The 225,580-nt window shown below is 74.3% G+C and carries 219 protein-coding genes, 1 tRNA gene, 3 pseudogenes and 1 riboswitch (2 of these 224 cut by a window edge); of the genes and pseudogenes, 131 read left to right on the top strand and 92 right to left on the bottom strand.

Features of this window, described 5'->3' with window-relative positions; all coding sequences use genetic code 11:
• On the bottom strand, nt 1–494 hold the 5' portion of the coding sequence (locus Q1A09_RS01915; protein ID WP_299951454.1) for a 3-oxoacyl-ACP synthase III. 532 nt of this gene lie to the left of the window's left edge; the window shows 494 of its 1,026 coding nt (coding positions 1–494); it begins with the start codon at nt 492–494; the stop codon falls past the left edge of the window.
• A 186-nt stretch (nt 495–680) separates the two neighbouring features.
• On the opposite strand from Q1A09_RS01915, the gene Q1A09_RS01910 reads away from it, so the two are divergent.
• From Q1A09_RS01910 to Q1A09_RS01900, 3 genes are read left to right on the top strand one after another with little or no spacing between them, the layout of a single operon-like run.
• Nucleotides 681–1,190 (top strand): 2Fe-2S iron-sulfur cluster-binding protein, encoded by a 510-nt coding sequence (locus tag Q1A09_RS01910; protein ID WP_299951451.1) that lies wholly within the window; start codon nt 681–683, stop codon nt 1,188–1,190.
• Nucleotides 1,187–2,206 (top strand): xanthine dehydrogenase family protein subunit M, encoded by a 1,020-nt coding sequence (locus Q1A09_RS01905; protein ID WP_299951448.1) that lies wholly within the window; start codon nt 1,187–1,189, stop codon nt 2,204–2,206. Before Q1A09_RS01910 ends, Q1A09_RS01905 begins: the two co-directional genes overlap by 4 nt.
• Nucleotides 2,203–4,290, top strand: coding sequence for a xanthine dehydrogenase family protein molybdopterin-binding subunit (locus Q1A09_RS01900; protein ID WP_299951445.1), 2,088 nt, complete (start codon nt 2,203–2,205; stop codon nt 4,288–4,290). Before Q1A09_RS01905 ends, Q1A09_RS01900 begins: the two co-directional genes overlap by 4 nt.
• A 39-nt stretch (nt 4,291–4,329) precedes the next feature.
• On the opposite strand, the gene Q1A09_RS01895 is transcribed toward Q1A09_RS01900, so the two are convergent.
• The gene (locus tag Q1A09_RS01895; RefSeq protein ID WP_299951442.1) at nt 4,330–5,601 is read right to left on the bottom strand and encodes a cytochrome P450; all 1,272 of its coding nucleotides are present in this window, start codon (nt 5,599–5,601) and stop codon (nt 4,330–4,332) included.
• 298 nt (nt 5,602–5,899) lie between these two features.
• On the opposite strand from Q1A09_RS01895, the gene Q1A09_RS01890 reads away from it, so the two are divergent.
• Nucleotides 5,900–7,465, top strand: coding sequence for an alpha/beta hydrolase fold domain-containing protein (locus tag Q1A09_RS01890; RefSeq protein ID WP_299951439.1), 1,566 nt, complete (start codon nt 5,900–5,902; stop codon nt 7,463–7,465).
• A gap of 192 nt (nt 7,466–7,657) precedes the next feature.
• On the opposite strand, the gene Q1A09_RS01885 is transcribed toward Q1A09_RS01890, so the two are convergent.
• Complete coding sequence (locus tag Q1A09_RS01885; protein ID WP_299951436.1) at nt 7,658–7,816, bottom strand: hypothetical protein; 159 nt, start codon at nt 7,814–7,816, stop codon at nt 7,658–7,660.
• A gap of 140 nt (nt 7,817–7,956) precedes the next feature.
• On the opposite strand from Q1A09_RS01885, the gene Q1A09_RS01880 reads away from it, so the two are divergent.
• The 6 genes and pseudogenes from Q1A09_RS01880 to nrfD all read left to right on the top strand — a co-directional run bounded on the left by Q1A09_RS01880 (nt 7,957) and on the right by nrfD (nt 18,325).
• Nucleotides 7,957–9,606 carry an MFS transporter gene (locus Q1A09_RS01880; protein ID WP_299951433.1) on the top strand — a complete coding sequence of 550 codons (1,650 nt, stop codon included), beginning with the start codon at nt 7,957–7,959 and terminating at the stop codon, nt 9,604–9,606.
• A gap of 177 nt (nt 9,607–9,783) precedes the next feature.
• Nucleotides 9,784–10,809, top strand: a complete 1,026-nt coding sequence (locus tag Q1A09_RS01875; RefSeq protein ID WP_299951430.1) for an aldo/keto reductase — start codon at nt 9,784–9,786, stop codon at nt 10,807–10,809.
• Between the two features lie 379 nt (nt 10,810–11,188).
• Complete coding sequence (gene ctaD / locus Q1A09_RS01870) at nt 11,189–12,910, top strand: cytochrome c oxidase subunit I (protein WP_299952061.1); 1,722 nt, start codon at nt 11,189–11,191, stop codon at nt 12,908–12,910.
• A gap of 20 nt (nt 12,911–12,930) precedes the next feature.
• A pseudogene (gene fdh / locus Q1A09_RS01865) lies at nt 12,931–16,233 on the top strand (formate dehydrogenase).
• Nucleotides 16,230–17,267 (top strand): 4Fe-4S dicluster domain-containing protein, encoded by a 1,038-nt coding sequence (locus Q1A09_RS01860; protein ID WP_299951427.1) that lies wholly within the window; start codon nt 16,230–16,232, stop codon nt 17,265–17,267. The pseudogene fdh and the gene Q1A09_RS01860 overlap by 4 nt, the downstream one beginning before the upstream one ends.
• Entirely contained in the window at nt 17,264–18,325 is a 1,062-nt protein-coding gene (gene nrfD / locus Q1A09_RS01855) for an NrfD/PsrC family molybdoenzyme membrane anchor subunit (RefSeq protein WP_299951424.1), read from the top strand. Before Q1A09_RS01860 ends, nrfD begins: the two co-directional genes overlap by 4 nt.
• 161 nt (nt 18,326–18,486) lie before the next feature.
• Here nrfD and Q1A09_RS01850 read toward each other — a convergent pair whose 3' ends face one another.
• From Q1A09_RS01850 to Q1A09_RS01815, 8 genes are read right to left on the bottom strand one after another with little or no spacing between them, the layout of a single operon-like run.
• Nucleotides 18,487–19,893: an NADH-quinone oxidoreductase subunit N gene (locus tag Q1A09_RS01850; protein WP_299951421.1), complete on the bottom strand. Its 1,407-nt coding sequence runs from the start codon at nt 19,891–19,893 to the stop codon at nt 18,487–18,489.
• A 16-nt stretch (nt 19,894–19,909) separates the two neighbouring features.
• Nucleotides 19,910–21,397, bottom strand: coding sequence for a NuoM family protein (locus Q1A09_RS01845; RefSeq protein ID WP_299951418.1), 1,488 nt, complete (start codon nt 21,395–21,397; stop codon nt 19,910–19,912).
• A 4-nt stretch (nt 21,398–21,401) separates the two neighbouring features.
• Nucleotides 21,402–23,333 carry a proton-conducting transporter membrane subunit gene (locus tag Q1A09_RS01840; RefSeq protein ID WP_299951415.1) on the bottom strand — a complete coding sequence of 644 codons (1,932 nt, stop codon included), beginning with the start codon at nt 23,331–23,333 and terminating at the stop codon, nt 21,402–21,404.
• On the bottom strand, nt 23,330–23,632 hold the full coding sequence (locus tag Q1A09_RS01835) for an NADH-quinone oxidoreductase subunit K (RefSeq protein WP_299951412.1): 303 nt from the start codon (nt 23,630–23,632) through the stop codon (nt 23,330–23,332). The genes Q1A09_RS01840 and Q1A09_RS01835 overlap by 4 nt, the downstream gene beginning before the upstream one ends.
• The gene (locus Q1A09_RS01830; RefSeq protein WP_299951409.1) at nt 23,629–24,165 is read right to left on the bottom strand and encodes an NADH-quinone oxidoreductase subunit J; all 537 of its coding nucleotides are present in this window, start codon (nt 24,163–24,165) and stop codon (nt 23,629–23,631) included. The genes Q1A09_RS01835 and Q1A09_RS01830 overlap by 4 nt, the downstream gene beginning before the upstream one ends.
• Before the next feature lie 4 nt (nt 24,166–24,169).
• Entirely contained in the window at nt 24,170–25,102 is a 933-nt protein-coding gene (locus Q1A09_RS01825; RefSeq protein WP_299951406.1) for an NADH-quinone oxidoreductase subunit H, read from the bottom strand.
• Complete coding sequence (locus tag Q1A09_RS01820) at nt 25,099–26,370, bottom strand: hypothetical protein (protein ID WP_299951403.1); 1,272 nt, start codon at nt 26,368–26,370, stop codon at nt 25,099–25,101. Before Q1A09_RS01820 ends, Q1A09_RS01825 begins: the two co-directional genes overlap by 4 nt.
• Nucleotides 26,361–26,711 (bottom strand): NADH-quinone oxidoreductase subunit A, encoded by a 351-nt coding sequence (locus tag Q1A09_RS01815; RefSeq protein WP_299951400.1) that lies wholly within the window; start codon nt 26,709–26,711, stop codon nt 26,361–26,363. The genes Q1A09_RS01820 and Q1A09_RS01815 overlap by 10 nt, the downstream gene beginning before the upstream one ends.
• A 103-nt stretch (nt 26,712–26,814) precedes the next feature.
• Here Q1A09_RS01815 and Q1A09_RS01810 point away from each other — a divergent pair, with 103 nt between their 5' ends.
• The gene (locus Q1A09_RS01810; protein WP_299951397.1) at nt 26,815–27,186 is read left to right on the top strand and encodes a helix-turn-helix transcriptional regulator; all 372 of its coding nucleotides are present in this window, start codon (nt 26,815–26,817) and stop codon (nt 27,184–27,186) included.
• Nucleotides 27,187–27,238: 52 nt separating this feature from the next.
• On the opposite strand, the gene Q1A09_RS01805 is transcribed toward Q1A09_RS01810, so the two are convergent.
• The 3 genes from Q1A09_RS01805 to Q1A09_RS01795 all read right to left on the bottom strand — a co-directional run bounded on the left by Q1A09_RS01805 (nt 27,239) and on the right by Q1A09_RS01795 (nt 30,563).
• Nucleotides 27,239–28,447, bottom strand: a complete 1,209-nt coding sequence (locus tag Q1A09_RS01805) for a zinc-dependent alcohol dehydrogenase (RefSeq protein ID WP_299951394.1) — start codon at nt 28,445–28,447, stop codon at nt 27,239–27,241.
• A 120-nt stretch (nt 28,448–28,567) separates the two neighbouring features.
• Nucleotides 28,568–29,710, bottom strand: coding sequence for a glutathione-independent formaldehyde dehydrogenase (locus Q1A09_RS01800; RefSeq protein ID WP_299951391.1), 1,143 nt, complete (start codon nt 29,708–29,710; stop codon nt 28,568–28,570).
• 190 nt (nt 29,711–29,900) lie between these two features.
• Nucleotides 29,901–30,563 (bottom strand): phosphoribosyltransferase, encoded by a 663-nt coding sequence (locus Q1A09_RS01795; RefSeq protein ID WP_299951388.1) that lies wholly within the window; start codon nt 30,561–30,563, stop codon nt 29,901–29,903.
• A gap of 397 nt (nt 30,564–30,960) precedes the next feature.
• Here Q1A09_RS01795 and Q1A09_RS01790 point away from each other — a divergent pair, with 397 nt between their 5' ends.
• The 6 genes from Q1A09_RS01790 (at nt 30,961) to Q1A09_RS01765 (ending at nt 37,561) form a co-directional block, all read left to right on the top strand.
• Nucleotides 30,961–31,881: an NADP-dependent oxidoreductase gene (locus Q1A09_RS01790; RefSeq protein ID WP_299951385.1), complete on the top strand. Its 921-nt coding sequence runs from the start codon at nt 30,961–30,963 to the stop codon at nt 31,879–31,881.
• A gap of 476 nt (nt 31,882–32,357) precedes the next feature.
• Complete coding sequence (locus Q1A09_RS01785) at nt 32,358–34,127, top strand: thiamine pyrophosphate-dependent enzyme (RefSeq protein WP_299951382.1); 1,770 nt, start codon at nt 32,358–32,360, stop codon at nt 34,125–34,127.
• Nucleotides 34,124–35,134, top strand: coding sequence for an SDR family oxidoreductase (locus Q1A09_RS01780; protein ID WP_299951380.1), 1,011 nt, complete (start codon nt 34,124–34,126; stop codon nt 35,132–35,134). Before Q1A09_RS01785 ends, Q1A09_RS01780 begins: the two co-directional genes overlap by 4 nt.
• Nucleotides 35,131–35,499: a hypothetical protein gene (locus tag Q1A09_RS01775; protein ID WP_299951377.1), complete on the top strand. Its 369-nt coding sequence runs from the start codon at nt 35,131–35,133 to the stop codon at nt 35,497–35,499. The genes Q1A09_RS01780 and Q1A09_RS01775 overlap by 4 nt, the downstream gene beginning before the upstream one ends.
• 129 nt (nt 35,500–35,628) lie before the next feature.
• Nucleotides 35,629–35,838, top strand: coding sequence for a hypothetical protein (locus Q1A09_RS01770; protein WP_299951374.1), 210 nt, complete (start codon nt 35,629–35,631; stop codon nt 35,836–35,838).
• A gap of 160 nt (nt 35,839–35,998) precedes the next feature.
• On the top strand, nt 35,999–37,561 hold the full coding sequence (locus Q1A09_RS01765; protein ID WP_299951371.1) for a Na+/H+ antiporter: 1,563 nt from the start codon (nt 35,999–36,001) through the stop codon (nt 37,559–37,561).
• 29 nt (nt 37,562–37,590) lie between these two features.
• Here Q1A09_RS01765 and Q1A09_RS01760 read toward each other — a convergent pair whose 3' ends face one another.
• Nucleotides 37,591–38,775, bottom strand: coding sequence for a CdaR family transcriptional regulator (locus tag Q1A09_RS01760; RefSeq protein ID WP_299951368.1), 1,185 nt, complete (start codon nt 38,773–38,775; stop codon nt 37,591–37,593).
• A gap of 97 nt (nt 38,776–38,872) precedes the next feature.
• Here Q1A09_RS01760 and Q1A09_RS01755 point away from each other — a divergent pair, with 97 nt between their 5' ends.
• Entirely contained in the window at nt 38,873–39,979 is a 1,107-nt protein-coding gene (locus Q1A09_RS01755) for a ferredoxin reductase (protein ID WP_299951365.1), read from the top strand.
• Nucleotides 39,980–40,035: 56 nt separating this feature from the next.
• A complete protein-coding gene (locus Q1A09_RS01750; protein ID WP_299951363.1) occupies nt 40,036–41,238 on the top strand; it encodes an acyl-CoA desaturase in 1,203 nt (400 codons plus the stop codon).
• Nucleotides 41,239–41,314: 76 nt separating this feature from the next.
• Here the strand turns inward: Q1A09_RS01750 and Q1A09_RS01745 are convergent, their stop codons facing one another.
• The 4 genes from Q1A09_RS01745 to Q1A09_RS01730 are packed head-to-tail and all read right to left on the bottom strand — an operon-like array spanning nt 41,315 to nt 44,890.
• The gene (locus Q1A09_RS01745; RefSeq protein WP_299951361.1) at nt 41,315–41,713 is read right to left on the bottom strand and encodes a universal stress protein; all 399 of its coding nucleotides are present in this window, start codon (nt 41,711–41,713) and stop codon (nt 41,315–41,317) included.
• Nucleotides 41,710–43,239 carry a tripartite tricarboxylate transporter permease gene (locus tag Q1A09_RS01740; protein ID WP_299951358.1) on the bottom strand — a complete coding sequence of 510 codons (1,530 nt, stop codon included), beginning with the start codon at nt 43,237–43,239 and terminating at the stop codon, nt 41,710–41,712. The genes Q1A09_RS01745 and Q1A09_RS01740 overlap by 4 nt, the downstream gene beginning before the upstream one ends.
• An 8-nt stretch (nt 43,240–43,247) precedes the next feature.
• The gene (locus Q1A09_RS01735) at nt 43,248–43,877 is read right to left on the bottom strand and encodes a tripartite tricarboxylate transporter TctB family protein (RefSeq protein WP_299951355.1); all 630 of its coding nucleotides are present in this window, start codon (nt 43,875–43,877) and stop codon (nt 43,248–43,250) included.
• On the bottom strand, nt 43,874–44,890 hold the full coding sequence (locus Q1A09_RS01730; protein ID WP_299951353.1) for a tripartite tricarboxylate transporter substrate binding protein: 1,017 nt from the start codon (nt 44,888–44,890) through the stop codon (nt 43,874–43,876). Before Q1A09_RS01730 ends, Q1A09_RS01735 begins: the two co-directional genes overlap by 4 nt.
• Before the next feature lie 139 nt (nt 44,891–45,029).
• Between Q1A09_RS01730 and Q1A09_RS01725 the strand changes: the two genes are divergently transcribed.
• From Q1A09_RS01725 to Q1A09_RS01685, 9 genes are all read left to right on the top strand, one after another.
• The gene (locus tag Q1A09_RS01725; protein WP_299951350.1) at nt 45,030–45,923 is read left to right on the top strand and encodes a LysR substrate-binding domain-containing protein; all 894 of its coding nucleotides are present in this window, start codon (nt 45,030–45,032) and stop codon (nt 45,921–45,923) included.
• Nucleotides 45,924–46,057: 134 nt separating this feature from the next.
• Nucleotides 46,058–46,972 carry a 5-dehydro-4-deoxyglucarate dehydratase gene (kdgD, locus tag Q1A09_RS01720; RefSeq protein WP_299951345.1) on the top strand — a complete coding sequence of 305 codons (915 nt, stop codon included), beginning with the start codon at nt 46,058–46,060 and terminating at the stop codon, nt 46,970–46,972.
• 33 nt (nt 46,973–47,005) lie between these two features.
• Nucleotides 47,006–48,337, top strand: a complete 1,332-nt coding sequence (locus tag Q1A09_RS01715) for an enolase C-terminal domain-like protein (protein WP_299951342.1) — start codon at nt 47,006–47,008, stop codon at nt 48,335–48,337.
• Between the two features lie 16 nt (nt 48,338–48,353).
• Entirely contained in the window at nt 48,354–49,520 is a 1,167-nt protein-coding gene (locus tag Q1A09_RS01710; RefSeq protein WP_299951339.1) for an L-talarate/galactarate dehydratase, read from the top strand.
• A gap of 53 nt (nt 49,521–49,573) precedes the next feature.
• Nucleotides 49,574–51,088: an aldehyde dehydrogenase (NADP(+)) gene (locus tag Q1A09_RS01705; RefSeq protein ID WP_299951336.1), complete on the top strand. Its 1,515-nt coding sequence runs from the start codon at nt 49,574–49,576 to the stop codon at nt 51,086–51,088.
• On the top strand, nt 51,085–51,948 hold the full coding sequence (locus tag Q1A09_RS01700) for a hypothetical protein (protein ID WP_299951333.1): 864 nt from the start codon (nt 51,085–51,087) through the stop codon (nt 51,946–51,948). Before Q1A09_RS01705 ends, Q1A09_RS01700 begins: the two co-directional genes overlap by 4 nt.
• A 13-nt stretch (nt 51,949–51,961) precedes the next feature.
• On the top strand, nt 51,962–52,891 hold the full coding sequence (locus Q1A09_RS01695; protein WP_299951330.1) for an AEC family transporter: 930 nt from the start codon (nt 51,962–51,964) through the stop codon (nt 52,889–52,891).
• A 58-nt stretch (nt 52,892–52,949) separates the two neighbouring features.
• Nucleotides 52,950–54,455, top strand: coding sequence for a malate dehydrogenase (quinone) (gene mqo, locus Q1A09_RS01690; protein WP_299951327.1), 1,506 nt, complete (start codon nt 52,950–52,952; stop codon nt 54,453–54,455).
• Complete coding sequence (locus Q1A09_RS01685) at nt 54,452–55,876, top strand: FAD-binding oxidoreductase (RefSeq protein WP_299951324.1); 1,425 nt, start codon at nt 54,452–54,454, stop codon at nt 55,874–55,876. Before mqo ends, Q1A09_RS01685 begins: the two co-directional genes overlap by 4 nt.
• Nucleotides 55,877–55,922: 46 nt before the next feature.
• Here Q1A09_RS01685 and Q1A09_RS01680 read toward each other — a convergent pair whose 3' ends face one another.
• Entirely contained in the window at nt 55,923–57,164 is a 1,242-nt protein-coding gene (locus Q1A09_RS01680) for an esterase-like activity of phytase family protein (RefSeq protein ID WP_299951321.1), read from the bottom strand.
• 168 nt (nt 57,165–57,332) lie between these two features.
• On the opposite strand from Q1A09_RS01680, the gene Q1A09_RS01675 reads away from it, so the two are divergent.
• Nucleotides 57,333–57,938 carry a hypothetical protein gene (locus Q1A09_RS01675; RefSeq protein WP_299951319.1) on the top strand — a complete coding sequence of 202 codons (606 nt, stop codon included), beginning with the start codon at nt 57,333–57,335 and terminating at the stop codon, nt 57,936–57,938.
• A 95-nt stretch (nt 57,939–58,033) separates the two neighbouring features.
• Here the strand turns inward: Q1A09_RS01675 and Q1A09_RS01670 are convergent, their stop codons facing one another.
• On the bottom strand, nt 58,034–58,318 hold the full coding sequence (locus tag Q1A09_RS01670; protein ID WP_299951316.1) for a YciI-like protein: 285 nt from the start codon (nt 58,316–58,318) through the stop codon (nt 58,034–58,036).
• A gap of 208 nt (nt 58,319–58,526) precedes the next feature.
• On the opposite strand from Q1A09_RS01670, the gene Q1A09_RS01665 reads away from it, so the two are divergent.
• Nucleotides 58,527–58,751: a hypothetical protein gene (locus Q1A09_RS01665; RefSeq protein ID WP_299951313.1), complete on the top strand. Its 225-nt coding sequence runs from the start codon at nt 58,527–58,529 to the stop codon at nt 58,749–58,751.
• A 54-nt stretch (nt 58,752–58,805) separates the two neighbouring features.
• On the opposite strand, the gene Q1A09_RS01660 is transcribed toward Q1A09_RS01665, so the two are convergent.
• The 3 genes from Q1A09_RS01660 to Q1A09_RS01650 form a co-directional block, all read right to left on the bottom strand.
• Nucleotides 58,806–60,104: a glucose-6-phosphate dehydrogenase gene (locus Q1A09_RS01660; protein ID WP_299951310.1), complete on the bottom strand. Its 1,299-nt coding sequence runs from the start codon at nt 60,102–60,104 to the stop codon at nt 58,806–58,808.
• Complete coding sequence (locus Q1A09_RS01655) at nt 60,101–60,961, bottom strand: NAD(P)-dependent oxidoreductase (RefSeq protein ID WP_299951307.1); 861 nt, start codon at nt 60,959–60,961, stop codon at nt 60,101–60,103. Before Q1A09_RS01655 ends, Q1A09_RS01660 begins: the two co-directional genes overlap by 4 nt.
• Nucleotides 60,962–61,040: 79 nt before the next feature.
• A complete protein-coding gene (locus tag Q1A09_RS01650; RefSeq protein WP_299951304.1) occupies nt 61,041–62,624 on the bottom strand; it encodes an AbgT family transporter in 1,584 nt (527 codons plus the stop codon).
• A gap of 91 nt (nt 62,625–62,715) precedes the next feature.
• On the opposite strand from Q1A09_RS01650, the gene mug reads away from it, so the two are divergent.
• Entirely contained in the window at nt 62,716–63,246 is a 531-nt protein-coding gene (mug, locus tag Q1A09_RS01645; protein ID WP_299951301.1) for a G/U mismatch-specific DNA glycosylase, read from the top strand.
• Between the two features lie 8 nt (nt 63,247–63,254).
• Here mug and Q1A09_RS01640 read toward each other — a convergent pair whose 3' ends face one another.
• Together Q1A09_RS01640 and Q1A09_RS01635 are read right to left on the bottom strand one after the other, a co-directional pair.
• On the bottom strand, nt 63,255–64,586 hold the full coding sequence (locus Q1A09_RS01640) for a M20 family metallopeptidase (protein ID WP_299951298.1): 1,332 nt from the start codon (nt 64,584–64,586) through the stop codon (nt 63,255–63,257).
• Between the two features lie 38 nt (nt 64,587–64,624).
• Nucleotides 64,625–65,116 (bottom strand): Lrp/AsnC family transcriptional regulator, encoded by a 492-nt coding sequence (locus tag Q1A09_RS01635; RefSeq protein ID WP_299951295.1) that lies wholly within the window; start codon nt 65,114–65,116, stop codon nt 64,625–64,627.
• A 93-nt stretch (nt 65,117–65,209) separates the two neighbouring features.
• Here Q1A09_RS01635 and Q1A09_RS01630 point away from each other — a divergent pair, with 93 nt between their 5' ends.
• The gene (locus tag Q1A09_RS01630; protein ID WP_299951293.1) at nt 65,210–66,907 is read left to right on the top strand and encodes an alpha-keto acid decarboxylase family protein; all 1,698 of its coding nucleotides are present in this window, start codon (nt 65,210–65,212) and stop codon (nt 66,905–66,907) included.
• Nucleotides 66,908–66,911: 4 nt separating this feature from the next.
• On the opposite strand, the gene pnuC is transcribed toward Q1A09_RS01630, so the two are convergent.
• Complete coding sequence (gene pnuC / locus Q1A09_RS01625; protein ID WP_299951287.1) at nt 66,912–67,616, bottom strand: nicotinamide riboside transporter PnuC; 705 nt, start codon at nt 67,614–67,616, stop codon at nt 66,912–66,914.
• A gap of 65 nt (nt 67,617–67,681) precedes the next feature.
• Between pnuC and Q1A09_RS01620 the strand changes: the two genes are divergently transcribed.
• From Q1A09_RS01620 to Q1A09_RS01590, 7 genes are all read left to right on the top strand, one after another.
• On the top strand, nt 67,682–68,644 hold the full coding sequence (locus Q1A09_RS01620) for a serine/threonine dehydratase (protein ID WP_299951285.1): 963 nt from the start codon (nt 67,682–67,684) through the stop codon (nt 68,642–68,644).
• 65 nt (nt 68,645–68,709) lie between these two features.
• Nucleotides 68,710–69,927 carry an ROK family transcriptional regulator gene (locus Q1A09_RS01615; protein ID WP_299951282.1) on the top strand — a complete coding sequence of 406 codons (1,218 nt, stop codon included), beginning with the start codon at nt 68,710–68,712 and terminating at the stop codon, nt 69,925–69,927.
• A 258-nt stretch (nt 69,928–70,185) separates the two neighbouring features.
• Nucleotides 70,186–71,769: a sugar ABC transporter ATP-binding protein gene (locus Q1A09_RS01610; protein WP_299951279.1), complete on the top strand. Its 1,584-nt coding sequence runs from the start codon at nt 70,186–70,188 to the stop codon at nt 71,767–71,769.
• Nucleotides 71,769–72,929 carry an ABC transporter permease gene (locus Q1A09_RS01605; RefSeq protein ID WP_299951276.1) on the top strand — a complete coding sequence of 387 codons (1,161 nt, stop codon included), beginning with the start codon at nt 71,769–71,771 and terminating at the stop codon, nt 72,927–72,929. Before Q1A09_RS01610 ends, Q1A09_RS01605 begins: the two co-directional genes overlap by 1 nt.
• 147 nt (nt 72,930–73,076) lie before the next feature.
• Entirely contained in the window at nt 73,077–74,135 is a 1,059-nt protein-coding gene (locus Q1A09_RS01600; RefSeq protein WP_299951272.1) for a substrate-binding domain-containing protein, read from the top strand.
• Between the two features lie 66 nt (nt 74,136–74,201).
• The gene (locus Q1A09_RS01595) at nt 74,202–75,383 is read left to right on the top strand and encodes a Gfo/Idh/MocA family protein (RefSeq protein WP_299951269.1); all 1,182 of its coding nucleotides are present in this window, start codon (nt 74,202–74,204) and stop codon (nt 75,381–75,383) included.
• Between the two features lie 87 nt (nt 75,384–75,470).
• Nucleotides 75,471–76,478, top strand: coding sequence for a sugar phosphate isomerase/epimerase (locus tag Q1A09_RS01590; protein ID WP_299951266.1), 1,008 nt, complete (start codon nt 75,471–75,473; stop codon nt 76,476–76,478).
• A 42-nt stretch (nt 76,479–76,520) separates the two neighbouring features.
• Here the strand turns inward: Q1A09_RS01590 and Q1A09_RS01585 are convergent, their stop codons facing one another.
• Nucleotides 76,521–77,792, bottom strand: a complete 1,272-nt coding sequence (locus tag Q1A09_RS01585; RefSeq protein WP_299951263.1) for a D-arabinono-1,4-lactone oxidase — start codon at nt 77,790–77,792, stop codon at nt 76,521–76,523.
• 100 nt (nt 77,793–77,892) lie between these two features.
• On the opposite strand from Q1A09_RS01585, the gene Q1A09_RS01580 reads away from it, so the two are divergent.
• The 5 genes from Q1A09_RS01580 to Q1A09_RS01560 all read left to right on the top strand — a co-directional run bounded on the left by Q1A09_RS01580 (nt 77,893) and on the right by Q1A09_RS01560 (nt 81,916).
• Nucleotides 77,893–78,963: an Atu2307/SP_0267 family LLM class monooxygenase gene (locus Q1A09_RS01580; RefSeq protein ID WP_299951261.1), complete on the top strand. Its 1,071-nt coding sequence runs from the start codon at nt 77,893–77,895 to the stop codon at nt 78,961–78,963.
• Between the two features lie 186 nt (nt 78,964–79,149).
• Entirely contained in the window at nt 79,150–80,268 is a 1,119-nt protein-coding gene (locus tag Q1A09_RS01575; protein ID WP_299951258.1) for a YbhN family protein, read from the top strand.
• Between the two features lie 78 nt (nt 80,269–80,346).
• Nucleotides 80,347–80,982: a class I SAM-dependent methyltransferase gene (locus Q1A09_RS01570; protein ID WP_299951255.1), complete on the top strand. Its 636-nt coding sequence runs from the start codon at nt 80,347–80,349 to the stop codon at nt 80,980–80,982.
• Entirely contained in the window at nt 80,982–81,542 is a 561-nt protein-coding gene (locus Q1A09_RS01565; protein WP_299951253.1) for a hypothetical protein, read from the top strand. Before Q1A09_RS01570 ends, Q1A09_RS01565 begins: the two co-directional genes overlap by 1 nt.
• Nucleotides 81,539–81,916: a DUF4267 domain-containing protein gene (locus tag Q1A09_RS01560; protein WP_299951250.1), complete on the top strand. Its 378-nt coding sequence runs from the start codon at nt 81,539–81,541 to the stop codon at nt 81,914–81,916. The genes Q1A09_RS01565 and Q1A09_RS01560 overlap by 4 nt, the downstream gene beginning before the upstream one ends.
• Before the next feature lie 10 nt (nt 81,917–81,926).
• Here Q1A09_RS01560 and Q1A09_RS01555 read toward each other — a convergent pair whose 3' ends face one another.
• Nucleotides 81,927–83,474: an ATP-dependent DNA ligase gene (locus Q1A09_RS01555; protein ID WP_299951247.1), complete on the bottom strand. Its 1,548-nt coding sequence runs from the start codon at nt 83,472–83,474 to the stop codon at nt 81,927–81,929.
• A 128-nt stretch (nt 83,475–83,602) separates the two neighbouring features.
• On the opposite strand from Q1A09_RS01555, the gene Q1A09_RS01550 reads away from it, so the two are divergent.
• Nucleotides 83,603–83,905, top strand: a complete 303-nt coding sequence (locus Q1A09_RS01550; RefSeq protein ID WP_299951244.1) for a GNAT family N-acetyltransferase — start codon at nt 83,603–83,605, stop codon at nt 83,903–83,905.
• A gap of 144 nt (nt 83,906–84,049) precedes the next feature.
• On the top strand, nt 84,050–85,315 hold the full coding sequence (locus tag Q1A09_RS01545; protein ID WP_299951241.1) for an aldose epimerase family protein: 1,266 nt from the start codon (nt 84,050–84,052) through the stop codon (nt 85,313–85,315).
• A 133-nt stretch (nt 85,316–85,448) separates the two neighbouring features.
• Here the strand turns inward: Q1A09_RS01545 and paaE are convergent, their stop codons facing one another.
• From paaE to paaA, 5 genes are all read right to left on the bottom strand, one after another.
• Nucleotides 85,449–86,516 (bottom strand): 1,2-phenylacetyl-CoA epoxidase subunit PaaE, encoded by a 1,068-nt coding sequence (paaE, locus tag Q1A09_RS01540; RefSeq protein WP_299951239.1) that lies wholly within the window; start codon nt 86,514–86,516, stop codon nt 85,449–85,451.
• Nucleotides 86,516–86,977, bottom strand: coding sequence for a 1,2-phenylacetyl-CoA epoxidase subunit PaaD (paaD, locus tag Q1A09_RS01535; RefSeq protein WP_299951236.1), 462 nt, complete (start codon nt 86,975–86,977; stop codon nt 86,516–86,518). Before paaD ends, paaE begins: the two co-directional genes overlap by 1 nt.
• A gap of 98 nt (nt 86,978–87,075) precedes the next feature.
• The gene (gene paaC / locus Q1A09_RS01530) at nt 87,076–87,987 is read right to left on the bottom strand and encodes a 1,2-phenylacetyl-CoA epoxidase subunit PaaC (protein ID WP_299951233.1); all 912 of its coding nucleotides are present in this window, start codon (nt 87,985–87,987) and stop codon (nt 87,076–87,078) included.
• A 92-nt stretch (nt 87,988–88,079) separates the two neighbouring features.
• The gene (paaB, locus tag Q1A09_RS01525) at nt 88,080–88,445 is read right to left on the bottom strand and encodes a 1,2-phenylacetyl-CoA epoxidase subunit PaaB (protein WP_366139743.1); all 366 of its coding nucleotides are present in this window, start codon (nt 88,443–88,445) and stop codon (nt 88,080–88,082) included.
• Nucleotides 88,442–89,392: a 1,2-phenylacetyl-CoA epoxidase subunit PaaA gene (gene paaA, locus Q1A09_RS01520; RefSeq protein ID WP_299951230.1), complete on the bottom strand. Its 951-nt coding sequence runs from the start codon at nt 89,390–89,392 to the stop codon at nt 88,442–88,444. Before paaA ends, paaB begins: the two co-directional genes overlap by 4 nt.
• A gap of 119 nt (nt 89,393–89,511) precedes the next feature.
• Between paaA and paaK the strand changes: the two genes are divergently transcribed.
• From paaK to Q1A09_RS01505, 3 genes are all read left to right on the top strand, one after another.
• Nucleotides 89,512–90,858: a phenylacetate--CoA ligase PaaK gene (gene paaK / locus Q1A09_RS01515; RefSeq protein WP_299951227.1), complete on the top strand. Its 1,347-nt coding sequence runs from the start codon at nt 89,512–89,514 to the stop codon at nt 90,856–90,858.
• On the top strand, nt 90,855–91,472 hold the full coding sequence (locus Q1A09_RS01510) for a TetR/AcrR family transcriptional regulator (RefSeq protein WP_299951225.1): 618 nt from the start codon (nt 90,855–90,857) through the stop codon (nt 91,470–91,472). The genes paaK and Q1A09_RS01510 overlap by 4 nt, the downstream gene beginning before the upstream one ends.
• A gap of 152 nt (nt 91,473–91,624) precedes the next feature.
• The gene (locus Q1A09_RS01505) at nt 91,625–91,771 is read left to right on the top strand and encodes a hypothetical protein (RefSeq protein ID WP_299951222.1); all 147 of its coding nucleotides are present in this window, start codon (nt 91,625–91,627) and stop codon (nt 91,769–91,771) included.
• A 95-nt stretch (nt 91,772–91,866) separates the two neighbouring features.
• Here Q1A09_RS01505 and Q1A09_RS01500 read toward each other — a convergent pair whose 3' ends face one another.
• Nucleotides 91,867–92,160, bottom strand: coding sequence for a hypothetical protein (locus Q1A09_RS01500; RefSeq protein WP_299951219.1), 294 nt, complete (start codon nt 92,158–92,160; stop codon nt 91,867–91,869).
• A 155-nt stretch (nt 92,161–92,315) separates the two neighbouring features.
• Complete coding sequence (locus Q1A09_RS01495) at nt 92,316–92,468, bottom strand: hypothetical protein (RefSeq protein WP_222195038.1); 153 nt, start codon at nt 92,466–92,468, stop codon at nt 92,316–92,318.
• A 439-nt stretch (nt 92,469–92,907) separates the two neighbouring features.
• Between Q1A09_RS01495 and Q1A09_RS01490 the strand changes: the two genes are divergently transcribed.
• Genes Q1A09_RS01490 through Q1A09_RS01480 form a run of 3 tightly spaced genes read left to right on the top strand, consistent with a single transcriptional unit; the run spans nt 92,908 to nt 96,520 of the window.
• Entirely contained in the window at nt 92,908–95,376 is a 2,469-nt protein-coding gene (locus Q1A09_RS01490; RefSeq protein ID WP_299951211.1) for a molybdopterin oxidoreductase family protein, read from the top strand.
• Nucleotides 95,373–95,855: a hypothetical protein gene (locus Q1A09_RS01485; protein ID WP_299951208.1), complete on the top strand. Its 483-nt coding sequence runs from the start codon at nt 95,373–95,375 to the stop codon at nt 95,853–95,855. Before Q1A09_RS01490 ends, Q1A09_RS01485 begins: the two co-directional genes overlap by 4 nt.
• Complete coding sequence (locus tag Q1A09_RS01480) at nt 95,852–96,520, top strand: GPR1/FUN34/YaaH family transporter (RefSeq protein ID WP_299951205.1); 669 nt, start codon at nt 95,852–95,854, stop codon at nt 96,518–96,520. The genes Q1A09_RS01485 and Q1A09_RS01480 overlap by 4 nt, the downstream gene beginning before the upstream one ends.
• Before the next feature lie 50 nt (nt 96,521–96,570).
• Here Q1A09_RS01480 and Q1A09_RS01475 read toward each other — a convergent pair whose 3' ends face one another.
• From Q1A09_RS01475 to Q1A09_RS01465, 3 genes are read right to left on the bottom strand one after another with little or no spacing between them, the layout of a single operon-like run.
• Nucleotides 96,571–97,227 carry a GerMN domain-containing protein gene (locus Q1A09_RS01475; protein WP_299951202.1) on the bottom strand — a complete coding sequence of 219 codons (657 nt, stop codon included), beginning with the start codon at nt 97,225–97,227 and terminating at the stop codon, nt 96,571–96,573.
• Complete coding sequence (locus tag Q1A09_RS01470) at nt 97,224–98,597, bottom strand: cell wall metabolism sensor histidine kinase WalK (RefSeq protein WP_299951199.1); 1,374 nt, start codon at nt 98,595–98,597, stop codon at nt 97,224–97,226. The genes Q1A09_RS01475 and Q1A09_RS01470 overlap by 4 nt, the downstream gene beginning before the upstream one ends.
• A complete protein-coding gene (locus tag Q1A09_RS01465) occupies nt 98,594–99,325 on the bottom strand; it encodes a response regulator transcription factor (protein ID WP_299951196.1) in 732 nt (243 codons plus the stop codon). Before Q1A09_RS01465 ends, Q1A09_RS01470 begins: the two co-directional genes overlap by 4 nt.
• 141 nt (nt 99,326–99,466) lie before the next feature.
• Between Q1A09_RS01465 and Q1A09_RS01460 the strand changes: the two genes are divergently transcribed.
• Both Q1A09_RS01460 and Q1A09_RS01455 read left to right on the top strand, forming a co-directional pair.
• Complete coding sequence (locus tag Q1A09_RS01460) at nt 99,467–99,826, top strand: STAS domain-containing protein (RefSeq protein ID WP_299951194.1); 360 nt, start codon at nt 99,467–99,469, stop codon at nt 99,824–99,826.
• Nucleotides 99,827–99,864: 38 nt separating this feature from the next.
• A complete protein-coding gene (locus Q1A09_RS01455; RefSeq protein ID WP_299951191.1) occupies nt 99,865–101,250 on the top strand; it encodes a DUF2254 domain-containing protein in 1,386 nt (461 codons plus the stop codon).
• 66 nt (nt 101,251–101,316) lie between these two features.
• Here the strand turns inward: Q1A09_RS01455 and Q1A09_RS01450 are convergent, their stop codons facing one another.
• Entirely contained in the window at nt 101,317–101,619 is a 303-nt protein-coding gene (locus Q1A09_RS01450; RefSeq protein ID WP_299951188.1) for an STAS domain-containing protein, read from the bottom strand.
• A gap of 259 nt (nt 101,620–101,878) precedes the next feature.
• Here Q1A09_RS01450 and Q1A09_RS01445 point away from each other — a divergent pair, with 259 nt between their 5' ends.
• The 3 genes from Q1A09_RS01445 (at nt 101,879) to Q1A09_RS01435 (ending at nt 103,087) form a co-directional block, all read left to right on the top strand.
• A complete protein-coding gene (locus Q1A09_RS01445; RefSeq protein ID WP_299951185.1) occupies nt 101,879–102,433 on the top strand; it encodes a DUF421 domain-containing protein in 555 nt (184 codons plus the stop codon).
• Between the two features lie 80 nt (nt 102,434–102,513).
• A complete protein-coding gene (locus tag Q1A09_RS01440; RefSeq protein WP_299951182.1) occupies nt 102,514–102,843 on the top strand; it encodes a hypothetical protein in 330 nt (109 codons plus the stop codon).
• Nucleotides 102,844–102,850: 7 nt separating this feature from the next.
• Nucleotides 102,851–103,087, top strand: a complete 237-nt coding sequence (locus Q1A09_RS01435; protein ID WP_299951179.1) for a hypothetical protein — start codon at nt 102,851–102,853, stop codon at nt 103,085–103,087.
• A gap of 31 nt (nt 103,088–103,118) precedes the next feature.
• On the opposite strand, the pseudogene Q1A09_RS22570 reads toward Q1A09_RS01435, so the two are convergent.
• The 8 genes and pseudogenes from Q1A09_RS22570 to Q1A09_RS01400 all read right to left on the bottom strand — a co-directional run.
• Nucleotides 103,119–103,196: pseudogene (locus Q1A09_RS22570) on the bottom strand (four-helix bundle copper-binding protein); the annotation flags it as partial.
• A 36-nt stretch (nt 103,197–103,232) separates the two neighbouring features.
• A complete protein-coding gene (locus Q1A09_RS01430) occupies nt 103,233–104,174 on the bottom strand; it encodes a metallophosphoesterase (RefSeq protein WP_299951175.1) in 942 nt (313 codons plus the stop codon).
• A 186-nt stretch (nt 104,175–104,360) separates the two neighbouring features.
• The gene (locus Q1A09_RS01425) at nt 104,361–104,933 is read right to left on the bottom strand and encodes a GerMN domain-containing protein (RefSeq protein ID WP_299951172.1); all 573 of its coding nucleotides are present in this window, start codon (nt 104,931–104,933) and stop codon (nt 104,361–104,363) included.
• Nucleotides 104,930–106,378: a HAMP domain-containing sensor histidine kinase gene (locus Q1A09_RS01420; protein WP_299951169.1), complete on the bottom strand. Its 1,449-nt coding sequence runs from the start codon at nt 106,376–106,378 to the stop codon at nt 104,930–104,932. The genes Q1A09_RS01425 and Q1A09_RS01420 overlap by 4 nt, the downstream gene beginning before the upstream one ends.
• Nucleotides 106,375–107,052 carry a response regulator transcription factor gene (locus tag Q1A09_RS01415; protein WP_299951166.1) on the bottom strand — a complete coding sequence of 226 codons (678 nt, stop codon included), beginning with the start codon at nt 107,050–107,052 and terminating at the stop codon, nt 106,375–106,377. The genes Q1A09_RS01420 and Q1A09_RS01415 overlap by 4 nt, the downstream gene beginning before the upstream one ends.
• Before the next feature lie 71 nt (nt 107,053–107,123).
• Nucleotides 107,124–108,002, bottom strand: a complete 879-nt coding sequence (locus Q1A09_RS01410; protein ID WP_299951164.1) for an alpha/beta fold hydrolase — start codon at nt 108,000–108,002, stop codon at nt 107,124–107,126.
• The gene (locus tag Q1A09_RS01405; protein ID WP_299951161.1) at nt 107,999–108,946 is read right to left on the bottom strand and encodes a YihY/virulence factor BrkB family protein; all 948 of its coding nucleotides are present in this window, start codon (nt 108,944–108,946) and stop codon (nt 107,999–108,001) included. Before Q1A09_RS01405 ends, Q1A09_RS01410 begins: the two co-directional genes overlap by 4 nt.
• 192 nt (nt 108,947–109,138) lie before the next feature.
• Complete coding sequence (locus Q1A09_RS01400) at nt 109,139–110,344, bottom strand: cation:proton antiporter (RefSeq protein WP_299951159.1); 1,206 nt, start codon at nt 110,342–110,344, stop codon at nt 109,139–109,141.
• A gap of 182 nt (nt 110,345–110,526) precedes the next feature.
• On the opposite strand from Q1A09_RS01400, the gene Q1A09_RS01395 reads away from it, so the two are divergent.
• The 6 genes from Q1A09_RS01395 (at nt 110,527) to Q1A09_RS01370 (ending at nt 115,429) form a co-directional block, all read left to right on the top strand.
• Nucleotides 110,527–111,360 carry an alpha/beta fold hydrolase gene (locus Q1A09_RS01395; protein WP_299951157.1) on the top strand — a complete coding sequence of 278 codons (834 nt, stop codon included), beginning with the start codon at nt 110,527–110,529 and terminating at the stop codon, nt 111,358–111,360.
• A 326-nt stretch (nt 111,361–111,686) separates the two neighbouring features.
• Nucleotides 111,687–112,613, top strand: a complete 927-nt coding sequence (locus Q1A09_RS01390; protein WP_299951152.1) for a hypothetical protein — start codon at nt 111,687–111,689, stop codon at nt 112,611–112,613.
• A 75-nt stretch (nt 112,614–112,688) separates the two neighbouring features.
• Nucleotides 112,689–113,168, top strand: coding sequence for a DUF2975 domain-containing protein (locus tag Q1A09_RS01385; RefSeq protein WP_299951149.1), 480 nt, complete (start codon nt 112,689–112,691; stop codon nt 113,166–113,168).
• Nucleotides 113,168–113,419 (top strand): helix-turn-helix transcriptional regulator, encoded by a 252-nt coding sequence (locus Q1A09_RS01380; protein WP_299951147.1) that lies wholly within the window; start codon nt 113,168–113,170, stop codon nt 113,417–113,419. Before Q1A09_RS01385 ends, Q1A09_RS01380 begins: the two co-directional genes overlap by 1 nt.
• Nucleotides 113,416–114,540 (top strand): NAD(P)/FAD-dependent oxidoreductase, encoded by a 1,125-nt coding sequence (locus tag Q1A09_RS01375; protein ID WP_299951144.1) that lies wholly within the window; start codon nt 113,416–113,418, stop codon nt 114,538–114,540. The genes Q1A09_RS01380 and Q1A09_RS01375 overlap by 4 nt, the downstream gene beginning before the upstream one ends.
• A 79-nt stretch (nt 114,541–114,619) precedes the next feature.
• Entirely contained in the window at nt 114,620–115,429 is an 810-nt protein-coding gene (locus Q1A09_RS01370) for a TSUP family transporter (RefSeq protein ID WP_299951142.1), read from the top strand.
• 10 nt (nt 115,430–115,439) lie between these two features.
• Here Q1A09_RS01370 and Q1A09_RS01365 read toward each other — a convergent pair whose 3' ends face one another.
• Nucleotides 115,440–116,612: an MFS transporter gene (locus Q1A09_RS01365; protein ID WP_299951139.1), complete on the bottom strand. Its 1,173-nt coding sequence runs from the start codon at nt 116,610–116,612 to the stop codon at nt 115,440–115,442.
• Nucleotides 116,613–116,812: 200 nt separating this feature from the next.
• On the opposite strand from Q1A09_RS01365, the gene Q1A09_RS01360 reads away from it, so the two are divergent.
• The 5 genes and pseudogenes from Q1A09_RS01360 to Q1A09_RS22565 all read left to right on the top strand — a co-directional run.
• Nucleotides 116,813–117,850, top strand: coding sequence for a TerC family protein (locus Q1A09_RS01360; RefSeq protein WP_299951136.1), 1,038 nt, complete (start codon nt 116,813–116,815; stop codon nt 117,848–117,850).
• Nucleotides 117,847–118,140, top strand: coding sequence for a winged helix-turn-helix domain-containing protein (locus tag Q1A09_RS01355; protein ID WP_299951133.1), 294 nt, complete (start codon nt 117,847–117,849; stop codon nt 118,138–118,140). Before Q1A09_RS01360 ends, Q1A09_RS01355 begins: the two co-directional genes overlap by 4 nt.
• A gap of 234 nt (nt 118,141–118,374) precedes the next feature.
• Entirely contained in the window at nt 118,375–119,364 is a 990-nt protein-coding gene (locus Q1A09_RS01350) for an ATP-binding cassette domain-containing protein (protein ID WP_299951130.1), read from the top strand.
• A complete protein-coding gene (locus Q1A09_RS01345; protein ID WP_299951127.1) occupies nt 119,361–120,197 on the top strand; it encodes an ABC transporter permease in 837 nt (278 codons plus the stop codon). The genes Q1A09_RS01350 and Q1A09_RS01345 overlap by 4 nt, the downstream gene beginning before the upstream one ends.
• Before the next feature lie 68 nt (nt 120,198–120,265).
• A pseudogene (locus Q1A09_RS22565) lies at nt 120,266–120,751 on the top strand (alpha/beta hydrolase); the annotation flags it as partial.
• Between the two features lie 122 nt (nt 120,752–120,873).
• On the opposite strand, the gene Q1A09_RS01340 reads toward Q1A09_RS22565, so the two are convergent.
• A complete protein-coding gene (locus tag Q1A09_RS01340) occupies nt 120,874–121,524 on the bottom strand; it encodes a bifunctional 2-polyprenyl-6-hydroxyphenol methylase/3-demethylubiquinol 3-O-methyltransferase UbiG (protein ID WP_299951124.1) in 651 nt (216 codons plus the stop codon).
• 185 nt (nt 121,525–121,709) lie between these two features.
• Nucleotides 121,710–122,567, bottom strand: a complete 858-nt coding sequence (locus Q1A09_RS01335) for an NAD(P)H-binding protein (protein ID WP_299951120.1) — start codon at nt 122,565–122,567, stop codon at nt 121,710–121,712.
• Nucleotides 122,568–122,652: 85 nt separating this feature from the next.
• On the opposite strand from Q1A09_RS01335, the gene Q1A09_RS01330 reads away from it, so the two are divergent.
• The gene (locus tag Q1A09_RS01330; RefSeq protein ID WP_299951117.1) at nt 122,653–123,072 is read left to right on the top strand and encodes a MarR family winged helix-turn-helix transcriptional regulator; all 420 of its coding nucleotides are present in this window, start codon (nt 122,653–122,655) and stop codon (nt 123,070–123,072) included.
• A 15-nt stretch (nt 123,073–123,087) separates the two neighbouring features.
• On the opposite strand, the gene Q1A09_RS01325 is transcribed toward Q1A09_RS01330, so the two are convergent.
• Entirely contained in the window at nt 123,088–124,215 is a 1,128-nt protein-coding gene (locus tag Q1A09_RS01325) for a HAMP domain-containing sensor histidine kinase (RefSeq protein WP_299951114.1), read from the bottom strand.
• 4 nt (nt 124,216–124,219) lie between these two features.
• Nucleotides 124,220–124,894 carry a response regulator transcription factor gene (locus Q1A09_RS01320; protein ID WP_299951111.1) on the bottom strand — a complete coding sequence of 225 codons (675 nt, stop codon included), beginning with the start codon at nt 124,892–124,894 and terminating at the stop codon, nt 124,220–124,222.
• An 86-nt stretch (nt 124,895–124,980) separates the two neighbouring features.
• On the opposite strand from Q1A09_RS01320, the gene Q1A09_RS01315 reads away from it, so the two are divergent.
• Nucleotides 124,981–125,787: a M15 family metallopeptidase gene (locus Q1A09_RS01315; RefSeq protein WP_299951108.1), complete on the top strand. Its 807-nt coding sequence runs from the start codon at nt 124,981–124,983 to the stop codon at nt 125,785–125,787.
• Here the strand turns inward: Q1A09_RS01315 and Q1A09_RS01310 are convergent.
• Nucleotides 125,744–126,223: a hypothetical protein gene (locus tag Q1A09_RS01310; RefSeq protein WP_299951106.1), complete on the bottom strand. Its 480-nt coding sequence runs from the start codon at nt 126,221–126,223 to the stop codon at nt 125,744–125,746. The two genes, Q1A09_RS01315 and Q1A09_RS01310, sit on opposite strands and share 44 nt — an antisense overlap.
• Nucleotides 126,224–126,749: 526 nt before the next feature.
• Nucleotides 126,750–126,886: riboswitch (cyclic di-AMP (ydaO/yuaA leader) on the top strand.
• A 66-nt stretch (nt 126,887–126,952) separates the two neighbouring features.
• Here Q1A09_RS01310 and Q1A09_RS01305 point away from each other — a divergent pair.
• Nucleotides 126,953–127,777: a LysM domain-containing protein gene (locus Q1A09_RS01305; RefSeq protein ID WP_299951103.1), complete on the top strand. Its 825-nt coding sequence runs from the start codon at nt 126,953–126,955 to the stop codon at nt 127,775–127,777.
• 162 nt (nt 127,778–127,939) lie between these two features.
• Here Q1A09_RS01305 and Q1A09_RS01300 read toward each other — a convergent pair whose 3' ends face one another.
• Together Q1A09_RS01300 and Q1A09_RS01295 are read right to left on the bottom strand one after the other, a co-directional pair.
• Entirely contained in the window at nt 127,940–128,371 is a 432-nt protein-coding gene (locus Q1A09_RS01300) for a hypothetical protein (protein ID WP_299951100.1), read from the bottom strand.
• Nucleotides 128,368–128,616 carry a hypothetical protein gene (locus Q1A09_RS01295; protein WP_299951097.1) on the bottom strand — a complete coding sequence of 83 codons (249 nt, stop codon included), beginning with the start codon at nt 128,614–128,616 and terminating at the stop codon, nt 128,368–128,370. The genes Q1A09_RS01300 and Q1A09_RS01295 overlap by 4 nt, the downstream gene beginning before the upstream one ends.
• Before the next feature lie 444 nt (nt 128,617–129,060).
• Here Q1A09_RS01295 and Q1A09_RS01290 point away from each other — a divergent pair, with 444 nt between their 5' ends.
• The 3 genes from Q1A09_RS01290 (at nt 129,061) to Q1A09_RS01280 (ending at nt 133,280) form a co-directional block, all read left to right on the top strand.
• Complete coding sequence (locus tag Q1A09_RS01290; protein WP_299951094.1) at nt 129,061–129,414, top strand: nuclear transport factor 2 family protein; 354 nt, start codon at nt 129,061–129,063, stop codon at nt 129,412–129,414.
• A 275-nt stretch (nt 129,415–129,689) separates the two neighbouring features.
• Complete coding sequence (locus Q1A09_RS01285) at nt 129,690–132,437, top strand: AAA family ATPase (RefSeq protein WP_299951091.1); 2,748 nt, start codon at nt 129,690–129,692, stop codon at nt 132,435–132,437.
• Nucleotides 132,438–132,536: 99 nt separating this feature from the next.
• The gene (locus tag Q1A09_RS01280) at nt 132,537–133,280 is read left to right on the top strand and encodes an alpha/beta fold hydrolase (protein WP_299951088.1); all 744 of its coding nucleotides are present in this window, start codon (nt 132,537–132,539) and stop codon (nt 133,278–133,280) included.
• A gap of 22 nt (nt 133,281–133,302) precedes the next feature.
• Here the strand turns inward: Q1A09_RS01280 and Q1A09_RS01275 are convergent, their stop codons facing one another.
• The 3 genes from Q1A09_RS01275 to Q1A09_RS01265 are packed head-to-tail and all read right to left on the bottom strand — an operon-like array spanning nt 133,303 to nt 135,602.
• Complete coding sequence (locus Q1A09_RS01275) at nt 133,303–133,479, bottom strand: hypothetical protein (protein ID WP_299951085.1); 177 nt, start codon at nt 133,477–133,479, stop codon at nt 133,303–133,305.
• Complete coding sequence (locus Q1A09_RS01270; RefSeq protein WP_299951082.1) at nt 133,476–134,765, bottom strand: glycerophosphodiester phosphodiesterase; 1,290 nt, start codon at nt 134,763–134,765, stop codon at nt 133,476–133,478. The genes Q1A09_RS01275 and Q1A09_RS01270 overlap by 4 nt, the downstream gene beginning before the upstream one ends.
• 54 nt (nt 134,766–134,819) lie before the next feature.
• A complete protein-coding gene (locus tag Q1A09_RS01265) occupies nt 134,820–135,602 on the bottom strand; it encodes an NADPH-dependent F420 reductase (RefSeq protein ID WP_299951079.1) in 783 nt (260 codons plus the stop codon).
• Nucleotides 135,603–135,697: 95 nt separating this feature from the next.
• On the opposite strand from Q1A09_RS01265, the gene Q1A09_RS01260 reads away from it, so the two are divergent.
• Entirely contained in the window at nt 135,698–136,006 is a 309-nt protein-coding gene (locus Q1A09_RS01260; protein WP_299951076.1) for a hypothetical protein, read from the top strand.
• Nucleotides 136,007–136,170: 164 nt separating this feature from the next.
• On the opposite strand, the gene Q1A09_RS01255 is transcribed toward Q1A09_RS01260, so the two are convergent.
• Nucleotides 136,171–136,446, bottom strand: coding sequence for a type II toxin-antitoxin system RelE/ParE family toxin (locus Q1A09_RS01255; RefSeq protein WP_299951073.1), 276 nt, complete (start codon nt 136,444–136,446; stop codon nt 136,171–136,173).
• On the bottom strand, nt 136,443–136,826 hold the full coding sequence (locus Q1A09_RS01250) for a type II toxin-antitoxin system Phd/YefM family antitoxin (protein WP_299951070.1): 384 nt from the start codon (nt 136,824–136,826) through the stop codon (nt 136,443–136,445). The genes Q1A09_RS01255 and Q1A09_RS01250 overlap by 4 nt, the downstream gene beginning before the upstream one ends.
• Nucleotides 136,827–137,267: 441 nt before the next feature.
• Between Q1A09_RS01250 and Q1A09_RS01245 the strand changes: the two genes are divergently transcribed.
• A complete protein-coding gene (locus tag Q1A09_RS01245; RefSeq protein ID WP_299951067.1) occupies nt 137,268–138,122 on the top strand; it encodes a GIY-YIG nuclease family protein in 855 nt (284 codons plus the stop codon).
• Between the two features lie 111 nt (nt 138,123–138,233).
• Here Q1A09_RS01245 and Q1A09_RS01240 read toward each other — a convergent pair.
• Nucleotides 138,234–138,318: transfer RNA gene (locus Q1A09_RS01240), tRNA-Leu, on the bottom strand.
• Nucleotides 138,319–138,404: 86 nt separating this feature from the next.
• Here Q1A09_RS01240 and Q1A09_RS01235 point away from each other — a divergent pair.
• Together Q1A09_RS01235 and Q1A09_RS01230 are read left to right on the top strand one after the other, a co-directional pair.
• Complete coding sequence (locus tag Q1A09_RS01235; RefSeq protein ID WP_299951064.1) at nt 138,405–139,733, top strand: M20/M25/M40 family metallo-hydrolase; 1,329 nt, start codon at nt 138,405–138,407, stop codon at nt 139,731–139,733.
• Nucleotides 139,734–139,745: 12 nt separating this feature from the next.
• Entirely contained in the window at nt 139,746–140,561 is an 816-nt protein-coding gene (locus tag Q1A09_RS01230; protein ID WP_299951062.1) for an SDR family oxidoreductase, read from the top strand.
• Between the two features lie 7 nt (nt 140,562–140,568).
• On the opposite strand, the gene Q1A09_RS01225 is transcribed toward Q1A09_RS01230, so the two are convergent.
• Nucleotides 140,569–141,648, bottom strand: a complete 1,080-nt coding sequence (locus Q1A09_RS01225) for a PP2C family protein-serine/threonine phosphatase (protein WP_299951059.1) — start codon at nt 141,646–141,648, stop codon at nt 140,569–140,571.
• Nucleotides 141,649–141,795: 147 nt separating this feature from the next.
• Here Q1A09_RS01225 and Q1A09_RS01220 point away from each other — a divergent pair, with 147 nt between their 5' ends.
• Nucleotides 141,796–142,752: an NADPH:quinone oxidoreductase family protein gene (locus tag Q1A09_RS01220; protein ID WP_299951056.1), complete on the top strand. Its 957-nt coding sequence runs from the start codon at nt 141,796–141,798 to the stop codon at nt 142,750–142,752.
• A 62-nt stretch (nt 142,753–142,814) separates the two neighbouring features.
• Here the strand turns inward: Q1A09_RS01220 and Q1A09_RS01215 are convergent, their stop codons facing one another.
• Nucleotides 142,815–143,018 (bottom strand): DUF5703 family protein, encoded by a 204-nt coding sequence (locus Q1A09_RS01215; protein WP_299951053.1) that lies wholly within the window; start codon nt 143,016–143,018, stop codon nt 142,815–142,817.
• A 153-nt stretch (nt 143,019–143,171) separates the two neighbouring features.
• On the opposite strand from Q1A09_RS01215, the gene Q1A09_RS01210 reads away from it, so the two are divergent.
• Nucleotides 143,172–143,381, top strand: a complete 210-nt coding sequence (locus tag Q1A09_RS01210) for a hypothetical protein (RefSeq protein WP_299951050.1) — start codon at nt 143,172–143,174, stop codon at nt 143,379–143,381.
• A 4-nt stretch (nt 143,382–143,385) separates the two neighbouring features.
• Here the strand turns inward: Q1A09_RS01210 and Q1A09_RS01205 are convergent, their stop codons facing one another.
• Nucleotides 143,386–144,390, bottom strand: coding sequence for a YncE family protein (locus Q1A09_RS01205; protein ID WP_299951047.1), 1,005 nt, complete (start codon nt 144,388–144,390; stop codon nt 143,386–143,388).
• A gap of 80 nt (nt 144,391–144,470) precedes the next feature.
• Here Q1A09_RS01205 and Q1A09_RS01200 point away from each other — a divergent pair, with 80 nt between their 5' ends.
• Genes Q1A09_RS01200 through Q1A09_RS01185 form a run of 4 tightly spaced genes read left to right on the top strand, consistent with a single transcriptional unit; the run spans nt 144,471 to nt 149,009 of the window.
• The gene (locus Q1A09_RS01200; RefSeq protein ID WP_299951044.1) at nt 144,471–146,831 is read left to right on the top strand and encodes a phosphoketolase; all 2,361 of its coding nucleotides are present in this window, start codon (nt 144,471–144,473) and stop codon (nt 146,829–146,831) included.
• Complete coding sequence (locus tag Q1A09_RS01195; RefSeq protein ID WP_299951042.1) at nt 146,828–147,928, top strand: acetate/propionate family kinase; 1,101 nt, start codon at nt 146,828–146,830, stop codon at nt 147,926–147,928. Before Q1A09_RS01200 ends, Q1A09_RS01195 begins: the two co-directional genes overlap by 4 nt.
• A 35-nt stretch (nt 147,929–147,963) precedes the next feature.
• Nucleotides 147,964–148,467, top strand: a complete 504-nt coding sequence (locus tag Q1A09_RS01190; RefSeq protein WP_299951039.1) for a hypothetical protein — start codon at nt 147,964–147,966, stop codon at nt 148,465–148,467.
• Nucleotides 148,464–149,009: a hypothetical protein gene (locus tag Q1A09_RS01185; protein WP_299951036.1), complete on the top strand. Its 546-nt coding sequence runs from the start codon at nt 148,464–148,466 to the stop codon at nt 149,007–149,009. The genes Q1A09_RS01190 and Q1A09_RS01185 overlap by 4 nt, the downstream gene beginning before the upstream one ends.
• Here Q1A09_RS01185 and rpsD read toward each other — a convergent pair.
• A complete protein-coding gene (gene rpsD / locus Q1A09_RS01180; protein WP_299951033.1) occupies nt 148,997–149,602 on the bottom strand; it encodes a 30S ribosomal protein S4 in 606 nt (201 codons plus the stop codon). The genes Q1A09_RS01185 and rpsD overlap by 13 nt on opposite strands.
• A gap of 68 nt (nt 149,603–149,670) precedes the next feature.
• Here rpsD and Q1A09_RS01175 point away from each other — a divergent pair, with 68 nt between their 5' ends.
• A complete protein-coding gene (locus tag Q1A09_RS01175) occupies nt 149,671–150,471 on the top strand; it encodes a DUF2470 domain-containing protein (protein ID WP_299951029.1) in 801 nt (266 codons plus the stop codon).
• 92 nt (nt 150,472–150,563) lie between these two features.
• On the opposite strand, the gene Q1A09_RS01170 is transcribed toward Q1A09_RS01175, so the two are convergent.
• Genes Q1A09_RS01170 through Q1A09_RS01160 form a run of 3 tightly spaced genes read right to left on the bottom strand, consistent with a single transcriptional unit; the run spans nt 150,564 to nt 153,821 of the window.
• The gene (locus Q1A09_RS01170) at nt 150,564–150,830 is read right to left on the bottom strand and encodes a GlsB/YeaQ/YmgE family stress response membrane protein (protein WP_299951027.1); all 267 of its coding nucleotides are present in this window, start codon (nt 150,828–150,830) and stop codon (nt 150,564–150,566) included.
• 57 nt (nt 150,831–150,887) lie between these two features.
• A complete protein-coding gene (locus Q1A09_RS01165; protein WP_299951024.1) occupies nt 150,888–152,837 on the bottom strand; it encodes an AAA family ATPase in 1,950 nt (649 codons plus the stop codon).
• Nucleotides 152,838–152,840: 3 nt separating this feature from the next.
• Entirely contained in the window at nt 152,841–153,821 is a 981-nt protein-coding gene (locus tag Q1A09_RS01160; protein ID WP_299951021.1) for an aldo/keto reductase, read from the bottom strand.
• A gap of 161 nt (nt 153,822–153,982) precedes the next feature.
• On the opposite strand from Q1A09_RS01160, the gene Q1A09_RS01155 reads away from it, so the two are divergent.
• The 7 genes from Q1A09_RS01155 (at nt 153,983) to Q1A09_RS01125 (ending at nt 160,207) form a co-directional block, all read left to right on the top strand.
• Entirely contained in the window at nt 153,983–154,813 is an 831-nt protein-coding gene (locus Q1A09_RS01155) for an undecaprenyl-diphosphate phosphatase (RefSeq protein WP_299951018.1), read from the top strand.
• Between the two features lie 125 nt (nt 154,814–154,938).
• Complete coding sequence (locus Q1A09_RS01150; protein ID WP_299951013.1) at nt 154,939–155,640, top strand: histidine phosphatase family protein; 702 nt, start codon at nt 154,939–154,941, stop codon at nt 155,638–155,640.
• Nucleotides 155,641–155,650: 10 nt separating this feature from the next.
• Entirely contained in the window at nt 155,651–156,202 is a 552-nt protein-coding gene (locus tag Q1A09_RS01145) for a DUF3090 family protein (RefSeq protein ID WP_299951010.1), read from the top strand.
• Nucleotides 156,203–156,230: 28 nt separating this feature from the next.
• The gene (locus Q1A09_RS01140) at nt 156,231–157,076 is read left to right on the top strand and encodes an SCO1664 family protein (RefSeq protein WP_299951007.1); all 846 of its coding nucleotides are present in this window, start codon (nt 156,231–156,233) and stop codon (nt 157,074–157,076) included.
• A gap of 288 nt (nt 157,077–157,364) precedes the next feature.
• Nucleotides 157,365–157,751 (top strand): VOC family protein, encoded by a 387-nt coding sequence (locus tag Q1A09_RS01135; RefSeq protein ID WP_299951004.1) that lies wholly within the window; start codon nt 157,365–157,367, stop codon nt 157,749–157,751.
• Between the two features lie 72 nt (nt 157,752–157,823).
• Entirely contained in the window at nt 157,824–159,107 is a 1,284-nt protein-coding gene (gene mshC, locus Q1A09_RS01130; protein ID WP_299951001.1) for a cysteine--1-D-myo-inosityl 2-amino-2-deoxy-alpha-D-glucopyranoside ligase, read from the top strand.
• A complete protein-coding gene (locus Q1A09_RS01125; protein ID WP_299950998.1) occupies nt 159,104–160,207 on the top strand; it encodes an HD domain-containing protein in 1,104 nt (367 codons plus the stop codon). Before mshC ends, Q1A09_RS01125 begins: the two co-directional genes overlap by 4 nt.
• 39 nt (nt 160,208–160,246) lie before the next feature.
• Here Q1A09_RS01125 and Q1A09_RS01120 read toward each other — a convergent pair whose 3' ends face one another.
• From Q1A09_RS01120 to Q1A09_RS01110, 3 genes are all read right to left on the bottom strand, one after another.
• On the bottom strand, nt 160,247–161,905 hold the full coding sequence (locus Q1A09_RS01120) for a hypothetical protein (protein ID WP_299950995.1): 1,659 nt from the start codon (nt 161,903–161,905) through the stop codon (nt 160,247–160,249).
• Nucleotides 161,902–162,876: a glycosyltransferase family 2 protein gene (locus tag Q1A09_RS01115; protein ID WP_299950992.1), complete on the bottom strand. Its 975-nt coding sequence runs from the start codon at nt 162,874–162,876 to the stop codon at nt 161,902–161,904. The genes Q1A09_RS01120 and Q1A09_RS01115 overlap by 4 nt, the downstream gene beginning before the upstream one ends.
• A gap of 385 nt (nt 162,877–163,261) precedes the next feature.
• Nucleotides 163,262–164,059, bottom strand: coding sequence for a PAC2 family protein (locus tag Q1A09_RS01110; protein ID WP_299950989.1), 798 nt, complete (start codon nt 164,057–164,059; stop codon nt 163,262–163,264).
• Between the two features lie 238 nt (nt 164,060–164,297).
• Between Q1A09_RS01110 and metH the strand changes: the two genes are divergently transcribed.
• A complete protein-coding gene (metH, locus tag Q1A09_RS01105; RefSeq protein ID WP_366139749.1) occupies nt 164,298–168,092 on the top strand; it encodes a methionine synthase in 3,795 nt (1,264 codons plus the stop codon).
• Nucleotides 168,093–168,161: 69 nt separating this feature from the next.
• Here the strand turns inward: metH and Q1A09_RS01100 are convergent, their stop codons facing one another.
• Both Q1A09_RS01100 and Q1A09_RS01095 read right to left on the bottom strand, forming a co-directional pair.
• Nucleotides 168,162–169,574 (bottom strand): CopD family protein, encoded by a 1,413-nt coding sequence (locus Q1A09_RS01100; RefSeq protein ID WP_299950984.1) that lies wholly within the window; start codon nt 169,572–169,574, stop codon nt 168,162–168,164.
• Nucleotides 169,571–170,227 (bottom strand): copper resistance protein CopC, encoded by a 657-nt coding sequence (locus Q1A09_RS01095; protein ID WP_299950981.1) that lies wholly within the window; start codon nt 170,225–170,227, stop codon nt 169,571–169,573. The genes Q1A09_RS01100 and Q1A09_RS01095 overlap by 4 nt, the downstream gene beginning before the upstream one ends.
• A gap of 364 nt (nt 170,228–170,591) precedes the next feature.
• Between Q1A09_RS01095 and Q1A09_RS01090 the strand changes: the two genes are divergently transcribed.
• The 4 genes from Q1A09_RS01090 (at nt 170,592) to Q1A09_RS01075 (ending at nt 173,815) form a co-directional block, all read left to right on the top strand.
• Nucleotides 170,592–171,365, top strand: coding sequence for a hypothetical protein (locus Q1A09_RS01090; protein ID WP_299950978.1), 774 nt, complete (start codon nt 170,592–170,594; stop codon nt 171,363–171,365).
• A gap of 77 nt (nt 171,366–171,442) precedes the next feature.
• Nucleotides 171,443–172,141 (top strand): class F sortase, encoded by a 699-nt coding sequence (locus tag Q1A09_RS01085; protein WP_299950976.1) that lies wholly within the window; start codon nt 171,443–171,445, stop codon nt 172,139–172,141.
• Nucleotides 172,142–172,175: 34 nt separating this feature from the next.
• Nucleotides 172,176–172,913 carry an HAD family phosphatase gene (locus Q1A09_RS01080; protein WP_299950973.1) on the top strand — a complete coding sequence of 246 codons (738 nt, stop codon included), beginning with the start codon at nt 172,176–172,178 and terminating at the stop codon, nt 172,911–172,913.
• 140 nt (nt 172,914–173,053) lie between these two features.
• Nucleotides 173,054–173,815, top strand: a complete 762-nt coding sequence (locus Q1A09_RS01075) for a cyclopropane-fatty-acyl-phospholipid synthase family protein (protein ID WP_299950970.1) — start codon at nt 173,054–173,056, stop codon at nt 173,813–173,815.
• Nucleotides 173,816–173,841: 26 nt separating this feature from the next.
• Here Q1A09_RS01075 and Q1A09_RS01070 read toward each other — a convergent pair whose 3' ends face one another.
• Nucleotides 173,842–174,807 (bottom strand): RecB family exonuclease, encoded by a 966-nt coding sequence (locus Q1A09_RS01070; protein WP_299950968.1) that lies wholly within the window; start codon nt 174,805–174,807, stop codon nt 173,842–173,844.
• Between the two features lie 199 nt (nt 174,808–175,006).
• On the opposite strand from Q1A09_RS01070, the gene Q1A09_RS01065 reads away from it, so the two are divergent.
• Entirely contained in the window at nt 175,007–175,885 is an 879-nt protein-coding gene (locus Q1A09_RS01065; RefSeq protein WP_366139748.1) for a tRNA (adenine-N1)-methyltransferase, read from the top strand.
• Nucleotides 175,886–176,076: 191 nt separating this feature from the next.
• On the top strand, nt 176,077–177,798 hold the full coding sequence (gene arc, locus Q1A09_RS01060; RefSeq protein ID WP_299950963.1) for a proteasome ATPase: 1,722 nt from the start codon (nt 176,077–176,079) through the stop codon (nt 177,796–177,798).
• A gap of 48 nt (nt 177,799–177,846) precedes the next feature.
• On the opposite strand, the gene Q1A09_RS01055 is transcribed toward arc, so the two are convergent.
• On the bottom strand, nt 177,847–178,695 hold the full coding sequence (locus Q1A09_RS01055; RefSeq protein ID WP_299950960.1) for a hypothetical protein: 849 nt from the start codon (nt 178,693–178,695) through the stop codon (nt 177,847–177,849).
• 43 nt (nt 178,696–178,738) lie between these two features.
• Between Q1A09_RS01055 and dop the strand changes: the two genes are divergently transcribed.
• From dop to Q1A09_RS01010, 9 genes are all read left to right on the top strand, one after another.
• Entirely contained in the window at nt 178,739–180,244 is a 1,506-nt protein-coding gene (dop, locus tag Q1A09_RS01050) for a depupylase/deamidase Dop (protein WP_299950957.1), read from the top strand.
• The gene (locus Q1A09_RS01045) at nt 180,241–180,513 is read left to right on the top strand and encodes a DUF6176 family protein (RefSeq protein ID WP_299950954.1); all 273 of its coding nucleotides are present in this window, start codon (nt 180,241–180,243) and stop codon (nt 180,511–180,513) included. The genes dop and Q1A09_RS01045 overlap by 4 nt, the downstream gene beginning before the upstream one ends.
• 301 nt (nt 180,514–180,814) lie before the next feature.
• Nucleotides 180,815–181,024 carry a ubiquitin-like protein Pup gene (locus Q1A09_RS01040; protein ID WP_299950951.1) on the top strand — a complete coding sequence of 70 codons (210 nt, stop codon included), beginning with the start codon at nt 180,815–180,817 and terminating at the stop codon, nt 181,022–181,024.
• Between the two features lie 246 nt (nt 181,025–181,270).
• Nucleotides 181,271–181,681 carry an endonuclease VII domain-containing protein gene (locus Q1A09_RS01035; protein WP_299950948.1) on the top strand — a complete coding sequence of 137 codons (411 nt, stop codon included), beginning with the start codon at nt 181,271–181,273 and terminating at the stop codon, nt 181,679–181,681.
• A gap of 100 nt (nt 181,682–181,781) precedes the next feature.
• Complete coding sequence (gene prcB, locus Q1A09_RS01030; protein WP_299950945.1) at nt 181,782–182,624, top strand: proteasome subunit beta; 843 nt, start codon at nt 181,782–181,784, stop codon at nt 182,622–182,624.
• Between the two features lie 3 nt (nt 182,625–182,627).
• Nucleotides 182,628–183,542 carry a proteasome subunit alpha gene (gene prcA / locus Q1A09_RS01025; RefSeq protein ID WP_299950942.1) on the top strand — a complete coding sequence of 305 codons (915 nt, stop codon included), beginning with the start codon at nt 182,628–182,630 and terminating at the stop codon, nt 183,540–183,542.
• A gap of 59 nt (nt 183,543–183,601) precedes the next feature.
• Nucleotides 183,602–184,960, top strand: coding sequence for a Pup--protein ligase (gene pafA, locus Q1A09_RS01020; RefSeq protein ID WP_299950940.1), 1,359 nt, complete (start codon nt 183,602–183,604; stop codon nt 184,958–184,960).
• 29 nt (nt 184,961–184,989) lie between these two features.
• Nucleotides 184,990–185,592, top strand: coding sequence for a GNAT family N-acetyltransferase (locus tag Q1A09_RS01015; RefSeq protein WP_366139747.1), 603 nt, complete (start codon nt 184,990–184,992; stop codon nt 185,590–185,592).
• A 60-nt stretch (nt 185,593–185,652) separates the two neighbouring features.
• Entirely contained in the window at nt 185,653–186,402 is a 750-nt protein-coding gene (locus Q1A09_RS01010) for an SDR family oxidoreductase (protein WP_299950935.1), read from the top strand.
• Between the two features lie 104 nt (nt 186,403–186,506).
• Here Q1A09_RS01010 and Q1A09_RS01005 read toward each other — a convergent pair whose 3' ends face one another.
• On the bottom strand, nt 186,507–187,625 hold the full coding sequence (locus Q1A09_RS01005; protein ID WP_299950933.1) for a DUF3866 family protein: 1,119 nt from the start codon (nt 187,623–187,625) through the stop codon (nt 186,507–186,509).
• Between the two features lie 52 nt (nt 187,626–187,677).
• On the opposite strand from Q1A09_RS01005, the gene Q1A09_RS01000 reads away from it, so the two are divergent.
• The 7 genes from Q1A09_RS01000 (at nt 187,678) to Q1A09_RS00970 (ending at nt 195,258) form a co-directional block, all read left to right on the top strand.
• A complete protein-coding gene (locus Q1A09_RS01000; protein WP_299950931.1) occupies nt 187,678–188,655 on the top strand; it encodes a YafY family protein in 978 nt (325 codons plus the stop codon).
• A complete protein-coding gene (locus Q1A09_RS00995) occupies nt 188,652–189,617 on the top strand; it encodes a YafY family protein (protein ID WP_299950928.1) in 966 nt (321 codons plus the stop codon). The genes Q1A09_RS01000 and Q1A09_RS00995 overlap by 4 nt, the downstream gene beginning before the upstream one ends.
• A 51-nt stretch (nt 189,618–189,668) precedes the next feature.
• Nucleotides 189,669–189,866 (top strand): hypothetical protein, encoded by a 198-nt coding sequence (locus tag Q1A09_RS00990; RefSeq protein WP_299950926.1) that lies wholly within the window; start codon nt 189,669–189,671, stop codon nt 189,864–189,866.
• Between the two features lie 104 nt (nt 189,867–189,970).
• Complete coding sequence (gene tatA, locus Q1A09_RS00985; protein ID WP_299950923.1) at nt 189,971–190,297, top strand: Sec-independent protein translocase subunit TatA; 327 nt, start codon at nt 189,971–189,973, stop codon at nt 190,295–190,297.
• A 40-nt stretch (nt 190,298–190,337) separates the two neighbouring features.
• Nucleotides 190,338–191,270: a twin-arginine translocase subunit TatC gene (gene tatC, locus Q1A09_RS00980; protein ID WP_299950920.1), complete on the top strand. Its 933-nt coding sequence runs from the start codon at nt 190,338–190,340 to the stop codon at nt 191,268–191,270.
• Between the two features lie 210 nt (nt 191,271–191,480).
• Nucleotides 191,481–194,333: an RNA helicase gene (locus Q1A09_RS00975; RefSeq protein WP_299950917.1), complete on the top strand. Its 2,853-nt coding sequence runs from the start codon at nt 191,481–191,483 to the stop codon at nt 194,331–194,333.
• Between the two features lie 70 nt (nt 194,334–194,403).
• A complete protein-coding gene (locus tag Q1A09_RS00970) occupies nt 194,404–195,258 on the top strand; it encodes a DUF4333 domain-containing protein (RefSeq protein ID WP_299950914.1) in 855 nt (284 codons plus the stop codon).
• Between the two features lie 6 nt (nt 195,259–195,264).
• Here Q1A09_RS00970 and Q1A09_RS00965 read toward each other — a convergent pair whose 3' ends face one another.
• Entirely contained in the window at nt 195,265–196,182 is a 918-nt protein-coding gene (locus tag Q1A09_RS00965) for a 5'-3' exonuclease (protein ID WP_299952057.1), read from the bottom strand.
• A gap of 75 nt (nt 196,183–196,257) precedes the next feature.
• On the opposite strand from Q1A09_RS00965, the gene Q1A09_RS00960 reads away from it, so the two are divergent.
• From Q1A09_RS00960 to Q1A09_RS00950, 3 genes are all read left to right on the top strand, one after another.
• On the top strand, nt 196,258–197,406 hold the full coding sequence (locus Q1A09_RS00960) for a Xaa-Pro peptidase family protein (RefSeq protein ID WP_299950911.1): 1,149 nt from the start codon (nt 196,258–196,260) through the stop codon (nt 197,404–197,406).
• On the top strand, nt 197,381–197,860 hold the full coding sequence (locus tag Q1A09_RS00955) for an Lrp/AsnC family transcriptional regulator (RefSeq protein ID WP_299950908.1): 480 nt from the start codon (nt 197,381–197,383) through the stop codon (nt 197,858–197,860). The genes Q1A09_RS00960 and Q1A09_RS00955 overlap by 26 nt, the downstream gene beginning before the upstream one ends.
• A 94-nt stretch (nt 197,861–197,954) precedes the next feature.
• A complete protein-coding gene (locus Q1A09_RS00950) occupies nt 197,955–199,058 on the top strand; it encodes an Rv2578c family radical SAM protein (protein ID WP_299950905.1) in 1,104 nt (367 codons plus the stop codon).
• A 254-nt stretch (nt 199,059–199,312) separates the two neighbouring features.
• Here Q1A09_RS00950 and Q1A09_RS00945 read toward each other — a convergent pair whose 3' ends face one another.
• The 3 genes from Q1A09_RS00945 to Q1A09_RS00935 form a co-directional block, all read right to left on the bottom strand.
• Nucleotides 199,313–199,921: a TetR/AcrR family transcriptional regulator gene (locus tag Q1A09_RS00945; RefSeq protein WP_299950902.1), complete on the bottom strand. Its 609-nt coding sequence runs from the start codon at nt 199,919–199,921 to the stop codon at nt 199,313–199,315.
• Nucleotides 199,922–200,017: 96 nt separating this feature from the next.
• Nucleotides 200,018–200,485, bottom strand: a complete 468-nt coding sequence (locus Q1A09_RS00940) for a nuclear transport factor 2 family protein (RefSeq protein WP_299950899.1) — start codon at nt 200,483–200,485, stop codon at nt 200,018–200,020.
• A gap of 352 nt (nt 200,486–200,837) precedes the next feature.
• Nucleotides 200,838–201,683, bottom strand: coding sequence for a hypothetical protein (locus Q1A09_RS00935; protein ID WP_299950897.1), 846 nt, complete (start codon nt 201,681–201,683; stop codon nt 200,838–200,840).
• Between the two features lie 193 nt (nt 201,684–201,876).
• Between Q1A09_RS00935 and Q1A09_RS00930 the strand changes: the two genes are divergently transcribed.
• The gene (locus Q1A09_RS00930) at nt 201,877–203,040 is read left to right on the top strand and encodes a glutamate--cysteine ligase (RefSeq protein ID WP_299950894.1); all 1,164 of its coding nucleotides are present in this window, start codon (nt 201,877–201,879) and stop codon (nt 203,038–203,040) included.
• 50 nt (nt 203,041–203,090) lie between these two features.
• The gene (locus tag Q1A09_RS00925) at nt 203,091–203,957 is read left to right on the top strand and encodes a 1-acyl-sn-glycerol-3-phosphate acyltransferase (protein ID WP_299950891.1); all 867 of its coding nucleotides are present in this window, start codon (nt 203,091–203,093) and stop codon (nt 203,955–203,957) included.
• Between the two features lie 6 nt (nt 203,958–203,963).
• Here the strand turns inward: Q1A09_RS00925 and Q1A09_RS00920 are convergent, their stop codons facing one another.
• The 3 genes from Q1A09_RS00920 to Q1A09_RS00910 all read right to left on the bottom strand — a co-directional run bounded on the left by Q1A09_RS00920 (nt 203,964) and on the right by Q1A09_RS00910 (nt 207,358).
• The gene (locus Q1A09_RS00920) at nt 203,964–205,388 is read right to left on the bottom strand and encodes a lipase maturation factor family protein (protein WP_299950888.1); all 1,425 of its coding nucleotides are present in this window, start codon (nt 205,386–205,388) and stop codon (nt 203,964–203,966) included.
• Between the two features lie 11 nt (nt 205,389–205,399).
• Nucleotides 205,400–205,912, bottom strand: coding sequence for a GNAT family N-acetyltransferase (locus Q1A09_RS00915; protein WP_299950885.1), 513 nt, complete (start codon nt 205,910–205,912; stop codon nt 205,400–205,402).
• An 81-nt stretch (nt 205,913–205,993) separates the two neighbouring features.
• The gene (locus Q1A09_RS00910; protein ID WP_299950882.1) at nt 205,994–207,358 is read right to left on the bottom strand and encodes a KamA family radical SAM protein; all 1,365 of its coding nucleotides are present in this window, start codon (nt 207,356–207,358) and stop codon (nt 205,994–205,996) included.
• A 124-nt stretch (nt 207,359–207,482) separates the two neighbouring features.
• On the opposite strand from Q1A09_RS00910, the gene Q1A09_RS00905 reads away from it, so the two are divergent.
• The 8 genes from Q1A09_RS00905 to Q1A09_RS00870 all read left to right on the top strand — a co-directional run bounded on the left by Q1A09_RS00905 (nt 207,483) and on the right by Q1A09_RS00870 (nt 216,161).
• Complete coding sequence (locus tag Q1A09_RS00905) at nt 207,483–208,520, top strand: L-erythro-3,5-diaminohexanoate dehydrogenase (protein ID WP_299950879.1); 1,038 nt, start codon at nt 207,483–207,485, stop codon at nt 208,518–208,520.
• The gene (locus Q1A09_RS00900) at nt 208,517–210,034 is read left to right on the top strand and encodes an amidohydrolase (RefSeq protein WP_299950876.1); all 1,518 of its coding nucleotides are present in this window, start codon (nt 208,517–208,519) and stop codon (nt 210,032–210,034) included. The genes Q1A09_RS00905 and Q1A09_RS00900 overlap by 4 nt, the downstream gene beginning before the upstream one ends.
• A gap of 67 nt (nt 210,035–210,101) precedes the next feature.
• Complete coding sequence (locus tag Q1A09_RS00895) at nt 210,102–211,679, top strand: lysine 5,6-aminomutase subunit alpha (RefSeq protein WP_299950873.1); 1,578 nt, start codon at nt 210,102–210,104, stop codon at nt 211,677–211,679.
• Nucleotides 211,672–212,475 (top strand): OAM dimerization domain-containing protein, encoded by an 804-nt coding sequence (locus Q1A09_RS00890; RefSeq protein WP_299950870.1) that lies wholly within the window; start codon nt 211,672–211,674, stop codon nt 212,473–212,475. The genes Q1A09_RS00895 and Q1A09_RS00890 overlap by 8 nt, the downstream gene beginning before the upstream one ends.
• Nucleotides 212,472–212,867, top strand: a complete 396-nt coding sequence (locus tag Q1A09_RS00885; RefSeq protein ID WP_299950868.1) for a hotdog fold domain-containing protein — start codon at nt 212,472–212,474, stop codon at nt 212,865–212,867. The genes Q1A09_RS00890 and Q1A09_RS00885 overlap by 4 nt, the downstream gene beginning before the upstream one ends.
• 212 nt (nt 212,868–213,079) lie before the next feature.
• The gene (lnt, locus tag Q1A09_RS00880; protein ID WP_299950865.1) at nt 213,080–214,663 is read left to right on the top strand and encodes an apolipoprotein N-acyltransferase; all 1,584 of its coding nucleotides are present in this window, start codon (nt 213,080–213,082) and stop codon (nt 214,661–214,663) included.
• Nucleotides 214,660–215,466 (top strand): polyprenol monophosphomannose synthase, encoded by an 807-nt coding sequence (locus Q1A09_RS00875; RefSeq protein ID WP_299950863.1) that lies wholly within the window; start codon nt 214,660–214,662, stop codon nt 215,464–215,466. Before lnt ends, Q1A09_RS00875 begins: the two co-directional genes overlap by 4 nt.
• Nucleotides 215,467–215,504: 38 nt before the next feature.
• On the top strand, nt 215,505–216,161 hold the full coding sequence (locus Q1A09_RS00870; protein ID WP_299950861.1) for an FxsA family protein: 657 nt from the start codon (nt 215,505–215,507) through the stop codon (nt 216,159–216,161).
• Nucleotides 216,162–216,243: 82 nt separating this feature from the next.
• On the opposite strand, the gene Q1A09_RS00865 is transcribed toward Q1A09_RS00870, so the two are convergent.
• The 5 genes from Q1A09_RS00865 to Q1A09_RS00845 form a co-directional block, all read right to left on the bottom strand.
• A complete protein-coding gene (locus Q1A09_RS00865) occupies nt 216,244–216,588 on the bottom strand; it encodes an RNA polymerase-binding protein RbpA (protein ID WP_222194908.1) in 345 nt (114 codons plus the stop codon).
• 194 nt (nt 216,589–216,782) lie between these two features.
• Nucleotides 216,783–217,523, bottom strand: a complete 741-nt coding sequence (locus Q1A09_RS00860) for a thymidine kinase (protein ID WP_299950854.1) — start codon at nt 217,521–217,523, stop codon at nt 216,783–216,785.
• Entirely contained in the window at nt 217,520–218,896 is a 1,377-nt protein-coding gene (locus Q1A09_RS00855; protein WP_299950852.1) for an MFS transporter, read from the bottom strand. The genes Q1A09_RS00860 and Q1A09_RS00855 overlap by 4 nt, the downstream gene beginning before the upstream one ends.
• Nucleotides 218,893–219,033 (bottom strand): hypothetical protein, encoded by a 141-nt coding sequence (locus Q1A09_RS00850; protein ID WP_299950850.1) that lies wholly within the window; start codon nt 219,031–219,033, stop codon nt 218,893–218,895. The genes Q1A09_RS00855 and Q1A09_RS00850 overlap by 4 nt, the downstream gene beginning before the upstream one ends.
• Entirely contained in the window at nt 219,030–219,806 is a 777-nt protein-coding gene (locus Q1A09_RS00845) for a glycerophosphodiester phosphodiesterase (protein ID WP_299950848.1), read from the bottom strand. The genes Q1A09_RS00850 and Q1A09_RS00845 overlap by 4 nt, the downstream gene beginning before the upstream one ends.
• 207 nt (nt 219,807–220,013) lie before the next feature.
• On the opposite strand from Q1A09_RS00845, the gene Q1A09_RS00840 reads away from it, so the two are divergent.
• Nucleotides 220,014–220,322, top strand: coding sequence for a hypothetical protein (locus tag Q1A09_RS00840; protein WP_299950846.1), 309 nt, complete (start codon nt 220,014–220,016; stop codon nt 220,320–220,322).
• Nucleotides 220,323–220,416: 94 nt separating this feature from the next.
• On the opposite strand, the gene Q1A09_RS00835 is transcribed toward Q1A09_RS00840, so the two are convergent.
• Entirely contained in the window at nt 220,417–220,659 is a 243-nt protein-coding gene (locus Q1A09_RS00835) for a hypothetical protein (RefSeq protein ID WP_299950844.1), read from the bottom strand.
• 595 nt (nt 220,660–221,254) lie between these two features.
• On the opposite strand from Q1A09_RS00835, the gene Q1A09_RS00830 reads away from it, so the two are divergent.
• Entirely contained in the window at nt 221,255–221,716 is a 462-nt protein-coding gene (locus Q1A09_RS00830; RefSeq protein ID WP_299950842.1) for a hypothetical protein, read from the top strand.
• Between the two features lie 109 nt (nt 221,717–221,825).
• Here the strand turns inward: Q1A09_RS00830 and Q1A09_RS00825 are convergent, their stop codons facing one another.
• Nucleotides 221,826–222,380, bottom strand: a complete 555-nt coding sequence (locus Q1A09_RS00825; protein ID WP_299950840.1) for an isochorismatase family protein — start codon at nt 222,378–222,380, stop codon at nt 221,826–221,828.
• 607 nt (nt 222,381–222,987) lie between these two features.
• On the opposite strand from Q1A09_RS00825, the gene Q1A09_RS00820 reads away from it, so the two are divergent.
• Nucleotides 222,988–224,778 carry a glycoside hydrolase family 15 protein gene (locus Q1A09_RS00820; protein WP_299950838.1) on the top strand — a complete coding sequence of 597 codons (1,791 nt, stop codon included), beginning with the start codon at nt 222,988–222,990 and terminating at the stop codon, nt 224,776–224,778.
• 41 nt (nt 224,779–224,819) lie between these two features.
• Here Q1A09_RS00820 and Q1A09_RS00815 read toward each other — a convergent pair whose 3' ends face one another.
• On the bottom strand, nt 224,820–225,580 hold the 3' portion of the coding sequence (locus Q1A09_RS00815; RefSeq protein WP_299950836.1) for a hypothetical protein. Its footprint extends 25 nt past the window's final position; the window shows 761 of its 786 coding nt (coding positions 26–786); the start codon falls outside the window, past its right edge — the gene reads right to left on this strand; the stop codon is at nt 224,820–224,822.

The raw sequence follows: 225,580 nt of genomic DNA, 5'->3' as shown, positions 1-225,580 counted from the left end.
CGCTCCTGCACCGTGCGGGCGTCCTCGCCGTTCACCACCAGGGCGTGGTCCACCATCCCCGAGTCGATCATCGCGGCCGCCAGCTCCATGCCGTTGACGAAGCCCAGGCAGGCGTTGGTGACGTCGAAGTTCTGCGCCGAGCGCGGCAGGCCCAGGGCGTGGTGCACGGCCACCGCGGTGGAGGGCTCCAGGTGCTTGCGGCTCACCGAGGTGTTGACCATCAGGCCGATGTCGGCCGGGTCGACCCCGCTCTCGCTGATCGCCTTGGCACCGGCCATCGCCGCACCGTCGACGAAGGTGACCCCGTCGGCCCACCAGCGGCGCTCCTGGATGCCGGCGAGGCGTTCCAGCAGGCCCGGGCGCAGCCCGACCCGCTTGTAGGTGTCGGCCAGCCGTTCGTCGAGCGCGTCGGAGGTGATCACCTGCGATGCGTCGGCCGTCTGCACGGTCAGCACGCTGGTGTTGGTGAAGCGGTGCGTGGCGTTTCCAAGCATGGGCAGTCCAGTCCTCGAGGGGGGTCGACTCTTCCATGCGCGTCGCCCTGTCCGGCCGGGGAGTACCCGACCCGTCCATCCTCATGCTGCCAGGCGTTCACCGGGGTGCGGCGTCGGTCACGTTGCGTCCCGGGCGCCGCGCCGGGTCGGGTTTCGCCGGTCCCGGCGGCTGGGCAAGCGGGCGCCATGGACGCCGAGATCACCCTCCAGGTCGACGGCGAGGCGCGCCGGCTCACGGTCGACACCCGCACCTCGCTGCTGGACGCACTGCGCGAACGGCTGGGCAACACCAGCCCGAAGAAGGGCTGCGACCACGGTCAGTGCGGCGCCTGCACGATCCTCCTGGACGGCGAACGCGCGCTGAGCTGCCTGGCGCTGGCCGTGGCGCACGACGGGGCGGAGGTCACCACCGCCGACGGGCTCGCCCCGGCCGGGGAGCTGCACCCGGTGCAGCAGGCGTTCCTCGAGCAGGACGCCTTCCAGTGCGGCTACTGCACCCCCGGGCAGGTCTGCTCGGCGGTCGGCGTGATCGACGAGTTCGAGCGCGGCTGGCCCAGCCACGTCACCGAGGACCTCACCGGCCGTCCGGAGATGACCCATGACGAGGTCGCCGAGCGGATGAGCGGCAACCTCTGCCGCTGCGCCGCCTACGTGAACATCACCCCCGCCGTGCAGCAGGCCGGCGGTGCCCGGTGAAGCCGTTCGCCTACGCCCGGCCCGGGGACGTCGCCGAGGCCGTGCGGGACGTCGCCGCCGAGCCGAACGCCGTGTTCCTGGGCGGGGGCACGAACCTGGTCGACCACCTCCGCCTCGGCGTCGCCCGGCCCGACCTGGTGGTCGACGTCCGCACGCTCACCTCCCGCGAAGTGACCGACCTCCCCGGCGGCGGGCTGCGGCTGGGCGCGGCCTCGACCAACAGCCAGGTCGCCGCCGACCCGCGGGTGCGGGAGCGGTACCCGGTGCTGGCCCAGGCGCTGCTGGCCGGGGCGACCGGCCAGCTGCGCAACATGGCCACCACGGCCGGCAACCCGCTGCAGCGCACCCGCTGTGTCTACTTCCAGGACGTGACCACCCCGTGCAACAAGCGCGAGCCGGGCAGCGGCTGCAGCGCGGTCGGGGGCTACACCCGCTACCACGCCGTGCTCGGGACGCCGGCCGCGCTGCCGGACCCGAACGCCCCGGAGACCTGCATCGCCACCCACCCCTCGGACATGGCCGTCGCGCTGGCCGCGCTCGACGCACAGGTGCAGGTGCTCGGCCCGGCGGGGGAGCGGACCGTCCCGTTTCCCGAGCTGCACCGGCTGCCGGGTGACGACCCGTCCCGCGACACCGTGCTCGAGCACGGTGAGCTGATCACCGCCATCGACCTGCCCGCGCTGCCGGCCGGCACCCGGTCGGCCTACCGCAAGGTCCGTGACCGGGCCTCCTACGCCTTCGCGCTGGTCTCGGTGGCCGCGGTCGTGACGCCGGACGGCGAGCTCCGGCTGGCCCTGGGCGGGGTGGCGCACAAGCCGTGGCGGGCCACCCGGGCCGAGGAGGTGCTCCGCGGGCAGCAGCTGACCGAGGACGCCGTCCGGGCCGCCGTCGCCGCCGAACTGGCCGCCGCCCAGCCGCAGCCGGGGATCGACAGCGGCAACGGCTTCAAGATCCCGCTCGTGGCCCGCACCGTGCTCGCCACCGTGCGGGGCCTTCTCCCGGAGGAGCAGTCATGACCGACCTGCTGCAGCCGCGCGCCATCGGCCAGGACCTGGTCCGCCGGGACGGCGAGGCGAAGGTCCGCGGCACCGCGACCTACGCCTACGAGACCCCGGTCGAGCACCCCGCCTTCGCCCACCCGGTGACGGCCACGATCGCCCGGGGCCGGGTCACCGCGATGGACACCGCCGCGGCCGAGGCGCTGGACGGCGTCCTGGCGGTGCTCACCCCGTTCAACGCCGAACGGCTGGCCAGCACCGAGGACGCGGAGTACGCCGTGCTGCAGGGGCAGGACGTCGGCTTCCGCGGGCAGCTGATCGGGGTGGTGGTCGCCGAGACCTCCGAGCTCGCCCGGGAGGTGGCCGACGGCATCGCCGTCCGCTACGACGAGCAGCCGCACGACTCGGAGCTGTCGGCCGACCGGCCGGACCTCTACGCGCCGGCGCAGGTGAACGCCGGGCACGAGACCGACACTGCCGAGGGCGACGTCGCCGCGGCGATGGCCTCCGCGGAGGTCACCCTGGAGCGCACCTACTCGACCGCGATGTACCACAACAACCCGCTCGAGCCGCACGCCACGACCGGCCTGTGGGACCCGGCCGGCGACGGGTTCCTGACCCTGTGGGACTCCACCCAGGGCGTGCACCCCGACCGGGCCGCGGTGTGCCAGGTGTTCGGGCTGCAGCAGGAGCAGGTGCGGGTCGTCTGCCCGTACGTCGGCGGTGGGTTCGGCTCGAAGGGGCTGCCGCACGCCAACGTGATGCTCACCGCGCTGGCCGCCCGCGCGGTGCCCGGCCGGCCGGTGAAGCTGGCGCTCACCCGGCAGCAGATGTTCTTCCTGGCCGGCTACCGCACCCCGACGATCCAGCGGATGCAGCTGGCCGCCGACTCCCGCGGCCGGCTGTCCGCGATCGCCATCGACGTGGTCGAGCAGACGTCGCGGATCAAGGAGTTCGCGGAGCAGACCGGGGTGCCCACCCGGATGATGTACGCCTCGCCCAACCGGCGGACCACCCACCGGCTGGCCGCGCTGGACGTGCCGATCCCGTCGTGGATGCGCGCGCCGGGGGAGTGCCCGGGCATGTTCGGCCCCGAGGTGGCGATGGACGAGCTGGCCGAGGAGCTGGGCATCGACCCGGTCGAGCTGCGCGTGCGCAACGAGCCCGAGGTCGACCCGGAGACCGGGAAGCCGTGGTCCAGCCGCAACCTGGTGCGCTGCCTGCGCGAGGGCGCCGAGCGGTTCGGCTGGTCCGGGCGACGGGCGCACCGGGACGGCGACTGGCTGGTCGGCACCGGCGTCGCCTCCTCGGTCTACCCGACGATGCGGCAGGCCACCTCGACGGCGAACGTACGGTTCGAGGACGGCCGGTACGTCGCCGAGATCGGCGCCGCGGACCTCGGCACCGGCGCCTGGACGATCCTGCCGCAGATCACCGCCGACGCTCTCGGGGTCGACGTGGCCGACGTCGACGTCCGGATCGGCGACACCCGCTACCCGACCGCCTCGGTGGCCGGCGGCTCCTCGGGCACCAACACCTGGGGCTCGGCGCTGGTCGTCGCGGCCCGGGAGTTCCGCACCAAGTTCGGCGCCGACCCGCGGGACGGCGACGAGGCCAGCGGGGACGTCGACCAGGCCGCGCAGGACGACACCCACTCGCCGTACGCGTTCGGCGCCCAGTTCGTCGAGGCCCGGGTCAACGCCGACACCGGGGAGATCCGGGTGCCGCGGCTGCTCGGCGTCTTCGGGGTCGGCCGGGTGATCAACCCACGCACGGCGCGGTCCCAGCTGATCGGCGGGATGACCATGGGCCTGTCCATGGCGCTGCACGAGACCAGCGCCTGGGACCCGCGGATCGGGCAGGTCGCCAACCACGACCTGGCCGAGTACCACATCACGGTCAACGCCGACGTCGGCGAGATCGAGGCCCACTGGATCGACGAGCACGACCCCTACGTGAACGCGATGGGCAGCAAGGGGATCGGTGAGATCGGCATCGTCGGCACGGCGGCCGCGGTGGTCAACGCCGTGCACGCCGCCACCGGCGTGCGGGTGCGCCACCTGCCGGTCACGCTGGACAAGCTGCTGCCGGCGCTGGACTGAGCGTGCGGTGCGGCCCCCGGCCGGGGAGCCGCACCGCCGTCAGAAGGTGACCGGCAGCTCGTCGATGCCGTAGACGAAGGACAGCTCGCGGAACGCCAGCTCCTGCGGCGGCACCGCCAGCGCCAGGTCGGGGAAGCGGCGCAGCAGCGCGGGCAGCACGATGCGCAGCTCCATCCGGGCCAGCTCGGCGCCGATGCACCGGTGGATGCCGTGCCCGAAGGCCAGGTGGCCGCTGGTGGGCACCCGGGCCGGGTCGAAGTCGTCGGGGGAGGCGCCGGCGGACCGCGGGTCGCGGTTGGCGCCGCTGAGCGAGGCGAGCACGACGTCCCCGGCCCTCAGCGGGGTGCCGAAGAGGTCCATGTCCCGGCGGGCGAACCGCGGGAAGGCCATCTGGACCACCGACAGGTGGCGCAGCAGCTCCTCGACCACCCGGTCGACGTCCTTGCGGGAACCGTCGCGGACCAGCGCCGCGCTGGCCGGGTCACCGAGCAGCACGATGGTGCTCAGCGAGATCATCCCGGCGGTGGTCTCGTAGCCGCCGGTGAACACCCCGTCGGCGAGGCCGGCGAGGTCGACGTCGGAGATGGCCTCGCCCTCCTCGCGGATGATCTGGCCGATCAGCCCGGGGCCGGGCTCCCGGCGCTGGCGGGCCACCGCCTCGAAGAGGAACTCGCGCTGCTCGGAGACCGCGCCGAAGGCGGCCGCGGCGCCGGTGGTGATGTCGAAGCGCTGCACCCCGAGCCGGGCGAAGGCGTCGCGGTCGTCGAGCTCCAGGCCCAGCAGGTCGCAGATGGTCTGGAACGGCACCGGGAAGGACAGCAGCTTGGCCAGGTCGGCCGTCGGCCCGGCGGCGGCCAGCACGTCGAGCTGCCGCTGCACCCGCGCCTCGATCAGCGGCTCGAGGCGGGCCAGCCGGCGCATCGTGAACTCCGGCGTGATGATCTTGCGCAGCCGGGTGTGCAGCGGCGGGTCGGTGAAGCCGAGGCCGCCGATGTCGTCGGCGCTGGCTCCGCCGGTGCCGGGCAGCAGGTGCCGGATGTCGTTGCTCCAGCTGTCCCGGTCGGCCAGCACGGTGCGCACGTGCTCGGCGCCGGTGATCAGGTAGACCGAGAAGTCGAAGGGCAGCTCGAGCCGGTGCACCGGGTCGGTGGCGCGCAGCTCGGCCAGCCGGGGCACCGGCTCGGTGCCGGTCCGCTGCAGCGGCACCTTGGTGGGCTCCGGGATGAAGGACAGCGTCGAGAGGTCGATGCCCTTCTTCTGGATCCGCCGGGCCATCAACCGCCCGGTCCAGGCGCGGGCACGCGCACGCACCCCGGCACCGGAACGGCCACCGACCGGCGGGCGCGGGGTGGGGACGGGGTACCTGGACAGGGCTCGGGCGCGGGGTGCGGAGTCCGTGACCCCTCCCGGTGTGTCGTGGTCGATGGCGTCTTCGTACTCCACGTCGGCGACCGCGATCAAGGCCGCCACGCGCCGGCGCGCCACCCGTTGCCCCCCGTTCGCCGGATGGCCGGCCGGAGGGTGTGCCTCCCCGGTCGACGGGTAGGGCGCAACGGAACCGACGGGCGCCGAGACCAGGCGCCCTGCCCTCGATAACCGAGGAGGCCCCGTGGCCCTGAGCTACCCCACCCAGCCCGGCGACATCGACCACCTGATCGCCGACGACCACGCCGTCGTCGAGCGGCAGTTCCAGCACCTGGAGGCCGGCCGCGGCAACCGCCGTGTGCTGGTGGACCAGGTGTCCTTCGAGCTCGCAGCGCACGCCTTCGCCGAGGAGACCGTGCTCTACCCGATCTGGACCGAGATCGGGATGACCGACGAGCACGACGACGCCGAGCACGAGCACCAGCAGATCAAGGAGCTGCTCGTCGTCCTGGGCCGCACCGAGCCCGGCCAGCCGGAGTTCGAGGAGGCGCTGAGCAGCCTCATCGGCGTCACCAGGCACCACGTGGACGACGAGGAGGGCGAGGAGCTGCCGGAGTTCCGGTCGAAGGCCGGCCCGGCGCGGATGGCCGAGCTCGGCGAGCAGTTCCTCGCCGCCAAGCGGCAGGCCCCGACCCGGCCGCACCCGAACGCCCCCAGCGAGGGCCTCGCCGAGCGGATCGCCGGCATGCTGGCCAAGCCGCTGGACCAGGTGCGGGACATGGTCTCGGGCAAGCAGAAGGAGCTGGCCACCGACGCCAGCGGGCTGCTCGACCCGCAGGCGCAGGCGATCGTCGACGCGCACTCCTCGCTCGGCCCGCTGCCCTTCGAGATCCTCACCCCCGACCAGGCCCGCAAGCAGCCCGGCCCGGACGACGCGGTGAAGAAGGTGCTGGCCGACCGGGGGATCGAGGGCCCGGAACCGGTCGGCTCGGTGCAGGACCTGCGCATCCCCGACGGCACGGGCGGCGAGCAGACCCTGCGCGTCTACACCCCGGCCGAGCCGGGCGTCGGGCCGCTGCCGGTGCTCATGTGGGTACACGGCGGTGGCTGGGTGCTCTTCGACGTCGACACCTACGACGCCTCCTGCCGGGCGATGGCGAACAAGACCGGCGCGATCGTCGTCTCCCCGGACTACCGGCGGGCGCCCGAGGCGGTGTTCCCGGCCGCGCACGACGACGTGCTCACCGCCTGGCGCTGGCTGGTGCTCAACGCCGCCCAGATGGGCGGGGACCCGGCGCGGATGGCCATCGGCGGCGAGTCGGTCGGCGGCACCATGGCTGCGGCCACCTCGCTGCAGCTGGCGCAGGCCGGTGAGCCGATGCCTCGCGCGCAGGTCTGCGTGTACCCGCTGACCACCGGCGAGCAGTTCGGTGACTCGATGACCGACGCCGCCGACGCCCGGCCGCTGGACCGGCCGCTGCTGTCCTGGATGGCCATGCACGCCTTCCAGGGCAAGCCCGAGGCGGCCACCGACCCGCGGGTCGCGCTGCTGGACTGGACGCCGGAGCAGCGGGCGGTCATGCCGCCGACGCTGGTGATCACCGCCGAGCGGGACGTGCTGCGCAGCCAGGGGCAGCAGTTCGCGCAGGACCTCGAGGCGGCCGGCGTGCAGACCACGCACCGGCACTACGAGGGCGTCATGCACGAGTTCTTCGGGGCCGCCGCCGTGCTGGACAAGGCCGAGCAGGCCCAGCAGGAGGCCGCCCGGCACGTCCGGCGGGCCTTCGGCACCGCCGGCGAAGCCGCCTGACGCACCCCGCCACGCCGGCGGACACGGCCGCCTGCCCGTCCGTGTCCGCCGGCTCCGGCCATGTTGGCCGACATGACCGCCGGCTCCGGTCAGGTTGGCCGACATGGCCGCCGGCTCTGGTCATGTCGGCCGACATGGCCCCCGGATCGAGCCTCGTGACGGGTGGGCGCGGCAGCCGTGGGGGACGCCGGGCTACCGGTTGCGCCGGCGCTGGTCCTCGTGGCCGGGGTCGAACAGTCGAGGGCTCTTCCGGGCGAGCATGTTGTTCTGCCGGGTCCAGCGGATCGTGTTGCCGATCCACACGGCGGCGATGATCACGACCAGCACGGTGAAGACGATGATCCAGGTCATGGGCGGAGCCTCCTGCCGAACAGCCGGGCCGCCCGGTTCTCGGCAGCCCGCCCGGACCCTCTACCCCCGCCGCCCGGGCTCACCCCCGGAGACGGTCGGTGCCGCCGTCCGGCGTGGTTGGTCGGCGGGCGGGCTGGGCAGTGCCCGCTGAGACCCAGCACCCCGAGCCGTCCCGGGAGGACGTCCTGGCCGCCGAGAGCCCCCCTGCCCACCAGGACCCCCCGGCCGACAGCGCGCCGGCGCCCGAGGGGCAGGACCCGCGGCGCTGGCATGCACTGTGGGTGACGCTGGTCGTCGGGTTCATGACCCTGCTGGACGTCAGCATCGTCTCGGTCGCGCTGCCGTCGCTGCGGTCGGACCTGGGCACCTCCCCGGCCACGGTGCAGTGGGTGGTCTCGGGCTACGCGCTGACCTTCGGTCTGGCTCTCGTCCCGGCCGGGCGGCTGGGTGACGCCTACGGACGGCGCCGGATGTTCCTGATCGGGCTGGTCGCGTTCGTGCTGTGCAGCGCCGCTGCCGGTGCTGCGCCGTCCGCGGAGCTGCTCGTCGCGGCCCGGCTCGCCCAGGGGCTGGCGGCCGGCTGCCTGGCCCCGCAGAACTCCGCACTGATCCAGCAGCTGTTCCGCGGCGCCGAACGCGGCCGGGCGTTCGGGTTCTTCGGCGCCACCGTCGGCATCTCCACCGCGATCGGGCCGGTGCTGGGCGGAGTGTTGCTGGCGCTCGCGTCCGGGCCGGGTGGGTGGCGGTGGATCTTCTACGTCAACGTGCCGATCGGGGTGCTGGCCTTCGTCCTCGCCGTCCGGCTGATCCCGCGCCGTCCGCCGGGGGAGGAGCACGGCCGGATCGACGTCCCCGGGGTCCTGCTGCTGGGTGCCGGTGCGTTCACCGTGCTGCTGCCGCTGGTGCAGGCGGAGTCCGGTGGCCTCGCGCGGCTGTGGTGGTGCTTCCCGATCGGGATCGTGCTGCTCGTGGCGTTCGTCCGCTGGCAGCAGCGGGTCGTCCGGGGCGGTGGGGAACCGGTGTTCGACCCGCGGCTGGTCACCAGCACCCGCGGCTACGCGCCCGGGGTCGCGCTGGGCACGGTCTACTTCCTCGGCTTCAGCGGCATCTGGCTCACCTTCGCGCTGTTCTTCCAGACCGGGCTGGGCTGGTCGCCGTTGCAGTCCGGTCTGGCCGTGACGCCGTTCGCGGTGGGCTCGGCGAGCGCGGCGGTGGTGGCCGGCCGGCTGGTCGAGCGGTTCGGCCGGGCGCTGACCGTCGCCGGCTTGACCGGCGTCGTGCTCGGTCTGTCCGGGACGGCGATCGTGATCGCCACCGTGCCGCCGGAGGTCACCGGCTGGGCGATCGCACCCACCCTGCTGCTGGGTGGGATCGGTGGTGGCTTCGTCATCTCGCCCAACATCACCCTCGCGCTGCGCGACGTGCCGGTGGCGATGGCCGGCTCGGCCGGTGGGGCCCTCCAGACCTTCCAGCGCTTCGGCGGTGCCATCGGGACGGCGGCCCTGCCGGCGCTGTTCTACCTGGTGCTCGGCGCCACCGACGACCGGTACCCGCTGGCGGCCGCGGCGGCGCTCGGCGTTGCCGTGGCCGCCTCGCTCGCGGCGCTGGTCATCGGGGCGTTCGACTGGCGGCACGACCGCCGGGAGGGCAGGGCGCCGGGCCGGGAGGGCGGCCAGGGCAAGGGCCGAGCGCACGACGAGGCCGACCACGAGGCCGACCACGAGGCCGACCACGAGGCCGACCACGAGGCCCATCGGCACAGCCACGGGCACGCGGCCCGCCCGGGCTGACCCGGGCTGGCTGGCCCCTGCAGCCGTCGGCGGCGGTGCGCGGGGGGCCGGCGGATCACCACGGTCCGGTGACCGGTCGCCGTCCTGGGGCGGCTGGCCACCGGGGCGGTCCGGCGGGACCGCGGGACGGGCCGCTGCTGAGGGTTGGGCGGGGCGTGCCGTGGACAAGCCCCGGACATGGAGATGCGCACACTCGGCCGTACCGGCGTGAAGGTCAGCCCGCTCTGCCTGGGGGCGATGATGTTCGGCGCCTGGGGCAACACCGACCACGAGGACTCCGTCCGGATCGTGCACGCCGCGCTGGACGCGGGGATCAACTTCGTCGACACCGCGGACGTCTACTCGGCCGGCGAGTCCGAGGAGATCGTCGGCAAGGCGCTCGCCGGCGGACGGCGCGAGCACGTCGTCCTCGCCACCAAGGCGCACGGCGCGATGGGGGAGGACCCCAACCAGCAGGGCAACAGCCGGCGCTGGCTGGTGCAGGAGGTGGAGAGCAGCCTGCGCCGGCTGCAGACCGACTGGATCGACCTGTACCAGATCCACCGGCCCAGCCCCGACACCGACGTCGAGGAGACCCTCGACGCGCTGACCGATCTGCAGCGGGCCGGGAAGATCCGCTACTTCGGCTCCTCGACGTTCCCGGCCTCGGAGATCGTGCAGGCGCAGTGGGCCGCGAGTGAGCGGCACAGCGGCCGGTTCGTCACCGAGCAGCCGCCGTACTCGCTGCTGGTGCGCGGCATCGAGCGCGAGGTGCTGCCGGTCTGCCAGCAGTACGGCATGGGCACGCTGGTGTGGAGCCCGCTGGCCGGGGGCTGGCTGTCGGGCAAGTGGCGCAAGGGCCAGGACGCGCCGGAGAGCAGCCGGGCCGGGCGGATGGGGTCGCGCTACGACCTGTCCGACCCGGTCAACCAGCGCAAGCTGGACGCCGCCGACGCGCTGGCCCAGCTGGCCGAGGACAACGGGCTGAGCCTGGTGGAGCTGGCGATCGCCTTCACCATCCGGCACCCCGGGGTCACCTCGGCGATCATCGGCCCGCGGACGATGGACCAGCTGACCAGCCAGCTGCCCGCCGCCGACGTCGTCCTGTCCGACGAGGTGCTGGACGCGATCGACGCGATCGTCCCGCCGGGTACCGACGTCCGGGCCGACGACGCCGGGTACCAGCCGCCCTCGCTCACCGACCCGGCGCTGCGTCGCCGCTGACCGCTCGCTCAGCTGGACGGTCGGCCCTCGGCAGTACCCGGCCGTGGGCCGACCGCGATCGGCCCGGACGTGGGCAGCGCCGTCCGGCCGTCGCCTGCCGTCCCCGATGCGGGATGCCGGGGCGGCGCGCGAGCACATGGCGAAGACGTGACGGCTCCGGGACGCGAAGGGCGGGATCGGCACCGAGCCCCTACCGTGGGCGCTGCGTTCGTGCCCAGCCCAGGCACCCCACCGCAACGATCGTCCGCGGAGGAGGACCGGTGGCCTGTGACGCTGCTCGCCGGCGGCAGGAGCGGCTGGGCGTGGCCGCCGTGCGTGCCGGGGGGAGCCCCCGGTGACCGCGCTGCGCCCGACGCCGATCCGGCTGACGACCGACACCATGCAGCAGCCCTCCCGGGGCTCTCGCTTCCAGGCGCTGCTGCGCACGACCGACCACAAGGTCATCGGCCAGATGTACCTGTTCACCTCGTTCGGCTTCTTCCTGGCCGCGGGCCTCATGGCGCTGCTGATGCGCGGCGAGCTGGCCCGGCCCGGGCTGCAGTTCCTGTCACCCGAGCAGTACAACCAGCTGGTCACCATGCACGGCACGGTGATGCTGCTGCTGTTCGCCACTCCGCTGGCCTTCGGCTTCGCGAACCTGATGGTGCCGCTGCAGATCGGCGCCCCGGACGTCGCCTTCCCGCGGCTGAACGCCTTCTCCTACTGGCTCTTCCTGTTCGGCGGGCTGATCGTGATGGCCGGGTTCCTCACCCCGGGCGGGGCCGCCGACTTCGGTTGGTACGCCTACCAGCCGTTGTCCTCCGGGACGCACAGCCCCGGCGTGGGTGGCGACCTGTGGTTCGCCGGCCTGGTGGTCAGCGGGCTGGGCACCATCCTGGTCTCGGTCAACCTCATCACGACCGTCGTCACGCTGCGGGCCCCGGGCATGACCATGTTCCGGATGCCCATCTTCACCTGGAACATGCTGTTCACCAGCCTGCTGGTGCTCTTCGCGTTCCCGGTCCTGACCGCGGCGCTGCTGGCCGCGCTGGCCGACCGGCACCTGAGCGCACAGGTGTTCACCGCCGCCAACAGCGGCCCGATGCTCTGGCAGCACCTGTTCTGGTTCTTCGGGCACCCCGAGGTCTACATCGTGGCGCTGCCCTTCTTCGGCATCATCACCGAGGTCGTCCCGGTCTTCGCCCGCAAGCCGGTGTTCGGGTACAAGGGCATGGTCGGCGCGACGATCGCGATCACCTTCCTGTCGCTGACCGTCTGGGCGCACCACATGTTCGCCACCGGTGCGGTGCTGCTGCCCTTCTTCAGCCTGCTGAGCTACTTCATCGCCGTCCCGACCGGGATCAAGTTCTTCAACTGGATCGGCACGATGTGGCGGGGGCAGCTCACGTTCGAGACCCCGATGCTGTGGTCGGTGGGCTTCCTGGTCACCTTCCTGCTGGGCGGGCTGACCGGGGTGCTGCTGGCGGCACCGCCGCTGGACTGGCACGTCAACGACAGCTACTTCGTGGTGGCCCACTTCCACTACGTGCTGTTCGGCACCATCGTGTTCGCCGCCTTCGCCGGCATCTACTTCTGGTTCCCCAAGATGACCGGCCGGATGATGGACGAGCGGCTGGGGAAGCTGCACTTCTGGCTGACCTTCGTCGGCTTCCACACCACGTTCCTGGTGCAGCACTGGCTCGGCAACGAGGGCATGCCACGCCGCTACGTCGACTACCTGGCCATCGACGCCGGGGGCGACTTCACCTGGATGCACACGGTCTCGTCGATCGGTTCGTTCGTGCTCGGGTCGTCGATGATCCCGTTCCTCTACAACGTCCGCCGGTCCTGGCGGTCCGGGCGGCCGGCGCTGACCGACGACCCCTGGGGCCACGGCAACTCACTGGAGTGGGCGACGTCCTCACCGCCGCCGCGGCACAACTTCGTGGAGATCCCGCGGATCAGGTCCAACCGGCCGGCGTTCGACGCCCACTACCCGGAGACCCGGCAGAAGCTGCACGACGAGGCCTACGCCACGCCGCTGGGTCGCAAGCGGCAGGCCCCGCTGGCCGAGCGCGCCTCAGGGCGCAAGGACTCCGCACACGACACCGACCCGACCTGACCGTCCGAGAAGAGGTTGCGATGAAGACGTGGTTGAACGCCTGGCCGGTGTTCCGGCAGTTGACCGACGGTGACCCCTTCGGCCGGGGTGACGCCGTGCGGAGCGCGAAGACGGACTCGCTGGTGGCCCGCACCGCCAGCGCCGACCGGGTGGCCAAGAGCATCTGCCCCTACTGCGCGGTGGGCTGCGGGCAACGGGTGTACGTGAAGGACGAGCAGGTCGTGCAGATCGAGGGCGACCCCGACTCGCCGATCAGCCGCGGCCGGCTCTGCCCGAAGGGAGCGGCCAGCCGCAACCTGGTCACCAGCCCGACCCGGCAGACCACGGTGCTCTACCGGCGTCCGCACGGCACCGACTGGGAGCCGCTGGAGCTGGACACGGCGATGGACATGATCGCCGACCGGGTGATCGCCACCCGCCGGGAGACCTGGCAGGACGAGGTCGACGGCATGACGGTCAACCGGACGATGGGCATAGCCAGCCTCGGCGGGGCGACGCTGGACAACGAGGAGAACTACCTGATGAAGAAGATCTACACGGCGATGGGCGCCGTGCAGGTCGAGAACCAGGCCCGCATATAGCACTCCTCCACGGTCCCGGGTCTCGGGACCTCGTTCGGTCGTGGCGGCGCCACGATGTTCCAGCAGGACCTGGCGAACTCCGACTGCATCGTCATCGAGGGTTCGAACATGGCCGAGGCGCACCCGGTGGGCTTCCAGTGGGTGATGGAGGCCAAGGCGCGCGGGGCGACGGTCATCCACGTCGACCCGCGGTTCACCCGGACCAGCGCGCTGGCCGACGTGCACGCCCCGATCCGGGCCGGCACCGACATCGCCTTCCTCGGCGGCCTGATCAACCACGTGCTGCGCAACGGCAAGGAGTTCCGCGACTACGTCGTCAACTACACCAACGCGGCGGCGATCCTGCGGGAGGACTTCGCCGACACCGAGGACCTGGACGGCGTCTTCTCCGGCTACGACCCGGAGAAGGGCGTCTACGACGAGTCCAGCTGGCAGTACGAGGGCACCCAGGTGACCGCGGCCGCCGGCCAGCGGCAGTCGCCGCAGCCGGGCGCCTCCGGGGCCCCGGGCACCAACCGCGAGGAGGGCGGGCGCGGCGCCGGTGACGAGGAGACGCACGAGGTCAGCCGGTCGGAGGAGGCCGGCAGCGGTGGGATCACCGTGGGCGGCAAGCCGAAGCGGGACGAGACGCTGGAGCACCCGCGGTGCGTCTTCCAGGTGCTCAAGCGGCACTACGCCCGGTACACCCCGGAGATGGTGCACGAGGTCTGCGGGCTGGAGCCGGCGGTCTTCACCCGCATCGCCGAGGCGCTGACGGCCAACTCCGGCCGGGAGCGCACCAGCGCGTTCGTCTACTCGGTGGGCTGGACCCACCACACCGTGGGCGTGCAGTACATCCGCACCGCCAGCGTGCTGCAGATGCTGCTGGGCAACATGGGCCGCCCCGGCGGGGGCATCCTGGCGCTGCGCGGGCACGCCAGCATCCAGGGCTCGACCGACATCCCGACGCTGTACAACCTGCTGCCCGGCTACATCCCGATGCCGCACGCCAGCGAGCACCGGGACCTCGACGACTTCATCGGCGAGGCGGCCGGATCGGTCGGCTACTGGGGCAACATGAAGAAGTACGCGGTCAGCCTGCTCAAGGCCTGGTGGGGTGACGCGGCGACGCCGGAGAACGACTTCGCCTTCGGTCACCTGCCCCGGCTGACCGGCAACCACAGCACCTACCAGACCATCGCCCAGCAGATCCAGGGCAAGGTCCCGGGCTACTTCCTGGCCGGGGAGAACCCGGTGGTGGGCCACGCGAACGGCAAGTTGGCCCGGCTCGGGCTGGCCAACGTGGAATGGCTGGTGGTCCGGGACCTCCAGCTGATCGAGTCGGCCACCTTCTGGCAGAACGGTCCCGAGCTGGAGACCGGCGAGCTGAGGACCGAGGACATCGGCACCGAGGTCTTCTTCATGCCCGCCGCCACGCACGTGGAGAAGGACGGCAGCTTCACCAACACCCAGCGGCTGCTGCAGTGGCACCACCAGGCCGTCGAGCCACCGGACGACGCCCGCAGCGACCTGTGGTTCTACTTCCACCTGGGCCGGCTCATCCGGGAGAAGCTGGCCGGCTCCACCGACCCGCGGGACCGCCCGCTGCTGGACCTCACCTGGGACTACCCCACGCACGGTCCGCTGCGCGAGCCGAGCGCCGATGCGGTGCTCCGGGAGATCAGCGGCACCGGGCCGGACGGGACGGCGGTCTCCGGCTACACCGAGCTGGCCGACGACGGCAGCACCGCGTGCGGCTGCTGGATCTACTCCGGCGTCTACGCCGACGAGGTCAACCAGGCCGCCCGGCGCAAGCCGCACCGCGAGCAGACCTGGGTGGCCCCCGAGTGGGGCTGGGCGTGGCCGATGAACCGGCGGACGCTGTACAACCGCGCCTCGGCCGACCCCGCGGGCAAGCCGTGGAGCGAGCGCAAGGCGTACGTGTACTGGGACGAGGACGCCGGGAGGTGGACCGGCCCGGACGTGCCGGACTTCCAGGCGACCAAGCGCCCGGACTACGTGCCGCCGGACGACGCCCAGGCCGAGGACGGCATCGGCGGCGCCGATCCGTTCATCATGCAGAACGACGGGAAGGCCTGGCTGTTCGTGCCGTCCGGGTTGGCCGACGGCCCGATGCCCTCGCACTACGAGCCGGCCGAGTCCCCGGTGCCCAACCCGCTCTACTCCCGCCAGGCCAACCCGGCGCGGGAAGAGCTGCGCGGGGCGTGGAACCGGCCCAACCCGGCGCAGAGCGAGGTGTTCCCCTACGTCGTCACCACCTACCGGCTCACCGAGCACCACACGGCCGGCGGGATGAGCCGCAACCTGCCCTACCTCACCGAGCTCCAGCCGGAGTTCTTCTGCGAGGTGAGCCCGCAGCTGGCCGCCGAACGGGGGCTGGAGCACCTGGGCTGGGCGACGATCGTCAGCGCCCGCAACGCCATCGAGGCGCGGGTGCTGGTGACCGAGCGGATGCGGCCACTGCGGGTGGCCGGGCGGGAGGTGCACCAGGTGGGGCTGCCCTACCACTGGGGTTCCAACGGCCTCACCACCGGCGACTCGGCCAACGAGGTGCTCGGGGTGGTCATGGACCCGAACGTGCACATCCAGGAGTCGAAGGTGGCCACCTGCGACGTGCAGCCCGGACGGCGCCCCCGCGGCCCGGCCCTCGTCGAGTACGTCGAGGCGTACCGGCAGCGGGCCGGGTCGGGCAGCGGTCGGCTGCCGCACAACGGACGAGCCCCCATCGAGGAGAAGTCGTGACGTCGATCAGCTCGCTCAGCAGTGCCTTCACCGGCGACGACCCGGGCAACCGGCTGTTCGGCCCGGTGCCGGACGTGGTCGGGCAGAGCACCTCGGACGCCGACCACCCGGCCCGGGTCGGGTTCTTCACCGACACCTCGGTCTGCATCGGGTGCAAGGCCTGCGAGGTCGCCTGCAAGGAGTGGAACACCCTCCCGATGGACGGGGCGGACGGGCGGGTCGACGTCCTGGGCCTGACCGGTGAGTCCTACGACAACACCGGGATGCTCGGGGCGAACAGCTGGCGGCACGTGGCCTTCGTCGAGCAGAGCCGGGCGGTGGACCTGCCGATGCCCACCGTCGGGCGGCCCGGCGACGTCGGCTCGCCACGTCCGCTGGCCGAGCCGCCCGTGGTGCACGCGGAGGTGCCGGCGTCGGCCACCACGGCCGAGCAGACCGCGCCGCAGCAGACGCAGTCCGGTGACCGGGAGATCCGCTGGCTGATGTCGTCGGACGTGTGCAAGCACTGCACGCACGCCGGCTGCCTGGACGTCTGCCCGACCGGGTCGCTGTTCCGCACCGAGTACGGCTCGGTGGTCGTGCAGGAGGACATCTGCAACGGCTGCGGCTACTGCGTGCCTGCCTGCCCCTACGGCGTCATCGACCAGCGCGAGGACGACGGCCGGGTGTTCAAGTGCACCCTCTGCTACGACCGGCTGACCGACGGGCTGATGCCGGCCTGCGCGACCGCGTGCCCGACCGAGTCGATCCAGTTCGGTGACCTGGACGAGCTGCAGGCCCGGGCCGACGCCCGGCTGGCGGCGCTGCAGGCCGACGGGGTGGAGGGCGCCCGGCTCTACGGCCGGGACGAGTCCGACGGGGTCGGCGGGGTGGGGGCGTTCTTCCTGCTGCTGGACGAGCCGGAGGTCTACGGTCTGCCGCCGGACCCGGTGGTCACCACCCGCGACCTGCCGTCGATGTGGCGGCACGCGGCCGCCGGGGCGGCGATGGCCTTCGGGCTGGCGCTGTCGGCGTTCGCCGGGCACCGGCGGTGAGCGCCGAGGTGGGCGCCGAGATGGGCGTGTCTCTGCCCGGTGCCGGCTGGCGGCGGGCCGACGGGGCGCCGGCCCAGCGGCGGGAGGGCCGGCGCCGACGGCGGGCGGGTGACGACCCGGGTGTGTCGATGGTGGAGGAGGCGGAGTTCACCTCCTACTACGGGCGGCCGGTGATCAAGCCGCCGGTGTGGAAGCAGCCTGACGTGCCGGCGTACCTCTTCCTCGGCGGCGCGGCCGGTACGTCGGCGATGCTCGGCGCGCTCGCCGACATGACCCACCGCCCGGCGCTCGGGATCGCCGCGCACCGGGTGGCCGCGGGTGGTGCGTTGGCCAGCGTCGGCTTCCTGATCCACGACCTGGGCCGGCCCGAGCGGTTCCTGAACATGCTGCGGGTGCTGAAGGTGACCTCGCCGCTGTCGGTGGGCTCGTGGGTGCTGGCCCCGTTCAGCGCGCTGACCACAGCGACCGCCGGTGCCCAGCTGCTGGGCTGGTTCCCCCGGCTGCGCCGGGTCACCGGGGCGGTGGCCGCCGTGCTCGGTGGGCCGATGACCACCTACACCGCGGTACTGCTGGCCAACACCTCGGTGCCCTCCTGGCACGAGCCGCACCGGGAGCTGCCCTACCTGTTCGCCGGCTCCGCGGCGGCCGGCGGCGGTGCCCTGTGCACCGTGTTCACCCCGGTCGACGAGGCGGCACCGGCCCGCCGGCTGGCGATCGCCGGCGCGGCCGTGGAGCTCGCGATGACCCATCGGGTGGAGCACGGCCACGGGCTGGTCAGCGAGCCCTACCGGATCGGCCGGGCGGGGCTGCTGCTCCGGACCGCCCGGGCGAGCACCGCAGCCGGCACCGGCCTGCTGCTGGCCACCGGTCGCCGCCGCTGGGGCGCCGTCGCCGGCGGTGCGCTGGTGGCCGCCGGCTCGGCACTGACCCGGTTCGGCGTCTTCGACGCCGGGATGACCAGCGCCAAGGACCCGAAGTACACCGTGGAACCGCAGCGCGAGCGGGCGCGCGCCCGCGAGGCCGCGTCGTCACCGGGCGAGGAGCGCGCGGGGGGATGACCCGCTGACCGCGCCGGACCCGGCCCGACCGGCCGGGCCCGGCGCGGTCACTGCCAGTGGGGTCACTGCCAGTGGGGTCACTGCCAGTGGGGTCACCGCCGGTGGGGTCACCGCCGGTGGGGTCACCGCCGGTGGGGTCACCGCGGGTGGGGACCGCGCGGTCAGCCACCGGCCAAGGCGGTGACCGCACCGGCGCCCAGCCCCACGGCCAGGACGCCGACCGCCCCGGCGACGGCCGCACCGGTGGCCCAGGGAGCCGACGGATCGCCGTTCCCGCCGTCCCCGGGCCGGAAGGCCTCGACCAGCCAGCGCAGGTAGTAGAAGAGGCTGACCACGGTGTTGACCGCGGCGATCACCACCAGCCAGGCCAGGCCGCCGTCCCAGGCCGCGGTGAACACCGTCAGCTTGCCGATGAACACCGCCGTCGGCGGAGTGCCGACCAGGCTGAGCAGGCCGACCACCAGCGCGGTCGCCAGCGCCGGGTGCCGGCGGCCGAGCCCGCGGAAGTCGGCGAGGCTGCGGGCACCGGGGCGGGCGGCCAGCACGGCGAAGGCGGTGAGGTTGGTGACCGCGTAGCCGGCCAGGTAGGTCAGCAGCGCGGGCACCGCACCGGCCCCGGCGCCCACCACCGCGACCGGCATCAGCAGGTAGCCGACCTGGCTGACCGTCGACCAGCCCAGCAGCCGGCGGGCGTCGGTCTGGGCCAGCGCGGCCAGGTTGCCCAGCGTCATCGTCGCGGCGGCGAGCACGCCCAGCAGCAGCGGCCACGGCAGGGAGTCCGGCAGCACGTCGACCAGCCGGACGGCGGCGACCAACGCCCCCACCTTCGGCACGGTGGTCAGGAACGCCGCGGCCGCGGTGCCCGCCCCCTGGGTAGCGTCGGGCACCCAGAAGTGCAGCGGCACCCCGCCGGCCTTGAACAGCAGGCCGGCGAGCACCCCGACCGCGCCGACGGCGACCGCCGCCGCCGGCGCCCCGGCGAGGCCGGCGCCCAGCTCGGGGTAGGCGGTGCTGCCGGCGATGCCGTACAGCACGGTGGCGCCCAGCAGCAGGAAGATCCCGGACAGGGCGCCGAGCAGGTAGGTCTTGAGCGCCGCTTCGGCCGCCCCGGCCGCCCGGGACATCCCGACCAGCGCGTAGAGCGGGACGCTGGAGAGCAGGAAGCCGACGGCGAGCACCAGCAGGTCGTCGGTGGCGGCCAGCACGACCGCGCCCAGGCCACCGAGCAGCAGCAGGGCGTACGTCTCGCTCTCCCGCACCTGCCCGGCCAGCTCCTCGACGCCCAGCCCGATCACCAGCAGCAGCGAGGCGATCACCACCAGCCGGGTGGCCGAGGTGGGGGTGTCCAGCACGAACGCCCCGAACACCGTCTCCGCCGTCCCGCCAGAACGGCCATCTCGGCGGAAGGCGAGGGCGGTGGCCACGGCGGCGGCGAGGAGGGCGGCCACCGCGACCAGGCGGGCGGCCCACTGGCGGTGCCGGGGGAGGAACGAGCCGGTGAGCAGGGTCGCCACCGCACCGCCGAGCAGGAACAGCTCCGGCAGCAGCGCCAGGGGGTCTTGGCGCATCACCGGCGCGCCCCGCTCATCGGCTCACCAGGCCCACGACGGCCTCCGCGGCCGGCGCGATCAGGTCCAGCAGCGGCCACGGTGCGACGCCGATCGCCAGCGACAGCGCCAGCAGCGTCACCACCGGCACCACCTCGACGGCCCGGACGTCGGTGAAGCCGATCGACCGCCCGCCGGGAGCGCCGGCGAGCATCAGCTGCACCGCCCGCAGGAAGAGCGCGGCGGTGATCAGGATCCCGGGCAGCGCGATCGCCGCCCATGCCGTGGCCCCGACGCTGCCGGCGAACACCTGGAACTCGGCGACGAAGCCGCTGAACGCCGGGATGCCCAGCGAGGCGAAGGCGGCCACCCCGAACAGCCCGGCGAACACCGGCCCGGTGCGGGCCAGGCCGCCGAAGTCGCGCATCGCGTAGCTGCCGGTGCGGTCGTGCAGCACCCCGGCCAGCAGGAACAGCGCCCCGGTGGTGAGCCCGTGGCTGACCATCTGGGTCACCGCCCCGGTCACCGCGAGCTCGCGCGCCGCCGTCCCGGAGCCGGCCAGCCCGGCCGCGCCGACCGCGAGCACCACGTAGCCCATGTGGTTGATCGAGGTGTAGGCGATCATCCGCTTGACGTCGGTCTGCGCCAGCGCGACCAGCGCGCCGTAGAGGGCGGAGAGGATGCCGACCGCGATGACCACCCAGGCTGCGGCCTGCCAGGCGTCGGGCAGCACCGGCATGGCGATCCGGACGAACCCGTAGGTGCCCATCTTCAGCAGCACCGCGGCCAGCACCGCCGACCCGATCGCCGAGGCGTCGGTGTGCGCCGGGGGCAGCCAGGTGTGGAACGGGACGGTCGGGGTCTTGATCGCCAGCCCGACCAGCAGCGCGGCCAGCACGAACCCGCCGGCCACCGGTGCGTCGGCCAGCGGGGCGGCGGCGACCAGCGTGGGGATGTCGAAGGTGTGCGGGTCGGCGGCGAGGAACAGCCCGATGAAGCCCAGCAGCAGCGCCAGGCTGCCCAGGAACGTATACAGGAAGAACTGCAGCGCCGACCGGCCGGCGTTGCGGCCGGTGCCCCAGCCGGCGATCGCGGCGTACATCCCGACGATCGACAGGTCGAAGAAGACGAAGAACAGGATCAGGTCCTGCGCGGCGAACAGCCCGAGGCAGGTGGTCTGCAGCGCCAGGAACAGCGCGACCAGCGCCCGCGGCCGGTGCTGCTCGCGCAGCCCGTAGACCGCGCAGGCGGCGAAGACGACGGCGGTCAGCGCCAGCAGCGGCAGCGACAGTCCGTCGACCCCGACGTGGTAACTGCTGTCCACCGTCGGGATCCAGCGCACCTGCTGCTCGAACGCCAGCCCGCTCCCGGCCGGGGACTCGTAGGCCGCACAGAGCCAGACGACCAGCGCCAGGTCGGCGACGGTCGCCCCGATCCAGCTCCAGCGGGCCACCCGGTCGGGCACCGGCACGACGGCGAGCACGGCCGCCACCGCCAGGGGCAGGAAGATGATCAGACTGAGCACGGGCTCACCTCACGGCCAGCAGGAGGGCCAGCGCGGCGGCGAGCACCACGGCGGCCTGGACGTAGTACTGGTGCACCCAGCCGGTCTGGGTGCGGCGGGCGAGCGCCCCCAGCCGGCGGGTGCCCGCGGCCAGCGACCGGACGGCGGCGTCCGGCCCGGCCTCGTCAGCCCGGCCGGCCGCGTTCGCCAGCCGGACCCCGGTGCTGGCCGAGCCGCGGACCACGCGGTCGAGCACGGAGTCGTCGAACCGGGCGGCGGTCCCGGCCGTGCGCAGTGCGCCGCGGCCGGCGCCGCGCACGACCCGGGCCAGCACCGCGTCGTCGAACCGGGCCAGCCCCTCGGCGAGCCCGAGCACCGGCCGGACGACGAGCACGGTGGTGAGCCGGGGGAGCCCGAGCCAGCCGGACAGCCAGCGGCCCAGCGGCCCCCAGGACAGGCCGCGCACCCGCCCCGACGCCAGCAGCGCGACCCCGGCGACGGCCAGCGCCGCGGAGAGGGCCATCTCCCACACCGCCGGGCTGGCGGCACCGCTCTCACCGAGGAGACGGCGCAGCGCGTCGCCGACCGGGGGCAGGGCCAGCAGGCCGAGGACGGCGGCGCCGGCGGCGAGGACCACCAGCGGCGCCTGCTCCAGGACGCCGACCCGCCGGGTGCCCTGCTCCTCGGTGTCGTAGCCGGGGTCGGCGGGCAGCTGCTGCCAGACCAGCCAGAGCACCTTGCCCGCGTACGCCGCGGAGAGCGCCGCACCCGCCAGCCCGACGACGTAAAGCGCCAGGGACTCGTGCCGGGCACCGGCGAGCACCGCGTCCTTGGTCGCCCACAGCGACAGCGGGACCACGCCGGCCAGCGCCAGCGCACCGACCGCGGCGCAGACCCCGACCAGCGGCCAGCGCCGGGCGGCACCGCGCAGCGCGGCCAGCTGCTTGGTGCCCAGTGCGCTCAGCCACGCACCGGCCACCAGGAACAGCAGCGCCTTGGTCGAGGCGTGCGCGACCAGGTGCGCAGTGCCGCCGGCGACCGAGCCGACCCCGGCGCCGAGCACCACGAAACCCAGCTGGGCGGCGGTGGAGGCAGCGAGCAGCTGCTTGAGGTCGCGCTGGGCGACGGCCACCGCGCCGAGCAGCAGCGCGGTCAGCGCACCGACCCAGGCCGCCGTCGTCGCGGCCCAGCCGGTGGCGGCCAGCAGCGGTGCCATCCGCAGCAGCAGGTACCCGCCCATCGCCACCATCGCCGCCGAGTGCAGCAGCGCGCTGACCGGGCTCGGACCCTGCATCGCGGCGGACAGCCACGCGGTGAACGGAAGCTGCGCGGCCTTGCCCAGCGCGGCGACGAGCACCCCGGCCGCGGCAACGTGCAGCCACGGCCCGCCGGCCGCCGCGAGCTCGTCCAGCGCCAGCCCCGCGCCGCCGGCCAGCGCGGCGCCGGCGGCCAGGTACAGGCCGAGGTCGGCGGTGCGGGTGGTCAGGAACGCGTTCAGCCCGGCGCCGACCCGGTGTTCCTGCTGCCACCGGAAGCCGATCAGCGCATAGGAGGTCGCGCCCATCACCTCCCAGGCGAACAGCAGCGCGGGCAGCGTGCTGGCCGTGACGGTGACGACGACCGCTGCGGCGAACAGCAGCATCAGCCCGGTGAACCGGGCCCGGGCGCCGGAGACGTCGCCGGCGGAGAAGACCAGCACCAGCAGGGTCACCGCGGCCACCGCCGGCAGCACCACGGCCGCGAGCGGGTCGACGGCCAGCCCGAACACGGCGCCGGGCAGGAAGGGGACCTCGGTGACCGGTCGGTCCAGCGCGACGAGCACCGACACGGCGAGCACCACCGCCGCCGTCCCGACGCCGACGCCGGGCGCGACCCGGTCGGCCCGCCGGCCCAGGACGCACAGCAGCGCGCCGACGGCGGCGGGCAGCGCGGCCGCCGTCCAGAGCAGGCCGGTCACTGCGCGAGGTCCGTGGCCATGTCGGTCATGTCCGACTGCTTCGACCGGTGCAGCAGGGTGGCCACGGCGAAGCCCATCGCCATCTCCACGGTCATCGCGGTGATGACGACCAGCAGCAGCACCTGCCCGTCGGGGGCGGGGGAGAGGAACCACCAGAAGCCGGCGGCGGCCAGGATGACGCCGTTGAGCATCAGCTCCAGGCCCATCATCACCATCACCACGACCTGCTGGGAGATGGCGCCGTAGAGGCCGATGCTGAACAGCGCCGCGGCCACGAGCAGGACGGTCTGCAACGTCACCGGTCGGCCCTCCCACGCAGGTCGGCACCCAGCCGGTCGTAGCGGCTGCGCGGCAGCGCGAGCACCAGGGCGGCGACGATCGTGGCGAAGAGGACCGGGGAGACGGTCAGCATCACCAGCATCTTCGACTCCATGACGGCCTCACCGAGCGAGGTGACCAGGTCCGCGGCCGGTGCGCCCCGCCGGGTGGGCCAGGGAACGAGGAGCGCACCGGTGGCCAGCACCGCGAAGGTGCCGACCGAGATCAGCAGGGCCGGGCGCTTGCCGTGCACCATGCTCATCGGCATGAGCGCGGGGTTCATCCCCATGAACATGATCATGTAGATGGCCATGATCGCCATCTCCATCACCATCATCAGCACCGTCATGACGCCGAGGAACTGCAGGTCCAGCAGCAGCAGCGACAGGCCGACGGCGACGAACGAGGCGGCCAGCGCGTAGGTGGCCCGGGCCATCGAGTCGACCCGGAAGACGGCGACCCCGGCGGCGACCGCCACCACCGCCAGCACCCAGAAGACGATCCCGCTCAGCACTGCCTCACCCCCGCACCACGACGACGACGGACACGACCAGCAGCTGCACGAGCACCAGCGGTAGCACGACCAGCCAGGCCGGCACCGTCAACCGCTCGGGCCGCACGACCGGCAGCCGGCGGCGCAGCGCGACCAGCACGGCCAGCAGCAGCGCGGTCTTCACCAGCACCCACAGCCAGGCCGGCAGCAGCGGGCCGTGCCCACCACCCAGGAAGGCGGTCGCGCCGAAGGCCGCCCCGGCGGTCAGCAGCGCGTACCGGCCGGCGGTGACCAGCCACCGGTCCACCCCGGCCGACTCGGCCAGCACCCCACCGGTCGCCCCGCCGCCGAGGGCGGCGCTGAAGGGGCCCCACGCGGAGAAGGCGAGCACCCCGGCGCAGAAGACGACGAAGGCGACCGGCATCCAGACCACGAACCACAGGCCGGACTGGGCGGCCACCAGGTCGCCCAGCCGCAGGCTGCCGGCCGCCACCGCCGGGGTGGTGAGGGCGAACATCAGCGGCAGCTCGTAGGACAGCGCCTGGGCCAGGAAACGATGCCCGGCGACCAGCGGGTGCACGCTGTTCGGCCCCCACCCGGCCAGCCACAGCGCCGCCCAGAGCAGCACGTCCATGGCGTTGAACCAGACGACGCCGACGGACAGGTCCGCCACGGTCCACCGGCCGAACGGGACGACGGTGACCATCAGCAGCGCCGCGGTCAGCAGGCCGGCGCCGCCGATCCGCTGCAGCGGCAGGTCGGCGGCGACCGTGGTCCGCCGGCGCTGCCGGAACAGCCGGGCGGTCTCCGCGGCCGGGGTGAGCAGCCCCTCGCCCAGCGGGCGGCCGCCTGCCCGGGCCGCCAGCACGCCGTCCAGCGCCGCCGCGGCGGTGGCCACGGTGAGCAGCAGTGCGGCGGCCAACGGCACCCAGCCGGCGGACACCTGGACGACGGTCACGCCCCCTCCACCGGGACCGGCTCGCGAGCGGTGGTGTCCAGGTCGAGGCTGGCCACCACCAGCCGGGCGGTGGCCAGGTCCAGGCCGGTCACCAGGTCGGCCACCTGCTGGAGGGTGATCGGCTGCCCGTGGGCGGTGCCGGCCAGCCAGTGCGCCAGCCGGTCGGCAGCGTCACCCTCCGGCAGCACGCCGACCCCGCGCAGCGACCAGCGCAGCAGCCGGGAGCGGCGCACCCGGCGGGCCAGCCGCTCTGACTCGCGCTCAGGGACGGCGTCGGTGAGCGCGGCGTCCCGGAGCCGGGCAGCCGCGGCGGCGGTGTCCGCCCAGCCGGCGAGCGCGAGCAGGGTGGCCACCGCGTCCCAGCGGCCGGCGGGGGTGCCGTGCAGCGAGCCGCCGGCCGGCGCATCAGCGGCGGGCTCGAGCACCTCGGCGCGGGCGGCGACGATGCGTTCACCCTGCACGGTGGTGTGCAGCAGCAGGCCGGCCGGCCAGTGGGGGAGCACCGGGCCGAGCGGCAGGTGGAGCACGTCCAGGTCGAGGCCGTCGGGGTCGGGGAGCTCCTCGTCACCGGCGCCGCCGGCCAGCGGGATGCCACCGGGCATCGGCATGTCCATGCCGCCCATGTCGCCGTCGCCCATGTCGCCGTGGCTCATGTCGCCGTCGCCCATGCTGTCGTCGTCCGTGTCGCCGTCGTGGTCGCTGTCGCCCGTGGCCTCGTCAGCCCCGGGGGCCTCCCCGTCGTCCTGGTCGGTCTCGTCCTGATCGGTCGAGCCGGGGTGCGGGTCGTCCCAAGCCGGCGGGGCCGCCCCGTCCGCGTCGTCGTCGGGCGCGTCGTCGTCGGGCGCGTCGTCGTCAGGCGCGTCGTCGTCAGGCGCGTCGGCGGCGTCCGCGCCGATCGAGGTGTCGGTGGCCGGCACGCCCTGCGGAGGCTCGTCCGGGCGGGCACCGGCGTCGTGGCGCTGGGCGGCCTCGTCGGCGAGCTGGGCGGCGGCGTCGTCCAGCGCCGCTGCCACGCCGGCCGGGTCGAGCACCTGCGCGCGGGCGCGCGGGCCGGGCAGTTGCGCCCAGACCAGGTCGAGGGCGGCGGCGAACCGGGGTCCGGGGTCGCCGCAGACGACGAGCAGGTCGGCGTCGGCGGGGGAGTCGGCCAGGCGCCAGCCCCGCGACCGCACCTGCTGCTCCACGGCGCACCGGGTGCGTGCCCAGCCCGGCACCTCGGCGACCAGCACGGCGGTGCGGCGCGCGGCCAGCCGCCCGATCAGACCCATTCCAGGGCCCCCTCGCGCCAGGCCCACAGCACCCCGGCCATCAGGACGCCGAGGAAGACGAACATCTCGACCACCGCCGAGACGCCGATCTGGGCGACCACCGTCGCCCACGGGTACATGTAGAGCATCTCCACGTCGAAGGCGAGGAAGAGCAGGGTGAGCGGGTACCACCGCGCCTCGAACCGGGAGAGCGCGTGCTCGGCGGGCCGCCAGCCGGACAGGAACGGCAGCGTGGGGAGCGGTCGCACTGCCACCGACGTCCGGCGGTGCACCAGGTACGCGGCGAGCACCCCGCCCACCGCCACGGCGAGCATGAGCGCGAGGCTGAGGTGGGCCGTCACGTGGACCTCCCCTCGTGGCGGTGCGGCCGGTGGCTGGGCCGGGCAGCCGCATACCCGTGCGATCGTGCGGGTAACCGTAGCCACGGGTGGGCATCCCGCGGCGGTGTCCGATCACACCCACCCCGTGGACCCGGCCCGGGTCGCCGCCGCCCGGGCCCGGGTGCCCAGCCGGGACGACGCCGGTCAGCTCACCGCCGCGCTCAGCCTGCTCGCCGACCCCACGCGGGCCCGGGTGCTGTACGCCCTCGACCTGGTCGAGGAGCTCTGCGTCGGCGACCTCGCCCTGGCCCTCGACGCCACCGAGGACGCCGTCGGCTACGCGCTCCGGCTGCTGCGCACCGCGGGCTTCGTGGTCAGCCGCAAGGAGGGCCGGGTCGTCTACTACCGGCTGGCCGACGGCTTCCCCGAGCCGCTGCGCGAGCACTGCCTGCGCAGCCTGGTCGAGCTCACCCGTCGTCCGGCCGCGGACGGCTGACCGCGACGGGGGCCCGCCGGTCGACGACCGGCGAGCCCCCGCCCCCTGCGGGTCAGGGCGCGATGACGGCCTTGGTCCAGCCGCTCTGCCGCTGGTCGAAGGTCTCGTAGGCCGCCAGCACCGTCGGCATGTCCTCGACCTGGGTGAGCACCGTCGAGGGGTCGATCGCACCGGTGCGCACCAGGTCGAGCAGGTGCGGGATGTACCGCCGGTGGTTGCAGTTGCCCATCTTGATGCTCAGGTTCTTGTTCATCGCCGCGCCGGTCGGGAACGCGGTCATCTGCGGCGGGTAGACACCGATCACGCCGATGCTGCCTGCCTTGGCGACGGCCTGCACGGCCCACTCCAGCGACTGGCTGGGTGCGTCCCCGGCGACGTAGGTCTGCCCGTGCGGGTTCTGCTCCGGGGCCACCTGGGAACGCTCGGCGTCGAACTGCTCCGCCTGCTGCGCGGCCTGCTCCGCCGCCGGGCCGGACTTCGGGCGCTGGGCGTCCACGCCGACGGCGTCGATCACCCGGTCCACGCCGATCCCGCCGGTGAGCTCCTTGACGACCTCGACCGGGTCCTCGGCGTTGAAGTCGATCGCCTCGGCACCGCGGGCCCGCGCCTGGTCCAGCCGGCTGGCGATGCCGTCGACGACCAGCACGCGGCCGGCGCCCTGCTGGAAGGCGCTGGTCACCGCGAACAGGCCCACCGGGCCGGCGCCGAGCACCAGCACGGTGTCGCCGTCGGAGACGTCGGCCAGCCGCGCGCCGAACCAGGCGGTGGGGTAGATGTCCGACAGCAGGATCGCCGCGTCGTCGCTGACCTCCTCGGGCAGCCACACCGGGCCGACGTTGGCGTACGGGATGCGGGCGTACTGCGCCTGCAGGCCGTTCACCGGGCCGGTGGTCTGCGGGCCGCCGAAGAAGCAGGTGCCGGCCGCGCCGCCGTTGGGGTTGGCGTTGTCGCACTGGGCGTAGTACCCGGCGCGGCAGTAGGAGCAGTACCCGCAGCCGATGGTCGAGGGGATGACCACCCGGTCACCGGGGCGCAGGTTGCGCACCCCGGAGCCGGTCTCGCGCACCACGCCGACGGCCTCGTGGCCGAGGATCGTGCCCTCGACCATGCCGGGCATCGTGCCGCGGACGAAGTGCAGGTCGGTGCCGCAGATGCCGCTGGCGGTCACCTCGATGATCGCGTCCGTGGGGTCCTGGATCTGGGGGTCGGGGACGTCGTCGAGCCGGATGTCCCCGACGCCGTGCCACACCACTGCCTTCATGTCTTCTCCTCCTGGGTCGGTGTGCCGTCCGGCCGGCCTGCGGGTCGTGGGCCGGACGGGTGTGCCTCGGGCCCGCCGTCGCCGTCCCGGGGTCGGCGGGACGCGACGGCGGGTCGTGCGTCAGGCGCCGGGCTTGAGCAGCACCTTGGTCCAGCCGTCGACCCGGTCGTCGAAGTTGCGGTATCCCTCGACCGCCTGGTCCAGGCCGAGCTCGTGGCTGGTGATCAGACCGGGGTTGGCCTTGCCCTCGATGATCAGGTCGCGCAGCTGCCGGTTGTAGCGCTTGACCGGCGCCTGGCCGGTGCCCATCGACTGGCCCTTGGTGAAGAACGTGCCGAACTGCCAGGGGATGCGCCCCTCCTTGGCCAGGTCGCTGTTCGCGCCGGGGTCGGAGGGCATGTAGACGCCGACCACACCGATCCCGCCGGTGGAGCGCACCACCTGGGCCAGGTTGTCCAGCACCAGCTCGGGGTGCTCCTGCCCGGAGTGGTCGTGCGCCTGGTAGCCCACGGCCTCCACGCCGCGGTCGACGCCGCGCCCGCCGGTGGCGTCGAGGATCTGCTGCACCGGGTCGCCGGCGCTGAAGTCGATCGGGGTGGCGCCGTACTTCCCGGCCAACGCGAGCCGGTCGTTCTCCTTGTCGACGACGAACACCTGGGAGGCGCCGCGGATCATCGCGCTGTGCGCGGCCATCAGCCCGACCGGGCCACCGCCGAAGACCGCCACCCGGTCACCGACCTGGAACCCGGACAGCTCCACGCCGTGCCAGCCGGTCGGGAAGATGTCCGACAGCATGGTGAAGTCGTTCTCGTGCTCGGTGCCCTCGGGCAGCTCGAGCAGGTTGAAGTCGGCCCACGGCACGCGCAGGAACTCGGCCTGCCCGCCGTCGTAGGGGCCCATGTTGGCGTAGCCGTAGGCCGCGCCGTCCATGCCCTCGGTGGGGTTGGCGCGCAGGCAGAACGACGTCCACCCGTCGGTGCAGTTGCGGCAGGAGCCGCAGCCGATGTTGAAGGGCACCGAGACGCGGTCGCCGACCTTGACCCGGTCGACGCCCTCGCCGACGGCCTCGACGATGCCCATGTTCTCGTGGCCGAGGACCTTGCCCTCCTCGACGGAGGTGCGGCCCTCGTACATGTGCAGGTCCGAGCCGCAGATGTTGGTGGTGGTGAGCCGGATGACAGCGTCGGTGGGCGCCTGGATGGTCGGGTCGGGGCGCTCCTCGACGGCGACGTTCTTCGGTCCGCGGTAGACGACGGCCTTCATCGGGTTCCTCTCGCTGGGGGACGGCCGGCACCGGGACGCGCGGCGTCCGGGTGTGGCGGTGGGAGTCGGCGCCGGTGCGGGGCGGCCGCTGCTGAGCAGCCCGGGATCGGTGGCGCGACTCCGCCCACCTACCCGGTCACCGGGCCGGTATGCAGACAGGCGCATGCCATCCGTCGGGACGGCGGACCGGTCAGCCGGTGGGGGGCCCGGCCAGGGCAGCCCGGACCTCGTCGTCGCTGGTCGCGCGGAAGTCCCGGTATCCCTGCCCGACCGAGGAGAACGACGCCGGCGCCCACAGGCAGACGACCTCGTCGACCTCGGTGGCCAGCCGGCCGCACACCGTGGGCGAGGCCACCGGTACGGCCACGGTGAGCCGGCGGGGCGCCTGCCGGCGAACCGCGGCCAGCGCGGCACGCATCGTCGATCCGGTGGCCAGGCCGTCGTCGACCACCAGCACCGCCCGCCCGGCCAGCGGGGTGACCGGGCGCCCCTGCCGGTAGGCGGCCTCCCGGCGGCGCAGCTCGGTCACCTCCCGGTCGCGGGCACGGGCGAAGGCCTCGTCGTCGACGCCGAGTTGGTCCAGCACCCGCTCTTCGTGCACCGTCTCGACGTCGGCGTCGACCGCGGCGATCGCGCCCATGGCGAGCTCGGGTCGCCACGGCACCCCGACCTTGCGGACGACGACGACGTCGAGGGCTGCCCCGAGCGCCCGGGCGACCTCGGCGGCGACCACCACCCCGCCCCGGGGGAGGCCGAGCACCACCAGCCCGGGACCGGTGTGCCCGGCGAGTCGGTCAGCGAGCGCACGGCCTGCCTCGCTGCGGTCGGCGAACGGTTCGGTGGTCGCGGACATCGGCCCTCCCTGCTCGTGCTGCCTCGAACCGGGAGTACCCGGACGGGTCGGCCCGTGATGCATCGCGGCGCGGTCTCACCCGCAGACCGGTGTGCGCCCGGCGCCGCGTTGCGGTGCCCGCCGTTGCGGGCCCACGATGACGGGGTGGGTGCGGGTCGCATCGACCGGCTCGCTCCCGGCGCCCAGCACCGGCGCCCGAAGACGTCCTCGGAGGCGTCCCCGTCGCGGCCGGGCCGGCTGTCAGGACGCAGCACAGAGCCTGCGTGGCGGTCACGGAGGCGAGTCGCCCCCCGACGTCCTCCACCCCGCCGGGGACACCGGACGTCGGTGCACCGGACCACTCGGCACCGGACCACTCGGCACCGGAGAGCCCACCCACCGGAGAAGGAGCCCCACCGTGCCCCAGGCAGTGCAGTTCGACCACTACGGAGACCGCGACGTCCTGCAGGTCGTCGACGTCCCGATGCCGCACCCGACCTCGGGGGAAGTGCTCGTCGCCGTCCGGGCGGCCGCGATCAACCCCGGTGAGGCGGCGATCCGGCAGGGGGCGATGGAGTCGGTCTACCCGGCGACGTTCCCCTCGGGGCAGGGCAGCGACCTCGCCGGCGTGGTCGTCGAGGCCGGCACCGGCGTCGAGGGGTTCGCCGTCGGGGACGAGGTGTTCGGCTGGACCGAGCAGCGGGCCAGCCACGCGGAGTACGTCGTGGTGCCGGCCGGCCAACTGACGCACAAGCCGGCAGCAGTCTCCTGGGAGGCGGCCGGCTCGCTCTACGTCGCCGGGGTCACCGCCTGGGCGACGATCCAGGCGGTCGGGGCGGAGGCCGGGGACACCGTCGCGGTCAGCGGTGCCACGGGCGGGGTCGGCTCGATCACCGTCCAGCTGCTGCGGGCCCGGGGGGCGCAGGTCGTCGGCATCGCGTCGGAGGCCAACGCCGACTGGCTCCGCGGCCTGGGGGTCACCCCGGTGGCGTACGGGGACGGCCTCGCCGACCGGCTGCAGGACGCTGCCCCCGGGGGCATCGACGCCTTCATCGACACCTTCGGCGGCGGGTACGTGCAGCTCGCGGTCGACCTCGGGGTCAGCCGCGAGCGGATCGACACGATCATCGACTTCGGCGCGGCGCAGGAGCTGGGGGTGCAGGCGAAGGGCGGCGGGGAGGTGGCCAGCCCGGCAGTGCTCGACGAGCTGGCGCAGGCCATCGTCGCCGGCCAGGTGGCCGTCCCGATCGCCGCCAGCTACCCGCTGGAGCAGGTGCGCGCGGCGTTCACCGAGCTGGAGCAGCGGCACACCCGGGGCAAGATCGTGCTGCTGCCCTGAGCCGGCCCGGCCGGGTGACGGGCGCACCGGGGCGGGACAGCTGGAACGGCAGCGGGCAGCTCGGCGGCGCCACAGCACTGCGGTGGACGGAGAGCCAGCCGGCCATGTCCCCCCTCGATCGGTGCACGGCATGCCCTGGCTCGGCGGTCCGGGCGCCGGCGCTCGGGCCGGTCCCACCGGCTCCGTGAGCCGGCACGGGGCGTCGTGTGCCCGCTGCCGGCGTTGCCGAACCCGAGCTCACTGCTGCGGGCGGGGCGCAGCACGCCGCCGGACGGCGGGTGCATGGGTGGACCAGGTGATGAGTGGAGCAGGAGCAGGAGCAGGAGCAGGAGCAGGTGCACGGCAGGTCCCGTGGGGTACCGAGCCGGCGATCCGCCGTCGGCACGGTGATTGGTGCAGGGGGCAACGGGTAGCGGTGCTCGGAGAGCCCGTCGCCCAGCCCCGGCGGCCCGAGCTCAGCTGAGCAGAGGATCGACATGGCCAAGGAGACCGTCGGGGAAGCGCTCGTCAAGCGGCTGATCGACTGGGGCGTCGAGGTCGTCTTCGGCCTCCCCGGAGACGGCATCAACGGGATCATGGAGGGGTTCCGCCGGCACGCCGGCGAGATCGAGTTCCTCCTGGTGCACCACGAGGAGGCCGCGGCGTTCATGGCCTGCGGCTACGCCAAGTCCACCGGCAAGCTCGGCGTGTGCCTGTCCACCAGCGGGCCGGGCGGCATCCACCTGCTCAACGGCCTGTACGACGCCAAGCTGGACCACATGCCGGTGCTGGCGATCACCGGTTCGCAGGAGACCTCGATCATGGGCACGGCCTACCAGCAGGAGGTCGACCTCACCAAGCCCTTCGCCGATGTGGCGACGGCCTACAACCTGCTGATCGCCAACCCGGCGCAGGTGCCGGCAGCGGTCGACCTCGCCGTGCGCAACGCGCTGTCGACCAGGGGCGTCGCACACCTCAGCGTGCCCAACGACATCCAGATCGCCGAGGTCTCCTCGCCCTACGCCAGCCCCAGCCCGGGCGAGCCCGCGGTGACCCTGCCCGTCCACCACCCGGCGCCCACCGCGCCGCGTACCGCGGACCTGCAGCGCGCCGCGGACGTGCTGAACGCGGGGAGCAAGGTGGCGATCCTGGCCGGTGCCGGTGCGTTGCACGCCCGGGACGAGGTGCTGGCGCTGGCCGACGCGCTGGCTGCGCCGATCGTCAAGTCGCTGCCGGGCAAGGCCGTCGTCCCCGACGACTCGGAGTTCACCACCGGCGGGCTGGGGCTGCTGGGCACCGGCCCGTCCGAGGACGTGATGGACGGCTGCGACACCCTGCTGCTGCTGGGCAGCAACTACCCCTACACCAAGTACCTGCCCACCGAGCGCGGGGTGCGCACGGTGCAGATCGACCTCGACGGCGGCCGGATCGGCTCCCGGATGCCCACCGAGGCCCCGGTCGTCGGGGACGCCAAGGAGGGCGCCGCCGCGCTGCTGGGCATGGTCACCCGCAAGACCGACCGCTCCTTCCTGGAGCAGGCACAGTCGGCGATGCGGAAGTGGCGGGAGGACATGGCGGCGCTGGAGACACCGGCCCGGGAGCCGATCGCCCCGCAGTACCTGATGCACGTCATCGACGAGCTGGCCAGCGATGACGCCATCCTCACCTGCGACTCCGGGACCATCGCCACCTGGGCGGCCCGGCACTGGACGATCCGGGGCGGCCGGGAGTTCTACCTCTCGGGCAACCTCGCCACCATGGCTCCGGGGCTGCCCTACGCCATCGCCATGCAGTACGCATCCCGCGACCGGCAGGTGATCGGCTTCGTCGGCGACGGGGGGTTCGCCATGCTGATGGCCGACTTCCTCACCGCCACCCGCAACGGGCTGCCGATCAAGATGGTGATCAACAACAACAACTCGCTGGGCCAGATCCTGTGGGAGCAGATCATCCTGGGCGACCCGGAGTTCGCCGTCCGCTACCCGGCACCGGAGCCGGACTACTCGGCCTGGGCCCGGGCCTGCGGCGGGCACGGGGAGAAGGTGACCGACCCGGCCCGGCTGCGCGACGCGGTGCGGGAGTTCCTCGCCGCCGACGGGCCGGCGTTGTTGGACGTCTCGGTCAACCCGGACGAGCCGCCGATGCCCGGCAAGATCCAGTACGAGCAGGCGAAGCACTTCACCGAGGCGTTCCTGCGCGGCCAGCCGAACAAGGTGGCCACGATCGCCACGGTGGCCAGGGACAAGATCCAGCAGTTCCGCTCATGAGCGTCCGGACGAGCTCGGTCGTCGTCGTGACCGGGGCGAGCGCGGGGATCGGCCGCGCCACCGCGGTCGCCTTCGCCCGGCGGGGCGATCGGGTCGCGCTGCTGGCCCGGGGCGAGAAGGGGCTCGCCGCCGCCGCCGAGGAGGTACGGGCGGCCGGGGGCACCCCGCTCGTGGTGCCGGTGGACGTCGCCGACGCCGCCGCCGTGGACGCCGCCGCCGACCGGGTGGAGGCCGAGCTCGGGCCGATCGACGTGTGGTGCAACTGCGCCTTCACCACGGTGTTCGCCCGGTTCACCGACATCACCCCGGCGGAGTACGAGCGGGCCACCGCCGTCACCTACCTCGGCTTCGTCAACGGCACCCGGTCGGCGCTCACCCGGATGAAGCCCCGTGACCGCGGGGTCGTCGTGCAGACCGGGTCGGCACTGGCCTACCGCGGCATCCCGCTGCAGAGCGTGTACTGCGGGGCCAAGCACGCCATCAAGGGGTTCACCGAGTCGCTGCTCACCGAGCTGCGGGACGAGGGCAGCAGCGTGCACGTCACGATGGTCAACGCACCCGGGGTGAACACCCCGCAGTTCGACTGGGTGCTCAACCGGCTGCCCACCCGCCCGCAGCCGGTCGCGCCGATCTACCAGCCGGAGGTCGTCGCCGGGGCGATGGTGCACGCTGCCGAGCACCCGCGACGCCGGGCCTGGTACGTGGGCACCCCCACCGTCTACACGATCCTGGGCGAGAAGGTCTGGCCGCAGTTCATGGACTGGTACCTCGCCCGCAGCGGGGTGCAGGGGCAGCTCACCAGCCGGGAAACCCGCCCCGACGACCCGGTCGACCTCTGGGAGCCGGCCGACGGACCCGACGGGCAGGACTTCGGGGCCCACGGCCGCTTCGACGACCAGGCGTGGACCCGGGACCCGCAGCTCTGGGCCGGCCGCCACCACGGCGCGGTCGCCGCGCTCGGCGCCGCAGCCCTCGCCGGTGCCGCGACACTGCTCCGCCGGCGGTGACCACCGACCGGACCCGGCGCCGGGCGCTGACCCGGGGCGTCGCCGTGGTGTCCGCCGGCTGGGGGGCCGCGCTGGTCAGCCGCCCGGCCGCGGTCACCCGGGCGGTCGGCGGCGACGGGGCACCGCCGTCCTGGGTGGTGCGGGTGCTGGGTGCGCGGCTGCTGCTGCAGCAGGCCGTCGTCCTCGTCCGGCCGACCCGCCGGCCGGTGGTCGCCGGCGCGGCGCTCGACGCCCTGCACGCGCTCAGCATGGTGGCGGTGGTGCGCCGGTGGCCGGCGTACCGGCGGGTGGCGGTGGTCAGCGGCGGGGCGTCGGTGGCCGCTGCGGTGCTGTCCGTACTGGCTGCGCCCCCGGCCGGCCGGTGAGCGCGGGCGGGGCACGCGCCCCCGGGTGGCCGCTGCCCGGGGTCTCGTGTGCCCCGCCGGGCACCGCCGTGGTCGACGCAGAGAGGCACCCACAGACCGGGCCGGACGGCCCGTGGAGGAGGACGAGACATGCGGATCGACAGGGACAACGTGATCCGGGCGCTCGACGGGGGTGGCCGCTCCGAGGACGCGGCCCGCGCCCGTCAGGTGCTGGGCAGTTCGGTGGACACGGTCGCCGACGCCGAGCTGCTGCGCGACCTCGGCATCGAACCGGGGGAGCGGGCGCAGGGCGGGGTCCCGGCGCTGCGCCGCCCGCAGGGTGAGGAGGACCGCGCCTGACCGGGACACGGAGCGGGAGGTGATCTCGGGCGATGCCCGGGTAGGGGTGCGCGGTCACCGCGCCCGACCGAGCACCCGGAGTCCCCTCATGCCCGCAGCAGCCGACCAGTGTCCGCGTCCGGCGCGGACCGCCGACGCACCACGCGTGCGGGGCTGAGCGGTGGACGCCCTCGTGCTCTTCGGGCTCCTGCTGCTGGGGGTCGTGGTGCTCACCCCGGTCGCCGACCGGATCGGCGTCCCGCAGCCGGTCCTGCTGACCGTCTACGGGCTGGCCCTGGGCGCCCTGCCGGTGGTGCCGGCCCCCGACCTGCCGCCGGACCTCATCCTGCCGCTGGTCCTGCCGCCGTTGCTGTTCGCCACGACGCAGTCGACGTCGTTGCGCGAGCTGCGCGAGGCGGCCCGCCCCATCCTCGGTCTGGCCGTGGCGCTGACCGTGGTGACGGCGGCCGTCGTCGCCGTCGTCGGGCACGCCCTCGGTCTGCCGTGGGCGGTGGCGATCGTGCTCGGCGGCATCGTCGCCCCGCCCGACCCGGTGGCGGCCACGGCCGTCGCGAAGCGGCTCAACCTGCCACCGCGGCTGGTCACCATCCTCGAGGGCGAGGGGTTGTTCAACGACGCCACGGCGCTGGTGATCTACCAGCTCTCCGTGATGGCGGTCGTGGCCGGCGGCGTCTCGGTGGCCGAGATCGGCTGGGGTCTGGCGACGGCGGTGCTCGGTGGCACCGCGCTGGGCCTGGCCGGCGGCTGGCTCGCCCGCAAGGCCCTGGGGTGGCTGGACGACGCGGCCACCGAGACCACGGTGACCCTCTCCGTCCCGTTCGCCATGTACCTGCTCGCCGAGCACGTCGGTGCCTCCGGCGTGCTGGCCGTGCTCGCCGCCGGCCTGTACCTGCGGACCACGGCCACCAGCGAGATCACCTCGGCGGGCTGGGTGCTCGGCCGGCAGGTGTGGCAGTACGTCGAGTTCGCCGTCAGCGGCCTGCTGTTCGGCTTCCTCGGGGTCGAGCTGATCAGCGTCCTGGGCACCACCGAGCTCTTCGACGACGGCCAGACCCTGCTGGTGGCCGCCGCGGTGACCGGGGTGCTGATCGGGGTGCGGGCCGCAGCGATGTTCCTGGCCTCCGGGCTGGCCGGGCGCCGGGCCCGCCGGGCCGACTCGGCCACCCCGTACGGCTGGCGCGAGTCGGCCGTCGCGTCGTGGGCCGGGATGCGCGGTGTGGTCACCGTCGCCACCGCGCTGGCGCTGCCGGCGACCATCGACACCGGGGACGCCTTCCCGGCGCGGGAGGAGGTGGTGCTGGTGTCGCTGCTCGTGGTCGTGGTGACCCTGGTGCTGCAGGGCCTGACCCTCGCCCCGCTGATCCGCCGGCTCGGCGTGGCCACCGACTCCGACGTCCCGGCCGACGTGCGGCGGCTGCACCGGGTGGTCACCGAGGCGGCATTGGACTCGATCCGCGGTGCCGAGGACGTGCCCGACGACGTCCGGGCCGCCGTGCTGCGCCAGTACGAGGCGCGGCTGGGCTACCGGAACGACGTCGAGAGCCTGGTCGACGGCGGCTCGGGCGCGGGACGGGGGCCTGCGCTGCGGGACCTGCTCGCCCGCGCCACCGAGGCCGAACGGGAGGCGGTGCTGGACGCCCGCCGCCGCGGCGAGGCCAGCCCCGCCGCCGCCGACGACGTCCTGTTCGACGTCGAGGCCCGGGCGATGCGCTACGGCTCCTGAGCAGGCCGGGTCCCTGGCTGCCGGGGCGCTCAGCCGGTGCGTGCGCCGAGCGCGACGGTGAGCGCCAGCACGGTCTGCGGGTCGTCCAGCCGCTCGCCGTAGAGGTCGCGCAGCTGGCCCATCCGGTACCGCACGGTCTGCGGGTGCACGAACAGCTCGGCGGCCACCTGCTCGCGTCGGCCGTGGTGCAGCAGCCAGGAACGCAGCGTCGCGGTGAGCTTCTCCCGCACGGCGGGGCTCACCTCGTCCAGCGGCGCCAGGACGGCGGCCCGCAGGTCGGCCAGCGCCTCCTCGTCGGCGCGCAGCACCAGGTCGGGCAGCCGCTGCTCGGTGTCCAGCGGGGCCGGCTCCTCGGCGGTGAAGCCGAGCTCGAGCACCCGCAGCGCCCGGGCGTAGGAGACCGCCACCGCCGACCACGGACGGGGCGGGCCGACCACGGCGGCGCGCCCGTCCAGCGCACGCAGCAGCCCCGGCCGGGCGCCGCCCCCGGCGTCGGGCACCAGCAGCACGGTCAACCCGGTCGCGGGGTCCAGGCCCGGCGGGTCGTCGTCCACCTGCAGGGTGCGGGCGTCCAGCAGCGCGAGTGCGCCGCGGGCCCGGGCCTGGGGGAGGAGCACGGCGGTGAGCGTCCGGGGCGGGGGCCAGCCGGCCCGTTCGGCGGCCGCGGTCAGGTCGTGCAGCGGCCGGGCGGCCAGCAGCAGGGCACCCAGCCGCTCGCGGTGGTGGCGGCGCACCCGGCCGGTGGTCTCCAGCTCGTCGGTGTGCCCGGCGACGCTGGCGGCCGACAGCTGGTCGATGTAGGCGAACACCAGCTCGGCGAACCGGGCCAGCGACGCCACGGACAGCCCGGCGGCCACCGCGGTGTCGCTCATGTGTCGCCAGGACACCCGGGCGCCGACCCGGTAGGCGGCCAGCAGGGCGTCCATCGACCGCCCGCTGCGGGCCTCGCCCCGGCCCAGGGCGTAGGCCCCCTCCAGCGCCGGGCCGATCGGCCGGCTGGCGTCGGCGCCGTCGGTCGTGGTGGCCAGCTCCAGGAAGCCCCCGAGCGCCAGCTGCACCGCGTTGGTGATCGCCCGGCCCATCTCACCGGAGAAGGCACCGGCGTAGTCGGTGACCTCCACGACGATGCTGGCCACGGTCTGCTCGGCGACGGCAGGCAGCTGAGCGCGCATCGCGGCGACCACGGTCGGCGGGAAGATCACCTCGACGCCCACAGCTCCTCCATCCGGTTGTTCGCAGGGAACAGAAGGTACCGCCCGATTCACGTCATGAGCACAGGTGTTCATCCCTGCGGTGGGGAAGACTCAGGTCATGACCACCACCGTCCCGCGCCCGAGTCCGGGTCGCCCGGCCCTGCGTGCGCTGCGCGACCGGGTGCTCAAGGCCGCCGAACTGGTCACCACGCCGCTGCTCCCGGTCGACTACCTCGACCTGATCGACCCGCTGCGCTCCGGTGCCGCGCTGCGCGGCCGGATCGAGGAGGTCCGGCACGAGACCCGCGACGCCGCGACCATCGTGATCCGGCCCGGCCGCGACTGGCTGCCGCACACCCCCGGCCAGTACGTGCGCATCGGCATCGACGTCGAGGGTGTGCGGCTGTGGCGCGCCTACTCGATCACCTCGGTGCTCGGCCGGGCCGACGGCCGCTTCACCATCACCGTCAAGGCGATCCCGGACGGCAAGGTCAGCAACCACCTGGTGCACCGCGTGCAGCCGGGCACGGTCGTACAGCTGGACCAGGCCACCGGCGACTTCGTGCTCCCCGAGCAGCGGCCGGCCAAGGCGCTGTTCGTCACCGCCGGCTCCGGCATCACCCCGGTGATGGGCATCCTGCGCAACCACGTGCACGAGCACGAGGACGTCGTCCTGGTGCACTCCGCGCCCACCGCCGACGACGTCATCTTCGGCGCCGAGCTGCGCGAGCTGGACCGCACGGGTGCGATCCGGCTGGTCGAGCGGCACACCGCGACCGACGGTCTGCTGGACACCGCCGTGCTCGCCGGGATGGTCCCCGACCTCGCCGAGCGGTCGACCTGGGCGTGCGGGCCGATCGGCCTGCTCGAGGCGCTCGAGCAGTACTGGGCCGACGCCGGCATCGCCGACCAGCTCTACACCGAGCGGTTCCGCCCGCGGGTGCTCGTCGCCGACGCGGCCGGCGGCACGGTGAAGTTCACCGCGTCCGAGAAGACCCTCGAGGTCGACGGCGCCACCCCGATCCTGGACGCCGCCGAGGACGCCGGGCTGCTCATGCCCAGCGGCTGCCGGATGGGCATCTGCTACGGCTGTGTGCTGCCGCTGCGCGAGGGCGCCGTCCGCGACCTGCGCACCGGCGAGGTGACCACCGCCGCCCCCGGCGACGGGGTCCTCGTGCAGACCTGCATCAGCGCCGCCGCCGGCGCCTGCGACATCGACCACTGACCTCTCCCGTACGACCTGATCCCGCGCCACCCGCCGCCCCAGAGAAGGAGCAGCACATGACCGTCCTGCAGAAGAAGTCCGACAACCCGATCGCCCACCTCAGCCCCGAGGACATCGAGGCCATCGGCTTCGAGCTCGACGCCATCCGGCAGAGCGTGGTGGACAGCCGGGGTGAGGCCGACGCGGCCTACATCCGCAAGGTCATCGACGTGCAGCGCAAGCTCGAGCTGGGCAGCCGCGCCGTCCTGCTGTTCTCCAAGTTCCCGCCGGCCTGGGTGCTGGGCACCGCCGGGCTCTCGGTCGCCAAGATCCTGGAGAACATGGAGATCGGGCACAACATCCTGCACGGGCAGTGGGACTGGATGCGCGACCCGAAGATCCACTCCACGACCTGGGAGTGGGACATGGCCAGCCCGGCCGAGCAGTGGAAGCACTCGCACAACGAGCTGCACCACACGTACACGAACGTGATCGGCAAGGACAACGACCTGGGCTACGGCATCATGCGCGTCGACGAGGACCAGAAGTGGGTGCCGCTGTACCTGTTGCAGCCGGTGTGGAACTTCGTCAACGCCATCTTCTTCGAGTACGGCATCGCCGCCTACGACCTGGAGCTGGGCAAGAACCTGGCCACCAAGGAGCGGCGCGCCGACCCGGGCTTCCGGGCCCGCGGCAAGCAGGTGCTGAAGAAGATCCGCAAGCAGGCCACCAAGGACTACCTGGTGCACCCGCTGCTGTCCGGGCCCTCGTTCCTGCCCACCCTGGCAGCGAACTTCACCGCCAACGTGGTGCGCAACCTGTGGTCGCACTCGGTGATCATGTGCGGGCACTTCCCCGAGGGTGTGGAGACCTTCGAGAAGAAGTCCATCGACGGGGAGACCCGCGGTGAGTGGTACCTGCGCCAGATGCTCGGCTCGGCCAACATCTCCGGCAGCAAGGCCATGCACGTCATGACCGGCAACCTGAGCCACCAGGTCGAGCACCACCTGTTCCCGGACCTGCCGAGCAACCGGTACGCCGAGATCGCCCCGAAGATCGAGGACCTGTTCCGCCGCTACGGCCTGCGGTACCACTCCGCGTCGCTGCCGCGGCAGGTCGGCTCGGCCTGGCACAAGGTCATCCGGCTCTCGCTGCCCAACGGCTGGCTGGCCCAGACCACCCCGGCCAATGCCCCGGCCCAGGTCGTCAAGCTCTACAAGATGACCACCGGTGGCGCGAAGGTCCGCCGGCGGCTCCAGCAGGAGCTGGTCGCCGCCTGAGCCAGGCGCAGCGCAGACACGACGAAGGCCCGCCGGGGGAGTTCCCCGGCGGGCCTCGTCGTGGGTACGGGGCGGGTCAGTCGTGCTGCGGCTTGACCGCCAGCACCGGACGGTCGGCGTCCAGCAGGATCCGCTGGGCACTGCTGCCCATCAGGAGCTTGCCGACGGGGGAGCGGCGGCGGATGCCGATGACGATGACCGACGCGGCCACCTCCTCGGCGACCCGGAGCACCTCGTCGGCGAGGTCGCCGCTGTGCGGGGTCTGCCGCACCTCCAGGGCGACCCCGTCGGCCTGGGCCCGGGTGGTCTGCTGCTGCACCAGCTCCGGCGGGGCCAGGTCGGCGCTGACCGGGGCGCCGCCCCGCGGGGTGTTGAGCACCAGCAGGTCCTCGCCGCGGCGGCGGGCCTCGGCGAGACCGGCGGTGAAGGCCGCCTCGCCCTCGGGGGTGGGGACGAAACCGACGAGGACGGTCACACGAGCTCCTTGGGGGTGGTGGTGTCGGTGCGGTCGTCGGAGCGGTTCCGGCGCCGGGCAAGGGCACCACGGACCAGCGGCAGCAGGGCCACGACCAGGAAGACGACCAGCAGTGTGCCCGAGATCGGCCGGGTGAAGAAGCCGGTGGCGTCACCCTCGAAGATCAGCAGCGACCGGCGGAGCGAGTCCTCCAGCAGCGAGCCGAGGACGAAGGCGAGCACCAGCGGCCCGGGGTCGAAGCCGAGCTTCTTCATCAGGTAGCCCAGCACCCCGAAGACGATCACCAGTCCGATGTCGAAGACGCTGTTGTTGACGGTGTAGACGCCGACGAGGGTGATCAGCACGGTGATCGGGGCCAGCACCGTGGCGCGGACCCGGAGGATCCGGACGAAGAGCCCCACCAGCGGGATGCTCATGATCAGCAACAGGATGTTGCCGATGTACATCGAGTTGATCACGCCCCAGAACAGCTCGGGTTCCTGGGTGACCAGCTGCGGACCGGGGCTGACGCCCTGGATGAGCAGGGCGCCGAAGATCACCGCCATCGTCGCGTTGGCCGGGATGCCGAGGGTGAGCAGCGGGATGAAGGACGACGTGGCCGCGGCGTTGTTCGCCGTCTCCGGTGCCGCGACTCCCTCGACCGCGCCCTGGCCGAACCGGGAGGGGTCCTTGGCCCGGCGCTTCTCCACCGCGTAGGCGGCCAGCGACGACAGCACCGCGCCGCCGCCGGGGAGGATGCCGAGCACGAAGCCGATCACCGAGCCGCGGCCGATCGCGCCGGAGGACTGGCGCAGGTCGGTGCGGGAGGGCCAGACGTTGGCCACCGCGGCCGGGGCCTGCACCTTCCGGTGCCGCTCCTCCAGGTTGTAGAGGATCTCGCCGAGGCCGAACAGGCCCATCGCGATCGGCACGAAGTCCAGGCCGTCGGCCAGCTGCAGGTTGTCGAAGGTGAACCGCTCGGCGCTGGTGAACCCGTCCCGGCCCACGGTGGCCAGCAGCAGGCCGACGCAGGCGGCGATGACGGCCTTGAGCCGGTCGCCGCTGCTGACCGTGGAGACCAGCAGGATGCCCAGCAGGGCCAGCGCGGTGTACTCCGGCGGGCCGAAGTCCAGCGCGAAGCCGGCGACCAGTGGCGCGACCAGGGAGAGCGCGACGATCGAGACGGTGCCGCCGACGAAGGAGCCGATCGCGGCGATGCCCAGCGCGGTTCCGGCCTTGCCCTGCCGGGCGAGCGCGTGGCCGTCGAAGACGGTGACCACCGAGGAGGCCTCACCGGGCAGCCGCAGCAGCACAGAGGTGATCGTGCCGCCGTACTGGGCGCCGTAGAAGATGCCGGCCAGCATGATGATCGCGGTCACCGGCTCGACGCCGATGGTGAGCGGCAGCAGGATCGCGATGGTCGCCGCCGGGCCGAGCCCGGGCAGCACCCCGATCAGCATGCCGATGACCACGCCGAACAGGCAGTAGAGCAGGTTGGTCGGTTCCAGGACGACGCCGAAGCCGTCGATCACCGGGGCCAGGTCCACGGAGCCTCCTAGAAGAGGTGCGGGATCGGGACGGACAGCGCCGCCACGAACAGGAGGTAGAAGGCGACCACCACGGCCAGGCTCGTGATGATCGACAGGCGCCAGCTCTCGTGCCCCAGCACGCGCAGCCAGACGAAGGCCAGCAGCGCGGCGGGGATCTCGAAGCCGATGACGCTGATCAGCGCCACGAAGACGACCATCGTGGCCAGGCCCGCGAGCACCTGCCAGCTGCCGGCGGTGAAGCGCTCGGCGTCACTGGTCCGCCGGACGCCGGCGAGCAGCCCGAGGCCCAGGAGCACCAGCACACCGCTGACCAGCAGCGGGAAGGTGCCGGCGGCGGGGCGCTGCGCCGTGCCGGCGCCCAGGGCCCACGAGCCGGCGAACGCGGCGACGCCGAAGGCGAGGACGACGACGGCGATCACCAGGTTGCTCGTCGTGCCGGCGGCCGGTGGACGGTCCTCGGCCTCGACCTCCACCTCGTGGACGGCGTCGGTCACGCCGGTGTCGGTCACCCCGGCGTCGGTCATCCCGGTGTCGGTCGAGGGGGGCGGTGCCGGGTCCCCGGCCGGGCCGGCCCCGGCGGTCTCGCGACCGCCGGGGCTGCCCAGGGCGTGCGCCCCGTGGTGCGGAGAGGTCACGCGTCGCCGCCGAGGTCGATGCCGTACTCGTCGACCACCGCCTGGTACTCCTCCAGGTTGGTGTTCCAGCGCTCGCGCAGCTCCTCGCCCTCGATCTCGTTCGGGGTGAGCTGGTTGTCCTCGTTGAACTGCTGGTAGCTCTCGGAGTCGAACGCGGTCTGGAAGGCCGAGCGGAGCGTCTCCAGCACCTCGTCCGGGGTGCCCTGCGGCGCGAAGACGGCGCGGGACTGCTGGACCGGGACGTCGTAGCCGGCCTCCACGGCGGTGGGGGTGTCCGGGAGGTAGGAGGGGCGCTCCTCGGCGAAGGTGACGATCGGGGTCAGCTCGCCGGCCTCGATCTGCTCGATCGCCTCGCCGAGCTGGATCGAGCCGACGTCGACCTGTCCGCCGAGGACGGCGGTGAGGGTGGGCGAGCCGCCGTCGAAGGGCACCCCGGTGGCGTCGATGCCGGCCTGGGCGAAGAGCAGCTCCTGGGAGAGCTGGCTGCCGGTGCCCACGCCGGTGGTGCCGAAGGTGACCGGCCGGCCGGCGGCGGCCAGGTCCTCGACCGTGCTGAAGCCGGAGTCCGGCGCGGTGACGAGCACGTAGTCGTCCTGGCTGATCCCGGTGACGATCTCGTAGTCGTCGATCGACACCGCCTCGTCCTCCGGCACGGCCAGCGGGGTGATGTAGGCCAGGCTGCCGTTGTAGATCATCAGGGTGTGGCCATCGGGGTCCTCGCCGGCCAGCTCCTGGGCGGCGAGCGCGCCGTTGGCCCCGGGCCGGTTCTCCACGGTGACCGGGACGCCGAGGTCCTCGGTGGCCCCGTCGGCCAGCGCCCGGGCGATGAGGTCGGTGCTGCCGCCCGGGTCCTGGCCGACCAGGATGGTGATCGGGTCGCCGCCGGGGAAGTCCGCCGCGTCGGCGTCCGAGTCGCCGCCGCCGACGTTGCCGCCGCAGGCCGCGACCGAGAAGGTCAGCGCCAGGCCGAGGCCGGTCACCGTCCAGCGGCGCGCGCCGAGGTGCTGGGTCATGTGGTTCTCCTCTTCGAGAAGCCGGCGTTCCGGCTGGCAGTGCTGTGAGGGGGGTCACGCACCGGGACGGTGAGGAGCGTAGGGAGACGTGGCGATGCCTGTCCAAGAGCAATAGGGCATGGATTGATACCTTGCCAGCATGGCCTTCACGCTGGAGCAGCTGCGGGGTTTCGTCGCGGTCGCCGACGAGCTGCACTTCGGCCGGGCCGCGGCCCGGCTGGCGATGACCCAGCCCCCGCTCAGCCGGCAGATCCAGAAGCTCGAGCGGGCCGTCGGGGCCCAGTTGCTCGAACGCGACAACCGGCGGGTCACCCTCACCGCCGCCGGTGAGGTCTTCCTCGTCGAGGCCCGCCGGCTGCTCACCCTGGCCGACGGGGCGCCTGAGCTGGCCCGCCGGGTCTCCTCCGGGTCCACCGGCGTGCTGCGGATCGGCTTCACCGCCGCCTCCACCTACGGCGTGCTCGGCCGGTTGCTCGACGACCTGGCCCGCGACCTGCCCGACGTCGACGTCGACCTGGCCGAGATGGTCACCCGGGAGCAGGTGGCCGGCCTGCTGGCCGAGGAGATCGACCTGGGGCTGGCCCGCCCGCCCTTCGACGCGGAGCGGTTCGGTTCCCGGCTGCTGCACCGGGAGTCGCTGTTCGTCGCCGTGCCGCTGGGGCACCGACTGCTCGGTCTGGACCGGCCGGTGACGGCGGAGGACCTGGCCGGTGAGCCGGTGGTGATGCACTCGCCGACGAAGGCCCGGTACTTCTACGACCTGGTGGTCGGGTTCGTGCCGGCGGCCTCGGAGAACACCGTGCACACGGTCAGCCAGGTGCTCACCATGCTGTGGCTGGTGGCGGCCGGCCGGGGCATCGCGTTCGTGCCGGAGTCGGCCACCGGGCTGACCATCGCAGGCGTCGCGCTGGTGCGGCTGGAGACCCCGGTGCCCCAGCCGGTCGAGCTCCACCTGCTGTGGAGCCGGGACGCCAAGAACCCGGCGCTGTGGCGGTCGCTGGCGGCCCTGCACGGTGGGCAAGCGCTTTCATGATGCACGTCGGGCATCGCGCGATGCGGAATTGCTCTTGGACAGGCATCGTGAGCCGTTCCTAGGGTGACCTCGACCACCGCCCCCGACCTCCGGTCGGCCAGTGCGCGGACCCGCCGGACCCAAGGACACGACCCGTGACGTTGCTGCCCCCGGACGCCCTCGCTGACCGGCTGAAGTCCGGTCTGCTCTCGTTCCCGGTCACCCACTTCGACGCCGACCTGCAGTTCGACGAGCCGCGCTACCGCGAGCACCTGGCCTGGCAGTCCAGCTTCGACGTGGCCGGCCTCTTCGCCGCCGGCGGCACGGGGGAGGGCTTCTCGCTCACCCCCGCCGAGATCGACCGCGTCGTCCGGGTCGCCGTCGACGAGGTGGCCGGGGCGGTGCCGGTGATCGCGCCCGCCACCGGTGGCACCGCCGTCTCGGTCGCCCAGGCGCAGGCCGCCCAGGCCGCCGGTGCCGCCGGGCTCCTGCTCTTCCCGCCCTACCTCACCGAGGCCAGCCAGGCCGGTCTGGTCGAGCACATCAGCGCCGTCTGCCGGGCCACCGACCTCGGCGTGATCGTCTACAGCCGGGCCAACGCGGTGCTCACCGACGCGACCGTCGCCGAGGTCGCCGACCGCAACCCCAACCTGATCGGCCTCAAGGACGGCGTGGGGGACATCGAGCAGATGACCCGCACCTTCGCCCGGGTGGGCGACCGGCTCATCTACGTCGGTGGCCTGCCCACCGCGGAGACGTTCGCCCTGCCGCTGCTCCAGCTGGGGGTGAGCACCTACTCCTCGGCGCTGTACAACTTCCTGCCCGAGTTCGCGCTGCGGTTCTACGCCGCCGTCCGCGCGCAGGACCGCGAGGCGGTCTACGCGATGCTCAACGACTTCGTCATCCCCTACCTCGACGTCCGGGACCGCGCCCGTGGCTACGCGGTGTCGATCGTGAAGGCCGGGCTCACCGCCGTGGGCCGGGACGGCGGCCGGGTGCGCCCGCCGCTGACCGACCTGACCGAGGCCGAGCTCGCCGAGCTGACCGCGCTGGTCTCGAAGGTCTCCTGAACCCGCTGCCCGCCGTCTGATGAGAGGAACCCGATGACCGCCACTGCGCCCACTGTCGCCCGCGTCGAGGTCGTGCCGGTCGCCGGGCACGACAGCATGCTGCTGAACCTCAGCGGTGCGCACGGGCCCTTCTTCACCCGCAACGTCGTCATCGTCACCGACAGTGCGGGGCGGGAGGGCGTCGGTGAGGTGCCCGGCGGGGAGGAGATCCGCCGGACGGTCGAGGACGCGGCCCCGCTGCTCGTCGGGCAGCCGGTGGCGGCGTACGGGCGGCTGCTGCGCTCGGTCGCCGACACCTTCGCCGATCGGGACGCCGGCGGCCGCGGGCTGCAGACCTTCGACCTCCGGACGACGGTGCACGCGGTGACCGGGTTGGAGTCGGCGCTGCTGGACCTGCTCGGCCAGCACCTCGGGGTGCCGGTGGCCGAGCTGCTGGGCGACGGGCAGCAGCGCGACACCGTGCCGATGCTGGGCTACCTGTTCTACGTCGGGGACCGCGCGGCCACCGACCTGCCCTACGTGGCCGAGGACGCCCCGGCCGACGACTGGGAGCGGCTGCGCCGGGAGCCCGCGCTCACCCCCGAGGCGGTCGTCGCCCTCGCCGAGGCCGCGCAGGCCCGGTACGGGTTCGCCGACTTCAAGCTCAAGGGCGGCGTGCTGTCCGGCGAGCAGGAGGTCGCCGCCGTCCGGGCGCTGGCGCAGCGGTTCCCCGACGCCCGGGTGACGCTGGACCCCAACGGGGGCTGGCTGCTCGACGACGCCGTCGCGCTGCTCGGCGACCTGCACGGGGTGCTCGCCTACGCCGAGGACCCGGTCGGGGCGGAGGGCGGCTTCTCCGGCCGTGAGGTGATGGCCGAGTTCCGCCGCCGGACCGGGCTGCCGACCGCGACGAACATGATCGCCACCGACTGGCGGCAGATGGCCCACGCGGTGCGCACCAACGCCGTGGACATCCCGCTGGCCGACCCGCACTTCTGGACCATGCGTGGTTCGGTGCGGGTGGCCCAGCTGTGCGCCGACTTCGGCCTGACCTGGGGCTCGCACTCCAACAACCACTTCGACATCTCGCTGGCGATGTTCACCCAGGTCGGGGCCGCGGCACCGGGGGAGATCACCGCGCTGGACACCCACTGGATCTGGCAGGACGGGCAGGCGCTGACCCGGTCGCCGCTGCAGATCCGGGACGGGCAGATCGCCGTCCCGACCGCACCCGGGCTCGGCGTCGAGCTGGACCGGGACGCCCTGGCCGCGGCGCACGAGCTCTACCGCGAGCACGGCCTCGGCGCCCGGGACGACGCGGTCGCCATGCAGTACCTCCTGCCCGAGTGGCGCTTCGACCCCAAGCGCCCCTGCCTGGTCCGCTGACCCCCTGGAGCTCCTGATGACCACGACCGCTCTCGCCCCGACGCCGGCCCCGGCCGTGCTCGACCGGATCTCGGAGGTCACCCTCTCCTCGGTCACCCTGCCGCTGCCCAACCCGATCAGCGACGCCAAGGTGTTCACCGGCCGCCAGCGGCCGATGACCGAGGTCGCCTTCCTCTTCGCCGAGATCCGCACCGAGGGCGGGTTCGAGGGGGTCGGGTTCAGCTACTCCAAGCGGGCCGGCGGGCCGGCGCAGTTCGCCCACGCCCGGGAGATCGCCCCCGACCTGATCGGCGAGGACCCCAGCGACATCGCCCGGCTGTGGACCAAGCTGGTCTGGGCCGGTGCCTCCGTCGGCCGCAGCGGTGCCTCGACCCAGGCCCTCGCCGCGTTCGACGTCGCGCTGTGGGACCTCAAGGCCAAGCGCGCCGGGCTGCCGCTGGCCAAGCTGCTGGGCGCCCACCGGGACTCGGTGCGCTGCTACAACACCTCCGGCGGCTTCCTGCACGAGACGGTCGAGCAGGTCAAGGACAACGCCACCCGCACGCTGGAGAGCGGCGTCGGCGGCATCAAGATCAAGGTCGGGCTGCCCGACTCCGCGGAGGACCTGCGCCGGGTGCGCGCCGTGCGCGAGCACCTCGGGGACGGCGTCCCGTTCATGGTCGACGCCAACCAGCAGTGGGACCGGCCCACGGCCATGCGGGTCAGCCGCCGGCTGGAGGAGTTCGACCTGGTCTGGATCGAGGAGCCGCTGGACGCCTACGACGCCGAGGGGCACGCCCAGCTCGCCCGGTCGCTGGACACCGCGATCGCCACCGGCGAGATGCTCACCTCCGTCGCCGAGCACCGTGAGCTCATCCGGGCCGGCTCGGTGGACATCCTGCAGCCCGACGCCCCGCGGATCGGCGGCATCACCCAGTTCCTGAAGCTGGCCGCGCTCGCGGACGACGCGAACCTGCAGATCGCGCCGCACTTCGCCATGGAGATCCACGTCCACCTGGCCGCGGCCTACCCGCACGAGCCGTGGGTCGAGCACTTCGACTGGCTGCACCCGCTGTTCAACGAGCGGCTGGAGACCCGCGACGGCCGGATGCACCTGTCCGACCGCCCCGGCCTCGGTGTCACGCTGACCGAGCAGGCGCGCGCCTGGACCGTGGACCGCGTGCACGTCGACGCGCCCCGCTGACCCGCCCGCCCGACCAGACCTGCCCGACCCGCCCCGCGAGAAGGAGCCATGCCATGAGCGACGTCGTCAGCATCGACCCCCGCACCGGACAGACGGCCGAGGTCGTCGCCCAGGAGACCAGCTCCGCGGAGGTGGCCCGGCTCTGCGAGGCGGCGCTCGCCGCCGCCCCCGCGCTGGAGGAGCTCGGCCGGGACGGCCGGGCCGCGCTGCTGCGCGCCCTGGCCGACGCCCTGGAGGCCCGGCGGGAGGACGTCGTCGCCGTCTCCGACCGGGAGACCGGCCTGGGCACCACCCGGCTGGGCGGCGAGCTGACCCGCACCGCCTACCAGCTGCGGCTGTTCGCCGAGGTGCTGGAGGAGGGCAGCTACCTCGAGGCCACGATCGACCACCCCGGCGACACCCCGATGGGCCCCCGCCCGGACCTGCGCCGGATGCTGCTGCCGATCGGCCCGGTCGCGGTGTTCGGGGCGAGCAACTTCCCGCTGGCGTTCTCCGTGCCCGGTGGCGACACCGCCTCCGCGCTGGCCGCCGGCTGCCCGGTCGTCGTCAAGGCCCACGGTTCGCACCCGGCGACCTCGCAGCTGGTGTTCGAGGTGCTGGTCGAGGCGGCCCGCGCGGCCGGCGCCCCGGAGGGCACGCTCGGCCTGGTGCACGGCCTGCAGGCCGGCGCCGACCTGGTCGCCCACCCGGCGATCCGCGCGGTCGGCTTCACCGGGTCGGTGAACGGCGGCCGCGCGCTGCTGCAGATCATCGAGCAGCGCCCCGACCCGATCCCGTTCTTCGGCGAGCTGAGCAGCCTCAACCCGGTCGTGGTCACCCCGCAGGCCGCCGCCGAGCGCGGCACCCAGCTGGGCACCGAGCTGGTCGGCTCGTTCACCCTGGGCGCCGGGCAGTTCTGCACCAAGCCCGGCCTGGTGCTCGTGCCCGCCGGTGCCGAGGGCGACCAGGTCGTGGACGCGATGGCCGAGGCGGTCCGCGGCAGCAGCCCGCAGGTGCTGCTCAACGAGGGCATCGCGGCGTCCTTCGGGAAGCTGTCCACCGCCATCGCCGGTGCCCCGGGGGTCAGCCCCGTCGCCCGCGGCACCGAGGGCGACGGCCCCGGCTTCACCGCCACGCCGCTGCTGCTCACCACCTCGGCCGCGGAGCTGCCCGAGCAGGTCACCGAGGAGGTCTTCGGGCCGGTCACCGTGGTGGCCCGCTACGACGGCGAGCCCGAGCTCTTCGCCGCGCTGGCGAAGATGCCCTCCTCGCTCACCGCCACGGTGCTGCGCGGCGCGGGGGAGACCCAGCTGCCGCTGACCGTCTCCCAGGAGCTGCGCACCCGGGCCGGCCGGATCGTGTACGACGCCTACCCGACCGGGGTCGCCGTGTCCTGGGCCCAGCACCACGGTGGCCCGTGGCCGTCGACCAACTCCCAGCACACCTCGGTCGGCACCTCGGCGATCCGCCGGTTCCTGCGCCCGGTCACCTGGCAGGGCGCCCCGGCCGACGTGCTCCCCGCCGAGCTCACCGACGACTTCACCGGCATCCCGCGCCGGGTGGACGGCGTCCTCCAGCTGCCGGCGTGAGCGCCCGGGTCGCGCTGGTCAGCAGCGAGCGGGGGCTGCGGGTCGACCCGGACCTGCCGCTCGCGGCGTCTGCCCTGCGCGGCGCCGGGCTGACCGTCGACCTGGTGCGGTGGGACGACCCGGACGTCGACTGGACCGGCCTCGACCTGGCCGTCGTCCGGTCGTGCTGGGACTACGCCTGGCGCCGAGCCGAGTTCCTGGCCTGGGCGCAGCGCGTGCCCCGGTTGCGGAACACCGCACCCGTGCTGGCCTGGAACACCGACAAGGCGCACCTGCGCGACGTCGCGGCCGCGGGGCTCCCCGTCGTGCCGACCGTCTGGGACCCCACCGAGGTCGGCGACCTGCCGGACGCGGGGGAATGGGTGGTCAAGCCGTCGGTCTCGGCCGGCTCCCGGGACACCGCCCGCTGGACCGAGCCGGCGGCGGTGCTCGGGCACGTCGCCGAGCTCACCGCCGCCGGCCGGACGGCGATGGTGCAGCCCTACCTGGCCAGCGTGGACGACGCCGGGGAGACCGCGATGCTGTTCCTCGGCGGCCGGTTCTCCCACGCCGTGCGCAAGGGCCCGCTGCTGCGGCGCGGCGAGGGCGTGCGCCAGGACCGGGACAGCCGCGGCGACCTGCGCGCGGTCGACCCGACGCCGGCCCAGCGGGCGGTCGCGCAGGCGGTGTTCGACGCCGTCCCCGACCTGGTGCCGGGCACCGAGCCGCCGCTGTACGCCCGGATCGACCTGGTCGCCGACGACGCCGGCCGCCCGGTGCTGCTCGAGCTGGAGCTGACCGAGCCCAGCCTCTTCCTGCCGCAGGCCCCGGAGGCGGCGCTGGCGCAGTGGGTGACCGCGGTGACGGCCGCGACCCGGTGACGGCCGGGACCGCGTGAGCGCGGTGCTGGGCGGGTTCGCCGCCCTCGCCGCGGTCATCGCCGTCGGCTGGGTCACCGCCCGCACCGGCGTGCTGGGCGAGGGCGCCACCGGGGTGCTCTCCCGGCTGTCCTACTACGTCGCCACCCCGGCGCTGCTGCTGCTCACCCTGGCCGACGCGGACCCGGCCACCCTGCTCACCGCGGCCCTGGTGGCCACCGGCGGCAGCGCGCTGCTCACCGGGCTGCTCTTCGCCGGGCTGGCCCGCTGGTGGTGGCGGCTGCGCCCGGCACAGCTGGCCACCGGCGCGCTGGCGTCGGGCTACGTCAACGCCGGCAACCTCGGCATCCCGATCGCGGTGTACGTGCTGGGCGACGCCTCCTACGTCGCCCCGGTGCTGCTGTTCCAGGTGCTGGTGATGGCCCCGGTCGGGCTGTCGGTGCTGGCCGGGTCCCGCGGGCCGGCCGAGGACGCGCCGTCGCGATGGCGGGTGCTCACCCAGCCGGTGCGCACCCCGGTGGTGCTCGGCTGCGTGCTCGGGCTGCTGCTGGCCGAGACCGGACTGCGGCTGCCGGCGCTGGTGCTGCGGCCGGTCGAGCTGCTCGCCGCCCTCGCCGTCCCGGCCGCGCTGCTGGCCTTCGGCTCCGGCCTGCGCGGTGCGCCGCGGCCGGCCACCGGGGACGGGCGCGGTCAGGTGTGGCTGGCGGTCGCGCTGAAGACCCTCGGCCAGCCCGCGCTGGCCTACCTGCTGGGCCGGTGGGTGGTCGACCTGTCGGGGGTGCCGCTGCTCGCGGTCACCCTCACCTCCGCGCTGCCCACCGCGCAGAACGTGTTCGTCTACGCCACCGCCTACGACCGCGGCACCGCGCTGGCCCGGGACGTCGTCCTGCTGACCACGGTGCTGTCGGTCCCGGTGCTGGTCGGGGTGGCGGTGGTCCTGGGGTGACGGTGGTCCTGGGGTGACGGGAACGCAGGTGACGGGCAGCGAGACGAGAGGTGGAGCGGTGAGCGGCACGAGCACGGAGGAGCGGGACGTCGTCCTGATCGGCGGCGGGGTGATGAGCGCGACCCTGGGGGTGCTGCTCAGCGAGCTGGAGCCCGGCTGGACGATCACCGTCGTCGAGCGGCTGGACGCCGCCGGGCTGGAGAGCTCCAGCGCCTGGAACAACGCCGGCACCGGGCACGCCGGGCTCTGCGAGTTCAACTACACCCCGCGCCGCCCCGACGGCAGCGTCGACCCGACCAGCGCCGTCCAGATCGGCGAGCAGTGGCTGACCTCGCTGCACCTGTGGGCGCAGCTGGTCGAGCGCGGACTGCTCGGGGCACCGGGGGACTTCATCCGCTCGGTGCCGCACATGGGCTTCGGTCGGGGTGCCGATGGGGTGGCCTACCTGCGGGCCCGCTGGGAGGCGCTGCGAGACCATCCGCTCTTCGCCGGCCAGGAGTTCTCCGACGACCCCGCGGTGCTCGCCCGGTGGCTGCCGCTGGTGTTCGACCAGCGGCCGGCCGGTGAGCCGGTGGCCGCCACCCGCTCGGCGCAGGGCACCGACGTCGACTTCGGGGTGCTCACCCGCCGGCTGCTGGAGGTGCTGGCCGGCCGCGGCGCCGACGTGCGGTTCGGCCAGGAGGTGCGGGCGCTGCGCCGGCACGGCGACCGGTGGCACGTCGACGTCCGGGACCGGGCCACCGGGGCGCGCCGCCGGCTGCGCACGCCCTACGTCTTCGTCGGCGCCGGTGGTGGCACGCTGCCGCTGCTGCAGTCGGCCCGGGTGCCCGAGGTGCGCAGCCACGGCGTCTTCCCGATCAGCGGCCAGTTCCTGCGCACCGACCGCCCGGAGCTGGTGGCCGCGCACGACGCCAAGCTCTACGGCCACGCCGCACCGGGCGCGCCGCCGATCTCGGTGCCGCACCTGGACCGCCGGGTGGTCGACGGCCGGGAGCACCTGCTCTTCGGCCCGTTCGCCGCGTTCTCCCCGCGGTTCCTCACCCAGGGCCGGCTCACCGACCTGGTGCGCTCGGTGCGGCGGGGCAACCTGCCCACCCTGCTGGCCGCGGCCCGGGACAACCGCAGCCTGATGGCCTACCTGGTGCGCCAGCTGCGGCAGACAGGTGAGGACAAGATCGCCGCACTCGCGGAGTTCGTGCCCTCGGTGCGCGCCGAGGACTGGGAGCTGATCACCGCCGGCCAGCGGGTCCAGGTGCTCAAGACCGCCGACGGCCGCGGCAGCATGGTCGGCTTCGGCACCGAGCTGCTGACCTCGGCCGGCGGCTCGCTGGCCGCGCTGCTCGGTGCCTCGCCGGGTGCCTCGACCGCCGCGGCGACGATGGTCGACGTGCTGGCGGCCAGCTTCCCGGGGCGGATGGCGGGGTGGGCACCGCGGCTGGAGCAGCTCGCCCCTGCGGCCGGCACCGTCCGCGGCTGGGACGCCGGACGGCTCGCCGCCACCGTGGCGCACGCCCGCACGGTGCTGCAGCTGACCCCCGCCGTCCCCGGAGAGGAACCCGCATGACCGCCACCGAGTCCCTGCTCCCGGCGCTGCGCGCGGCCGTCGGACCGGCCGGGCTGGTCACCGACGCCGACCAGCTGCGCAGCTACCTCGTCGACTGGCGGGGCGCCTACCGCGGTGCGGCGGCCGCCGTGGTGCGACCGGGCAGCACCGAGGAGGTGGCCGAGGTGCTGCGGCTCTGCCGGGACGCCGGGGTCGCCGTCGTCCCGCAGGGCGGCAACACCGGCCTCTGCGGCGGTGCGGTGCCCGACGCCTCGGGCCGGCAGGTGGTGCTCTCGCTCGGCCGGATGCGGCGGGTGCACGAGCTCGACGCCGCGAACCAGACGATCACCGTGGAGGCCGGCGCAGTGCTGCAGACGGTGCAGGAGGCGGCGGCCGCGGCCGGCCGGCTGTTCCCGCTGTCGCTGGGCTCGGAGGGCAGCGCCACGATCGGCGGCACGTTGGCCACCAACGCCGGCGGCACCGCGGTGCTCCGCTACGGCACCATGCGCGACCTGGTGCTGGGCCTGGAGGTCGTGCTGCCCGACGGCCGGGTGTGGCACGGGCTGCGCGGCCTGCGCAAGGACAACACCGGCTACGACCTCAAGCACCTGTTCGTCGGCGCCGAGGGCACCCTCGGGGTGATCACCGCCGCGGTGCTGAAGCTGTTCCCCGCCGTCCGGAGCCGGGCCACCGCCTGGGTGGCGCTGCCCGGGCCGGCGGCCGCCGTCGAGCTGATCGAGGTGGTGCGCGCCCTGGCCGGCGACCGGCTGACCGGGTTCGAGGTGATGAGCCGGCAGAGCGTGGAGTTCGTGCTCGCGCACGCGGCCGGGGTGCGTGACCCGTTCGCGCAGCCGCACCCCTGGTACGCCCTGGTCGAGCTCAGCGACACCCTGCCCGACGCCGGCCTCGCCGAGGTGCTGGAGACCGGGCTGGGGGAGGCGTTCGAGCGGGACCTCGCCCTGGACGCGGTGATCGCCTCCGGCTCGGCGCAGGTCGCGGCGCTGTGGGCGCTGCGGGAGGGGATCTCGGAGGCGCAGAACTCCGAGGGGCCGAGCCTCAAGCACGACGTCACCGTGCCGGTCAGCTCCATCCCCGACTTCGTCGAGCGGACCGACCGGGCGCTGGCGGCCGCCGTCCCCGGCATCCGGGTGGTCGCCTACGGGCATGTCGGCGACGGCAACCTGCACTACAACCTGAGCAAGCCGGTGGGCTCCGACGACGACGCCTTCCGGGCCCGCGCCGACGAGCTGGCCCGGGTCGTCTACGACTCCACGGCGTCGTTCGCCGGCAGCATCAGCGCCGAGCACGGCATCGGGGTGGCCAAGCGCGACCTGCTCGCCGACTACGAGGACCCGCTGGAGCTGGAGCTGATGCGCGGGGTGAAGGCCCTGCTCGACCCGGCCGGGCTGATGAACCCCGGCAAGGTGCTCCCGGCGGGATGAGCCGGCGCCGTCCGGTCCCGGGAGCCCGGGACCGGACGGCGGAGGGTCAGCGGGTGCGGCTGCCGCGCGCGGTGATCGAGGCCAGGGCCGGGTCGACCTGGAGGTCCTCGTCGAGCTGGATCACGACGTACTCGTTGTCGTCGGGCACGCCGGCGGTGCGCCCGGCCGAGCCCGGGTAGTTGTTGTCGTTGCCGACGATGATGTGGTGGTCGTCGAGCACGGCGATCTGCTCGATGGTGACGAACGGGAAGGTGAAGTACCCGCCCGCGGTGCCGCCGACGCCCTGCGGGTCCGGGATGGCCATCAGGTTGGCGATCAGCCGCTTGTCAGCGTAGCCGTCCCGGTCGATGTCCCGGGTGTCGACCAGGTACACGGCCTTGAGCTGGGCGGTCGGGCCCTGGCCGCCGTCCCGCTCCAGGATCAGGAAGCGGTTCTGGTCCAGCGCGACCATGTCGCCCAGGGCGTTGTTCGGGACCTCGAACCTCACCTTGGCCTTGAGGCCGGTGTACTTCCCGCGGTTGGTGTCGAAGGAGTAGATCCGGCGGGTGGCCGGGTCGTCGCCGGCGACGGCGCCCTCGAGCATCGGGTAGAGGGTGTGGCCGTCGACGCCGAGCGCCATGCCCTCGAAGCCCTTGCTCGACCCGAGCGTCGGGGCGGCACCGTCCAGGTCCCAGGCGTCGGGGGAGCGGACGCCGTCGGGCTGGACCGGGGCCGAGAGCACCCGGCCCTGCGCGTCCACGTGCACCAGGCTCGGGCCGAACTCCTCGCCGATCCAGAATGTGCCGTCGGGCATCCGCTGGAACGACTCGGGGTCGAGGTCCGCGCCGGTGAGCCGGCGGTCGCTGCGGGTCAGCTCGAACGGCAGCTTCCGGTCGGGGTCGGAGAGGCTGAAGCCGCCGTCGAGGACCGTCGTCTGCTGCGTGGTCGTGTCGATCCGCAGCTTGACCACGCGCAGCAGGAAGTCACCGCTGTTGGCCTTGGTGCCGAAGCCGTTGTCCTCCAGCACCAGCCAGTCCTCGCCGTCGCGCAGCAGGCCGGAGAAGCCCTGGATCGGCTGGGCGGCGAACGGAGGCGTCACGCCGTTCGCGGGGCTGGCGAGGGCACCGGAGGGCACCTGCTCGCCGAACGTGGCCGAGGGCAGCACGGAGCGGCCCACCAGCTGGGCCTGCTGCGTGCCGTTGCCCTGGGGCACCGTGGAGGCGGGGACGGCGAGCGCCGGGACGGCGACGGCGGTCAGGAGACCGGCGGCGGTGAGGGTCAGGGCGGTACGGCGGGACGGTCGGCGCACGGGGTTCTCCCTGGGTCGGGCGCTGGAGCGGATCGGCTGACCGTGTCGCGGTGAGGCAGCCGCCGGTCGGCGTCCCTGTGACCGTTCTGTGATGCCGCCGTGAACGTGCCGGGTCACCGCCCGGGCGGCGGCGGGTTGGCCGGGCGCCGTCCTGGCTACTGCAGGCCGGTGACGACGCGGCTGCGCTTCGACGGCTGGATCCTGGGCACCGGCACGACGTCGGGCACCCGGCTGGTGCTCGGGCACTGGCCGGATTCCCCGCTGGGCCCGTTCTCCGACGTGATGGTGCAGCGGCCCGAGGGGCACCGCGTGCTGCTGGCCCCGAGCGAGGAGGTCGCGGACTTCGTCGGCTCGACCTACACCTTCGACGAGGTGCGGCTGGTCGACGTCGAGGTCACCCGCCCGGACAGGACGACCTGGACGTTGTGCGCCGGGCCCCTGCGGCTGTCCGCCCGGGTCGGCCGCCGTCCCGCGCTCGGCCTGCTGCTGCGCGCCGTCCCGGCCCCGCTGGCCCGGACGCCGGCATGGGTCGGGCTGCTGGACCGGCCGGCCCAGCTGCTCACCGGCCTGCACACCACCGGCTCGGCCGGCAACGGGCGCCGCGAGTCCTACGGCGTCCAGGACCTGCACCGGCTCACCGCCGTCGAGGCGACCTGGGACGACGAGCCGCTGGGCGGCCTGGCCCCGGTGCAGCCCCCGGTCACCTTCGGCTTCGGCTCGGTCCCCCCGGACCCCTCGGTCGTCCGGGTCACCACCACCGTCCACCTGCCCTGACCCCGCTCACCCGCCGGCCATGTTCGCCAACATGGCCGGGCAGCCGGCCCGCCTGGGCGGCCATGTTGGCCACCATGGCCGCGTGGGCGGGCGGGTCAGGCGGTGGGGGTGTCGCCCACGACGACGTTCCAGGGGCGGATGGTCCAGCCGGTGACCAGGCCCTGGACGACGTAGGGGTCGGCCTCGACGAAGCGCTCGACGACCTCGCGGGGCGCGGTCCAGACCAGCAGTGCGCGGTCGAACGGGTCGGGCAGGGCACCGGCCAGCAGCAGCTCGCCCCGCTCGTGCGCCGCCCGGACCAGCGCCAGGTGGTCGGACCGCAGGGCCGTCCGGCGCTCCAGGTAGTCCTCGGCCAGCGTGTACTCCAGCAGCAGGTGCATGTCCGCCACCCTCACACACCCGCAGGGCGCGGTCGCCGTCCGACCCGGGCGGCTCCGGCCGACGAGCTGTTCCCAGGACACACGCATCTCGATGGCAGTCCTCCTGCGGTCGCTGTCCCGCCTGCCACTGGCCGGTGCCCTCCGGCGCAGAGACGCTGGGGGCACGGCGCCCCGTCCGGGGTCGTCGTCCTGTCGACGGGAGCGCCCGGTGGAGCTGTTCGCCTTCCTCGTCCTGCTGGTCCTGGTCTTCCGCACCCTGGGGCGAGGCAGCCGGTCGGAGGTGCGGCCGGCCGGACCGCGGACCGACACCTGGGTCGACGTGGTGGTCGAGGGGCCGGTCCGGCTGGCCACGGACGTCGGCCGCGGGGTGGCCACCCTCACCCGGCTGGACGCCGCCCGGCGGGAGCGGCAGGGCCGGTCGCCGTGGAGCTGACAGTCGCCCGCGGCCCCGTCGGCCGGCTGCCGGAGCCGGCCGGCGGGGTCGCGGTCAGCGACGAGGGGCCGGCCCGGCCGAGCCGGCGGGGTACTCCAGCAGCGGCACGGCACCGGCGGCCCAGGCCCGCGACACCGGGTCGGTGAACCGCCAGGCCTCCTCGGCCTCGGCGGCGCTGACCGCGGTGCGGCTGCCGCCGGACAGCACGTCGGCGAGCACGGCGGCGTAGGCGGTCCGCTCACCCGGCGCCCGGACGCCGCCGGGCGCCGTTGCTGCATCGTCCAGGGCGATCGCCAGCCGGGTGTCGTCCAGCCGCTCGACACCGGGCGGGCACTCCAGCGGGGTGGGGGAGCGCAGGTGCAGCACGACCTGCTTGCGGTCGGCGGCCAGCGCCTTGCCGGTGCGCAGCACGAACCGGGTGCCGGCCCAGCGCGGGGCGTCGACGGTGAGCGTCAGCTCGGCCAGGGTCTCGGTGCCGCGCGCCGGGTCGACGCCGTCCGCGTCGGTGTAGGCCGGGCCGGCCGGCCCGGCGGTGTAGCGGGCCCGCCGGGTGTCGGCCGGGTCGGGTACCCGCACCGACCGGAGCAGCGCCAGCCGCGCCCGGTGCAGGTCGGCCTCGGCCGGCGTCGTAGGCGGCTCCATCGCCAGCAGGGTGAGCACCTGCACCAGGTGGTTCTGCAGCACGTCGCGCAGCGCGCCGGTGCGGTCGTAGAACCCGGCGCGGCCGCCGGCGTCCAGGGTCTCCTCCCAGACCACGTCCACCTGCGCGACGTGCACGTCGTCCCACCGTGCCGCCAGCGGCGCGCGCAGCTGGAGCAGGCCGGCCACGGCGGGCATGCCCAGGAAGTGGTCGACCCGGTACGCCGCCTGCTCCTGGCCCCCGGTCGCCTCCGCCAGCAGTGCGTTGAGCGACCGCGCACTGGCCAGGTCACGGCCGAACGGCTTCTCCACCGCGATCCGGCTGCCCGGCGCGAGGCCCGCGGCGCCCAGGGCGCGCACGGCTGCGGGGAACAGGACCGGGGGCAGCGCCAGGTAGGCCGCGACGGGCCCGGCGCCGGCGAGGGCGCCCACCGCCGCGTTGACGGTGGCCGGGTCGGTCAGGTCGACCCGGCGGTAGCGGGCCGCCGAGACCAGCTGCTGCCGGGCGGCGGGCGGCACGTCACCGGCGTGCTCGTCCAGCCCGGCGGCGACGTGGGCGGCGAACCGGGCGTCGTCCCAGTCCTGCTCGGCCGCGCCCACCAGCTGCAGGCCGGTGGGCAGCCGGCCGGCGGCGGTCAGCTCGGCCAGCGCCGGCAGCAGGAACCGGCCGGCGAGGTCGCCGGTCGCGCCGAGCAGCAGCAGCCGGTCGATCACCCGCGCGGCTCGTCCCGCCAGGAGTGGGCCGGCTCGAAGCCCAGCACCCGGCGGGCCTTGTCGATCGACAGCAGCGTCTCGTGCTCAGCGAGCTCGCGGTTGACCGGGACGTCGGGGAACTGGGCGGCCAGCAGCTCGGCGGTGGGCCGGGCCGAGACCGTGTCGGCGTTGGCGACGATGAACACGTCGGCGCCGGGCGCGGTGTGCTCCAGCCCGCGGCGCACCGCCTGGGCGCCGTCCCGGGCGTCGATGTAGCCCCACAGGTTCCACCGGCGCAGCGCCGGGTCGGCGTCGTATCCGGGGAAGGCGGCGTAGTCCTCGGGGTACATCACGTTGCTGAACCGCAGCCCGGTCATCGACAGGTCCGGGTGCCAGCGGCAGAGCTGGCGGGCCAGCTCCTCCTCCAGCGTCTTGACCAGCGAGTAGGTGGTCGTCGGCCGGGGCGCGTACTCCTCGTCGACCGGCACGTAGGGCGGGTCCTCGTCGAAGGGCAGCCCCAGCACCGTCTCGCTGGAGGCCCAGACGATCTTGCGGACGCCGGACCGCAACGCCGCGGTGTAGATGTTGTAGGAGGCGGTGACGTTGTTGGCGAAGGTGGCCGCGTTCGGCATCAGCCCCGGCGCCGGGACGGCGGCCAGGTGCACCAGCGCGTCGATCGGCGCCCGGTGCTCGTCGAAGCCGCCGAGGGCCTCGATCGCCTGGCCGGCGTCGGTCAGGTCGACCACCGCGGACTCCACGTCGGACCGGGGGCTGGGCACCCGGTCCAGGGCGAGGACGTCCCAGCCGTGCTCCAGCAGGTGGGTGACCACCGCCCTGCCCAGCTTGCCGCTCGTGCCGGTGACCGCTGCCCGCGCCATCGTTCCTCCTGGTAGTCGTCCGGTGTGCCCGGGACAGCGTTCCCCGTGCCCGGCCGCCCCGCACCCCGGACGGCGCGGATCACTCCAGCCGGGCGTACTGGCCCGGGCCGAAGGGCAGGCCGGCGTTGAACCAGATCGTCAGCACGACGGCCCAGGCCAGCCAGAAGCAGATGGTGAACGGCAGGAACCGGGAGATCAGCGTGCCGAACCCGGCGCGGGGCTCGTAGCGGCGCAGCATCGCCAGCACGATCACCAGGTAGGGGTTGAGCGGGGTGAGGATCTGGGTGGCGGAGTCACCGATCCGGAAGGCGGCCTGGGTGAAGCCGGGCTCGTAGCCGAGCAGGGCGAACAGCGGCACGAAGACCGCGCCCATGATCGTCCACATCGACGACCCGGAGACGATGAACAGGTTCAGCAGCGAGCACAGCAGGATGAACGCCAGCACCGCACCGAACCCGGTGAAGTTGAGTGACGACAGTGCGCTCGCCCCGGTGACGGCCAGCCAGGTGCCGACGCCGGACCAGTTGAACAGCGCGATGAACTGGCCCAGCACGAAGGCCAGCACGATGAACGAGCTCATGTCCTTGACCGCGTCGGCCATCGCCCGCGGCACGTCCTTCACCGAGCTGAAGGTGCCGGTGGTGAAGCCGTACACGAGCCCGGGGACGGCGAGCATCGCGACCACGATGAAGACGACCGAGTCGAGCAGCGGCGACTCCGGCAGGTAGCCGCCGGTCTCGTTCCGCAGCGGCGCTCCGGGCAGCACGGTCAGCAGCGCCAGGGCGACCGCGGTGACCAGCGCGGCGAGCCCGGCCAGCCGCAACCCACGGCGGGCGGTGGCGTCGATGGTCAGGTCGTCGACGTCCTCGACCGCACCGAGGGTGTCGCCGTCCTCGCTCTCGGTCTGGTGCCGGGGCACGTCCAGCCGGGCCAACCGGGGCTCCAGGACCTTGGTGATCAGCAGCCCGCAGACGACGGTGAGCACCAGTGAGCTGGCGATGTTGAAGTACCAGTTGGACACCGGGGTGACCGGGGTGCCCGGGTCGGGCAGCGACTCGGTGACCGCGGAGGTGATGCCGGCGAACAGCGCGTCCAGGCTGGTCACCACCATGGACGTCGAGTAGCCGGCCCCGGCGGCGGCGAAGGCGCCGAGCAGGCCGGCGACCGGGTGCCGGCCGGCCGCGGCGAACACCATGGCGGCCAGCGGCGGCAGCACGATCATCACCGAGTCGGCCATGACGCTGCCGATGGTGCCGACCAGCGCCACCGCGTAGGGCAGCGCCCAGGACGGCGCCCCGGCGAAGGACTTCTTGATCAGCGTGGACAGCAGCCCGCTGCTCTGCGCGATCCCGACCGCCAGCAGGATGACCACCACGGTGCCCAGCGGCGGGAAGCCGACGAAGTTGTCCACCAGGGTGGTGGCGAACCAGCGCAGCCCCTCGACGGTGAAGAACCCCCGGACGACGGTGGGCTCCTCGGTGCCCTCGATCTGCGCCTGCACGCCGGCCATCGCCATGCCGGTGGAGACCACCGCGAGCACCGTGAACAGGCCGACGAACAGCACGAACGGCTCGGGGATCTTGTTGCCGACCCGCTCGATGCCGCCGAGCAGCCGGTCGGTGCGGGAGGTGGGGCCCGGCGTGGTGGTGCCCGGTGTGGCCATCGCAGCAGCTCCTGGGGTGCGGACCGCGGTCAGTGCGGAATGTCTACCGGCCCCGCGCCGTCGGCGCACCGGCTGACCCAGACTGGACGGCGTGGACGAGGCCGACGGGCAGCCGGGCGGGGCGGCCAAGCCGCTGCGCGACGTCATCGCACCGGGGCTGGACGTGTTGTTCTGCGGGATCAACCCCTCGCCGGTCTCCGCCGCGCGCGGGCACCACTTCGCCCGCCCGGGCAACCGGTTCTGGCCGGCTCTCCACCTGGCCGGGCTCACGCCGCGGCTGCTGAGCCCCGACGAGGACCTGCAGCTGCTCGACCACGGGCTGGGCGTGACCAACATGGTCGACCGGCCCACCCGGACGGCGGCCGAGCTGACCCCCGACGAGCTGCGCGAGGGCGCACAGGCGCTGGAGCTGCTGGTGGCCCGGTACCGGCCGCGGCGGCTCGCCGTCCTCGGGGTGACCGCCTGGCGGCACGCCTTCGGCCGGCCGAAGGCCACGCTGGGGGAGCAGCCGGAGCGGATCGGCGGGGTGACCACCTGGGTGGCGCCCAACCCCAGCGGGCTCAACGCCCACCACCAGCTGCCCGACCTGGCCCGGCTCTACCGCGAGCTGCGCCCGGCCTGAGGCGGCGGTCAGCCCAGCGCGGCCGCCACGTCCAGCACGCCGCCGTCGGCCTCGAACTCGGCCCGCGCGGCGGCCAGCACCGCCGGGTCGGCGAGCACGTCCAGCGCGGTGAGCGCCAGCCCGACCGCGCCGTCCAGCACGGCGGCGTCGCCGGCGGGGGAGGCGGCCGCGGCGGCGAACTCGGTGGTGTGCATCGAGGTGTCCGGGTCGGCGATGGCGATCATCGGGTGGATCGAGGGCACCCGGACGCTGACGTTGCCCAGGTCGGTGGAGCCGGCCAGCGACGCCGGGGTGACCCCGGGCGGCAGCGCGGTACGCCCGCGGCGGGCCTGGTGCTGCGTCCACCGGGCGGCGAGCTCCAGGTTGGCCCGGATCGGCAGGTAGGCCGGCAGCTCGTCCCAGGACAGCTCGACCCCGCAGCCGGTCATCGCCGCCGCGCCGACCATCACCGCCTCCATCCGGCGGCTGAGGTCGGCCAGCGTCTCCGGGCGCGCCGAGCGCACGTAGTACCGCGCCTCGGCGGTCTCCGGGACGACGTTGGGCCGCTGCCCGCCGTCGGTGATCACCCCGTGCACCCGGTCGGTGTCCGGGACGTGCTGGCGGAGCATCGCCACGCCGTTGTAGCCGGCGACCACGGCGTCCAGGGCGTTGCGGCCCATGAACGGCTGGGCGGAGGCGTGCGCGGCGATGCCGGTGAACCGGGCCCGCAGCTGGCGGCGGCCCAGGAACGGCTGCACGGCCGCGTCGTAGGAGAACGGGTGCAGCATCACCACCGCGTCGACGCCCTCGAAGGCGCCGTCGCGGGCCATCACCTCCTTGCCGCCACCGCCCTCCTCGGCCGGGGTGCCCAGCAGCAGCACGGTGCCGGGCAGGTCGCCCGCGGCGAGGGTGGCGTGCAGGCCGAGGAAGGCGCCGACCGCGGTGGAGCAGATGATGTTGTGCCCGCAGCCGTGGCCGATGCCGGGCAGCGCGTCGTACTCGGCGAGCACCGCGACCGTCGGCCCGCCGCTGCCGGTCCGGGCCCGCAGCGCGGTGGGCAGCCCGTGCACCCCGACCTCGGCCTCGACGCCGTGCCGGCCGAGCAGGTCGGCGACTGCCCGCGCCGAGCGGTGCTCGGCATAGCCCTCCTCGGGGTGGGCGTGCAGGTCGTGGCTCAGGGCCAGCAGCTCCGGCCCGATCGCCTCGATCGCCTGCTCGGTGCGGTCCAGCAGTCCGGCCGGGGCGCCGGCGTGCGCCGAGCCGAGCGGCTCGGCCGTCGCCGCGGCGCGCTCGGTGGCCGCGCGCAGCTGGTCGAGGTGCGCGGTGTCCGCGGGGACGGGGGTGCGGGGAGCCTCGGTCACGGGTCGTGTCTACCGCTGCTGGGCCGGTGGCGCAGCTCTCAGGACGGGCGGGGGTCGGCGGCGTGCTGCTGCAGCAGTGGGGCGATCCGCATCGGCTGCACCTCCAGCAGGGCGATGGAGGTGCTGGCCCGCACCACTCCCGGCGCCTGCAGGATCAGCTCGGTGACCCGGTAGAGGTCGGCGGTGTCCCGGGCGACCACCCGGGCCAGCAGGTCGCCGTCCCCGGTGACGGCGAGGATCTCGACGACCTCGGGGATCCGGGCCAGCTCCTCACCGGCCCGGTCGCCCTCGCTCTGGCTGATCGACAGGGTGAGGAAGGCCAGCAGCCCCCGGCCCAGCGCGGCCGGGTCGACCCGCCGGCTGTGCGCGCCGAGCGCGCCGCTGTCCTCCAGCCGGCGCAGCCGGGTGTGCACCGTGTTGCGGGCCAGCCCCAGCCGGGTGGCCAGGGCCATGACCGAGGCCTGCGGGTCGTCGTCCAGCGCCAGCAGGATCCGTGCGTCGGTTGCGTCGAGGCCGGGCACTCTGCTCACCGGTCGCCCTCCCTGTCGTCGTTGGGCTGGGCAGATCGCTCAACGTGTCGGCCGTTCCTTGCGCATCCTCGCAGCCCGATCATGCTCACGGCCATGTCCGTCCTCGACGCCCTGCCCACCGTGAGCGACCGGCCGGGCACCACCACCGTCTCGGTCGCCGAGTACCTGGGGCGCCGGCTGCGGCAGGCCGGGGTCGAGCACCTGTTCGGCGTCCCCGGTGACTTCAACCTCGACCTGCTCGACGGGCTGGCCACCGTCGAGGGGCTGGGCTGGGTCGGCTCGCCCAACGAGCTGGGCGCCGGGTACGCCGCGGACGCCTACGCCCGCCGCCGGGGCCTGGGCGTGCTGGTCACCACCTACGGGGTCGGCGAGCTGAGCGCGCTCAACGCCGTGGCCGGCAGCGCCGCCGAGGACGTGCCGGTGCTGCACGTGGTCGGCTCCCCGCGGACGGCGAGCGTGGCGGCCGGCGCGCTGGTGCACCACACGCTGGCCGACGGCGACTTCGGCCACTTCACCCGCGCCGCCGCGGAGGTCAGCGTCCGCACCGAGACACTGACCCGGCACCGGGCGGCCGAGCAGATCGACGCCGTCGTGCTGGCCGCGGTCACCCATCGCAAGCCGGCCTATCTGAGCGTCCCGCAGGATCTCGCCACCGCCCGGGTCGACGCCACGCCGCTGGAGGTGCCGCTGCGCGCCCACTCCGACGCTGCGGCCGTGTGCCGGTTCGAGCGGCTGGTCCGGGAGCTGCTGGCCGAGGCCCGCCGCCCGGTCGTCGTCGCCGGCCACCTGGTGGCCCGGTTCGGCCTGGGGGCCGAGCTGGCCCGGATCTGCCGGCGGTCGGGCATCCCGGTGGTCACCCAGATCTCCGCCCGCGGGGTGGTCGGCATCGACGCGCCGTTCGCCGGGGACAGCTGCGGGAACATGCTGGCCCCGGCGACCACCGCCCTGGTCGACCGGGCCGACGTGGTGCTGCACGTCGGCACCGTGCTCACCGCCGAGCTCACCGGCTTCGGCACCGCCCGGCGGCCCGACGAGCGGACGGTCGCGCTGCACGCCACCGAGGTCACCCTCGGCGCCGAGCGGCTGGGCGACGTGCTGTTCCCCGACGCCCTCGGCGCGCTGGGCCGTGCGGTCGCCGGCTCCTCCTGGGAGCCGGTCGCGCCCGGCACCCCGGCGCGCGGCTGGACCGACGAGCCGGCCGAGGCCGGCCCGCTCACCCAGCGCTCCTTCTGGCAGGTGCTGCAGGCCTGGCTGCCGGCGCACACCGCGCTGCTGGCCGACACCGGCACCGCGTTCTGGGGTGCGCTGAGCCTGCGCCTGCCGACCGACACCGTCTGGGGCGGCCAGCCCATCTGGAACTCCATCGGGTACGCGCTGCCGGCGGTGCTCGGCCAGGGCCTGGCCGACCCCGACCGCCGCCCGGTGCTGCTCATCGGCGACGGCGCCGCGCAGATGACCGTGCAGGAGCTCGGCACCATCGCCGCCGCCGGCCTGGCGCCGGTGGTCGTGCTGCTGGACAACCGCGGCTACACCATCGAGCGCGCACTGCAGAGCCCGGACGCCGGCTACAACGACGTGCCCGCCTGGGACTGGCAGGCCGTCGTCACCGGCCTCACCGGTGGACGGAGCCGGTACCGCTCCGCGGCCACCACCGACGAGCTCGGGACGGCGCTGGCCGAGGCCGCCGAGCACCGCGACGAGCTGGTGTTCGTGCACGTGCAGCTGGGCCGGGACGACGTCCCGCCGCTGCTGCGGCTGCTCGCCGAGCGGGCCACCGCCGCCCGCGGCTGAACGATCAGCCCACCGCCTCCAGCGACGGGTCGGCCGGCCCGCGCACCGCGGACCGGTGCACCCGCAGCCAGGTCACGAAGCCCCACACGCAGAACACGCCGTAGACGACGTAGAGCAGCGCCGAGGGGTAGTAGCCGGCGCGCAGCAGCAGCGGCACCCCGACCGCGTCGACGGCCACCCAGACCAGCCAGAACTCCAGGTAGCCGCGGGCCATGCCGTAGGTGGCCAGCATGCTGCCGACGAAGATCCAGGCGTCGGCCAGCGGACCGAAGCTGCCCAGCCGGGTCAGCGCCCACCAGGCCACCAGGACCCCGGCCGCGGTGGCCAGCGCCAGGGTCAGCCGTTCGCGTCCGGTGGCCCAGCGCGGGCTGACCGCCACCGCGTCGGTGCCCCGGTTGCGGTGCCAGCGCCACCAGCCGTAGGCGCTGACGGCAAAGAACAGCACCTGGCGGCCGGCCTGCCCGTACAGGTCGGTGTCCTGCGGCGTGGCGAACACCCCGCCCAGGAAGACGGTGAACAGGAGGACGTTGGCGATCATCCCGACCGGCCACGCCGCCGTCCGCCGGCCCATGCCGAGCACCGCGCTGGCCAGGCCGATCCCGTTGCCGATGATCTCCCGCCACAGGACGTCTGCGCCCAGGACGTGCACGTGCGCGTCGAGCAGCCAGCCCATCGCCGTCCTCCCGCAGGTCAGGGCCGGTGCGGCCACCGGTCACGTCCGGGAGCCACAAGCCGCCCGGCCGCCCGGTTCTTCCCGTGCCTAACCTCGACCGTGTGACGGCACAGGAGGACCTGGACGTGGCGCTGCCGGCGCCGGTGACCCGCGAGGAGGTGGCGGCGGCCGGCCGGCGGATCACCGGGCGGGTGCGGCGGACGCCGACCGTGGAGTGGGTGATGCCCGGTGGAGAGGTGCCGGTGGTGCTCAAGCTGGAGTTCCTGCAGCACACCGGCTCGTTCAAGGCCCGCGGCGCGCTCAACCGGCTGCTGGCCGCGCCCCGGCTGCCCGACCTGGTGGTGACCGCCTCCGGCGGCAACCACGGCCTGGCGGTGGCGCACGCCGCCCGCCAGCTCGGCCTCCCCGCCGAGGTCTACGTGCCCGAGACGGCGCCGGCGGTCAAGGTCGCCGGCATCCGCGCGCTGGGGGCGACCGCGGTGCTCGCCGGCTCCTCCTACGCCGAGGCGGCCGCCGCCAGCCGGGAGCGGTCGCAGGCGCCCGGTGCGCTGGCCGTGCACGCCTACGACGACCGGGACGTCGTCGCCGGGCAGGGCACCGTCGCCGCCGAGCTGGACGAGCAGGCGCCCGGGCTGGACACCGTGCTGGTCGCCACCGGCGGCGGTGGGCTGATCGGCGGCATCGCCGCCTGGTACGGCGACGGCGCGCACGTCGTCTCGGTGGAGACGCACGGCACCGCGGCGATGTCCGCGGCACTCGCCGCCGGCCGGCCGGTGGACGTCGAGGTCGGCGGGCTGGCCTCGGACGCGCTGGGTGCCCGCCGGGTCGGCGACCACGGGTTCAGCACCGCGGTGGCCACCGGCGTGCAGGCGGTGCTGGTCGACGAGGACGCCGTCCGGGCCGCGCGCCGGCTGCTCTGGCATGAGCTGCACGTCGCTGCCGAGCCCGGCGGGGCGACGGCGCTGGCCGGGCTGCTGGCCGGGGCGTACGTGCCGGCGGCGGGGGAGCGGGTCGGCGTGGTCGTCTGCGGTGCCAACGCCGACCCGGCCGATCTCACCGGCTGACCCCGGCCGGGGGCGGCGGTCCCGCACGGACGCCGGGTGACCGTTGCGCGTGCCACCATGGCGGCGTGGTCCACCCCTCCGCCTCGGCCGGCGCGCTGCTGCACCACGTGCGCACCGGCCGGGCGCACAGCCGGGCCGAGCTGGTGGCGCTCACCGGGGCCTCGCGGAACACGGTCAGCGCGCGCGTCGACCAGCTGATCGCCGCCGGGCTGCTCGAGGAGGGCGGCCGCGGCTGGAGCACCGGCGGGCGGCCGCCGACCCTGCTGCAGTTCAACGCACGGGCCGGCTGCGTGCTCGCCGTCGACCTGGGCGTCACCAGCGTCGACGTCGCGGTGACCGACCTGTCGGCCCAGGTGCTGGCCACGGTCGGGCACCCGATCGACATCGCGGAGGGCCCCGGGCCGGTGCTCGCCGAGGTGGACCGGCTGGCCCAGCTGGTGCTGGCCGAGGCCGGCCGTACCCCGGCCGACGTCTGCGCCGTGGGGATCGGCGTGCCCGGACCGGTGGAGTTCTCCACCGGGCGGCCGGTGCACCCGCCGATCATGCCCGGCTGGCACGACTTCCCGATCCCCAGCGCGTTCGCCCGCTACGACTGCCCGGTCTACGCCGACAACGACGTCAACGTGATGGCGCTGGGCGAGATGGGCGTGGCCGGCTCGGTCGAGGACGTGCTGGTCGTGAAGGTCGGCACCGGCATCGGCTGCGGGATCGTCGTCGACGGCCGGGTGTACCGCGGGGCGCAGGGCAGCGCCGGGGACATCGGGCACATCTCGGTGCCGGCGCCCGGGGGCCGGCCGGTGGTCTGCCGCTGCGGCAACGAGAACTGCCTGGAGGCGATCGCCGGCGGTGGGGCGCTGCTGCGCGACGCGCAGGCGGCCGGGCTGCCGGTCGGCTCCACCCGCGAGCTGGTGGAGCTGGCGGCGCGCGGCGACGGGCCCACGCTGGAACTGGTCCGCGACGCGGGCCGCACCATCGGCACCGTGCTGGCCAGCCTGGTCAACTTCTTCAACCCGCACCGGATCGTGATGACCGGCGGGGTGGCACAGGCCGGTGCCCCGCTGCTGGCCGGCATCCGGGAAGCGGTCTACGGCCGCTCGCTGCCGCTGGCCGCCCGGGCCCTGGACATCACCGTCAGCGACGCACCCGACCTCTCCGGCCGGCTCGGTGCCGCCCTGATGGCCATCGAGGGCTTCCTGGACGAGGAGTCGGTCACCCGGCTGCTGCCCGCCGACGAGCCCGGTCCGGCCCGGGCCGCACTGCGCGGCAGCTCGCCCACGCGCTGACCCCAGCACCGCCGCGCGTCCTGCGCACGCGACCTGGCTGCCCCCACCGCCGACCGCTGCGCACGGTCGTGTCGGCCTCGCCCGCTCAGCGGTGACGCGTCCGCCGGTTGCGGTTCGGTAACGCCGCAGCTGCTCCTTGACCCGCCTGTGAGCGCGGTCATATGGTCTGCCCGCAACGTACTTCTGTTCAGTGTTGAGCAAAAGTCTGGAGATGGTCCCGATGTCCGGCGCACCCGGTCCCGACGGCGGAGAGCGCGCGTGAGCACGTCCGTCGCGTCGCCGTCCGGCGGATCGCCCCTGCTGTCGACGCCGCTGCTGGAGATGCGCGGCATCGTCAAGCAGTTCCCCGGCGTCCGCGCCCTGGACGGCGTGGACCTCGACGTCCGCGCCGGTGAGGTGCACTGCCTGCTCGGCCAGAACGGCGCCGGCAAGTCGACCCTGATCAAGGTCCTGGCCGGAGCGCACCAGCCCGACGAGGGCGAGATCCGCTGGGACGGCGACCGGGTCACCCTGGGCGACCCGCAGGCGGCGATGGCCCGGGGGATCGCGACGATCTACCAGGAGCTCGACCTGGTCGCCGGGCTGACCGTCGCCGACAACGTCTTCCTCGGCCGGGAGCGCTCCCGGCTGGGCATCACCCGGCCGGCCCAGGCGAACCGGGCCGCCGGCGAACTGCTCGCCCGCCTCGGGCACCCGGAGATCCGGCCCACCGCCGAGGTCGGCTCGCTGTCGGCGGCGTCCCAGCAGATGGTCAGCATGGCCCGCGCGCTGTCCCAGGACGCCCGGCTGATCGTGATGGACGAGCCGTCGGCGGTGCTCGACGCCGAGGAGGTCGACCACCTCTTCCAGGTCGTCCGCGACCTCACCGCCGACGGCGTCGCCGTCGTCTACATCTCCCACCGGCTGGAGGAGATCCGCGAGGTCGGCGACCGGATCACCGTGCTCAAGGACGGCCGCACGGTGGCCACCGGGCTGCCCGCCCGGGAGACCTCGACCGCCGAGGTCATCACGCTGATGACCGGCCGCACCATCGAGTACGTCTTCCCGGCCCGCCGCGAGGTCCGCGACCAGGCCGCCGAGCCGGTGCTCGAGGTCCAGGACCTGTCGCTGGCCGGCCGGTTCCGCGACGTCTCCTTCCATGTCCGCCCGGGCGAGGTGCTCGGCCTGGCCGGGCTGGTCGGCTCGGGCCGGTCGGAGATCCTGGAGACCGTCTACGGCGCCCGCCGGGCCACCACCGGCACGGTGCACGTCGCCGGACGACGGCTGCGGCCCGGCGACGTCGCGGCCGCCGTCGGCGCGGGGGTCGGGTTGGCGCCGGAGGAGCGCAAGAGCCAGGGCCTGCTGCTGGGCGAGCCGATCTACCGCAACATCACCCTGGCCAGCCTCGCCCGGTTCGCCCGCGGCGGCTACCTGTCCGGGGGAGCGGAGAAGCAGGCCGCCCGGGAGCAGGCCGAGGCGCTCGACCTGCGGCCGGTCGACGTCGACCGCGAGGTCCGCACGCTCTCCGGGGGCAACCAGCAGAAGGTCGTGCTGGCCCGCTGGCTGCTGCGCGACTGCACGGTGCTGCTGCTCGACGAGCCCACCCGCGGCGTCGACGTCGGGGCGCGCTCGGAGATCTACGCGCTGATCCGGGCGCTGGCCGACCGCGGGGTCGCCGTGGTCGTCGTCTCCAGCGAGATCCCGGAGGTGCTCGGCCTGGCCGACGAGGTGCTGGTGGTGGCCGACGGCGACGTCATCGCCCGCCGCCCGGCCGACGAGCTCGACGAGCACCAGGTGCTCGACATGGTCATGGAAGGAGCGGCCCCGGTTCCCGGCGCCGCACGCGAAGGGGATGTGGCGTGATGAGCGAGACCACCACTGCGGCACCGCCGTCGGGCAGCGCGGCCGACGCCGGGGACGGCGCCCGCGCCAAGGGCCCGGGCCTGCTCGGCGGCCCGCTGGGGCGCAACCTCGGCCTCGTCGTGGCCCTGCTCGTGCTCTGCATCGTCGGCGCCATCACCGCACCGGGACGCTTCGTCGACGTGGACAACGTGCTGACGATCCTGCGGCTGGCCGCCGTCGTCGGCGTGGTCAGCGTCGGGATGACCTTCGTGATCATCGGCGGCGGGATCGACCTGTCGGTGGGCGCGCTGGTCGCGCTCTCCTCGGTCTGGGCGACGACGCTGGCCACCCAGGCGATGGCCCAGGACTTCCACTGGATCGTCATGGTGTTCACCGCGATCGCGGTCGGCGCCGGTGCGGGGTTGATCAACGGGATCGTCATCGCGTACGGGAGACTCGTCGCCTTCATCGCCACCCTGGCGATGCTGGCCGCTGCCCGGGGCCTGGCGGAGATCATCGCCAACCGGCGGACGCAGATCGTGCAGGACCGCGGGTTCATCGAGTTCTTCGGCGGCGACGTCCTCGGCATCCCGACCCTGGTGATCATCTTCGCCCTGGTCGCCGCGGCCGGCTGGGTGCTGCTCAACCGCACCACGTTCGGCCGCCGCACCTTCGCCGTCGGAGGGAACGCCGAGGCTGCCCGGCTGGCCGGCATCCGGGTGCAGCGGCACACCGTGTGGCTCTACGTGCTGTCCGGCGTCACCTGCGGCATCGCCGCGGTGATGCTGATGGCCCGGACGACGACCGGCAGCTCCACCCACGGCACCTTGCTGGAGCTGGACGCGATCGCCGCCGTCGTCATCGGCGGGACGCTGCTGGTCGGTGGGCGCGGCACCATCGTCGGCACCGTGCTGGGCGTGCTGATCTTCACCACGCTGGGCAACGTCTTCACGCTGAACAACCTGTCCAGCTCGGCACAGGCCGTCGCCCGCGGCGTGATCATCGTGCTCGCCGTCCTGCTGCAGCAGCGGTTGGCCGCCGGCGGGGCCCGCCCCCGCAAGAAGGCCCGCGGCGCAGCCACGTCGGGCAGCCCGGCCGGCGCGCTGCCCGGCGGGTCGGCGACGCCGGGCGGCCCGGCCGGCGCACGCCCTGGTGACTCCGGCGGTCGGCCTCCGACCTGAGCCCACCCAGACCTGATCCCGTCCCGGCTCCCAGCCGTTGCGCGGGACCAGCCACCGGCGACCGGCCCGTCCGGCCACCGGCGCACCACCCGATCCACCCCCGACTCCTGGCAGAGCAGCCAGGGCGGCGATCTGCGAGGAGAGAACATGTCTGCAACGAGGCAGCGTCCGTACGGTCGCCTGCTGTCCACCGCCGTCTGCCTGGTGGGTGCCGGTGCCCTGGTGGCCGGCTGTACCAGCAACACCCCGGAGAGCTCCGGCTCCGACGAGGGCGGCGGCGACGTCGTCGCCAGCTCCAACGACGAGACCGGCGAGACGGTGCGGATCGGCTTCTCCGCGCCGGCCGCCGACCACGGCTGGATGGCCGGCATCAGCACGGCCGCCCAGGCCGAGGCCGAGCGGTACGAGGACGTCGACCTGATCATCGCCGAGGGCACCAACGACCCCAGCACCCAGATCTCCCAGGTCGAGACCTTCATCAACGACGGCGTCGACGCGATCGTGCTGCTGCCCTTCGACGGCGCCGCGCTCACCCCGGTGGCGCTGCGGGCGATGGAGGCCGGCATCCCGGTGATCAACGTCGACCGGGAGTTCTCCAGCCCGTTCGCCGCCCGGGCCACCATCCTGGGCGACAACTACGGCATGGGCGTCTCCGCCGGCACCTACATCTGCTCCCGGCTGGGCGACCAGCCCGACGCCGTGGTCGCCGAGATCGCCGGCATCGACTCGCTGCCGCTGACCCAGGAGCGCAGCCAGGGCTTCGCCGACGCGCTCGCCGACTGCGGCCTGGACGTCGACAACCGGGTGGCCGCGGACTTCACCCCGGAGTCCGGCGAGGAGGCGGCGGCCAACCTGCTGCAGGCCGCACCGGAGATCGACGCGCTGTGGAACCACGACGACGACCAGGGCGTCGGTGTGCTGGCCGCGATCAACAATGCCGACCGCGACGAGTTCTTCATGGTCGGCGGCGCCGGTTCGGCGAACGCGATGCGGGACATCCAGTCCGGTGACTCGGTGCTGGAGGCGACCGTCATCTACCCGGCGACCCAGGCCGCCGACGGCATCGCGCTGGCCCGGCTGATCGCGCAGGGCAAGAGCCTGTCCGACCTGGTGTCCCAGGAGGTGCCGCGGGAGATCGTGCTCAACGCGCCGGTGGTCACGGCGGAGAACGTCGACCAGTACATCGACGACGCGTTCGAGTCCTGACGCGGTGAGGGCCGCCGGGGTGCGTTCCGCGCTCCCCGGCGGCCCTCCTGATCCCTTGGAGCACTGATGACCAGCCCGTCCCGGCCGACTCTGCGCGTCGGCCTCATCGGCTACGCCTTCATGGGCGCCGCCCACTCCCACGCGTGGCGCACCGCGCCCCGCTTCTTCGACCTCCCGCTCGTCCCCGAGCTGACCGTGCTCGCCGGCCGGGATGCCGCCCGGGTCACCGACGCTGCCGGCAGGCTCGGCTGGTCGTCGTCCGAGACCGACTGGCACCGGCTCCTCGAGCGCGACGACGTCGACCTGGTCGACATCTGCAGCCCCGGCGACACCCACGCCGAGATGGCGATCGCGGCCCTGGCGGCCGGCAAGCACGTGCTGTGCGAGAAGCCGCTGGCCAACACGGTGGCCGAGGCCGAGGCGATGGCCGCCGCCGCCGAGCGGGCGGCGGCCTCCGGCGTCCGCGCGATGGTCGGCTTCACCTACCGCCGGGTGCCGGCGATCGCCCTCGCCGCCCGGCTGGTCGCCGACGGCCGGCTGGGGGAGATCCGGCACGTGCGGGCCCAGTACCTGCAGGACTGGATCGCCGACCCCGCCGCCCCGATGTCCTGGCGGCTGCAGAAGGAGAAGGCCGGCTCCGGCGCGCTGGGCGACATCGGCGCGCACATCGTCGACCTCACCCAGTTCATCACCGGCCAGCGGATCACCGGCGTCAGTGCCGTGCTGGAGACCTTCGTGCGCAAGCGCCCGCTGCCGGCCAGCAGCGGGAAGCTCGGGGGCGTCGGGGGAGAGGGGATGGGCGAGGTCACCGTGGACGACGCCGCGGTCTTCCTCGGCCGGTTCACCGGCGGCGCGCTGGCCACGTTCGAGGCGACCCGCTTCGCCCTGGGCCGCAAGAACGCCATCCGGATCGAGGTGAACGGCTCGGCCGGCAGTCTCGCCTTCGACTTCGAGGACATGAACGTCCTGCACTTCTTCGACGGCGCGGAGCCGGCCGCGACCGCGGGCTTCCGCCGGATCGTGGTCACCGAGCCCGAGCACCCCTACGTCGGCGCCTGGTGGCCGGCCGGTCACGGGCTGGGCTACGAGCACGGCTTCACCCACCAGGTGGTCGACCTGGTCACCGCGCTGGCCGAGGGCTCGCAGCCCACGCCGTCCTTCGCCGACGGCCTGCAGGTGCAGCGGGTGCTCGAAGCCGTCGAACGCAGCGCGGCCGCCCGCTCCACCTGGACCGACATCCCCACCTGAAGAAGGGCCTCGTCCTCCCCACCACTCGCGAGCTCGCGGCGGGCCCCGGGACGAGGCCGGACGAGCCGCCCGACCGAGAGGAACGCCATGCCCCGCCCCGTCACCCTGTTCACCGGCCAGTGGGCCGACCTGCCGTTCGAGGAGGTGTGCCGGCTGGCCTCCGGGTGGGGCTACGACGGCCTGGAGATCGCCTGCTGGGGCGACCACCTCGACGTCGTCCGGGCCGCCGAGGACCCGTCCTACGTCAAGGAGAAGCTCGACCAGCTGGAGCGCCACGGGCTGCAGGTGTTCGCCATCTCCAACCACCTCAACGGCCAGGCCGTCTGCGACGACCCGATCGACGAGCGGCACCGCGGCATGGTGCACCCGCGGGTGTGGGGCGACGGCGACCCCGAGGGGGTGCGGCAGCGGGCGGCGGAGGAGATGAAGGCGACCGCCCGGGCGGCGCGGGCACTGGGCGTCGACGTCGTCGTCGGGTTCACCGGGTCGAGCATCTGGAAGACCGTGGCGATGTTCCCGCCGGTGCCCGAGTCGATGGTCGACGAGGGCTACGCCGACTTCGCCGCGCGGTGGAACCCGATCCTGGACGTGTTCGACGAGGTGGGCGTGAAGTTCGCGCACGAGGTGCACCCGAGCGAGATCGCCTACGACTACTGGACGACGGTGCGCACCCTGGAGGCGATCGGGCACCGCGAGGCGTTCGGGCTGAACTGGGACCCGTCGCACTTCGTCTGGCAGGACCTGGACCCGGTCGGCTTCCTCTGGGACTTCAAGGACCGGATCTACCACGTCGACTGCAAGGACGCGAAGAAGCAGGTCGGCAACGGGCGGAACGGCCGGATGGGCTCGCACCTGCCCTGGGCCGACCCGCGCCGCGGCTGGGACTTCGTCTCCACCGGGCACGGCGACGTCCCGTGGGAGGCGTGCTTCCGGATGCTCAACACCATCGGCTACGCCGGCCCCATCTCCGTGGAGTGGGAGGACGCCGGGATGGACCGGCTGGTGGGGGCGCCCGAGGCGCTGGCCTTCGTCCGCCGGCTGGCCTTCGACCCGCCGGCCGCGGCCTTCGACGCCGCGTTCGCCAGCGGCAACTGAACCCCGGGCGCGGGAGCCACGGGGGCTCCCGCGCCCGGCACGTCAGCCGGCGTCCAGGACGTACCGCTCGAGCCAGTCGTTGCCGAAGGCGCCGCGCGGGTCCAGCCGCTGCACCAGCGCGACGAAGTCGGCGTGGTGGGCGTACCGGGGGGCCAGCGTCGCGGCGTCGGCGAGGAAGAGCTTGCCCCAGTGCGGGCGGGCGCCCAGCGGCAGCAGCGCGGCCTCCAGGTCGACCAGCAGCGCCTCCACCTCGGCCTGCGCCGGCACCCAGGTGAAGTGCAACGCCACCGAGTCCTGCTCGGAGGCGGTGCTCATCCAGAGGTCGTCGGCGGCGACGGTGCGGATCTCGCAGGTCTGCAGCAGCGGCCGGATCCGCGGGCCGAGCCGCAGCAGCGCCTCCAGGGCCGGGACGGCGTTGCCCCGCGGCAGCAGGAACTCGGACTGGATCTCGTCGCCGTTGCTGGGGGTGAAGCCCATCCGGAAGTGCGGCAGCCGGTCCGACCACAGCCCGGGCTCGCCCAGCTGCCCGGTGGTCGGCGCGGGGTCGATCCCGGGGATGGGGTGCCGCTCGCCGTCGGCCTCCCGGGCGCCGAACAGCTCGCCCTCCGGGCCCGGCCCGGCGTCGGTGCGCGACTTGACCCAGACCATGTCGACGGCGTCGCCGAAGAGGGTGAAGAGGCTGACGCTGTAGCCGCAGGAGAGCACCTCGTCGACGTGCTCGAAGAGGGTCGCCCACGGCAGCTGCTCGAACACCCGCTGGCGCACCTGGAAGGCGGGCTCGACGTCGAGGGTCACCCGGGTGACCACGCCGAGCGCGCCGAGGCCGACGACCAGGCCGGGGAAGTCGGCGTCGCCCCGGGCCGCGCGGAGCAGCTCCCCGTCGGAGGTGACCAGCTCCAGCGCCGCCACGGTCGAGGCCAGGTTCCGGTTGCCGACCCCGGAGCCGTGGGTGGCGGTGGCCACCGCGCCGGCGACGGAGATGTGCGGCAGCGAGGCGAGGTTGTGCAGCGCCAGGCCCTCGCGGTGCAGCGCGGCGGCCAGCTCGCCGTAGCGCAGGCCGGCGTCGACGGTCACGCTGCGGCGGTCGGGGGCGACGGCGACGTCCGTGCCGGTCATCGCCTCCAGGGTGACCAGCTCGGCGGAGTCGGGGATCGCGGTGAAGGAGTGCCGGGAGCCCAGCGCGCGCAGCCGCGGGGTACCGGCCACCAGTTCCTGCAGCTCACCCAGGCTCTCCGGCCGGTGCAGCGCGCTCGCGCCGTACTCGTAGTTGCCGGCCCAGTTGATCCCTGCCCACTGCACTGCCACGTCGGTCACACCCCAGTGTCCCGCAGCTCGGCGTCGAGCGTCGGCCGAGGGCCGGCCGGCCCGGCGAGGAACACCGGACCGCCCTCCCTGGTTCAATGTGGTTGAACGTTTGACGGACTCCGCCGTCGACGTCCCGCTCCGGGAGGACCCCATGCACATCGGCGTCGACAGCTTCGTCGCAGCAGTGACCGATCCCGTGACCGAGCGCCTCGTCGGGCCCGAGGAGCGGATGGAGCACCTGCTGGAGGAGATCGCGCTCGCCGACCAGGTGGGCCTGTACTCCTTCGGCATCGGGGAGCACCACCGCCCGGAGTACTACGACTCGGCGCCGGCGGTCATCCTGGCGGCCGCTGCCGCCCGCACCTCGCGGATCCGGCTGGGCAGCGCGGTCAACGTGCTCAGCGCCGCCGACCCGGTCCGGGTGTTCCAGGAGTTCGCCACCCTGGACCTGATCTCCAAGGGCCGGATCGACCTGGTCGTCGGGCGTGGTTCGTTCACCGAGGCGTTCCCGCTGTTCGGGCTGAGCCTGGCCGACTACGACACCCTGTTCACCGAGAAGCTGGACCTGCTGCTGCAGATCCGCGACTCCGAGCACGTCACCTGGTCCGGCCGGCACCGCCCGGCGCTCACCGGGCAGGGCGTCTACCCCCGCCCGCTGCAGAGCCCGCTGCCGATCTGGGTGGGCGTGGGCGGCAGCCCGGAGTCCTTCGCCCGGGCCGGGCTGCTCGGCCTGCCGCTGATGGTGGCGATCATCGGCGGTGAGCCGCGGCAGTTCGCGCCGCTGGTCGACCTCTACCGCCGGGCCGGGGCGCAGGCCGGGCACGCGCCCGAGGCGCTGCAGGTCGGCCTGCACGTGTTCGGCTTCGTCGCCGAGAGCAACCAGGCCGCCGCGGACACCATCTACCCGGGCTGGCACGAGATGTTCACCAAGGTCTCCCGGGAGCGCGGCTTCGCCCCGCCGTCGCGGGCCCAGTTCGACGCCACCAGCGGCCCGGACGGCGCCTTCTTCATGGGCGACCCGGACACCGTGGCCGAGAAGCTGGTGCGCATCTCCGGCCAGCTGGGCGGGGTCGACCGGATCTCGCTGCAGATGACCAACCCGCGGCTGGCACACGCCGACCTGCTGCGCGGGATCGAGCTGCTCGGGACCGAGGTGGCCCCGCGGGTCACCGCCGCCTGACCTGGGGCCCGTCGTCGCGCCGGTGGCCCGTTGCACCCGCCACGCGGCGTCGGTGGCGGGCGCGGTGCCCCCGGTCCCGCCGGGGGCTTGGGAGGATGGGCGCATGTCCCACCCCCTCGCCGTCCCGATGCGGCGCCGCCGGGGGCGTGTGGTCCCCGGGCCGGCGCCGGTCGAGGGGCCGGGCCGGTGACCGCCGCAGACGCCGGCGGACCACCGGAGCGGGTCGCCGTCGCCGGGGCCACCAGCGCGCGGCCCGACCAGCCACCGGTCGGGCGCCACCGACGGGCCGTCCTGGCCGGGGTGCTGCTGCGGGTCGTCCTGCTGGTCGCCGGGGTGGTGCTCGTCGTCGTCTTCCACGACCGGATCGCCGAGTGGTGGGACGGCCTGGTCGGCGTCCGCTGGTCGTGGGTGCTGCTGGCGGCCGGCGTGGCACTGGTGTCGATGCACTGCCTGGTGCTGCAGCAGCGATGGCTGCTGCGCGCCGGCGGTGGCCACGTACCGCTGCTGCACGCCACCACCACCATCTACGCCGGCAACACGATCTCCGCGACGGTGCCGGTCGCCGGAGCGGCCGCCAGTGCCGCCTACACCTACCGGCGGCTGCACGCGCTGGGCAACAGCACCGCCCTGGTGGGCTGGGCGCTGGCAGTCTCCGGGATCGTGGCCACCGCCACGCTGGCCGTGGTGCTCGCCGTCGGCTCGGCGCTGACCGGGTCGCTGGTCGGTGCCCTCGGCGCCTTCCTGGCCACCGTCGCCGGCGTCGTGCCGATCGCGGGCGTGCTGCTGGTGCTGCGGCACGCCCGCAGCCGCACCGTGGTCGTGCGGCTGGTCGGCCGCACCGCCGTGCTGCTGGCGCGCTGGGTCCCGGCGCTGCGCGCCGCGCACGTCGACCAGCGGATCGACGACCTGTTCACCTCCCTCGGCGCCTTCCGGCTCAGCCCGGCCACCGGCGGCCGGGCGTTCCTCCTGGCGCTGGCCAACTGGGTGCTCGACATCGGCTGCCTGGCCCTCGCGCTGGTGGCCGTCGGCGCCCCGGTGCCCTGGCAGGGGCTCGTGCTGGCCTGGGCGGCCGGGGCACTGGTCTCCTCCGCCCGGCTGACCCCCGGCGGGATCGGCGTGGTCGAGGCCGCGCTGGTCGCCGCGCTCGTCGCCGCCGGGATGCCGGCCAGCCAGGCGGTCCCGGCCGTGCTGGTCTACCGGCTGGTCAGCCAGTGGCTGCTGATCGGCCTCGGCGCGGTGTTCCTGCTGGCCACGCCGGGCTCACCCGTGCGCCGTCCGCGCGGCGGGAGGCGTTCGGCGACCTGACGGCCGAGCCCGCCTTTCCGACGGCCGCGACCGGTGGGCTGACGGTTGTGCCGACCGGTGACGGGGCACCACCGGACCGTGCCCGACACACCTGCGCGCCCCGCCGTCCCCTCGACCGTGGTCGACGCGAACCGGCTCTGGGTGGACGCCGCACTGCGGGCCCGCGTGCAGCGCCAGGTGGAGGCCCGCCGGCTGCTGCGCCTGGGTGGGCAGGTCCCCGGCGGCCGGGTGCTCGAACTCGGCACCGGCCGGCGCGGCACCGGCCTGCGGCTGGCGCTGGACACCTTCGGCGCCGCCCACGCCGACGGCGTCGAGCTCTTCCCCGCCAGCGTGGACGCCTGCCGCGTGGCGGTGGCGGACCTGGGCGACCGGGTGACCGTCGCGGCCGGCGACGCCACCCACCTGACTGCTCCCGACGGCGGCTACGACGCCGTCTTCGGCTACCACGTGCTGCACCACGCCGACGACTGGCGGGCGGTGCTGGGCGAGGCCGCGCGGGTGCTGCGCCCGGGCGGGCGGCTCTACTCCTGCGAGATGACCGCCCGGTTCGTCGACAGCCGGCCGCTGCGCGCGGTCTCCCGGCACCCGGCCGACGGCGACCGCCCCACCCCGGCCGGCCTGGCCGACGCCTGCCGCGCCACCGGGCTGGACGTCACCGCCCAGGAGACCCGGCTTGCCGGCTGCTGGACGGCGCTCGTCGCCACCCGGGCCTGATGCCCGCACCGCTGGGCACGCTCCGCGCGGCGCTGGACGTGCTGCGGCGGCACGCCCCCGCCGCATGGTCGGTCGCCCTGGCGGCCGCGCTGGTGAACACGGTGCCCGACGTGGCGCGCCAGGTGCTGGTCTGGGACGACCCCCGGCTGGCCGCCGCCCTGGCAGTGGACGCCGTCGGCTTCACCACCGGCCTGATCGCCCAGCTGTGGGTCACCGGCGCGCTCGCCGGGCTGCCCGCCGGCCGCGGTGCGGAGACCGCCGGCGCGCTGCGCCGCGGCGTCGTCCTGGCCGGCCGGGCGGTGCGGCGGGCGCCGGGCACGGTGCTGGCCGGGGTGGCTGCCGGTGGCGCGGTGTCCGCGTTGCTGACCATCCCCGCCTCGGTCGCCGCGCTCGGCGCGGGCCGGGTGCTCGGACCGCTGGACTCACCGGGCGTCGGCGCGTTCACCGTGGCGACGGTCAGCGACCTGGTGGCCAGCACCGCGACGCTGCCGTTCCTGGCCGTGGTGGTCGTGCTCGCCTCCGGTTGGCCGGCCCGGCCGCCGGGCACCAGCCGAGCATGACGAGCGACTGGGACGGGACCCGTAAGACGATCGGGTCGTTGTCGATCTGGCTGGGCACCGGGGCGCTGTTCGCGCCACGGGCGATCACCCGGGTGCTGGGCGTGCGGGAGGAGGCCACCCGCACCGACGTGGCGCTGCCGCTGCTGGTGCGGCTGATCGCCGCCCGCAACATCGCGATGGGCGCCGCGCTGCTCGTCACCCCCGCACCGCAGGCCCGGCGCACCACCGAGGTCACCCTGCTGCTCACCGCACTCGACGCGGCCGCCGTCCTGGTCGGCCGCCGTGGCGGGGACGTCGCCGGTCGCAGCGCCGGGCTGTCGCTCACGGTGCTCTCCCTCGCCGCGGCCGGCACGGTCCGCTGGCACCGCCGCTGACCGGCGCGGGTCAGCCGGCCGCGGCCGCACCGCCGGCGAGCAGGGCGCGCACCGCGTCCAGCGTGTCGGCCTCGGCAGCGGTCTTGTCCGGCCGGTAGCGGACCACCCGGGCGAAGCGCAGCGCCAGCCCGCCGGGGTAGCGGGTGCTGCGCTGCGCGCCGTCCAGGGCGATCTCCACCACCAGCTCCGGCCGCAGCCGCAGGCCCCACTCGGCCTGCTCGGCGGCGAGCCCGGGGAAGGTGCGGGTCTGCCACTCCAGCAGCTCTTCGGTCATGCCCTTGAAGGTCTTGCCGACCATCAGCGGCTCGCCGCCATCGGGGTCCCGGGCGCCCAGGTGGATGTTGGACAGCCGGCCGCTGCGCCGGCCGTAGCCCCACTCGGCGCCGAGCACCACCAGGTCCAGGGTGTGCACCGGCTTGACCTTCTGCCACGACCGGCCGCGGCGTCCGGCCGCGTACGGGGCGTCCAGTGCCTTGACCACCACGCCCTCGTGCCCGGCGGCGAGCGCGTCCTCGAGCACCCCGGCCGCCTGCTCCGGGGTCGGCCGGCGCACCCCGGGCATCCGGAGCGCGGCGTGCTCCTCGGCGGCGAGCAGCCCGGCCAGCGCGTCCAGCCGGACCGACAGCGGCTCGTCCAGCAGGTCGCGGCCGTCCAGGTGCAGCACGTCGAACAGGAACGGGCTGAGCAGCACGCCGGCGTCCGCGGCGTCGCTGCCGAACCGGCTCATCGTGTCCTGGAACGCGCGCGGCCGGCCGTCGTCGTCCAGCGCGAGGGTCTCGCCGTCCAGCACGGCCGTTCGGCAGGGCAGCGCCCGGATCCGCTCGACCAGCTCCGGCACCCCGTCGGTGACCTCGCGCAGCGTGCGGGTCCACACCCGGACGACGTCGCCGTCCCGGTGCACCTGGATCCGGGCGCCGTCCAGCTTGGTCTCCACGGTCACGTCGGTGCCGAGGTCGGCGAGCGCGGCGTCCAGCGACGACCCCGGGCTGGCCAGCATCGGGCGCACCGGCCGGCCGACCTCCAGGCGCACCGCGGCCAGCGCCTCGACCCCGCCGGTGAGCGCCAGGGCCGCGGTCTCCGGGAGCCGCCCGGAGAGCATGAACGCCCGCCGGAGGGCGGTGGCCGGCACGTCGGCGGCGGTGGCGACCGCGTCCAGCACGACGCCCTCCAGCGCTCCCTGGCGCAGCTCACCGGTGAGCAGCCGGACCAGGAACTGCTGCTCGTCGGCGGTGGCCGCATCCAGCAGGGTGCGCAGCACGGCGTCCCGCCGGGCGGCCGAACCGGGGCCGGCCACGCCGGCCAGCTCGGTGAGGGCCGAGTCGACGGCGAGCACGGTCAGCGACGGCTCGGGCGCAGCCGGGCCCGACAGCGCCGACAGGGTGCGCCACCCGACGCCCAGCCGGCCCTGCCGCACCTCACCGGACAGCCACGCGGTCACCGGCTCGACCTCGTCGGTGGCAGCCCGGCGGAGCAGGTCCGCGATCGCCGTGGCCTTCGCCGTCCGGGACCTGGTCGCGGTGACGGTGGCAGAGGTGGCGAGGACGTCGGCGAGCAGCACGCCGCCATGGTCGCAGCGACGACGGCGATCAGCGGGCGGCCGCACCCCGGCGCCCTCGCACGGTCCCGGCCCGGCCAGGATGTGGCCGACCACCCGGGCGGCGAGAGGGGACGACCATGCAGGTCGAGATGACCGACGCGAGCGAGCAGCACCGCTACGAGGGGCGCGTCGGCGGTGAGCTGGCCGCGATCGCGGAGTACCTGAAGACGGCGGAGCTCGTCGTGTTCACCCACACCGAGGTGTACCCCGGGCACGAGGGGCGGGGCGTCGCCTCGGCCCTGGTGCGTCAGGCGCTGGACGACGTCCGCCGCCAGGGACTGCGGGTGCTGGCCGTGTGCCCCTTCGTCGAGGGCTACATCGCTCGGCACCAAGCTGAGCACGGCGACCTGCTCTACCGGTCGCGGAGCACGGCCACGGTCGGCCGGGACTGACCCCGACCCGCCATTGACAGGCGCTCGGCGGCGTCCCTACCGTCGACTGCGTTCCACAGGACCGACCGAGGGCACGTCCCCGTTCGCCGTTCCGGTGTCGAGGGGCACGTGCACCTGCCACCGCGACGGACGACGGAGTCCCGCATGCCTGGACGTGTGCCCCTGCCCTCTTCCCACCCCACCGCCGTGGCCGGCCGCCGCCGACGGCGCTCCTGGCCGCTGGTCGCCGCGCTCAGCACCGGCCTGCTCGTCGGCAGCGTCGCGGCACCGGCCGGCGCCACCGAGGACCGCCCCGACCGCGGCGGCGGCCACGGCCGCGGGCAGGCGAGCACCACCGTCGAGCCCTTCGGCACCGCCCCCGACGGCACGCCGGTCGAGCGCTGGACGCTGCGCCACGGGGACATGACGGTGCGGGTGCTGACCTACGGCGGGGTGATCCAGACCCTCGAGGTGCCCGACCGGCACGGCCAGGTGGAGAACGTCGTCCTGGGCTTCCCGGACGTGGCCGGGTACGCCTCCGACGCCGACCCGTACTTCGGCTCGCTCATCGGCCGCTACGGCAACCGGATCGCCGGGGGCACCTTCGACCTCGACGGCGAGACCTACCAGCTGCCGCTCAACGACGGGCCGAACACCCTGCACGGCGGACCCGAGGGCTTCGACGACCGGGTGTGGGCCGCGACCCCGGTCGGTGACCGCCGGGTCGCCGCCCTGCAGTTGCAGCTGGTCAGCCCGGACGGCGACCAGGGCTTCCCCGGCACGCTCACCACCACCGTCACCTACAGCGTGGACCGGCAGGAGCGGCTGACCGTCCACTACGAGGCCACCACCGACGCGCCGACCGTGGTCAACCTGACCCAGCACACCTACTGGAACCTCGGCGGCGAGGGCTCCGGGACGATCTACGACCACGAGCTGGAGATCGACGCCGACGCGTACACCCCGGTCGACGAGACGCTCATCCCGACCGGCGAGATCGCACCCGTGGAGGGCACCCCGTTCGACTTCCGGGACGCCACCGCCATCGGGGCCCGCATCCGGGTCGCCGACCAGCAGCTGCTCTACGGCCAGGGCTACGACCACAACTGGGTGCTCGACCGGGACGACGACGGCGCCCGGGAGGGCTCGGACGGCGAGGACGAGCTGGAGGAGGCCGCCGAGCTGCACGACCCGGAGAGCGGCCGCACGCTGACCATCGAGACCACGGAGCCCGGGCTGCAGTTCTACTCCGGCAACTTCCTCGACGGCACCATCGTCGGCACCGGCGGCAGCGTCTACCGGCAGAGCGACGGGCTGGCGCTGGAGACCCAGCACTTCCCCGACTCCCCGAACCAGCCCGGTTTCCCGTCCACCGAGCTGCGCCCGGGCGAGGTGTACGAGAGCACCACGGTGTTCGAGCTGGACAACTGAGCCATCGGGCGCCGGCCGTGGGCGGGGCACGCCCTCCCGCGGCCGGCGCCCTCAGGCGTCGAGTACATCGGACGCCTGACGCCGCCGGTCCGCTCCTCGGTCGCTGGCGCTCCCTGCGATGCTCCCGGCGCCCTCAGGCGTCGTAGTCCACGGTGACCTGGTCCGACACCGGCAGGCTCTGGCAGGTCAGCACGTAGCCGGCATCGACCTCGGCGGCCTCCAGGGCGTAGTTGCGGCGCATGGTCACCTCGCCGGCGGTGACCCGGGCCCGGCAGGTGCCGCACACCCCGCCCTTGCAGGCGAACGGCAGGTCACCGCGCACCCGCTGGGCCGAGTCGAGCACCGGCACGTCGCGCGGCAGGGCCAGCGTCGTCGTCCGGCCGTCCAGCACCACGGTCACCTCGGCGCTGGGGCCCTCGACGGTCTGCTCGTCGCCGCGCACCGGCTCCGGCGGGACGTCGTCGACGAAGAACAGCTCCTGGTGCACCCGCCCGCCCGGCACGCCCTGCTCTGCCAGCAGCTCGCGGGCCTCGGTGACCATGCCGTGCGGGCCGCACAGCCACCAGTGGTCCACCGCCGGCACGTCGACCAGCGAGCCGACCAGCCGGCGCAGCCGGTCACCGTCCAGCCGGCCGCTGGTCAGCTCGGCGTCCCGGGGCTCCCGGGAGAGCACGTGCACCAGCTGCAGCCGGGAGCCGTACCGGTCCTTCAGGTCGGCCAGCTCGTCGGCGAACATCACCGTGTTCGTCCGGCGGTTGCCGTAGAACACCGTCACCGTCGACGTCCCGTCGCGCAGCACCGAGCCGGCCAGCGACAGCGCCGGGGTGATCCCGGAGCCGGCGACGACGAACACGTGGTCACCGGGCACGGACAGGTCGGCGGTGAACGTCCCGGCCGGTGGCAGCACGTCGATCCGGTCGCCCGGCCGCACCTCGTGCACCAGCCAGGAGGAGAAGAAGCCCCCGGGGACCTCGCGCACGCCCACCCGGGGCGGGGCGCCGACCGGGGCGCAGATGGAGTACGAGCGGCGCTCGTCCCGGTCGCCGTCCACCCGGCGCAGGGTGAGCGCCTGGCCGGGGGAGAAGCGGTAGACCTCGGCGAGTTCGTCGGGGACGGCGAAGGTCACCGCCACCGCGTCGTCGGTGAGCCGCTCGACCCCGGCGACGGTCAGCGGGTGGAACTGCGGCCTGCGCCGGGACATCAGCGCTCCTTGAGCTGTTCGAAGGGCTCGGCACAGCTGCGGCAGCGGCGCAGCGCCTTGCAGGCGGTGCCGCTGAACGCGCTGATCTCGACCGAGTCGGGCGACCCGCAGACCGGGCAGGCCGCCGTCCGCCGGCTCGGCCCCAGGGTCAGCGGCACCGGGCCGGTGGTGTGCACCGGTGCCGGCCCGGGTGGGGCGATGCCGCCGGCGGCGAGCTTGCTGCGCCCCTCGGCGGTGATCCAGTCGGTGCTCCAGGCGGGGGAGAGCACGGTGCGCACGTCGACCTCGGCGAACCCGGCCCGGTGCAGGGCGTGCACCAGGTCGGCACGCATCACGCCCATCGCCGGGCAGCCCGACCAGGTCGGGGTGATCTCCACGACCACGACGCCGTCCTCGACCCGGACGTCCCTCAGCACCCCGAGGTCGGCGAGGGTCAGCAACGGCAGCTCCGGATCAGTCACCCCCTCGGCCACCGCCCGAGCCCGGCCGTGTTCGCCGGCATGGCCGGGGACGGCGTCCGACGGGCGGCCATGGTGGCGAACATGGCCGGGGCTGGCGGTCACCAGGTGGCCGCGGGGTGCTGGCGGGCCAGGCCCTGGAGGGTGGCAAGCAGGGTGGTCAGCTCGGGGGAGTGCTCGCCGGTGCGGCCGCGCGGCGGGACGTCGGCGGGCCACTCCGGCACGCGCAGGGTCGCCTGGTCGAGCACCTGGGTGAGCACGGCCCGCACCTCGTCGCGGGTGCCGGCCGGGTCGACCGCGACGCCGGCGGTGACGAGGCGGCGCTCGACGTCGGTGGCGGAGAGGACCTCGGCCAGCAGCGGCCAGACGGCGTCCACCCCGGCCTGTGCGCGGCGGTGCGACTCCGGCGTCCCGTCGCCCAGCCGGAGCACCCAGCGGGCCGCGTGGTCGCGGTGGTAGGTCAGCTCGTGTACGCCCTTGGCCGCGATCGCGGCGAGCACAGGGTCGCGCGAGTCGCGCAGCCGGGTGAGGACCGCCAGCCGCAGGGTGGACGCGGCCAGCAGCCGGACCATGGTCCGGCCGAAGTCCCCGCCCGGGGCCGCCATCAGCCCGGTGCACCGGAACTCGTCGGGGTCGCGGAAGTAGGCGAGGGCGTCCTCGTCCGGGACGGTCGGCGTGGTCCGCTCCCGGCTGCGGCCCAGGACGCCGACCGAGCCGGCCCGGGCCAGCAGCAGCCGGGCCTGGCCGAGCAGGTCGAGGGCGGTGTTGCCGAGCGCGACCTCCTCCTCCAGCTCGGGGGCGGCGGTCATCCACTCGGTCAGCCGCTGGGCGAGCACCAGGGCGTCGTCGCCGAGCATCAGGCAGTACTCGCCGAGGTCGGCCGGGTCGATCCCGTCGGGCACCGTGGTGTCGACGCCGGCCAGCGGCTCGTCGAACCCGGTGCCGAACGCCCACTGCCCCTCACCCCCGTGCGCATGGTCAAGCGCGTCGTACACGGTCTCCTCGTGCGCCATCCCGCAACCTCCCTCGCTCGCGGTCACCATGGCCCCCTCCCAGGGCCCCGCCGCCCGAGGAACGAAGGTGGTGGGGGAGAGGGGGTCCTTCCTCAGATGTGCGGGACGTCGTCGGGGATCTCGTAGAACGTCGGGTGCCGGTAGACCTTGTCGCCGCTGGGGGCGAACATCGGGTCCTTCTCGTCCGGGCTGGAGGCGGTGATGTCCGCGGCCTGCACCACCCAGATGCTCACGCCCTCGTTGCGCCGGGTGTAGACGTCGCGGGCGGCGTGCACCGCCATCTCGTCGTCCGGAGCGTGCAGCGAGCCGACGTGCACGTGGTTGAGCCCGCGCTTGCCCCGGACGAAGACCTCGTAGAGCGGCCAGTCCCGACGGCTGACCGCCGGCCGGTCGGCCACCGGCACCTCCGGCCCGGTCGGGACGGCGCCGTGCCCGCCCTCCGCCGTCAACTCGGTCACGCGTGCTTCTCCGCGTACGCCGTGGCGGCCTCGGTGACCCAGGCGTTGTCGTCCCGGGCCGCGCGGCGGCGGGCGATCCGCTCGTCGTTGCACGGGCCCTGTCCGCTGATCACCCGCTGCAGCTCCGACCAGTCGATCGGGCCGAACCGGTAGCGCCCGGTCGCCTCGTCCAGCGCGAGCTCGGGGTCGGGCAGGGTGACCCCGAGGACGGCGGCCTGCGGCACGGTCATGTCCACGAAGCGCTGGCGCAGCTCGTCGTTGCTGTGCCGCTTGATGCCCCAGGCCATCGACTGCGCGGAGTTGGGGCTCTCGTCGTCCGGCGGGCCGAACATCATCAGCGAGGGCCACCACCAGCGGTCGACGGCGTCCTGCACCATCGCCTGCTGCTCGGGCGTGCCGCCCATCATGGTCATCAGCAGCTCGTAGCCCTGCCGCTGGTGGAAGGACTCCTCCTTGCAGACCCGGATCATCGCCCGGGCGTACGGGCCGTAGCTCGACCGGCACAGCGGCACCTGGTTGCAGATCGCCGCGCCGTCGACCAGCCAGCCGATGACGCCGACGTCGGCGTAGGTCAGCGTCGGGTAGTTGAAGATCGAGCTGTACTTCTGCCGGCGCTCGATGAGCTTGTCGGTGAGGTCGGCCCGGTCGGCGCCGAGCGTCTCGGCCGCCGAGTACAGGTAGAGGCCGTGGCCGGCCTCGTCCTGCACCTTGGCCAGCAGCACGGCCTTGCGCCGCAGGCTGGGCGCGGCCAGCAGCCAGTCGCCCTCGGGCTGCATGCCGATGATCTCCGAGTGCGCGTGCTGGGCGATCTGCCGGACCAGGGTCTTCCGGTAGCCCTCGGGCATCCAGTCGCGCGGCTCGATCCGGTGGCCGGCCGCGATCGTGGCGTCGAACCGGGCCTGCAGCGCGGCCTCGTCGAGGGTCCGGTCGAGCGCGGGGGCCGTCATCGCATCTCCTCCGAGCAGCTGCCGCCGACCATTTACCGACCGAGCGGTCAGTAATAGTGTGACCGAGGCCACGCGCCGGCACAAGCGCCCGGGCCGAGCCGGCCGACGAGGGGACGACGATGACGACGGACAGCACGGTGGCCCGGACGCCGCGGCGGCTGGGGACGGCGCCGGAGCCGGAGCTGCTGGACCCGGCCGAGCGGATGGGCGTCGACGAGCTGCGGGCCCTGCAGCTGGAGCGGCTGCGGCGGACGCTGCGGCACGCCTACGAGCAGGTGCCGCACCACCGGCGGGCGTTCGACGCCGCGGGCGTGCGCCCCGACGACTGCCGGGAGCTGGCCGACCTCGCCCGCTTCCCGACCACCAGCAAGGCCGACCTGCGCGAGGAGTACCCGTTCGGCATGTTCGCGGTGCCGCGGGAGCAGGTGCGCCGGCTGCACGCCTCCTCGGGCACCACCGGCCGGCCCACCGTCGTCGGCTACACCGAGACCGACCTGCGCACCTGGGCCGCGGTGATGGCCCGCTCGATCCGCGCGGCCGGCGGCCGGGCCGGCGACCTGCTGCACAACGCCTACGGCTACGGGCTGTTCACCGGCGGGCTCGGCGCGCACGCGGGGGCCGAGGCGCTGGGCTGCACCGTCGTCCCGGTGTCCGGCGGGATGACGCCCCGGCAGGTGCAGCTGATCACCGACTTCCGGCCACGGGTCGTGATGGCCACGCCGTCCTACATGCTCACCGTCATCGACGAGTTCGAGGCCCAGGGGCTGGACCCGCGGGCCTGCTCGCTGGAGATCGGCGTCTTCGGCGCCGAACCGTGGACCGAGCAGCTGCGCACCGAGCTGGAGGAGCGGCTGGACCTGCACGCCGTCGACGTCTACGGGCTGTCGGAGGTGATGGGCCCGGGCGTCGCGCAGGAGTGCGTGGAGACCAAGGACGGGCTGCACGTCTGGGAGGACCACTTCCTGCCCGAGGTGATCGACCCGGTGACCGGCGAGGTGCTGCCCGAGGGGGAGGAGGGGGAGCTGGTGTTCACCTCGCTGACCAAGGAGGCGATGCCGGTGGTCCGCTACCGCACCCGCGACCTGACCCGGTTGCTGCCGGGCACCGCCCGGCCGGGGATGCGCCGGATCGAGAGGATCACCGGCCGCACCGACGACATGATCATCCTGCGCGGGGTGAACCTCTTCCCGACGCAGGTGGAGGAGGTCGTGCTGCGCACCCCGGGCCTGTCCCCGCACTTCTCCCTCGAGCTGAGCACCCGCGGGCGGCTGGACCACCTCACCGTGCACGTCGAGGCACGGCCCGACTGCCCGGCCGGACGGCGCGCGGCGGCCGCCGCCGAGGTGGCGGCCGCGGTCAAGGAGACCGTCGGCGTCACCGTGGAGGTGCAGATCGTCGACCCCGGCACGCTGGCCCGCTCGATGGGCAAGCTGCAGCGGCTCACCGACCGCCGGGAGCACAGGTGAGCGCGCCGGTGCGGCGCGGCCGCCCCGGTCACTCGCTGGAGTCGCTGCTGGACGTCGCCGTGGCGGTGTTCAACGAGCGCGGCTACGAGGCGACCAGCATGGACGAGGTGGCCGCCCGGCTCGGGGTCACCAAGTCGGCGCTCTACCACCACGTGCCGGGCAAGGGCGAGCTGCTCCGGCTGGCGCTGGACCGGGCGCTGGACGCGCTCTCCGCGGTCACCACCGAGCCCGGGGCCACCACCGGGCCGGCGATCGACCGGCTGGAGCACGTCGTCCGCGGCTCGGTCCGGGTGCTCGGCGCGCAACTGCCGCACGTCACCCTGCTGCTGCGCGTGCGGGGCAACTCCGTGGTGGAACGGGAGGCGCTGCTCCGTCGGCGGGCCTTCGACCGGTTCGTCACCGAGCTGGTGCGCGCGGCCGCGGCCGAGGGGGACGTCCGCCCGGACGTCGACCCGGCGGTCACCAGCCGGCTGCTCTTCGGGGCGGTCAACTCCCTCACCGAGTGGTACCGGCCCGGACACGGCCCGGACGGCGGGCTGACCCCCGACGCACTGGCCGACGCTCTGGTCACGATCGTCTTCACCGGGCTGCGCGCCGGGCCGGGGTGCCCCTGAGCCATCCGGCCGGCGGCGCGTCGGCCGGCCGGGCCGGCCCGAGGAGTGGGTCGCCCTGCTGCGGGGCACTGCGGGAGGACCACCGTCCGCTCACGGGTCGGCAGCGCAGCACCGTTGACCCGACGTGGCCCCCGAGCCCTCCAGGAGGAGACATGACGCACGCACCCGACGACAACGGGCGGCCCAGCGGCCTGGGGCGGATGCCCAAGAACCGCGCCCGGCTGCTGATCGTGTCGGTGTTCGTGCTGATGATCGTAGTGGCGTTCGGTTTCATGATCCTGGTCGGCCAGCCCGACTGACCCGCACCGGCCGCGCACCCCGGACGACGCTCACCCGCGGGCGGGAGTCCGGTCGCGCGGCCAGGACACCCCTGGTGCGGCCGTGCCGTGCGGCCTCACCAGGGGAGATTGCCCCCGGTCGCGGCGACGGTGAGGAACAGCCACCCGAAGATCACCGCGAGCACGACCAGCTCCAGTGCGAACAGCGGCCAGCGTCCGTCGGCGATGCTCTGCCGCAGGCCGGACCGGCCGGAGCGGTCGCCCTGCGAGCGGTCGCCCTCCGAGCGGTCCCGCTCCGACCGGTCGGGTGCCGAGCGGTCGGGTGCCGAGCGATCGGGTGCCGAGTGGTCCGGTGCCGGGCGGCGGGGTGCTGGGCGGTCAGGTGCGGAGCGGTGGAGTGCGGAGCTCATCGGGGGGCCTCCCAGGGATGCGGTTCGTCCTGCACGGTGCGCGAGGCCCGTCGAGGGCCAGGCCACCGGACGGCCGGGCTGGGCTCACCCGGACACCGGGTCCCTGCCCAGCACCGGCGCAGCTCAGTCACGGCCGGGCGTGCCGGTGGCCGGGGTCAGAGCAGCCGGTCCAGGTCGTCGGGCCCCGGTCCGGTCCCGCCGGAGTCCCGCATCGGCGAGGTCTCGGGCAGGTCGTCGTCCGGGGGCTCGGCGGCGACCGGCCCCTCCGCGTAGAGGGTGTCCGGGTCCTTGGGGTCGATCTCACGCATGCCGCAGGGCTACCCGGCAGCACGGGGCGGAACCCCGTGGGGGGTCGCCAGGCGGCGTCGGCGACGCCCGGCGACCACCCGCCATGCTGGCAGCGGCGGAACCTCGCCGGGGCGTGCGGCGCGGATCGTCATGGTCTCGTCATGTGCTGCGCCGGGGGCCGACCGGCCCACGGTCACGTGACGAGCACGTCATCCGTCCGGGTCCTGGATGACGAGCTCGTGACGACTGCGCGCCGGGCGGCAGTGGTCCCTGTGCCACCGGGCATGGACGGGGACGCCGTGCCAGGGTGACCACGCCCCGTCGCACCTCGTGCGACGGCGGTCCCGGCCGGAACGTCGGCAGGCAGCAGCCGCCGGCACCGGCCCAGCCCGACGGTCACCCAGCCCCGGTGACGTGCCCGGCCCGTCCGGGCCCGAGACGCCGCCCAGGAGGACGCCCGTGCCTGACATCGACCGCATCGCCGAACCGTGGGGGACCCGCACCCCGTACGGACCGGGGGAGACCTGGCCCACCCGCGTCGACAGCCACCTCGCCGAGGGCCTCACCGAGGCCGACGTCGACCGCTGGGTGCAGTCGGCGACGATCCTGCACTCCAACGGCGACGGGCTGGACATCGCCGTCAAGGACGGCGAGATCGTCGGCGTCCGGGGGCGTGCCGAGGACCGGGTGAACCACGGCCGCCTCGGCCCCAAGGACCTGTTCGGCTGGCAGGCCAACAAGTCACCGGACCGGCTGACCAAGCCGCTCATCCGGCGGGACGGCGAGCTGGTCGAGACCGACTGGGACACCGCCATGGACGCCGTCGCCGGGCGGGCCAAGGAGCTGCTGGCCGAGCAGGGCCCCAGCGCGATCAGCTTCTACACCACCGGGCAGCTGTTCCTGGAGGAGTACTACACCCTGGGCCTGATCGCCCACGGCGGCATCGGCACCAACCACGTCGACGGCAACACCCGGCTGTGCACCGCCACGGCGGCCGCCGCGCTGAAGGAGTCCTTCGGCAGCGACGGCCAGCCCGGCTCCTACACCGACATCGACCACGCCGACGTCATCGCGCTGTTCGGCCACAACATGGCCGAGACCCAGACGGTGCTGTGGACCCGGATCCTGGACCGGCTGGCCGGGCCGAACCCGCCGCAGGTGATCTGCGTCGACCCGCGCGAGACCCCGGTCGCCCGGGCGGCGACGCTGCACCTGGCGCCGCGGCCGGGCACCAACGTGATGCTGATGAACGCCCTCCTCCACGAGGTCATCGCCAACGGCTGGGTGGACGAGGAGTACGTGCAGGCGCACGCCGTCGGGTTCGCCGAGCTGGAGAAGCGCGTCGCGGACTACCCGCCGGAGCTGGCCGCCGAGATCTGCGACGTGCCGGTCGGGCAGATCCGGGAGGCGGCCCGGATCCTGGGCACCGCGCAGCGGCTGATGTCGAGCGTGCTGCAGGGCTTCTACCAGTCGCACCAGGCCAGCGCGGCGGCCACGCAGGTCAACAACCTGCACATCATCCGGGGCATGCTCGGCAAGCCGGGCTGCGGCCTGCTGCAGATGAACGGCCAGCCCACCGCGCAGAACACCCGCGAGTGCGGCGCCGACGGCGACCTGCCGGCCTTCCGCAACTGGTCGAACGAGCAGCACGTCAAGGACCTCGCGGCGGTCTGGAACCTCGACCCGATGCAGATCCCGCACTACTCCCCGCCCACCCACGCCATGCAGATGTTCCGGTACGCCGAGGAGGGCTCCATCCGGTTCATGTGGGTGCAGGCCACCAACCCCGCGGTCTCGCTGCCGGAGCTGGGCCGGATCCGGGAGGTCCTGGCGCAGGAGCGCCTCTTCCTCGTCGTGCAGGACATCTTCCTGTCCGAGACCGCGCAGCTGGCCGACGTCGTCCTGCCTGCCGCCACGTGGGGGGAGAAGACCGGCACCTTCACCAACGTCGACCGCACCGTGCACCTGTCGGACAAGGCGGTCGAGCCGCCCGGCGAGGCGCGGCCCGACCTGGACATCTTCATCGACTTCTCCCGCCGGATGGACCTGCGGGACAAGGACGGCCAGCCACTGGTCAAGTGGGACGACCCGGAGGGCGCCTTCGAGGGCTGGAAGGAGTGCACCCGCGGCCGGCCCTGCGACTACACCGGGATGAGCTACGACAAGCTCCGTGGCGGCAGCGGCATCCAGTGGCCGTGCAACGACGAGCACCCCGACGGCACCGAGCGCATCTACGTCGACGGCCAGTTCTGGGCCGCACCGGACTACTGCGAGAGCTACGGCCGCGACCTGGTCACCGGGGCCCCGCTGTCGCCGGTGGAGTACAGGGCGATGAACCCGACCGGCAAGGCGGTGCTCAAGGCCGTCGAGTACCTGCCGCCGCACGAGGTGCCCAGCCAGGAGTTCCCCTTCCAGCTGATCACCGGCCGCACGCTCTACCACTTCCACACCCGGACGAAGACCGCCCGAGCGCCGCAGCTGCAGAAGGCCGCACCGGAGGTCTGGGTGGAGCTCTCGGCCGGCGACGCCGCCGACCGTGGCTGGGCCGAGGGCGACCTGCTCGAGGTGAGCACGCCCCGCGGCCGGGTGGCGGCCCGGCTGCGGATCAGCGGCATCCGCCCCGGTGTCGCCTTCCTGCCCTTCCACTACGGCTACTGGGACGAACCCGCCGGCCACCAGCCGGACGGCGAGCGGGGGCGGGCGGCCAACGAGCTGACCATCACCGACTGGGACCCGGTCTCCAAGCAGCCGCTGTTCAAGGCCGCCGCCGCCCGGGTGGAGCGGCTCGCGGAGGGCGACGGCCGTCCCTCCGCCGCGCCGACCACCACCGCGTCCCGCCCGGTCACCGACGGCGTGCCGCCGACCCGGGGCGGCCCGGACGCCCATTCGACCGAGCAGTTCGCGACCGTCCTGGGAGGGGCACGATGAAGCTGCACCTGGCCATCGAGGAGCTGCACCGCTCGGAGGACCACCTCGCCACCGCGCTGCTGGCCGCCTCGGACCGGCACAAGACCGACCACGAGGTCTTCTACGTGGCCCGGGACATCGCCCGCTGGTCCCAGGACCACGTGCGCCGGCTGAGCCTCATCGGGCAGGACTTCGGGCTCGGGCTCGACCCCGAGCCGGCCGGTGATCCCGGTCTGCTGGAGACCCTGCGGCAGCGGGCGTCGGAGGCCGTGGGGCGGCGCCCCGAGCCGGGCATGCTGATGCTGGCCGACCTGCGGCACATCCACCGCGAGGCCGCCGGGGTGTCCCTGGACTGGGAGCTGCTGGCCCAGGCCGCGCAGGGCGCCCGGAAGCCGGAGCTGCTCGAGCTCGCCCAGCGGTGCCACCCGGAGACCCTCCGGCAGATGCGCTGGGCCAACGGCAAGCTGAAGGCCTCGGCCACCCAGGTGCTCGTCAGTTGAGCGGCTCGGACGCCGCCACCCGGGTGGTGCTGCGCCCACTGGCCACCCCGCTGCCGCTGGGCTTCCTGGCCCTCGCCCTGGCGACGACGGTGTTCAGCGCCGTCCAGCTGGGCTGGGTGACGCCCGACCAGGGCCGGATCGCGGCGATCACCGCGCTGGCGGCGACCGTGCCCCTCCAGCTGCTGGCGTCCGTGTTCGGCTTCCTCGGCCGCGATCCGGTCGCGGCCACCGGGATGGGCGTGCTCAGCGGCACCTGGGCCGTGACCGGGTACACCACGCTCACCTCCCCGCCGGGGGGCACCAGCTCGGGGCTGGGCGTGCTGCTGGTGGTCGCCGGCATCGCGATGCTGGTGCCGGCCGCCGCAGCGATCAGCAGCAAGGTCATGCCCGCGCTGGTGATGACCGTCGCCGCGACGAGGTTCGTCACCACGGGCGTGTACGAGACGACCGGCTCGGCCTCCTGGCAGGCCGTGGCCGGCTGGGTGGGGATCGCGCTGGCGGCCGTCGCGCTCTACACCGCGCTCGCCCTGGAGCTGGAGGGCGCCCAGGAGAGCACGGTGCTCCCGGTCGGCCGGCGCGGCCCGGGTCGCGCGGCGATGGACGGTGCGGGGCCGCTGGCTGCGGACTCCCTGGCCGAGGAGGCCGGGGTCCGGCCCCAGCTCTGACCCCGAGCAGGCCGCGACTCCGCGGGGGTGGACGTGGCGGCCCGCGCCGGTCAGGAGGTCGGGGTCGGCTCCGCGTCGAGGGGGACGGCCTCCGGGGTGACCGGCGTGGCCTCCGGGGTCAGCAGCGGCAGGTAGTCCTGCTCGGTGACCGGCCGGGACGTCAGCTCCCCGGAGGCCAGCGGCGCATCGACCGGCTCCCCGGCGCGGGTCAGCTGCACCGCCTGGACGCCGGGCAGGCTGGTCGCGGTGAGCACGATCTGGCCGACCGTCCGCCGGCTCTCCCGGCCCGACGGCGCCTCGGCGCTGCCACCCAGGTCGACGGTGGCGGTGCCGTCGGCGAGGTCGGTCACCGAGAGCGTGCTGTCCGGGCGCAGCGCCGTGGACAGCCGCTCGGTGAGCTCGGCCGGCGACGGCCCACCGGCCAGGTCCTCCAGCAGGTCGGTCAGCCGGTCCGCCAACGGGCCGGCTGCGACCGACCGCCCGCGCGGCACCAGCGCGCCGGCCTCGGTGACCAGGTAGACCGCCGGCTGCTCCTCGCCGGCCGGCGCGGACGGCGCCCCCGAGGCCGGGGCGCTCGGCGAGGCCAGGTCGTAGGGGACGTCGGAGGCGGCGATGGTGGTCGGCGACCCGCCCGTGGGCACGCCGCAGCCGGCAGCGGCCAGGGTGACCAGCAACAGTGCGGCCGACCCGGCCCGACGCGCGGTCACCGGTCCACCGCCGGCAGCGACAGGGTGAACCGGGCGCCACCGGCAGGGCTGTCGGACACCCAGGCCGCACCACCGTGGCCGGCCGCGGTCTCCTCGACGATCGCCAGCCCGAGCCCGGCGCCCGGCAGCGACCGGCGGGCCGCCCGGGGGCCGCGGACGAACCGCTCGAAGACCCGTTCCCGCTCCGCCTGCGCCACGCCGGGACCGGCGTCGTCGACGAGCAGGACCACCGAGTCGTCGCGTCGCTCCACCTGGATGCCGGTCGGGCCGCCGGCGTGCCGGTCGGCGTTGTCCAGCAGGTTCGTCACCGCCCGCTCCAGCCGGGTCTTCGTACCCCGCACCGTCGTCTCTTCCTCGGACCCCGTGCGCAGCAGGTCACCGGGCAGGCCACGGCGCAGCACGACCTCCCGCACCAGGGCCGCCAGGGACACCAGGTCGGCGTCCTCCACCGCCGGGGCGCCGTCCACCCGGGCCAGCTCCAGCAGGTCGTCGAGCATCCGGCGGAAGCGGCCCAGCTCGCCCTCGATCAGGGTCAGCGCCTGCTGGCCGCGGCCCGACAGCTCCTCCCGCCGCCCCCCGAGCACCTCGACGCTGGTGACCAGGCTGGTGAGCGGGCTGCGCAGCTCGTGGCTGACGTCGCCGACGAAGCGGGCGTCCCGCTCGATCCGGGAGGCCAGCGCGTCGACCATGCTGTTGAAGCTGGCGACGATCGCCACCAGGTCGGGATCCTCGGTGGGTGGCAGCCGGATGTCCAGCTCGCCGGCCGCGATCCGGGTGGCGGCACCGGCCACCTGTTCCAGCGGCTGCACCACCCGCCGGCTGGCCCAGCCGCCGAACAGCGCCCCGGCGGCGGTCGCCACCAGGGCACCCGCGCCGAGCACCGCGGTCAGCGTGCGCAGCGCCGCCTGCAGCTCGACCAGCGGCGCGACCTCGTAGAACTGCACTCCGGAGGCGGTGATCGGGACGCCGACCACCAGGTGTGGCCCACCCGCGATGGTGATCCGGGCCGTGCCGGCCGAGCCGTCGGCGACCAGCTCCTGGAGCGCGGAGGGCACGTCCCGGGCGCCGACGTCCAGCCGGGAGGCGTACCAGGAGCCGTCGCTGTTCACCACGACGTCGGCGCCGCCGGAGGGCACCAGGTCGACCAGCTCGTCGCCGACCTCGGCGCCGGCGGTGGACAGCCGGCTGGCCAGCACGTTGGCGTCGGCGAACGCCTGCCGGGTCAGCGCGGTCTCCCGCTGGTCGAGCAGGTAGCTGCGGGCGAGCAGGAAGGTGGTGCTCACCAGGACGGCGGAGACCAGCAGCGCTCCGACGGCGAAGGCGAGCACGATCCGCGCCCGCAGCCCCCGGGGCCCGAGCGCGAGCCTCACAGGGGGTCCAGCCGGTACCCCAGCCCGCGGACGGTGACCACCAGGTTCGGTGCGCTCGGGTCGCGCTCGACCTTGGTGCGCAGCCGGCGCACGTGCACGTCGACCAGCCGCTCGTCGCCGAAGAAGCCGTGTTCCCACACCCGTTCCAGCAGCGCCTGCCGGCTCATCACCCGGCCTGCGGAGGCTGCAAGCTCGCACAGCAGCCGGAACTCGGTCAGCGTGAGCGGCAGCTGCTCCTCGCCCCGGTGCACCGTCCCGCGTTCGGGGCGCAGCACCAGGGGGGCGGCCGGGTCCGGGTCGAGCACCAGCTCGGTGCCGCGCTCGACCGCACCGCTGCCGGCCGCGCCGCTGCTCCCGCCGGCCCGGCGGCGCAGCGCCCGCAGCCGCGCGGTGATCTCCTTGACCTGGAACGGCTTGGTCACGTAGTCGTCGGCACCGGCCTCCAGCGCGGCCACGATGTCGTGGGTGTCCGCGCGGGCGCTGACCACGACGATCGGCAGGTCGTGGTGCCGGCGGACCTGGCGGATCACCTGGAACCCGTCCATCGCGCCCAGCATCAGGTCGACCAGCATCAGGTCCGGCGGGGTCTCGTCGACCTGCCGGCAGGCGTCCTCGCCACTGGCCGCCTCGGCGACCTCGTAGCCCTCGTCCTCCAGCGCCCAGCGCAGCGGCATGCGGATGTGGTCGTCGTCCTCGACCAGGAGCAGACGTGGCGACACGCCGGACATGCTGCCACCGCGGTGGCCGGCTCCCGCGCCGGCAGCGCAGCCGTCACGCGATCGCAAAGCAACGAGCGGCGGATCGCAAGGTGCGCAGCCGACCCTCGGGGGCAGACCGCAGGACCAGCACGAGCCACGAGGGGAGAGCCGATGACCGCCGCGACCAGCCGCCAGCCGGCCTCGCTCGCCCCTGCCCGCCCCGGCCGGGACGGGCAGGTGGTGGTGGTGCTCAGTGACGACCTGCTCGCCGACGGGCTGGCCGACCTGCGCTGGCTGCTGCACGACGCGCTGCTGTCCGGCGCCCGCCGGCTGGTGGTCGACCTGACCGGCGTCCGCCAGCTGTCCAGCACCGCGGTGGCCAGCTTCCTGTGGGCGCACCGGACGTGCCGGGCCCGGGGTGGTGCCGTCGTGCTGCGCGGGGTGAACCGGCGCACCGAGGCGCTGCTGCACCGGACGGGGCTGTGGCGGGTCATGCAGGTGGAGGACCAGCCGGAGCCGCCCGGCAGGTGACGTCGGGCCGGGAGGCGTGCCCTGGGGGAGACTCGGGCGTGGCCAACGACCGGCGCGGGGGACCGCTGAGCACGCTGCTGGGCAAGATCGGCAGTGCGCTGTGGCCGATCCCGGTGCTCGGGGTGCTGATCGCCATCGGGCTGGGCATCCTGCTGCCGGCGATCGACGGCTGGCTCGACGAGCCCGGGGGCCACCCGCTCACCTTCGCCTTCGGCGGCGGCGCGTCGGCCGCCCGCGACCTGCTGGCCGCCATCGCCGGCTCGCTGATCTCGGTGACCGGCCTGACGTTCTCGCTCACCGTCATCGCCCTGCAGCTGAGCAGCAGCCAGTACTCACCGCGCGTGCTGCAGACCTTCGCCACCGACCGGGTGGTGCAGCTGACGCTGGCGCAGCTGATGCTCACCTTCGTCTACGCGCTCACCGTGCTGCGCACCGTGCGCACCGAGAGCGCGACCGAGGACGACACCGCGTTCGTGCCCCGGCTGTCCATCTCGGTGGCCTACGTGCTGACCCTGGGCAGTGTGCTGGCCCTGGTCCTCTTCCTGGAGCACCTGTCCCGGGTGCTGCGGGTGGAGACGATGCTCCGCGACGTCCACGACGAGGGCTCCCGGACCATCCACCGGGAGCTGGGCAGCGCCGACGAGGACGAGGACGGGGACGGGGACGGGGCCGAGGACGGCGACGGGACGGCGCGCCCCGGTCTCCCGCCGGGCGTCGCGGTCCCGCTGGTCGCCCGGTCCAGCGGGTTCCTGGTGGGCCTCGCCGAGGACGACGCCGTCCGGGCCGCCCGGGACGGCGGGGTGCAGGTGCGGCTGGCGGTCCGGATGGGGGACTCCGTCGTCGAGGGCACCCCGGTCGCGCACGTGTGGGTCGACTCGCCCGGCGCCCCGGTGGACGCCGCGCGGCTGGCGGAGGAGCTGGACGGAGCGCTGGAGCTGCACTTCGAGCGCTCGCCGGCCCGGGACGTGGCCTACGCGCTGCGCAAGGTCGTCGACATCGCGGTCCGGGCGCTCTCGCCCGGCATCAACGACCCGACGACGGCGGTGCACGCCTTCTCGCACGCCTCCGCCCTGCTCGGGGCGCTGGCGACCCGGCCCTCCGACGCCCGGTTCCTCCGGGACGACGAGGGGGCGGTACGGGTGGTCGTCCCCGCCTGGGAGCTGCCCGCGCTGCTGCAGCTGGTGCTGGAGGAGCCGCTGCAGTTCGCCGAGGGGCAGCCGGCGGTGCTGCGCCGGGTCGCCGGGCTGCTGCGCGAGTTCGCCTGGCGGGCCCGGGGCCGGGGGGTGGACGAGCAGGTGACCCACTACGTGGCGCGAGTGGCGGCCCTCGCCGAGGAGACCGCCTCCGTCGCGGAGACGGAGACCCGCGAGTGGCGGCACGCGGTGGACCTCGCCCTCGCCGGCAGCTGGCCGCCGCCGTCCTGACCTGACCTGACCTGGAGACGACGACGGCCGGACCCCGTGCGGGGCCCGGCCGTCGTCGTCCGGTGCTCAGGCGCCCGTCGTGCGCCCGGCCGGCGCGTTGTGGACCAGCAGCTCGTCGCCGGAGTCGGCCATCGAGGTGCGCAGGGTGGACAGCACGCGGAGCCCGACGTCGTCGGCGGCCTGCACCTCGGCGAGGTCGAGCACGACGGTCGAGTGGCCCTGCTGGCGCAGCCCCTCGACGGTTCCCCGGACCAGGTCGGCGCCGGCGGGGGTGAGGTGGCCGCTGACCCGGACGCGGCCGGTGTGGCCGTCCACCACCTCGGTCAGCGTGCGGTCGGTGGGGGTGTGCGGCGATCGCGTGGGGAGCATGGCGTCCTCCGGTGTGTCGGTGCGACCCGTGGGTGGACGGCGGGTCGGCGGCGCTCGGTCGTCGGTGCCGTCGCCGCCCGACCATGGCAGCCGGTCCTGTTCCGCCACAAGCGGGGCACGGAAGAGTCACGCACCCTTCACACGCCGGCGCGCGGCCGCCGTGCCGGTTCGCGAGCCGACCCCGCTGCCTGCAGGCTGCATCGGGTCGGAGGTCCGGGACGGTGTCCCGCGGACAGGTGGACGCAGCCGAGGAGGCGACATGTGGTGGGACTCGTGGTCGGACGTGGCCCGTGTGCTGGCGGTGGGCACCGCCGCGTACGTGAGCCTGGTGGTGGTGCTGCGGCTGTCGGGCAAGCGGACGCTGGCGAAGCTGAACGCCTTCGACCTGATCGTCACCGTGGCCCTGGGCTCGACCCTCGCCACGATCCTGCTCAGCTCCGACGTGTCCTGGGCCGAGGGCATGGCCGCGCTGGTGCTGCTGGCCACGCTGCAGGCGCTGGTCGCCTGGCTGACGGTGCACGTGCCGGGGGTGCGCGGGGTGGTGACCGCGCGGCCGACCCTGCTGTGGCGGGACGGCCGGCCGATCAGTGACGCCCTGGCCGCGCAGCGGGTGGCGCTCGACGAGGTCCGGCAGGCCGTGCGGGCCTCGGGCTCGGGGGACCTGAGCGAGGTCGCGGCGGTGGTGCTGGAGACCGACGGGACCCTCAGCGTCGTCCCGCGGAGCGCCATCGGGGACTGGTCCGCCCTGGAGGGCGTCGCGGGGGTGACCCGGGGGAGCGCGGCCGACGGCGACCCGTCCGGCCGGACCGGCTGAGCTTTGCGATCGTGTGAAGGTCGCCGGACACGGGCACCGGGGCCTGGATCGCGGGGGGTTCCGTCACGCAGGGTGTGCGCATGGTCTCCGTCTGGATCCTGTCCGTGCACAACCTCCACTGCCCGGAGTGCGACACCCGGCTGATCGAACGCGCCGGCCGGTGCGTCGTCCCCGGGCGGCGCAGCCCGGTGCACGTCGGCGAGGTGGGCACCCTGCGCTGCCCGGTCGGGCACCCGCTGCCGCCCCGCGAGCAGCTCTACGCCCACCGCGAGGAGCAGGGGCGGCCCCGCACCGCCGAGGTCTGGGAGGTCGCGCCCCCGACGGCGGCGACCGCGGCAGCCGCCGCGATGGCGGCCGGCGTGCCGCAGCCCAGCGCGGTCGCCCCCGAGCCCTCGTTCGTCGACGCGTGAGCCGGCCGTGACCAGCCTCCTGCCCCCGGCCACCGTCCGTCCGACCGCTCGGCCGAGGACCGCCCGGCGGCCGGGGCCGATCCGCCCGCTCACCGGGCGCAGCGGTGCCCTCGCCGTGCTGCTGCACTGCCCGTGCTGTTCCTCCCGGGACCTGGTGGACGCCACGCCCGCGGCGGAGGACCGCAGCTGGTTCGCCCGGATGCGCTGCCGGGCCTGTGGCCACGGGTGGGCCGCGCGCTCCTGAACCGGTCCGGTCCCCGCCGGCGGGGGTCGGCTCAGCCCAGCGAGCCGAGCAGCGTGCGGCAGGCCTGCTCGCAGCGCCGGCAGGCCTCGGCGCACGCCCGGCGGTGCTGGTGCGTCCCGGCTTCCTCATGTCCCGCGGCGGCAGGTCAGCCCGCGGAGGCCGGGGTGAGCTCGACGAACACCACCTGGGGCGGGGCGAGCAGCCGGATCGGGGCGACGTCGAAGCCGATGCCGCAGGTGACGTAGAGCCGGTTGCCGGGCGCGCCGTACCCAGCCGGTGACCAGCCGTCGGCCACCGCCTCGTCCTCGGCGTCGAGCCCGAGCCGCGACCAGCGCGGCAGCCCGGGCACCCCGAGCTGGCCGCAGCGGGTGTGCCCGGCCAGGGTCAGCGGGGCGTGGCCGGTGGGCAGGGACCGGAAACCGGTCGGGTCGTGCACCAGCACCACCCGCGGGGCGTCGTCCGGGACGCCGGCGAACGCGGCGGTGGTGTCGGGCCGGACGGCGTCCAGGCCCACCACCCACAGGTCGGTCACCGGCTGCTCCCCGGTGGGCGGCGGCAGCCGCCGGGCCTCGTCGCGGAGCACCGGGACGCCGATCCGGGTCAGGCCCCGGGTCAGCTCGTCGGCCGCGCCGGAGGAGAGGTCGTGGTCGCCCAGCACCGCGTACGTCGCCAGCCCCGCCTCGGCCAGCGGCGCGAGCAGCTCGAGGACCTGCTCCACCTGCCGCCCGGCGTTCGGCGCCCGGCCGGCGGCCTCCGGCAGGTGGGTCCCGGCGCCGGGGTCGATCGTCCGGGTCGCGGGCGGGCCGTGGACCAGGTCACCGGCCAGCAGGACGGCGTCCGGCTCGGCGGCCACCACGGCGGCGACCGCACGCTCCACCATGCCGGTGTTGGCCCACGGTGCCCCAACCTGCAGGTCGGACAGGACCGCGAGCTCGGTGCCGGTCCACTCGCCGCTCAGCTGGGGGAGGGCGACCTCGAGCCGCTCCTGGTCCAGCACCAGGCGTGGTTCGACCAGCACGCCCCAGCCCAGCAGCAGCGCGACCGCGGCCGTCAGGGCGAGCACGGCCCGGACCCACCAGCGCCTCACCGTGCCCACCACCCGGGGCACGGCAGCGGGGTGCGCACGGCGGGCGGCTCCTGACGAGTCGGGTGGGGGAGTCCTCGACCCCAGGTTCGCCTGCCACGCGGCCGCGGCGCGGTGCGGGCGCCGGCGTCGTCCGCGAACCGTCATCCAGGTCCGCCCCGGGATGACGGTCCGATGGCAGCCGGGTGGTCAGTCGGTCGGTGCGCCGGGCGAGCTGCTGACCGCCGGAGCGGCCGACCGGTAGTCGTCCCGCTCCACCGGTGCGCCGGTGAGGCCCGCGTCGGTGGGCACCTCCACCGGCACCCCGCCGGAGGTGAACCACACCTCGTCGATGCTGGGCAGCGTGGTGAGGGTCCAGACCAGCTGCGCGAACGTCAGCAGCTGGTTGCCCCCGCTGACGTCGGTCAGCTCGACCGGCAGGTCCACGACCAGCCGGCCCGCGGCCAGCCCGGTGGGGACGATCGGGGTCTGCGGGGCGATCGCGGTCCGCAGCCCGGAGAAGACCTCGGTGCGCGTCGGCCCCGCGACGAGCACCTCGAGCAGGGTGGTGGGGTCCTGGGCCGGTGCCGAGCGGGCCACCGCTTCCAGTTCGGTGCCGCGGACGAAGAACACCTCGACCTCGACGCTTCCCGGGCCCGGGCTGGTCGCCCGCGACGTCGGCGCCTCGGTCAGGGTGAGCCGCTCCGGACGGTCCTGGGAGCCGACCCCGCACCCGGCGACCAGCAGCAGGAGCCCGAGCAGGACGACGAGGGCGCGCCTCACCGGGTGCTCCCCAGTGGCAGCTCGACGGTGAAGCGCGCTCCGCCCTGCGGGCTGTCGCCGACGGTGACGCTGCCGTCCATCGCCTGCAGGTGCCGGGTGACCAGGGCCAGCCCCAGCCCGGCCCCGGGGGTGTGCACCCGCGAGCTCCCCGCGCCGCGGGCGAAGCGCTCGAACACCCGGTCCCGGTCCCCGGCCGGCACCCCGGCGCCGGCGTCGTCGACCGAGATCCGGACCGTCCCCCCGTCCGCGGCCAGGACCAGCCCGCGCAGCCCCTGGCCGTGGGTGTCCGCGTTGTCGATCAGGTTGCCCAGCACCCGTTCCAGTCGGCGCTTGTCCGCCCGCACGACCAGTTGGTCGACGTCGTCCGGTGCCTCGACCGGCACCGGTGGCCGCCCGGCCAGCGAGCGGCGGGCCAGCAGCGCGCGGACCAGGTCGGCCACCCGGACGTCCTCGAGTGCGGCGTCGGTGCTGCCGGCGTCGGCCCGGGAGATCTCCAGCAGGTCCGCGACCAGCCGCTCGAAGCCGAGCACCTCGGCCCGCAGCAGGGCCAGCCCCTCCTGGCCGTCCGCCGGCAGCCGGTCGACGTGCTCCTCGACCAGCGACATCGCCCCGAGCATGGCGGTCAGCGGCGTCCGCAGCTCGTGGCTGACGTCGGCGGCGAACCGGGCGTCGCTGCGCACCCGGGCCTCGAGGGCGGCGACGGTCTGGTTGAACGAGGCGGCGAGCGGGGTCAGCGACGGGTCGCCCTGCGGGTCCAGCCGGGCGCCCAGGTCGCCGGCGGCGATCGCGCCGGCGACGGTGGAGATGCGCTCCAGCGGGCGCAGCGCCGGCCGGGTGCTCCACCAGCCCGCGACCAGCGACAGCGGCACCGAGGCCAGCACCGCCAGGGCGAGCACCGTGCCCAGCACCCGGTAGGTGCGGTCCAGCTCGTCCAGCGGGAAGACCTCGAAGTAGGCGTCCTCCAGTCCGGCCAGCGGGATGCCGACGGCGAGCACCGTCTCGCCCTGCACGGTGATCCGCTGCCGGGCCGGGCTGCCCTCGACCACGGTGTCCCGCAGGCCCCGGGGCAGGTCGTCCCGGCCGACCAGCAGCGATGTCGTCGTCCACTCGCCGCTGTCCACGAACAGCGAGGTCGACCCGGTCTGCCGGGGCAGCTGGGCCAGCAGCTGGGGGAGGGTGAGCCCGGCCGCGGACGCCCCGCGCTGCAGCTGGGCGGAGTTGGCGCTGGCCTGGGCCAGGGTGGCCCGTTCCCGCTGCAGCAGCAGGTACTGGGAGACCGCTCCCCACACCGTCAGCGCCAGCGCGGTGGAGAGCACCAGGCTGATCGCGCCGAAGGCGAGGGCTGCCCGGCCGCGGAGGGTCCGGGGCCCCGGGCGGCGCGCGGTCCGCAGCAGCCGGCGCCGGACCGCCGGCCGGTCGGCCGCGGTCAGGACGGCGCTGCTCACGCAGGCACGCGGTAGCCCATCCCGCGCACCGTCAGGACGACGGCCGGGGAGCTCGGGTCCCGCTCGACCTTCTTGCGCAACCGCCGGACGTGCACGTCCACCAGCCGGGAGTCCCCGAAGTAGTCGTAGCCCCAGACCCGGTCCAGCAGCTCCTCCCGGCTCAGCACCCGGCCGGGTTCGGCGGCGAGCTCGCACAGCAGCTTGAACTCGGTGCGGGTGAGGTCCAGCGGCGCGCCGTCCCGGGTGACCGTGCCGTCGGCGGGGATGAGCACCAGGTCGCCCACGGCCACCTCCCGGCGCGGCTCGGGGACGCGGGTGCGCCGGGCCAGCGCCCGGATCCGGGCGGACAGCTCCTTGGGCACGAACGGCTTGGACACGTAGTCGTCGGCCCCCGCTTCCAGGCCGGCGACGACGTCGTGGCTGTCCGACCGGGCGGTGACCATGATCACCGGGGTGTTGGAGGTCCGCCGGATCGCCCGGCAGACCTCGAAACCGTCCTGCCCGGGCAGCATCAGGTCCAGCAGGATCACGTCGAACTCCTGCTCGGCCAGGCGCGCCAGCCCGGCCTCCCCGCTCTCGGCCTCGGTGACCCGCAGGCCCTCGCGCTCCAGGGTCAGCTGCACGATGCGTCGGATGCGGGGGTCGTCCTCGATGACCAGCACGGACCGTGACACGTCGGTCAGTCTGCCCATCGGCGGCCCGGCCCACCAACTCCCAGCGGAGGGGGACGCCGTCCCCGCGCGGCTCAGCCGGTGCGCTCCTGCTGCGTCCGCCGGATCAGCCGGGCCACCTGCCCGGCGACCACCTCGGGGTCGGTCAGCGGCAGCATGTGGCCGCTGCGCGGCAGGGACACCAGCTCCCCGGCGGGCAGCGCGTCCAGCAGCCGCCGGGCGTCGTCGTCGGGTACCTCGTTGTCCTGACCGCCGTGCACGACGACCGCCGGCGCCGTGAGCGCCGGGGCCAGCCGCTGCCCGTCGTGGCTGATGCTGGCCAGCACGGTGCCGGCGAGTGCGCGCGGCCGGGTCGCCAGGAAGTCCGCGCGGGCCCGGGCCACGAGCTCGGCCGGCTCGTGCGGGGCGAACGCCCACCGCCGCGACACCCGGTCGGTGACGGCGTCCCAGCCGCGCAGCCGGCGTCCGGCGCGCACGCCCAGCAGCAGCAGGCCCAGCCAGGCGGCCCGGACGACGGCGCCCACCGGCGCGGGCAGGCCGTGGGCGGGCAGGCCGGGCACGGTCACGGCCGAGCCGCCCGACCCGGCGAACACAGCACCTGCCACGTGCCCGTCACCAGCGGTGGCCACGTGCTCCAGCAGGATCGCCCCGCCCAGGCTGTGCCCGACCAGCGTCACCTGCTCACCGCCCCGCCGGACGTGGTCCAGCACCGCGGCCAGGTCGGCGGCGTGGCTGGCCAGCCGGTAGCGGCCGGTGCCCGCCGGTCCGCTCCCGGCGTGGCCCCGCAGGTCGTAGGCGACCACCCGGCAGGTGCCGGCCAGCCGGTCGGGCACCTCGCCCCACGAGCTGGTCGACATGCCCAGGCCGTGGACCAGCACGACCAGCGGCGCGTCCTCGGCACCCCAGGTGGACACGGCCAGGTGGGTGCCGTCGAACGAGACGACGTCGGTCATCGGTGCTCCTCGGGTGGTGACGGGCGGGACGGAACGGGGGTGGCGCCGGCGACGAGCTCCAGCTCGGCGGAGACGGCGAAGCCGAAGAGGACCGCCGCCGAGGCCGTCTGCGACCACAGCAGCAGGAAGACCACGCCGGTGAGCGGCCCGTAGACGGTGCCGAAGCCGGCCGACACCTGGAGCGCCCCGGCCAGCAGCAGGGTGAGCCCGGTCCAGGCCAGCAGGGCCAGCCCGCCACCGAAGAGCAGGATGGGCCAGCCCGGCTGCCGCCGGTGGGGGGCCGACCTCAGCAGCACGGTGACCGGGCCGACGACCAGCAGCACGCCGACCGGCCAGGTCAGCAGCAGCACGAGGTCGTCGTCGGTCCCGTGGACCTCCTCGACCGCGTCGGCGAAGGCACTGCCGGCGACGAGGACCAGCGACCCGGCCATCGCGGGCAGGCCGGCGACCAGGGCCAGCACCAGCGCGCGGCCGTACCTGCGGCGGGTCGGGCGGTCGGTGTCGATCCCGTACACCCGGTTGGCGCCGCGTTCCAGCTGGGCCATCGCGGTGGTCAGGGCCAGCAGGGCGGCCGCGACCACAAGAACGAACGCCGAGATCCGCAGCGCCGACTCGTCGGACCCGGGCAGCGTCTGCCGGACCAGGGCGTCCGATGCCCCCGGGGTCAGCTGCAGCAGCGTCCGGCGCAGCACCAGCCCCATCCAGGAGGCGTCGAGCAGCTGGGCCAGCCCGATGACGGCGATGACGAGCGGGACGACGGCGAGGGAGACCTGGAACCCGGTCGCCCGAGCGTGCGAGAAGCCGTCACCGTGCCGCAGCCGGCCGAACGACCGGACGGTCAACGAGCCCAGCCCCTCGTGCCGGATGACCCGCCAGACGGCCCGGGCGGTCAGCGGGTCGGTCCGGCGGACGGCGAGCTCGGGGACCACGTCGACGGCGCTCATCGCTCGGGCACCGTCCTCCTCGCACTCGTCGCGGTCCGGTCGGCTGCCCGGCGTGGGTCCTGCTGGTCCTCAGGAGGCCTGCTGCCGATCGCGGCAGGTGGCCCGGACAGGGGTGGTGCCCACCCGGCTGCCGCCCCAGCCGGGATGTCGCGGGATCGCCACGCAGGTGCAAGGCGACCGCAACACCGGCGGTCAGCCCTCGGCGGCCCGCCGGTACAGGCGACGGCCCGGGGCGGAGCTCACCCCGTGCGCCAGGGTGCTCGCCGCGACGACCAGGCTGCCGGCCGCCCACAGCCGGGGGTCGGCGACGCCCTCCTCGACGCTGAAGGTCAGGTAGAAGACCGCGCTCACCCCGATCGGGCCGAACCAGCCGAGGAAGACGCCGTCGCGCAGCCGCAGCCCGAGCGGCCGGGTCAGGGCCAGCAGCACCGGCAGCCGGCGCAGCAGCAGCACCGCGACCGGGAACGCCACCGCACCCCAGCCGAGGTCCACCCAGGCCGACCAGGGCAGCTCGATGCCCAGCAGCAGGAACAGCGGCAGGACGACGTACCGGTTGACCCCCTCGTCGATGGTGTTCTGCGGCCCGACCTCGTCGTTCGCGACGACCGCGTTGTAGGCCAGCCCGGCGACGAAGACCGCCAGCACGCCGTCGGTGTTGGCCACCCGGGCCAGCCCCAGGACGGCGATGGCCAGCACCAGGGTGAAGATCAGCGAGGCGCCCTCGGAGACGTCGGAGCGCCGCAGCGCGAACGTCACGGCCCGCCCGGCGACGAACCCGGCGGCGGCGCCGATCGCGGCGCCCACCGCCACCTGGTAGACCCCGTCCAGGGCGGCGTGCCCGACGGACTCGCCGACCACCAGGGCGATGCCCAGCAGCACCAGCGGCAGGGCCAGCCCGTCGTTGGTGCCGGACTCGGCCGACAGCAGCTGCCGGGTGCGGGCCGGGAGGTGCTCCTCGGCCGGCTGCCCGGTGACCACGCTGGAGGCCAACACCGGGTCGGTGGGCGCGATGCAGGCGCCGAGGAGCAGAGCCAGGGCCAGCGGCACCCCCAGCACCAGCCAGGCCAGCCCGGCCGACAACGCCGCCATGCCCACCATGCCCACCGACACCAGCACCGCGGTGGGGGTGACGATCGGCCGCAGGCGGCGGACGGGGTAGCGCAGGGCCACCCCGACCAGCGAGACGGCCAGCAGCACCCGGCCCATCTCGCTGAGCAGGGTCGGGCGGGTCGTCTCGGAGACCTCGATCAGGCCGAGCAGCTGCGGGCCCACGAGCACGCCGAGCAGCATCGCGAGCAGCGGTTCGCTGAACGGCAGGTCGCGGATGCGGCTGGACAGCGCGGCCAGCGCGACGGCGAGGCTGCCGACCAGGGCGTAGGCCAGGTGGAGCTGGTCCATCGGGTCGTCCTCCGGGGCGGATCGCACGCGGCCTCGGGCTCGGGCCGGCTGTCGATCATGCCGCCGGTGGCGCGGGTGCGCGCACCGGGCGGCCCGGTCGCGGCGACCCCTGACATGCCCACCGATGGGTCGGGTGCGCCCGGGCGGTGCATCGAAAGGCGGTGGCCGGGCATGGCATGGACATGGCGGCACAGATCGGATCGACCCGGATGATCGACGTCGGCGAGCACCGGCTGAACGTGTGGACGGCGGGGAAGAGCGGCCCGCCCGTCCTGCTGGTGCACGGCATCCCGACCAACCACCGGCTGTGGGCCGACGTCGTGCCCGCGGTCTGCGGGTCCGCCCGGGTGGTCGCCGTCGACATGCTGGGCTACGGCAGCTCACCCGCCCCGGACGGCGCCCGGGTCGACCTGGCGGCGCAGGCAGCGCTGCTGGTCGACCTGCTCGACGTCCTGGAGCTGGAGCGGGTCGTGGTGGTGGGGCACGATCTCGGCGGTGGCGTCGCGCAGATCCTGGCCACCACGAACACCTCGCGGGTCGCGGGCCTGGGCGTGGTCGACGGAGTCTGCTACGACGCCTGGCCGGTGCCGCTGGTGCGGGCGATGAAGGCGGCCTGGCCGGTGATCGACCGGCTGCCCCCGTCGGCCGTGGCGGCCGCGCTCCGGCCGGCGCTGCGCAGCCTCTTCGCCCACCAGGAGCGGGCCGGCCGCTTCATCGACGACTTCGTCGCGCCCTGGGCCGAGCCGGACGGGCCGCGCCGGCTGGCCCGGCACCTGCGCTCGCTGGACTCGGTGTACACCCAGACCGTGGCGCCGTTCCTGCCCCGGCTGGACCTGCCGGCCGAGGTGGTCTGGGGGCGCAAGGACCACCAGATGAAGCCCGAGCACGGCGAGCGGCTGGCCGGGGACCTGCCCGGTGCCCGGCTGACCTGGGTGGAGGACGCCAGCCACTTCGTCCCGGCCGACCGGCCCGACGTGGTCGCCGAGGCGGTGCTGCGGCTGGTCGCCCGGGCCTGAGCCGGCTCGCCCGCGCGGCGGCGCGACCGGACGCCCGCCCGGGGACGTGGTCTCGCTCGCACCCGCCGTCGCGCTGCGAGCGGGGAGTGCCGGGAGGGTGCAGGTCACGCCGGTGCGGCGGCGCACCGGTCGACCAGCGGTGCCGGCAGATGCGGATCGTCACGGGACGAATCCGCTCCGATGCATTGTCACGAAACGGCAACGGCGGTTAGCGTGACCCGGTCCGGTCGGTCGTCTCGCCCCCGCGGGGGAGCCCGCACACCCGCCGTAGCCCACACCCGCCGGGTCGTCGGAGCTACGCTCGCACCCTCGGAGCACCACGACTCATGCGCCCCCGTGCCACCCTGTCCGGCCTGCGTCGCCGGAGCAGTCAGCCGCGCCGCGGCATGCTCGCCGCCGCTCGCCGTCCCGGGGTCTTCCTGGGGGCCGCCGCTGCCGGTGCGGTCCTGGTCAACGTCCTGGTCGGCGCGGAGCCGGCCGCCCAGGCGGTCGGCGTCTCCGAGTCGGTCAGCGTGGCCGAGGAGCTGGGCCTGACCGCGCTGTCCGCGCCCGTCGACCCGGCACGGGACCTGGCGCCGCTGGAGCAGCTGGCCGCCAGTCGCAGCACTCGCGAGGCCGCGCAGACCGCCGCCCAGCAGGCGCAGGCGGCCGCCGACCAGGCCGAGGTGGAGCGCCAGCGGCTCGAGGCCGAGGCCGCCGCGAAGGCCGCCGAGGAAGCCGCCGCCGCTGCGGCCGCTGCGGCAGCAGCCGAGGCCGCCGCCCAGGAGCAGGCCGCCGCCGAGCAGCGCGCCGCCGAGGCAGCGAGCGCCCCGGCCGCCGCCAAGCCGTCCGCCGCCAAGCCGTCCGCCGCCAAGCCGTCCGCGGGCTCCGTCTCGGCCGCGATCGCCGGTGCGGTCGCCCGGATCACCAACAACGCCGGCAGCGTGAAGCCGCAGGTCCAGCGGGCTGCCGACCAGGTCGTCTCCAACGTGCCCGGGGCCGCCGGCATCACCCTGGGCGGCACCCGGGCGAGCGCGGCCGACCCCGGCGGCCACCCGTCGGGCCTGGCGCTGGACTACATGGTCATGTCCGATGCGGCCCTCGGGGACGCCATCGCGCAGTACCACATCGACCACTGGGCCGAGCTCGGCGTCGAGTACGTGATCTGGGAGCAGCGGATGCTCAGCTCGCCGGGCGGCTCCTGGAAGGCGATGGAGGACCGGGGTGGCGTGACGGCCAACCACTTCGACCACGTGCACGTCAACTACCGCTGACCGACCCGCCCGCCGATCGGGCGACACGCACCCGGGTCGATTGACTTTCGATAGACAGTCAACGACATTCGATGCATGGCGATCGAACAACGGGCCGTGGCCCCGCTCCGGGTCCTCCTCGTGGTGCTCTTCGCGGTGCTCGTGGTGCTGCAGACCGTCTCGCTGCCCGGTGAGTTCGCGCAGCAGGCACAGGAGCAGCCGCAGGACGCCCACCTGCGCTGGCCGCTGACCGCCGTCGCGGTCTTCCTGGTGCTCTGCGTGCAGGTGGTCGTCGTCGCCACCTGGAAGCTGCTCACCCTGGTCGAGGACGACCGCATCTTCAGCGATGCCTCCACGGCCTGGGTCGACGCGATCGTGCGCGCGGTCGGGGCGGCATGGGTCGTGCTGACCGGCGCCTCGCTGTGGTTCGGCCTGCACGCCGACGACCCCGCGGTGCCCCTCCTGCTGGCGCTGACCTGGGCCGGGGTCACCGTGCTCGGGCTGCTGATGGTGGTGCTGCGGGCGCTGCTGCGGCAGGCCACCACCCTGCGCACCGACATGGAAGCCGTCATCTGATGCCGATCGTGGTGCGGATCGACGTCCAGCTGGCCCGGCGCAAGATGAGCGTGGGCGACTTCGCCGAGCGCGTCGGGCTCACCCCGGCCAACGTCGCGGTGCTGAAGAACGGCCGGGCCAAGGCGGTGCGGTTCAGCACGCTGGAGGCGATGTGCCGGGTGCTCGACTGCCAGCCCGGTGACCTGCTGGAATGGGTGGCCGACGCCGACGACGAGCAGGTGGCCGTCGGCGCCGCCGCGGGGGACGAGTGACCGGTCCCGACGCCTGTGACGTGCTGGTCGTCGGTGCCGGACTCGCCGGGCTGCACACCGCGACGCTGCTGGCGCAGCGCGGCCACGACGTGCTGCTGGCCGACCGGCGGACCACGCTCACCGGGGCGATCCGCACCACCGGCATCTTCGTCCGCAAGACCCTCGACGACTTCCCGCTGCCGGCGGACTGCCTCGGGCCGCCGATCCGCCGGGTGGTGCTCTACCCGCCCTCGCTGCGGGGCCCGGTGACCCTGGTCAGCGGGCGCGACGAGTATCGGGTGGGGGACATGGGTGCGCTGTACCTCGCCGCCGCCCGCACCGCGGTGGACGCCGGCGTCCGGCTGGCGCTGGGCACCCGGTACGTCGGCCGCGCGGACGGCGAGGCCCAGCTGCTCGGCCCCGACGGGCCGGTGCGGGTGCGGGCGCGGTTCACCGTCGGCGCCGACGGAGCGCGGTCCCGGGTCGCCCGCGACCTGGGGCTGGACCGCAACCGGCACCTGCTCGTCGGCGCGGAGGAGGTGTTCGCCGTGCCGCCGGGCGACGGGCCCCCGGCGTTCCACTGCGTGCTCGACCCGTCCCTGGCCCCGGGGTACCTGGCCTGGGTGGTGGACGACGGCGAGCACGCCCACGTGGGCGTCGCCGGGTACCCCGACCGGTTCCCCGACGGCATGCGGGCGGCGCTGACGAGGTTCCGGGCCGCGGCCCCCGGCCTGGAGCGGCTGGACCGGGCCGGTGAGGTGGAACGGCGCGGTGGCCCCATCCCGGTCGGCGGGCTGCTGCGCCGGATCGCCGGTCCGGACGGGCTGCTGGTCGGCGACGCCGCGGGGGCGGTCTCCCCGCTGACCGCCGGCGGGCTGGACCCGTGCCTGCGCCTGTCCGAGCACGCCGCCGACGTCCTCTCCGACGCGCTGGCCGCCGGGCGACCGGCGCCGCTGGCGCACTACGACGGCGCCGCGCTGCGGGCCTCCTTCCGCGGCCGGCTGCTGCTGCGCCAGGGGCTCGCCCAGGTGCGCACGCCGGCGATGGCGGCGGCCGCCTTCGCCCTGCTCCGGACGGCGCCGGGCCGGGCCGCGGCCCGTCGGGTGCTGTTCGGCGACCGGTCGTTCCCCACGCCCGGCTGACTGCCCGGCTGACCGCCCGCCGGGCTCGTCGTGCCGGCTCCTACCGTGTGCCGGTGCCCTCGACCGACCGGTCCACCGGATGACCGACGTCCTTGCGCTCGACCTGTTCCCCGAGGGCCTCACCCCGACCGTGCTGGTGCTGGTGCTGCTGGCCGCGTTGACCGCGGGCTTCATCGACGCCGTCGTCGGCGGGGGTGGTCTGGTGCAGCTGCCGGCGCTGCTGCTGGTGCCCGGGCTCACCCCGGTGCAGGCGCTGGCGACGAACAAGCTCGGCTCGATCCTGGGCACCACCACCAGCGCCGTCACCTTCTACCGGCGGGTGCGCCCGGACCTGCGCACGGCGCTGCCGATGGCCGGGGTGGCGCTGGTCGCCAGCTTCGTGGGCGCCTCGATCGCCGCGCTGCTGCCGGCCGAGGTCTTCAAGCCGGTGATCGTGGTGGCGCTGGTGGGCATCGGGGTGTTCACCGTGCTCCGCCCGGCGCTGGGTGAGGTCACCGCGCTGCGGCACCTGGGCCGGCGGCACCACGGCATCGCCGCGGGCGTGGGGGTGGTCATCGGGTTCTACGACGGGATCCTCGGGCCGGGCACCGGGTCGTTCCTGGTCTTCGCCCTGGTCTCGCTGCTGGGCTACGACTTCCTCGCCGCCAGCGCCAAGGCCAAGATCGTCAACGTCGCCACCAACCTGGGGGCGCTGCTTTTCTTCGTCCCGCACGGCTCGGTGTTCTGGGGTCTGGGCCTGCTGCTCGGCGCCGCCAACACGGTCGGGGCCTACCTGGGTGCCCGGACGGCGACCAGCCGGGGGAGCCGGTTCATCCGGGTGGTCTTCCTCGTGGTGGTCACCGTGCTCATCGCCCGGCTGGGCTGGGACGTCTGGACCGAGAACCGCTGACCGGCCCGGGTCAGGCCCGGCGGCGCAGCTCCCGGGCCAGCCAGCCGGCCAGGGTCAGCGGGACGACGAGGAAGGCGGTCATCACCGGCACGGTGCCGAACGCCGAGCCGAGCGAGGCCAGCAGCAGCGGGGTGCCGAAGCCGGCGTAGGCGAAGGCGTAGAAGGCGCTGTTCATCGCGCCGCGGGCGTGCGGCGGGGCGAGCCGGGCGGTGAGGGTGAGCCCGGCGGTCAGGCACAGCCCCCCGGCGGCACCGAGCAGGGTCGCGGCGGGCAGCAGCAGGAGCTCCGAGCCGGCCACGATCGCGACCACCCCGATCCCGTGACCGACCACGGCCAGCACCATGCCCAGCGGTGCCGCGCCCCGCTCGGCCCGCCGGCCCAGCCGCGCGGCGACCGCGCTCGCGCCGAGGGCGAGGCCGGCGAGCAGGCCGGCGTAGGCCACCCCGACCCCATCGGGGACGACGAGCAGCGGCAGCAGGGTCGCCGCCACCGTCGGGAAGGCGAACACCCCGATCGCGGTGGGGGCGAGCACCGCCCAGAACGGCCGGCGGGCCTCCGGCGGCAGACCGAGCGCCAGCACCTTCCCCGGCCGGCGGGTGAGCACCGTCTCGGGGACGGTGAGCAGCGCGGCCAGCCCGACCAGCAGGACGGCGACGTGCACCAGATAGGGCAGCGTGGTGGGCGCGGGGCCGTACTGGGCGAGCAGCCCGCTCATCGCCGGTGCGACCGCGAAGCCGAGCGAGGTCGAGACCGCGCCGCGGGTGGCCGCCGACTGCTGGCCGTCCGGGCCGGCCAGGTCCTGCAGCCAGGCGTTGGCCACGGAGAACACCACGCCGGAGACCGCGCCCTGCAGCAGCCGGCCCAGGTAGAGGAGCGGCAGGTGGTCGGCGGCGGGCAGGAACAGCAGCGAGACCAGCCCGGCCAGGACGGCGAAGGGCAGCACCACCGCCCGCCGGCCGAAGCGGTCGGACGCCGCGCCGGAGACGGTGAGCGCGGCGATCAGGCCGAGGGCGTAGCAGCCGAAGACGGCGGTGATGTCGGCGTCGGACAGGCCGAGGGTGCGCCGGTAGACCAGCAGCAGCGGGGTGGGCACGTTGGTGCCCAGGGCCACGGTGAACAGGCCCAGGGTCAGGGCGTCCAGCTGCCGGCGTGCGGGGCTCCGCTGGACCTCCGGCGCCGGCACCTGCGGGACGCTACCGGCCCGACCGCGACGGGCGTGCACTTGCGGCGGACATGTGAAGTGCGCTTCACTTGTCCCATCAGTGGAGGGGAGTACCCCACACCACCTCGTCGTCAGTACGGCCCTCCGGCCCGGCGTGGTGGGCTCCCGGGGCACCGGGCGCGGGGGAGACCTCCGGTCGTCTTCTGACCGGGAGGTGCCCCGTGAACGTCCCCCTCTGGATCTGGCTCGCCGTGCTGGCGGTCATCCTGGCCATGCTCGCCATGGACCTGTTCGCCCACCGCCGCGCGCACGTGATCGGCGTGCGGGAGGCCGCCGCCTGGTCGGCGGTGTGGGTCGCCCTGGGCGTCGGCTTCGGCGTGCTCGTCTGGTGGCGGGCCGGCGCCGACTTCGGTCAGCAGTACTTCGCCGGCTACCTGATCGAGAAGTCCCTCGCCGTGGACAACGTCTTCGTCTGGGCGATCGTGCTGACGTACTTCGCCGTCCCCCGGGAGCTGCAGCACCGGGTGCTCTTCCTCGGCGTCCTGGGTGCCCTGGTGTTCCGCGGCGTGTTCATCGCCGCCGGGTCGGTGCTCATCGCCAGCTTCAGCTGGGTGCTCTACCTCTTCGCCGCGTTCCTGCTGTTCACCGGGGTGAAGATGATCCGGCAGCGCGACGAGCACCTGGACCCGGAGCGGTCCCGGGCGCTGCGGGTCTTCCGCCGGTTCGTGCCGATGACCGACGCCTACCACGGGCAGCGGCTCGTCGTCCGGGTCGCCGGCCGGCTCGTCGCCACCCCGCTGCTGGCCGTGCTCGTGGTCATCGAGGTCACCGACGTGGTGTTCGCCGTCGACTCCATCCCGGCGATCTTCGCGGTGACCGACGAGCCGTTCCTGGTGTTCACCGCCAACGCCTTCGCCGTCCTGGGGCTGCGGGCGATGTACTTCCTGCTCGCCGACCTGGTGCACCGGTTCGTGTACCTGAAGACCGGGCTGGCGCTGGTGCTCGTCTGGGTCGGGGTCAAGATGATGCTGAAGGTCGACCTGTTCTACGTGCCGACGACGGTCTCGCTGGCCGTCATCGCCACCATCATCGGGGTGTCGGTCGCGGCCAGCCTGCGGGCCACCCGCGGCCAGGGCCGGGTGCCGGTGGCCACCGGCGCCGCCGCGCCGTTCCGGGTCGCGTCGGCCGAGGAGACGGCGGCCCTGGAGCCGACCTGGCGGCGGCCGGCCGCCGGAACGAGGGAGGGCGGAGCGGGGTGAGCGCCGAGCGGCCGTGGACGTTCCTGACCAACCACGGGCACGTCCTGCTGGCCGTCGCCGGGGCGCCGGACGCCCGGGTCACCGAGATCGCCGCGCAGGTGGGCATCTCGCCCCGGGCCACCCTGACGATCCTCGGCGACCTCGCCGACGCCGGGTACGTCCGGCGCACGCGGGTCGGGCGGCGCACCCACTACGCCGTGCAGCCGCACCAGCCGTTCCGGCACCCCGCCGCCGCGGCGCACGAGGTCGACGAGCTGCTGGCGATCTTCCAGCGGCCGGCCGACGGCTGACGCCGGCCGCACCGGCGGTGACCGGCCGGCCGCCGGGGGTGGGCACCCGCCCCCGGCGGCCGGATCCGGCCGCGTAACTCCCTTGACCTCAGGTGCACCTGAGGGGCCAGCATCGCCGCTGGACGCCCGGACGGACGGGGTCCCCGGGTTCGTACCGGCACACCGATGACTTCCCGGTCGCCGTCCGGTCCTCCCTGACGGAGCCGCCCGTGCAGCGCACCAGTGAGGAAGCCGATGACCATGCAGACCACCCTCGCCATCGAGGCGAGCGGGCTGGGCAAGTCCTTCGGGGAGACCCGCGCCGTCGCCGGCGTCGACCTCGCCGTCCCGGCCGGCACCGTCTACGGGGTGCTGGGCCCCAACGGCGCGGGCAAGACCACCACCATCCGGATGCTGGCCACGCTGATCCCGCCGGACCAGGGCAGTGCCCGGGTGCTGGGGCACGACATCGTGTCCGACGCCGACGCCGTCCGGGGGCTGGTCAGCCTGACCGGCCAGCTCGCCTCGGTCGACGAGGAGCTCACCGGCCGGGAGAACCTGGTGCTGATCGGGCGGCTGCTCGGGTACTCCCGCGCTGCCGCCCGGGCCCGCGCGGACGAGCTGCTGGAGGCCTTCGACATCGCCGAGGCCGCCGGCCGGCTGGTCAAGCACTTCTCCGGCGGCATGCGCCGGCGGCTGGACATCGCGGCCAGCATCGTCGTCACCCCGCAGCTGGTCTTCCTCGACGAGCCGACCACCGGGCTCGACCCGCGTTCCCGCAACCAGGTCTGGGAGATCGTCCGGGCGCTGGTGGCCGAGGGGACGACGATCCTGCTCTGCACCCAGTACCTGGAGGAGGCCGACCAGCTCGCCGACGGCATCGCCATCATCGACCGGGGCCGGGTCATCGCCGAGGGCACCCCCGGCGACCTCAAGGCCTCGGTCGGCACCGGCTCGCTGCACGTGCGGCTGCGCGACCCCGGGCAGCGCGGCGCGGCGGCCGAGCTGCTGGAGCGGATGGTCGGCCAGGTCGCGCTGGCACCGGAGCCCTCGGCGCTGTCCGCCACCGGGGCGGACGCCGGGCAGGCCGCGGTCGCCGTCGCCGAGCTCACCCGGGCCGGCATCCCGCTGGCCCACTTCACGCTGACCCAGCCCAGCCTCGACGAGGTCTTCCTGTCGCTCACCGGCCACCCCACCGAGGAGACGGCAGCCGCCGACGACACCCTGCGGGAGCAGCTGTCATGACCACCACGACCAGGGAGCCCACCGGCGCGGACACCGCCGCCGTCCGCCGGGCCATCTCCGCCAGCCCCCGGCCGCCGCGGCCGGGGCCGTTGTCGGCGGCGCTGACCTTCGGCTGGCGGGGCATGCTCAAGGTCAAGCACGTCCCCGAGCAGCTGCTGGACGTCACGGTCACCCCGGTGATGTTCCTGCTGATGTTCACCTACCTGTTCGGCGGCGCGATCGCCGGCTCCACCAGCGCCTACCTGGACTACACGCTGCCCGGGCTGCTGGTCATGTCGGTGCTGTTCACCACCGTGTACTCCGGCATCTCGCTGAACACCGACCTGACCAAGGGCGTGGTCGACCGCTTCCGCTCGCTGCCGATCTGGCGGCCGGCGCCGCTGGTGGGCGCGCTGCTGGGCGACAGCGTCCGCTACGTGGTGGCCGGCACCGTGATCGTCGTGGTCGGCGTCGCGCTGGGCTTCCGGCCCGAGGGCGGCGTCCTCGGTGCGGTCGCCGCGCTCGCGCTGGTCGTCGTCTTCTCGTTCGGGCTGTCCTGGGTGTTCTCGGTGCTCGGGCTGCTGATGCGCTCGCCGAACGCGGTGATGAACGCCGGCTTCATGGCGATCTTCCCGCTGACCTTCCTGTCCAACGTCTTCGTCGACCCGGCCACCCTGCCGGGCCCGCTGCAGGCGTTCGTCGACGTCAACCCGATCTCGGTGCTGGCCACCGCGTCGCGGTCGCTGATGGCCGGTTCGCCCGACGGCACGGCGATCGTCGTCTCGCTCGCGGTGGCCGCCGGGCTGGCCGCGGTGTTCGTGCCGGTGACCACCCGGCTGTACCGCAGCCGCTGAGGACCTGGCCACCGACCAGCTGCGGGTGCTGGACGGCCTCGGCCTGGCCGCCGCGCACCTGGTCGGGGGTGTCGCTGGGCGGGGGAGTGGCGCAGTGGCTGGCGGTCACCGCCCCGGACCGGGTGCGGACGCTCACGCTCGCCTCGACCAGCCCGGCCGGCCCGTACGACGGCCCGCCGCTGCCCGGGCCCGAGCCGCGGCTGTCGGCCGGCGGCCCGGTGCCCGGGCCGGACTGGCAGGACCGGACGGCGGTGCTGGCGTACCGGGTGGCGGTCGAGCGCCCCTGTGCCGGGCTCCTGGGCTTCGACGAGCCGCGGGTGCGGCGGCTCGCCGCCCTGGAGGTCGACCGGACCACCGACATGGCGGCGTCCCTGACCAACCTCGTCCTGCTCGGCGACGGCTGGCCGCCCGGCGCGCGGCCGGCCGACGTGCGCGCGCCGACCCTGGTGCTGCACGGCACGACCGACCCGCTCTTCCCGCTGGAGCACGGGCGGGCCCTCGCCCGGGCCCTCGCCCGGGCCGTCCCCGGCGCCCGCCTGGTCGAGCTGGCCGGGGTCGGCCACGAGCAGCCTCGCCCCAGCGGTGGGACGTCGTGCTGCCCGCCCTGCTGGAGCACACGGCCCAGCGGTGTGCCCTGCTGGAGCACACCGCCCAGCGCTCAGCGTGGCCGAACCGGTCAGGCCCGACGGGTGGCGCGGACGACGACGTCGTCCAGGGTGACCACCCGGCCGCCCGGGCCGTCGAGCGTGCGGTGCGCCTCCTCGGCGGTGACGACGTCCCACGCCGTGTCGTCCAGACGCGCGCTGACGGCCGCGGCGGTGACCGAGGCCTGGGCGGGCGGCGCGTGCCCGGCGTGGTCCTGCCCGTGACCGTGCAGGTGCCCGACGACCAGCAGGGTGCCGCCCGGGGCCACCCACCTGGCGATCCGGTCGTAGAACTCCAGCTGCGGCATCGCCGGGTGGGCGTAGGCGGTGATCACCAGGTCGAACTCGGTGTCCGGCGCCCAGGTGGTCAGGTCGGCCGCCACCCACCGCACGCGCTCGCCGACCCCGCTCGCCGCGGCGCGGTCGGCGGCCCGGGCCAGCGCCTCGCTCGAGATGTCGGCTGCGGTGACCTGCCACCCGTGCGCGGCGAGCCAGATCGCCTCGCCGCCGGCACCACACCCGGCGTCCAGGGCGGTGCCGGGCGGGAGCCCGTCGACCTCGCGGGCCAGGTGGGGGTTCGGTGGGTTGCTGCCCATGGACGCGGGGCGGTCCTGCTGCCAGTGGGCCTCCCAGTACGGCCGGTCGAACTGCTGGTCGGGCCGGGGGTGGGGGTCGGGCGTCACCGGTCGGACCTCCGGGAGTGGTGCTGCTCGGTCATGCCACGTCCTCTCCGTCGTCGTGGCCCGACCCTGCCCCCGCCGCCGGCCGTGGCGCACACTCCTTGCCACGACAGCAAAGGACGTGCGCCGTCCGGTCGGCACGAGGGCTGCGATCGGATCCGCGCCGCCGGACGGGGGCGCCCCGGGCGTCAGGCCGCGGGCCGCACGGCGGGCGCCGCATCGGTGAGGAAGGCTGCCAGGGTGCGGGCCGGCCGCCCGGTCACCTGCTCGACCGTGCCGGTGACAGGAGTGAAGCTGCCGCGCTGCACCCGCTGGTAGGTGAGGGTGAGGATCTCGCGGTCGAAGCCCGCCGTGCCGGCCACGGCCTCCTCGACGGTCACCTCCCGGTGCACCACCGGGCGGCCGACGGCCCCGGAGAGCAGCTCCGCGGTGCGCGGCAGCGTCAGCGCCTCCGGGCCGGTCAGCTCGTACCGCCGGCCGGCGTGCCCCGGCTCCAGGAGTGCGCGCTCGGCCACAGCGGCGATGTCCCGCGCGTCGATCCAGGCGATCTGCGCGCCCCCGTCGGGGAAGGGCAGGTCCCCGCCGCCAGTGAGCAGGTCCAGGTAGAAGCGCGGGTCGGTGAACACCTGCATGAACCAGCTGGGGCGCAGCACCGTCCAGCTGTGGCCGCTGCTCTGCACCACCTGCTCGGTCCGTACGGCCCAGCCCTCGGGGCCGACGTCGTCCGCGCTCTGCTCGGACAGCAGGACGACGTGCGCCTGCTCCGGCACCCGCTCGAGCAGGGCACCGATCAGCTCGGGTGCGTCGGCACGGTCGGGCCGGACGACGTAGACGGCGTCGATGCCCTCGACCGCGGCGGGCCATCCGGCCGGGTCGTCCCAGGAGAAGGCGGTCGGGCGCACGCCCGGGGTGGTGACGGTGGCCGGGTCGCTGCTGCCGCCGAGCACCTCCACGTCCGGCCGGGCGGTGAGCAGCTGCGCCAGCGGGGCGCCGGTCTTGCCGCGGACGCCGGTCACCAGGACGCGGACGGGGCTCTGAGCTGGCATGGCGATCTCCTCCGATTGGTTGAGTCACTGAAGTACTTCGCCCATGCAAGCACGGATCCATGAGCCACTCAAGTAATCTGGGTGCGTGACCGAGCCGTCGAGCCCACTCGACCAGCAGCTGTGGGACTTCGTGTACGGCTACGACGCGGCCTACGACCGGGCGGCGCAGCAGGCCGGGCTCAGTGCGGCCCAGGCCTGCCTGCTCGACCAGCTCACCGGGGGCAGCAGCACGATGGGCGAGCTCGCCACCGCGCTGCTGTGTGACGCCTCCAACGTCACCCAGCTCGTCGCCAGGCTGGAGTCGCGCGGCCTGGTGACCCGCGAGCCCGACCCGGCCGACCGGCGGGTCAAGCGGGTCTCGATCACCCCGGCGGGGCGCCGGGAGCACCGGGCGGTCCACCGGGCGTTCGCCTTCCCGGCCGAGAGCGTCGACCGGCTGACGGCGGGGGAGCAGCAGCTGCTGTCCCGGCTGCTGGCGAAGATGCGGCGACCCGGCGGCTCCTGACCGACGGCGGGTCGCCTACCGCGGGGCGCGCGGGGGAGAGGTGGGCAGCCGGACGACGACCGTGAGCCCGCCACCGGGGCGCGGGGTGACGGCCAGCGAGCCGCCGTGCACGGCCACGATGCTCGCCACGATCGCCAGGCCCAGCCCGACCCCCGCGTCGTCGGTGCGGATCCGCGTGGTGGCCCGCTGGAACGGCTCGGTGAGCGTCGCGACCAGCTCCGGCGCGACCTGCTCCCCGGTGTTCTCGACCGTGAGCGTGGCGTGCCGGGCGCCGCCGGTGGTGGTGACCCACACGGCGCCGCCGGCCGGGAGGTTGTGCACCACGGCGTTGTGCAGCAGGTTCGTCGTCAGCTGCAGCAGCAGCGCCGGGGAGCCGATGGCGGGGCTGACGTCGCCGGCGGTCTCGATCGTCACGCCGCGGGCCTCGGCGAGCGGGAGCAGCGTCTCGGCGGCCTCCTCGGCCAGCAGCGACAGGTCGACCTCCTCGCTGGGCAGGGCGCCGTGCTCGGCCCGGCTGAGCAGCAGCAGCGCCTCGGTGAGCGCGATCGCCCGGGCATTGACCGCGTGCAGGCGTTCGAGCAGCTCGCCGGTGTCGGCCGTGGGATCGGTGCGGGCGACGTCCAGCAGGGCCTGCGTGATGGCCAGTGGCGTGCGCAGCTCGTGCGAGGCGTTGGCCGCGAACCTGCGCTGCTCGGCGACGTGCCCCTCGATCCGGGCGAGCATCGCGTCGAAGCCGTCGGCCAGCTCCCGGAACTCGTCGTTGCGCCCCGGCAGCCGGACCCGGTGGGACAGCGAGCCACCGGCGGCCAGCCGGGTGGCCTGGCTGATCCGGGTCAGCGGTGCGAGCATCCGGCCGGCGAGCAGCCAGCCACCCAGCAGGCCCACGACGAGCAGGACGGCGAGCATCGCGGCCGCCTTCGGCGCGAAGGCGCGCTGCAGGTCGCCACGGTTGGGGATGAACGTCGACGGCTGCATCCCGCCGGACCCAGGTATCGCGGCCTGGCCGTACCGGACGTCCTCGGGCACGTAGCGCAGCAGGAACACCCACACCACCGCCAGCAGCAGGACGCCGGCGAGCATCAGGAAGCCGGCGTAGCTGAGGGTGAGCCGGGTGCGGACGCTCATCCCGGGCGGGCGCGGCACCGCCTCAACCACGCTCGGGGCTGGTGTCGATGCGGTAGCCGACGCCGGGCACGGTCGCGATGACCCACGGTTCACCGAGCCGCTTGCGCAGCGCGGAGACGGTGATCCGCACGGCGTTGGTGAACGGGTCGGCGTTCTCGTCCCAGGCGCGGGCCAGCAGGTCCTCGGCGCTGACCACGCCGCCGTCGGCGGCCACGAGCACCTCCAGCACGGCGAACTGCTTGCGGGTCAGCGCGACGTACCGGCCGTCCCGGAACACCTCGCGGCGGAACGGGTCGAGCCGGAGCCCGGCGAGCTCCCGCACCGGCGGCCGGCTGTGCGCCCGCCGGCGGTCCAGTGCCCGCAGCCGCAGCACCAGCTCGCGCAGCTCGAAGGGCTTGGTCAGGTAGTCGTCGGCGCCCAGCTCGAAGCCCGAGGCCTTGTCGTCGAGCCGGTCGGCGGCGGTGAGCATCAGGATCGGCGTGCCGCTGCCGGAGGCGACGATGCGCGCGGCGATCTCGTCACCGGAGGGCCCGGGGACGTCCCGGTCCAGCACGGCGATGTCGTAGGTGTTCAGGTCCAGCAGCTCCAGCGCGGTGTCGCCGTCCCCGGCGACGTCGGCGGCGATGGCGGCCAGCCGCAGCCCGTCGCGGATCGCCTCGGCCAGGTAGGGCTCGTCCTCGACGATCAGCACACGCACGCGCCGATGCTAGGAGCGGGCACGTATCGCCGGGGTATCGGAAAGCGCTGACGCACCGGGAACACCGCGCTGCCTTGACTCCGGGCATGACCAGGAACGCACCACGACGGACGACGACCCATCGAGGCGGACGGATCCGCACCGCGGCGCTGCTCGTGGCGGTCGCCGGCACGGTCGTCACGACGACCCACCTGTGGCCGTCAGGCGGGCCCGTGCGCCCGGCACCCCCGGCCGCGGGATCGGCGGCCACCCAGCCCGCCGTGGTCGACGCCCTTCCCCGCGTGCTCGACGGGGCGGGGAGCGGGTCGATCGGCCCGGCGGACGGCGTCCTGCCCGCGGGGGCGACGGTGCACGACGACGACCTCCCGGGGGTGGCCGGGCTCGACCCCGCGTTGCTCGACGCGCTGCGCCGGGCGACGGCCGACGCCGCGGCGGACGGCGTCCGGCTCGAGGTCAACAGCGGCTGGCGCTCCCCGGCGTACCAGGAGCAGCTGCTGCGCGAGGCGGTCGCCGAGCACGGGTCGGCGGCGGAGGCGGCCCGCTGGGTGGCCACCGCGGAGACGTCGGCGCACGTGTCGGGGGACGCGGTGGACGTCGGCCCGCCCGCCGCGGCGCAGTGGCTGGCCGAGCACGGCGCCCGGTACGGGCTGTGCCCGGTCTACCGCAACGAGCCGTGGCACGTCGAGCTGCGGCCCGACGCGGTCGACGGCGGCTGCCCGCCGGTGTACGCCGACCCCACCCAGGACCCGCGGATGCACGGGCGACCGGGTCCGAGCCGCAACCGCCGGCCGGTCGGCCGACGCGCGCGGGCGGGCGGCCGACCCGACCTGCCCGTCCGCGCCGGACGCGTCAGTGCTCCGCGGGCGAGGGGAGCATCCCGAGGCCGGCCATGAGCGCTCCGTAGACCAGCGCCGGACCGGTGTGCGGCAGCCGCTTGCCGGCGGCGGCCCGGGCCTCGCCCCGGCGGTGCGCCCGGCGTTCGGCAGCCACCGTCCCGGCGACCGAGGCAGCCAGCGCGACGGTCACCACCCCGCCCGCGACGGCCTTGCGGCGCAGGGGCAGCGCCCGGAGGGTCTCCGAGAGCGACGGGCCCGGCTCGCCGGCGGGCTCGGCGCCGGTGACGGGGTCGGTGCCGGTGCCGGTGACGGGGCCCGTGCTGAGGGAGGGCGCTGTGCCGGTGGCGGGCTCGAGGTCCTGCAGCTGGCGGACCGCCATGGCCGCCGACACGGTCAGCAGCCCGGCCTTCGCCCAGGCGCGAGCGGTGCGGGACGGGACGAGGTCGGGGCTGGCGTACCAGAGGGCGGTCAGCACGCCGGAGGTCAGGCTCATGGCGACTCGGGAGGATGCCGGCTGGCTGCTCATGAGGTCATCCTGGCCGTTCCGCACGGCTGACGGGAAGCGTGTCCCGGTGCCCTGGGCTCCCTAGCGGACGAGGCCGTCCCGGAGCCCCGAGGCGCGGCGGACCGGTACCGGTCCGACACAGCCGCCCATCGGACGCGGCAGGGGCACGCAGGCCGGAATCACTACGCAGTGTCACGACATCCCGACCGGCCGTAGGTTCAATCCGCAACCACCTCCCTGGGGTGGACGGCACGACGAGGACGACCGGGAGTGGGTGCGCCGGGTAGCCGCCGATCGGCTGAAAGGACTGGCCAGGCGCGGGAGGCGTCCGTCCGAGGGTCCGTCGAGGAGGGGTCGCGGGCACCCCGGGACACCCCTGCTCCGCCCGCTCCGGGACCGGCGGGACGCCGTCCAGGGGGTTGCCGCGATCGGTCGCCGTCTGCCTACCGTGCGTTGGTCCACCGACTGCGGAGGACCCGGCTGGCGGCCCGCCGAACCTGCCCACCGCCACCGGAACAGACGACCCGACGGGCAGGCGCGGGGGACCCACGCGCAGCACCGGGCCCTCGGGCCCTGGGGTGAAGCCGCATCTGCGGCCGGGCAGCTCTCGCCCGAACCCGACAGCTAACTCCGCAGGCGGTGAGAGGCGCACCACCCATGACACAGCGACACCAGGGGCGGCACCGCCGTCCCACCCGGCGCCCGAGCGTGGCGTCCGTGGCCCGTCCCGCCCTGACGATCGTGGCGGCAGCGGCCGTTCCCCTCGCCGTGGTCGCCCCGGCGCACGCCGCGGAGCACACCGTGACTCCCGGCGACACCCTGAGCAGGCTCGCCGCAGCCCACGGCACCACGTGGCAGAGCATCTACGCGGAGAACGCCGGCACCGTCGGCGCCGACCCGAACCGCCTGCGCGTCGGCCAGGTGCTCACCATCGGCGGCGCCGCACCTGCGGCGCCGGCCGGGGCATCGTCGAGTGCGTCGGCCGTGTACGTCGTCCGGGCGGGTGACACGCTCGGCAGGATCGCGGCCGCCCACGGCACCACCTGGCAGCAGCTGCACGCGCTCAACCGCACGGTCATCGGCGGGGACCCGAACGTGCTGCGCGTCGGTCAGCGACTGACGCTCAGCGGCGGCGGGGGGCCTGCGGCCGCTCCTCGGCTGGCCGAGCAGCCGGCCAGCCGGAGCGCGGAGCGTGCCGCGCCCGCGGCCAGCCCGGGCGCCTACGACGCGTGGGCTCCGCACGTCCGCCCCGCCGTCCAGGAGGTCGCCGAGCGGTTCGCGGTCGGCACGGTCCTGACCCGGCCGGGCCACAGCCCGACCCAGGACCGAGCGGCCGACTTCATGGTCTACACCGACCAGGCCAAGGGCGACGCCGTCACCCAGTACGTCATCGACAACGCGGCCCGGTTCCGCGTCGAGTACGTGATCTGGCAGCAGCGGATCTGGCTGGCCGGATCGGGCACGTGGCGGGCCATGGAGGACCGGGGTTCGCCGACGGCCAACCACATGGACCACCCCCACGTGGCCTTCCTGCCCGGGTGACGGTGATCGGCCGCTGAGGCCGAACGTCGACGGGCGTCCCTCCCCGGCCGCCAGCCGGGAGAGGGACGCCCGTCCCGGGCGTTGCGCGCCGCTGGTGGGCACCCGCTGGGGCGGCGCCTCCACCCAGGAGATCTGGGAGAGGGGCCGGGTGCCCGGGTGGGGTCACCTGCGGCGGCGGGCCAGGGCGAGCACCAGCGCAGCCGCGACGGCGAGAGCGGCCAGCACCCGTCGGCCGCGGTCGGCGGCGATGACCACGACCGCAGCCCGCGGCTGCACCCGCCGGGTGCCGAGCAACAGTCCACCGGCCGGTGAGTCGACGCCGGCACCGGCAGCGGCCACCTGCCGGGACGGTGACTGCAGGTGCGCGGTGATGCCAGCCGCGGCCAGGGCGTCGGCCAGCACGCCCACGTCACGCCGGCCCGGTGCCGTACCCGTCCGCGCGGTCGCCGCCTCCCGGAGCCGGGCCACGAAGGCCCCGACGTCCTCGGCGACGATCCGCACGTCCGCGCCGTCGGCGTGCACCTGCACGCCCGACCCGTCCACGTCCAGCGACAGCTCGCCGGACAGGTGCAGCGGGTCGTGCGGCCCGGTCATCCCCGGCTGGCGTTCTCGGACGTCGTGATCCGCAGGATGCCGTTGAGCCGCCAGACGGCGCGCGGCGCCTCGGCGCCGGTTTCCCGGGGCACCTCCACGACCATGTCGACGAACTCGTAGTTGATGGCGGCGCCCTTGCCGGTGAGGTAGGACCACATCTCCTTGCCGAGGTCGGCGAAGCTCGTGGTCTCGTGGGACGTGATGTCGCGGGAGCCGGTGGCGGCGTCGGAGCTGGTCATGCTCATCGGTGCGCTCTCCTCGAGCGTCGGGTGTCCGCCGGCGCTGCTGCCGACGTCGGTTGCGCCCTTCCCGGTGCTGCGAGACACGAACCGGCGTCGCCGTCGGCGGTGTGCGCACCTCGGTAGTGCGGGATCGACAGGTGCCGGCGGGGGCCCTCCGCACTTCCCAGGTGCGCACAGCGTGTGAGCGGAGATCTCAGCGAGCCTGTCCATCGCCGAGCAGACGTCCCAGGGCCGCGTCAGCGGGGTGCTGCAGAAGCTGCGCCTGCGCGACCGCGTGCAGGCGGTGGTCTACGGCTACGAGCACGGGCTGGTCCGGCCGGGTGGCCGCGGGCGCTGAACGCCTCGGTCCGGGTCGTGTCCGCGACCGGGTTCGTCCCGCCTGTACTTCTCCCAGCGGGAGAGGGCCGTCCTTGACCCTCCCGCACCGGGAGGCCGCACGGTGGCCGCATGACCGAACGGACCAGCATCCAGCCCGATCAGCTCCCGGCCACGATCCGCGGCTACCTCGCCGCGCACGAGGCCCTGGACACGGAGACCGCGCTGCGGGCCTTCACGCCCACCGCCGTGGTCGTCGACGACGGCACGACCTACCGCGGCACCGACGAGGTCCGCGCGTTCCTGGCCAAGGCCGGCGCCGAGTACACCTACACCAGCACGCTCATCGGTGCCCAGCGCACCGGCGATGCGCACTGGGTCGCCACCGAGCACCTGGAGGGCGACTTCCCCGGCGGCGTCGTGGACCTGCACTACCGCTTCGTGCTGGACGGCGACTCGATCGCCGAGCTCGTCATCGCGCCGTGACGTCCGCGCCCGGCACGCGCTGCCCTCGGTGGCGGTGCGTGCTGGGCCGCCGAGCGCCGGCTGCGGGTGCTGAGCACGACCGGTGTCGGGGTCCGAGACGACCTTCCTGTCCGCCGGCCTCCACCAGCTGGTCGGTGGAGTCGTCGGGACCTCGCGGTCTGCGAGCCGGGGTGGTCGACTCGAGTCATTGCTCCCGCGCCTGGTCTCCACTACGTTGCGGCGGGATCGAGGGCCTCGCGGATGCTCGGGCAGGATCCGGACGGTGGTGGGCGCTGATGGGCGCGGACGTGACGGCGGCCGGCCTGGTGGGCCGGGATCCGGAGATCGAGGCGCTCGCCCGGCTGCTCCGCGACGTGCAGCACCGCGGCGCCGCCGTCCTCGTCCGCGGCGAGGCCGGCATCGGCAAGTCGGCACTCCTGCGCCACGTGTGCGAAGCCGCCGCCGAGCGCGGGCTGCGCGTGCTGAGCACGACCGGTGTCGAGTCCGAGACGACCCTCCCGTTCGCCGGCCTGCACCAGCTCATCCGGCCGCTGCTCGGTCGCCTGCCCGCCCTGCCCACCCCGCAGCGGCGCGCGCTGAAGGCGGCGTTCGGCATGACCGACGACGCAGCTCCGCAGCTCTTCCTGATCGGCCTAGCGGCCCTGACCCTGATCAGCGACAGCGCCGCGGACCAACCCCTCGTGCTGGTGATCGACGACGCGCACTGGCTGGACCGGCCCAGCGCCGACGTCCTCGGCTTCGTCACCCGGCGGCTGGAGGCCGAGGCGGTGGTGATGGTGGCGGCCCAGCGCGACGGCTTCCCGCCCGTCCTCGCCGGTCCGGCGCTGGACGAGCAGCACCTGGAGCGCCTGGACCGTCGCGCCGCCGAGGAGGTGCTGGCGCGCCGGGCGCCGGACCTCGATCCGTCCCACCGCCGGCGCCTGCTGGCCGCGGCCGCTGGGAACCCGCTCGCGCTGGCGGAGCTGCCCCTGGAGGGCGCGTGGGGCGACTGCGCGGCCCTGACGCTGACCGCGCGACTGGAGGAGGCGTTCGCGGCCCGGCTCCCCGGGCTGCCCGACGTGACCCGGGACCTGCTGCTCGTCGCGGCGCTGGAGGACGAGGGCGACCTGGGGGAGGCCCTGGCCGCCGCGTCCGCACTCCGCGGTGCCGAGGTCACCGCGGAGGCCCTGACCTCGGCCGTCGAGGTGGGGCTGTGCGCCGCCGACGGCGGCGCACTGACCTTCCGTCACCCGCTGGTCCGCCATGCGATCCGCCAGCGGGCCACCCTGGCCGAGCGGCAGCGCGCACACGTCGCACTGGCCGGGACGCTGCGCGGCACCGACCGGCAGGTCTGGCACCGGGCGGCGGCCGCTGACGCCCCGGACGACGCGGTCGCCGCCGAACTGGAGGATGCCGCCGCTCGGGCCCAGCGCCGAGGTGGCGTGGCAGCGGCGCAGGCGGCGCTGGAGCGCGCCGCCCGACTGACGGCGGACCCGGCGGAGCGGGCGCGACGCTTCCTGGGTGCCGCCGAGCTCGCCTTCGAGTGGGGGCGACCGGACGTCGTCGACCGCCTCCTGCAGGAGACCGCGACCCTCGACGTACCGGCGCGGGAGCGCACCCGGATGACGGTGATCCGGGAGGGGTTCGAGGAGGGTGTCCGCGACGTCCGTGCGGGCACCCGGACGCTGACCGAGGTGGCCGCCGCGGCCGCGGCCGACGGCCGGGCCGATCAGGCGCTGAGGTTCCTCCAGGCCGCGTCGCTGCGGTGCTGGTGGGCCGAGCCCGGCGTCGAGGTGCGTGCCCGCCTGCTGGAGGTCGTCGAGCAGACCCTCCACCTGGACGACGCGTTCGCGGTCGAGGTGCTCTCCTACGTGGCGCCCTTCGACCGCGGGGCGGTGCTCCACGGGCGGTTGCGCGCCATGTCCGCCGGTGCGCTCGACCCGGCACGGGCCCAGGCGGCCGGCTTCGCGGCGAGCGTCGTGGGCGACTTCCCGCTGGCCGTGGAGTTCCTCACGTCGTCGCTGGCCGGCCTCCGGGCCGACGGCCGGCTCGGGCTCCTGGGCCGGACGTCGGCCGTACAGGCATGGAGTGCGCTCACCGTCGGGCGGTTCGACCTGGCCGCCACCGCCGCCGACGAGGCTGCCCGGCTCGCCGCCGACTCCGCCCAGCCGCTGATGGGAGCCCTCGCCCTGGTGGTCCAGTCGGTGGTCTCCGCGGTGCGCGGCGGTGAGGACACCGAGGAGCGTCTCGCCGAGGCTGCCCGGCTGGGCCTGCAGGTCGACTCGAACGCGGTGCTGGCGCTGGTGCAGTTCGCACGGGGCACCCTCGCGGTCAACCGCGGGCTGCACCAGGCGGCCTGGGACCACCTCGCCCGGCTCTCCGACCCCGCCGACCCTGCCCACCACCCGGCCGTGCGCAGCTTCACCGTCGGCGACCTGGTGGAGGCCGCCGTCCACAGCGGGCACCAGGCCGAGGTCGAGCCGATCGTGGCGGACCTCGAGGCGATCGCGGCGCGGACGCCGTCCCCGGTGCTGCACATCGGCCTGCGGTACGGCCGCGCGCTGCTGGCCGGCGAGGACGACGCCGAGGAGCTGTTCGCGGCCGCCCTGGCGGCCGACCTGGGCGCCTGGCCCTTCGCCCGTGCCCGGCTGCAGCTGGCCCACGGCGCCTGGCTGCGGCGGTGCCGGCGGGCGGCGGAGTCCCGTGCCCCGCTGCGGGCCGCGCGGGACACCTTCGACGCCCTGGGCGCCGCTGCATGGGGCGACCGGGCGCGGCAGGAACTGCGCGCCTCGGGGGAGCAGAGCAGGCCGCGCACCCCGGAGGCACGCGAGCAGCTGAGCCCGCAGGAGCTGCTGATCGCGCAGCTGGCGGCGCAGGGCCTGACCAACCGGGAGATCGGCGCGCGGCTGTACCTGTCGCACCGGACGGTCGGCACGCACCTGCACCGGATCTTCCCGAAGTTGAGGATCACCTCCCGGGTGGCGTTGCGGTCCGCGATCGGGCCCGACGCGGCCCGGTCCACCGTCGCACCGACGGTCATCTGACGTACGCGAAGGGAGGTCGCCGCTTCCTACGGTCGCTCCACCAGTGCAGACGCCGACCATCCGGTCGGCCCGGTCGCTGCAGACCCGAGAGGAACGACGATGACCACAGACACCGACCCGAACGCCCAGGCCGAGCCGACCGTCGTGCTCGTGCACGGCGCGTTCGCCGAGTCCGCGAGCTGGAACGGGGTGATCGAGCAGCTGCGCAGCGAGGGCCACCCGGTCATCGCCGCGGCCAACCCGCTCCGGGGCCTGCGCTCCGACGCCGAGCAGCTGCGCAGCGTGCTGGACCAGGTGCGCGGCCCGATCGTGCTGGCCGGCCACTCCTACGGCGGCTCGGTGATGAGCGTGGCGGCCGACGGGCACCCCGGCGTCCGGGCGCTCGTCTACGTCGGCAGCTTCCTGCTGGCGGAGGGGGAGAGCACCGGCGAGCTGGCCGGGAGGTTCCCCGGCAACGAGCTGGGCTCCGCGCTGGACCCGGTTCCCGTTCCCGACGGGAACGGCGGCACGGCGACCGACCTGTACATCCAGCCGGACAGGTTCCGGCAGGTGTTCGCGGCCGACGTCCCCCCGGAGGTCGTCGAGCTGATGGTCGCCACGCAGCGGCCCATCACCAGCGAGGCGCTGGAGGAGAAGGCGACGTCAGCGGCCTGGCGGACGATCCCGTCCTGGACCCTGGTCACCCGGCAGGACCTCGCCGTCCCGGCCGAGGCCCAGGTCTTCATGGCCCAGCGTGCGCAGTCCACCGTCGTCGAGGTCGACGCCTCCCACGCCGTCGCCGTGTCCCGGCCCGGCGCGGTCGCCGACCTGATCGTCCAGGCCGCCCGCGCCACCGCCGGCTGAGCCGCCCGCGGTGGACCGACCCTCATCCGGCGGGTTGGTCCGCCTCGGCGGAAGCGACGGCTGCCTCGCGGCTGGTGAACGGCCCTGCGGTGCGGCCGTCCGCGCGGCAGGTCCACCGGTAGCCCTCCGGGGTCAGCTGGACGAGGTACCCGTCCGGGTCGGCGGGGCCGTGGCCCGGGCGCTCCTGCGGCTCGGTCATGTGAACCCCACGTTCGTGAATCGGACCCCGGCCGACGCGCTGCCGAGGTGGACGACGGGCACGGGTCGGCAGCCGGCGTCGGCCACCGTCAGCAGCTCGGCGCAGGTGCCCGTGTGCGTGAAGCTGAGCTCCCGGCCGCTGACGGTGATCCGCAACCCCACCCAGCTGCCCGGCGATGGCGCCGTTCCCCCCGCCGAGGACGCCAGCGTGGTGGCGGCACCATCGGCGACCCGACCGACGTCCAGGTCGCCGTCTGCCCGCAGGGAGAAGCGGTAGCCGTTGGCGCCGGGTGACGACCCCGACGACGGCCGGTACGGGTGGTCGTCGGTGCTCAGGAAGACGAACGCACCGCTGCTGTTGCTGTCCGCGCAGGTCTGGTCGATCCGCACGCCCAGCTGCAACGTGAACACCTCCGGGTCCGGCGGTGCGAGGAAGCCCATCAGCGTGGAGTGGACGGTGTCGGAGACGTCGAAGCCCCAGGAGGCGTCGTCCGGGAAGAACCGGCCGCGGGAGGTGTCCGGCAGCATCCCCGGCAGCCAGGTCCGGCCGGCGAACAGGTCCGAGGCGCGGCGGCACGCGTCCCCGGCGAGATGGCGGGGGTCGTCGGAGAAGATCGCGTCCACGCCGGCGGCGACGACGGCGTCCCGCTGGTGCCGGCGGTTCACCGTGTAACAGGCCACCTCGATCCCCGCCGCATGCGCCGCCGCGCAGAGGCGCGGGGTCACCCGGCTCGCCGGCGGGCCGATCCAGCCGATGCCCTCGGCGGCGGCGCGAGCGACGTCGGTGCTGCCGAGCCAGATGACGCCCCACCCCCGCGAGCGCGCCAGCCGGCAGTCGGCGAGCGCGAAGGACTGCAGCAGCACGGACGCCGGGTCGATCCCGTGCCGCTCGAGGGCGTCGATCATCGGGCCCATCGCGTCGCCGCTCTTGGCCTCGGCGCAGAGGAGCACCCGGTTGCCGAACTCGGTGAGCACCTCCTCGAACAGCGGAGGGCGCAGCCCGTCGGGCCAGCCCCCGCCGAGGGTGACCGAGGCGTCGATCTCGAGCTGCCTCCAGGACGCCGTCGTCTGGTCGGCGACGTTGCCGGTGGAGGTGGTCATGCGGTCCACCGTGCCGTCGTGCATGACGCCGAGGGCACCGTCGGCGAGGGTCGACACGTCCTGCTCGATGACGACCGAGCCGTGGGCCACGGCGAACCGGTAGCCCTCCATCGTGTGCTCGGGCACCTGCAGGGAGCCGCCGCGGTGGGCGATGACGAACGGCCGGCTCAGGTCGGCGAAGTCCACACGCGACCCTAGCGGGAGCCGCCGCCCGGCTGTCCCTGCCGTGCTCGAAGGAGGTCACCGCCGGGCGGCGATGACCTCCCGGCCGCGTTCGGAGGTGGCGAAGCGGTCGATCATCGCGCGCAGCTCCCCGGCGTCGACGTCGGCGCCGAAGGGCTCGGTACCCGGTTCGAGGCGCACGCCGAGCGCGAGAGGGCCGGCGACGACCGGGTCGAAACCCAGGTCGGAGACGACCCGACCGACCACGTCGAGGTCGGTCGCGTCGTCCCCGGCGATGGCGATCGCCTTCCGGCCGGGAGCACCGGCGGGACGGGCTCCGCCGTCCAGGTCGTGGTAGCCCATGTGGTTGAACCCCTTCACCACCCGGGCCCTCGGCAGGAACCCCTGCACGACCTCACTGGTCGAGGTCCGCGGATCGGTGAGGTCGTCGCGGATCCCGTCGACCTCCCACCAGTAGTTCATCGCGTCGATGACCAGCTTCCCGTCCAGGGCGTCGACCGGCAGGGTGCGGTGCTTGCCCAGCGGCAGGGCGAGGACGACGACGTCGGCCTCGCTCGCGGCGGTGGCCGCCGTCGTGGCGGTCGCTCCCGGCACGAGCACCTCGACGGTCAGGGCGATCGTGGCCGGGTCGCCCGAGCCGGCGATCAGCACGTCGTACCCGGCCGCCACCGCGAGCCGGGCCAGCACCGTGCCGACCTTGCCGGCGCCGAGGATGCCCAGCGTGGTCATGCCCCCACCTCGCGCGTGGCGACGGCGGGGTGGGGACGGCGGTCCGCGCCCCGGTCGGTGTGCGTGGTCATGGGTGAGCCTCTTCCTGGCAGCATGAAGTTGAGCGTCCACCTTCCTTCAACGGCTGGACGCTCCCGGTGTTCCGGCCGGCCGGGTGGCGGCACCCGGGAGGCCGGGGCGCTCCCCGGCGACTAGCGTCGCGGGGCATGGCAGCGAGCGCGGGAGGAACGGGGCCGGGGTCGGTCGGCCGTGACCCGTCGATCCCCTCGGACGACCAGGAGTCGTCGTCCGCGCCGGCCATCCCGTCCTTCGCCTCCCTGCGGGCCACGCGGCAGCGGTCCCCGGCCGACATCCTGGTGTCCCGGCCGGACGCGGCCGCCGCGCCGGCTCCCCGGCCCTCTGCTCCGGGAGCCGGGCGGCCGCCCGAGTGGCTCGACCTCTGGCACGTCGGCCTCCGGGTCGCCCGGTGGTGTGTGCGGCAGCCGCTCGTGACGGCCCGCCGCCTGCTCGGCTGACGCAGGCACCCGTCGCCGGGCCCGGACTCCGGCCCGGACGACGTCAGACCCGCTCGTAGCCTCCAGTCGCGTCAGCGAGGGTCGGTGACCGCGGGGCAGTTGAGCGGTGTCCGGGGGGCGGCACGCTGCTTCCACGCACGCGTCCACCCGCTCGGGGAAGTCGGTCAGCCGTAAGCGTCAGCGCGGTGCGAGATGCGCACGACGCGGACGAGCACCTCGCCGTCGGAGATCGAGTAGATGACGCGGTACTGCCCCCGCCGTGCGGACCAGTAGCCGTCGAGCTCGAACCGCAGTGGCTTGCCGACGCGGTACGGGTCCGAGGCCAGCGGGCCGTACAGGAAGTCGACCACCGCCACCGCCACAGGCTCCGGGAGGCCCCGCTCGATGGCCCGCTTCGCGGCTGCCGACAGGACGACGGTGTAGGTCAGAGGCCCGGTCACCGGCGGCGGGCCGCCAGTGCGGCCCGCACCTGGGACTCGTCGTAGACCTCGCCGCCGGCCATCTGGGTTTCGGCCTCACGGATCTCGGACCTGGCTGCGGGATCCGAGAGGATCTCCAGCGTCTCCACGAGGGACTCGTAGTCCTCGACCGCGAGGAGTACGGCGACCGGGCTGCCGTTCTTGGTGATCGTCACCCGTTCATGGGTGCCGGACACCTCGTCGATGACCTGGCTGAAATGAGCCTTGACCGCGGCGAGCGACTGCGTCGTCATGACCAATATTGTGGTCAGCTTGGCGAAGTCGGTCAAGGAAGTGGCCAGGACGCGTGAGTCGCTGGTGGCTGCGGCTGCACCGCTGTCGCTGGCCTCGCGTGAGGTCATTCGGTGACGGTGACGACAACCGCTTCGGACGTCGAGGCCCCAGGACGGCGGGGAAGCCGCGCAGCTCGCCCTCGTCGTGGGTCAGTCCGTCGGCGTGGAAGTCCTCCTGGTCCGCGGGAACTGACACCTGCCAGTAGTCGGTGACGCGGGTCGCCCCGTGGTCGCGGTAGACCTCGGCATGCGTCGTGAGAAGTGGATGTACGCGATCTTGCGGTCAGCGGACACCGGCAGTGCGGTGATGTCGACGAAGGTCATGCGCCTTCATGACGCGTCAGAGGGACGTCGCGCCCGGCATCGCCTGGCACCAGGCGTCCGCCCGTCGAGGTGGTCGAACGTCCCGAAAAGGCAGTGCCCAACGGAGAAGGTGTAGGTCAGGCGGTGCGCAGCGCGGGCAGCCATGCGGGCCCTCGACCATCCTGACGCGGCCCGTAGGTTTCGATCATGCAACCAACCGAGTCGTCCTCGTCGCGCGGTGACCTGAGCCTCGCGGACCTGCTGAGCGTGGCGGGCGTCGCAACGGACGACGTGCTCCTCGTCCGGCACACCTACAGCGCCGACGGCCTCACCGGCCCGCAGGACGCCACGGTCGAGAACGTCCTCACCTACACCCGAGTCCAGGCGCTCCGGCAGAGCAAGATCCCTCGGGATCCGCCGGTCCTGTGGCTGAACTTCATGGCGGACGGGAAGCGGCGGTCCCGGTTCCTCGCGGCCTACGAGAACAGGGGTGAAGTTCTCGCTGAGCGGACCGACGTCAAGCGGTACTTCGATCTCCACCCCTCCGACGTCCTGGTGTCGCTCCGGAACCGGCTCGTCATCGAGTGGTCGAACGACACGATCAACTGGGCCAAGGCAGGCGGGAACGCCGATCAGATGCCGGTGGTCGAGATCGCCGACCCTGCCCGCGTGCCGTTTCCGGGCTTCGACAAGGTCCTCATCACGTACGAGGAGCTGTTGGCCGTCGCCGAGGACTCGCGATACGCGGAGTGGAGGACTGCGCTCGCCGCCGTCCAGGGCATCTACCTCGTCGCAGACACCAGCAGTGGCGAGCTGTACGTCGGGAAGGCTGACGGCACGGAGCGCCTGCTGGGCCGGTGGAGCACCTACGCCCGCGACGGCCACGGCGGCAACGTCGCGCTTCGCGAACTTGCAGAGCTCGACGTGACCCACCGTCGGCACCTCGTCTTCAGCATCCTGCGTGTGTTCGGCCCGACTGCGACCACCGCTGAGGTCGATGTGGCGGAGGCCCACTACAAACGGGCGCTCCTGACCCGGCAGTACGGCCTCAACCGGAACTAGCAGGCGGCAGCGCGGCCCTGCCAGCCAGCCTCGGTCAACGAGATCTTCGGGGCGGACGCTGTCGCGAACGACAGAGCCCCCACGGTCGGTGACCGCGGGGGCTCGCTGCTGTGTCCGAGGGGGGACTTGAACCCCCACGCCCGATAAAGGGCACTAGCACCTCAAGCTAGCGCGTCTGCCATTCCGCCACCCGGACAGGTGAGGCGCTCCGCGGAGCGCCTCGACGAGCATAACCGAGGCCACCGCGGGCCCGGGACAGGGGCCGGTGGCACCATCGTCGGCATGTCGCAGCCCACTCCCACGCCCCTGGCCGGTGCCCAGTCCGAGGTCGCGGACCTGCTGTCCGAGCTGATCCGGATCGACACCACCAACACCGGTGACTCGGTGACCAGCGCGGGGGAGCGGAAGGCCGCCGAGTGGGTCGCCGCAAAGCTCGACGAGGTGGGCATCAGCAGCGTCATCCACGAGTCCGAGCCGGGCCGGGCCAACCTGGTCGCCCGGATCGAGGGCACGCACCGGGACCGCCCGGCGCTGCTGGTGCACGGCCACCTGGACGTCGTCCCGGCCGACCCGGCCGAGTGGAGCGTGCACCCGTTCAGTGGCGAGCAGCGCGACGGCTACGTGTGGGGCCGCGGGGCGGTCGACATGAAGGACATGGACGCGATGACCCTGGCGCTGGTGCGCGACTGGGCGCGCACCGGCGTCAAGCCCGACCGCGACATCGTGCTGGCCTTCGTCGCCGACGAAGAGGCCGGCGGCCGCAAGGGCGCGCACTTCATGGTCGACCACCACGCCGACCTCTTCGAGGGCTGCACCGAGGCGATCAGCGAGGTCGGCGGCTTCAGCATCACCGTCCGCGACGACCTGCGCCTCTACCTGGTCCAGACCGCCGAGAAGGGGCTGGCCTGGATGAAGCTCACCGCGCAGGGCCGCCCCGGGCACGGCTCGTTCGTGCACGACGACAACGCCGTCACCCGGCTGGCCCAGGCCGTCAGCCGGATCGGCTCCAGCCGGATGCCCACCGTGGTCACCCCGCCCATGAAGCAGTTCCTCGCCGAGGTCGGCGACGCCTACGGCATCGAGATCGACCCGGACGACCCCGACCAGGCGCTGGCCCGGCTGGGCAGCATCAGCCGGATGATCGGCGCCGCGCTGCGCAACACCGCCAACCCCACGATGCTCGACGCCGGCTACAAGACCAACGTCATCCCCGGCACCGCCAGCGCCACCATCGACGGCCGGTTCCTGTACGGGCAGGAGGCGGAGTTCGAGCAGCAGCTGGACGAGCTGATCGGCGAGGGGGTCACCCGGGAGTGGATCACCTACGACCAGGCCGTGGAGACGACCTTCGACGGCCCGTCGGTCGACCTGATGGTGCAGGCGCTCACCGCAGAGGACCCGGGCGCCCGCGCCGTCCCGTTCACCATGAGCGGCGGCACCGACGCCAAGAGCTTCGAGACCCTGGGCATGCGCTGCTTCGGGTTCTCCCCGCTCAAGCTGCCCGCCGAGCTGGACTTCGCCTCGCTGTTCCACGGCATCGACGAGCGCATCTCGGTCGACTCGATGCAGTTCGGCATCCGGGTGCTCGACCGGTTCCTCCGGCAGGCGTGATGTGATCAGCGGGTGACCGAGACCACTGCTGTTCCCGGATCCCCCCGCCCCGGCGACGTCGCCCTGATCACCGGGGGCGCCGGCGGCTTCGGCCGCGCACTCGCCGCCCGGCTCCGCGCCCGGGAGGTGACCGTCGTCCTGGCCGACCTGGACGGCGAGCGCGCCCGGCAGACCGCCACCGACCTCGGTGCCCACTTCCTGCCCCTGGACGTCACCGACCGGGCCGCCAACGCGGCCGTCGTCGCGCAGGTGGAGGCCGAGCACGGCCGGCTGGACGCCACCTTCCTCAACGCCGGCATCGCCGGGAAGAGCCGCGACGCCCTGGACGTCGACGAGTTCCTGCACGTGGTGGACGTCGACCTCTTCGGCGTCGTCTACGGCGCGGAGGCCGCCCTGCCTGCGCTGCGCCGGGCCGGCGGTGGCTCGATCGTGGTCACCGCGTCCCTGGCCGGCCTCGCCCCGGTGGCCACCGACCCCGGCTACAGCGTCGCCAAGGGCGGGGCGATCGCCTTCGTCCGGTCGATGGCACCCCGTCTGGTGGGGGACCGGATCACCATCTCCGCCATCTGCCCCGGGTTCGCCGACACCGCGATCATCGACCCGCTGCGCGAGGAGTTCGCCGCCGCCGACTTCCCGGTGCTCTCCGCCGACGAGGTGGCGCAGGCGATGGAGGCCGCCTGGGCCGGTGCCGAGCCGGGTGCGGCCTACGTGGTCCAGCCCGGCGTCGGGGCCATCCCGTACCGGTTCAAGGGCGTGCCGGCGGCCCGGACCTCGAGTGGGCAGACCGCCGTCGTCCCGGAGGCGCTGATCCCGCCGTCGATGCGCTGAGTGCGGGTCAGCAGACCCGGACGGCGAGCACCGCGACGTCGTCGTCCAGCCGGCCGGACATCCCGCTGATCAGCCCGTCGCAGAGCTCCTCCAGCGGCAGGCCGGACAACCCGGCCAGCCGCTCGGTCAGCCAGTCGGTGCCCGCGTCCAGCGGCACGCCGCGGCGCTCGACCAGGCCGTCGGTGTAGAGCACCAGGGTGTCGCCGCCGGTCAGCGTCAGGTGGTGCTCGGCCCGCTGGACGCCGGCCGCGACTCCCAGCAGCAGGTCCGGGGTGCGGTCCAGCAGCTGCACCCGGCCATCGGCGGACAACAGCACCGGCGGCGGGTGGCCGGCGTTCGACCAGTCCAGCCGGGGCCCGCTCTCGGCAGTGGCCGGGTGCACCGTGGCCACCGCCGCGGTGATCAGGGTGTCGACCTGCAGCTGGGCCATCGCGCGATCGAGCGCGCCGAGCACCAGCGCGGGCGAGCCGGCCACCGTCGTCCCGATCCCACGCAGCACACCGCGGGCCTGCGCCATCGTCGCCGCGGCGGCCACGTCGTGACCGGCGACGTCGCCGATGACCAGCATCGTCGAGCCGCCGGGCACCGGGAAGGCGTCGTACCAGTCGCCGCCGACCTGGGCGTGCTGGACGGCCGGCAGGTACCGCACGGCGATCGCCAGGCCGGGCACGGTGGGCGGGTCGGTGAGCAGGCTGCGCTGCAACGTCTCCGCGACCTGGACGGCACCGCGGGCCATCGCCGCCTCGGCGCTCAGCCGGGTGAGCACCGCCTCCCGGCGCAGCCGGAGCGTGCAGGCGAACAGGGCGAGGACACCGCCGAGGGCCACGCCCATCAGCCGGATGGACTGGGCGACCACCGTGCCGGCGGAGTACTGGTCGCCGTAGAACCCGAAGAAGACCGCCAGCAGGAGGGCGGCGACCCCGTAGGCGGCGGTGGCCCGCCGGCCCAGCACGGTCGCTGCGACCAGCGGTGCCATGGCCAGCAGCCCGACGACCACCTGGCCGGGCTCGCTGACCAGGTTCAGCAGGCTGAACAGCACCAGGACCCCGAGGGGCAGCAGGTGCCGCGTGCGCAGCCGCCGGTTCACCGACCGCCCTTCCCGTCCGTGCGGCCCCGCGCCACACGCCCATGATCACCAAGGATCGTGCGCAGCCTAACGGCCCGGACGGGTTCCGCCGCGCATCCGCCACACCCGGGTGATCCGCGTCACCCGGTCTCTGGCACTGTCGATCGCATGCGCGCATGGCGAGTCCACTCCCTCGGCGACCCGGCCGAGGTCATGTCCCTCGACGAGGTCGACCAGCCCACCCCGGGGGAGGGGCAGCTGCTGGTGCGGGTGCTGGCCGCCGGGCTGAACTTCCCGGACGTGCTGATGACCATGGGCATGTACCAGGAGAAGCCGCCCCTGCCCTTCACCCCGGGAGTCGAGCTGTGCGGCGAGGTGGTCGGCACCGGACAGCGGGTGCTGGGCTCACCGGCCGGCGGGCCGGGGGGCTTCGCCGAGTACGCGCTGATGGACGCCGCCGCGGCCTGGCCGGTCCCGGACGGGATGTCCGACGAGCAGGCCGCCTCGCTGTACCTGACCTACCAGACCGGCTACGTCGGCCTGCACCGCCGGGCGGCGCTGCAGGCCGGGGAGTGGCTGCTGGTGCACGCCGGCGCCGGCGGGGTCGGGACGGCGGCGATCCAGCTCGGCAAGGCAGCCGGGGCGAAGGTCATCGCGACCGCCGGCGGGGCGCGCAAGACCGAGGTCTGCCGGCAGCTCGGTGCCGACCACGTCATCGACTACACCGCCGAGGACTTCGTGCCGCTGGTCAAGGAGATCACCGGCGGGCACGGCGCCGACGTCGTCTACGACCCGGTCGGCGGCGAGGTGTTCGACAAGTCGCGCAGGTGCATCGCCTTCGAGGGCCGGCTGGTGGTGGTCGGCTTCACCAGCGGCACCATCCCGCAGGCGCCGGTCAACCACGCCCTGGTCAAGAACTACAGCATCGTCGGGCTGCACTGGGGGCTGTACCGCAAGCACGACCCGGCCCGCATCGGCGCGGTGCACGAGGAGCTGTGCCGACTGTTCGCCGCCGGCGCGATCGACCCGCTGGTCGGCCGGTCGATGCCGCTGACCGAGCTGCCCGCCGCGATGGCCGCCATCGCCGACCGCAGCACCGTCGGCAAGGTCGTCCTCACGCCCTGACGGTCCCGTCGCAGGGGTCCCGCCGCGAGATCGTGAGTGGTGGGGGGCGACGGGGTCCTTCGTCAGACCATGGGGCGCGGGAGGTAGGACAGTCGCATCCGGCGGCGCATGATGATCTTGCGGGTGCCATCGGCGTGCAGCTGGAGCCGCGCGAGCTCCCAGCCCCCGGTGTCTGACTGCATGCTCATCAGCTGCGCGGCCGCCGAGCGCGAGATGCCCGCGGGGATGCGCAGCGGGGCGTACTCGTACTCGCCGGCTGCTGTCACCCGCCCGATTGTGCCTGCCGGACGCCTTCCGGTCATGTGGTGGCCACCACACGACCGGCTGACGGGCCGGGTGTCGCCGCCGGGCCGCCGGGGCAGGGGAGGACGACGGTGCCGGGCTCCCCGGCCCGGCCCATCGACCGAGAGGAGTGCGCCGTGACCGATCCGGAGGCCACCGACGCCGACCGCCAGGAACAGCAGGCGACCGCGTCCACGACCGGCCCCGAGCTCGCCGACGAGGTGTCCACGCCCGCCGACGACGTCCCCGAGGCCGATGCCATCGAGCAGCAGCTCACCGCCACCCCCGGAGGCACCAGCGCGTGGCGCAGTGCCCCCGAGGCCGACGAGTACGACGTCCGCGGCTGAGGCGTCAGGGGTCGATGAGCTGCAGCTCCCCGGTGGCCCGGCTGCCGACGAAGACCCGGCCGGTGATCGGGTCGACGGCGACCGTGTTGGGCTGCCGGACGGTGGGGAACCGGGCCACCTCGGTCAGCTCCGGGCCCGCGGTGGACAGGCCCACCACCTCGTTGGTGGCGGTGAGCGTCACCCACAGCACCTGGGCGGTGGGGTCGACGGCCAGGCCGTAGGGCGTGCCCTCCAGCGGGAAGGAACCGGTCTGCTGCAGCGGGTCGGCGGCGAAGGTGAGCACGGCGTCGCCGCGGGTGTCGGCCACCAGGAACCGCTCCTGGCCGTCGGCCACCAGGTGGGTCGGCCCCGCACCGGCGTCCAGCACCTCCACCAGCTCACCGGCGGCCACGTCGTAGGTGGTGAGGGTGTAGGCCCCGACGTCCACCACCCCGGCGACGTCGCCCACGCCCGCCACCCCTCCGGGCTGGGTCTGGCTGTCGAACGTCTGCGTCACCTCACCGTCGGTGACCACCGACAGCGTGCCGCCCATCTCGTCGGCAACCAGCACCTGCCCACCGGCCAGCTGCACGGCGTCGTGCGGGTAGTCCCCGACCTCGGTCTCGGTCACCTCGCCTCCGGGCAGGGCCACCTGGACCAGGGTGTTGGAGTCCTCCGCCGGCACCAGCACCGGACCGCCGGGACCTGCCAGCTGCAGGTGGCGGGCGTGACCGGGCAGCGGCACCTCGTGCACCGTCGTGCCGTCCCGGTCGACCAGCAGCAGCCGGTTGGGGTCGCGGACGGCCACCGCCAGCAGCTCGGTGACCGGGTCGAACGACATGCCCTCGGCGTCCGGGTCCAGCGGGACGACGGTGCCCGCCGGGTCGACGGTGAGCTCGGGGGAGTCGGCCGGCTCGGCGGCTGCCGGCTGTTCCTCGGCCGGGTCACCGCCCTCGTCGCCGCCCGAGCACCCGGCCAGACCGGTCAGCAGCGTGAAGAGCAGGACGGCGGTGGCACGGCGTCGTCGCATGACCCGATGGTCCGCCGTGACGGCCGATCGCGCCCCCGTTGACCGCGTGCAAGTCCCGGGGGACCGGGTAGGGGGCGGGGGTGCCGGACCTGACCACGGACCAGCTGCGCCGCTACCGCCGCAGCGCCGACTACCTCGCCGCCGCGATGATCTTCCTGCAGGACAACGTGCTGCTCCGCGAGCCGCTGCGCGCCGAGCACCTCAAACCCCGGCTGCTCGGCCACTGGGGCACCTGCCCGGGGATCACCTTCGTCTACGCGGGCCTGAACCGGCTGGTGCAGCGCACCGGGGCACAGACCATGCTGGTCACCGGCCCCGGGCACGGCGCCCCGGCCAACCACGCCAACCTGTGGCTGGAGGGCACGCACGGCGACCTCGACCCGGAGCTCTCCCGGGACGCGGCCGGGCTCACCGAGCTGGTCCGCCGGTTCTCCTGGCCCGGCGGCTTCCCCAGCCACCTCTCGCCCGAGGTGCCCGGCGTGATCCACGAGGGCGGCGAGCTGGGCTACGCACTGGCCACCGCGTTCGGCGCCGCGCTGGACGCCCCGGACCGGCTGGTCGCCTGCATCGTCGGCGACGGCGAGGCGGAGACCGGGCCGACCGCCGGCGCCTGGCACTCCACCAAGTACCTGGACCCGGTGACCTGCGGCGCGGTGCTGCCGGTGCTGCACGTCAACGGCTACAAGATCGCCTCGCCCACCCAGTCGGGCACGATGAGCGACGCGGAGCTGCTCGACCTCTACCGCGGCTACGGCTGGGCACCGCGGATCGTCGACGTCCGGGAGCCCTACGGCAGCAGCGGGCACGACCCGGACGCCGTCCTGGCGGAGGCGCTGGACGCCGCGTACGCCGACATCCGGGCGCTGCAGGACCGGGCCCGCGCCGGCGACCGTCCCGACCGGCCGGTCTGGCCGATGATCGTGCTGCGCAGCCGCAAGGGCTGGGGCGCGCCGGGGGAGGTGGCCGGCTCCCCGGTGGAGGACACCTTCCACGCCCACCAGGTGCCGCTGGCCAAGGTGCACGACGACCCCGAGCAGCTCGCCGCACTGGAGGCGTGGCTGCGCTCCTACCGGCCCGAGGAGCTGTTCGACGACGCCGGGCGCCCCGCGGCCGACGTCCTGGGCGTCTGCCCGCAGGGCGACCTGCGGCTGGGCGCGCACCCGGGCACCAACGGCGGCCGGCTCCGGCAGCCGCTGGACCTCCCCGACCTGGCCCCGTTCGCCGTCGACGTCCCCGCCCCCGGGCAGGGCGCGGCCGGCGCCACCCCGGCGCTGGGGCCGTGGCTGGCCGAGGTGTTCCGGCGCAGCGAGGCCCGCCGCGACTTCCGGATCGTCTGCCCCGACGAGCTGGAGTCCAACAAGCTCGAGGCGGTGCTGGAGGTGACCGACCGGGCGTACCAGTGGCCGGTCGAGGGCTACGCCGAGCACCTGGCGCCGGACGGCCGGGTGATGGAGGTGCTCTCCGAGCACGACTGCCAGGGGTGGCTGCAGGGCTACCTGCTCACCGGCCGGCACGGACTGTTCCCCTGCTACGAGGCGTTCGTCTCCATCGTCGACGGGATGGTGAACCAGTACGCCAAGTTCCTGAAGATGGCGGCCGAGGTGCGCTGGCGGGAGCCGGTGGCGTCGCTGAACTACCTGCTCACCAGCGAGGGCTGGCGGCAGGAGCACAACGGGTACAGCCACCAGGGCCCCGGCTTCATCAACAACGTGCTGACCAAGAAGGCCTCGGTGGCCCGGGTGTACCTGCCGCCGGACGCCAACAGCCTGCTGGTCACCATGCGGCACTGCCTGCAGACCACCGACCGGATCAACGTCGTGGTGGCCGGCAAGCAACCGGCGGTCCAGTGGCTGACCCTGGAGCAGGCCGAGGCGCACGTCCGGGCCGGCGCCTCGGTGTGGGACTGGGCCTCCACCGACGGCGGCCGCGACCCCGACGTCGTCCTGGCCTGTGCCGGCAACATCCCCACCGTGGAGACCCTGGCCGCGGCCTGGATGCTCCGCCGCGACGCCCCCGAGCTGCGGGTGCGGGTGGTCAACGTGGTCGACCTGCTCTCCCTGACGCCGGCCGACCGACACCCGCACGGGATGACCGACGAGGAGTTCTCGGCGCTGTTCGGCGAGGACACCCCGGTGGTTTTCGACTTCCACGGCTACCCGTCGGCGGTCCACGAGTGCCTGCACGGCCGGCCGCGACCGGGCCGCTTCCACGTGCAGGGCTACGTCGAGGAGGGCACCACGACCACCCCCTACGAGCTGCTGGCCAGCAACGGGGTGAGCCGGCACGACCTGGCGATCGCCGCGCTGCGCTGGGCGACCGGCTGGTCGACCACCGGCGGGGAGCTGGCCGTCGCCTACGCACGGGAACGGGACGACGTCCGGGCCGAGCTGCGCCGCACCGGGGTCGACCCCGACTGGATCACCGACTGGAGCTGGACATGAGCAACGTGCTGGTGGTCAACGCCGGCGGTCACAGCCTGAAGCTGCGGCTGCTCGGCCCGGACGACGACGACCGCGGCCGGTGGACCGTCGACGCACCACCGGACTCCACCGAGGCCGCCGAACTGCTGGACCGGGCGCTGGACGAGGCCGACGACGTCACGGCAGTCGGCCACCGGATCGTGCACGGCGGCGACCGGCTGAGCGACCACGCCCTGGTGGACGAGGACGTGCGGGCCGCACTGGACGCCGCCGCCGACCTCGCGCCGCTGCACGTGCCCCCGGCGCTGGCCGCGCTGGACCGCTGCCGGGAGCGGCTGCCCGACGTGCCGCAGGTCGCCTGCCTGGACACCGTCTTCCACGCCGGCCTGCCCGCGGCCGCGCGCACCTACGCCGTGCCGGAGCGGTGGCGGGAGGAGCTCGGCGTGCGGCGGTACGGCTTCCACGGGCTGTCCTACGCCTGGGCGGTGCCGCGGGCCGCCGAACTGCTGGGCCGGGACGTCGCCGACCTGCAGCTGGTCGCCTGCCACCTGGGCAGCGGCGCCTCGGTGTGCGCGGTGGCCGGCGGGCGCAGCGTGTGGACGTCGATGGGCTTCACCCCGCTGGAGGGGCTGGTGATGGTGACCCGCAGCGGCACCGTCGACCCCGGGATGATCACCTGGCTGCAGACCCGGCACGGGCTCTCCGCCGCCGAGGTCTCCGACGCCCTGGAGCACCACTCCGGGCTCACCGCGCTCTCCGGCGGCCTGGGCGGTGACACCCGCGACCTGGTGGCCGCCGCGTCCGACGGCAACGCCGACGCGCAGCTGGCGCTGGACGTCTTCGCGCTGCGGCTGCGCCAGGAGGTCGCCGCGGCGGCCGCGTCGCTGGACCGGCTGGACGCCGTCGTCCTCACCGGTGAGATCGGCGCCGACCAGCCCGAGGTGCGCGAGGCGGTGGCCGCCGGGCTGCCGGTGCTCGGGCTGCGCGAGGGGCTGTCGACGGCGCAGGACGTCGACGCGGTGGTCAGCCCGATCGGGGCGCAGGTAGCGGTCGTGCTGGTGCACCCGGAGGAGGAGCGGCAGATCGCCGCGGAGGTGCGCCGGCTGATCGCCCGCTGAGCGTGATCGACGGCGGTGCCCCATGATCATCCACCGTGACCGCTGGAGTGATCATCGTGCTGATCCTGGTCGGCTTGCCGCTGCTGGCCTGGTGGGTCGGCGGCCGGCGCTTCTGGAACCGGCTCACGCCCGGCCGCGGGCCCGACCCGTGGGGTGACCTGATGCGCTCCCACCGGCTGAGCACGAGCGAGGCGATGACGGTGCAGACCGCTGTGTCCAAGGGCACCGCACTGGACGACGAACGGCTGCGCCGGGCGGCGGTGGACCTGGCCGAGGAGACGCTCGGCCAGCTCCAGTTGTGGCCGGAGAACGGGACACGGGCGCAGCGGGTGATGACCCTGCTGTTCGTGGTCTGGGCGGTGCTCCTGGTCGCCGGAACTGTCTTCGCCCTCGCCTTCGGTGGTCTCTCCGACGTCCCGTGGTTCGGTCTGCTGCCCGCGATGGTGGCGTTCGTGAGCCCGATCTGGATGCGGCGCACCACACGGCGGGCCATCGAGCTGAACAGCGGACCGCCGTCCGTGACACCCGTGCAGCCATGACCGTCGCGATCGCCGTCGCGGTGCCCCTGCTGATCGGGTTGCCGCTGCTGGCGTGGTGGGTGGCGCGCCGGCCGGTCTGGACCGTGCAGGCCGTGCAGTACTCCGAGGCCCGGAAGAGGCAGCGGGCCGTCGTGCTCCGGTACCAGCTGACCACCGCCGAGCAGGCCGACGTGGAACGGGCCGTCACGGGTGGCAGGGGCCTGACCGACCCGCGGCTGCGGGCCGCCGTCGTCGACTGGGCCCAGGTGTCGTGCGATGCCGCCCACCGACGCCCGGCGCTGCGCAGCGGGCTGGTGCTGCTGGTGCTGGCGTGGGGGCTGCTGCTCCTCGGCCTGGGCGTCGTCGGTCTGGTGAGCGGCGACTGGAGCAGGACCTGGTGGCTGAACCTGCTGCAGTGGGGCACCTTCGCCACCTTCGTGCTCCTCCGGCGGCGAGCGCCGTACCGGGCGATCGCCCGGAACTCCGGTCCGGTCACCGGCGGCGCCGTGCCCCCGGGCGCCATGCCCCCGAGCGCGGCGCCGCCGGTGGCTCAGCGGGAGTAGTGCTCCACGACCAGCTGCTCCTCGCAGATCACCGGCACCTCGTCGCGCCGGGGACGGCGGAGCACGGTGCAACGCAGCTGCGCGAGCTGGACCTCCAGGTAGGAGGGCGCCGCGGCGTGCGCCCCGGAGGCGGCCACCTGGAAGGGCAGCTTGCTCTTGCTCTTCTCGGCGATCTCGATCACGTCGTAGGGCTGCACCTGGTAGCTGGGCCGGTCGACCCGCTTGCCGTTGACGGTCACGTGCTGGTGGCTGACGGTCTGCCGGGCCTGGTAAATGGTCCGGGCGAAGCCGGCGCGCAGCACAGTGGCGTCCAGCCGGGCCTCCAGCTGGTGGGTGATCAGCTCCTCGCCGGTCTTGCCGCCGGCGCGACGGGCCCGGTCGAACGCCGACCGCAGCTGCGTCTCGCTGACGTCGTACTGGGCGCGCAGCCGCTGCTTCTCCATCAGCCGGGTCTTGTAGTCGCTGGTGTTCTTGCGCTTGCGGCCGTGCTCACCGGGCGGGTACGGGCGCCGCTCGAAGTAGCGGACGTCCTTGGGGGTGAGCGGGATGCCCAGCGCACGGGAGCGCCGGACCTTGGGACGGGACTGGTTCACACGGGCCTCCAGGTTCGGTTAGGCTCACCTTACCCCCGACGCCAGGTCGGCCGTCCACGGAGGAACGCATGACGCGATCGACCCGCCCCGCACCCGGGCAGCCCGGACGCTCCCCGCAGCGGCAGGGCCCGACACCGGCCGAGCGGGCCCGCACCGTGGCCGGCCGCGCCGGCGCCGCGGTCTGCGCCGCCGGCATCGACGGCAGCAGGGTCCTCGCCCACGCCACCACGGCCGACGGGCAGGTGCTCGTCGTCGTCCCCACCGACGGCGACGTCGCCACCGCGGTGCGGCACTCCGCCGACGGCGACCTGGCCGCGCTGCTGCTGGTCACCGACCATGCGCCGGTGGAGCTCCGCGAGCCGGTGCGGGGCCAGGTCTGGCTGTCGGGGTGGCTGACGCCGATGCTCCCAGCCGACCTGCAGACCTCGACGCTGGCCTTCGCCGACGTGGCCCCGGTGGGAGCCCTGCTGGACGTCGGCCGCGGCGCCACCATGCTGCGGCTGGACCTGGCCGAGGTGGTGCTGGGAGAGTGCGGCACGGTCACCGAACTGACCCCCGAGGACTACCTGGCGGCCACGCCCGACCCGCTGGCCGAGGTGGAGGCGCACGCGCTGCAGCACCTGGACCAGGCCCATCCCGAAGAGCTGGCCCTGCTGGCCTCCCGGGTGCCGGCCGCGTGGCTGCGCGACGGGGGCGTCGTCCGGCCGCTCGGGCTGGACCGCTGGGGTTTCCGGCTCCGGATCGAGGGGCGCAGCGGCCACCGCGACGTCCGGATGCCGTTCGCCACACCGGTCACCGGGCCCGACGACCTGGCCGCGGCGATCAACCGGCTGATGTGCGCGGCCCGGCAGGCCTGCCCGGGCCGCTGACACCACCCCGAACGAGAACGCGCCCGCCCCGGGCGCCGACGTCAGCGTCGGTGCCCGGGGCGGGCGCGATGTTCTGGAGTGGAGCCGCGAGGTCAGTGGACCTTGCGACGGCCGCCGCTCATGCCCTCGGCGACGCCGATCAGCAGCACGGCGGCGACGATGGCCACGATCGCACCGATGATGTTCAGCTCGCCGAAGTCACCGGTGCCCAGTGCGGTGGCGACGACGCCACCGATCAGGGAGCCGACGACGCCGAGCGCCAGGGTGGCCAGGATGCTGAGGTTCTGCTTGCCCGGCTTGATGAGGCGCGCCAGCGCGCCGACGATCAGGCCGAAGACGAGAAATCCGATGATGCCCATGGGCTCTCGATTCCCTCAAGATCACCCGACCAAACCAGGTTCACCTGATCGGGTGCGTCACTCCGCCAGTTCGGCCAGCAGCGTGGCCAGCCGCGTCCGCCGCGGCCGGACGTCGACCTCGCGCACCGCGCGGGCCAGCGCGGCACCGCTGGCGTGCACGATCGACAGGTGCTTCTGCGCCCGGGTGAGCGCGGTGTAGACCAGCGGACGGGAGAGCATCCCGCCGGCCTCCGGCGGGAGGACGACGACCACGCCGGGCCACTCCGACCCCTGCGCACGGTGCACCGTGATCGCCCAGCCGTGCCGCAGGTCCGGCAGCGCGTTGCCGGTGACCGTGACCGGTCCGGAGCTGAAGTCGACGGTCAGCGACCCCTCGCCGGTGCCGGTGACCACACCGACCTCGCCGTTGGCGAACCCGATCGGCTCCAGATCCAGGTGGTTGGCGGTGGCCACCACCCGGTCGCCGACGTCGAACCCGAAGACCGTGCCGGTGCCGGGGTTGAGCTTCTCCTTCAGCGCCTTGTTCAGCTCGATGGTGCCGGCGGGGCCGCGGTGCACCGGGGTGACCACCTGCACCGTGGCGGGGTCGATGCCCAGCGCCCGGGGGATCGAGTCGGTGACCAGCTGCACCACCCGCCTGGCCGCCTCGGCGCTGCCGACCGCCGGCACGATGACCACCTCACGGTCGGGGGAGTCGACCTGCACCAGCTCCCCGCCGCGGACGCCGGTGGCCAGCCGGGCGATCGCGCCACCGGCGGCCTGCCGGTGCAGCGTCGTCAGCTCGGTGACCGGCACGGCACCGGAGTCGATCAGGTCGCCGAGCACGTGGCCGGGGCCGATCGAGGGCAGCTGCGCGGGATCGCCGACCAGCAGCAGGTGGGTGCCGTCGGGGCAGGCCTCCAGCAGCGCGGCGGTCAGCTCGACGTCCAGCATCGACGCCTCGTCGACGACGACGACGTCGGCGTCCAGCGGCCACTCCTCGTTGCGGGCGAACCCGCCGGTCATGCCCTGGGCGCCCAGCAGCCGGTGCACCGTCACCGCGGGGTGGTCGGTGAGCTCCTCCAGCCGCTTGGCCGCCCGCCCGGTGGGTGCAGCGAGGGCCACCTCGGTGCCCTTGGCCTCCAGCAGCTTCACCAGCGAGGCGACCGTGCGGCTCTTGCCGGTGCCGGGGCCACCGGTCAGCAGCGAGATCCCGGCGCCGAGCACCTGGGCGACCGCCGCCTGCTGGGCCGGGTCCAGGCCCTTGGCGACCGAGCGCACCGACGCCGGGTCGGCGATCCGGCCGCTGGTGGCAGCCAGCCGGTGCACGTTCTCCGCCACCGCCTCCTCGGCCATGCCGAAGCGGGCCAGCGACAGCATCCGCAGCGCCGGGTCCGGCTCGAGCGGCTCGTCCTCGGAGTCCGGGTCGAACGGCGGCTCGGGCGGCTCGTGCTCGAGCACCTCACCGGACTCCACCGCCGCCACGACCGCGGCCGCCGGGTCGGCGATGCCCTCGGCGCGCAGCGCCGCCACCACCAGGTCGGCCGGCAGCACGGTGTGCCCGTCCCGGGTCGCCGTGCGCAGCGTGAGGCCGACGATGGCCCGGCCGCGGCGGGAGTCCTGCCGGTCGGCGCCGGACAGCACGGTGATCGCCAGCCGGTCGGCGTCGGCCAGGGTCACCCCGGACAGGCTCAGCAGCGCCCACGGGTCGTCGCGCAGCCGGCGGGCGGCGTCCTGCCCCAGCGCGTCCGCGGAGTTCACCGCCAGCCGGGCGTTGAGTCCGGCACCGACCAGCAGCTCGACGACCTCGTAGGTCCCGGCGGCGGCCAGGAACGAGCTGAACAGCCGCTCGGCCCGCTGCCGGCCCACCCGGGGCAGCTTGAGCAGCCGGTCGGCGCTGACGTCGTCCGGGCTGGTGATGCCGGCGGCCGGCAGGTCGGCGGCGGTGCGCTTGCCCAGGCCGGGCCAGAGGCCGGCGGCGCAGAAGGCGGCGAAGACCGGGTCGGCGGCCGGTGCGGGGGTGCTCATGGATCAGTGCTCTCGGGGCTGTTCGGGATAGGAGAAGTGCGGCGCGGACACGTCGTCCAGCGCGGTGGTGATCGCCGGCGGCAGCCGGACCCCCTCGGCGTCCAGCGCGGCCTGCAGCTGGTGGGCGGTGCGTGCCCCCACGATCGGGGCGACCACGCACGGGCGGTCGCGCAGCCAGGCCAGTGCCACGCCCAGCGGCGTGGTGCCCAGCCCCTGCGCGGCGGTGATCACCGCCTCCACCACCCGGTCGGCGGTGGCCGAGCGCAGCCCGTCGATGAACCCCTGCCACTCCGCGGAGGCGCCCCGCGAGTCGGTGGGCGTGCTGTGCCGGTACTTGCCGGTCAGCAGCCCCCGCCCCAGCGGGGACCAGGGCAGGATGCCCAGCCCGAGCGCCTCGGCCGCCGGGGCGACCTCCCGCTCGATCCCGCGCTGCAGCAGCGAGTACTCGACCTGGGTGCTGACGATCGGGGTGCGGCCCGGCCAGGCCCGCTGCCAGGTCACCGCCTGCGCGGTCTGCCAGCCGGTGAAGTTGCTGATCCCGACGTAGCGGGCCCGGCCAGAGGCGACCGCGGTGTCACAGGCAGCCAGCGTCTCCTCGATCGGCGTCACGTCGTCCCAGGCGTGCAGCTGCCAGAGGTCGACGTGGTCCAGGCCCATCCGCTCCAGCGAGGCGTCCAGCGCCGCCAGCAGGTGCCCCCGGGACGCGCCCCGCCCCATCGGTCCGGGCGCCGTGCGCCCCGCCGCCTTGGTCGCGACCAGGACGTCTGAGCGCGGGACGACGTCGGCCAGCAGCCGCCCGAGGGTGCGCTCGCTCTCCCCGTCGGCGTAGACGTCGGCGGTGTCGACGAGCGTCCCGCCGGCGTCGACGAAGGCGGTGAGCTGCATCGCGGCCTCGTCCTCGTCGGTGTCCCGGCCCCAGGTCATGGTGCCCAGACCGAGCCGGGAGACCACGAGCCCACTGCGCCCGAGCGCCCGCTGTTCCACGACGGGTCAACCTACCGTTGCCCCCCGACGTCGCCCGGGAGCGACGAACCTCTCGGGGCGGTCTCCCCGGCCTCGACGGGCCCGCCACCTAGGGTGCCTGTCGTGCGACAGCCCTCGACCCGCCCTGCCCACCCGCTGCCCGACGGGCGGGTGGCCTGACCATGGGCTGGATCGAAGCCGTCGTCCTGGGCCTGGTGCAGGGCCTGACCGAGTTCCTGCCCATCTCCTCCAGCGCCCACCTCCGGGTCGTCGGCGAGGCCTTCGGCTGGGACGACCCGGGCGCGGCGTTCACCGCAATCACCCAGATCGGCACCGAGGCCGCCGTCCTCCTCTACTTCCGCAAGGACATCGCGCGGATCGTCGTCGCCTGGTGCCAGTCCCTCGCCGGCCGCCGGAAGGGCGACCCGGACGCGCGGATGGGCTGGCTGATCATCGTCGGCAGCCTGCCGATCGTCGTTCTCGGGCTGCTGTTCCAGGACTCGATCGAGACGACGCTGCGTGACCTGCGCATCGTCGCGGTCGCCCTGATCGTGTTCTCGCTGATCCTGTTCTGGGCCGACCGCATCGGCACCAAGCAGCGCGAGCTGAAGGACCTGACGGTGGGTCACGGCATCGCCTTCGGGTTCGCCCAGGCGATGGCCCTGGTCCCCGGGGTCTCCCGGTCCGGCGGCACCATCACCGCGGGGCTGTTCCTCGGCTACTCACGGGCCGCGGCCGCTCGCTACTCCTTCCTGCTCGCCGTGCCGGCCGTGCTCGGGTCGGGCTTCTTCCAGGCCTACGAGGCGCTCACCGGCGACACCGAGGGCCAGGCGATCTCCTGGGGTCCGACCGTGCTGGCCACGGTCATCGCCTTCGGCGTGGGGCTGACCGTGATCGCCTGGCTGCTGCGGTACCTGGACCGGGGAAGCTTCACCCCCTTCGTCGTCTACCGCATCGTGCTGGGCGTGCTCGTCCTGGCCCTCGTCGGCACCGGCGTCCTCGACCCCACCTGACGCCTGGACCCCACCTGACGCCCGGCCCCGTCCTGGCCGCGAGCCCGGACGGGCGTCGGCGTGGGGCCATAAGCTCGCGCTCCAGCACCCGGCCCAGCCACGGGCCGATCGAGGAGGCACGCCCCATGACGACGGTCATCCTGCTCAGGCACGGCCGGACGACGGCCAACACCGCCGGCGTGCTGGCCGGCTGGACCCCCGGGGTGCAGCTGGACGAGACCGGCCAGGGGCAGGTGCAGGCGGTGGCCCAGCGGCTGGCCGCCGTGCCGCTCGCCGCGGTGGTGAGCAGCCCGCTGGAGCGCTGCCAGCAGACCGCGGGCGTGGTGGCCGCGGACCGCGACCTGGACGTGCAGACCGACGACCGGCTCGGTGAGGCCCGCTACGGCGACTGGACCGGCCGGCCGATCAAGGAGCTGGCCAAGGAGCCGCTGTGGAAGGTCGTGCAGCAGCATCCCTCGGCTGCGGTCTTCCCCGGCGACGAGGGGGAGGGGCTCGCCCAGACCCAGGCCCGCGCGGTCGCCGCCGTCCGGGAGTGGAACGCCCGGCTCGGCCCGGACGCCGTCTGGGTGGCCTGCAGCCACGGCGACGTGATCAAGGCCGTGCTGGCCGACGCGTTCGGCATGCACCTGGACTCCTTCCAGCGGATCGTCGTCGACCCGGCGTCCATCTCGGTGGTCAGCTACACCGACACCCGGCCCTTCGTCGTCCGGGTCAACGACACCGGCGGCGATGTCGCGGCGCTCATCCCGCCGAAGAAGAAGCGCGGCCGGCGCACGGTCTCCTCCGACGCGGTCGTCGGCGGCGGCGCGGGCGCCGGCGCCGCGTAACCTGATCGCCGTGCCTCGTCAGGTCTTCCTCTTCGACCGTCCCACCCGGTTCGTCGCCGGCACGGTGGGCCAGCCCGGCGACCGCACCTTCTACCTGCAGGCCTCCGACGAGGCCGGCCGCACGATCAGCGTGGCGCTGGAGAAGACGCAGGTCCAGGTGCTGGCCGACCGGATGAGCGAGCTGCTCGACGAGGTGAGCAACCGCGCCTCCGTCGTCGTCCCGCCCGACGCCGACGTCGACGACCTCGACCCGCTCACCGCCCCGGTGGACGAGGAGTTCCGGGTCGCCGCCATGGGCCTGGCCTGGGACGGCGAGGCCGACGCCGTCGTCGTCGAGGCCGTGGCCGCCGGCGAGGAGCCGATCGAGGAGGACGTGATCCTCTCCGACAGCGACGAGGGCCCCGACGCGCTGCGGGTGACCATCACCCCGGCCGCCGCCCGCGCGTTCGTGGCCCGCGCCCGCCGGGTGATCGCCGCCGGCCGCCCGTCCTGCCCGCTGTGCTCGTTGCCCCTCGACCCGGCCGGGCACGTGTGCCCCCGGCAGAACGGCTACCGGCGCTGATCGCCGGGCCGCCACGATGACCGCCCCCGTGAGCCCGGGCGACGAACCGGCCGAGGACGTCGACGAGCTCGAACTCGAGTACGACCACGACCCCGAGGACGAGGACGACGACGTCCGCACCCTGGACCTCACCGCCTTCGACCACGGGGACCGGCGCGCGCCGTCCGGGGCCGACGAGGTCGCGACCCTGCTGCGGGAGGGTGAGCTCGACCTGGAGGGTCGGCTGCTCGACGCCAGCAACGTGACCCTGATCGGGGCCATCCGCACCGACGCCCTGGCCGGCACCTGCGTCTACAAGCCGGTGGCGGGGGAGCGCCCGCTGTGGGACTTCCCCGACGGCACCCTCGCCGGCCGGGAGATCAGCGCCCACCTGGTCTCGGAGGCGACCGGCTGGTCGGTCGTGCCCCCGACGCTGCTGCGCGACGGGCCGTTCGGCACCGGCATGGTGCAGCTCTGGATGGACGCCGACCCGACGATCGACCTCACCGAGTTCGTCCGCCGGGACGACCCCGGGCTGCGGCAGATGGCCGTCTTCGACGCGGTGGTCAACAACGCCGACCGCAAGGGCGGGCACATCATCCCGATGCCCAACGGGCACGTGTACGGCGTCGACCACGGCATCTGCTTCTCCGCCGACCCCAAGCTGCGCACCCTGCTGTGGCGCTGGGCCGGCAGGCCGCTGCTGCTGGAGCACCTCGCCGTCCTGGAACGGCTGGACGAGCAGCTGCGCGGCGAACTGGGGGAGCAGCTACACGAGCACCTCACCCGCCGCGAGGTCCGGCGCACCCAGCAACGGGTCACCGAACTGCTCCGCACCAAGCTGCACCCGCAGCCCAGCGGCGACTGGCCCGCGCTGCCGTGGCCGCCGTTCTGAGCACATCGTCGTCCCGACGGACGACACCGCGGCCAGGAGCCGTCCCGGCGACCGCTGAGCCGTTGGCGCCGGTCGGTCGCGGGAGCCTCCGGCCCCCCACTCCTCCCGGCGAGCCGCTGACGCGGCGCCCCCCGGTCCGACCCGACGTCGGCTCACCCGTGCGGTGTCCGGAAGTGGTGTCCGGCCGGCACTGAGCCGTTGGCGCCGCTCGAGCGGCGATCTTGATCTGACCGGACGTCGGCTCACCAGGCGGCTGACTTCTGGGGCGTGGGGTGTCAGGGTGACCGGGTGCCGCACCGGAGCCGACTGGCCATCCTGCTCATCGACCTGCCGCCGCATCTCCACGACCGGGGGCAGCAGTTCTGGTCCGGGGCGACCGGGCACCCGGTCGAGCCCGACGGGATCGACGACCACTGGTCCTCGCTGGGCTCGTTCGCCGACGGGTTCCACCTGGAGGTGCAGCGCACCGGAGAGGGCACGCCGCCCCGCTGGCACGTCGACATCGAGACCGACGACGTGCACGCCGAGGTGACCCGGCTGGAGGCGCTGGGAGCGGTGCGGATGGCGGACATGGGCGGCTTCTGGCAGATGAAGGACCCGGCGGGCCTGCTGTTCTGCGTGGTCGGCATCCAGACCGGCGAGGAGTTCGAGCGGCACGCCACCACCTGGCCCTGAGCACCCGGGTGCCGAGCCCGGTCGCACCGGGTGGCGTGCCGGACCGTCGGTGGCCGGATCTAGGCTCGCTCCGTGCTCTCCTGGCCCGCTCCACTGCTCCCGACCCTGCCCGGGTCCGGCCCCGCCCTGCGGCTGTACGACACCGCCCGCGGCGAGGTCGTCCAGACGCAGCCGGGCCGCATCGCCCGGATGTACGTCTGTGGCATCACCCCCTACGACGCGACCCACCTCGGGCACGCCGCCACCTACCTCGCCTTCGACCTGGTCAACCGGGTCTGGCGGGACGCACGGCACGGGGTGCACTTCGTGCAGAACGTCACCGACGTCGACGACCCGCTGTTCGAGCGGGCCGACCGGGACGGCGAGGACTGGATCGTGCTCGGCATGCGCGAGACGGCGCTGTTCCGCGAGGACATGACGGCGCTGCGGGTGCTGCCGCCGGACGACTACGTGGGCGCGGTCGAGTCGATCCCGCGGATCGTCGCGCACGTGGAGTCGCTCTGGGACGCCGGCCTGGCCTATCAGCTCGACGACGGCACCGGCGACGTCTATCACGACGTCGCCCAGGCCCCCGGGTTCGGCGGTGAGTCCGGCTACGACGAGGCGACGATGCTCCGGCTGTCCGCCGAGCGTGGCGGCGACCCCGACCGGGCGGGCAAGCGCAACCGGCTCGACCCGCTGCTGTGGCGCGGCGCGCGGGAGGGGGAGCCGTCCTGGCCCGGCCCGCGCGGCATCGCCGGCCGCCCGGGCTGGCACATCGAGTGCGCCGCGATCGCCCTGGACACCATCGGCATGGGCTTCGACGTCCAGGGCGGTGGCAGCGACCTGGTCTTCCCGCACCACGAGTACTCCGCGGTGCACGCCGAGGCGCTGACCGGCGCCAAGCCCTTCGCCCAGGCCTACGTGCACGCGGCGATGATCGGCCTGGACGGCGAGAAGATGAGCAAGAGCCGGGGCAACCTGGTGTTCGTCTCCCGGCTCCGCGGTGACGGGGTCGACCCGATGGCGATCCGGCTGGCCCTGCTGTCGGGCCACTACCGCACCGACCGGGCCTGGACGCCGGACCTGCTCGACCGGGCCCTGCGCCGGCTCGACACGTGGCGGCGCGCCGCAGCCCTGCCGCTGGGCGCCCCGGCCGGCCCGGTGCTGTCCGCCGTCCGCGAGCGCCTCGCCGACGACCTGGACACCCCCGGCGCCCTGGCCGCCGTCGACGCCTGGGCCGCGGCCAGCCTCGCGGAGGCGGCATCAGGTGGGGGCGTGCCGGCCGCGCAGGCCGGCGACGACTGGGACGAGCAGTCGCCCACCGTCGTCGCCGACCTCGTCGACGCGCTGCTCGGCATCGCGCTCACGCCGTGACCGGGGGCGGGACGGGCTCCGATCGGCCGGCGTACCCGCCTGCCTTCTCCCGGATCGACCGGCAGGCACGGGAGGACGCCGAGGCGCAACTGGCGCCGGCCGCGGCCCGGTCGGCGCAGTCCCGGGGCCGGGCCCGCCCGGAGCCCGAGGACGAGCTGCGCACCTGCTGGGAGCTCGACCGCGACCGGATCCTGCACGCCAAGGCCTTCCGCCGGCTCAAGCACAAGACTCAGGTCTTCCTGCACCCCGACGGCGACCACTTCGTCACCCGGCTCACCCACACCCTGCAGGTCACCCAGGTGGCCCGCTCCCTGGCCCGCGCGCTGGGCCTGCACGAGACGCTGGCCGAGTCGATCGCGCTGGCCCACGACGTCGGGCACTCGCCCTTCGGGCACATCGGCGAGGACGCGCTCGAGCCCTACGTCGAGGGCGGCTGGCACCACGCCGCCCAGGGCGTGCGCATCGTCGAGGTGCTGGAGGACCTCAACCTCACCTGGGAGGTGCGGGACGGCGTCCGGGCGCACAGCTGGAAGATCGACCCGCCGCCGGCGACCCGCGAGGCCGAGTGCGTGCGGTTCGCCGACCGGATCGGCTACCTGTCCCACGACGCGCTGGACGCCGTCCGGGCCGGGGTGCTGCGCGCGGGTGACCTGCCGGCCCGGACGCTCGCCACCTTCGGGCCGCCCGGCGGGGCGATGGTCGGCGCGATGATCGAGGCGGTCGTCGACGGCAGCTTCCACCCGGCACTGGACGACGCCCGGCACGCGGGTCGCGGTGGGCCGCCGGCTCCGGCGGTGCGGATGGCGCCGGACGCGCTGGAGGCGATGCACGAGCTGCGGGCCTTCATGTTCGAGCGGGTCTACGGCTCGGAGGTCGCCGCCGGGCAGAAGCACGTGGCGATCGACGTCATCCGCCGGCTGGTCGACCACCACCTGGCCCACCCCGGGCTGATCCCGGCCAGCTACCGGGACACCGAGGCCGACGTGCTCACCCAGGTCGTCGACTACGTCACCGGCATGACCGACCGGTTCGCCCTGGCCACCCACGACCGGCTCTTCGACGACACCGCCACCGTGCGGATGCGCCCGCTGCTGGCCTGAGCCCGCTGGGCGGACCGGTCCGGCGTCGCGACCTGCCGGTCAGGGCCGGCGGTGGTCTGCTGCCGGAACGGCCGTGACGTCGGTCCGTTCCCCGGCCAGCACCTCCGACGCGATCCGGTGGGCGTTCGCCATGACCGTCATGGTGAAGGTGGACGACGCGATCGTGGGCAGGACCGAGCCGTCGATGAGGTGCACCCGGTCCCAGGCCGGGAGCCTGCCCCACCGGTCCGTCCCGGGTGTGGTGCCGCCGGCGCCGGCCGGCACATGCGGGAACGACCCGCCGAAGTGGTAGCTCTTGGCCGCGCCGCTGAGCTCGACGTGCGAAAGGACGGGCCAGAGGTCGAGCCGTGGAGCGGCCCGGACCAGCCGACGGAGGGCGTCCCGCAGCATCGGCGGTCGGGTCCGGTCCTCGCACCGTTCCAGCGTCACTTCCGGCAGACCTCCCGTGGCGGCCGGGCGGACGTGCACGCGGACCTTCGGCGACGCCCAGGACGGCAGGTACCCGAAACCCACGGTGAGCCGGTCGAGCACGTGGTCCCCGAGCCATCGGCCGGCTCCGGAGCCGAGCACCCTCGGCAACGCCTCGGCGATGGCCGGGTTGTGCGGGTAGCAGTGGACCTGGGAGGTGTCCAGGCCCCGGTCGTCGAAGGTGATCAGCAGGTTGAACTGGTTGAGGGTGAAGTCCCGGACGTGCGGCCCGCGCGGGTCGGCGACGCCACGGCGGGAGAGGAAGGGCACGAGGTACTGACGCGACTCCAGCAACTCGACGGCCGGCGACGGCCCCGGCAGAGAGCCCAGCACCAGCCGGGTGGTGCCGACCGCGCCGGCCCCGACGAAGAGCCGATCGGCACGGAACTCGCGGAGCACGCCGGTGGACAGCTCCCGCGCACGCACCACCACCTCGTCGCCGTCCTGCCCGATCCGCTCCGCGAGCAGACCGCCGAGGTACCGGACGTTGGGCAGGCGGCGGAGCCCGTCCATCGTCTGGGCCGCGCTGTAGATGAGCGAGTAGGGGCAGCCGGTCATGCACAGCCCGCAGCGGATGCAGCCATCGGCCCGGAGTGCGAGTCGGGCGCGCCCCACGACCACGCCGGACCGGCGGAGCGCCGCCCGGTGGCGCGCGGACCGGGCGAGCACGTCCTGGGCCCGGGGCCCCAGCGGCGGCAACCCGCTGCGTGGCTCGAGGAGGGGGAACGTCTCGGCCAGGTCGTCGGTTTCACCGGCCAGCGGCACCTCCGCCAGCACCGCGCGGTAGTGCGGCTCGATGTCCCGCCAGCTCACCGGCCAGGCCTCGAAGGTCGCCGGGGAGAACGGCATCAGCTGAGCGCCCCAGACGGTGGTGAAGCCCCCGTAGGCGGAGGAGATGACGTCCCGGTTCACCTCGTCACCCGACGTCTGCACCCCACGGAGCTGGCCGAGGTCCCGGAAGGGGTAGTCGGAGCCGTAACTGCGCTTCTGGGGCACGCTGCCCGACCCGGTGGTCGTGGCGCGCGCGCTGACCAGGTCCAGGTCCGGGTCCTGCCACTGGTCGGGCGGCAGCATGGACATCCGCGTGCGCGCGTCGCTCCGTTCGTCCTCCAGGCTGCCGCCCACGTCCAGCACGGTGACCCGGTGGCCCGGCCGGGCAGCCAGCACCGAGATGGCCGTGGCGGACGAGGCGCCGGAGCCGATGACGAGGTGGTGGACGCTCGAGGTCACCTCGCCGCGAGCCCCACGGTCAGGGACTCCGGCAGCCGACCCGTCCGCAGGTCCAGCCTGCCCCGCAGGTGCCCGACCCCGGCCGTCGCCAGGCCGGCCACGATGGTGGCGGCCTGCCGCACGGACGCGAGGTCCCCGGTGACCCCCCGACGCAGCCTCCGAGCGACCGTGCCGGCCATCCGGCCGGCGAACTCCAGCTCCGCCCGGATGTTGCCCGCGGCCCCCATGTCGTCGAACGCCCGGACCTTGCCCCGGTTGATCGTGTAGCACCGGCGCCAGAAGTACGACCAGGTCAACCGCTCCGGGTGCACGTGGTGGTAGACGACGGCCTCGGGCTCGTACACCACCGCCGCCACGCCGTGAGCCGCGGCGATGCGGTGCGACAGGTCCATGTCGTCGTGCTTGTCGGAGTGGAACCCCCCGACCGCACGCAGGGCCGCACTGCGGGCGGACATGTTCGCGCCGATCAGGTGGCGGGTCGGCTGCCGGACGTCGGGGAGCCCGGCGTAGTGACAGCCGAAGACCCAGTCGAACTCGTGCGGGAACCAGTCGGGCCGGGCGACCACGTGCCGGGGGAGGGGAGCCCCGCCGACCGCCACGGCGCGGGGGTCCTCGGCGTAGACCCGCAGCAGGGTCTCCAGCCAGGTGGGGTCTGCCTCGGCATCGTCGTCGAGGAAGGCGACGACGCCGGAGGTCACCCGCTCGACGGCGGTGTTGCGGGCCGAGCCCAGCCGTCCGGGGTAGCGGTTCGCGAAGACCTGGACCGGCGGTTGCCGACCGTCGTCCGCCCACTCGCGCACACAGCGTTCGTGCAGTTCCGGATTGTGGTCCACGCACAGCAGGACCGACCGCGGGGCGACCGTCTGACTCCGTAGCGAGGCGACCGCCCGGACGAGGAGGTCCCAGCGCTGATCGGTGTAGGTGCAGACCACCACGTCGGCGGTCGGGAGCTCATCGGCGGTGCCGGCCATGGGCGTTCCTCTCGCTCTGGCGTCCATGGCCGCTGACGGCCGGGGACCGCGATGAGGGCAGAAGCTAGCAGCGTCCACGGCGCCACAGCACCGCTCTCCGCACGCCGACCTGAGACACGGGTGGACCGGTGCAGAGGAGCGCGTGCCGGCGCGTCGGGGGGCCGGCCGTCAGCCCGTCCGACGACGAGGCCGCGGCCAGGCCGAGGGCCGGCGAGCGCGTCCGCGCCGGCGCCGTGGCGGAACCCTTTCCCGGCGCAGGAGCCTCGCGGCGGGCCCCTGCGACGGGGCCGAGGTCAGCCGGCGCCGCCGCGGCGGCGCAGTGGAAGGACCCCGTCGCCCCCCGCCACTCGCAGGCTCGCGGCGGGCCCCTGCGACGGGGCCGAGGTCAGCCGGCGCCGCCGCGGCGGCGCAGATACCTCTCGAACTCGCGGGCGAACTCGACGACCTCGTCGTCCTCCTGGGCCATCTCGTCGACGGTCTTCACCCACTCCTCGGCCTGCTGGGGGAGGGTGCCCAGCGGCACGGCCATCTCCAGCACCTCCTCGACCCGCTGGAGCAGCGCGACGGTGGCCCGGGGGGAGGGCGGCTGGGAGACGTAGTGCGGCACGGCCGCCCAGAAGCTCACCGTCGGCAGACCGGACTGCAGGCAGGCGTCGGCGAAGACGCCGAGGATGCCGGTGGGGCCCTCGTACCGGGAGGTCTCCAGCCCCCACTGGGTGGCCGACTCCTCGTCGTAGGCCGACCCGGTGACCGGCGTGGGGCGGGTGTGCGGGGTGTCGGCGAGCAGCGCGCCAAGCGCGACGACGGTGGTGGCGCCCAGCTCCTGGATGAGCTCGATCAGCTCGTCGCAGAAGCTGCGCCAGCGCATGTTCGGCTCGATGCCGCGGATGAGCACCACGTGCCGGTCGCTGCCGGGGGGCTTGGCCACCGAGAGGCGGGTGGTGGGCCACTCGATGCGGCGGCTGACCCCGTCGATGAGGGAGACGGTGGGGCGGTTGACCTGGAAGTCGTAGTAGTCCTCGGGGTCCAGCGCGGCCAGCGGGGTCGCGTCCCAGCTGAGCTCCAGGTGCTCGACGGCCCCGGTCGCTGCGTCCCCGGCGTCGTTCCACCCCTCGAACGCGACCACGACCACGGGGTCGTCCAGCTCGGGCAGGTCGTCTGCGGTGGACTTCGGATCGATCACCCTTCGAGCCTACGTCGATCTCGCCGACCACCCCGGGTGCCGCCGGGGCCGGTGGGGTCCTCGGGGCGGGCGCGCGCCCGGCTCCGCCGTCCCGGGCGCGGGAAGTGAGACCATGGACGTGCTGTTCGAGGACGACGAGGCGCCGCGCTGCCCGTCGGAGTTGCCAGGGCCCTGGCGCCGGACGCCTCCGTGACCGTGATCGATCGATCCCGAGGACCGCCCTGTGCCCGAGAACCCCGTGCCCGTGAACCCGCTGCTGCGGCCGGACGCCACCGCCGAGCTCACCGCCCTGCTCCGCGAGCGGATCCTCGTGCTGGACGGCGCCATGGGCACGGCGATCCAGCGGGACCGCCCGGACGAGGCGGGCTACCGGGGCGAGCGGTTCGCCGACTGGCCGACCGACGTCCAGGGCAACAACGACCTGCTCAGCCTCACCGCCCCGGAGATCATCGGCGGCATCCACCGCGAGTACCTCGAGGCCGGCGCCGACCTGATCGAGACCAACACCTTCAACGCCACCCGCATCTCGCTGCTCGACTACGGGATGCAGGAGCTGGCCTACGAGCTGAACGTCGCCTCCGCCCGGCTGGCCCGCGCCGCCTGTGACGCGGTCAGCACCCCGGAGAAGCCGCGGTACGTCGTCGGCGCCCTCGGCCCGACCAGCCGGACGGCGTCCATCTCGCCCGACGTCAACGACCCCGGCGCCCGCAACGTCAGCTTCGACGAGCTGGTCGAGGCCTACCTGGAGCAGGCCAACGGGCTGGTCGACGGCGGCGCGGACGCGCTGCTGATCGAGACGATCTTCGACACCCTGAACGCCAAGGCGGCCATCTACGCGTGCGAGACGCTGTTCGAGGAGCGTGGCCGCCGCTGGCCGGTGATGATCTCCGGCACCATCACCGACGCCTCCGGCCGCACGCTCTCCGGGCAGGTGACCGAGGCCTTCTGGCACTCGGTGCGGCACGTCAAGCCGCTGCTGGTCGGGTTGAACTGCGCCCTGGGCGCCAAGGAGATGCGGCCCTACATCGCCGAGATCTCCCGGATCGCGGACACGTTCGTCTCCTGCTACCCGAATGCCGGGCTGCCCAACGCCTTCGGTGAGTACGACGAGTCGCCGGAGGAGACCGCGGCGATCGTCGCCGAGTTCGCCGAGAGCGGCTTCGTGAACCTGGTCGGCGGCTGCTGCGGCACCACCCCGGCGCACATCGGCGCGATCGCCCGCTCGGTCGCCGGCACCGCGCCGCGCACCCCGGTCGAGACGGCGCCGGCGCTGCGGCTGTCCGGGCTGGAGCCGCTGACCGTCACCGAGGAGAGCCTGTTCGTCAACGTCGGCGAGCGGACGAACATCACCGGCTCGGCCCGCTTCCGCAACCTGATCAAGGCCGGCGACTACCCGGCGGCCCTGGCCGTGGCCCGCCAGCAGGTCGAGGCCGGCGCGCAGGTCATCGACGTGAACATGGACGAGGGCATGATCGACGGGGTCGCGGCGATGGACCGCTTCCTCAAGCTGGTCGCCACCGAGCCGGACATCTGCCGGGTGCCCACGATGATCGACTCCTCCAAGTGGGAGGTCATCGAGGCCGGGCTCAAGTGCGTGCAGGGCAAGGCGATCGTCAACTCCATCTCGCTGAAGAACGGCGAGGAGGAGTTCGTCCAGCAGGCGAGGCTGTGCCGCAAGCACGGCGCGGCGGTGGTGGTCATGGCCTTCGACGAGGACGGCCAGGCCGACAACCTGCAGCGTCGCCAGGAGATCTGCCGGCGGGCCTACGACGTGCTGACCGAGCAGGTCGGCTTCCCGGCCGAGGACATCATCTTCGACCCGAACGTCTTCGCCGTGGCCACCGGCATCGAGGAGCACGCCACCTATGGCGTCGACTTCATCGAGGCGACCCGCTGGATCAAGCAGAACCTGCCCGGCGCGCTGGTCTCCGGCGGCGTCTCCAACGTCTCCTTCTCCTTCCGCGGCAACAACCCGGTCCGCGAGGCGATCCACGCCGTCTTCCTGTTCCACGCCATCGCCGCGGGGATGGACATGGGCATCGTCAACGCCGGGGCGCTGGAGGTCTACGACGAGGTCCCCGAGCTGCTGCGCGAGCGGATCGAGGACGTCGTCCTGAACCGCCGGCCGGACTCCACCGAGCGGCTGCTGGAGATCGCCGCGGACTTCGCCGGCGACGGCGCGGCCAAGGAGGTCGCCAGCGAGGAGTGGCGCGCGCTGCCCGTGGGGGAGCGGATCACCCACGCGCTGGTGAAGGGGATCGACGAGTTCGTCGAGGCCGACACCGAGGAGCTGCGGCAGGAGATCAGCGCCCGCGGCGGCCGGCCCATCGAGGTCATCGAGGGCCCGCTGATGGACGGCATGAACGTCGTCGGCGACCTGTTCGGGCAGGGGAAGATGTTCCTCCCGCAGGTGGTGAAGAGCGCGCGGGTGATGAAGAAGGCCGTCGCCCACCTCATCCCGTACATCGAGGCGGAGAAGCAGCCCGGGGACGCCGAGCGGAGCAACGGCAAGGTCGTCATGGCCACCGTGAAGGGCGACGTGCACGACATCGGCAAGAACATCGTCGGCGTCGTCCTGCAGTGCAACAACTACGACGTGGTCGACCTGGGCGTGATGGTCCCCGCGCAGAAGATCCTGGACGCCGCCAAGGCCGAGGGCGCCGACGTCATCGGGCTGTCCGGGCTGATCACCCCGTCGCTGGACGAGATGGTCAACCTGGCCACCGAGATGGAGCGGCAGGGCTTCACCATCCCCCTGCTGATCGGAGGCGCGACCACCTCGCGGGCGCACACCGCGGTGAAGGTCGCGCAGAAGTACTCCGGGCCGGTGATCTGGGTGAAGGACGCCTCCCGGTCGGTGCCAGTGGTCGCCGCGCTGCTGTCGGACGAGCAGCGGCCGGCCCTGCTGGCCGAGACCGACGCCGAGTACGCCGCGCTGCGCGAGCGGCACGCGGCCCGCACCGACACCCGGGCGCTGCTGCCGCTGGCCACCGCGCGGGCGAACGCCACCCCGGTCGACTGGACCGGCTACACCCCGCCGCGGCCGCGGATGCTGCTCCAGCAGACCCGCGACGTCTGCGCCGGACCGGTCTGCGACCACCCGCAGGGCCACGCCACCCAGTTCGTGCGCACCTTTACCGACTACCCGCTGGCCGAGCTGCGCGACTACATCGACTGGCAGCCGTTCTTCAACGCCTGGGAGATGCGCGGGCGGTTCCCCGACATCCTGCACAACCCGGCCAGCGGCGAGGCCGCCCGCCGGCTCTACGACGACGCCCAGGCGATGCTGGACAAGGTCATCGAGGAGCGCTGGCTGCAGGCGAACGGCGTCCTCGGGCTGTTCCCTGCCGCCCGGGTGGACGGCGAGGACATCGCGGTCTACACCGACGAGTCGCGTACCTCGGTCCGGGCGACGCTGCACCAGCTGCGGCAGCAGACCGAGGGGCGGGACGGCTCGCCGCGCAAGTCACTGGCCGACTTCGTCGCACCGGCGGAGACCGGGCTGCGCGACCACGTCGGCGCCTTCGCCGTCACCGCGGGCCTCGGTTCGGCCGAGCGGGTCGCCCAGTTCAAGAAGGAGAACGACGACTACAACGCCATCCTGCTGGAGTCGCTGGCCGACCGGCTGGCCGAGGCGTTCGCCGAGCGGCTGCACGAGCGGGTGCGCACCGAGCTCTGGGGCTACGCCCCCGACGAGCAGCTGGACGCCGACGGGCTGATCGCCGAGAAGTACCGGGGCATCCGGCCGGCGCCCGGCTACCCGGCCTGCCCGGAGCACACCGAGAAGCAGACGATCTGGGAGCTGCTCGACGTGCAGGCGAACACCGGCATCGAGCTGACCGAGTCGATGGCGATGTGGCCGGGTGCGGCGGTGAGCGGGCTGTACTTCTCCCACCCGCAGTCGCAGTACTTCGTGCTGGGCCGGGTCGGCCGCGACCAGGTCGAGGACTACGCCCGGCGCAAGGGCTGGACGGTCGCCGAGGCCGAGAAGTGGCTCTCACCCAACCTGGGCTACCGCACCGAGGACGAGTGAAGGACCCCCGTCCCCCTCACCCTTCGCAAGCTCAGGGCGAGCCTCTGGACGGGGGCCGAAGGGCCGGGGTCACTCGACGACGAGGACGTCGGTGTAGGTGGCGGAGTGACGGCTGGTGAAGTCGTACTCGCCGGGCTGGTCCGGGGCCAGGAAGGTCAGCAGCGTGTGGCCTGGGACCTCGACATCGAACGACCCGTCGTCCGCCGTGATCGTGACCCGCTGATCGGTGCCGTTGAACACCGTGACCCGCTGGCCGGCCGTGACCGGGCCGGTGACGTGAAAGCGGCTGTCGTCGATCAGCACGCCGACCGACAGCTCGCCGTGGTCGTGCCCGGCCATCGGGTCCACGGCCGCCTGATCGTCGGCCGCCGGGTTCCCGGCTGCCGGGCCTGAGCCGGCCGCGGCCGCGGGGGACGTCGTCGCGCCCGCCGCGGCGGGCGGGGGAGGGGACGCCGCCAGCGCGACCGCCAGTGCCACGGTCGCCAGCAGCACGGCCACCTCGACCGCGGCCAGCCGCCGGAAGGCACCGGGCCGGCCGGCGCGCAGTGCGGGCAGGGTGCGCTGCCGGTGCCGCCAGCCCAGCACGCCGGCCAGCGTGAGCCCGAGCGTCTTGGCCAGCAGCAGCGCGCCGTAGCCGCTGCCCAGCGCGGCGACCACCGCACCGGCCCCGCCGAGGACGAGACCGGCGGCCAGCACGCCGGAGACCGCCGTGGCCGCCCAGCAGACCAGCGCCAGGACACTGAACCGCTCGGCGGCCGCGACCGGGCCACGACCCCACCACAGCAGGGCACCGAGACCGCCCACCCACAGGCTCGCGGCGACCACGTGCACCGCGAGGGTGGTCACGGCGAGCAGGTGGTCCTCGGCCGCCGATGAGTGCCCGCTCAGCACGACGGGGACGACCAGCGCGGCCAGGGCGACCACCAGCAGCAGGCGCGCGCCGGTGGTGCCGCCACTGCGCCGGGCCGCCAGTGCGACCACGCCACTGAGGGCCACGACCAGCAGCGCCGCCCGGCCGGCGCCGGTGTCGACGAAGAAGACCCGGACCGAGGAGGAGTCCAGTGCCGTCGGAGGCACGCCGACCAGCCGGCTCACGGTCAGCAGGCCGCCGAGGGCCGTCGCCAGTGCCCAGACCAGTGCCCAGCCCGAGGCTGCGCGCAGCGCCCGCCGGGCCGGCGCGGACAGCGGGCCACCGGGGAGCAGCACGGCGGCGACCAGCAGCGCACCGACCGTGCCCACCGCGGCGAGCCGGCCGACGAGGGTGACCACCGGCGCGCCCACCTCGACGAGCTGCCCGGCCTGCTGCAGGCCCGCGGCCCCGTCGGCTCCGGCAGCGCCACCGACCACCAGCGCGCCGACCAGGACGGCGAGCAGGCCCACGGCGCCCGCCCCGGCCACGGTCAGGGACGCCGGCCGTCTCGGGCCCGGCGTACCGGCCGGCGCCGCCTGCTCGGTGGGCGCTGGCGCGACCGCGCTGCTCACGACCGACGCCGGCTGCGGACGAGCACCGCCACCGCGCCGACCAGCACGGCGCCGGCCGCGATCAGCCAGCCCACGGCCGGCCCGTTCCCGGTGGCCCGGCCGGCCTCGGCCAGCGCCGGATCGCCGTCCAGCTCCGTGCCCGGGTTCGTGCCCGTGCTGCCGTCGGCGGCGGGGGCTGTGGTGCCCTCGGCGGACGCTGCGGCCGAGGTCGCCGGTGCCGGAGCGGTCGCGACGGTGAAGGCGAAGCTGCCGGTCAGGGCATGCCCGTCGGAGGAGGTGCTCCGCCACTCGACGGTGTAGTCGCCCGCGGGCACCCCGTCGGCCAGCGGCTGGACCACCGACCTGCCGCTGATCTCCGCCGCGCCGTCGGACACCGACCCGCCGTCCGGGCCGGTCACCACCACCTGGGTGCCCAGCGGCAGCGGTTCCCCGGTGAACTCGAGCTCGACGACGGTGGGGGAGGAGGTCACCGCCGCCCCCGACCCCGGGGATGTGCGGACCAGCCCGTCGTGGGCGCGGGCCGGACCCACACCGGCCGCCAGCACGAGGACGGCCAGGATGAGCACGGTCAGCAGGGCCGGCAGACCCGCCGTCCGCCGTCGCGGGGCGGGGGTGACCCGGAGGACCGGCGACGGGGCTCGGAGCGCAGTCATGCCCGTTGTTCGTCAGTGAGGGCCGATCCGGTTGGGCCGACGCATGCAGCGGCGTCCCGGTCGGTCCGCGCGGCGGCCGTCCACCGGCCACACAGCCAGGGGCTCCCACCGGCTGCACAGCCGGGGGACAGAAAAAAATCCGGGACCGGGTGAACCGCTCCGGTCCCCGCGCCCGAACCACGTGCGATCGGCGCGGCAGCGGGGACCACCCAGCTGCCGACCTGCAGCCGGTCGTGGTCTTCACGGACCTGATCGAGGGCGGGCGCACCGACGCGTCCGCCGGCACGACGGGCGAGTGGTTCCCAACCGCCGTCCTGCGGCCACCTCCCCGGAGGCGACCGCATCCCGACAACGAGGAGCATCCATGCGCAAGGCACTCGCACTCCCGGCCGTCGCCGCAGCCGCGGCCTTCCCGCTGCTGACCATGACCGCCGCGTCGGCGCACGAGGGCACGCACAGCTACCAGGCCGACCTCGGCGCGGTGAACCAGTCCGGCGTCTCCGGCACCGGCATGGTCACGCTGGACGGCAACACGGCCACCGTCATGATCGAGGCCTCCGGGCTGCTCGCCGGCTCGCCGCACGCCCAGCACTTCCACATCGGCGCCGAGGGCACCTGCCCGGCCAACGACCTGTCCGACGACGCCGACGGTGACGGCTTCGTCAGCGTCACCGAGGCCGCGAAGTACTACGGGGCCATCGGTACGTCGCTGACCACCACCGGCGACACCGGCCCCGACAGCGGCCTGGCCATCGACCGGTTCCCGACCGCCGAGGGCGGCTCGATCAGCTACGAGCGCACCTTCGAGGTCACCGACGACGTCCACGCGGCGTTCGAGGCCGGCACCGCTGTGCTGGTCGTGCACGGCATCGACAAGGACGGCTCGGGCGCCTACGACGGCGACGTCATGAGCGACCTCGACCCGTCGCTGCCGATGGAGGCCACCGCCCCGGCCGCCTGCGGCTCGCTGGACGTCGCGCAGATGGGTGCCGCCCCCGCCGGTGGCGCCGAGACCGGTGCCGGCAGCACCGCCGGCACGGAGAACACCGCGGCCATGGGCGTGGGTGCCCTCGCCGCCGTCGGTGCCGCCGCCGCCGGTGCGGTCGCCTACCGCCGTCGTCAGGCCGACCAGGCCTGATCCGGCTCCGTGCCGCGCGGGGAGGGCGACCTCCCCGCGCGGCACGGCCCCTCACCCGATCATCCGGAAGGAACCCCGTGACCGAGCCCCGCGGCCGCCGGCCGAGCACCCGCACGTGGACGGCGCTGGCCGTCGCCCTCGCGATCGTGGCCCTCGTCGCCGTGGTGGTGGCGGTGACCGGTCAGCAGGAGGCGCCGCGGCCGGCACCCAGCGCCGACCGCGCGGAGAGCTCGGCACCACCCAGCACGGTCGCACCGCCCGCACCGTCCTCCGCGGCACCCTCGGCGGCCGCCGAGACGGTTGCCCAGCCGGTCGCCGCCCCGGTGGCGGTCAGCATCCCTGCCATCGACGTCAGCAGCGACCTGCTGCGCCTGGGCCTCAACGACGACGGCACCGTCGAGGTGCCGCCGCTGGGCCCGGACGACCAGGCCGGCTGGTACGAGCGCGGCCCGGCACCCGGGGCGATCGGGCCGGCGGTGCTGCTCGGCCACGTCGACTCCGCCGAGCACGGCCCCGGGGTGTTCTTCGACCTCGGTGGCCTGCAGCCCGGGGACGAGGTGCGCGTCGACCGCGAGGACGGCACCACCGCGGTGTTCGCCGTCGACCGGGTGGAGACCCACCCCAAGGACGACTTCCCGACCATCGCCGCCTACGGCGACACCCCGGACGCGCAGCTTCGGCTGATCACCTGCGGTGGCGACTTCGACTCGTCGGTGCGCAGCTACGAGGACAACGTGATCGCCTTCGCGACCCTCGTGCGCACCGAGCCGGCCTGATCGGCCACGCCGGCCGGCTCCCTAGACTGCCCGGGTGTCGGCGACCCCGGTGAGCAGCGCGCCCCGCTCGTTCCAGTCACTGCAGGCAGTGCTGTTCGACATGGACGGCACGCTGGTGGAGACCGAGGAGCTGTGGGGCGAGGCGATGGACGAGCTCGCCGCCCGGCTCGGCGGCAGGTTCTCCGACGCCGGCCGGCAGCAGACCGTCGGCGCCTCCATGCGGGTGGCGATGCAGGTGCTCTACGCCGACCTCGGCCTCACCCGCGACGACGAGCAGCTGCGCACGGACGCGCAGTGGGTCGAGGAGCGGACCGCCGCGCTGATGACCAGCCGCGGGATGCCCTGGCGGCCCGGCGCCCGTGAACTGCTGCTCTCCGTCGGCGCGGCCGGCCTGGCCACCGCGCTGGTGACCACGACGCCCCGCCGGATCGCCGCCCTGGTGATCGACTCGATCACCACCGACCTGGGCCGGACGCCGTTCGACGTGACCGTCTGCGGGGACGAGGTGCCGGCCCGCAAGCCCGACCCGGCGCCCTACCTGCAGGCGATGTCGGCGCTGGGCGTCGAGCCGGGCGCGTGCGTCGTGATCGAGGACTCCCAGGTGGGCGTGGTGGCAGGTCTGGCTGCCGGGGCAGCGGTGCTCGGCGTCCCGTCGCTACAGCCGCTGCAAGCCGGCGGGTCGCTCACCCTCCGGGAGTCCCTGGCCGGGCTCGGCGTCGCGGACCTCGTCGCCCTGGTCGACGTCCGGGCCGGGGTCTCGCCACCGGCCTGACCAGCGATCCTGCCGGCTCACTACAGCGACTGGCGTTCCGCTGTCGGGGAGCCCGGCGCCCGCTCGGCGTGCCGGGTGGGCCGCAGATCGGCCGGGAAGTCGATCGACCCGGCGCCCACCCGCTGGCAGCATCTCCCACGATGGATTTCTTGACAGCCAGCGACATCGCGCACGCCGAGCACCCGATCGCGGCGCCGGTCGCGGCTGAGGCGGTGCGCGCCCTGGTCCGGCAGCTGGGGCCGGTGCCCGCCGGGGCGACCTTCCTCGACCTGGGCTGCGGGTACGGCAGGTGGCTGATGGAGGCACTGGCGGCGCACCCGAGTGCCACCGGCGTGGGTGTCGACCGGTTGCTCCCCGCCGGGCTCGCCCAGGAGTCCACCGGCCGAGGCCTCACCGGCCGGGTGCGGTGGGTGGAGGCCGACGCGCAGGACTGGACAGGGGACGGGCTCGTCGACGTCGTCCTCTGCGTCGGCGCCACGCACGCCTTCGGCGGCCTCGACGGCACCCTCCAGGCGGTCCGCCGGTTCCTGCGCCCGGGTGGGCGCCTGGTCCTCGGTGACGGGATCTGGGACGCCCCGCCGTCGCCGGCCGCCCTGGAGCACCTGGAGATCGGCGCGGACGACATGCCCGACCTCGCCGGGTTGGTCGAGCTGGTACAGGCCGAGGGCTGGGAGCCCGGCCACGGTCACGTGAGCTCGCTGGCCGAGTGGGACGAGTACGAGCTCTCCTGGACCGGCTCGCTCACCACCTGGGCGCTGCACGACGCACCGACGCAGCAGGAACGGACCGACGCGCTGGAGATCGCCCGGTCCCACCGCACGGCCTGGCTGCGCGGCTGGCGGCGGCACCTCGGGTTCGCCACGCTGGTCCTGCACGACGTCCGCCCGCCCGGCGCTGCCTGAGCCGTCCGGCCCTGGGCGGGTGGAGGTCAGTTCGCGGCGGTGACCGGGAGGGTCGTGCGCCAGCCCGCGGCGGCGGCCGCCTCGGCCGGGAAGGGCGGGGGAGTGCCGCCGAAGGCCGGGCACAGCGCCTGGTGGTCGCACCAGCTGCACAGCCGGCTCTTGTTGGCCCGGAAGTCACCGGTCGCCACGGCCCGCTCGATCGCCGTCCAGATGGCCTGCAGGGTGCGCTCGAAGCGCAGCAGCTCGGCCTCGTCGGGGGAGTAGGTGAGGGCGTCGCCGTCCTTGAGGTAGAGCAGCTTGAGCTGGGCGGCGACCACTCCCCGGGTGCGCCACAGCACCAGTGCGTAGAACTTCATCTGGAACAGGGCCTTGCCCTCGAACGCCTCCCGGGGCATGCCGCCGGTCTTGTAGTCGACCACCCGCAGCGCACCGGTCGGGGCGACGTCCAGCCGGTCGACGTAGCCGCGCAGCAGCAGCCCGTCGGGGAGCGTGACCTCGACCAGCTCCTCCCGGCCCTCGGGCTGGATGCGGGTCGGGTCCTCCAGCCGGAAGTAGGTCTCCACCAGCTCACCGGCGGAGGCGAGCCACGCCTCCAGGCTCTCGGCCTTCGGGGCCTCCGCCCCCTCAGCAGCCTCGAACAGCTCGGAGATGCCCGGCTCCTCGCGCAGCTCGGCCCACGCCGGGTCGACCAGGGTGCGGGCGGCCTCCACTGTGCGCTGCGCGGGCGGGAGGTCGTACAGCTTCTCCAGCACCGCATGCACGAGGGTGCCGCGTACCGCTGCCCGCGACTTCTTCTCCGGCAGCCGGTCGATGGTGCGGAAGCGGTACAGCAGCGGGCAGGACTTGAAGTCCGCGGCCCGGGAGGGGGACAGCGACGGGCGACGCGGGGTGCTGTCGGCCGCCGTCGTCCGCTCCGCCGCGGTCGTCGTCTCCGGGGCGGTCGTGCCCGACTCGGCCTCGGGGGACCGGCCGGCGTCCAGGGTCACCGTCATGGCCCCGAGGTTAGGTCGGGCCACCGACATTCCCGGACAGGCGGTCCGTCGTGTGCGCCGACGGTCGGTCGATCCGCCGTCCGTACCCTCCCGGTACGTGAGCGAACAGCCAGAGCAGCCGCAGGACGACACCGTCGAGCCCCCGGCGGTGCTCCCGGCCCCGGGCCCCACCGCGAGCGAGCTGCTCGCCGACGTCCCGCTGGAGCCGGTCGTCGTCGACACCGACCCGACCCCGCCGGTCGCCGCCGAGCCGGTGGACGGTGCGTTCCGGGTCGGCGACCGGGTGCAGCTCACCGACCCGAAGGGCCGGCACCACACCGTCGTCCTGGAGCCGGGCAAGGAGTTCCACACCCACCGCGGCGCGATCAGCCACGACGAGCTGATCGGCGCGCCGGAGGGCTCCGTCGTCCACTCGACGGCGAACACCGGGTACCTGGCGCTGCGCCCGCTGCTGGCCGACTTCGTGCTGTCCATGCCGCGCGGCGCGCAGGTCATCTACCCCAAGGACGCCGCCCAGATTGTCGGCTTCGGCGACGTCGGCCCGGGGATGCGGGTGCTGGAGGCCGGCGCCGGCTCGGGCGCGCTGAGCTGCTCGCTGCTGCGGGCGGTGGGGGAGCACGGCACGCTGACCAGCTATGAGCGGCGGGAGGACTTCGCCGACGTCGCGCGGGGCAACGTGGGCGCCTTCTTCGGCGAGGTGCCGGCGAACTGGTCGCTGCGGCTGGGTGACCTGGCCCAGCACCCGGCCGAGGAGACCGTCGACCGCGTCGTCCTGGACATGCTCGAGCCCTGGGCGGTGCTGCCGACGGTCGCGGCGGCGCTGCGTCCCGGCGGGGTGCTGATCGGCTACGTCGCCACCACGACCCAGCTGTCCACCTACGTGGAGGCCGTTCGGGCGCAGGGCGTCTGGACCGAGCCGTACGCCTGGGAGACCATGCTCCGCCCCTGGCACGCCGAGGGCCTGGCGGTGCGGCCGGAGCACCGGATGGTGGCCCACACGGCCTTCCTGGTGACCGCCCGCCGGCTGGCCGAGGGGGCCGTCGCGCCGATGCGGCAGCGGCGCAAGAAGCTGGCCTGAGCGGCCTCGCGTGACGGTCGGATGACGTCGGCGACCCAGCGTCCGCACGCGTTCACGATCCAGCGGCGCCGTCGGTCCCCGCGTGTATAGATTGGCCTCCTGGCTCCCCCCGATGTGTGCGGAGGTGCGCGATGGGCGGCATTGGTCCTGACGAGTTCCGAGCGCGGCGTGAACGTGACGTCGCCTCCCTGGTGAGCCAGATCTCCTACCTCGAGGAGGAGATCGGGCTGCTGCGACGCAAGGTGTCCGACAGTCCGCGCCAGGTGCGCGCGCTGGAGGAGCGGCTCGCCGAGGCGGAGGGCCGGGCGGCCTTCCTCTCCGAGCGCAACGACAAGCTGGCCGGCACGCTCCGCGAGGCGCGCGAGCAGCTGGTGACGCTCAAGGAGGAGATCGAGCGGCTCGGGCAGCCGCCGTCGGGGTACGGCGTCTTCCTGGAGGCCTTCGAGGACGGCACGGTCGATGTGTTCACCGGCGGCCGCAAGCTCCGGGTGACCGTCTCCCCGGCGCTGGAGGTCACCGACCTGCGGCAGGGCCAGGAGGTCATGCTCAACGAGGCGATGAACGTGGTCGCCGCGCGGGGCTTCGAGCGGGCCGGCGACGTGGTCATGCTCAAGGAGCTGCTCGAGCCGGTGGACGGCGAACCGCGCCGCGCGCTGGTCATCGGGCACACCGACGAGGAGCGGGTGGTCCGCCTCGCCGACTCCCTGGCGGGCCAGCCGCTGCGCAGCGGCGACTCGCTGCTGCTGGAGTCGCGCTCGGGGTACGTCTACGAGCGGATCCCCAAGAGCGAGGTCGAGGAGCTCATCCTCGAAGAGGTCCCCGACATCGACTACACCGACATCGGTGGGCTGTCCCGGCAGATCGAGCAGATCCGGGACGCCGTGGAGCTGCCGTTCCTGCACGCGGACCTGTTCCGTGAGTACGAGCTGCGCCCGCCGAAGGGCATCCTGCTGTACGGCCCGCCCGGCTGCGGGAAGACGCTGATCGCCAAGGCGGTGGCCAACTCGCTGGCCAAGAAGGTCGCCGAGCTCAACGGTGACGCCGACCGGAGCCAGGGGAAGTCCTTCTTCCTCAACATCAAGGGCCCCGAGCTGCTCAACAAGTACGTGGGTGAGACCGAGCGGCACATCCGGCTGGTGTTCCAGCGCGCCCGGGAGAAGGCCAGCGAGGGCACGCCGGTCATCGTGTTCTTCGACGAGATGGACTCGATCTTCCGCACCCGCGGGTCGGGGGTCTCCTCCGACGTGGAGAGCACGATCGTGCCCCAGCTGCTCAGCGAGATCGACGGCGTCGAGGGCCTGGAGAACGTCATCGTCATCGGCGCCTCCAACCGGGAGGACATGATCGACCCGGCGATCCTGCGGCCCGGCCGGCTCGACGTGAAGATCAAGATCGAGCGTCCGGACGCCGAGGCGGCGCGGGACATCTTCGGCAAGTACCTGACGACGACGCTGCCGATCCACGCCGACGACCTGGCCGAGCACGGCGGCAGCCGCGAGGCGACCATCGCCGGGATGATCCAGAGCACCGTCGAGCGGATGTACACCGAGACGGAGGAGAACCGCTTCCTGGAGGTCACCTACGCCAACGGTGACAAGGAGGTCCTGTACTTCAAGGACTTCAACTCCGGGGCGATGCTGCAGAACATCGTCGACCGCGCGAAGAAGATGGCGATCAAGGACCGCCTGGAGACCGGTGTCGGCGGCCTGCGGGTCGGACACCTGATGGCGGCGTGCGTGGACGAGTTCAAGGAGAACGAGGACCTGCCCAACACGACCAACCCCGACGACTGGGCGCGGATCTCGGGCAAGAAGGGCGAGCGGATCGTCTACATCCGCACGCTGATCAGCGGCAAGGGTGCCGACAGCGGTCGGGCGATCGACACCGCGACCAACACCGGCCAGTACCTGTAGCGACGTCCGGCGGCCGCTCCCGGTGACGGGGGCCGGCCGCCGGCGTGCTCAGCCGAGGCGGTCGGCGAGCGCCCGCAGGTGCGCCCGCCCGGCCGCGTCGTACCCCAGCCCGGGGACGGTGTGCACCCGGAAGGGGCGGTCCAGCGGCGGCAGCGGGCCGACGTCGACGTGCGTCACGTCCGCGCCGAGTCCGTGCAGGTGGTCGGCCATCGCGTAGTCCGAGCGCGAGTCGCCGACGGTGTGCCAGGCGTGGGGGAGGAGGCCGTCCTCCGCCAGCAGCTGCAGGGCACGGCGGGCGCCGAGCGCCTTGCCGGCCCGCACCGACTCGACGTCGGTGGCGATCACCGAGGGGTCGATGCGCCAGGGCGTCCGGCCGGCCGCGTCCGGGAACGACCGGTCGCCGAGCTGCACGCCCAGACCGGCAGCGGACAGCCGCTCGGCCAGGTCGGCGTCGAACGCGCACTGCCGCTGGGCGTAGTGGGCGGCGGGCACGTCGGTCCGCGCCTCGACGGTGGCCATGGTCCGCTTGCCGGTGTCGACGAACATCGCGTCGGCGTAGCCGCCGTCGAGCAGCTCGGCCAGGACGGCGTGGCAGACCGCGGGCACGGCGAGCTCGTCGTCCAGGTGGACCTCACCGGCGCCGGCCGTCGTCCAGAGACCCCCCTTCTCGCAGACCGCGTGCAGGCGGGCGCCGGCGGGCAGCCCGCGGGCGACCAGCGGGCCGAGCAACCGTTCGGCGACGAAGTCGACCGACCGGCCGGTGTTCAGCACGACCGGCACGCCGGCGCCCAGCAACCGCCACAGGTCATCGAGCAGCTCGGGGGCGACGGTGCGGCTCTCCGGGCTGGCCACGGGACCGTCGACGTCCAGGAGGAGGCCGAGGGGTGGGGTGCTCACCGGCTCATCCTGCCGTCGGCCGGCCGCGGCCTAGGGTTGGGGCATGAGCGTCCGCCGGGTCATGGGCACCGAACTCGAGTACGGGATCTCGGTGCCGGGGCAGCCCGGGGCGAACCCCACGACGCTGTCGAGCCAGGTGGTGAACGCCTGGGCGTTCGCCGGTGCGCCGACGCCGCGCCGGCCGCGGTGGGACTTCGAGGAGGAGTCACCGCTGCGCGACGCCCGGGGGTTCGACCTCTCGCCGGCCACCGCGCTCGATCACAACGACATGGACGAGGACGCCGGGATGGCCAACGTCATCCTCACCAACGGCGCCCGGCTCTACGTGGACCACGCGCACCCGGAGTACGCGACGCCGGAGGTGACCAACCCGCGCGACATCGTGCTGTGGGACAAGGCGGGGGAGCGGGTGATGGCCGAGGCCGCGCGCCGGGCGGCGCAGGTGCCCGGCACCCAGCCCATCCAGCTGTACAAGAACAACACCGACGGCAAGGGCGCCTCGTACGGGTCGCACGAGAACTACCTGATGAGCCGCTCGACGCCGTTCATCGAGATCATCCGCGGGCTCATCCCGTTCTTCGTCACCCGCCAGGTCTTCGCCGGGTCCGGCCGGGTCGGCATCGGCACGGAGGGGCGCCGCGAGGGGTTCCAGCTGTCCCAGCGGGCCGACTTCTTCGAGGTCGAGGTGGGCCTGGAGACGACGCTCAAGCGGCCGATCATCAACACCCGCGACGAGCCGCACGCCAACCCCGACGAGTACCGCCGGCTGCACGTGATCATCGGCGACGCCAACCTCGCCGAGCTGTCGACCTACCTGAAGGTCGGGACGACGTCGCTGGTGCTGGCCATGATCGAGGCCCGGGCCCTCACTCAGGACCTCACCATCGAGGAGCCGGTCGAGGCGCTGCAGGCGATCAGCCACGACCCGTCGCTGACCCACCGGGTGCGGCTGCGCGACGGGCGGCGGCTGACCGCGATCGAGGTGCAGCGGGAGTACCTCGCCCAGGCGCAGAAGTTCGTCGCCGACAACGGGGACGACGACGAGCAGACCGCCGACGTGCTGCGCCGCTGGTCGGAGGTGCTCGACACCCTCGCCGTCGACCCGATGCAGCTGGCCGACCAGCTCGACTGGCCGGCCAAGCTGCGGCTGCTGGAGGGCTACCGCCAGCGCGACGGCCTCTCCTGGGGCGACGCCCGGCTCAAGCTGGTCGACCTGCAGTACTCCGACGTCCGGCCGGAGAAGGGGCTCTACCACCGCCTGGTGGCCCGCGGCGCCATGCAGCGGCTGCTCACCGACGACGAGGTGACCCGGGCGATGACCGCGCCGCCGGCCGACACCCGGGCGTACTTCCGCGGTGAGTGCCTGCGGCGCTACCCGGCCCAGGTGGCCGCGGCGTCCTGGGACTCGGTGGTGTTCGACGTCGGCCGGGACGCCCTGGTGCGCATCCCGACCATGGAGCCGCTGCGCGGCACCCGGGAGCACGTGGGCGCCCTGTTCGAGTCCACCTCGACCGCCGCCGAGCTGGTCGACAGGATCACCGGCGGTTGAGCGCCGCCGACCGGGCTGACAGGGTCGATGAGGTGACCGCCGAGAGAGCCGACCCAGCCCCGCTCGCCATGCCGCCGTCGGTGCCACCGGGCATGCGCCTGGAGCTCAGTCGTGCACGGTTGCTGCCCGGCGCCCAGCAGGAGACGGATCGCTGGATGGACATGCTGCACGAGCGCTATGACGAGTGTCTGGACACTCTCAGCGCCGAGCGGATGGCCTTCGAGGCGACCTTTCGGCACACCGACACAGACGGCACCGAGTGGCTCTAGGACCTGAGCCTCTATGGCGAGGACAGTGCGGGACTGGATCTCACCAACACCGTCGACCAGGCACATGACGCCTACGCCCGGCGGTGCAAGGAACCCGGCTGGGAAGAGCTCCGGCCGGTGCTGATGCTCGCGCCCCGTCCGGTCGGGTCGGTCCTGGAGGCCTGGGCGCGTGACGGCAGCGCGGAGCCAGGGCCCGCCTGACCATCGGCCGGATCGTCTCGGCATCGGTCCGGCGGAGTGTCACACCGCGCGGGTAGCTTCTGCCTCAGCACCGACCCAGCAGCGAGCTCCGGAGGGTGAGATGGCCACGAAGGACACCGGCGGTCAGCAGCGGTCCACGCGTTCGCGCGAGGAGACCGAGGAGGTCGAGGCGTCGGTCGACACGACGGCGTCCGAGCGCACCAAGGAAGTGAGCGACGACGTCGACTCACTCCTGGACGAGATCGACGGCGTGCTCGAGGAGAATGCCGAGGAATTCGTGAAATCTTACATACAAAAAGGGGGCCAATAGCCATTCCTTGGAATGGTCAGCAGAATGGTCGACACGAAGTTCTGTCCTGACTGTGGCGAACTGAAGCCCATTTCGGCCTTCACCTCAGACCGTCGACGGTCTGACGGGCTCAGCTTCTACTGCAGAGACCACTCGCGCCAGCGCGTCCGTGCATCTAGGGATCGGCGCCTCGGTCCGCCGACGTCCCGGCATCCCCGGGACGTTCCGGTGCCGGATGGTCACAAGTGGTGTCCTGACTGCTCCACGGTGAAGGACATCGCAGAATTCGTCCGCAATGCAGGTCAGCCATCAGGGCGAGGTCCCTACTGCAAGCCCTGTCACAATGCACGTGGGAGATCGTCCAAGGAAAAGGTCGGCGGTTCCAGGACCTATCACTTGAAGCGGCGTTACGGCATCACCGCTGACCAGGCCGATGCCATGTTGGTCGACCAGGGTGGGGTCTGCGCACTCTGCAGAACCGCACCGGCCGCGCACGTCGACCACGATCACGCCACCGGCGGCGTCCGGGAACTGCTGTGCTTCAACTGCAACGGCGGCCTGGGGCAGTTCAAGGACGACCCGGCGCTGTTGCGGGCGGCCGCTCGGTACGTCGAGGCACATCGGGCCGGCCAGCTCGCCGGGCCGTTCCCGGGTCAGCAGCGGTGGCCTACCGGCTGATCGACCCGCCGGTAGGGTCGCAAATGAGGTCCGGCGGTGGCCGCCGGACGAGTTCGTGCAGTCGAGGCCGCGCACTCCGGGCGGCACGAGAGGTGGATGGGTGACCGAGACGTCAGCTGGCCGGAGCGGGTTCCCGCCCGCCTACCTGGACCGGGTGGGCTCCTCGTTCACCGACTTCCTGGGCACCACCGCCCCCGACCTGCTGCCCGGCCGCCGCACCCTGCCGGCCCTGCCGGTGGGTGAGCTCGCCCCGCACGCCACGACCATCGTCGCCGCCACCTTCGACGGCGGCGTCCTGATGGGCGGCGACCGGCGGGCCACCATGGGCAACCTCATCTCCAGCCGGGACATCGAGAAGGTCTACGCCGCCGACTCCTGGTCGGTCATCGGCATCGCCGGGGCGGCCGGGATCGCGATCGAGATGGTCCGGCTCTACCAGGTGGAGCTGGAGCACTACGAGAAGATCGAGGGGCTGACCATGTCCCTCGACGGCAAGGCCAACCGCCTCGCCGCGATGATCCGGAGCAACCTCGGCGCCGCGATGCAGGGTCTGGCCGTCGTCCCGCTGTTCGCCGGCTACGACCTCGACGCTGCCGAGGGCGTGAGCCCGGGGCGCATCTTCAGCTACGACGTCACCGGCGGGAACTACGAGGAGCGCGGCTACGCCTCGGTGGGCTCCGGCTCGCTGTTCGCCCGCAACTCCCTGAAGAAGACCTGGCGCCCGGGGCTGTCCGCCGACGCCGCGACCCGCACCCTCGTCGAGGCGCTGTACGACGCCGCCGACGACGACTCCGCCACCGGCGGTCCCGACACCGTGCGCCGGCTGTACCCGATCGTCTACCGCGTCGACGCCGAGGGCGCCGTCCGGCTGCCGGACGACGAGGTCGCCGCCGTCGCCACCACCATCGTCGCGGAGCGGTCCGCCGCGGACGGGCAGGGCTGAGCCATGACCATGCCGTACTACGCCTCCGCCGAGCAGGTCATGCGGGACCGCTCGGAGTACGCCCGCAAGGGCATATCCCGCGGCCGCAGCGTCGCCGTCCTCACCTACGCCGACGGCGTGCTGTTCATCGCCGAGAACCCCAGCGCCACCCTGCACAAGGTCAGCGAGCTCTACGACCGCATCGGGTTCGCCGCGGTCGGCCGCTACTCGGAGTTCGAGAGCCTGCGGGTGGCCGGCGTCCGGCTGGCCGACGTGCGTGGCTACTCCTACAACCGGCGCGACGTCACCGGCCGGATCATCGCCAACGCCTACGCCCAGACCCTCGGCGCGGTCTTCACCGAGCAGATGAAGCCCTTCGAGGTGGAGCTGTGCGTCGCCGAGGTCGGCGACGGTCCGGAGACCGACCAGCTGTACCGGCTCACCTTCGACGGCTCGATCGTCGACGAGTCCGACTTCGTGGTCATGGGCGGGCAGGCCGAGGCGGTCACCAGCCACCTGCGCCAGCACTTCACCGCCGGCATGCCGCTGGCCGACGCGCTACGGGTCGGTGTCCAGGCGCTGTCCGCGGTCAGCCCGGTCACCGCGGCCAACGGCGGCGCGCACGACCAGCTGCCGTCCACCCAGCTCGAGGTCGCCGTGCTCGACCGGCGGCGTCCCAAGCGGACCTTCCGCCGGGTCGTCGGCGCCGCGCTGGCCACCCTGCTGGCCGACGAGCAGCCGGCCGAGGCCGAGGCCGCCCCGGCGGAGGCCGCCGCCACCCACGCGCCCAGCGCACCGGCCCCCGGTACGCCGGCCGGGCTCGGCCACCCGGACGCGGTCGACACCGCCGGCGGCACCGAGCAGGCCTCCGCCCAGCCCGACACCCAGGACGGCGTCGGCGGCGGCACCGACGCCGGCACACCGGACCCCCAGCAGTGAGCGGCGCGGCGCACTCGGGACACGAGCCGAGTGCGCCGCGGACGCCTACGCTCGGCGAGGTGGAACGACGGATCTTCGGCATCGAGACCGAGTACGGCGTCACGTGCACCTTCAAGGGCCAGCGCCGGCTCTCCCCGGACGAGGTGGCCCGCTACCTGTTCCGCCGCGTGGTGTCCTGGGGCCGTAGCTCCAACGTCTTCCTGCGCAACGGCTCCCGGCTCTACCTCGACGTCGGCAGCCACCCCGAGTACGCCACCGCCGAGTGCGACGACGTCACCGAGCTCGTCGTCCACGACAAGGCCGGCGAGCGGATCCTCGAGGGCCTGATGGTCGACGCCGAGCAGCGGCTGGCCGAGGAGGGCGTCACCGGCGACATCTACCTGTTCAAGAACAACACCGACTCGGCCGGCAACAGCTACGGCTGCCACGAGAACTACCTGGTCGGCCGGCACGGCGAGTTCTCCCGGCTCGCCGACGTGCTCATCCCGTTCCTGGTGAGCCGGCAGACCGTGGTCGGCGCCGGCAAGGTGCTGCAGACCCCGCGTGGCGCCGTCTACTGCGTCAGCCAGCGCGCCGAGCACATCTGGGAGGGCGTCTCCAGCGCCACCACCCGCTCCCGGCCGATCATCAACACCCGCGACGAGCCGCACGCCGACGCGGAGAAGTACCGCCGGCTGCACGTCATCGTCGGTGACTCGAACATGAGCGAGACGACGACGCTGCTCAAGGTCACCATCACCGACCTGGTGCTGCGGATGATCGAGCAGGGCGTGGTCATGCGGGACATGACCCTGGAGAACCCGATCCGGGCGATCCGGGAGATCAGCCACGACATGACCGGACGGCGCAAGGTCCGGCTGGCCAACGGCCGGGAGATGTCGGCGCTGGAGATCCAGCAGGAGTACCACGACCGGGCGGCTGAGTTCGTCGACCGCGAGGGCTACGGCCCGGTGCACCGGCAGATGCTCGAGCTGTGGGGCCGCACCCTCAAGGCCGTCGACTCCGGTGACCTGTCGCTGATCGACCGGGAGGTCGACTGGGCGATCAAGCACCGGCTGATCGAGCGGTACCGGGCCAAGCACGACCTGCCGCTGTCCAGCGCACGGGTTGCCCAGCTCGACCTCGCCTACCACGACATCCGGCGCACCCGCGGGCTGTACTACCTGCTGGAGAAGGCCGGTCAGGTCGACCGCGTGGTCCACGACCCGCGGATCTTCGAGGCCAAGAACGTGCCCCCGCAGACCACCCGCGCCAAGCTGCGCGGTGAGTTCATCCGCCGGGCGCAGGAGAAGCGGCGCGACTTCACCGTCGACTGGGTGCACCTGAAGCTCAACGACCAGGCGCAGCGCACCGTGCTCTGCAAGGACCCGTTCAAGTCCGTCGACGAGCGCGTGGAGAAGCTGATCGCCAGCATGTAGGCGGGCGGGGCATGATCCCGCTCGTGACCATGGGAGCGGATGGGCCGGCCGGCAGCGTCCCCAGCACGACGTACAGCAGCCGGCCGCTCGCCCCGGACACCTGGGACCTGTTCGCCGAGCTGGTGGAGCGCAACAACGGGGTGTTCGGCGGCTGCTGGTGCATCGGCTGGCATCCGGAGCGGGGGCAGCGGGGGATCGACCATCGGCAGGTCAAGCGGGAGCGGGTGCTCGGTGACCGCGCGCACGCCGCGCTCGTCCTCGACCCGGACGGCGTCGCGCAGGGCTGGTGCCAGTTCGGTGACCCCGACGAGCTCCCGACCATCAAGCACCGGCGGGTCTACGAGCAGGACCCGCCGCCGCGCCCGGACTGGCGGGTCACCTGCTTCTACGTCGACACCCGGCACCGCGGTCAGGGGATCGCCCGCGTGGGCCTGGTCGGCGCGCTGGAGCAGATCGCCGCCCGCGGCGGCGGACTGGTCGAGGCCATCCCGGAGGTGACCACCGGCCGCACGGCGCACGGCCGCTTCCTGTACAGCGCCACGGTCGAGCTGTTCGAGGAGCACGGGTTCAGCCGGGTCCGGCAGGTGGGCAAGCACGCCTGGATCGTCAGCCGGCTGGTCGATCCCGCCTGACCGCTCGCTCCCACGGGAAGTCGATCGCGGGCAGCCGCTGGACGGGCCAGACTCGCCCGGATGAGCACCGCACTGGTCACCGGCGTCAGCCGCCGCAGCTCCATCGGGTTCGCGGTCGCGCGGCGGCTCCTCGACCGCGGCGACCGGGTCGTCGTCCAGTCCTGGGCGCCGCACGACGCCGGGCAGCCGTGGGGCGCTGACGACCTGGCCGCCGTGCTGGCCGAGCTGGGCGACCCGCCGCACGTCAGCGTCGACCTGGCCGACCCGGCGGCGCCGGCCCGGCTGGTCGCGGCCGCCCGGGACGCCGTCGGTCCGCTGACCTCGCTGGTCGCGGCACACGCCAGGAGCGCGGAGGGCCGGCTCGCCGAGGTCACCGCCGCGGAGGTCGACCTGTGCTTCGCGGTCAATGCCCGGGGCAGTCTGCTGCTCACTCAGGCCTTCGCCGCCCAGCACGACCCGGCCGCCGGGCCCGGGTCGGCGGTGCTGTTCACCTCCGGCCAGCACCGCGGGCCGATGGCGAGCGAGCTGCCCTACGCGATCAGCAAGGGCGCGGTCCAGGCGATGACGCTCTCCCTGGCCGACGAGCTGATCGACCGCGACGTCACCGTGAACTGCCTGAACCCCGGACCCACCGACACCGGCTGGGCCGGCCGGGCGCAGGCCGAGCTCGTCCAGCGGGCGATGCCGCGAGGCCGCTGGAACAGCCCGGCGGAGGCCGCGGCGGTGGTCGCCTGGCTGACCGGTCCGGACGCCCGCTCGGTCACCGGCCAGACGATCGACGCCGAGGGCGGCTTCCGCCGCTGGGGCTGAGCCGCTCACCGGCGCCAGTGGGTCATTCCTGCGATCGAACCGTTATCCCCAACTACGCGCCGGACCCCAGTCAACCGCCACTGCCCACGCCAACCGCCAGGGCGTCAGGCCGGCGGTGGCCCGAAGAGGGTGAGCTGGGCGGCGAACCGGCCGGCCGCCGCGGCGGCGAGGAAGTAGGCGTGGTCCTCGGCCAGCCCGCGGCCCATGGTGGACAACCGCACCGGCAGGGCCGCCAGCGCGTCGTCCAGGCCGGCGGTGTCCACCCACTCCACGGTGTTCCGCTCCGGCTGCCCGGCGAGGTCCTCCTCGACCTGTCTGCCCAGCTCCGAGCCCAGCCCGCGGGGCGCCACCAGCGAGACCCCACCCAGCGCCACCCGGCCGAACGCGGTCAGCGAGTGGTGGGACACCCCGCGGTGCCGGGGCCGCGGGTCTGCGTCGGAGATGCGCAGCGCCCCCACCGTCCGCCCGCCGAGCACGTGGACGGCGTTGCAGGCCTCACCGGCGGCGACCCCGGAGAACCCCCACGGCGTCCCGGTGCCCAGGTTGCCCGGGCCCTGGGCGACGATCGTGACGTCGGCGTCCAGCACGTGCCGGGCGGCCAGCAGCCCGGTGTGCACGGTGACCGCCTCCAGGTCCCCGCCGAAGGCCTGCCCGACGGTGACCACCCCGGCCAGCGACCCGGCGAGGGCGTCCAGCGTCCGGGAGAACGCCGCGGGCAGCGCGCCGCCGTCGGTCATCACGTAGGCCACCCGCAGCGCCGGGTCGGTGGCCTGCACCCCGGCCAGCACGGCCGGCAGCGCGGAGTGCAGGTCGGCGACGACGACCGGCATGCCGGCCAGGTCCTCGGCGGCGGCGATCGTCTCGTGGTGCGGGGTGTCCTGCTCGTCCACGCCCTGCACGGTCACCTGCAGCGGGGTGTAGCGGCCCTTGACCAGGTGCCCGGGGCCGGTCGGGTCGGCGGGCAGCCGGTCGGGGACGGCGACGACGAGGGCGTACCCGCCGGTGCCCAGCCGCTGCGCCCAGGCGGTGGTGTTGAGCAGCACCTGGTCGCCGACCACCGGCGTGCCGACGATCGAGGGGTGCGCCAGCGCCTTCAGGGTGCCGTCCCCGTCGACCTCGACGGTCATCTCCTGGGCGTCGCGCCACGACCGGCCGAGCTCGGTCACCCGGCCACGACGCCAACGGATCCGCGGCCCGGGAGCGGGGGAGGGGGGAGTGCTCACCCGGGCAGGCTAGCCAGCGGGCCGGGTTGCTGCCGCGCACTAACCTGTCCGCGTGGCAGCCAAGCGGGCGGAACGACTGGTCAACCTGGTCATCGCCCTGCTCGGCACCCGGCAGTACGTCTCCGCCGCCAGGATCAGGGAGACCGTGCCCGGCTACGAGCCGGACGACGGCACCGAGCGGGCCGACGAGGCGTTCAAGCGGATGTTCGAGCGGGACAAGGCCGAGCTGCGGGAGATCGGCGTCCCGCTGGAGACCGGCCGCACCAGCGCCTTCGACACCGAGGACGGCTACCGGATCGCCCGCACCGACTACGAGCTGCCCGAGATCACCCTGACCGGCGAGGAGGCCGCCGCCGTCGGCCTGGCGCTGCGGCTGTGGCAGTCCGCGCAGCTGGCCGGCGCGGCGCAGAGCGCGCTGGTGAAGCTGCGCGCGGCCGGCGTGGAGGTCGACCGGACCCGCGGCATCCCGATCCAGCCGCGGCTGGACGCCGGTGAGCCCGCGTTCGAGCCCTGCTACGCCGCGGCCCGCGACCGCCGCGAGCTCGCCTTCGACTACCGCCGTCCCGACGCCGACCGGGCGAGCCGCCGCCGGGTGCAGCCGTGGGGTGTCGTCGCCTGGCACGGCCGCTGGTACCTGGTCGGCCACGACCTGGACCGGCAGGCGCCCCGGGTGTTCCGGCTGTCCCGGGTGGCCGGCATGCCGAAGGCCAGCGGCCCGGCCGCCGCCTTCGAGCCCCCCGCAGACCTGGACCTGGCCTCGGTGGTGGCCGGCTCCGAGCGTCGGGAGGAGCAGCTCGTCGTCGTCCGGGCCCGGCCCGGGACGGCGATCGGCCTGCGCCGGCACGCCGTCCCGCTCGGCCCGGCCGAGGACGGTGACGACCGTCTCGAGCTGCGCACCACCGAGCCCTGGTCGCTGGCCGACCAGCTCGCCGCCCACGGACCGGACGTGCTGGTCGAGGCCCCGCAGCGGATGCGCGAGGCCGTCGTCGAGCGGCTCACCCGCCTCGCCGCGCTGGGCGGTGCAGCGTGACCGCGCCGAGCACCGCGGAGCGGATGACCCGGCTGCTGGCGCTGGTGCCCTACCTGCAGGCCCGCCCGGACGGCGTCCGGCTGACCGACGCCGCCGCCGACTTCGGGGTGACCGAGGCCCAGCTGCGCCGCGACCTGGACCTGCTCTGGGTCTGCGGCCTGCCCGGGCACGGCCCCGGTGACCTGATCGACCTGGCGTTCGAGGGCGACCGGGTGCGGGTCACCTTCACCGCCGGGATGGTGCGGCCGCTGCGGCTGACCACCGACGAGGCGGTCGCGCTGATCGTCGCGCTGCGCACCCTGCTGGAGCTGCCCGGGCTCGCCGAGGGCGAGGCGGTCAGCCGGGCGCTGGCGAAGGTCTCGGCGGCGGCCGGTCACCCGGCGGAGGTCCGGGCACCGGTGGCGGTCAGCGTGGGCGCCCGCGAGCAGTCGCTGTCCGTCGTCCGGGCCGGGCTGGAGCGGGAGCGGGCGCTGCACCTGCACTACTACGTGCCCAGCCGGGACGAGCGCACCGAGCGCACCGTCGACCCGATGCGGCTGCTGCTGGTCGACGGCCACTGGTACCTGGAAGCCTGGTGCCGGGGCGCGGAGGGCGTGCGGCTGTTCCGGCTGGACCGGATCGACGAGGTGGCCGTGCTCGACGAGCCCGCCGCGCCGCCGCCGCAGGCACTCGAGCGCGACCTGGACGACGGGCTCTACCAGCCCGGTGCGGAGGCACCGGTGGTGCGGCTACGGCTGGCCCGCACCGCCCGCTGGGTCGCCGACTACTACCCGGTCGAGGAGCTGGCCGAGGTCAGCGACCCGCCCGGTGGGCTGGCCGTGTCCGTGCGCACCTCGGACCTGGCCTGGGCCCGCCGGCTGGTCGCCTCGCTCGGCGGCGCGGCCACCGTCGACGAGCCGGCCGAGCTCGCCGAGCAGGTCGCGGCCGAGGCCCGGGCGGCGCTGGCCCGCTACGCGGACTGACCCCAGCCGGCGTGCAGCGCGGGCACACGGCCGGCCGTTAGGGTCGTCCTCGTGTTGCTGACCGTGTGGATCGTCGTGGCGGTGCTCGCCGTGCTGGTGCTGGGTGTCCTCGGCTACGGCCTGCTCGGTGCCGCCGGCCGGCTGAACCGTGAACTGCGCGCCCTGGAGCGGGACGTCCGCCCGGTGCTCGCCGAGGCCCAGGCCACGGCGGAACGGGCCGCCGTCCAGCGGTCGGCGACGACCGACTGAACCCCAGGTGGACGGCGCGCGTACAGCCGTCCGCAGCCCTGGACCCCCGACTCCCCGCGCGTAGAGTCGGCCAGGCACGCCCCACCACGACTCGGAGGAGTCCGATGAACCTCGGCCCGATGGAGATCGGCCTCATCATCCTGGCCGTCCTGCTGCTCTTCGGTTACAAGAAGCTGCCCGACGCCTCCCGCTCGATGGGTCGCTCGATGCGCATCTTCAAGAGCGAGATGAAGGGCATGAAGGACGACGACGTCCGCGCCAAGGACGAGGCCCGCACCTCGCCGGTCACCGGCCAGATCGTCGCCCCGTCGGTGACCCCGACCGCCGTCGACTACGAGGCCGAGGCCGCCGCCGCCGAGGCGCGCGCCGCGGATGCCCGGGCTCGCGCGGAGCAGGCCCGCGCGTCGGCTGCGGCCGACAGCAACCGCTGAACCCCAGCACCGACTGCCCCCCATGACCCTGGCAGGGCGAGTGCGTGACCGTCGACCGCGGCGTCCCGAACGGGACGCCGCGGCGACGATGAGCCTGATCAGCCACCTCCGGGAGCTGCGCAACCGGATCGGCATCGCGCTGTTCTTCGTGCTGATCGGCACCGCGGTGGCGTTCTGGTGGTACGAGCACGGCCTGGGGCAGTTCATCCGGGCGCCGTACTGCGGCATCGACCCCGCCTCCCGGGGGCTCCCCACCCAGACCAACGGTGACTGCGATCTCCTGGTCATCGACGTCCTCGGTGGTGCGCTGATCCGACTGAAGATCAGCTTCATCGTCGGCGTCGTCCTGTCGGCGCCGTTCTGGCTCTACCAGCTGTGGGCGTTCCTGACCCCGGGACTGAAGAAGAACGAGAAGCGGTACGGCGTGGGCTTCGTCGCCGCTGCCACGAGCCTCTTCGCCCTCGGTGCGGCGCTGGCCTACGTCTCCCTGGACAAGGGCCTGGCACTGCTGATCAGCCTGGCCGGGGACGGCATCACCGTCGCGCTGACCGCGGACAAGTACATCGGCTTCGTCATCTCACTGCTGGTCGCCTTCGGCGTGAGCTTCGAGCTGCCGCTGATCGCGGTCGCGCTGAACCTGATCGGCGTCCTGTCCCACGGCACGCTGGCCAAGAGCCGCCGCTGGCTCTACTTCCTGACCATCGTCTTCGCCGCCTTCATCACCCCCACTCAGGACCCGTTCACCATGCTGGCCATGGCGGCGCCGATGTGCGTGCTCTTCGAGCTCGCCATCCAGTTCGCGCGGGTCGTGGACAAGCGGCGGGCCAAGCGGGAGGCGGCCCTGGGCCTCTCCGGCCTGGACGACGACGAGGCATCCCCGCTGATCGACGGTCCGAGCGCACTGGACACCAGCCCCAGCCCGCTGGACACCACCCCCAGCCGACTCGACGAGCCCACCCACACCCAGCGCTGACCCGACGCCCGCCCGGCCATGTTGGCCAACATGGTCGGGCGGCCGGGTGGCCATGTTCGCCAACATGGCCGGCGTGCCACCCGGCCGAGTCGGCGAACACGGCCGCGCTTGTTCCTCTCGCCCGGCCATGTCGGCGAACAGGGCCGAGGGTGGGGGAGAGGAGCGGACGGCGTCCGAGCCGAGCCGGGCGAGCGCGCATACGGTGGGGGCATGTCCAGCCCGGCTGAGCGGTACGCGGCTGCGCGCCGGCGTAACGCACACCCCACCCTGTCGGACTTCACCGCCGAGCTCGGGTTCTCCCTGGACCCCTTCCAGGTCGAGGCCTGCGAGGCGCTGGAGGAGGGCTCCGGGGTGCTGGTCTGCGCCCCCACCGGTGCCGGCAAGACGGTGGTCGGGGAGTTCGCCGTCCACAAGGCGCTGCAGGAGGGCCGGAAGGCGTTCTACACGACGCCGATCAAGGCGCTCTCCAACCAGAAGTACAGCGACCTCTGCGACCGGTACGGGGCGGCGAAGGTCGGGCTGCTGACCGGTGACAACGCGATCAACGGCGACGCCCCGGTGGTGGTGATGACCACCGAGGTGCTGCGCAACATGCTCTACGTCGACTCCCCGGCGCTCACCGACCTCGGCTACGTGGTCATGGACGAGGTGCACTACCTGGCTGACCGGTTCCGCGGCGCGGTCTGGGAGGAGGTGATCATCCACCTCCCCGAGCACGTCCGGCTGGTCTCGCTGTCGGCCACGGTGAGCAACGCCGAGGAGTTCGCCGACTGGCTGGTCACCGTCCGCGGGGACACCCGGGTGGTGGTCAGCGAGGTGCGGCCGATCCCGCTGTGGCAGCACATGCTGGTGGGCGGGCGGGTGTTCGACCTGTTCGCGCTGCGGCCGGCCGCGCACGCGGGGGAGTGGGAGCAGACCCCGCGCGGTCTGTCGACCCGGGAGCGCGGCCGGGCCGTCGTCGACCCGGAGCTGGTGCGGTACGTGCACGAGCAGGAGCGCCGCTTCGACAGCTGGTCCGGTGGCGGGGGCGGCACCCGCGGCGGGTTCAGCCACAAGCCCCGGTACCGGCCGCCGTCCCGGCCCGAGGTGATCGAACGGCTCGACCGGGCCGGGCTGCTGCCGGCGATCACCTTCGTGTTCAGCCGCAACGGCTGCGACGCCGCGGTGCACCAGTGCCTGGGCTCGGGCATGCGGCTGACCGACGAGACCGAGCGCGCCGCGATCGCCGAGGTCATCGACCGGCGGACCGGCTCACTGCCGGAGGAGGACCTGCACGTCCTGGGCTTCTGGGAGTGGCGCGAGGGGCTGCTGGCCGGGTTCGCCGCGCACCACGCGGGGCTGGTGCCGGTGTTCAAGGAGACCGTCGAGGAGTGCTTCGTCCGCGGCCTGGTCAAGGCGGTGTTCGCCACCGAGACCCTGGCGCTGGGCATCAACATGCCCGCCCGCACCGTCGTCCTCGAGCGGCTGGTGAAGTGGAACGGCGAGGCACACACCGACGTCACGCCGGGGGAGTACACCCAGCTCACCGGGCGGGCCGGGCGGCGGGGCATCGACATCGAGGGCCACGCCGTCGTCGTGTGGGCACCTGGCGTGGACCCGGCCGTGGTGGCGGGGCTGGCCAGCACCCGCACGTACCCGCTGCGCTCGTCGTTCCGGCCCAGCTACAACATGGCGGTCAACCTGGTCGGTGCCTTCGGCCGCGACCGGGCCCGGGAGCTGCTGGCGTCCTCCTTCGCGCAGTTCCAGGCCGACCGCTCGGTCGTCGGGCTGGCGCGGTCGGCGGCCCGGCACGAGGAGGACGCCGCCCGGCTGCTCAAGGAGATGAACGGCGGGCTCAGCGCCGCGGTGCTGGACGTCGCGGGCTACGCGAAGCTGCGGATGGAGATCTCCGAGCGGGAGAAGGCGCTCTCCCGCGACTCGCAGGCCAAGCGCCGGATGGAGGCCGCCGAGTCACTCGCCGCGCTGCGGGCCGGCGACGTCATCCGGGTGCCCACCGGGCGCCGGCAGGGGCTCGCCGTCGTGCTCGACCCGGGCATCACCGAGCTGACCGACCCCCGGCCGCTGGTGCTCACCGAGGACAAGTGGGCCGGCCGGCTGGGCTCGGTGGACTTCCCGACGCCGGTCACCGCGCTGGCCCGGGTCAAGGTGCCGAAGAACTTCAACCACCGCAGCCCGCACGCCCGCCGGGACCTCGCCTCCACCCTGCGCAACGCCCGGGCCGAGAACGACCTGGGGGCGCGGCGGATCCGCGGCCGCTCGGCCGCCGGCGACGACCCGGTGCTGGCCGATCTGCGGCACGCGCTGCGCGCGCACCCGGTGCACTCGCTGCCCGACCGTGAGGAACGGGTCCGGGCCGCCGACCGGTGGCTGCGCGAGGTCCGGGACGCCGAGCGGCTGCGCCGGGAGATCGCCCAGCGCACCGGCTCGCTGACCGACCAGTTCGACCGCACCTGCGACGTCCTGCAGGAGCTGGGCTACCTGCTGCCCGAGCCCGCCGTCCAGCCGGTGCCGGCCGAGGGCGGGACGCCGCCGGACGAGTCGCCGGTGGTCTCCGACGCCGGACGGCGGCTGGCCCGGATCTGGTCGGAGACGGACCTGCTGACCGCCGAGTCGCTGCGGGCCGGCGTCTTCCGCGGGCTCACCCCCGCGGAGCTGGCCGCCGTCGTCTCCGCGCTGGTGTTCGAGGCCCGCCGGGAGAGCGCCGCCCAGCCGTCGGTGCCGGCCGGCAAGGTGGCCGGGGCGCTGGCCGAGATGCGCCGGGTGCACAGCCGGCTGGCCGACACCGAGCGGGAGCACGGCGTGCCGGTCACCCGCGAGCTCGACCTCGGGTTCGTCTGGGCCGCCTTCCGCTGGGCCGACGGGCAGACCCTCGACCGGGTGCTGGACGGCGCCCAGCAGGCCGGCACCGAGCTCTCCGGCGGGGACTTCGTCCGGTGGGCCCGCCAGCTGGTCGACCTGCTCGACCAGCTGGCCAAGGTGGCCGACGAGCCGCTCGCCGGCGTCGCCCGGTCCGCGGTCGGCCGGGTCCGCCGGGGAGTGGTGGCCGTGGCGGTGAGCGGGTGACCCGGTCGCGGGTGGGTCAGGACAGCGGGGCCGGGCGGAGCCGGACCGGGCAGCGGAGCGAGGGGTCACGATGAGCCAGCCACCACGGGACGACGAGGCACCGGACGGCCGGTCGGCCGCGCCGGACTGGGGTCCGCCGTCCTCGGGTGGCTGGGGTCCGCCGCAGGGTGGCTCGGCGGCGTCGGGCTGGGGTCCGCCGCAGGGTGGTCCGGCTGCATCGGGCTGGGGTCCGCCCCCGCGCCCCGGTCCCGACCCGACGGGCGGGTACCGGCAGCAGGATCAGGACGGAGAGCACGGCCCCCGCCACGGCCAGCCGAGCCAGTACGGGCAGCCCCCGCAGTACGGACAGGCCGGTCAGTACGGCCGGCCGGGCCAGTACGGCGGCCAGTACGGCGGCCAGTACGGGCAGCCTCCGCAGGCCGGTCAGTACGGCGGCCAGTACGGGCAGCCTCCGCAGGCCGGTCAGTACGGCAGTCGGTACGGCCAGCCCGGTCAGTACCCGCCGCCCGGTCAGTACGGCCAGCCCGGTCCGTACGGCCAGCCCGGCCAGAACGGCCAGCCCCCTCAGTACGGATCAGCCGGCCAGTACGGGGCACCGGGGTGGCCACCGGCGCAGCCACCCGTCCGTCGCCGGCGGGGCCGGAACGGGTCGCTGGTCTCCCTGCTGGTCATCCTGGCCGCCGTGCTGGTCTTCGTCCTCGTCACCGGTCCGACCCGGCTCGACCCTGGTTCGGTGGAGCAGCAGGTCAGCGAGCAGTTCGAGCAGCGCGAGGGCGTCGCGCTGGACCTGTCCTGCGACCAGGAGATGGACGTGCGGGCCGGCGCCAGCTACCAGTGCTCGGGGACGACCGCCGAGGGGGAGAGAGTGCCGGTGACCATCCAGGTCACCAGCGAGGACGGCGCCTTCACCTGGCAGGCCGGCTGAGGCCGCTCAGCCCAGGGCGTCGTCCGGCCAGCCCAGCGCGGCGCCCAGCCGGCGCACCGAGCTCTGCAGCCCGTGCGTCTCGGCCAGCGCAGCCAGGGCGTCCGGGTCCGCCGGCCGGCGGGGGAGCTCGCCGTCCACCGGCGGGAGGTCGATGGTGGTGACCACGGCGACCACCTCCGGCGCGGCGTCGAGGTACTCCCCGGCCGCGGCCAGCTTCTTGAGCACCGCGGCGGTCAGCGGCGGCTTCGGCACGACGGTGCGGGCCGCCGCCGCGCGGATGCCGTCCAGCGAGCCGAACTCGTTGATCAGCGCGGCCGCCGTCTTCGCGCCGACCCCGGACACCCCGGGCAGCCCGTCGCTGGGGTCACCGCGCAGCACCGCGAAGTCGGCGTAGGCGCGACCGGGGATGGCGTACTTCGCCGCGACCGCCGCCTCGTCGACGAACTCGAGGTCGTTGATGCCGCGGTTGGTGTAGAGCACCCGCACCCCCCGCGCGTCGTCCACCAGCTGGAACAGGTCGCGGTCGCCGGTGACGACGTCGACCGGTCCGCGGGCGCGGGTGGCCAGGGTGCCGATCACGTCGTCGGCCTCGTAGCCGGGCGCCCCGAGCCGGGTCAGGCCGACAGCGGCGAGCACGTCGACCAGCACCGGGACCTGCGGACCCAGCTCGTCGGGCACCTCCTCGCCACCCTCTTCGGCCACCCGGTGCGCCTTGTAGCTGGGCAGCGCCGCCACCCGGAACGCCGGCCGCCAGTCGTCGTCCCAGCAGGCCACGAAGCGGTCGGGGCGGTGGGCGACGACCAGCCGGGCGCTCATGTCCAGGAAGCCGCGGACGGCGTTGATCGGCCGGCCGTCGGGCGTGGTGACACTGGCGGGCACCCCGTAGAAGGCGCGGAAGTACAGGCTCGCCGCGTCCAGCAGCATCGTGGTCACGCCGGGCACGGTAACGGTGAGATGACGACGGTCGGACCTGTCGGGGTCCGTGGCTAGTCTGCGGACGTGGTCGCTGCCTCTCCGAGTTCCTCCCCGCTGGTGTCGATCGACCGGGTGCACGCCGCCCGCGCGGTCGCCGACGAGCTGGGGGTCGACGTCCTGGTCGTCACCCCCGGGTCCGATCTGCGCTACCTCTGCGGGTACGACGCGCACGCCATGGAGCGGCTCACCGCCCTGGCGGTGCCGCGCCGCGGGGAGCCGCTGCTGGTCGTGCCCCGACTGGAGGCGCCGATGATCAGCGCCTCGCCGGCCGGCGCGCTGGGGCTGGAGGTGCTGGCCTGGGACGAGACGGACGACGCCTTCGCCCGGCTGGCCGCGGCGGTCACCGAGCGGCTGGGCAGCGCTCCCACCCGGGTGGCCGTCGGCTCCCGCACCTGGGCCGAGCACGCGCTGGGTGTCCAGCGGGCCCTGCCGGGCGCCGTCCTGGAGCTGGCCAGCCCGGTCATCGACCGGCTGCGCATGGTCAAGACCCCGGCTGAGGTCGAGGAGCTGGCGCTGGCCGGCGCGGCCATCGACCGGGTGCACGCCCGGATGGGGGAGTGGCTGCGGGTGGGGCGCACCGAGGCCGAGGTGGGCGCCGACATCGCCGCCGCGATCCTCGCCGAGGGCCACGTGGGCGTCGACTTCACCATCGTCGGCTCCGGGCCGAACGGGGCCAGCCCGCACCACGAGCTCTCCGACCGGGTGGTCGAGGCCGGCGACCTCGTCGTCGTCGACATCGGCGGGGAGACCGCGACCGGCTACCGCTCCGACTGCACCCGCACCTACCTGGTCGGCGGGTTCGCGGCGCGCGGGCTGCGCGACTGGTACGACGTCCTGCAGCGGGCGCAGGCAGCGGCGGTCGCCGCCGTCCGGCCGGGCGTCACCTGCGAGCAGATCGACGCGGTCGCCCGTGATGTGATCACCCGGGCCGGGCTCGGCGAGCACTTCATCCACCGCACCGGCCACGGCATCGGCCTGGACAGCCACGAGGCGCCCTACATCGTGGCGGGCAACGACCTGCCGCTGGAGCCGGGGATGGCCTTCTCCATCGAGCCCGGCATCTACCTGCCCGGCCGCTACGGCGCCCGGATCGAGGACATCGTGGTCTGCACCGACGACGGCGTCCGCAACCTGAACAACGGTCCCCGTGAGCTCGTCGAACTCCCCGGCTGACCAGGCGGCGGGCGGCACCCCGGACGTCGACCGGGCGCTGCTCAGCGCCCTGGCGCGGGACGGCCGGGCGAGCTTCACCGACCTGGCCGAACGGGTCGGGCTGTCGGTGTCGGCGGTGCACCAGCGGGTGCGCCGGCTCGAGCAGCGCGGGCTGATCACCGGCTACGCCGCCCAGCTGGACGCCAAGGGCCTGGGGCTGCCGCTGACCGCCTTCGTGTCCATCACCCCGATCGACGTCGGCCAGCCCGACGACGCCCCGGCCAGGCTGGCGCATCTGACCGCGATCGAGGCATGCCACTCGGTGGCCGGCGTGGAGAGCTACATCCTGAAGGTGCGGGTGGCCTCGCCCGACGCGCTGGAGGGGCTGCTGCACGAGATCCGGTCCTCGGCCAACGTCAGCACCCGCACCACCGTCGTCCTCTCCACGTTCTACGAGGACCGCCCGCCGGTCTAGGCGGTCACGGTGGCCCACCACCGTTCGGCAAGACGTGGCCCGGGCCGGGGCGCCGCTGGTCGACAGCACGTCGAACATGTGTTCGGATGGCGCCATGCGATGGGACGCCCAGCGGCTGGACTTCGACGAACCGAGCGCCCTGCCCGGGCTGCCCGACGTCCGCGGCCTGCTGCGTACCGTCCAGGTGCCGGAGTTCCCCGGGCTGACGTTCCACGAGGTGCGGGCCAAGAGCGCGCTCAACGCCGTGCCGAAGGGGTCGGCGATGCCCTTCGGCCACACGATCAACCCCTACCGCGGCTGCTCCCATGCGTGTGTCTACTGCTACTCGAGGGGGACGCACGAGTGGCTGGAGCTGGACAGCGGGGCCGACTTCGACCAACAGATCGTGGTCAAGACCAACCTCGTCGACGTGCTGCGCCGGGAGCTGGCCCGCCCGTCCTGGCAGCGGGCGCACGTCGCGCTGGGCACCAACACCGACCCCTACCAGCGGGCCGAGGGCCGCTACCGGCTGATGCCCGGGGTCATCGACGCACTGGCCCGCTCGGGCACGCCCTTCTCGATCCTCACCAAGGGCACACTGGCCCGCCGTGACGTGCCCCGGCTGGTCGCGGCCGCCCGGGACGTGCCGATCGGCATGGGGGTGTCGATGGCCATCTGGGACGACGACCTGCACACCGCGCTGGAGCCCGGGGTGCCGACACCGCGCGCCCGGCTGGACCTGGTCAGGGCGATCACCGACGCCGGGCTGCCGTGCGGGGTGTTCCTGGCCCCGGTGCTGCCCGGGCTCACCGACACCCGGGAGCACCTGGAGGCCGCGATCGGCGCGATCGCCGCGGCCGGCGCCACCGGGGTGACCGTGCTGCCCCTGCACCTGCGCCCCGGAGCCCGCGAGTGGTTCACCGCATGGCTGGCACGGGAGCACCCCGGGCTGGTCGGCCGGTACCGCCAGCTGTACGGGCGGGGCGCGTACGTGCCGGCGGAGTACCGCAGCTGGCTGGCCGCCCGTGTGGCCCCCGTGCTGGTACGGCACGGGCTGGACCGGCAGAGCGGGGGAGTGGCGCGCGGCGTGGACGGCACCGGCAGCAGCCTCGGCCTGCCTGGCGACGAGTCGGCCGGCTTCCCGGCCGGCAGCCTGCCCGGCCGACTGCCCGACCGGGCCGTCGCGGCCGAGGAGCCGGAGCAGCTGGCGTTGTGCTGACCGGCCCCAGCGCTGACCCACCCCAGCGCTGACCCGGGGTCCGAGGAGGATCGGAACGGTTCTTGGCGGTAGCCATCTCTGCTGACGGCGAAGCCCCCAGCAGAGATGAAGTGTTCACAGCGCTGGTTCTGGCCATGCCTCGGTCGTCGGAGGCGCGTGCAGTTCATGCTCGGCGGCGGTGACCTGGGCCGCGGGGCGTGGTGGCAGGTGTCGGCAGAGCAGGTCGGCTGCATATCCCGCCCTTGCGGTAGAAGCTAGGGCGAAGCCTGGTGGGTGAAGTTGCCGCTGTCCGATCGAGACCGTTGCCCGCTGAGGGTCCGTGCCCAGGGCTCGTCGACGTCGGCCAGGCCGAGGGTCAGCGTGACATTTTCGAGCATGCCGGCGCCGAACCAGTGCCGGACCGCAGCGTCGTCGTGGTTCAGGAGCTCACTGACGAGTTCGACCTGCCGGGCATAGCACGTGCGCACCGCCTCGGCCACGAGCGGCTCATCAGCTGCACAACTGGCCTGCATGAGGAACCGCATGACGTCCCGGTCCTGGATCAGGGTGCTGTAGGCGGACCGGATCGCACGCATCACCCCCTCCGCCTGCCGGGGCGGCCCGGCCTCATCTGTGCCGGCGCCGGCGCCGGCTCCGGTCAGAGCATCCGAGAGCAGCTCGGACACGTGGAGGACGGCACCGGCGAACAGAGCCTCCTTACTGGCGAAGAGGCGGTAGACGTAGGGCTGAGAGATTCCGGCCCGTTTGGCGATCTCACTGGTTGTCGTGCCGTAGTAACCCTTGCGCGCAAAACAGGCCACGGCCGCGTCCAGTACGACTCGACGGCGTTGATCGCTTTTCACGCTGGAGCCGGGGGCGGGCATGTCTGCCAGTTTTTCACTGCGGGGTGAGACGGGGTTCGAGGGGGGCAAGACGGGTGGGCGACCCGTCTTGCCCCCTCTCACCCTGTCGAATCGGGATCAGCGCCCTGCGGGCCACGACACGTCTTGGCCACTGGCCGCCTGGTCGGGGGTCATGGCCTCGATGACCACGAGAGGGTTCCAGTAGTCGACGAACCGCTCGACCAGGCCCGCCTCGTCGAGGCGGATCACCGTGATGACCGTCTGCTCATAAGGCTTGCCGGTGCTGAGGACGCTTCCCTCCGAACGGTATTCGGCGACCGCGGTGCGGGGGTCGGTCGTCTCGATGAACTTCACGTCGATGAACTTCACATCGAAGGTCTGCGGGAAGCCGCGCATGTGGGCGATCAGCGCCTCGCGTCCCTGTACCCGGGTAGGCACACCGGCGGGAGCGAAGGGGAACTCGACCGTGCCGTCCGCGGCGTACAGCTTGATCCACTCGTCGATCTGGCCGGAGGACACCAGCCGCAGGTGCTCTGCCAGGGCGTGCTGTGCGGGGGTGAGTTCGCGGGCCGGCTTGGCGTTCATGGTGGCTCCTTGGTTAGTGATTGGACAATAACAAACCTAACCGGGAGGCCGCCGAGGAGCAAGGGTGAGGACCGTCACGGCCCAGCCAAAACAGACGTGGGCAGGCCGCATGGCGATCAGGACCGAAGGTCACCAAGGTCCCGGGCCGGCAGCGGAGGTGTCCGGCTCGCGAAGTGATCGCAGGGTGGTGATGTCGGGTTGCGTGAAGGCGTACCTGTCGAGGAAGTTGATGTGCTCGAACTGCAGGGACGACAGGCGGGCGATCATCTCGTCCGTGACGGGAAGAAACCGTTCCGATCCTCCCCACACCCGGACCCGCCCCAGCGCTGACCGGGCTCGGCACTGACCGGGCTCAGCCGGCCTCCCGGGCCGCCCGACCGACACTGCGCAGCGCCCGCACCGCGCCCCTCGGGCCGACCGGAGGCGCGCCGGCGGCCAGCGCCAGGCGCCGGTAGGAGTCGTAGGACAACGTCAGGTAGTCCGCGGCCAACTCCTCGACCGCGGCCCGGTGCGTGGGTGACGCGATGGCGCGCATCGCGGTCGCGGTGCGCACTGCGTGCTTGGCGAAGGTCACCTGCAGGGCCTGGGTGGACAGCTGCCCGCCCAGGTGGGAGTGGACGCCAGGGCCGCGGCGCAGCGCTGGCAGCACCCAGGGACTCGCGGCGAGCCCGGGGAACCGGTTGCGCACCGACTCCCAGGCGTGCCAGGCGGTCAGCGCGCCGGGCACCGACCACTCGCCGTCCTCGGTGCTGACCAGCAGTCGCCGGGTCGTGGCGTGCACCTGGTCACGGCGGAGCGCGCGGAACTGGCCCACCGTCCCTGGCCAGCCCAGGGCGATCGCGCACCAGGCGACGGACCGGAGGTGCTCCGGCGCCTCGCCGCGCACCCGGGTCAGCTCGCGCAGGTCCAGCGTCGGTGGATCGGGTTCTGGCGTCCGGGGCTGCGCCACGCCCAGCCCGCCGTACCGGGCCACCTTGCTGTACAGAGCGACGGTGGCGGGCTTCCAGTCCCGGGCCGCGGCCAACGGGTCGAGGCCGGTCTCGGACAGCGCATCGGGACCGAGCCCTTGTTCCAGCGCGGCCTCGACCAGACGCCGCCACTGCGGCTCGTAACCCGGGGGCGGCCGCAACCGCGCCCAGGCACGGACCGGCGGTGGGGCCGGCATCTCCGGCAGCGGCGGCTGCCACTCACCTCTCATGTCGTATTACTACCGTTATCCCCAACAATGTGCACCATCAAATTCGTCGACTCACGCCAGAGTGGTGACCTCACGACACAGGAAGACACCAGCAATGCAGACCAACGCCCCGCGCCACGCATTCCTGACGAGATCGGGTGATCCGGTCGACCCGGGAGTGCGCCACGGTCGCCGGTCGGCTGATCATGACGGGATGCGCACCGTCGGGGTCGAAGAAGAACTGCTGGTCGTCGACCCGGACGGCGTACCGGTACCGCTGGGCCCCGAGGCCCTGGAGGTCGCCGCGCGGCGAGGTGAGGGAGAGACGGTCGCCGAGCATGACCGGGCCGAGCAGTCCGGCACGGCGCCCGGCACCGACGCCGGGGGAGCGCCCGCGGGTCCACGCCTGGTGCCCGAGCTGAAACAGCAGCAGATCGAGCTGGGCACCCGGGTCTGCACCACCCTCGCCGAGGTCGCCGCCGAGCTCCGGCACTGGCGGTCCCGCGCCGACGCCGCCGCGGCGACGCTGGGCGCCCGGGTCGCGGCCCTGGCCAGCTCGCCGGTGCCGGTCGAGCCGGTCCCCACCGACGGACGGCGCTACGAGCAGATGGTCGCGGCGTTCGGGCTGACCGCGGCCGAGGTGCTCACCTGCGGCTGCCACGTGCACGTCTCGGTCGCCGACGACGAGGAGGGGGTCGCCGTCCTGGACCGGGTGCGCGTCTGGCTCCCGGTGCTCACCGCGCTGACCGCCAACTCACCGTTCTGGGACGGCCGGGACACCGGCTACGCCAGCTTCCGCTCCCAGGTGTGGAACCGCTGGCCCTCCGCCGGGCCGAACGACGTCTTCGGGACGCCGGCCGCCTACCACCGCCTGGTCGACGACCTCGTCGGCACGGGCACCGTCCTGGACGAGGGGATGGTCTACTTCGACGCCCGCCTGTCGGCGACCTGGCCGACGGTGGAGGTGCGGGTCTCCGACGTCGCCCTCCGGGTGGACGACGCCGTGGTGCTGGCCGGCCTGGTCCGGGCCCTGGTGGAGACCGCCGCGCGGGACTGGCGGGCCGGGGTGCCGGCGCCGGCGGTGCGCGCCGAGCTGGTCCGGGTGGCCGGCTGGCGGGCCGGCCGCTCCGGCCTCACCGGTGACCTGGTCGACCCGCGCACCGGGCGCCCGGCCCCGGCTCCCCAGGTGGTGCGGGCACTGGTGGAGCACGTCCGGCCTGCGCTGGCCGACGCCGGTGACCTCGAGCGGGTCACCGCCGGGCTGGCCGAGCTGGCGCGCCGGGGGAGCGGAGCGACGCTGCAGCGCGCGGTCGCCGGGGAGACCGGTGACCTGGCCGCGGTCGTGCGCGCCGCGGTGGCAGCGACCCACGGCGACTGAGCCACGGACACCGGAGCGTCGCTCTCAGCACCGTTGGTTAGGGTCCGCCCATGTACACCGCCAGCTGGGGCGACGTCGCCCGCCGCGACCTGTTCGGGTCCCGCCCCGATCCGCGTGACCGTCCGTATCGCGTGATCATCCGGCTGGCCCTGGTCGTCTTCCGGCTGTTCGGCTTCCGCTTCGACGTCCGCGGGCAGGAGCACGTTCCGGCCACCGGCGGGGCGATCATCTGCAGCAACCACGTCTCGTTCTTCGACTTCACCTACCTGGGGCTCGCGGCGCTGCCGCAGCACCGGCTGGTGCGCTTCATGGCGAAGGCGTCGGTGTTCGGGCACTGGTTCGCCGGGCCGTTCATGCGGGCCATGCAGCACATCCCGGTCGACCGCAAGGCCGGCGCGGCCGCGTTCGACGCCGCCGTCCGGGCGCTGGAGGGCGGTCACGTGGTCGGGGTGTTCCCCGAGGCGACCATCAGCAGCTCGTTCACCGTCAAGGACCTCAAGGCCGGCGCCGCCCGGATGGCCGTCGCGGCCGGGGTGCCGATCCTGCCCGCGGCCGTGTGGGGCGGGCACCGCATCGCCACCAAGGGCCACAAGGTGGTGCTGCGCCGGGGAGTGCCGGTCACGGTGATCATCGGCGAGCCGCTCGTTCCGCAGCCGGGGGAGAAGCCGCAGGCGCTGCTCCGCCGCACCCGGACGGCGATGGTGGAGCTGCTGGAGGAGGCCCAGCGCACCTACCCCGACCGGCCGGCCGGGGAAGACGACCGCTGGTGGCAGCCGGCCCACCTGGGCGGCAGCGCGCCGACGCCCGAGCAGGCCGCCGCCATCGACGCCGACTACGCCGCCGGCAACCGCACCAAGGTCAAGGCGCCGCACCCGCTGGCCCGGATCAAGCAGCTGCTGGCCCGCGCCCGCCGCTGACCGTCCTCAGCGCGCCAGGTCGTCAGCCGTCACCGGGGCCACCAGCTCACGCTCGTACGTCCGGTGCCACCACGCGCCGGTCTCCCGCCGCTCGGCCCGGGTGGTGAACCGGTAGCGGTACACCAGCACCCGGACGGCGGCCGGCCGCTGCGCGCCGAACGGCGCCGAGCGCAGCAGCCGCAGCGTGGCGGGGTCGGCGTCCAGCAGCTTGCCCAGGAACGGCACCAGCCAGGACCGGCCGTAGGCGGGGGAGAGGGCGGCGAACCACATCAGCCAGTCCAGCCGCAGGTGGTAGGGCGCCCACTGCGGCGGGCGGCGGTGCACGTCCCCGGGCTTGCCGCGGAACTCGTACTCCCGCCATCCCGCGTCCGGGCCGAGGGTGTCGGTCGCCTCGACCACCAGCTCACGCCGCACCTTGGTGACCGAGCCGAAGGCGCCGTAGCTGTTGACCAGCCGCAGCGGGTCGAAGCTGGAGTTCATCCGCTGCGACGACGACAGCAGGTTGCGCACCGGCGCGACGCTCAGCACCGCGACCAGCACGGCCAGGACGACGACCACGACGGCGTGCCAGGTCGGCGCGGCGAGCTCGGCCGGCCGGTCGGGGAGCACCGCGGCCAGCCAGCGGCCGTCGAGCAGCGAGAGCCCGAGCACCAGGGTGAGCGCGTTCAGCCAGGCGAAGTTGCCGCTGACCAGCAGGTACCCCTGGGTGACCACCATGACGGCGGCGGCGACCCCGGCGATCGGCTGGGGCAGCAGCAGCCCGAAGACGACGACCAGCTGGGTGCCGTGGTTGGCCAGCGTCTCCACCCGGTGCAGCCGCGGGCTGAGCCGGTGGAACCGCCAGCTCAGCGGGTTGGGCATCGGCTGGGTCTCGTGGTGGTAGGCCAGGCAGGTCAGGTCTCGCCAGCACCGGTCGCCGCGCATCTTGATCAGCCCGGCGCCGAACTCCAGCCGGAACAGCAGCCAGCGCACCAGCCACATGCCCAGGGTGGGCGGGGCGACGTGCGCCGGGCCGAGGAAGACCACCAGGAAGCCGACCTCCAGCAGCAGCGACTCCCAGCCGAAGCCGTACCAGATCTGGCCGACGTTCACGATCGACAGGTACAGCGCCCAGAGCACCAGCCACAGCGCCATCCAGCCGGCCAGCGGCAACCGGTCGGCCAGCCCGACCAGCGCGGCGACGGAGAGCGCGATGCCGGTCCAGCAGCAGCCGGCGAAGAACCGGTCGGACCAGTGCAGGTGGAACAGGCTCGGGGCCTTCCGCCAGGACGCCCACTGCAGGTACCGGGGCACCGGGGTGAGCCCGGCGGAGCCGAGCAGCGCCGGCCCCTGCCGCAGCGCCGCGACGAACGCGATCACGTAGACCAGCGCCACCCCGCGGGTGAGCACCAGCCGTCCCTCCCACGCGCCCGGGTCGGCGAACCAGTCCATCGCGCGCTCCCTCAGACCGCCGGCGACTCGAGCCGGAAGGCCTCCAGCTCGGTGTCGTACCAGCGGGTGGTGCGGCCCAGCGGCTGCATGCCGAGCTTCCGGCACACCCCGAGGGAGGCCTCGTTGCCCGGCCGGACGACGGCGTAGACCTCCAGCAGCCCCGCGTCGAAGGCCCGGTCGACCACCGCCCGGGCCGCCTCGGTGGCGTAGCCGCGGCCCCAGCTGTCCGGGTGCAGGTGCCAGCCGACCTCCACCTCACCGACCCCCTGCGGCAGCGGCTTCAGCAGCACCGTGCCGGCCGGCAGGCCGCCGTCCGGTGGGTCGATCGCCCAGCAGCCGTGCACCGGGTTGAGCTGGTGCACCAGCCGCCACCGCTCGACCAGCTCCGCCGGGGGCACCGTCGGCCCGCCGCCGAGCCAGCGGGTCACCTCGTCGCGGCTGTACAGGTCGGCCAGTCGCGCGAGGTCGGCGCCGGACGTCGTCCAGCCGCGCAGCCGCAGCCGGTCCGTGCACAGCAGTTCCACCCCGAGGGAGCTACCGCCGTCCGCGACCCCGGAAACCCCACCCCTGACCCCGTTGCCGGGGCCGGGCAGCGGGGTCCTCCGTCAGCCGACCGGGGTCAGGGTGGAACTACGGTGGGCTGCCCACCAGGCGCGGCCCTCGGGCCCGAGGGTGTGGATCGGGTCGTAATAGGTGTGCCGGCGGTCCAGCGCCGCCTCGTCGGTGCGCTCGATGCCGGTGCGGTAGTTCTTCGTCCAGTACGAGATGCCGAGGTCACGGTCGTACTCGGCGACCTGGTGCACCCAGCGCTTGCCGACGTAGGGCACGTCGCAGACGATCCGCGGGGTGGCGAAGCCGGGCAGGTAGCCCATCACGTCGTGCTGCAGCGTCTGGGCGGTGGACAGCGAGACCCGCCAGTGCTCGGCGCTGGGGATCATGTCGCACATGTAGAAGTAGTAGGGCGTGATCGAGGCGCCGTCGAGCAGCGCGAAGCAGAGGTCCAGCAGCTGGCCGGCGGTGGCGTTGACCCCCTCGAGCAGCACACCCTGGTTGCGCACGTCCCGCACCCCGGCGCCCAGCAGGGCCCGGGCTGCCTCGGCCACCAGTGGGGTCACCGACTGGGCGGCGTTGACGTGGGTGTGCACAGCGAGCGAGACGCCGCGGGCCCGGGCGGTCTCGGCCAGCCGGCCCATGCCGTCGAGCACCTCGGCCTGCAGCCAGTGCTGCGGCAGGCCCATCAGCGCCTTCGACGCCAGCCGGATGTCCCGGACCGAGTCGATCTCCAGCAGCCCGGCGACGAACGCCTCCAGGTTCTTGAACGGCAGGTTGGCCACGTCGCCGCCGGAGACGACGACGTCCCGGACGCCGGGGGTGTCGCGCAGGTACTGCAGCATCGCGCCCTGCCGGTCGACCGGCTTGAGCTCGAACTTGAGCTTCGGGACGGCGGGGGTCGAGTTGCCCACCAGGTCCATCCGGGTGCAGTGGCCGCAGTACTGCGGGCAGGTCGACAGCAGCTCGGCCAGCACCTTGGTCGGGTAGCGGTGGGTCAGCCCCTCGACCGCCCACATCTCGTGCTCGTGCAGCGAGTCGCGGGCGGCGTGGGGGTGGCTCGCGTCGTCGCCGGCGAGCCGGTCGGAGGCGACCGGGAGCATGTAGCGGCGCACCGGGTCGGCCAGCATGGCGGCGGTCGTCGGCAGCCCGGTGGGCACCATGGTGTTGAGCATCTGCGGCGGCAGCAGCAGCGACATCGTCGCGGCGCCGGTCTGGTCGGCCTCGAGGTCGGCGTAGAACGCCTCGTCGAGCAGGTCGCCGTACACGCCGCGCAGCTGGCGCACGTTCTTCACGCAGTTCACCCGCTGCCACTGCGCGCTGCGCCACTGCTCCTCGGTGACGCCGGCGAAGCCGGGGAGCCGGCGCCAGTCGGGCTCGACGAGCTCGCGGGCGGTGTACTCGTAGGGCTGCTCCAGCACTGGCACTCCTGTGCGACCGGGACGTCGGGCCTCGACACGGCGACCCTACGGGAAGAACTACGGCTCGTGGCCGACATCACGCTAGGTTCTCCGGTGTCGAGCCGGAGATGACGAAGGGACGACGGTGGCGATCAGCGCACTGCACCGCAGCCTCGGGGTGCACCGGGTGCTCGAACCGGCCGGGGTGCTGCCCCAGGCCGCCCACCGGCTGGACCCCGACCCCCGGATCGGACCCGACGAGGTGCGCATCGCCGTGCGCCGGGTCAACCTCGACGCCGCCTCCTACCGCCAGCTGGCCGAGCAGCACGACGGGGACGGCGAGGCGGTGCGGGCCGCGGTGCTCGGGATCATCGAGAGCCGGGGCAAGATGCACAACCCGGTCACCGGCTCCGGCGGCATGCTCATCGGCGTCGTCGACGAGGTGGGCGACGACTCCCCGCTGGGCCTGGAGCCCGGTCAGCGGGTGGCCACCCTGGTCTCGCTCACCCTCACCCCGCTGCGGGTCACCGACGGCCTGGCGCACTGGGACGGTCGCAGCGAGCAGGTGCCCACCGCCGGCACCGCCGTGCTCTTCGCCCGCTCGATCGCCGCGGTGCTGCCCGACGACCTGCCCCAGGAGATCGCCCTCGCCGTACTGGACGTGTGCGGGGCGCCGGCGGCCACCGAGCGGGTCGTGCACCGGTCCGGCCACCGCCCCTCGGTCGCCGTCCTGGGGGCGGCCGGGAAGTCCGGGTCGCTGAGCCTGGCCGCCGCGCGCGACGCCCGCGCCGGCCGGCTGGTCGGCGTCGTCCGGGACGAGCGGGAGGCCACCGCGCTGCGCGCCGCCGGGCTCGCCGACGAGGTGGTGGTGGCCGACGCGACCGACCCGCTGGCCGTCGCCGCGGCCGTCGGCCACCCGGTCGACGTCACCGTGGTCTGCGTCGACGTCCCCGGTGCCGAGCACGGGGCGGTCCTCGCGACAGCCGACGGCGGCACCGTGGTCTTCTTCTCCATGGCCACGTCGTTCTCGGCGGCGGCCCTGGGAGCTGAGGGGATGGCGGCGGACGTGACGATGCTGGTGGGCAACGGCTACACGCCGGGGCACGCGGCCCTGGCGATGGACCTGTACCGGCGCTCGCCGGGCGTGCGGGCCCTGATCGAGCCACGGGTGCACACCTCGTGACCGACCTGCTCGTGCGGGACGTGACGATCGGTGACCGGCCCGGGCAGGCGGTGCACGTGGTCGCCGACCGGATCGCCTGGCTGGGGCCGGCCGCTGACGCCCCGTCGTCCGGGCGGGTGCTCGACGGTGGGGGAGCACTGCTCACCCCGGCGTTCGTCGACGCCCACGTGCACGCCACCGCCACCGGGCTGGCGCTCACCGGCCTGGACCTCGCCGGCGCCGACAGCCTGCGGTCGGCGCTGGCCCGGGTCGCCGAGCACGCCGCGGCCGCACCGACCGGCGTGCTGCTGGGCACCGGCTGGGACGAGACGGCCTGGCCGGAGGGGCGCGGCCTGACCCGGCACGACCTGGACGTCGTCGTGGGGGACCGGCCGGCGTACCTGGCCCGGATCGACGTCCACTCGGCCACGGTCTCCACCGCCCTGCTGGACCGCCTGCCGGAGGTGACCGGGCTGCCCGGCTTCTCCGCCGACGGCCGGCTGCGGCTGGACGCGCACCACGCCGCCCGGGTGCTCGCCTACGGCTCGGTCGACCCGGCGCAGCGGCGCACCGCCCAGCGCGCCACGCTCGACGCCGCCGCGGCGCTGGGCATCGGCACGGTGCACGAGATGGCCGGGCCCGAGGTCTCCGGCGCCGACGACCTCGCCGGGCTGCTGCAGCTGGCCGCCGAGCAGCCCGGGCCGCGTGTGCTCGGCTACTGGGGCGAGCTGTTCGAGCGCGGCGGTCTGGACGTCGTCGCGGAGCTCGGCCTGGCCGGCGCCGGCGGTGACCTGTTCTGCGACGGCGCGTTCGGCTCGCACACCGCCGCGCTGAGCAGCCCCTACACCGACCGCCCGGAGACCACCGGCGCGCTGCGCTTCGAGACCGGGCAGCTGGTCGAGCACCTGCGCGCCTGCACCCTCGCCGGCGTCCAGGCCGGCTTCCACGTCATCGGCGACGCCGCGGTCGCCCAGGTGCTCACCGCCGTCGGGGCCGTGGTCGACGAGCTCGGCCGCGACGCCGTCCGGGCCTGCCGGCACCGGCTCGAGCACCTGGAGATGGTCGACCCCGACGCGATCGACCGGCTGCGCCGCTGGGGGATGGTGGCCAGCGTGCAGTCCGCGTTCGACGCGCTGTGGGGTGGGGCCGAGGGCATGTACGCCGAGCGGCTGGGGGTCGCCCGGGCGGTGGCGACCAACCCGCTGGCCGACCTGGTCGACGCCGACGTCCCGGTCGCGCTGGGCAGCGACGCCCCGGTCACCCCGCTGGACCCGTGGGGCGGGGTGTTCGCCGCCATCGACCACACCACCCCGGGATCGGGGATGCGGCCCTTCGACGCCTTCGACGCGGCCACCCACGGCGGGTGGGTGGCCGCCCGGGCCGAGCACCCGGAGGGCCCGCTCGCCGTCGGCGCGCCGGCCGACCTCGCGCTGTGGTCCACCGAGCTGACGCTCTCCGCCGTCCTGACCACCCGGACCCGCCCCACCTGCCGGCACCTCCTGGTCGCCGGCCACCCGATCGGAGCCCCCCGATGACCCACCGCGGTTTCGCGCGAACGAGCACGCGCGCTTTCGCGCGAACAAGTGCGCTGGGGGGAGGGCGATGAGCCGGCTCGCGCTCGACCCGGCGCTGGTGGCGCGGGCGCGGGCCTTGGCCGCGCGGGCCGCGGCACCGGTGGTCGACCTGGCCGCGACGTACACGACCGTCTCCGTGGAGCGCGCGCAGCTGCGCCTGGCCGGGCTCACCGGCACCGACCCGCTGGACGGCGAGGGGGAGGTGCCCTGGGTCAACCGGGTGGTCGACGCCGTCCGCGACCAGGTCGGGCTGGAGCACGGCGTCGCCCTGCCGGTCTGGCACGCCCTCGCCGACGGCGGCACGCTGCAGGAGCTCGCCGAGAAGGTCGGCGCCGGCACCGCGCGGTTCACCGTCCCCGAGGGCGCCGCCGCCGACGAGGCCCGGGAGGCCGCCCGCGCCGCCGTCGGTGCCGGGATCGCCCGGATCGACGCCAACCGCGCGCGGCGGGAGGAGCTGGTGGCCACGCACGGCGACCCGCCCCGCCGTCCGTGGATCTACCTGATCGTGGCCACCGGCGACATCTACGAGGACATCCCGCAGGCCCAGGCCGCGGCCCGGGCCGGCGCCGACGTCATCGCCGTCATCCGCTCCACCGGGCAGTCGCTGCTGGACTACGTGCCCGAGGGCGCCACCCGCACCGGCTACGCCGGCACGTACGCCACCCAGGAGAACTTCCGGCTCATGCGCGCCGCGCTGGACGACGTCAGCGCGGAGCTCGGCCGCTACGTCCGGCTGACCAACTACGCCTCCGGGCTGTGCATGCCCGAGATCGCCGTGCTGGCCGGGCTGGAGCGGCTGGACATGATGCTCAACGACGCGATGTACGGGATCCTCTTCCGCGACATCAACCCCCGCCGCACCTTCGTCGACCAGCGGTTCAGCCGGATGGTGCACGCCCGCGCCGGGATCATCATCAACACCGGCGAGGACAACTACCTCACCACCGCCGACGCCGTCGACGAGGCGCACACCGTCACGGTCAGCCAGCTGCTCAACGAGCACCTGGCACACGAGGCGGGGCTCGCCGACTGGCAGCTGGGCCTGGGGCACGCCTTCGAGATCGACCCGGCGGTGCCGGAGTCCTTCCGGCTGGAGCTGGCCCACGCGCTGCTGGCCCGCGGCCTCTTCCCCGACGCCCCGCTGAAGTGGATGCCGCCGACCAAGCACATGACCGGCGACGTGTTCCGCGGCTACCTGCTGGACGGCTTCTTCAACCTCGCCGGGGCGCTCACCGGCCAGGGCATCCTGCTGGTCGGGATGATGACCGAGGCCGTGGTCACCCCGTGGCTCTCCGACCGGGACCTGGCGCTGCGCAACGTGCGCTACGTGCTGGAGGCCGCCGGCAACCTGCACGAGGACTTCGCGCCGCAGCCCGGCGGGTTCATCGACCGCCGCGCCCACACCGTGCTCACCGAGGCGGTCGACCTGCTGGAACGGATCGCCGACCACCCGCAGGGGCTGATCCAGGCCATCGCCGACGGCACCTTCGGCATCACCAAGCGCTCCCCGGACGGCGGCAAGGGCCTGGACGGCGTCGTCGCCAAGGCCGCCGACCACTTCGACCCGGCCACCGAGCTGCTCACCCGGGAGGTGGCCCGTGCCTGAGAACGGCCATGTCGGCGAACATGGCCGCGCGGGCGGGAGCGTGGTGCGGCCGTACGGGGACACCACCGGTGACGGGATGGTCCAGACCTCGTTCACGCTCCCGATCCCACCCGGGCCGAGGGCGGACGGCGCGGCGCTGCAACTGGCGCAGAAGATGGGCATCGAACCGGCGATGGTCGTGCACAGCACCGGGATCGGGGAGGGGTTCACCTTCTTCGTGGTGTACGGCAGCGTGCGGCACCTGGTCGACCTGGACGCCGTGCAGGTCGAGGAGCGGGCCTACCCGCTGCTGTCGCCCGGCGAGGTCAACGCCGCGGTGAAGACCCGCCTGCGGCGCAGCCTCGTCGTCCTGGGTGCCTGCATCGGCACCGATGCGCACACGGTGGGCATCGACGCGATCCTCAACCTCAAGGGCTTCGCGGGGGAGAAGGGCCTGGAGTACTACCGGGAGCTGCAGGTGGCCAACCTCGGCGCCCAGGTCAGCGTGCCCGAGCTGGTGCACGCCGCCCGCGCCCGGAAGGCCGACGCCGTGCTGGTCTCCCAGGTGGTCACCCAGAAGGACGCCCACCTGCGCAACACCCGCGAGCTGGCCGGGGCGTTCCGTGAGGCGATGGGGGAGTCCCGCCCGCTGCTGGTGGTCGGCGGACCCCGCTTCGACCCCGCGATGGCCGCCGAGCTGGGCGTGGACAAGGTCTTCGGCCGGGGGACGACGCCCGGCGAGGTCGCCAGCTACCTGGTGCACGCCCTGGTGCCCGCACCCACCCCGCCCACCAGCCCGCAGGAGGAGCCCGCATGACCGACGCCCGGGTCGGACTGACCGTCACCCACCGCCGCTACGTGCCCTACGCGCACGCCCACTACGGCGGCGACCTGGTCGACGGCGCGTACACCCTCGGCCTGTTCGGCGACGTGGCCACCGAGCTGGCCATCCGCACGGACGGCGACGAGGGGCTGCTGGCCGGCTACTCGGAGGTCCGCTTCCTGGCACCGGTGCAGGCCGGGGACGTGCTGGAGGCCTCCTGCGAGGTCGTGCGGGTGGGCCGGCGCAGCCGCGAGCTGCGCTGCTGGGCCGAAGTGGTCGCCCGCGCCGAACCCTCCCGCGGCGCGTCGGCGGCACGGGTGCTCGACCCACCGGTGCGGGTCGTCGAGGCGGTCGCCACGCTGGTGGTCCCGGCCGAGCAGGACTGAGCCCCGCGCCGCGCCCGGTCGGGCACGACCGACCTCGCCGGTTCCCGGCCACCGGGGACCTCGGCGCGGTCGCCCCGGCCCGGTCACAGCCGGACGCCCAGCTCCGAGTGGGATGCTGGACGGCGGTCGCGACGACGGGTGCGCGACCGGGTCGGCGCGGCGCGCTCGACCCCGACGACCCGGGGCGACCCGGGACAGCGCGGAGGTGGGGCGTGCCGGCAGTGGTGGCGACCGGCACGGTCGACGCGGAGCGCCCGAGCGCCCCGCCCGCGCGGCTCCGACGCCGGCTGCCCTGGCGCACCGCGCTCGCCGCCGCCGGGGGCCTGGCGATGTTCCTCGCCTTCCCCGGGCACGACGTCTGGGCGCTCGCGGTGCTCGGTCCGGCCGCGCTGACCGTGGCCGTGCACGGGCAGCGGGTCCGCGGCGGGCTGTGGCTGGGGCTGGTGCTCGGCCTGGTCTTCTTCGTCCCGCTGCTGTCCTGGACCGGCATCTACGTGGGCGCCTTCCCGTGGCTCGCCCTGGCGGTCGCCGAGACGCTGTACCTGGCCCTGCTCGGCGGCGCGGCCGCCGCGGTGTCCCGGCTGCCGGGCTGGCCGGTCTGGACGGCGGCGCTGTGGGTGGCCCAGGAAGCGCTGCGTGGCCGCTGGCCGCTGGGCGGCTTCCCCTGGGGCCGACTGGGCTTCAGCCAGGCCGAGGGACCGTTCACCGCCTTCGCCGCCTACGGCGGGGTGCCGCTGGTCAGCTTCGCCGTCGCGCTCACCGGCACGCTGCTGGCCGCCGCCGTGCTCACCCTGGGCCGAGGCCGCCGCGGTCGCCGGCCCGCCGCGCTCGCCGCGGTCACCGCACTGGCCCTCCCGCTGCTGGGCACCGCGGTCGCCCTCCCGCTGGCCGGCTCCTCGCTGACCGAGGGCGGGCCCACCCGCACCGTCGCGGTCGTCCAGGGCAACGTGCCCCGGGCCGGGCTGGACTTCAACGCCCAGCGCCGGGCCGTGCTGGACAACCATGCCGGCCAGACCGTCGAGCTGGCCGACGCGGTCGCCCGCGGCGAGGCCGAGCAGCCGGACATGGTGATCTGGCCGGAGAACAGCTCCGACATCGACCCCTACAGCAACCCCGACGCCGCCCGGGTGATCAGCCGCGCGGCCGCCGCGATCGGCGCCCCGATCCTGGTCGGCGCGGTCGTCGACGGGCCGGGGGAGAAGATCTCCAACACCGGCATCGTCTGGGACCCGGTCACCGGGCCGGGGGAGACCTACGTCAAACGGCACCCGGTGCCGCTGGCCGAGTACGTGCCCGCCCGGTCGTTCTTCCGGTTCTTCAGCCCGCTGGTCGACCGGGTCACCGACTTCGCGCACGGCACCCAGGACGGCAACCTGACCATCGCCGGCGCCAACGTCGGCGACGTCATCTGCTTCGAGGTGGCCTACGACGGGCTGGTCGGCGACGTGGTGGACGGCGGCGCCGGGATGATCGTCGTGCAGACCAACAACGCCACCTTCGGCTACACCGACGAGACCGAGCAGCAGCTGGCGATGAGCCGGCTGCGGGCGGTCGAGTTCGGCCGCACCGTGCTCGTGGCGGCGACCAGCGGGATCAGCGCCGTCGTCGCCCCGGACGGCACGCTGGTGCAGCGCTCGGAGCTGTTCACCGCGGACACCTTCGTCGAGGAGATCGCCCAGCGCGACTCCCGGACCGTCGCCGAGCGGCTGGACGCCGCGCCCGAATGGCTGCTCACCGCCCTGGGCGTGGGCGCCGTCCTCGCGGTCGCCGTCCGGCGTCGGCTGGCCGCCCGGTGACGGGGCCGGCGGCCGTCCCCGGTCCGGTGCTCGTCGTCGTCCCCACCTACGACGAGGTCGACAACCTGGGCGCCGTGCTGGACCGGCTGCACGCCGCCGTCCCGACGGCGCACGCCCTCGTGGTGGACGACGGTTCACCCGACGGCACCGGCGAGCTGGCCGACGCCCGCGCCGCCGCCGACCCGCGGGTGCACGTGCTGCACCGCGCGGCCAAGGCCGGGCTGGGCCCGGCGTACGTGGCCGGCTTCCGCTGGGCTCGGGAGCACGGCTACGGCGTCGTGGTGGAGATGGACGCCGACGGCTCACACCCGCCCGACCGGCTGCCGGCGATGCTGGCCGCGCTGGCCGGCGCCGACCTGGTGCTCGGTTCGCGGTACGTGCCCGGCGGCTCGGTGCTCGACTGGCCACCGCACCGGCTGGCGCTGTCCCGGCTGGGCAACCTCTACACCCGCTGGGCCCTCCGGTTGCCGCTGGCCGATGCCACCGGCGGTTTCCGGGCCGCGCGGATGGAGCTGATCGACGCGCTGCCCTTCGACGAGGTGGCCTCGCAGGGCTACTGCTTCCAGGTCGACTGGGCCTGGCGGGCGGTGCGCAGCGGCGCCCGGGTGGTCGAGGTGCCGATCGCCTTCAGCGAACGCACAGCCGGCCGGAGCAAGATGAGCGGTTCGATCGTTGGAGAGGCACTGGCACGGGTGACCTGGTGGGGCATCGCGGACCGGCTGGCCGACCGGCTGCCGGGCCGGGTGCGCCGTCCCGTGCCGGGACGAGCCCGCGACGGGCGGCGACCGACGGTCCTCCGCTAGGGAGGGCCCGCCACCGATCGGGCGGAAGAGGAGCACAGATGGCGATGGGCGGCGGGACGGTGGGCGACGGGACGGTGGGCGACCGGGCCCTGGGCGGCAGGTCGACCGGCCGCACCGCGGCGGGCCGGCCCGCCGGGCGGCGGGGGCAGGGCCTGCGGACGGCGATCGGGCTGGCCGCGCTGGCCGAGGTCGCCGTCTACGTGCTGGTGGCCTCGCAGATCGGGCTGGGCTGGACGATCCTCGCCACGCTGGTCACCAGTGCGCTGGGCTGGGTGCTGCTCGCCCGGCAGGGCACCAAGGCGCTGGGGGAGCTGCGGCTGCGGGCGCAGGAGCACCGCGCCCCCGGCCGGGCGCTGGGTGACGCGGGGCTGGTCGCCGCCGGTGGTCTGCTGATGGTGCTGCCCGGCTTCCTCGGCGACCTGCTGGGGCTGCTCTGCCTCCTGCCGGCCACCCGGGCACTGCCGCGGGCGCTGATCACCCGGTTCGTCGCCCGCCGGGTGCCCGCGCACCTGCGCGGCCCGGTGCGGGTGCGCTCGGTGCGCACCGAGCCGGTCGGCGCCCCGGACGCCCCGTTCCACGCCGGGCCGGCGTCCCGGGCGGGCTCGGGCACGGTGATCGACGGCCAGGTGGTCGAGGGAGACGTCATCGACGCTGACGTGGTCGACGACGGGGGGACGCCGGGCGACCGGCGCTGACCCCGGACACACGAGAGCCCCAGCGGGTGGTCCCGCTGGGGCTCTCGGGTGTCCGGCTCCCCTCGGTCAGAGGGGCCGGACGTCAGCTCGCGCGCGTACGGCGGCCGCGGAGCACCTCGAGGCGCTCGGCGAGGACCTCCTCGAGGTCGTCGACCGAACGGCGCTCCAGGAGCATGTCCCAGTGCGTGCGCGGCGGCTTGACCTTCTTGGGAGCCGGCTCGGAGCCACCGACGAGCTTGGCGGCCGAACCGTCGTACTTGCACTCCCAGGTGTCGGGGAGCTCCGCGTCATCGGCGAAGGGCACCGTGACGAGGTGCCCCTGGGCGCACCGGTACTCGGCGTACTGCCGCTCGATGGGCGCGGTGTTGCGCTCGGTCTCATAGCTCACGCTGCCCAGTCGGCTTCCGCGCAGGGAACGCTCGCCCATGGCACACCGTCCTCTCGTGCTGTGGTGGTCAGTCCTGGACTGCCCGGGCAGCCGCATGCTCACGCATCCGGTGCGGGGTGTCGCAGGGGTCAACGACAGATGAAGGAAAGAGATTCCGTGTCGTCAGCGCAACATCATCGCACGGGGTGAGGTATCGAGGCGGCAGCACCCCGGAAGGGTGAGCACACCCACGCTCAGCGCAGGGCCAGCTGCCCCGGCCCGGTCGGCGCCGGCCCGAGCTGGCCGCGGGTGTAGTGCCGCCGGCACAGCACCTGGTAGCGCACGGCCTCGCCGCCGTCCTCGGCGGTCACCGGGTCAGCCGGCGGCGCGGTGTCGGCGACCACGACGGTCGCCCCCTCGCGGACCATCTCCCCGCCGACCACCCGGGCGTTGAGGAGACCACGCAGCCCGCACCAGCAGAGCACCTCGACCTGCACCCGCTGCACGTCGTCGGCCAGCTCGAACAGCCGCTGGGTGCCCGGGAACAGCCGGGTGCGGAAGTCGGTGGTGAGACCGAAGGCGTAGACGTCCACGTGCGACTCGTCGACCAGCTCCGCCAGCTGCTCCACCTGCGCACCGGTCAGGAACTGCGCCTCGTCCACGATCAGGTAGTCGACCCGCTGCCCGGCCGCCCAGCGGTCCCGGACCAGCAGCCGGACGTCGGTGTCGCCGTCCAGCTCGAGGGCGTCACGGCGCAGCCCCACGCGGGAGCTGATCTGCGGGCTGCCCGAGCGGTCGCCCTGGGTCAGCAGCAGCCCGTGCCGGCCCTGCCGGCTCTGGTTGTGGTCGACCTGCAGCGCCAGCGTCGACTTGCCGCAGTCCATCGGACCGTGGAAGAAGACCAGGTGCGCCGGGGCGGGGTGCCGGCGCCGGTCACCGGCCGCCGGGACGACGACGGGCTGGCCCAGCGGGGAGAAGGCGGGGGAGAGGGTCACAGGCGCTCCGGCGGGGTGTTGCCGGCCGCCACGATGGCCTGGCGCATGTCCAGCTTGAGCAGCAGCCAGCCGCCCAGGACGAAGAACAGCACCAGGCTGAAGATGGCGTACCGGTAGGAGTCGGTCAGCTGGTAGGTGAGGGCGAAGAGGAAGGGGCCCAGCCAGCTGGTGCCCCGGTCGCTGATCTCGTAGAAGCCGAAGTACTCGGCCTCCTTGCCCGGCGGGATCAGCTGGCTGAACAGCGAGCGGGACAGCGCCTGGGTGCCGCCGAGGACGAAGCCGATGACCACGGCGAGCAGGTAGAACTGCACGGCGGCACCGGCCTGCACGAAGTAGGCGGCGACCAGCACGCCGACCCAGACGACCAGGCTGGCCAGCACGGTGCGCTTGGCGCCGACCACCGCGGCGACCCGGCCCAGCCCGATCGCCCCGACGAAGGCCACCACCTGGACCAGCAGGATCGTGGAGACCAGCGTGGTCTGGGACAGGTCCAGCTCCTCGGCGCCGTACTGCGCCGAGACGCCGATGATCGTCTGCACCCCGTCGTTGAACAGCAGGTAGGCGGCGAGGAACCACAGCGTGAGCCGGTAGTTGCGCAGGTCGCGCAGCGTGGCGGCGAGCTGGCGGAAGCCGCCGGTCAGCGCACCGGAGCCGGTCACCCCGACGACGGCGGACTCGCGTGGCCGCCGGTTGCGCAGCAGCGAGACGCTCACCAGGGTGAACCCGGCCCACCAGACCCCGGCCGAGGCCAGGCAGATCCGCACCGCCTCGCCCTCGGTGAGCCCGAGCGACTCGTACTGGGTGAACAGCACCAGGTTGCCGGCCAGCAGCAGCGCGCCGCCGAGGTAACCGAAGGCCCAGCCGCGGCTGGAGACGGCGTCCCGCTCGTCGGGGCCGGCCAGGTCGGGCAGCCACGAGTAGTAGACGACGGTGGCCGCACCGAAGGACAGGTTGGCGACGATGAACAGGCCGGCGCCCAGCAGGTACCGCTCGTCGGCGACGAAGAACAGGCCCATCGTGCACAGCGAGCCCAGCGCGGCGAAGGCGGCCAGCAGCTGCCGCTTGGCCCCGCTGCGGTCGGCGATGGCGCCGGTGAACGGCAGCACGAACACCTGCAGCAGCACCGACAGCGACAGCACGTACCCGAACCAGCTGCCCGGCGGGATGCTGATGCCCAGGGGGTGGATCCGCCCGGCGTCGTCGGCGGCGGCCTCGGCGATCGACGTCAGGTACGGGGCGAGGAAGACCGTGGTGACGGAGGTGTTGAACACCGACATCGCCCAGTCGTAGGAGTACCAGCCGGCCCGCTCGCGCCGCAGGGCGCGGTCGGGTGTCGGGGCAGCGGGCTGGTCGGCCTGCGGGACGGCGCTCACCGGCGCAGGGTGCCAGTCGCCGGGACGCCGGTCCAGCACCGGCACCGGACGACGTCCGCGCCGGTCAGCGGCCAGTCGGTCACCGGACGTCGTGCGGCGGCGATCCGGATGCCGGCCCGGTCGACCGACCCTGTCACGCCCCGGTCCACTCGCCCCTGGAGACGAGCAGGTCACGCAGCATGGCCGGCCGGTCGGTCATGACCCCGTCGACACCCAGGTCGAGCATCTCGGTGGCCTCCGCCTCGCTGTCGACGGTCCACACGTGCACCTGCAGGCTGCGGGCGTGCGCGGCGGCGATGAACCGCTCGTCCACCAGCGGCCGTCCACCCAGCGCGAGCGGCACCTGGGCGCAGCCGGCCTGGATGCGGACCAGGCCCGCAGCCCGCGGCGAGTAGGAGGACAGCCGCAGGGCGGCCACGCCCTTGGGACCCAGGGAGGTGCAGACCTCCGGCCCGAACAGCCGGCGCGCGGCCGCGATCCTGGCGTCGGAGAAGGATCCGAGGCAGATCCGGTCCTCGACCCCCAGCCGCCGGACGGTGCGGACCAGCGGCGCCAGCACGCCGGCGGCCTTGATGTCGAGGTTGAACCGGACGTCGGGCCAGGCCCCCAGCAGGTCCTCCAGCCGCATGATCGGCTCACGTCCACCGATCAGCGCCGTCCGAATCTCTCGCCACGGCAGGCTCTCCACCCGGCCGGTGCGGTCGGTGACCCGGTCCAGCGTCGGGTCGTGGAAGACGACCAGCTCACCGTCGTAACTGACCCGGACGTCGGTCTCGAGGTACCGGTAGCCGAGCGCGACGCAGGCCTCGAACGCCGGCTGGGTGTTCTCCAGGTGCTCGATCGCGCCACCACGGTGGGCCATCGCCACGGGCGTCGGGCCGTCGAGGAAGGCGTAACGGGACCCCGGCACACCACCACGCTAGTGCGGCGCCCAGCGGGCCCGGCGGAGGGTGCCCCAGGGGCCCCCAGCCCGGGCGCTGGCGTGTCCGGCCCGGGACTGTCGGAGGTGACGTCTACCGTCGCTGGCGTGGCGGGAGAGCACGGTGCCCACGCCCGTCCGGCGTCCCGGACCCGGCGTGCGGCGGGCGAGGAGCGGCGGTGCGGGTGGTGCCGCAACGTGCTGCCTGCCCAGGAGTCGGTGGGTCGGCCGCGGCTGTACTGCGGCCAGGCGTGCCGGCAGCGGGCCTACGAGCAGCGGTCGGCGACGGCCAAGGCCGGGCTGTCGGACGACGTCGTCCTGGTGACGCGCGCAGAGCTCGACGGCCTGCAGGACCGGCTCTACCAGCTGCGCTGCGCCATCGAGGACGTGCAGACCCTGCTCACCGAGAAGCCGACCAAGGCCGAGCTCGAGCGCTCCCTGGAGGACCTGATCCGGTCGACCGGCCGGCTCGACCGGCTGTGGCTGAACGGCAGGTCGGCCGGCTGACCCGGCGCACCCCTCGATTTGCGTCACAGTGACGCAAATCACCTGGTGTGGGAGAGTCGCTGGGGGAGCGGTGTCGCTCCCCTCGCGACACCGCTCAGTTGTCGGTCCCCGAGTCCTCGTCGCGCTCGGAGTCCTCATCGCTGTCGGAGTTGTCGGGCAGGTTGCCCTGCGAGGCGCCACCCGGGTCGTCTCCGCCGCTGTTGCCGCTGTCGGTGTCGGTGGTCCCGTCGTTCCTGTCCTCGCCGCCACCGGCCGCGCTGCACGCAGTCAGCGTCGCCGGTCCGCCGGCCAGGGTGAGTGCGATGAGCAGGGCGGTCACCGGGCGTCGGATGTTCATGCCACGACCCTATGAAGGGATCGGCGCGGCCGCCCGTCGAGACAGGCCCTTGGCCGGTGGTTTCGTCAGCGTGACGTATTCACCCCAGTGGACGTGGAGCGGGGGGCGAGGTCAGCGGGCCGGCCAGGGCCGCCGAAGGCCGGTGGCACGGGGTGAGCCCGAGGGGCAGGTCACGAGGGTCAAGATCAACTTGTGGGGGAGACGACCCGATCATCCCCGGGTCCAGTCGGCCGCCGGTCCAGGGGCCGGTGGTGACCGTCCGGCACAGTGGGCGGCTCGCCACCAGTACCAGCCCGACACCCACAGATTGGCATGGCGCGACGCAGCGCCGTCGTCGAGTCAGGCGACCGCCGGGCGGCGCGGACCCGAGTCGTCGTCAAGTCGTCCGCGCAGCACGGGAACCAGGCGATCCACCGGGTCGGCACGGCGTCCGACCAGGCGGCGGACCCCCTTCTGGCCGGCTGCCTTGCGCGCCGATAATCGACATTATGTCAAGTAGTGGCGATCGGAGCACTGGCTCACCGATCTCCCACCGGCCCCGTCTCCGCTGACGTACGCACACCGCGACGCAACACCCGTCCCGGTCGACGTTGCGATGCGACGCCTCGCCGTCCGGCGCCGCTACCTTGCGCGCATGCAACGGCGCACGCGACTCATCGCACTCATGGCACTCATCGCGGGCTGTTCCGTGAGCGCCTGTTCCGGTGGCGACGAGACTGCCGCCAGCGCACCCGTGGACGAGGCCATGGACATCGCCGGCGACGCGCTCACGGAGTCGGGCGCGACGCTCCTGGGCGCGGTGGGTGGCGACAGCCGGACGGAGTCCACCGCGTCGACGACCCTGCCGGCGGGCGGCACCCTGATCACGTTCGCCGCCTGCACCGGTGGCGGGACCATCGAGCTGGACCTGGGCGACATCACCGAGGTGCTCGACTGCGACGGCCAGGCCCACCAGCTCGACGACCTGGTCGTACCGGAGCACGGCAGGCCGGTCTTCGGCGTGACCGAACCCGCCGACGTGGCCTCGACCTGGGGCATCGCCTTCGCCGAGCGCTGACCGGCCTGCTCCCCTGCGCCGGCTCGACTCCCCTGCCGGAGAGCAGCCTCGCGCGTGGGCACGGGCCACCCGCACCGGCACTGGGCCCTGACGGCGTCGGGAGGCGCCCTCAGCCGCTGAAGGTGACCGCTTCGGCGTCGACGACGGCCGCGGTGCGACCGGGAGCCGCCTGGAACTGCCAGTACAGGTTGGTGTGCGCGATGACCTGCTCGGCCGGCGGCGCACCCCAGGCGCTCTTGTCCCCCGCCGTGTGCGCGTCGCCGACCAGCGTCACGTCGTAGCCGCGGGTGAACGCCCCGTGGATGGTCGACCTGATGCAGGCATCGGACTCGGCGCCGGCCACGACCAGCCGGCCGACGCCGGCAGCGGCGAGCACGCTCTCCAGGTCGGTGCCCTCGAAGGAGTCGCCGAAGGACTTGTGCACCAGCGGCTCGGACTCCGCGCGGACCAGTTCGGGCACGTACTGCCAGTCGTCACTCCCCCGCAGCAGCTCGTCGTCGGAGTGCTGCACCCAGACCACCGGCACGCCCTCGCCGCGCGCCCGGTCGACCAGCGAGCTGATGCTGCCGACCACCTGGTCGCGCCGGGGCGCCTCGGCCACCACGCCCTGCTGGACGTCGATGACGACCAGGGCGGTGTTCGGTCGATCGGGCAGCGTGGTCATGACGGTCTCCCCTGCTGGTCGGCGACTGGTGCGACAGCGCGCACGCTAGACGCAGCCACCGACACGATCGGCCGGCCCTTGCCCACGAACGGTCCAGATGCGGGACGGCGCGCACGTCGAGGTCGTCGATCCCGGCGAGGTCGTCCGGGTTGCAGGTGCAGAGCGGCACACCCTCCGCCGGAGCGGCCGCAGCGATCAGTGCGTCGTAGGCGCGGGCGGCCGGCTTCCGGCCGGCGCTCCCGCAGCGAGGCAGCCTGCTGGAGGTGAGCCTGACGGGCCACCCGTTCCCTCGTCGTCTGGGCGACGTGTGGGCCCACTGACAGCTCGGCCAGCGTCACCGCGCTGATCACCGCCTCATCCGGCAGCGACGTCGCGTCGGGCAGCCGGACCGTGCGGCTGGCACCGGCGCCGGTGGGCGGTGCGGCGCTGCGGGCCGCGGGTGCGGGCGCCCCCGAGCACTGGTAGTCAGAGAGGGCACGCCCGCCAGCCCTGCCTGCCGGGCTCCTCCCCGTCGTGCCGAGCGGCCACCCGTGGTGCCCGCCGGGCAGCAGGCGCCGGGACGACGAGGCACCGACTCCGCGCCATCCCCGACCGAGAGGACCTGCCCATGCCCAGCCGGATCGAGGACTACGGACTGATCGGGGACCTGCAGACCGCTGCGCTGGTCGGCAAGGACGGCTCGATCGACTGGCTGTGCCTGCCGTCCTTCGACTCCGCCGCCTGCTTCGCCGCGCTGCTCGGCGACGAGCGGAACGGCCGGTGGCAGCTGGCCCCGGCCACCGGCGGTCCGTGCACCCGCCGGCAGTACCGGGGTGACTCGCTGGTGCTGGAGACCGAGTGGGAGACCCCGACCGGGACGGTGCGGGTCATCGACCTCATGCCGCCCCGGGGCGACAGCGCCGACGTCGTCCGGATCGTGCAGGGCGTGTCCGGCCGGGTGGCGATGCGGATGGACCTGGTGCTCCGCTTCGACTACGGCCACCTGGTGCCGTGGGTGCGGTCGGTGGACGGCGACCTGGTCGCCGTCGCGGGCCCGGACGCCGTCTCGCTGGTCACCCCGGTGGAGCTGCACGGGCAGGACCACACCACCGCCGCGGAGTTCGAGGTCGCCGCCGGTGACCGGGTGCCGTTCGTGCTCACCCACCACGCCTCGCACCTGCCGCAGCCCGGGCCGGTGGACGCCGAGGAGGCGCTGGCCGGCACCGAGGCGTTCTGGGCCGAGTGGATCGGGCACTGCAGCTACGACGGCGAGTGGGCCCCAGCGGTGCGCCGTTCGCTGATCACCCTCAAGGCGCTCACCTACCGGCCCACCGGCGGGATCGTCGCCGCCGCGACCACCTCGCTGCCGGAGGAGCTGGGCGGCAGCCGGAACTGGGACTACCGGTACTGCTGGCTGCGCGACGCCGCCTTCACCCTGCAGGCGCTGCTCGGCACCGGCTACCTGGAGGAGGCCCGGGCCTGGCGCGAGTGGCTGCTGCGCGCCGTCGCCGGCGACCCGGCCGACCTGCGGATCATGTACGCCCTGGACGGCTCGCGGCGGATCCCAGAGTACGAGCTGCCGTGGCTGCCCGGCTACGAGGGCTCGGCCCCGGTGCGGGTGGGCAACGCCGCCGCCGGGCAGTTCCAGCTCGACGTCTGGGGCGAGCTGCTCGACGGCCTGCACCTGGCCCGGGAGTCCGGCCTCTCCCCCACCGCGGACGCCTGGGCGGTGCAGAAGGAACTGCTGGCGTTCCTGGAGGGCGTCTGGGACACCCCGGACAGCAGCTTGTGGGAGGTCCGCGGCGAGCCCCGGCACTTCGTGCACTCCAAGGTGTTGGCCTGGGCCGGGGTGAACGGCGCGATCGAGGCGGTGGAGCGGCACGGCCTGGACGGGCCGGTCGACCGGTGGCGCGAGCTGCGCCAGCGCATCCACGACGACGTCTGCGCCCGCGGCTACGACGCCGAACGGCGCACCTTCACCCAGTTCTACGGCTCGGAGGGCCTGGACGCCGCGCTGCTGCTGATCCCCCAGGTGGGCTTCCTGCCCTGGGACGACGAGCGGGTGGTGGGCACCGTGGAGGCGGTGCGGCGCGAGCTGACCTCCGACGGCTTCCTGCTCAGGTACCACACCCACGCCGACGGCCGGGTCGACGGGCTGCCCGGTGAGGAGGCGCCGTTCCTGCTGTGCAGCTTCTGGCTCGCCGACGCGCTCAACGGCATCGGCCGCGCCGCCGAGGCCCGGGAGCTGTTCGAGCGGCTGCTGGGCTGCGCGAACGACCTGGGGCTGATGAGCGAGGAGTACGACCCGCGCACCGGCCGGCACCTGGGCAACACCCCGCAGGCGTTCAGCCACGTCGGCCTGGTCAACACCGCCCGACACCTCAGCGGCAGGGCGCGGATGCCCGGCGAGCACGCCTGAGCCGGTCGGCGGCGGGACTCCCCCGCCGCCGACCGGGAGGGTCAGGCGATCTCGGTGCGGGTGATCCGCGCCCAGCCCAGGGCCATCGGCAGGACCACCCACAGCAGGACGGAGGTGCCGACCCCGGGCCATCCGTCGGACGCCAGCTCGCCGGCGGTCATCGGCGCGGTGGTGACGGTGAGGTCCAGCCAGTCGCTGACCCAGCTCAGTGCCGACACCAGGTTCGACACGAGGGTGAAGACCGTCGGCAGCACGAAGTACAGGACGATGGCCAGCGGCGAGCTGAGCAGCAGCATGCCGAGCGCCACGCCGGACAGCACGTACGCCACGTGAACGAGGAGCGGCTGCCCCAGCTGTGCGCCGGTGAGGCCCCAGTCGCCCGACGCGTTCCCGACCACCGGGGACAGCGCCGTCGTGAGTGCGGCGACCAGCGCCGCGGCGAGCACGCCCAGGACGGCGAGCACGGTCGCGGCCAGCACCTTGGCGGTGAGCACCCGGGAGCGCCGGGGCACCAGGGTGAACGTCGGCCCGGCGGTGCGCTGCGACCACTCGCTGGTGACCAGCAGGATGCCGAGGACCGGGAGCAGGACGCCGATGGGCAGCTGGGTGAGGGCGAACTGGTCGGCGAAGGCGTCCGGGCCGTTCCCGACGAAGAGCGCGATGGCGCCGACGCCGAGCAGTGCCAGGCCGATGACGATCAGCAGCCAGCGGCCGGCCCGGGTGTCGGTGGACTTGCGCAGCTCGACCCGGGTCAGGGTGAGCATGGACGGTGCGCTCGGCGCTGCGCCGGTGCGGGGACGGT

It is taken from the genome of uncultured Modestobacter sp., assembly GCF_947486615.1.
Lineage (GTDB): Bacteria > Actinomycetota > Actinomycetes > Mycobacteriales > Geodermatophilaceae > Modestobacter.
This window is presented reverse-complemented; position numbering and strand designations above follow the sequence as displayed.

Excerpts from the sequence above, each read along its gene's own strand:
- Q1A09_RS01910 (WP_299951451.1), top strand. The coding sequence starts at position 681 with ATGGACGCCGAGATCACCCTCCAGGTCGACGGCGAGGCGCGCCGGCTC.
- Q1A09_RS01900 (WP_299951445.1), top strand. The coding sequence starts at position 2,203 with ATGACCGACCTGCTGCAGCCGCGCGCCATCGGCCAGGACCTGGTCCGC.
- Q1A09_RS01885 (WP_299951436.1), bottom strand. The coding sequence starts at position 7,816 with ATGACCTGGATCATCGTCTTCACCGTGCTGGTCGTGATCATCGCCGCC.
- Q1A09_RS01875 (WP_299951430.1), top strand. The coding sequence starts at position 9,784 with ATGGAGATGCGCACACTCGGCCGTACCGGCGTGAAGGTCAGCCCGCTC.
- ctaD (WP_299952061.1), top strand. The coding sequence starts at position 11,189 with ATGCAGCAGCCCTCCCGGGGCTCTCGCTTCCAGGCGCTGCTGCGCACG.
- Q1A09_RS01850 (WP_299951421.1), bottom strand. The coding sequence starts at position 19,893 with ATGCGCCAAGACCCCCTGGCGCTGCTGCCGGAGCTGTTCCTGCTCGGC.
- Q1A09_RS01820 (WP_299951403.1), bottom strand. The coding sequence starts at position 26,370 with ATGGGTCTGATCGGGCGGCTGGCCGCGCGCCGCACCGCCGTGCTGGTC.
- Q1A09_RS01805 (WP_299951394.1), bottom strand. The coding sequence starts at position 28,447 with ATGAAGGCAGTGGTGTGGCACGGCGTCGGGGACATCCGGCTCGACGAC.
- Q1A09_RS01800 (WP_299951391.1), bottom strand. The coding sequence starts at position 29,710 with ATGAAGGCCGTCGTCTACCGCGGACCGAAGAACGTCGCCGTCGAGGAG.
- Q1A09_RS01795 (WP_299951388.1), bottom strand. The coding sequence starts at position 30,563 with ATGTCCGCGACCACCGAACCGTTCGCCGACCGCAGCGAGGCAGGCCGT.
- Q1A09_RS01785 (WP_299951382.1), top strand. The coding sequence starts at position 32,358 with ATGGCCAAGGAGACCGTCGGGGAAGCGCTCGTCAAGCGGCTGATCGAC.
- Q1A09_RS01780 (WP_299951380.1), top strand. The coding sequence starts at position 34,124 with ATGAGCGTCCGGACGAGCTCGGTCGTCGTCGTGACCGGGGCGAGCGCG.
- Q1A09_RS01770 (WP_299951374.1), top strand. The coding sequence starts at position 35,629 with ATGCGGATCGACAGGGACAACGTGATCCGGGCGCTCGACGGGGGTGGC.
- Q1A09_RS01755 (WP_299951365.1), top strand. The coding sequence starts at position 38,873 with ATGACCACCACCGTCCCGCGCCCGAGTCCGGGTCGCCCGGCCCTGCGT.
- Q1A09_RS01750 (WP_299951363.1), top strand. The coding sequence starts at position 40,036 with ATGACCGTCCTGCAGAAGAAGTCCGACAACCCGATCGCCCACCTCAGC.
- Q1A09_RS01730 (WP_299951353.1), bottom strand. The coding sequence starts at position 44,890 with ATGACCCAGCACCTCGGCGCGCGCCGCTGGACGGTGACCGGCCTCGGC.
- Q1A09_RS01725 (WP_299951350.1), top strand. The coding sequence starts at position 45,030 with ATGGCCTTCACGCTGGAGCAGCTGCGGGGTTTCGTCGCGGTCGCCGAC.
- Q1A09_RS01715 (WP_299951342.1), top strand. The coding sequence starts at position 47,006 with ATGACCGCCACTGCGCCCACTGTCGCCCGCGTCGAGGTCGTGCCGGTC.
- Q1A09_RS01710 (WP_299951339.1), top strand. The coding sequence starts at position 48,354 with ATGACCACGACCGCTCTCGCCCCGACGCCGGCCCCGGCCGTGCTCGAC.
- Q1A09_RS01705 (WP_299951336.1), top strand. The coding sequence starts at position 49,574 with ATGAGCGACGTCGTCAGCATCGACCCCCGCACCGGACAGACGGCCGAG.
- Q1A09_RS01685 (WP_299951324.1), top strand. The coding sequence starts at position 54,452 with ATGACCGCCACCGAGTCCCTGCTCCCGGCGCTGCGCGCGGCCGTCGGA.
- Q1A09_RS01670 (WP_299951316.1), bottom strand. The coding sequence starts at position 58,318 with ATGCACCTGCTGCTGGAGTACACGCTGGCCGAGGACTACCTGGAGCGC.
- Q1A09_RS01655 (WP_299951307.1), bottom strand. The coding sequence starts at position 60,961 with ATGGCGCGGGCAGCGGTCACCGGCACGAGCGGCAAGCTGGGCAGGGCG.
- Q1A09_RS01650 (WP_299951304.1), bottom strand. The coding sequence starts at position 62,624 with ATGGCCACACCGGGCACCACCACGCCGGGCCCCACCTCCCGCACCGAC.
- Q1A09_RS01630 (WP_299951293.1), top strand. The coding sequence starts at position 65,210 with ATGTCCGTCCTCGACGCCCTGCCCACCGTGAGCGACCGGCCGGGCACC.
- Q1A09_RS01605 (WP_299951276.1), top strand. The coding sequence starts at position 71,769 with ATGAGCGAGACCACCACTGCGGCACCGCCGTCGGGCAGCGCGGCCGAC.
- Q1A09_RS01600 (WP_299951272.1), top strand. The coding sequence starts at position 73,077 with ATGTCTGCAACGAGGCAGCGTCCGTACGGTCGCCTGCTGTCCACCGCC.
- Q1A09_RS01595 (WP_299951269.1), top strand. The coding sequence starts at position 74,202 with ATGACCAGCCCGTCCCGGCCGACTCTGCGCGTCGGCCTCATCGGCTAC.
- Q1A09_RS01590 (WP_299951266.1), top strand. The coding sequence starts at position 75,471 with ATGCCCCGCCCCGTCACCCTGTTCACCGGCCAGTGGGCCGACCTGCCG.
- Q1A09_RS01565 (WP_299951253.1), top strand. The coding sequence starts at position 80,982 with ATGCCCGCACCGCTGGGCACGCTCCGCGCGGCGCTGGACGTGCTGCGG.
- Q1A09_RS01560 (WP_299951250.1), top strand. The coding sequence starts at position 81,539 with ATGACGAGCGACTGGGACGGGACCCGTAAGACGATCGGGTCGTTGTCG.
- Q1A09_RS01550 (WP_299951244.1), top strand. The coding sequence starts at position 83,603 with ATGACCGACGCGAGCGAGCAGCACCGCTACGAGGGGCGCGTCGGCGGT.
- Q1A09_RS01545 (WP_299951241.1), top strand. The coding sequence starts at position 84,050 with ATGCCTGGACGTGTGCCCCTGCCCTCTTCCCACCCCACCGCCGTGGCC.
- paaE (WP_299951239.1), bottom strand. The coding sequence starts at position 86,516 with ATGTCCCGGCGCAGGCCGCAGTTCCACCCGCTGACCGTCGCCGGGGTC.
- paaC (WP_299951233.1), bottom strand. The coding sequence starts at position 87,987 with ATGGCGCACGAGGAGACCGTGTACGACGCGCTTGACCATGCGCACGGG.
- paaA (WP_299951230.1), bottom strand. The coding sequence starts at position 89,392 with ATGACGGCCCCCGCGCTCGACCGGACCCTCGACGAGGCCGCGCTGCAG.
- paaK (WP_299951227.1), top strand. The coding sequence starts at position 89,512 with ATGACGACGGACAGCACGGTGGCCCGGACGCCGCGGCGGCTGGGGACG.
- Q1A09_RS01505 (WP_299951222.1), top strand. The coding sequence starts at position 91,625 with ATGACGCACGCACCCGACGACAACGGGCGGCCCAGCGGCCTGGGGCGG.
- Q1A09_RS01500 (WP_299951219.1), bottom strand. The coding sequence starts at position 92,160 with ATGAGCTCCGCACTCCACCGCTCCGCACCTGACCGCCCAGCACCCCGC.
- Q1A09_RS01495 (WP_222195038.1), bottom strand. The coding sequence starts at position 92,468 with ATGCGTGAGATCGACCCCAAGGACCCGGACACCCTCTACGCGGAGGGG.
- Q1A09_RS01485 (WP_299951208.1), top strand. The coding sequence starts at position 95,373 with ATGAAGCTGCACCTGGCCATCGAGGAGCTGCACCGCTCGGAGGACCAC.
- Q1A09_RS01465 (WP_299951196.1), bottom strand. The coding sequence starts at position 99,325 with ATGTCCGGCGTGTCGCCACGTCTGCTCCTGGTCGAGGACGACGACCAC.
- Q1A09_RS01460 (WP_299951194.1), top strand. The coding sequence starts at position 99,467 with ATGACCGCCGCGACCAGCCGCCAGCCGGCCTCGCTCGCCCCTGCCCGC.
- Q1A09_RS01450 (WP_299951188.1), bottom strand. The coding sequence starts at position 101,619 with ATGCTCCCCACGCGATCGCCGCACACCCCCACCGACCGCACGCTGACC.
- Q1A09_RS01445 (WP_299951185.1), top strand. The coding sequence starts at position 101,879 with ATGTGGTGGGACTCGTGGTCGGACGTGGCCCGTGTGCTGGCGGTGGGC.
- Q1A09_RS01440 (WP_299951182.1), top strand. The coding sequence starts at position 102,514 with ATGGTCTCCGTCTGGATCCTGTCCGTGCACAACCTCCACTGCCCGGAG.
- Q1A09_RS01410 (WP_299951164.1), bottom strand. The coding sequence starts at position 108,002 with ATGACCGACGTCGTCTCGTTCGACGGCACCCACCTGGCCGTGTCCACC.
- Q1A09_RS01405 (WP_299951161.1), bottom strand. The coding sequence starts at position 108,946 with ATGAGCGCCGTCGACGTGGTCCCCGAGCTCGCCGTCCGCCGGACCGAC.
- Q1A09_RS01400 (WP_299951159.1), bottom strand. The coding sequence starts at position 110,344 with ATGGACCAGCTCCACCTGGCCTACGCCCTGGTCGGCAGCCTCGCCGTC.
- Q1A09_RS01395 (WP_299951157.1), top strand. The coding sequence starts at position 110,527 with ATGGCGGCACAGATCGGATCGACCCGGATGATCGACGTCGGCGAGCAC.
- Q1A09_RS01390 (WP_299951152.1), top strand. The coding sequence starts at position 111,687 with ATGCGCCCCCGTGCCACCCTGTCCGGCCTGCGTCGCCGGAGCAGTCAG.
- Q1A09_RS01385 (WP_299951149.1), top strand. The coding sequence starts at position 112,689 with ATGGCGATCGAACAACGGGCCGTGGCCCCGCTCCGGGTCCTCCTCGTG.
- Q1A09_RS01380 (WP_299951147.1), top strand. The coding sequence starts at position 113,168 with ATGCCGATCGTGGTGCGGATCGACGTCCAGCTGGCCCGGCGCAAGATG.
- Q1A09_RS01370 (WP_299951142.1), top strand. The coding sequence starts at position 114,620 with ATGACCGACGTCCTTGCGCTCGACCTGTTCCCCGAGGGCCTCACCCCG.
- Q1A09_RS01350 (WP_299951130.1), top strand. The coding sequence starts at position 118,375 with ATGACCATGCAGACCACCCTCGCCATCGAGGCGAGCGGGCTGGGCAAG.
- Q1A09_RS01345 (WP_299951127.1), top strand. The coding sequence starts at position 119,361 with ATGACCACCACGACCAGGGAGCCCACCGGCGCGGACACCGCCGCCGTC.
- Q1A09_RS01335 (WP_299951120.1), bottom strand. The coding sequence starts at position 122,567 with ATGCCAGCTCAGAGCCCCGTCCGCGTCCTGGTGACCGGCGTCCGCGGC.
- Q1A09_RS01315 (WP_299951108.1), top strand. The coding sequence starts at position 124,981 with ATGACCAGGAACGCACCACGACGGACGACGACCCATCGAGGCGGACGG.
- Q1A09_RS01310 (WP_299951106.1), bottom strand. The coding sequence starts at position 126,223 with ATGAGCCTGACCTCCGGCGTGCTGACCGCCCTCTGGTACGCCAGCCCC.
- Q1A09_RS01300 (WP_299951100.1), bottom strand. The coding sequence starts at position 128,371 with ATGACCGGGCCGCACGACCCGCTGCACCTGTCCGGCGAGCTGTCGCTG.
- Q1A09_RS01295 (WP_299951097.1), bottom strand. The coding sequence starts at position 128,616 with ATGAGCATGACCAGCTCCGACGCCGCCACCGGCTCCCGCGACATCACG.
- Q1A09_RS01290 (WP_299951094.1), top strand. The coding sequence starts at position 129,061 with ATGACCGAACGGACCAGCATCCAGCCCGATCAGCTCCCGGCCACGATC.
- Q1A09_RS01285 (WP_299951091.1), top strand. The coding sequence starts at position 129,690 with ATGGGCGCGGACGTGACGGCGGCCGGCCTGGTGGGCCGGGATCCGGAG.
- Q1A09_RS01280 (WP_299951088.1), top strand. The coding sequence starts at position 132,537 with ATGACCACAGACACCGACCCGAACGCCCAGGCCGAGCCGACCGTCGTG.
- Q1A09_RS01275 (WP_299951085.1), bottom strand. The coding sequence starts at position 133,479 with ATGACCGAGCCGCAGGAGCGCCCGGGCCACGGCCCCGCCGACCCGGAC.
- Q1A09_RS01260 (WP_299951076.1), top strand. The coding sequence starts at position 135,698 with ATGGCAGCGAGCGCGGGAGGAACGGGGCCGGGGTCGGTCGGCCGTGAC.
- Q1A09_RS01250 (WP_299951070.1), bottom strand. The coding sequence starts at position 136,826 with ATGACCTCACGCGAGGCCAGCGACAGCGGTGCAGCCGCAGCCACCAGC.
- Q1A09_RS01245 (WP_299951067.1), top strand. The coding sequence starts at position 137,268 with ATGCAACCAACCGAGTCGTCCTCGTCGCGCGGTGACCTGAGCCTCGCG.
- Q1A09_RS01235 (WP_299951064.1), top strand. The coding sequence starts at position 138,405 with ATGTCGCAGCCCACTCCCACGCCCCTGGCCGGTGCCCAGTCCGAGGTC.
- Q1A09_RS01220 (WP_299951056.1), top strand. The coding sequence starts at position 141,796 with ATGCGCGCATGGCGAGTCCACTCCCTCGGCGACCCGGCCGAGGTCATG.
- Q1A09_RS01205 (WP_299951047.1), bottom strand. The coding sequence starts at position 144,390 with ATGCGACGACGCCGTGCCACCGCCGTCCTGCTCTTCACGCTGCTGACC.
- Q1A09_RS01195 (WP_299951042.1), top strand. The coding sequence starts at position 146,828 with ATGAGCAACGTGCTGGTGGTCAACGCCGGCGGTCACAGCCTGAAGCTG.
- Q1A09_RS01185 (WP_299951036.1), top strand. The coding sequence starts at position 148,464 with ATGACCGTCGCGATCGCCGTCGCGGTGCCCCTGCTGATCGGGTTGCCG.
- Q1A09_RS01175 (WP_299951029.1), top strand. The coding sequence starts at position 149,671 with ATGACGCGATCGACCCGCCCCGCACCCGGGCAGCCCGGACGCTCCCCG.
- Q1A09_RS01170 (WP_299951027.1), bottom strand. The coding sequence starts at position 150,830 with ATGGGCATCATCGGATTTCTCGTCTTCGGCCTGATCGTCGGCGCGCTG.
- Q1A09_RS01165 (WP_299951024.1), bottom strand. The coding sequence starts at position 152,837 with ATGAGCACCCCCGCACCGGCCGCCGACCCGGTCTTCGCCGCCTTCTGC.
- Q1A09_RS01155 (WP_299951018.1), top strand. The coding sequence starts at position 153,983 with ATGGGCTGGATCGAAGCCGTCGTCCTGGGCCTGGTGCAGGGCCTGACC.
- Q1A09_RS01150 (WP_299951013.1), top strand. The coding sequence starts at position 154,939 with ATGACGACGGTCATCCTGCTCAGGCACGGCCGGACGACGGCCAACACC.
- Q1A09_RS01115 (WP_299950992.1), bottom strand. The coding sequence starts at position 162,876 with ATGGCCGGCACCGCCGATGAGCTCCCGACCGCCGACGTGGTGGTCTGC.
- Q1A09_RS01095 (WP_299950981.1), bottom strand. The coding sequence starts at position 170,227 with ATGACTGCGCTCCGAGCCCCGTCGCCGGTCCTCCGGGTCACCCCCGCC.
- Q1A09_RS01090 (WP_299950978.1), top strand. The coding sequence starts at position 170,592 with ATGCGCAAGGCACTCGCACTCCCGGCCGTCGCCGCAGCCGCGGCCTTC.
- Q1A09_RS01075 (WP_299950970.1), top strand. The coding sequence starts at position 173,054 with ATGGATTTCTTGACAGCCAGCGACATCGCGCACGCCGAGCACCCGATC.
- Q1A09_RS01070 (WP_299950968.1), bottom strand. The coding sequence starts at position 174,807 with ATGACGGTGACCCTGGACGCCGGCCGGTCCCCCGAGGCCGAGTCGGGC.
- dop (WP_299950957.1), top strand. The coding sequence starts at position 178,739 with ATGAGCGTCCGCCGGGTCATGGGCACCGAACTCGAGTACGGGATCTCG.
- Q1A09_RS01040 (WP_299950951.1), top strand. The coding sequence starts at position 180,815 with ATGGCCACGAAGGACACCGGCGGTCAGCAGCGGTCCACGCGTTCGCGC.
- prcA (WP_299950942.1), top strand. The coding sequence starts at position 182,628 with ATGACCATGCCGTACTACGCCTCCGCCGAGCAGGTCATGCGGGACCGC.
- Q1A09_RS01015 (WP_366139747.1), top strand. The coding sequence starts at position 184,990 with ATGGGAGCGGATGGGCCGGCCGGCAGCGTCCCCAGCACGACGTACAGC.
- Q1A09_RS01010 (WP_299950935.1), top strand. The coding sequence starts at position 185,653 with ATGAGCACCGCACTGGTCACCGGCGTCAGCCGCCGCAGCTCCATCGGG.
- tatA (WP_299950923.1), top strand. The coding sequence starts at position 189,971 with ATGAACCTCGGCCCGATGGAGATCGGCCTCATCATCCTGGCCGTCCTG.
- Q1A09_RS00975 (WP_299950917.1), top strand. The coding sequence starts at position 191,481 with ATGTCCAGCCCGGCTGAGCGGTACGCGGCTGCGCGCCGGCGTAACGCA.
- Q1A09_RS00970 (WP_299950914.1), top strand. The coding sequence starts at position 194,404 with ATGAGCCAGCCACCACGGGACGACGAGGCACCGGACGGCCGGTCGGCC.
- Q1A09_RS00965 (WP_299952057.1), bottom strand. The coding sequence starts at position 196,182 with ATGCTGCTGGACGCGGCGAGCCTGTACTTCCGCGCCTTCTACGGGGTG.
- Q1A09_RS00950 (WP_299950905.1), top strand. The coding sequence starts at position 197,955 with ATGCGATGGGACGCCCAGCGGCTGGACTTCGACGAACCGAGCGCCCTG.
- Q1A09_RS00945 (WP_299950902.1), bottom strand. The coding sequence starts at position 199,921 with ATGCCCGCCCCCGGCTCCAGCGTGAAAAGCGATCAACGCCGTCGAGTC.
- Q1A09_RS00940 (WP_299950899.1), bottom strand. The coding sequence starts at position 200,485 with ATGAACGCCAAGCCGGCCCGCGAACTCACCCCCGCACAGCACGCCCTG.
- Q1A09_RS00935 (WP_299950897.1), bottom strand. The coding sequence starts at position 201,683 with ATGAGAGGTGAGTGGCAGCCGCCGCTGCCGGAGATGCCGGCCCCACCG.
- Q1A09_RS00930 (WP_299950894.1), top strand. The coding sequence starts at position 201,877 with ATGCGCACCGTCGGGGTCGAAGAAGAACTGCTGGTCGTCGACCCGGAC.
- Q1A09_RS00925 (WP_299950891.1), top strand. The coding sequence starts at position 203,091 with ATGTACACCGCCAGCTGGGGCGACGTCGCCCGCCGCGACCTGTTCGGG.
- Q1A09_RS00920 (WP_299950888.1), bottom strand. The coding sequence starts at position 205,388 with ATGGACTGGTTCGCCGACCCGGGCGCGTGGGAGGGACGGCTGGTGCTC.
- Q1A09_RS00895 (WP_299950873.1), top strand. The coding sequence starts at position 210,102 with ATGAGCCGGCTCGCGCTCGACCCGGCGCTGGTGGCGCGGGCGCGGGCC.
- Q1A09_RS00885 (WP_299950868.1), top strand. The coding sequence starts at position 212,472 with ATGACCGACGCCCGGGTCGGACTGACCGTCACCCACCGCCGCTACGTG.
- Q1A09_RS00870 (WP_299950861.1), top strand. The coding sequence starts at position 215,505 with ATGGCGATGGGCGGCGGGACGGTGGGCGACGGGACGGTGGGCGACCGG.
- Q1A09_RS00865 (WP_222194908.1), bottom strand. The coding sequence starts at position 216,588 with ATGGGCGAGCGTTCCCTGCGCGGAAGCCGACTGGGCAGCGTGAGCTAT.
- Q1A09_RS00835 (WP_299950844.1), bottom strand. The coding sequence starts at position 220,659 with ATGAACATCCGACGCCCGGTGACCGCCCTGCTCATCGCACTCACCCTG.
- Q1A09_RS00830 (WP_299950842.1), top strand. The coding sequence starts at position 221,255 with ATGCGACGCCTCGCCGTCCGGCGCCGCTACCTTGCGCGCATGCAACGG.
- Q1A09_RS00825 (WP_299950840.1), bottom strand. The coding sequence starts at position 222,380 with ATGACCACGCTGCCCGATCGACCGAACACCGCCCTGGTCGTCATCGAC.
- Q1A09_RS00820 (WP_299950838.1), top strand. The coding sequence starts at position 222,988 with ATGCCCAGCCGGATCGAGGACTACGGACTGATCGGGGACCTGCAGACC.